This window comes from Myxococcus hansupus (assembly GCF_000280925.3).
Taxonomy (GTDB): Bacteria; Myxococcota; Myxococcia; order Myxococcales; family Myxococcaceae; genus Myxococcus; species Myxococcus hansupus.
Map to the genome: position 1 here is coordinate 5,112,398 of NZ_CP012109.1, position 230,686 is coordinate 5,343,083.

The following is a 230,686-nucleotide window of genomic DNA, read 5'->3' on the forward strand; positions in this document are numbered from 1 at the left end:
AAGCATTTTCCTGCGTGATAGCTGCAGCCTCGGAGGCAACCACTGCAACAGAAGCACTCTCCTGCGCGCTATCCGCAGCCTCTGCGAGCGACTCGGAGACAGTCTCTGCAACAGAAGCACTCTCCTGAGCGCTATCCGCAGCCTCTGCGAGCGACTCGGAGACAGTCTCTGCAAGTGAAGCGCTATCCGCAGCCTCTGCGAGCGACTCGGAGACAGTCTCTACAACTGAAGCACTCTCCTGCGCGATAGCCGCAGCTTCAGCGGGCGGCTCGGAAGCAGTCCCTGCAGATGAAGCACTCTCCTGCGCGATAGCTGTCGCTTCGGCGTTCGCATCAGACGCAGGCACAGCGAATGAAGGGGCCGCCGTCGCGACGGCGGCATCGACGCCCGTAACCGAGGCAGCCGCAGTCACCGCGACTTCAGCGGCAGCGGTGACAACTGCGGCATCATCAATGTTCGCTGCCGGTTCAGAGGCAGTCGCCTCGAACACGACAGTATCCCTAGGCGCTGCGGTGCCATCGCTCGCGTCCGAGGCAGGCGCAACCGCCTCATCTTCGACGACGTTTGTGGAGACTGCGGCACCAATGCTCGCGGCAGGCGCAGTCGCATCACTAGCGATGACATCCGTAGCGACTGTGGCGCCATTGCTCGCGTCCAGCGCAGACGCAGTCGCATCGCCTGAATCAGCATTTGTAGCGACTGCGGCACCAATGCTTGCGTCCAATGCAGACGCAGTCGCATCGCCTGAATCAGCATTTGTAGCGACTGCGGCGCCATTGCTCGCGTCCAACGCAGGCGCAGTCGCATCGCCTGAATCAGCATCTGTAGCGACTACGACGCCATTGCTCGCGTCCAACGCAGTCGCATCGCCTGAATCAGCATTTGTAGCGACTGCGGCACCAATGCTTGCGTCCAATGCAGACGCAGTCGCATCGCCTGCGACAGCAGCCGGAGCGACTACGGCATCACTGCTCGCAGCAGGCGCAGTCACGTCACCTGCGACAGCACCCGGAGCGGCTGCGGCACCGATGCCCGCGTCCGACTCAGCGGCAGTCGTCTGGCCTACGAGGGCCTCCGAGGAGGCCTCGGAATCAACGCTCGCGGCTGACTCAAGAGCAGTCTCCCCGAAGGCAGGGGCCTCAGCGAAAACTGCGGCATCAACGCGCGCAGACAGCCCAGCCGCCGGCCCCTCGTTGGTGGTAGCAGGCACAGAGGCCGTGGCCTCAGCACTCGCAGGCGACCCGGCGGCGGCTTCCAACTCCACAGCAGAACTCGACGGAGCTGAAACCTCCGAACGCTCATGCACCGCCGAGGCAGCCTCCGCGCTCTCGTCGGAGTCCTCGGACGCCACGGTATCCGAAGCAAACAGCAGCAACGCGGGCGGCTCAGCAGCAGCTTCGTTCTCAGGCCGCAACAGCGTTGCCGACACATCGCCAATTTCGTGAGGAACGGCGGCGCCAACGACTTCGGAGGCCTCCCCCATCACGCTCGAGGTGCCCACCGAGGACACCGGAGCCGCACTCGCGACCTCCTGCGACTGGGGCTCCGCACTCACCGCAGACGGAATCAGCGCATCGAGCTGCACAACGGGAACATCGCCAAGAGGCGCAGGTGCGACAGTCTCCGGAACCGTCGACAGCGGCTGCGCATCGAGAGGAACCGGACCATCTCCGGTAGCAGACACACCTTCCGCAGCCTGAGCATCCGAAGCCACGAACGATAGCGGCGAATCCGCGACCTGCGGATCGTTGGGTGGCACCAACACGTTCGCGAGTACGTGGCCAACACCAACATCCTCATGCACTGCCTCAAGCGGTGCATCCGAGGCATGCTCCGACGGCACCGGCAACTCGACCGAGTGCGGACCTGAAGGCGGCATTGCGTGTTCGACGAGTGCGCTCTCCGCCAGCGAGCGTTGCTCCCATGCGGGAGGTGCAGCGCCCTGTGCGGGCGTCGGGAACCCAGAAACCGGCGCGGGAGGAGGCATGCCCCCAGGTGCCGCGTGCGGATGAGTCACCAGCTCGGACGGAGGGCGCGCACCCAACATCCCAGGGGGAACATGCGAGGCCGCCCCACCTGCCACAGATGGCGGCCGAGCCCCCATCATCCCTGGAGGCACAGGTCCGAGAGGCCCCGACACCGCAGGCAACCCCGTCGCCGAAGGGGGCCGAGCCCCCATCATCCCCGGTGGAACAGGCCCTTGTGCCCCGGTCATCGGGGGCATGCCCGCCGGAGGAAAAGGCTGTCCGCCCATCATCCCTGGAGGGACTGCTCCCGGGACTCCAGGCATCGAAGGCACGCCTGCCGCTGGCGGATGCCGCCCGCCCATCATCCCTGGGGGGACCGGACCGTGGGCGCCTGGAACCGATGGCGAGCGACCGGCCATCATCCCTGGAGGTATCGGGCCGTGAGGGCCGGCAGGCACAGCGGGAAGCCCTGTCGCCGATGGCGGCCGAGCCCCCATCATCCCGGGCGGAACCGGCCCGTGAGCACCCGGTACCGCAGGCAGGCCACCGGGCGGAGGGGGCCGTCCCGCCATCATCCCCGGCGGCACGGGGCCCTGAGGCCCGGGCACCGCAGGCAACCCTGTCGCCGACGGAGGCCGATGTCCCATCATTCCCGGAGGCACCGGGCCGTGGGCACCGGCCAACGCAGGCATCCCGGGCGACGACGGATTCCGCGCACCCATCATCCCAGGAGGCACTGGGCCATGAGGCATCTGTACCGAGGGCAGACCCGTCGTCGGCGGAGGCCGCTGCCCCATGCCTCCGGGCCCCACCGGCCCATGCGAACCAGGAGCCGAAGGCGGTCGCGCGCCGACCATGCCCGGAGGCACCACGCCGTGATGCGAGGACCCCGCCGCAAAGCCCGGCGACGCACCCAAGCCATGAGGCCCCGGCACTGCAGGCATCCCTGGTGACGAAGGCGACCGAGCCCCAGGAGGCACTGCACCATGCAGCCCTGGCACTGCCGGCATCCCCGGCGATGAAGGCGAACGGGCTCCGGAAGGCACTGCACCATGAAGCCCTGGCACTGTCGGCATCCCCGGTGACGAAGGCGAGTGGGCACCGGGAGGCACTGCACCATGAGGCCCCGGCACTGCCGACATCCCTGGCGGCAAAGGCGAGTGGGCACCGGAAGGCACTGCACCATGAGGCCCCGGCACTGCCGACATCCCTGGCGACAAAGGCGAGTGGGCACCGGGAGGCACTGCACCGTGAGGCCCCGGCACTGCCGCCATCCCTGACGACAAAGGCGAGTGGGCACCGGGAGGCATCGCACCATGAAGCCCAGACCCCACCGGCATCCCCGGTGACGAAGGCGAATGGGCACCGGGAGGCACCGCACCATGAGGCCCAGGCACCGCGGGCATCCCTGGTGACGAAGGTGGCCGAGCCCCGGGAGGCACCGCCCCATGAGGACCAGGAACGAAAGCGCCCGCCGGCCCAGAAGGCCGCGCGCTCACCATCCCAGGCGGCACGCCATGAGCTCCAGGCCCACCCACGCCAGGCGGAGGCCGCGCTCCCATCATCCCCGGCGGCACAGGCCCCTGCGCGCCCAGTCCAGCTCCGGGAACAGGCCGTGCGCCCATCCCGCCCGGAGCCCCCACCGGCATCGGAGGCCGCGCCCCCATCATCCCAGGAGGCACCGCGTCCGGAGCCCCCGCCACCGAGGGCAAGCCAGGCGACGACGGAGGACGCGCCCCCATCATCCCGGGAGGCACGGGCGCTCCCAACGGAGGAACGGGCTTCGCGACCATCCCCGGCGGCACCCCCTGCCCCTCGGCACCAGCAGCTCGGGCCGCGCCCAACTGCTCGGCCGCCTCTGCCGGTACCCGAGCGCCCCCCGCCTGGAGCGACATCAACCCCGGCGGCTGCGGCACCTCCGAGTCGACTTCCTCCACCGCGATCGCGTCCTCGATGACATCGCCCTCCTCGAGAACCTCCTCCTCCTCGATGAGGTCAATCTCCTCGGTGACGTCAGCCATGTGCGGCGGCGGCGGAGGCGGCGCGAAAGCACGAGGCGGTTCGGGAGGCGGCGGAGGCGGCGGCGCGAAGGCATGTGGCGGTTCAGGAGGCGGCGACGCGGGCCGAGCCCCCACCGGCGCCAGCGTCGGAGGCCCCGCGACTTCCGGAGTCACCACCCGCATCTCCCCATCCTCGGCGAAGTCGATCATCGCCACGGGAGGCGCGGGCGGCGGCAGATGGTCCAGCGGATGCGCGCTCCCCGAAACCGCCGGGGCCCAGCGCACCGAACCGGAATCCTCGGTCTCGGTGTCCGGGTCATCGCCGCTGAGGTACTGCCCCGGCGCCAACCCACCGAACATGCCTTCCGCTTCCGCCCGCACGGGCGCGGGAGGCGGTGGCGTCATGCTCGAAAACACCGGCACGGGAGCCACCTCCACGGGCGCCGCCACGGCCTCCGTGCGCTTCGGCCGCTTCGTGGACGCCATCTGGATGAACCGCGTCTCGCGCTTGATGCCGTAACGCTGCGCCTGGAAGTGGAACAGGCGCAGCTCCGGCGTGACGTACGGAACGATGCGCAGCCCCGTGATGAACCCGAGCGCATCCGCGTGCTCGATTTCCAGCGGGCTGGCCATGGCCACCTTGAGCCGCCGCCCTTCCTGCGCCAGCGGGAAGGCTTGATGCTTCTCCGCCTTGTCCGCGGGCAAGAGCTGCAGCACCGAGCTCGGCGCCGCCTCGAAGTCAGCGTCCTGCGCCACCGGATACCGGCACATCTCCCGAGCACCGTGGCCAGGGTGTCGATGTCGAGGAGGTCCAGCTCGACAAGGTTGGAGCCCAACCGACCGCCGTAGATGAGCTGTGCCCGGAGGGCCTCGTCGAGCTGCGGCTGCGTGATGAGGCCCTTGCGGACCAGGATCGCTCCAAGCTTTTCGGCCATGTCCCGCGGATTCTAGACGCCTTCTCACCGGCTGAGACGCCCCACCCCACCCTGAATCTCCGAGCGCGCTCGGCAGGACGCCTGGCCGCACGAGCAGCGCCGCGGGCCCCTGCTCCCCGTGAACCCGAGGCCTCGCGGGCCCGCGGACAGCGCACGGCCTGTCCGACATCCACGGCCAACACGCACGGTGAACACGGAATCCTTCAACCCCGCCACCCTCTCCGCGAAGCCCCGGCAATCACAAGGGATTGTCGGAATTGCCAGCTATAACCGGGAGTGCAGTTCATGGCTGTTGAGCCTCACGCCCAGGAGCGACGATGAAACGATTCCCACTCGCATGTCTCGTCACAGCATTGGTCGGCAGTGCCCCCACGGCCCTGGCCTCGGAAACGGTGTGCCAGCAGGCCGCGCCGTCCTCCGAATCCCAGCGGGCCACCAAGGTGGGCGAGGACGTCTTCCGCCGCTTCGAATCGGCGCACCCCTACGCCACCACGCAGATTCGCGCCTCGGACGGCCCGGTCCACACGGACGTCATCACCCATCCCGGAGCGGCGTACATCGCGCCGCACTTCGAGCGCCTCGACCTGGAGGCCGGTGACTTCGTGGTGGTGCGCTCGCCGGATGGCACGCGCGCCTGGAAGTACGACAACTCGCACCCCGGCGCCCGGAGCGGCTTCTGGGCCATCCACATCCCCGGCGACACGGCCATCATCGAGCTGCACAGCCAGGACAGCGTCAACCGCCGCGGCATCCTCAACAAGCACGGCTACTCCATTGACCGCTTCGCCCGCGGCTACTCCAACGAGGAGATGGGCCTGTCCGACGACAAGGCGCTGTGCGGCCCGGACGACACCCAGTGGGCGCCCTGCTACGCCTCCAGCGAGCCCACCATCTACGGACGCTCCCGCCCCGTGGCGCGCCTGCTCATCAACGGCTCCGGCGCCTGCACCGGCTGGCTCGTGGGCAGCGAAGGCCACCTGATGACCAACCAGCACTGCGTTGGCTCGGCCAGCGAGGCGCTGAACACCAGCTATGAGTTCATGGCGGAAGGCGCGAGCTGTGCCACGAGCTGCGCGAGCTGGTTCGGCTGCCCGGGCAACGTCATCGCGGGCGGCACCCTGGTGAAGGTGGACACGCCCCGCGACTACGCGCTCATCCGGCTGTCCCAGAACCCCGTCAACACCTACGGCTATCTGCAGTTGCGCGCCTCCGGCGCCGTGGTGAACGAGCGCATCTTCCTGCCGCAGCACCCGGCGGGCCACGGCAAGAAGATCGCCGTGCGCTCCTCGCATGCGCAGGACCAGTCCGGCTTCGCGGAGATCTTCAACCTCAACGCGCCGGCCTGCCAGTCCGGTGGCCCCAACGACGTGGGCTACTACGCGGACACGCAGGGCGGCTCGTCGGGCTCGCCCGTCATCGGCCACGCGGACAACCTGGTGGTGGCCCTGCACCACTGCGCCAACTGCCCCAACCGCGGCGTCCCCATCCAGTCCGTCATCAGCCACCTGGGCACCGACCTGCCCCAGTGCGCGCTGCCCGCCGCCGGCTGCCCGGACACGAACGGCAACGGTGAGCCGCCGCCGCCCCCGCCGCCGCCTCCTCCGCCCCCGCCGCCGCCGCCCAGCAACCCGTTCCCCTACGACGCCACCAACACCAACAGCGCCCAGCAGAACACCACCAGCTACACCCTCGCGCTGACGGCGGGCCAGGAGCTCACCATCGCCACCTGCGGGCTCACGGGAGCGTCCTTCACGGGGGACACGTACCTGCGCCTGCGTGACGTCCAAGGCACCCAGGTCGCCTTCAACGATGACGCCTGCAACGGCCGCGGCTCCAGCATCAGCTACACCGTGGCGACCAGCGGCGACTATGTGATTCACGCGGGCTGCTTCTCCAGCGGCGCCTGCTCCGGCCGGGTCGCCTGGACGACCTCTGGCGGCGGCTCCGAGCCCGACCCCACCAGCGGCAGCTTCACCTTCCAGGCCAGCAGCACCAACAGCGCCCAGCAAGGCACCACCACCCGCGACGTGAACATCGCCGCGGGACGGCGCATCACCGTGGCCACCTGCGGTGTGACGGGGGCCAGCTACACGGGTGACACCTACCTCCGGCTCTTCAACGGCGCCACGCAGGCGGCCTTCAACGATGACGCGTGCGGCAGCGACAATCGGGGCTCCAGCCTGACGTACACCGCGCCCACGGCCACCACCCTGCAGATTCGCGCCGGCTGCTACAGCAACACCTCGTGCTCCGGCACGGTGGTGTGGAACATCCAGTAGCGCTTCGACGCTGACGTGAACACCCGGGCCCGGGCCGTGGCGGAATCCACGGTCCGGGCTCGCGGCGTCAGTAGGCGTTCTTCGACAGGAAGCCGCCCAGGGCCGTGCGGACGAGAATCTTCAGGTCCATCAGCAGCGACCAGTTCTCGATGTAGTACAGGTCGTACTCGATGCGCTTCTCGATGCACGTCTGCCCGCGCAGGCCGTTGATTTGAGCCCAGCCGGTGATGCCCGCCTTCACCTTGTGCCGCAGGTGGTAGCGCGGAATCTGCCGCTTGAACTCCTCGATGAAGACCGGGCGCTCGGGCGAGGCCCCACCAGGCTCATGTCGCCCCGGAGCACATTGAAAAACTGAGGGAGCTCGTCCAGCGAGTACTTGCGCAGGAAGGTGCCAATCACCGTGCGGCGCGGGTCGTCCTTCCGGGCCATCATCGCCCCGCTGTGCTCGGCGTCGATGCGCATGGTGCGGAACTTGAGGATGGGGAAGGTGCGCCCGTCCATGCCCATCCGCTCCTGGCGGTACAGCATGGGCCCGCGGCTGGTGATGCGGACCGCCAGTGCCGTGGCCAGCATGAGCGGCGAGGTGACGAGGATGGCCAGCAACGAAAAACTGATATCGAAGGCCCGCTTCGCCACCCGGCTCCAGCCCTCCATCGGGTCGCCCTGGAGGCGGATGATGGGCAGCCCGCCGAACTCCTCCAGGCCGCCGTAGAGGGTGATGTACTGGTACAGGTCCGGCACCACGCGGACGTCCACGGTGCGCAGGGCCAGCTTGTCCATCAGCCCCTTCACGCGCGCGTGACCTTCCAGCGGCAGGGCGAGGATGACCTGGTCCACGGGCTCGGCGTCGAGCACCTCGTTCACCTGGTCCACGTGCCCGATGACGCGCACGCCGCCCACGTACTGGCCCACCTTCTCGTGGCGCAGCGTGAGCACGCCCGTCACCCGGAAGCCCAGCTCCCGGTGGTGCTCCACCGTCTCGATGACCCGCTGCCCCAGGTCCCCCGCGCCAATGACGAGGATGGACTTGAGGTTGTGGCCCCGGCGGCGGATCTCACTCAGGACGTAGCGGAACACCAGCCGGCTGCACGTCACCAGCGCGAAGGCGTAGACGATGAAGATGACCAGCGTGAGGCGCGAGTACCGCTCCCTCACGAAGTACGTCACCGCCACCAGGATGAGCGCCGCGGTGATGGTCGACTTGAAGACCTCGAAGACCTCACCCGTGTTCGTCCGCGACCGGTTGGTGCCGTACAGGCGCGACTGGTGGAAGGTCACCGGGAAGATGACCAGCACCATCAGCAGCGAGAAGAACGAGTCACTCCACGGAGGAATCCCCTCCGTGACGGGGACGATGCCGGAGAACCGCGTGGCGTACGCGAGCACGAAGGCCAGCGCGAGCATCCCCATGTCCGCGGCGACCTTGATCGATGTGTAGAAGCGCTGGAGACGACTGAACACCGCGGTACTCCTGTAGCGTGATCAACGGGTGGCCACCCCGGTGCAAGACTCGCGCCCTCAGCCCGCGGACACGTGACTTGCCCAACACCGTTTGATGGGCGCGGTTGCTATCACGAAAACTTTTGTGAAAACAATGGGTTGGAACCGCCCCTCCCTCCCAGGCAGGGACCCTGTCCACGAACCGCCCACAAAAGACAGAGACGGGAGTGACAGCGAAGTCACAGTCCCGAAGGAGACTCCGGGGATTCTGGCAACACCCCTCGGACGAGCTGCTCCATCTCTCGAAGCATCGCACTTTGAAACGCCGCGCGACTGAAGCGCTCCGCCTGGGCCCGCGCGGCGTCAGGACGGAAGCTTGCTTCCCAAACATCGAAGCGGCGCACGGCGGCGGCGAGCGCGGCGGGCGTCTGTTCGGAGAAGAAAACTCCGGTGTGCTCAGTCACCGTCTCGAGCGCGCCGCCCTTCCCGTACGCGATGACGGGACGCCCCGTCGCCTGTGACTCCAGCGGGGTGATGCCGAAGTCCTCTTCGGGCGTGAAGATGAGCGCGCGCGCGTCCCGGTACAGCGCGGGCAGCGCCTCGTCCGACACGTTGCCGAGGAACCGGATGTTGTCAGGCAGCCGCCGGGCACCCAGCCGGGAAGCCTCCTGCCCCGTCCCCACGACCCAGAGGGGTGCATCGAGCTCCCGGAAAGCTTCCAGCGCGATGTCCAATCGCTTGTAGGGCGCGAAGGCGCCCAGCCAGAGGAAGTAGCCCCCCTGCCCGCCGCCCTCCAACGGCACCTGGGCGAAGCGCTCCAGCGCCACCGGCGGGTGGATGACGGCGGCCTCGCGGCCCCAGAAGCGCTGCACCTTCGAGGCGATGTGCCGGCTGTTGGCGATGAACCGCGTCACGCCCGCGGCCGTCTGGCGGTCCCACCGCCGCAGCCAGGGCCGCACCGCGTGCGCCGCGGCGCGCACCGGGAGGCGCGCGCGACCCGGTCCGAAGTAGTCGTCGAACAGGTCCCACATGTAACGCATGGGCGCGTGCACGTAGCTCAGGTGCGGCGTGCCCGGCGGGGTGCGCAGGCCCTTGGCCACGCAGTGACTGGACGACAGGACCAGGTCATAGCGGCCCTGGAGGCGGAGCGCCTCGATGGCGCTCGGCATCAGCGGCAGGAAGTGCCGGTAGCGCGCGTGGATGCCGGGGATGTGCTGGAGGAAGGACGTGTAGATGCGGCGCGACTCGATGGCCGGCGACTGGGAGCCGGGCTTGTGGACGAGCGTGTAGATGTCCGCATCCGGAAGCACCTCGCAGAGCGCATCGAGGACGCGCTCGCCTCCGCGGTGGGTGACGAGCCAATCGTGGACCAGGGCGACCTTCACGGCGGCGCTTCTAGCACCCACCCCACGCGGCGCGGCAACCGTCGTCGCGGCGAAGCGCGCCCGCCCGGTCCCCATGGAGGCCACGCGTGTGGTACGCGGTGGCCGTGGCTCACGTCCTCCTCGACCTGCGCATGGTGCGCGGCCGGCTGCATGGGATTGCCCGGTACGCCCTGGAGCTGGCGCGGCGGATGCCGGCGCTCGCTCCCGATTTGCGCTTCTCCGCCCTGGTGCCCCCCGAAGGGCTCACGCCGGGGCTGGGCGCGCTCACGCCGCGCATGCCGCTGCACCGCTCCCTGGCGCGGTTTCTGTCCCCCCTTGAACAGCCGGCGCTCACCGCGGACCTCGTCCGGCTGGCCCCGGACGCGTTCCACGCCACGTCGTTCTCCCTGCCCCTGTTCTGGAGCGGGCGCCTGGTCGCCACGCTCCATGACGCCAACCACCTGGCCCTCGCGGACCAGTACTCCCCCGCGCAGGCGCTCTACTACCGCGCGGTGGTGGGGCCCCGGGCGCGGCGGGCCACGGCGCTCATCACCGTGTCCGAGTTCTCGCGCGATGAAATCGCCCGGTACCTGGACCTGTCGCCCTACCGGCTCCAGGTGATTCACAACGGCGTGGAGGCCCGCTTCCAGCCGCCCACGCAGGCGGAAGCCTCCGAGTTCCGGGCCCGCCACGAGCTGCCGGCGCGCTACGTGGCCGCGGTGGGCAACGCGAAGCGGTTCAAGAACCTGGGTCTGCTCAAGGACTTCGCCGCGGAGCTCCCGGTGCCCGTGGTGCTGCTGGCGGGCAAGGGCGCGGTGGCGCACGAGCTGGGGCTGCACGAGAACGTGCTCGATTTGGAGGAGCTGTCCGAGGACGAGATGCCGGTGTTCTACGGCGCGGCGTCCGCGCTGCTGCTGCCGTCCCGATACGAAGGCTTCGGCCTTCCCGCGCTGGAGGCCATGGCCACGGGTTGCCCGGTGCTGGCGTCGGACACCACCGCCCTGCCCGAGGTGGTGGGCAACGCGGCGCTGAAGCTGTCCCCCGATGACGCGCCAGCCTGGCGGGACGCGACGCTGCGCGTGCTGCGGGACGACGTGCTCCGCCGCGAGCTGGTGGAGCTGGGCCGGGAGCGCGTGGCGCACTTCAACTGGGACGACTGTGCCCGCCGCACGCTCGCCGTGTACCGGCGGGCCTTGGAAGCACCGTCGCCCGGGGGCGCGCGCGGCCGGTAGCCGCCCCGCTCAAGACGTGGCGCCGGGCGACCCCTTCGCAAGCGCCACGAAGGACTCGCGCACCGCCCGGCCCCGGAGGACATCGCTGCCCTCGCACAGGCCCAGTCCCCAGACGAACGAGAAGGACAGGTACACGCTGGAGTGGAAGGGCAGGTAGTGCACCATGGCCAGGACGTGGAAGCCCACCCACGACAACAGCGCGCCGGTGGCCGCGAGCGAGCCCTGGCGGTAGCGGCGGATGAGCGCCTTGGCGAGCAGCACGTGAACCACCACCGTCAGCAGCAGGCCCACCAGCCCCGTCTCCGCCCAGACGGTCAGCCAGAGGTTGTGGGAGTCGGTGGCGAGCAGGTCGGTGATGCCCGTCTCGTCCTGCGTCGCCAGCGCCGCGGGCTTGTGGTTGCCGAACCCCACGCCCGTCAGCGGGTAGTCGCGCACCAGGCTCCAGCCCACGGACATGGCGTGCTCGCGCTCGCCGCCGTAGATGTTGCCCAGGGCCTTCTCCATGCGCGCGCGCCAGGCCGGCGTCAGCGACACCACCGCCACCAGCGCGATGACGAGCCCCAGTCCCACCCGCCTCGCGGCCCCCTGCACCAGCAGCAGCAACGCCAGCACGCTGACCATCAGCGCCGCGCCCAGCGCCGCGCGCGCGAAGGCGTTGTAGATGGAGACGAGCATCCCCATCACCACCACGCCCGCGAGCACACGCCGCCGCGCCTGCTCCACGCCGCCCAGCACCGCCAGCGTGGGCCCCAGCGCGGCGATGGCGCCATGCGCGAAGCGCAGCCGGTGCGAGAAGAAGCCGCCCGCCGCATAGCGCGGTGACTCCTCCGTGCCGAAGTTCTCGTGTAGCCGGCCCAGGTTGAGCTTGAGGAAGGCCGGCAGCTCCACCGACCAGCGCACGCGGTTCTGGAACACGCCCAGCAGCGCGGCCAGCAGCCAGCCTCCCGCGAGGACCCCCGCCAGGAGGAGCCACGGCACCCCCGCCGCGCCCAGCGTGGCCGCCGCGGGCCCCGCCAGTGCGTCCAGCACCTGGCCGTAGCGCGCACCTCTCGGCCACGCGTCGGAGGCGCCCGTCAACAGGGCCACCGCGGGCGACGCCACCTGCCATACGCACAAGGCCGCGCTGGTCACCACATACGCGCGCACGTCGCGCGCCAGGGAGAGCTTGCCGAGCGCCAGCAACACCACCGACAGCACCACCGCCGCGCCCGTCGCGACCTGAAGGACGACCTCCGCCAGCACCAGCCCCACGGTCCACAGCACCAGCACGCCCGAGACAGCGCGGCGCCAGCGCAGGTCCAGCGAAAGCTCGGACGCGGTTTCCATGAACGCGGACACGCTATCTCACCAGCAGCCCGCGCCGAGGCAGCGGCAGGCGTCCCTCCCGGTGCAGCCACACCGCGCCGGCGATGAGGGATAGCAGCACCGTGGGGGTCCAAGCCGCCACCATCGGGGACAGCCGTTCCGTGAGCACCATGGTGCGGCACACCATCATCAGGCCCCACATCGCCACGGCGGTCAGCAGCCCTTCCATGATGGCCGCGGTGAGGTGCCCCCGCCGGTTGGAGCGCAGGGCGAGCCCCACCCCCAGCAGCGCCGCGGGGAAGGCCGCCATCGGATAGGCGAAGCGGTTGTGCAGCGCCAGTTCGAACTGCTTCGTCGCCAGGCCCACGTCCCGGCGCGCGGCAATCTGCTCCCGCAGCTCGGAGGCGCGCATCTGCTCCGGCCGTCCCGGGCGGATGCGGAAGGCGGTGACGGCCACGCCCAGGTCGTACTCGGCCTCGGGGAGCTGCCGCAGCGTCGTCTTCCCTTCCCCGTCGAAGGTCCGCTCCACCACGTCCGTCAGACGCCAGCGCATGCCCTCCACCGGGAACATGCCGGACGCGTCCAGGCGCCGCCGCAGGTCGAACGACTCCGTCACGGTGAAGACGGACACGTCCTGGAAGCCCTCCTGAGCGCCGCCCCCCCGAAGGAAGAAGATGTTGTCCCCGCGCCGGAACCACTGCTTGGGCGTGTAGTAGAAGCGCCAGTCGCCCCACTTGTTGAAGCGCTGGGTGGTGATTTCATCCACGCGTCGGCCCGAGTACGTGGCCACGCGTTCGTCGAAGACGACCAGCCCCACGCACGCGGCGAAGGACGCCAGCAGGATGGGCAGGTACAGCGCGGACGGGCCGAAGGTGAGGGCCCGGATGGCCGTCACCTCACCCTGCTTGCGCAGCGCCGACACGGTGGTGCCCGCCGCCAGCAGCAGCGCCGCCGGGCCCAACTGCTGCACCGACATCATCGCCTTGTAGAAGTAGAGCTCCGCCGCGGCCAGCACCCAGCCGGGCCCCGAATACAGCTTGGCGCGGTCCACGAAGTCCACCACCACGAAGACGAGCACCAGTCCCGTGAGGATGCCCAGCGCGTAGCGCACGTACGTGCCCAGCACGTAGCTGAAGAGCGTGGCCCTCACTTGAGGGTCCCCGAACGGCTCACCCGGTACATCGCCACCAGCCCCACCGTGATGAACACCAGGTTCGCCATCTGTCCCGCCAGGGCCACCGGCAGTTGGCCCTTCTGCCCCATCTGCTCGAAGACACGGCTGAGCAGGTAGTAGAGGACGTAGCCGCCGAGCGTCAGCAGATAGCCCCACGCCTTGCCCGACTGGCGCCGGCCCATGGCCAGCGGCGTCCCCAGGAGCGCGAAGGCGATGGGCGCCAGCGCGCTGCCCATCCGGCTGTGCAACGCCATCCGGTATGTGCGTGAGTCCTCGCCCCGCGCATCCGCCTCGCGGGCCGCCTCCAGCAACTCCCCCGGCGTCAGCTCCTCGCGCGAGAAGGAGAAGCGGCTGCGCTTGCCCATGGACGCGCCCATGCCCACGCTGATCTCCGCCCGGTCGAAGCGGATGACGCTGTAGGTCTCCTCTTCACGGCCGGAGGAGCGATGCGCCTCGCCCGCCTCCAGGTTGAAGCGGAGCACCTCGCCGCTGGTGGACGTGCCCACCTGGCCCCGCTGCGCGAGGACCAGCAGCGGCGAGTTCGGCTCCCGGTCATCGTGCAACAGCACGTTGGTCCACTTCCCGTCGGCGGACACCTGCTCCGCGTAGAGCGTCAGGTTGCTGAGGTCCTCGTAGAAGACGCCGGACTTCACGTCGCCCACCGCGTTCTTCCGGATGACCTCGCTCACCAGCACCTTCAGGCCCGCCAGGCCCCAGGGCTGCGCCGTGGAGGTAATCACCAGCATCAGCGCGCTGAGCGCCACCGCGATGATGAGCGGCGCGGCCACCAGCCGCGCCGGGCCAACGCCCAGCGCCTGGAGCGCGGTCAGCTCCCGGTCCTCGCCCAGCCGTCCCAGCCCCAGGAGGATGGCCAGGAGGAAGGCGATGGGCAGCGCCATCATCAGGAAGTGCGGCGCCAGGTACGCGAGCAGCCGCGCCAGGTCCACCAGCGTCACCGACGAGCCCAGCAACACGTCCGTGCCCCGCAGGAACTGCATGACGAAGAGGAGCAGGAACATGAACGCCACCCACACGCCGAGCGGTACCAGCAGCTCCTTGAGCAGGTAGCGGGACAGGCGGGTCACGGGGCGGCCTTCATCCCTCGCGCGCCAATGTCCCGGCGGAAGTGCATGCCGTCGAACCGCACGGCGGCCACCGCCGCGTAGGCGCGCTCCCGGGCGCGCGCCAGGTCCTCGCCCCGCGCGCACACCGTCAGCACGCGGCCACCCGCCGTCACCAGCGCGCCGTCACGCGCCTCCACTCCGGCCAAGAACACCGTGGCGTCCTCGGGGACGGCGTCCAGCCCGTCGATGCGCTGGCCCTTCTCCGGTGCATCCGGGTAGCCCCGCGCCGCCAGCACCACGCCCACCGAGGCGCCGGGCGCGGACACCAACGTGCGCGGCGCCAACGCGCCCCGCGCGCACGCGTCCAGCAGCGGCAGCAGGTCCTCGCCCAACTGCATCATCAACACCTGCGTCTCCGGGTCGCCGAAGCGGGCATTGAACTCCAGCACCTTCGGCCCGCTCCGCGTGAGCATCAGCCCCGCATACAGCACGCCCCGGAAGGGAATTCCGCGCCGCCGCAGCACGGCCAGCGTCGGAGCGACCACGCGCTCCCCCACCTCCGCGAGCTGCTCGGCGGACAGGAAGGGGGCCGGGCTGTACGCGCCCATGCCGCCCGTGTTGGGCCCGCTGTCTCCCTCGCCCACCCGCTTGTGGTCCTGTGACAGCGGCAACATGGCGTAGCGCTCGCCGTCGCACAGCGCCATGGCGGACACCTCTTCGCCCTCCAGCAGCTCCTCCAGGACCATCGTCTGGCCCGCAACGCCCATGGCCCCCACGGCGCGCACCGCCGCGCGCGCGGCCTCCACGTCGTGCGCCACGATGACGCCCTTGCCCGCGGCCAGCCCGTCCGCCTTGACGACGATGCGGCCCTGCTCCACCGCGTAGGCCTCCGCCGCAGCCACGTCCGTGAAGGTGCGGAAGGCCGCGGTGGGGACGCCCGCCTCGGCCATGATTTCCTTCGCGAAGGCCTTGGAGCCCTCGATGCGCGCGCCCGCCGCCACCGGCCCGAAGCAGGGGATGCCCGCGGCGGCCAGCGCGTCCGCGACGCCCGCGACCAGCGGCGCCTCCGGGCCCACCACCACCAGGTCCACCGCCTCCTGCTTCGCGAACGCCGCCACCGCCTCCGGCGAATCGGCGCGAAGCGGCACGTTGGTGCCCAGCTTCGCCGTCCCCGGGTTGCCCGGACCGCAGAGCAACTGAGTCAACCGGGGACTCTGAGACAGCTTCCACGCGAGCGCGTGCTCACGGCCACCGGAACCGAGCAGCAGGACCTTCACATCCACCTCACCGTTCCAACAGGTAGAGCATCCGCTTCGCGGGGAGGTACGACGGGTCCAACCCCACCACCTTCACCAGCGTGTCCCGCGCCGCGTCCTTGCCCTGCGGGGACTCCAACTGCGCCAGCCGCGCCTGCGCGGACAGCAGCGTCGGCGCCAGCGAGAACGCGTCCCGGAGCGCGCGCTTCGCGGGCTCCACCTGCCGGGACTCCGCCAACGCCATCCCGAGCGCCAGGTGCGCCACCGGGTGCTGACGTCCGGCCGCCGCGGCCCGCTCTCCCAACCGCCGGGCCTCCGCCGTGGCACCGCGCTCCAACGCGATGAGCGAGCGATAGGCCAGGGCGCCCGCGTTGTTCGCGTCCACCTCCAGCACGCTGCGCAGGTGACGGTCGGCGGCGTCGAACTGGTGCTGGTGGTAGCGCAGCAGCCCCTCGTACAGCAGCGGCGAGGGGTCCTCGGCGCCTTCGGACAGCGCCAGGATGGCGCCTTCCACGCCCTCCACCGTCTCGCGCGGGCGCAGCCAGTAGGCGGACATGGCGGTCCGCGGCTCCAGCCGGAGCGGGTCCGACTGCAGCGCCTGGTGCAACACGCGGAAGGCGTCGTCCCGGCGCTTCGCGCTCGCCGCGGCGACCCCCGCCAGCAACTGCGCGTCCAGGCGCCGCGCGTCCAGGCTCACCGCCGACTGGAACGCCTCCAGCGCCTCCAGGGGCTTCTTCTCCAAGAGCAGGAGCCGGCCCTCGAGCACCTTCTCCAGCGCGCTGTTCTCCAACTGGCCCCGGAAGCCGGGCCACTGGGCCCGTGCCTTCTCGGCGTCCCGGCGCCCCAGGGCCACCAGGAAGAGCTGGAGGTGGGCCTCGGGCAGCGCCTTCTCCAACTGCAACGCCTCTTCCGCGGCCTTCACCGCGGCGTCCGTGGCGCCCGCGGTGCGCTCCGCGCCCGCCAGGTGGACGAGCACCTCCGCCACCTCGGGCCCGGCATAACGGGAGCGGTTCTTCAGCAGGGCGCGCAGCTCGCGCACCGCGCCCGCCGCGTTGCCCTCCGCCTGGTAGCGCAACATCGCCAGGGGCAACAGCGCGCGCAGCTCACCCGGCTCCGCCTTCACGCGGGCCTCGTACAGCTTGCGCACCTCCGAGGGCTCGCCGACCTCCTGATAGATGCGGGCCGTGAGCGCCAGGCTGTCCCAGTCCTTCGGGTGCGTCTCCAGGCGCTTGCGCAAGGTGTCCAGCGCGGCGGAGTACTCGCCGCCCGAGACGTGCGCGAGCGCGCGGTAGTAGTGCAGGCGCTTGGTCTCCGGCGACAGCTTCTGCGCGGAGTCGAAGTGGCTGCGCGCCAGCTCTCGCGAGGACGACAGCCACGTGCGGCCCAGGACGAGGTGCGCCTCGGCCTTCTGCGTGTCCGGAAGCTCCGCGCGGGAGAGCAGCTCCTCTGCCAGCGGCCGCGCCTGCTCCGGCTGACCGGACCGCGCGAGCAGGAGGTTCGCATGCGCCAGCAGCAACGGCGCCGTGCGTCCCGACCGCGACTCCGCCGCCGTCAGCAGCCCACGCGCTTCCTGGAACGTCGCCTCGTCCATGCGCGCGCCACGGCCCAACGCCAGCGCCTGAACATAGCCCGCGATGGCCGCGTCACTGCGAGGGTCCAACAGCAGCGCCTGCTGGAAGGACTCCTCCGCCTCCGCGTACGCGAAGCGCTCGTCGCGGGCGAGCTGCTGCTGCCCCTCCGTGAGCCGCTCCGCGCTGGTGCCGGTGATCTCCAGGAACTTCAGCTTCCAGCGCGGCAGCACCGCCTGCACCGCGTCCGGAATGGCGGCCTCCGCCGGGGGCGTGGCGGCGCGGCGCGTGCCCTGCTGCTCCTGGTAGAGCATGTAGCCACCCACGCCTCCACCGATGACGACCAGCCCCACGAGGCCGGCCACGAGCACACCCTTCCCGCCGCGCGAGCGACCCGCCGCGGGAATCTGCGCGGAGACCGTCCTGGCCGGAGACGGTCGAACGCCACTGCGCGGCTCGGCCCCCAACGACGGCGCGGAGGCACGGATGCCACTGCGCGGCTCCGGGCCCATGTCCGGGATGATGTCGGTGCTGATGGGGATGCGCGCGCCGCTCCGCGACTCGGAGCCCGAGCCAGGCTCCGCTCGCGAATCCGAGGTCTCGGCCGCGGCCCCACCGAAGTCCGACATGGGCGGCAGGAAGTCGGAGCTGCCCGCCGCGGCGGCCGGACGTTCCCCCGTGGCCGGGGGCGCATCCGCGGCGCCGGACTGACGGCAGTCGTCGCAGACGCCCAGCGCCTGGTCGAAGGAATCCGTCAGCGCCTTCTGGCAGACGCGGCACGCCGAGCTCGCGGGCTGGGGCGCGGCGGCCGCCTTCGGCGCGCGGGCCGGCGACGTGTCCGTCCCCGAAGGCGCGGACGGCGGAGGTCCGAGGAAGTCGAGCAGCGGGTCTTCCGCCTCGGGCCGTCCGCCTCCCGAGGCCGGCGCGCCCAGGTCGGCGAAGGGGTCCACCGGAGGCGCGGACGACGGCGTTGGCGACTGCAACGCGCCGAGGTCGCCGAACAGGTCGGAGCCCGGAGCCTCCTTCCCGCCGCGCGAGGCACCCGCGGGCGCGCCGCCCGGCGAAGGCGGAGGCGCGCCGAAGTCACCAAAGAGGTCGTCCGCCGGATTCGACGCGGGCGCGGCTCCGGTGACGGGCGTCAGGGTGACGGGGGCCGGCGGCTGCGGCGCCTGGGCGGGCGCGGCCGAAGGATCTCGCCGGACCAATTGAAGGTTCCGGCAGCGGGGACACTGCGCGCGGACACCCTTGGCGGTGATGAGCTTGTCATCGATCGCGTAGGCGGCCGCGCATTTCTGACAGACGATGCGCATGGCTCAGTGCCGGAAGTGTCGCACTCCCGTCAGCACCATGGCCATCCCATGTTCATCCGCGGCGGCAATCAACTCCGCGTCACGAACCGAACCGCCGGGTTGTACGACACAGGTCGCCCCGGCCCGGGCGGCCTCGTCCAGCCCGTCACGGAATGGAAAAAACGCGTCCGAGGCCACCGCGCTGCCCTGGAGGGCCGCTCCGCCGCGCTGCATCGCGATTCGGACCGAGTCCACCCGGTTCGTCTGCCCCCCGCCCTGCGCCAGCAGCCGGTCGTCGGAGGCGAAGACAATCGCGTTGCTCTTGACGTGCTTGCACACCTTCCAGGCGAAGCGCATGGCGCGCTCCTCCTCGGGGGTGGGGGACCGTTTTGACACCACCTTCCAGGACAGCGGCGGCTCCACGGCGTCCCGGTCCATCAGCACCAGCCCGCCGGACACGCTTCGGGCGTCCAACTGTGCCCGGGGCCGCGCCTGGGGACTGGCCAGCGCCGGTCCCGCCTCCAGGAGGCGCAGGTTCTTCTTCCCCGAAAGCACCTGGAGCGCCTCGGGCGAATACGACGGCGCGATGACCGCCTCCAGGAACGTCTCCGCCATGGCCTGGGCCGTGGCCGCGTCCACTTCGCGGTTCAGCGCCACGATGCCGCCGAAGGCGGAGACCTCGTCCACCGCGCGGGCCGTCCGGTACGCCTTCTCCAGCGCGCCATCCACCGCCACGCCGCACGGCGTGTTGTGCTTGATGATGACCGCGGCGGGCGACTCGGGGAACTCGAGCAGCAGCCCCAGCGCCGCGTCCAGGTCCAGGATGTTGTTGTACGAGAGTTCCTTGCCCTGCAGCACCTTGGCGAAGGCGACCGTCGGCTCCTGGGGGGAGGAGTGCTCCCGGTAGAAGGCGCCGCGCTGGTGGGGGTTCTCTCCGTAGCGCAGGTCCTGCACCTTCTGGAACGCCAACGACAGCTCGCCGGGGAAGGGCTCACCCGACTGCGCGGACAGCCACGCGGAGATGGAGGCGTCGTAGGCCGCCGTGTGCGCGAAGGCCTTGCGCATCAGCCGGCGCCGCGTGTCCTCGCCCACCGACTTCTGCTGCTCCAGCTCCGCCAGCACCGCCGGATAGTCGTCCGGGTCCACCACCACCGAGACGTGCCGGAAGTTCTTCGCGGACGCGCGCACCATCGCGGGGCCGCCAATGTCGATTTGCTCGATGACGTCCGGCTCCGAGGCGCCCGAGGCCACCGTCTGCCGGAAGGGATACAGGTTCACCGCGACCAGGGAGATGGGCTCGATGCCGTGCGCCTTCATCTCCTCCCGGTCCGCGTCCAGCTCCAACCGCCCCAGGATTCCGCCGTGGATGCGAGGGTGGAGCGTCTTCACGCGGCCACCCAGAATCTCGGGGCTCTGCGTGTGCTCGGAGACCTTCGTGACAGGCACGCCCGCGCCCTTGAGCGCCTCCAACGTGCCCCCGGTGGACAGCAACCGGAAGCCCAGGCGGACGAGCCCCTGGGCAAAGGGAACCAGACCACGCTTATCGGAAACGCTCAGGAGAGCCAGCACGTGTGGGCCTCGGTGTGCGGGAAGCGGCGGTAGTAGCAACCACCCCCAGGGGTGTCAACGCAACACGTCGGCCCTCCGTTCGCGGGTGGAAACCACCCGATGCATCAGGGCTTGCGCGCCGAAACCGGCGGCTCGGCCTCGGTGGCCTCACGCAGCTTCATCAGCCCGCGCGTCTCCACCTGGCGGATGCGCTCGCGGGTGAGGTTCATGATTTCCCCCACCTCCTCGAGCGTGATGCCGCCCTTCTCCGCCACGTCCAGGGCGCAGGTGTGCTCCAGCTCCCAGATCTCCTTGTCCGGGAAGTTGAGCTTGATGGACCCCGTCTCCGGATTCACGTCCAGATAGAGGTTGTGCTTGCAGGAGACGAAGTTGCACGGCCGGGGACCGTTGATGCAGTCCGCGCGGGTCCGGGGGCGCGTGTCGTCCATCTGCTTCAGCAGGTCGGCTTCTTCGGGGTCCACCTGACCCGTGAGGCGCCGCCTCCGCAGGTCTCGCGCCATCTCCTTGCGCGACATCGTCTTGGAACGGCGGCGCTCCTGCGCCTGGTCCGATTCCTGGTCTCCCCCCTCCTCCTGTAGCTGCTTCACTTCCGACATGTCCCCTCCACGTGAGGCCAGCCTACCCGGTTCCCGGGTAATTTATTGCGAACGGATCGTTTCGTCTGCGCGTGCGGTCACGGCACTACCCAACCGGGCGACATCCCGGACCAGATCCTGCGCTCTTTGCCGCAAGGTTGCCAACTGTGCCTCAAGCGTTCGCCGATGCTCCCCCCCAAAGGCGCGGTCCCCCAGCTCCTCCTGGAACCCGTCCAGGACTCCCTCGAGGTCCCGTTCCAACTGGTCGATGTTGTTGCTGTGGAAGACATAGGACCGCTTGATGTCCTCCAGGGTGTGCCCCTCCGCCATCATCTTCTTGATGACATTGATGCGGCGCACCGCTTCCACCGGGTAGAGCCCATGGCTCCCCTGGTGCTTCCCCTTCCGGCCCACCCGGCGACTCCTGGGTAGCAGGCCTGCCTGCACGTACTTCCGGAACGTCGCTTCCGACAGCCGCACGCCCCGAGGCCGGAAGATTTCCAGGATGGCGCTCGCGGGCAGGCCGCCCGCGTTCTCGCGCTCAATCCGAGCAATCTCCTCTGGAGCCAGCAGGTCCATGGATTCCATTGAATATAATCCACTGAATGGGGGCCACTGAGTGCCAGAATCGACCGTTCGGTGTCAAGGCAGACCACCAGGCAAGCAGCCGTCGGCGGCCGAATCGCGCGTCCGGAGAACAGTTGGCGAACGGGGTGGGCGGAGGTGGTTTGAGGGCCTGACGGCCGGGGGTTCGAGGGGCCGGACGGGCGCGTTCAGGACCGGACGTTTGGCGTGCGCATGGCGGCCCGGCGGGTGGCCGGGGACCTGGGTCCGCGCGCGGGTTTAGCGGGAGTGATCAGCGCCAGAAGCAGCGCGCGACGATGCGCGAGGCGGAGGTGCCCTCCCCGGGCCCGGGGAGGCGCGACTGGACCTTGGGAGATGGGGTCTAGCGGGAGTGGCGTGATGGCTGAGCACCGACGGCCCCATCCGCGCAGGTAACGAGGCTCCCAGGCCCCGGAGCGTCATGGACTTCCGCCGGCACGCGGCCGACGGGATTCAGCGTGCCTTGGGAGCGCGGAACTCTCGGCTCACGGTGCCGCCCGCCGTGACAGTGACGTCGTAGCGCCGCTCGCCCGTGGGGTGCTCGAACACGAGTTTGTGGACGCCAGCCGGCAGCCGGTATGAAGCGCGCCCAGCCACTTCGCCCATGCGCTTGCCGTTGATGAACACGGTGGCATACGGCGCGGCCTGAATCTGGAGCGTGCCACCAGCGGGCGCCGCGCGAGCCGTCGGCTGCGCCTCGGCGTCGGTCGGAGCCACTTCCGCCGATGGCGCCGCGGCGGCGAGCACCTCTTCACGCATCAGCCCGTCCACCTCGGATTCGGCGTCCGCGCCACTCGGGCTCGCGGACTCCCCTTCCTGGGTGTCCTCTGGCGGAGTCGCCACGCCCACGGCGGGCGCGGCCACATCCGGAGCAGCCGCCTGCATGTTCGAAGCGGACTCCGGCACGGGCGGCTCGGCCCGCAGCACCTGCTGCTCGGACAACTCCGGCACGATGGAGGGATGCGAAGAGAGGCGCGAGTGCGCCCACACACCGCCGCCACCGATGACGGCGAGCCCCAGCGCCACCGACAGCCCCAGCGCCCACGGACGGCGGGCGCTCGCGCCGGAAGGCACACCCGCGTCGGGCGTCACGCTCGAAGCCGCCGGCCGCGCCTCGACCTTCGCCGCGGAGGGCTGCGCATCGGGCGCTGAGTTCGACGCGGCAGCAAGCTCGTCGTCGTCCTCTTCGTCATCCCACGCACTGGCCAACCCCAGGCTCGAAGGCTCCGGCACGGACGAAAGGCCCTCGGGGCGACTGGGCGTCCTCGCTCCCATCGCAGGGAGCCCCGAGCCCTGGCTCGGCGTCCGCGCCCCCTCCACCAAGGACACACCCTCCCCCTGGCTGGGAGCCTTCACCGCGCCAGCCTCCGAACCCGCGGCGCCCCCGGCCGGAACGTCGTCACGCGACGCCGACCCGGCGCTCGGCTCCGAAGCATCCCCGGACCGCGCCCCATCCACCGCCAACGGCCGCTCCGCCGCAGCGAAGCGAGGCACCGGCGACGAGGGCACGGCCGGCAGCGGCATCATCGGCGTGGCCATGGGCGGCAGCGGCGCCGAAACCAGCGCGGCCTCCTCGCCACGTCGAGGCAGCACGAAGGTGGGCGCATTGACGTCCTCATCCGGCGACGTCGCCAGCGCCATGCCGTTGCGGCCGGACGGCACCATCACCGCGGTGGGCTCACGCGGCACCCGCGCCGCCTCCCGCACCTGACCTCCCGCGACGACGTCCGTGCGCTCCTGCACCGCGGGAATCGCCTGGGTGAGGCTGGTGGGAAACAGCCGCCGCATGAAGGCGCTCAAGTCCGTGTCGTCCACGGACGTCGCATGCGTCAGCACGCACTGGGCCAGGGCGCGCTCGAACTCGGCCGCCGTCTGGAAGCGCAGCGCGGGGTCCCGGTCCAAGGCCCGGACCACGGCGGCGTCCAGGTCCGCGGGCACATCGGGATTCAGACGGGCCGGAGGCGGAATGGCGCTCTGCTGTACCGCGCGCAGCACCGCCACCTCGGAGTCACCGTCGAACAGGCGGCCTCCCGTGAGCATCTCCCACAACACCACGCCCAGCGCGAAGATGTCGGTGCGCGCGTCCACGGCCTCGCCCCGGGCCTGCTCGGGCGACATGTACGCGAACTTCCCCTTCAGCACGCCGGGCTGCGTGAGTTTGTTGCCCGCTTTGGCGATGCCGAAGTCGGTCAGCTTCACCGCGCCGTCGAACGACAGGAGCACGTTGTGCGGCGTGACGTCGCGGTGCACCAGGTCCAACGGCTGGCCGTTCACGCGGACCCGGTGGGCGTAGTGCAGGCCCCGCGCGATCTCCGCGCCCATGTGCGCCACCAGCATCGGCGGCACCGGCTCCATCAGCTCCTTGCCCCGCTTGCGCAGCTCCCAGAGCGAGCAGCCGCGCACGTACTCCATGGCCAGGTAGTACGTGTCCTGGTGCTTGTCGAAGTCGAAAATCTGCACGACGTTCGCGTGGTTCAGCCGCGAGGCCAGCCGGGCCTCCGCGATGAACATCCCCACGAACTCCGGGTCGCTCGCGAGGAACGCGCGCACGCGTTTGATGACGACTTCCTTCTCGAAGCCCTCCGCGCCGCGCGCCGTGCACAAGTAGATTTCCGCCATGCCGCCCTCGGCGAGCTTGCGGCGGACGACGTACTTGCCGATGTGAGTGCCGGCTTCGAGCGTCACGGGAGCATCCCAGACATGCCTATTCGAACTTCACGCTCACGACGTTGAGGTCGATGGGCTTCACCTCGATACGTCGACTGAGCGTCTTCTTGAGGTCGGAGTTGGCGAACCGGCAGTCGTAGCTGCCCACGCGGAGCTCCACGGCCTCGAAGGGCGTCTCGCCCAGCCGCTTGCCTCCACACGTCACCTCCGCCCACGGCGTCACCACGAAGCGGACCCGGGCCGTGCGCGGCTCCTGACGCGGCTCCTGCCGGACCACCCGCGGCTCTCTCACCACCGCCGACGCGGGCGCCGCCGGTCGGGGCTCGGGCTCCAGGACGAAGCGCGCCACCTGCTCGGCGTCTTCCCCCAGCGTCACCGTGCGTGCCTGCGCCTGGTGCCGTTCGGCCTCCACGCGGACGGCGACCTGCTTGCCCACCGTCGTCTCGAGCACCACGGGACTTCCCGACTGACGCTGGCCATCCACGAGCACCACCGCGTCCGCCGGCTGCGTCTCGATGCGCAGCCGCACCGGCGCGGGGGCGGCCTCCACTGGAACCGGGGGCGACACGGGCGGCGGCGGCAACTCCGTGGGCGGCGCCACCGGCTCGACGACCGGCACTGGCACCGGGGGCGGCATCGCCACCTCGGGCTCCACCGGCACCACCACCGCGCGATCCAACCACGACCAGAGCACCACGCCCGCCACCAACATCAACAGCAGGCCAATGCTCACGTAGAGCCACGACTTGCTGGCCGCCTCCGGGGCGCGCTTCCCGCGCCGCGACATGCCCAGCGACAGCGTGGGCGCGTCCTCCTCGAGCGACTCGCCCTCCGCGAGCGGAATCACCACCCGCGACGGGCGCCCCGCGTCCGGGAGCATCGCGATGGTGGGGGCGTCCTCCTCCACGACGTGTCCGCCCCGGACCTGCGACCGCGCACCCGCGCGGGCATCCAGCGTGGGCGCGTCCTCGTCATCCACCGGCCCGGCCGCGTCGAAGCGCCCCAGCCCCGGCCGAGGCGCACCCCGGGGGTCCGTCGGCGCCGCGGCCGCCCCACCCAGCTTCACATCCGTTCGCGTCCACCGCGCGGCCGCGCGCGCATCCACCGTGGGCGCGTCCTCCTCCACCGCGGGCAAGGGAGGCAGTGACGGCAACGCCCCCATGCCGGAACGCGAGGGGCGATCGGGCTCCAATGCGCGCCGCTGCCCCGTGACACGCGGCGCGGGCTTCTCGGGCTCCACCTCGAAGCGGCCCGTCCGGGAGGCGGGGCGCGGGCGAAGGGCCGCCGTCGCGTCGTCCTCTGGAGACAAGGGCGGCGGACGGGGCGGCAGCGCGGGCCGGAGCCCCGTCGTCCTGCGCGGCAGATCCGAGCGCCCGATGCTCGAATCCAGGTCCTCGCCCTCCACGTCGCCCACCCGGGCCTCCTCGGCCAGCCGCTCCGCGAAGGTCGCCTTCATGAAGGCGGACAGGTCCTGGGTCGACGCGGGCAACGGGCGCGCGCTCAGCCAGTCCTCCAACGCGTGCTGGAGCTGCGCCGCCTCCTGGTAGCGCTCCGACACGTCCTTCGCGAGCGCCTTGAGGACGATGGCGTCCAGGTCCGCCGGGACACGCGTCGTCACCTGCGAGGGCGGGATGACGCGGCACTCGGACACGGCCGTCAGCGTCTGGATGTCGTTGGGGCGCTTGAACAGGCGCGTGCCGGTGAGCAGCTCGTACAGCACGATGCCCAGCGCGAAGATGTCCGACCGGCAGTCCACGCGCATGCCCGCGGCCTGCTCCGGCGACATGTACGAGTACTTGCCCTTCAGCACGCCCGAGCGCGTCACCGTGGCCTGATCCGCCGCCTTGGCGATGCCGAAGTCCACCACCTTCACCCCACCCTCGAAGTTCACGAGGATGTTCTGGGGGAGATGTCACGGTGAACGATGCCCAGCGGCCGGCCCGTGGACGGGTCCGTGCGCTTGTGCGCGTAGTCCAGGCCGGCGCACGCCTCGATGAGGATGCGGCAGACCAGGGCGACGGGGAGCGGTTGCCCCGGAGCTCCGAGTGCTTCCACAACTGCCGGAGGTCGTCGCCGTGGATGTACTCCATGGCGATGAAGAAGGAATCGTCCTGGGCGCCCAGGTCGAAAATCTGCACGACGTTGGGGTGGTTGAGCCGGGCGGCGATGCGCGCTTCGTCCAGGAACATCTTGACGAAGTCGTCGTTCTCCGCGAGGTGCGGGAGGATCCGCTTGACCACCACCCGCTTGTCCAGCTCGGCCCCTTGGGGCCGCGCAAGATAGATCTGCGCCATCCCGCCCGTGGCGAGACGTTTCAGGAGCTGGTACCTGCCATAGGTTTCGATGGACACGGCGACCTGACCGGCCCCCGGACAACCACACTCAAAGTGGCCCCGAGTTCCGGGCGCGGGAAGGACCCGAGCGTAAGCGCACCGGGAAGGAGGGTCAAACCCCCAAGCGACCCGGAAACCGCCTTTGTGGCTATCTCCGGGCGGCCCGCACCTCGCGGGTCTCCCGCATCAGCACTTCCAGCTCGTCCAGATGCCGCTTCAGCACCGGCATCAGGACTGGGGCCACATCCACCCGGTCGAACAGGTCCAGGACGCGGTCCACCTTCCGCTCGATCTCCCCCGCCCGCGCCGGGCTGATCCGCCGCAGCAGCAGGTCCGCCCCCGCCTCCATCAGCACCCGGGCCACGGCGTCCCGGGAAGCGAGCGGCTCCTCCTTCCGCCGCTGCCCCTCCCCCGGATGACGCGCAGTCCCGGTGCCTTGGGAGCGGGCCGGGCGGTGCGCGTCGTCGGAGCATCGAAGTCTTGGGAGTTCACCGGGTGCCTCCTCGGCATCTGCAGGTACGACCTCAGGGTACACACCGCGAGGTGACCTCCAATTTTCTGGTCATCCGCACAGGCGGAAGCAGACCTGTAGCACCGGGGACTGACACCGCCGTCGAGGGCCGGATGAACGGCCCTTCGACGGCGTTACAACGGGGCGCTACATCGCGTCACAGGAGCGCCGGTAGTTGATGGAGATGCGCGTGCCCGCCGGAGGCACCACGTCGAACACCACGCTGTTGGTGGCGTCGTCGTAGGTCCAGCCGGAGGTGGACGGCGTGCCATTCACCGTCACCGTCACCGAGCCCGGCTCCGGCATGTCGCTCAGCGGGAAGCGCTCCTGAGCGGAGAAGGCCTTGTCCCCCACCGCCTGCAGCAGGGGCCGGTAGTCCTCCGCGCAGACGTTCAGCACCTCGCCGCCCGTCCGCGCGGTGGCCTGGGCGTACCGAGGCCCGGCGCCACCCGCCGTGGCGCAGCCCTCCGGGGGCGGAGCGATGGCGTAGAAGGTCGCGCGCTGGGGCTGGTTCTGCCCCTTGAGCTGCTGGGCCCAGTCCACGTAGGTGTCCACCGCGTCGGGTGAATGGTCGTCCTCGTCGCTGACGAAGAGCACCACCAGCGCGGCCTCCTCGCGGAGGAAGCCCGCGTTGCCGTCGTTCGGCAGCGGCGTGCGCGGGTCATCCGCGCTGTTCACCAGCGGCCGGGACAGCGCGCGGCGCATCGCCTCGAAGCCCTGCTCCACCTCCGCGCACCGGCCCACCTGCACGTTCTGCTGGAGCTGCTGCGCCAGGTTCGGCGTCGCGTTCGTGAGGATGCGCGGCAGCGAATTGTCCACCGGGAAGAACCGGCCCGCCTCGCCGCCCTCCGCGCCGCCCGGGCACGCGTTCATCGGGTCCGGCTGCGACACCGGCTGGATGCCCGTCGTCGTGACGGCCACGTTCAGACTCACGCCCCGGTCCAACGCCGTCTGCACGAAGGTGGGAATCGCGTCCACCAGCCGCGGGTGCTCCACCGCCATGGACGCCGTGTTGTCCACCACCAGCAACACGTCCACCTTGCTGACGTCCTGCTGCACGAAGGTGTCCGTGCGCTCCACGCGCATCGACGACTCACCCACGAGCGGCACCATCAGCGGCGCCGGCAAATCACTGGAGCCCACGTACAGCGGCGACAGGTTCATGCCCGACACCAGCCCGAGGTACTCCACGCCCACGGTGAATGCCTCGTTGGGTGGCAGCACGAAGGGAATGGGGTCCGGCAGCTCCGTCAGGCCGAACTCCGAATCCGTGGTGCCGGGGCCAATCCACACGTCGCTCACCGTCACCGGCGCGGCGCAGGCGTTGAGGAAGTTCACCTCCATGGGCTCGGCGGGGCAGTCCGGCCGGGCCACGCCCCAGTCCATGTAGCGGCGCGACGCCACCAGGCACACCGCCTGGGTGTTGGCCACCAGCGGAACCAGCAGCACCGGGTTGGCCGGCTGCATCTGCTCGATTTGAACGGTGCCCGTGAAGGTGCCACCCGCCACCGGCGCCATGAAGGCCACCTGGAAGCTGAACCAGTCGCCCGGGTACATGATGCCGCCGTAGAGGTCCCCGCCCGGCAGGGTGAACACGCCGCCGGCGTCATCCCGCAGGCGGATGTTCTTCACCGGGCACAGGTCCGCGCCGCGGTTCTCCAGCTTGAGGCCCAGCACCGCGCCCTGCCCGGGCGGAATGGTGCCGAAGTCCAGCGCCTCGGGCGTCAGCGTGAGCTCGCAGGGCGCGTGCGCCTCCGTGTTGCCACGGAAGTCCATCTGCACCGTGGCGGCGGAGAAGGCGTTGGTGGTCATCACCAGCGAGCCCTCGGCCGCGCGCAGCTCGGTGGGCTCGTAGAACACCTCCAGGTTGACCTCACCGCCCGGCGGCAGCGTCACCGGCAGCGCCAGTGGCGTGTGGTTGAACTGGGCCGCCCCACCCTGCGGCGGCAGCCACTCCAACGTGTTGATGGTGAGCCCGCCCTCATTGGACGCGCCGCAGTTCTTCACGTTGATGATGACGCGAACCTTCGCGCCCAGGGGCTGCGTGCCAAAGTCGTAGAACGACGGGGACACGCACAGCTCCGGCGCGCCGCCGTAACCACGCAGCTCCACGGGCGTCGTCGGGTGACGGCGGCTCTCCACGTGGTACAGCGCGGTGTCCTGCGCCGCGCCCTGATGGTCCGGGCTGTAGCGGATGGTGAAGGTGCGGACCTCGCCCGGCTGAAGCACCAGGGGGAAGCCCACGTTGTGCTGCGTGAAGGACGCGTTGCGGCCCTCCAACGTCAACTGCGTCACCGTCACCGGCTCGGTGCTGATGTTGCGGATGCTCGACTCGAGCACCGCGTTGCGGTCCACCGGCACCGCGCCGAAGTCCAGCACGGGGGGCTCGGCCACCACCGCGCGCTCCAGCGCCTCGGCGGCCACCTGCACCGTCACGTCCGCGCAGCCGCGGCACGGCGACACCGCCAGCGCCACCTGCTTGCGGCCCACGCGCACGGGGCTGAACGTCACCGGCAGCTCGCGGCTCTCACCGGGCGCCAGCGTCACCGCCTCCACGCTGAACTCGTCGCGGTCCGCGCCCACCAGCCGCGGGGACACCTCCACGGGCAGCTCCGTGGGGTTCTCCAGCCGCAGGGGCAGCGTCTTCGTGGCGTCCGCCTCGATGCGGCCGAAGTCCAGCCGCCGCGGCGACACGCGCGCCCAAGCGTCCACGCCATGCCCCGTCAGGGGAATGCGCAGCAAGGGCTCGATGCGTGTATCCGAGCGCACCACCAACATCGCCGGCTGCGCGCCCTCCGCGGGCGGCGCGAAGCGAACGCGGAGCGAGCACGCGCTCCCCGGCTGGAGGCTGTGAGGCCCCTCATGGGTGAACTCGGCGCGGTAGGAGCCCTCCGGCCCCTCCACCCAGACCTCGTTCACGTCGACCGGTGCCCGTCCCACGTTGCGCAGCGAAATCTCCGCCTCGCGCGCATCGAAGATGGCCACCTTCTGGAAGTCGACGCCACCGGGCGTCGCCGTCAGCCGTCCGTCCGCGAGCGTCGAACGTTCGCGATCCGCACACCCCGCGAGCAGCCCCACCACCGCGAGGGCCAACCAGCCCCAGCGCCCCGTCATGGCCCACCCCTTCCCCGTCACCATCGGCCTTGGCCGCCAAATGCCTCACGTGAGGCAGGGCGGAAGCAACGGTGGCGAAGCTAGGCACCCACTCCAGGGTGGGCAACCAGCCACACGTGGGAAAGCCCGTGCCCAGGGGTCAGCGACTGTCCGGTATCAAATCTTCGGGATTCGCAGTGTCTTGCTGATCATCGCGCTGCCGCTGGCCACGTACATCAGGGCCAGGGGGTGCAGCGTCAACGGCCCCAGCCGCCACACCCCACCCCACAGGTCCGGACCGATGCGGCCCGCCCACGTCACCGCCGCCAGCACCATCACCAGCGCCAGGCTGGTGGGGATGGGCGTGCCCTCGAAGTACTTCACCTTGCCCGTCCCGTCGGACAGGTCCGCGGAGGTGACATTGAAGCGCGCCAGCCGGCTGATGCCACACGCCACGAAGTAGAGCAGCGCCGCGACGTCCAACGAGCCGCGCATCCCCACCGCGAAGGCCAGCGCCGCCGGGGCCATGCCGAAGGAGATGACGTCCGCCAGGGAGTCCAGGTCCGCCCCCAGAGGGGACTTCTTGAAGCGCCAGCGGGCGATGCGGCCGTCCATGACGTCCATCACCAACGCCACCGGCATCAGGCCAAAGGCCACCCACAGCCAGTCCACGTCCCCCGAGGCCAGGTACTGCATGGCCGCCAGGATGGCGCCCGCCCCCGCGAAGCCGTTGCCCAGCGTCACGAAGTCAGCGAGCACGAACGTGCGAATCATCGAGAAGTGGCGGCGCGGGCGACGGGCACGGGGCTGCTCTGTCGACATATGCGCATTGTCCTACCACACCCCTCATGCGTCACTGGAAGCTCGTTCTTGCCACAGTGCGTTGTGTCCGCGGGTGCGAGTCACACTCGCGTTTCAGAAAGCTTTTGACGGTGTGATCGACCGCTCCCTACGCTCCGCGCTGTCATGCACTCGAAAATCTCCTCGCCCCTTCGGCGCGGTGTGTTCCAAAAAACTCGGAACAACCGCTGGCAGCTCACCCTCGCCGCAAGCCTGAGCCTGGTGCTCACCACTGCGTGCGGCGACGACGACGATTCCGGCGTCGTGCCCGAACCCACCACCCCCGCGTACGAAGTCACCATCCGCCGCACCGCCCACGGCGTGCCGCACATCACCGGCAAGGACATGGGCAGCGTGGCCTACGGCAACGGCTACGCCTTCGCCCAGGACCACGTCTGCATCCTGTCGGATCAGATCCTGAAGGTGCGCGGTGAGCGCGCGCGCTTCATGGGCATGGGCCCCGGCAGCACCTATGCGGGCAGCGACTACGCGTACCGCGCGCTGGGACTCCACGAGCGCGCCACGACGCAGCTCTCCCGGCAGTCCGCGAACCTCCAGGCCATGCTCAAGGGCTACGCCGCGGGCTTCAACCGCTATATCGAGGAGACGCCGAAGGCGCAGCTCCCCGCGCCCTGCACCAACGCCGCGTGGGTACGCCCCATCACCGACGTGGACCTGCTCGCCTACGCATACAGCGTGGCGCTCACGGGCAGCAGCTACCAGCTCGTCCTCGCCATCGCCGCGGCGACGCCGCCCAACGTGACGGCCTCCGGCGTGCCGGACCGGGACTACGTCAAGGTCCAGCGGCCCGACCTCAGCCAGGTGGGCAGCAACGGCTGGGCCATTGGCCGCGAGCGCTCCGCCACCGGCCACGGCATGGTGGTGGCCAACCCGCACTTCCCCTGGGAGGGCGAGCTCAAGCTGTGGGAGAGCCACCTCACCGTCCCCGGCCAGCTCGACGTGTACGGCGTGGGCCTGCTGGGCGTGCCCGCGGTGCTCATCGGCTTCAACAAGGACATCGCCTGGACGCACACCTTCTCGTCCGGCCAGCGCATGACGCTGTACGGACTCCAACTGGTGCCGGGCAAGCCGACCTCATACATGTATGACGGCGAAGAGCGGGAGATGACCTGGAAGGACATCACCATCCTGGTGCGCCTGGACAACGGCACGCTCGTCAACGTCCCCCGCCGCATCTACTTCAGCCACTACGGCCCCATCATCTCCATCCCCGGCATGGCCGAGTGGACCCAGCAGACGGTGCTCACCTACCGCGACGCCAACCTGGAGAACAACTCACTGCTGGCGCAGTTCCTGGGCATGAACCAGGCGACCAGCATGGCGGACTTCAAGAGCGTCTACGAGCGCGAGCAGGGCATCCCCTGGGTCAACACCATGGCGGCGGACCGCGAGGGCAACACCTGGTACACGGACGCCACGCCCACGGCCAACCTGTCGCCGGTGGCGCTGGCGACGTGGAACGCGGCCCGTCAGGGGCTCGACCCGGCCACCACCCTCATCTGGCAGCAGATGGGCCTGGTGCTGCTCGACGGCAGCAACTCGCAGAACGAGTGGCAGGACGAAGCGGGCGCGCGCAGCCCGGGCCTGGTGCCCTTCAGCAAGGTGCCCAAGCTGGACCGCACCGACTTCGTGTTCAACGCCAATGACAGCTACTGGCTGGCCAACCCCGCCGCGCCGCTCACGGGCTTCTCGCCCCTGCACGGCCTGGAGGGCGTGCCCCAGTCGCCGCGCACGCGCCTCAACGCGGTGATGCTCACCGAGGTCCGCGAGGGCGGCGCGTCCGGCGCGGACGGCCTGTTCACCCGGCAGGAGCTGGAGACGGCCATCCTCAACAACCGGGGCATGATGGCGGAGCTGCTCCTCGACGGCGTCATCGAGCGCTGCACGGGCCAGACGACGGTGCCCTACCAGAACGGCACCGTGGACATCAGCCAGGCCTGCGCGCTGCTCGCCGAGTGGGACCGCCGCTTCGACGTGGACAGCGTGGGCGCCATCGTCTGGCGCGAGTTCACCGGCGCGTACACCATGCCGCAGTTGTCGGGCGGCCCGACGCTGTACGCCACGGACTTCGACGTGACCCACCCCATCACCACGCCGCACACGCTGGCCCCCGCGCCGGCCGAGGGCGCCGACCCGGTCCTCACCAACCTGGCCCGCGCCGTGAGCACGCTGACGGCGGCCGGCCTGGCGCTGGACCTGCCCCTGGGCGAGGCGCAGTACACCACCCGCGTGCGCGGCGAGCGCATCCCCATCCACGGCGGCGGCAACTATGACGGCGCGGCGAACATCGTGAACTTCGGCAACCTGAAGTCCACCACGCCGAACGCGGACTACAACAGCCTCACGCGCGGCGCCGTCATCAACTCGCGCACCGCGCTGAGCCAGGGCGGCTACGTCATCAACAGCGGCAGCAGCTTCATCATGGCCATGGAGTTCACGCCGAGCGGCGTGCAGGCCAGCGCCCTGCTGACGTACAGCGAGTCCAGCAACCCGGCGTCGCCGTACTACGCGGACCAGACGCGGCTGTTCTCCCAGAAGCAGTGGCGGCCCATCCTCTTCACCCCCGAAGAGATTGCCGCCGCGCCGGCCGAGCAGATTTCGCTCACCGGCAACTGATGTCCCGTCCGGCCCCCGATGCGTCGGGGGCCGGACACCCCATGGCCCGGCGGGGCAGTGTTCCGCCGGAGATGTCCGCCCCGCAGTCCGATTCCTTCCGCCGCCAGCTCGCGCGCCAATGGGCGTGCAGACCGCCAGGCACCGTCGTTCGTTCCTGGCGAAGGGGGCACCGGGATTTCCCGGTGGAATCACCGCAGGCGCAGGGGGACATCATGGCTACACCCGTCTACAAGACCGCCGTCATCGGCAGAGTGTTCTTCCTTCGTTGGGAATCGCCGCCCAACCAGGAGGACATCCATGCCGTGTTTCATCAAATGAAGGGCACGTACGAGCAGCTCCAGCATCCGCTCGTCCTCGTCGCCAGCCTTTCGCCGAAGTCGGCCGTGCCCAACTCCGAGCAGCGGCGCAACCTGTCCACCTTCCATTCGGACGCGCGCCCGCTCTTCACGGAGATTCACGCCATCGTCGAAGGCAATGAACTGCAATACAACCTTCAGCGCGTCATCATCTCCGGCATCAACCTGGTGACTCGGACCTTCGACGAGGCCTTCCACCGCGTCCACAAACACGCGGACCTGGTCGCGCCCTACATCGGCAAGAGCCTGAGCGTGGACGGCGTGAAGGTCATCGAAGAAGCCCGCGCGCGCGGCGTCGTCTGAGCCCGGGCCTGGGGGGCCGCCCTCAACGCGGAGGCGGTCCTCCGGCCACCTGCGGCGCGGCCGGCTGGGACGCCGGCGCGGCGCGGCCCCGGACGAGGCAGTGGTCGAAGAAGTCCACGTAGAGGTACTCCGGCCACGACACCATCGCCCGGGGCCCGTGCATCACCGCGCGCACCAGCTCCGTCACCATCATCCCCGCGGCGCTGGTGGCGCCCACGACGCAGGTGGGCGCGTGGCCCCGGCCCTGGTAGCACGCGTCCATGTACTCGCGGAGCATGTAGCTGCCCAGGTGCGGGATGATGGCCGGCAAGTCAATGCGGCCGTCCGGCAGCATGTAGAGCGTTTCATACAGCGGCGCGTCCGGCTGGAAGACGTGCAACGCCGCGCCGAAGCCCAGCATCAGCCCCGTCATCACCGGGACGCCGCGCTGGCGGCACGCGCGGTGGAGCACCTCCTTCTCCCGCGCCCCCGCGATGTCGATGACCTCCACCACGTAGTCCACCGGTGGCAATCCGCGCCCACCGTCGAGCACCGCTTCGACATTCTCCGCGGTGATGCCCTCGGACACCTGACGCAGCCGCAGCGACGGGTGGATGTCCAGACACATGCGCCCCACCACCTCCACCTTGGCGCGGCCCAACGTGCTTTCGAAACAGCCCACCTGACGGTTCATGTTGTGGCGCTCATAGACGTCGAAATCCGCCAACGTCACGCCGCCAAAACCCAGCCGCGCCAGGTCCACCGCGCACTGGCCTCCCGCGCCGCCCACGCCCGCGACCAACACATGCGTCTGTGCGAGCTTGTCCAGCGTCACCTCATCCACCACGCCCAGATTGCGCTGGAATCGCTGCTCGACCATGGGCCCTCCCGCGTTGGCGCCAGCCTTCCATCTGCGCCCCACCCCGGAGGGTGGCGAGAGCCCCATGGGGCGTGTGTTCAACAACCCTCCCACGTCACCTGGTGCCGTCTGGACCCGGGCAATCCGCCCCCACTGAAGTACTAATCCACTCTTGCTCGTTCTACGTGGCTGTGGTCATTTGCCTGCGTTCGTCGCCATTTCCTCTCAGCCCCTGCCGGTTTTCCTTGGAGTCGCAAGGTGACCGCACCGGTGACGCGCGGGCTTCAGCAGTGAAGCAGTCGCGGAAGTGAGCCACCGACCAGGGGATGTCAGAGGTTCGATCCAGAGTGGCCTTCACTCATGAAGTCCCTACCTGGAGAACACTCCAGGAGTTACAGGGGTTTAGGGATTGGCGTGGAATCTGCTCAGAGGGCGACACGCCAGGGGAGTCATGGGCCGGCGGTAACTCGACTCCCCCGTACCCCTTCAGTCGATCCGAGGTCCGTATGCGTTCCGTGTTCTTCCTTTGTGTTTCGTTGGCATGTCTGTCGTTGGCAGCACCGGTGGAAGCGGCCCCTTCCGATGACATGCGACGTGCTGTCTCACGCGCCGCGGCCCAGCAGGGAGCGGTGCTCCTGGAAACGGATGGAGCGGCCCACGCGGCCTTCCTGGGTTCCAGCAATCCGGGAGCGCGTGAGCGAGAAATCCTCTTCGGCAACGTGGCCCACTACCGCTACCGCCTGCAGGTGGGGCCCGGCGTGAATGACGTCATCACGGTGCACCGCGTGGTGAAGGAGACCGGTCCGTGGTGGCCGGCGCGCGCGTCGCGGGCGGTGTTCATGGTGCATGGCGACGGGTGGGGCTTCGAGGCCGCGTTCCTCTCCAGCATCGGCTCGGCGTTCGTCCCGCCGCAGCAGTCGCTCGCCGCGTACCTGGCCCAGGAGGGCGTGGACGTGTGGGGCATTGACTTGCGCTGGGCGGGGGTCCCCGCGGACACGCAGGACTTCCGCTTCATGAAGTCCTGGACGCTGGACACGCACGCGTCGGACGTGGGCGTGGGCCTGGGCCTCGCGAAGCTGATGCGGCTGTCGGGCGGCAACCTGTTTGGCTCCATGCACCTGCTGGGCTGGAGCCGGGGCGCGGTGGTGAGCTACGCCTACCTCAACCGCGAGGCACGGCTGCCGCGCGCGCTGCGCCAGGTGGATGGCTTCATCCCCATGGACATGGCGGTGCGCTTCGCTCCGCAGGACTCGCAGCAGCGGCAGTGGGCCTGTGAGCGTTACGCGGCGCTGAGCGCGGCGCGCAAGGCGGGCCAGTTGGAAGGCGGCCTGCTGGGCCCGGCCCCCGGCATCATGCTGCAGGCCATTGGCATGTTCGCCGCCCAGGCGCCCGCCGCCCCGTCGCCGCTGGTGCAGGACGACATCTTCGGGCCGGGCACGGGCCGCCCCTCCAACCGGAAGCTCGCCATCGTCGCCGCGGGCGCGACGTCCGTGCTCTTCGCGCCGCTGCAGCCCATCGTCCCGGCCTATCACCTGCTGGGCAGCACCCCGGACGCGTTCGGCCTGCCCGAGCAGCTCACCTTCACGCAGGAGGGCTACCTCTTCGAGTTCGGCCAGCGGGCCGCGCCGTACCAGAGCATCAACGAAGTGGTGGAGACGGAGGCGTGGGCCTGCGGCAACAACAACGTGTCCTTCGACGACCGCCTGCACGACGTGAAGGTGCCCGTGCTCTACGTGGGCGCCGCGGGCGGCGTGGGCCGCTACGGTGAGCACAGCGTGTCGCTGCTGGGCAGCCGCGACGTCACCATCCAGATCGCCAGCGCGCTGCCGGGGCCGGCGCGCGCCCTGGACTATGGCCACGCGGACCTCTTCCTCGCGGAGGATGCCCGCGTGCGCGTCTGGAAGCCCATGCTCCAGTGGATTCGCACCCACTGAGGCCCTCAAGCCTAGTCGTCCGCCTTCCACAACCCGTGGCGCCGCGCCCTCCGGCCCAGCGTCACGGGGTCCATGCCCAGCGCCACGGCCGCGCGACGCAGCACGCCTCCGTGGCGCTCCAGCGCCTCGCGGATGAACTCCCGCTCCACCCGCTCCAGCCGCGCGCGCAGCGAGCCATCACCGTTGGGCTCGTTGCGCAGGGCCAGGGTGGCGCCCACGGACGGTGGCAGCAGCCGCCGTGACACCACCTCGCCGGGGCGGGAGAGCAGCACCGAGCGCTCCATCACGTTGCGCAGCTCCCGCACGTTGCCCGGCCAGGCGTAGGCCCGCAGCGCGTCCTCGGTGTCCGGCGAGATGCCACTGGCGGAGCGGCGGAGCGTGCGGTTGAACAGCTCCAGGAAGTAGAGCGCCAGCTCCGGCACGTCCTCGGGCCTGTCCCGCAGCGGGGGGATGTCCACGGTGAAGCTGTTGAGCCGGTAGAACAGGTCCGCGCGGAACCGGCCGGCGCGCACCTCCTCCCCCAGGTCCTTGTTGCTGGCGGCCACCACGCGCACGTCCACGTGGCGCACCTGCGTGCCACCCACGGGCCGCACGTCGCCCGTCTCCAGCACGCGCAGCAGCTTCGCCTGGAGGTTGGGGGTGGTGTTCTCGATTTCGTCCAGGAAGATGGTGCCGCCATTGGCGAGCACGAAGAGGCCCGGGTGGTCCGCCACCGCGCCGGTGAACGCGCCCTTCACGTGGCCGAACAGCTCGCTCTCCAGCAGCGTCTCCGACAAGGCGCCGCAGTCCTGCACCACGAGCGGCACGTCCCCCCGGCCACTGAGCCGGTGGAGGATGCGCGCCAGCACTTCCTTACCCGTGCCCGTCTCGCCCTGGAGCAGCACGGCCACGCGGTGAGGCGCCACCAGGCGCACCAGCTCCATCACCCGGTGCATGGCGGCGCTGCGGAACCCCACTTCCTCACTGCCACGGCCGCCCGGGGCCGCGGGCAAGGCCTGGGACAGCGCCCGCTCCCGCAGCAGGCTGCGCTCCAGCTCCAGCGCCAGGCGCCACTGCTCGGTGCGCACGCCATGCTCGCGCCCCGCTTGCAGCACGGCCTGGTGCAGGGCCTCACGCGTGGGCGCGGGCCCCAGCGCGCGGAAGATGCGGCCGGCGTTGAAGAGCGCCACCACCCGGTCCGGCGCGGCCGGCGCGCAGTAGACGATTCGCGACGCCAGGTCGCTGGGCGGGCCCGCGCCCGAAGGGTCCGCGTCCGCGCGCCGGGCGGCCAGCGACTCCACCAGCGCGAGCGCCTGCTCCTCGTCCTGTCCACACACCACCAGGCAGGCCGCGTCGCCCCGGGTCACCAGCGCGTGGGCCTCCGCCGGAATGGCGGCGAAGTGGAGCTTGGCCACGCCCTCCAGCGCGGCGCTCACCAGGCGCTGCTCCTGCTCCGTCGCGAAGGCCACCACCACCTGGAGGTGGGACGAGGCCAGGTAGCGCGCCAGCTTCACGCCATCCGAATCCTCGAAGGCACGGAAGCTCACGCCCAGCGCCGCCACCGCCCCGGCCGCGTCATGCCGCCAGCGCACCAGCCCGCGCACGCGGATGTGCTCACCCGAATCCGGCAGCGAGAACGACAGCTCCACGTCCTCGCCCTCGTGGGGGCCTTCGGAGGCGGTGTGCGGCGTGGCGATGAGCCCGATGCCCGTCTCGCTGATGTTGACGGCCCAGCACCCATGAAGGGCGGGCTGCATCGCCACCTTCACGTACAACGGCTTGCGTTCGCTTCGAGGGGCGTAGGCGGACACAGGCCGCGTCATGAGCACCACAGTCTACTTGAGGGATGAAGCGACGCTGACAATTTGCGGCGCGAGAAGATTCGCCAGCCATCACTCGCCCGGCATGTAGGTGCAAGTCATGAACGACGCCGGGGGACGCTATCAACAAGCCAGGGCGGCCGTCTTGGGTCCGGTGACGCGCTTCGCCCCGGGGGGCCCTTGGCGCGTGGAGCCGCCGGATTCCGGGGCAAGCCCGGGAGCGAGCCCGCCCCCCGCCGGCCACGAGACTCCGTGCTCCCCGTGGCACGTGGCTCCTGGCATGCTGGACGGGCTTCATGACTACCGCAGACGGCATGTCCTCCAGCTCCGGCCCGACGCTCCGGATTGCCCAGCGAGTCCCCCGCACGGAGGCGGAGGGCCCCGGTGTGCGCTTCGCGCTGTGGGTCCAGGGCTGTCCCCTGCGCTGTCCGGGGTGCTGCAACCCGGAGATGTTCGCGGCCGAGCGCGGCACGGAGGAGCGCGTGGCGTCGCTCGCCGAGCAGGTGCTGGCGACGCCCGGCATCGAGGGCCTCAGCCTGCTGGGGGGCGAACCCTTCTCCCAGCCCGGCCCCGCCGCGGCGCTGTGCGAGCACCTCCGCGCCGCCGGGCTGAGCATCATGGTCTACACCGGCTTCACGCTCGCGGAGCTCCGGGCCCAGGGACGTCCCGACGTGGACCGGCTGCTGGCGGCGGTGGACCTGTTGGTGGACGGCCGCTTCGAACAAGACGCGCCCGAGACGACGCGCCGGTGGATTGGCTCACGCAACCAGGTCATGCACTTCCTCACCAACCGCTATGCCCCGGACGACCCGTGCTTCACCGCCGCCAACACGGCGGAGGTGCACTTCGTGAACGGGCGGCTCGTCATCAACGGCTGGCCCGCGCTCGCCAACGCCTTCCGGCCATGATTCGCGTCTCCCCGACCGAGCACGCGCTGCTCACGCTCGCCCGCGCCATCGTCGGCATGGGGCAGTACGCCTCCGTGGAGGACCTGCTGCGCGCCATCCACACCGTGCCGCGCCGCTTCAGTCCCCCCGCGCTTCAGGTGCTGCGGGACACGCTCGCCAAGGGCAGCGTGCTCGCGCTGGCCCGCGCTGGCGGCTGGCGGTGGGAGCACTCCCTGCGCGACGGACAGACGCGGTCCGGCCGCTTGTGGGAGCGTCACGCCCCGCCCGCGCTGCACTTCTCGCCCATCACGCTCCACGTCCTGCGCTGGATGCTCGAACAGCCCATGACGAAGCTCGCGGTCACGTCGCTCCAGGTGGACGGGACGCCCACGCCCGCCGACGAGCTGTTCCTCTACCTCTGCTGCCGGCTCGTCGCGGGGACCCACTGCGCGCGGGCCCTGGGGGTCCAGCAAGTCTTCCGCCGCTCCGCCCTCTGCTGGCTGGGCTTCCCCGAGCAGTTCGGGACGAAGCCGCCGGAGCTCGACGCCGCCGCCTTCGCCCCGCTGCTGGCCGACGGCGCGTGGCTGTTGGAAGCGCTGAGGCAGGAGCTCGCGCAGCGGTGGCGGGCCCTGGAGGAGTCGAAGCGCGGCATCTCCTCCCCCGCGGAGGCCCTGGCCCTGGGCACCGCGCAAGAGGCCGTGCTGTCCGCGTTCCTCGACGCGGTGGACGCCGCGGGCCGGAGGGACCTCGCGGGCTTCCTGCTCGACGCGGCGCGCCCGCTGATGGAACAGCCCGCCTCCCGCTGGGTGGAGGGCCTGTCTTCCTCCGCGACCTTGTCCTCCCGGGCCGAGGCCGCCCGCGCCGCCGCGGCGTTTCTTCGCACCCTGAGCCGGCTGTCACGCTGGGACGCGGAGCACCGCGCGGTGCGCTTCTTCGACGACGACTACGACACCGCGCAGCGCTTGCTGTCCGAGTGGGGCACCTTCGGCGAGGCGGGTTTCCGCCGCGCGGAAGACCATGCCCGGGAGCTGGCCTCGTCCCTCCTCAGTGCCGCCGCCACGGTTCCACCTTCATCCCCCGGGAGCGCTCCATGAGCCGCGCCTACCGAGTCTCCGTCTCCGAGTCCCTCAACCGCGTGGTCCAGGCCGAGGACGGCCTGTGCACGAAGCTGGAGCTGCTCCCGCTGTTGTCGCGGGAGGAGCTGGCCGGGCTGCTGTCGGCGGAGCTGGCGAGCCGAGGCTTCACCCAGGACGGTGACGTGGCCCTGAGAACGGAGGCGGATGGCGTCCGCATCGCGGTGAACGTGACGACGGGCGACGTCAGCGTCACGCTCAGCGGCGAGAAAGAGGTGGAGCTGAAGGCGCGCGGCGAGCTGGCCGTCGAGAGTCCTCACGAAGTGAAGAAAGCGAAGCTGCGGGCCCAGGACCTGGCGCGCGCGCGGCTGGAGGACGCCGCCGACGTCGCCACGGACACGCTGCGGCAGGACGTAACGCGCAAGTTGGAAGCGCGGCTGCGGGACCTCAAGTCGGAGCTGGATGCCATCTCCAACAAGGTGACGGCGGAGGCGCTCAAGGTGCGCGCCGGGCAGCTCGGCACCATCGAGGAGGTTCATGAAGACGCGGCGACGGGCTCGCTGACCATCAAGGTGCGCGTATGAGTCAGCGCATCCCCGAGGAGTCGCTGCCCACCGAGCTGTCGCCCTTCGCCGCCGTCGAAGCCGCGTATCCCGCCGAGCTGAACCGCGTCTGCGAGGCCCTGCTGCGCGGCCTTCCCGTCATGGTGGAGGCGGACAAGGAGCTGACGCCCTACTTCTACAAGTGCCTGCGGGACCGGCTGAAGAAGGACGGCAAGCAGTTCCTCTACCTGGACGGACGCACCGCCCACGAGCCACCGCCCGGCATGCCCGCGCCGAGCATGATGGCCACGCTCATCGCGCAGCTCCGGGACGCGGTGCGCGGCGCCGTGCGAGAGCGCATCGTCGTGCTGCCCCACCTGGATTTGCTCACCACCAGCAGCGGAGGGCTCACCAGCGAGGCGCGTGAGGTCATCCCGCTGCTCTATGAAAACCCGGAGATGGTCTGGGTCGGATTCAAGGACCCATCCTTCGCCGTGCCGCGCGTCATCGAGAACCTGTTCCCCCACAAGGAGAGCATCCTCGGCGTGGGCCGGGACCGGCTGCGCTACCTCATCACCCAGCGCGAGTGCCGCAAGTTCGGCAAGGGGCTCCAGCCGTACGCGCTCTACAAGCACGTCTCCGGCGTCAACGCCGTGCGGCTGCGGCGGCTGCTGGGTGCCATCACCGGCGAGGACTACCCTTCCAATCCGAAGCACGCCTATGCGCAGCTCCGCTCGGCCACGCTGTCGGGCTCGCTCAGTGTTCCGGAGCTGGAGCTGCACGGCGACATTGGCGGCTACGCGAAGGTGAAGCAACGGCTCCAGCAGGAGATTCTCGACGTCCTCGCGCACAAGGACACGCTGAGCGACCCGGAGGCCGTGAAGCGCGTGGAGTCCCTGCTGCCACGCGGGATGATTTTCTGGGGCCCGCCCGGCACGGGGAAGACGCTCTTCGCCAAGGCCATGGCCTCCGCGCTCGGAGCCGCCGTGCAGGTGGTGAGCGGCCCCGAGCTGAAGAGCCGCTGGGTGGGCGAGAGCGAGGAGAACCTCCGCCAGATTTTCGTCCGCGCCCGGCAGGCGGCCCCCAGCATCATCGTGTTCGACGAGCTGGACTCCTTCGCCTCGGCGCGTGGCACGTACACCGGTTCGGGCGTGGAGCACTCGATGGTGAACCAGCTCCTCACGGAGATGGACGGCTTCCGCAAGGAAGAGCTCGTCTTCGTCGTGGGCACCACCAACTTCGTGGAGTCCCTGGACCCCGCGCTGCTGCGCCCCGGGCGCTTCGAGTTCCAGCTCTGCATCCCCTACCCCAACAGCGCGGACCGGCGCGCCATCCTGGGCATCTACGACCAGAAGCTGGCGCTGGAGATGACCGAGCGCGCCATGGACTACGCGGTGAAGCGCACGGGCGACCGGGTGGAGGGCACCGGGACGCGCTTCTCCGGCGACCACATCCAGGCCCTGTGCCGGGCGCTCGCGCGGCGGCGGTTGCGTGAGGGGGCCCAGGGTCCCACCGAGGCCGTGGACGTGGAGCGCGCGCTGACGGAGTTCCTGGACCGGCCCGAGCTAACGCCCACCGAGGAGCGCGTCGTCGCCACCCACGAGGCCGGACACGCGGTCTGCGCGCTCTTCTGCGAGCACGCGCCCGCCATCGACCGCATCAGCATCCGGGGCGACCTCGCGGGCTCGCTGGGCCATGTGCAGTACGCGGACCCCGCGCACCGATACGTCGTCACGCGGGGCCAACTGCTGGACAGCATCTGCATGCTGTTCGGTGGACGCGAAGCCGAGGCCCTGCTGCTGGACGACCTCTCCCTGGGCAGCGCGCACGACCTGGAGCGCGCCACGGAAATCGCGCGCGAGCTGGTAGAAGACCTGGGCATGGGCGGCGATGGTGTGCCCGTGCGCCGCTACGACACGCCAGGACGGCAGGCGGACCGGCACGCCCTGTCCGATGCGACGCGCGCCACGCTGGAGGCGGCCATCCAGGAAGTCTTGTCCGTCCAGCGCGCCCGTGCGCGCGATATCCTCCTCCGCGAGAAGGAGCGGCTCGTGGCCCTGAGGGATTTGCTCATCGAACGCAAGGTGCTGGACCGGGAAGCCTTCACGCACCTGGCCCCCGCGCCCACCCTGCCCCGGAAGGAGTCCGCCCTTGGCTAGCCTCATCCTCCGACTCCAGGTGGACCCGGCGACGGGCCGCAAGGACGTCATCATCCAGTACGAAAGCGACGCGGACGCGCTGCCCATGGAGCACGAGGACGAGCACCGTCGGCTCGTGGACTCGCTCATCCAGGGCGGCACGCTGAAGGCCTCGGAGCTGGGACGGGTCATCGTCCAGCGAGAGACGCCCTCGGGCCAGACGGCCGAGCCCGACGCCATCGCCGAGGAAGCCTCCGGAAAGGTCGGCCAGAAGGCCTGATGTCCATGCTCGTCTTCACCAGTGAGGAAGCGCTCCAACTGGCGCTGACCTCCGGACTCGTCCCCGCCGAAGTCCAGGCCGCCCCCGCCCGCTACCAGCGGACGCCCGATGGCGCGCTCCACGTCCAACCGGAGGTGATGCCGGAGAAGGACGTGCTCGCGCGCCTCGCGTCCCTGGGTGTCCAGGTGACTCGGGCCCGCGCGAAGGACGCCACACCGGTCCTCTGCTGGGCGGAGATGGTGACGGCGCGCCCCGTCCCCTTGGAGAGCGCGCCCTCGGGCCCGGTCCTGTTCCTGCCCCCGAGCGCGGAGACGCTCCTGCCCCTCGCGGGCGAGATGCTGCGCCTGGGTTGCGACCGGCAAGAGGTCTGCTTCGCGCGGTCCAAGGAGCAACGCGCCCTGCTTCGCGCCGTGGCGCCGCCCTACTTCACCCTCACCAGCGCGCTGGACGCCACGGGGCCGCTGCGCGCCTTTCTCCCCGCCGTGCCCGGGCAACACACCGTCTGGGTGGAGGTGGGCTACTCGCATCCGCTCGCGCGCACGCTGCAAGCGCCCACGGGGACGCTCCTGCTCATCCACGGCAAGGGCCCTTGGCTGACCGCGCCGGATGGCCCGTGGACGGACCTGTATCAACACACCGACCTGCGGCTCCCCGCCCCAGGTGAGGACTGGACGTCCGTGCCCGCGCCGGGCCGGCTGACGGTGCCGCTGCGCCTCACGCGAGCCGCGCGCACGGAGCCCGCGAGCCTCTGGGTGCTGCGTGAGAATGCGCTCGCCCAGGTGGAGTCCCTGGTCCACACGCTGCCGGAGCCGCTGCTCGCGCAGCTTCGCTTCGCCGTCTCGGGGACACCGGACGCGCCGTGCATCGTGCTGCGTGCCCGCTCGGGCCGGGAGCGGCCCCCGGAGTTGGGGCTCTCCGGCATGGCGTACGCGCCGCTGCCGCAACTCACGGACCTCTTCCTTCCCTGTGACGGATTGCTGGAGCCGCCCGTGCGCCGCGACCGCTTGCGCGCGCTGCTCGTCCCGCAGGCGGACACGGTGACGTGGCTGCACCCCACCGGAGGGGGTGCGTTCCGCGCGGAGCGACTGCCGGAATCCGCGTTCCAGCCGCTCGACACCTGGGTGGACTACATCGTGGACACCAGCGCCGACGCGCTCATGCCCTGGGTCCGCAGCGCCACGTTCGACTTCGCCGCCTTCGAGGCCGCGGAAGGCGAGTGGCAGTCGGCGGCCCGCGCGGCGCAATCCGACGAGCCATCGACCAAGAGTCCGAAGGGCACCCGACGTGCCCGCCGTGAAGAGCCGACACCGGAAGAAGCGCCCACGCCCCCACCGCCCATCGTCGCGGTGCGCGTCGCGCAGCCCGCGGCCCCCGGGGCCCGGATGGCGCCGCTCACCGCCGCCCAGATGAGCGACGTGGAGAAGGAGCTGGGGGCGCTGGAGAAAGCCTTCCTCGCCCTGGAGGTTCCCGCCGATTCGCCCCAGCGGCAGGCGCTCTGGATTCACATGGCGGAGCTGAACGGCCGGCTGGGCCGCAAGCGCGACGCGAGCCTCTGCTGGACGCGGGCGCTGTGGTCCGCGTCCGACACCGACGCCGCCGAGCTCGCCCGGCGATGGGCCGACTCAGAAGCCGAGGGAGCCGCATCCCCCACCGAACGACTGTCCGCCGCCGCCCCCACGGGTGATGACGTGCGCGGCATCGCCAGTGGTCTGGTCCGTGCGGCGCGGGCCCCGGATGAAGCTGCGCCCGGTGATGTCGCGACGCTCCAGCGCTGGTTGGACAGGCATGACGCGGACCTCGATGTCCGGTCCGTCTGGCTCACGCGCACGGCGCTCGACACGCTGGCGGGTGGGGATGCGCTCGGCCTCGCGCGAGCAGGCGACCGGCTGATGGAGATGCTCCAGCGAGGGCTCTCACCGGCCCGGGATGTGCCGCGCTTCCTGCGCGGTGGCGCGGACGTGGCCCATGCTCCCCGGGTGGTGGCGCAGCTCGAGGCCTTGTTGGACCGCTTCGAACACACGCCCCGCCGTCGCTCGTCCATCGAAGCGGAGCCCGCGCTCACGCTGGCCTACGTTCGCTACGTCTTCGCCGTGGGACTCGCGCGGCTTGGGCAAACGGACCGCCCCCGGGCCCTCGCGTCCGAGGCGGCGAAGGCGGTCGACGCGAAGGAGGCCATTCACGGTTTCCTCTCCCGTGCGTATGGCGCGCGGGTGGCCCAGGCGCTGGAAGGCCAGCCACCCGAGACACCGCTGCCGCCCGACATCGCCGCCGAGCTGAACGCCCTGGGCACCTTCCAGCGGTACAAGGTGGACCGGCTGCGACAGGCCTCGGCGCTGCTGGAGCCCAGCGAGCGGCTCGACCCGGCGAGGGCCTTCGGGCGCGGCGCGAAGGACCTGCGCGGCGAGGAGTTCGCCACCCTTCGCGACTTGAAGGACCCGGCGCAAGTGGCGGCGCAAATCGAGAGCCTGACGGGCCGAGCCACCGATGCGAAACAGCCGCTCGAGGAGCGGCAGCGGCTCATCGGAGGACTGCTGGACACCCTGCCCCGCGTCGCGCCGGCGTGTGCGCTGCCGCTGCTCAACCGGCTCGTCGCGTCGCTGGACCCGCTGCCCCGGGAATCCCAGGCCGTGATGCTGGGTGACGCCCTCACGCTGGCGGCCCTCTTCGGACGTGCGGACCACGCCAGGACGCTGGCGGGGCGGCTGCGCGAGGTGCTCACGGCGCTGCCGCCCGCATCGCCCGCCTGGAGCCAGGGCATCCTCGGCGTGAGCCTGCGCAGCCTGCGCCGGGTGGGCCTTTCCGGCGAAGCCGCCACCCTGGTGGACGCGGCGCGGGAACGTCTGGCGGGGCCCAAGACGCCACTCACGGCGCGGCTCGGCGTGGCGGCGGGCCTGTCCATGCAGGGGCGCACGGCCGATGCCGTCGACGTGTTCGATGCCGCCTTCGAGTCCCTGCGCGCGATGAAGGGCGCGCTTCCGGACCGGTTGGCGTTGATGCGCAGCCTCGCGAGCGCGTTGGCCCATGCTCCCGTGGAGCTGGCGCTACCGGGCCTCGCGCGCATTTCGGAAGGGCTGCCCAGCGTCACAGACAGCTACAACACCAACAGCCACTTCTGTCTCTCCGTCGTGGAGCTGGCGGACTCGCTGGTGCAGGGCCACGTGGAGGTGGCACAGGGCACCGGCGAACGCGCGCGAAGCTGGCTGGATGAAGATGAGTTCCTGGTGCGAAGGCGCATCCACCAGGAGTTGGAGCAACGCACATGAGCAGTCTTCCCGCCATCTCCGAGCTGACCTTCGACGCGCTCTCCAGCGAGGCCCACGGCCTGCGCGAGCGCCTCAACCGCTTCCGCATGGCGCTGGGCCGCCACTTCGTGGGCAAGCAGACGCTGGTGGACCTGATGACGGTGGCCGCGGTGGCGCAAGAGCCGCTGCTGCTGGTGGGCCCTCCGGGCACGGCCAAATCAGACCTCGTCCTCAAGTTCCGGGACGCGCTGCGCATCCCCAACGAGGACTACTTCGAGTACCTCCTGACGCGCTTCACCGAACCGTCGGAGGTGCTGGGCCCCATCGACATCAACCTGCTGCGCCAGGGCCGCTACATCCGGCGCGAGGGAGGCAAGCTGCCCACCGCGCGGCTCGTGTTCCTCGATGAGGTCTTCAAGGCCAGCTCCGCCATCCTCAACGCGCTGCTCACCGTCATCAACGAGCGCAAGTTCTACCAGGACGGAGCGCCGCAGCCGGTGAAGCTGAAGGTGCTCTTCGCCGCCACCAACGAGCTGCCGGAACACGCCGAGCTGGGTGCGTTGAAGGACCGCTTCTGCCTCAAGGCCGCGTGCCGCCCGGTGCAGGACCGCTACTTCCTGGAGCTGCTGGACTCCGGCCTGGAGTCGCAGACGCACCGGGAGATGAACCAGAAGCCCTGGGCGGAAGGTCACGCCACGCTCGACGACATCCTCAAAGCCCACCGGTACCTGACGCTGATGATGGGCAAGCGTGAGACGGGTCCGGACGGCCGTGAGCTGCGCGACCGCGACCTCTTCTTCCGCGACGATTTGCTGCGCGAGTTCCGCCGCGTGGTGCAGACGCTGACGCGCGAGGACGGCGTGTTCATCAGCGACCGCAAGCTGGTGAAGCTCTACCGGCTGCTGCGCACGCGTGCGTGGATCTTCCACGGTGGCGCGGTGGAGCGGCAGGACCTCCAGCTCCTCTCCTACCTGGGCGAGACGCGGGAGGAGATTGACCTGCTGGAGGAGAAGGTGCCTCGGCTGCTGGGCCTCTCGTGAGCCACGGATGAACACGGAGCTGACAAGCCCCCAGGACACGGAGCGCTGGCTGTGCGCGGGCCTGTGCCTGCCGCGACAGGAGCACGTCACGCCCGAAGCCGTGACGGCGGCGGTGCCGTGGCTCCTCGCCCTGCTCGCGGAGTCACCCGCCCTGCCCCCCTTGGCCTTCGTGATGGACCTGGGCCGGCTCGTCGCAGGGGTTCCGCTCGCGCCGTCCGCGCCGGTCCCCGACACCCTGCCCCGCCTGCGCGCCGCGGTGCGCGCGTATGACGACCACGTGCTGGGACGGCTGGCCGCGGAGTCGCACCTGGAAGCCGTCTCCGCCGCCCTCGCGAGACTGCCCGCGGCACTCCGTCCGCGAGGCATCGCCTTCCTCGTGGCACGCGTGCTGACGCGCATGGGCTTCACCGCGGGCAGCCCCGTGAGCCCCGCCCTGGCCCGGCGCGTCCTGGAGCGTCCGCCCGCGGAGCTGCTCCAAGCGGGCTACACGGCCCTGCGGGACTCCGGCGCCAGCGCCGCGCTGGAACGGCTCACCGAGGGCTATGAAGCCCTGGCCAGTGCCGCACGTCGCGCACAGGCACTGCTCGGCGACGCGGAGTCCTTCACGCTGGAGAACCTGGAACACCTCCAGGGCAAGGCGCAGCGAATGGCCCTGGAGCAAGCGGTGGAGGCCGCGGAGGCCCTGTCGCGGACCCTGCCGCCGAAGCTGCGCGCCCGCCCGGTGAGCCTCGCGCCGCTGCCCACGGCCCTGGAGGACGACGCCGCGTTTCCACAGGGCGGCTTCTCGTCCGTGTCCAACGTCGGCAGCCTGGAGAACCTCGTCACCTCCGAGCTCGTCTACATGGAGGACGAGCCCAACCTCGACCTCTTCGACGTGCGCTACGTGGAGGGCGAGCTGCTCTATTACACGCGCGACGAGAGCATCACCGTCCGCCGCCGCCGCGTCATCACCTTCGTCCTCCCGCCCGGACTGGTGGACGCACGCGTGAAGGACGCGGGGGTGCGCTGGCAGCGCGTCGTGGTGGCGCTGGGCCTGCTGCTCTGCCTGGTGCGGCGGCTCTCGCTCTGGCTGGGCAGCGAGGAGCTCCACTTCCGCGCCGTGTTCCTCCACGCCGATGACGGCACGTCGCCCCTGGAGGCGGAACGCGGCCTGTGCGAGCTGTTGCTGCGCGAGTGGCGAGCGCGCGGCACGGCGGAGGTCGTCACCGCCGCCACGCTGGAAGACGTCCTCGCTGACGCCGAGGCACGGACGAAGCGCGCCCGGGTGGACGTGGTGCTCCTCGACGCGAGCCGTCAAGTCGAGAAGATGTTTCATTCCACGGGCCCCCGCGTCGGGCTGCACGTGCTCGACCTCGGCGCTCCGTCGCCCTGCGTGCGAGCACTCCGCGACAGGCGCGAAGTCCTGGATTCTCGAAAGCCGGAGCCCTCCGACGGTGCCCCCAGGGCCGGCGAGCATTGGGAGGCATGGATGGGCGTAACGCTTGAGCTTGCGCAGGGCCTTCTCTAGCGTCGGGCTTCCCAACGCGCCCACCCGGCGCAACCGACGAAGGACGGGCCATGCCGCGGTACGAGTTCAAGGAAGGCAGCTCCAGCAAGTTCTGGGAAATCACCCTCTCCGACAACACCTTCACCACGCGTTGGGGCCGCATCGGGACCGACGGCCAGGAGAAGACGCAGACCTTCGGCTCCGCCGCCGAGGCCCAGAAGGAGCACGACAAGCTCGTCCGCGAGAAGGAGAAGAAGGGCTACGTCATCGAAGGCAAGGGTGACGACGACGAGGGTGGCGAGGATGACGGCGCCGAGGCCGCCTCCAACCCGGAGCTCGAGGCCGCCATCCTCAAGGACCCGGACAACGTCGACGCGTACCTCGTCTACGCCGACTGGCTCCAGAGCCAGGGCGACCCGCGCGGCGAGCTCATCGCCATCCAGCACGCGGCCTCGCAGGCCAGCGGCGCCGAGGCCACCACCCTCAAGAAGAAGGCCACCGCCCTCATCAAGAAGCACCAGTCGCTGCTGTTTGGCGAGCTGGCGGACGCGGTGAAGGAGGGTGAACTCACGGCGGAGTGGCACCTGGGCTTCATCCGCTCCGTGCGCATGGGCCAGAAGGACTACGACTCCGAGCGGGACCTCGGTGAGCTCACCCAGGAGCTGCTCGCCCTCCCCTCCGCTCGTTTCATCCGTGGCATCACCGTTGGCATGGCGAGCTTCGATGGCGAGAACGAGTACGGCGACGTCATCAGCGCCATCGCGAAGGCCGGTGGTTCCAAGACGCTCCAGGACCTGTTCATCGGCGACTTCGAGTACCCGGACGACACGGAGATTTCGTGGACGCACCTGACGGACATCTCGTCGGCGCTGAAGGTGCTGCCCAACCTGCGCACGCTGCGGCTGCGCGGCGGTGAGCTGGCGCTGGGCGACGTCGACCTGCCCGAGCTGCGCGAGTTCACGGTGGAGACCGGCGGCCTGCCCCTGAACGCCGTCAAGTCCATTGCCAGCGCGAAGTGGCCGAAGCTGGAGAAGCTGGAGATCTGGTTCGGCAGCGACAACTACGGCGCGGAGGGCGGCGTGGAGGACATCCAGCCCATCCTCGACGGCCAGGGTCTTCCGAACCTCAAGCACCTGGGCCTGCGCAACTCCGAGTTCACGGACGCGCTCGCGCAGGCGCTGCCCTCCGCGGTGGTGCTCCCGCGCCTGGAGAAGCTGGACATCTCCATGGGCACGCTGACCAACGAGGGTGCCAAGGCGCTGGCGGACCACGCGGCGGCTTTCGCCCACCTCAAGCAGCTCGACGTCAGCGAGAACATCCTGGAGGACGAGGGCCAGTCGCTCATCTCCAAGGCGATTCCGCACGCGAACGTGGGCAACCAGCGCGAGTACGAGGAGGACTACCGCTACGCCGCGGTGGGCGAGTAGAACCCAGGCTTCGCAACGCCGCTCCTGGGGGAAACACCATGCCGCGCTTCGAGTTCAAGGAAGGCAGTTCGAGCAAGTTCTGGGAAGTCGACCTGAAGGACGCCGTCCTCACCACCCGGTGGGGGCGCATCGGCACCGACGGGCAGGAGAAGACCCAGAAGTTCAAGCAGCCCTACGAAGCGCGGCAGGCCTACCAGAAGCAGGTCCTGGAGAAGACGAAGAAGGGCTACAAGCGCGTGAAGCCGAAGGACACGGCTCCCGCGCCCAAGTCGAACCCGGAGCTGGAGGACGCCATCCTTCGGGCTCCGGACGACGCGGACGGATACCTCGTCTACGCCGACTGGCTCCAGGGCCAGGGCGACCCGCGCGGCGAGCTCATCGCCTTGCAACACGCGATGAGCCGGGCCCGGGGCGCGGAGGTCACCAAGCTCAAGCGGAAGGTGGCCGCCCTGCAGAAGGAGCACGAGGGGACCCTCCTCGGCGTCGGGCTCTCGGCCATGGTGGGCGAGAAGGCCCTGCAGGCGGGCTGGCGCTGGGGGTTCATCTACTCCGCGCGCGTCACGTCGCCGGACTACGACGCGGACGCCGATTTCGACATCGTCGACACCCTGAGCATGCTGCTCCAGCACCCGTCCGGGAGGCTCCTCCGGGATTTGACGCTCGGCATCCCAGACCGCGATGGAGACGCGGACTACACCCGCCTGACGAAGGTCCTCACCAAGTGGCCCCCGAAGGCGCTGTCGCGGCTGTTCATGGGCGACTTCCTCTTCCCGGACGAGTCGGAGCTGTCCTGGGTCCGCCTGGGGAACCTCGCGCCCGTAATCCAGGCGCTGCCCCACCTCACTGAATTGCGGCTGCGCGGTGGAGACGTGCGCCTGGGCGCCCTGGAGCTACCCGAACTCCAGCGCTTCACGCTGGAATCCGCGGGCCTCCCCAAGGCCGCGTGGCAGTCCATCACCAGCGCGCAGTGGCCCAAGCTGGAGCACCTGGAGGTCTGGTTCGGCAGCGAGAATCACGGCGGCCGCTTCCGCGGGAAAGACGTGCAACCCATCCTGGATGCCACGGGCCTGCCGAAACTGAAGCACCTGGGCCTGTGCAACGTGGCCTTCTCCGATTCCCTCGCCCCCCTGCTGGCGAAGTCGAAGGTGTTGAAGCAGCTCGAAACGCTCGACCTGTCGAAGGGCACGTTGATGGACGCCGACGCGGAAGTGCTGGCCGCGAACGCAGCGGCGTTCAAGCACCTCAAGAAGCTGGACGTGTCGCGGAACCAGCTCACGTCCACGGGCATCAAGCTGATTGCCAAACTGTGCCGCGAGGTCGTCACGGCGCGCCAGCGCGAGGTCTACGACGACGGCGAAGGCGGCCGTTACGTGGCGATCGGAGAATAGACATCCATGAGGGGCGCGCCGCCGTTCATCCTCATTGGCAACGCGGAGAACCGGCGCGTCACGCTGTTTCAGGAGGCCCTCGCCCGGCAGGGACTCCCCCCTGCCCACGTCGTGCCGTGGCGCGAGCTGCTGGAGTCGCCGGGACTCCTGGCGGACCTGCCGGACACGGAGGCGCTGGTCCGCATCGATGCCACCGGTGAGAACTGGGACGTCGAGAAGGCGCTGCTGAGGCGAGGCTTCGTGGATGCGCTGGAGCACGGGTGCTCGGTGCTGACACCGGAGCAGGTGGACGCGCTGCCCCAGGACCACGGCCGCATCCTGAGCCCCCGGCAGCACCACCTGGGCTTCCTGCGCGTCCTGTCGGAGCTGGAGGCCCTCTTCGCGGCGCATCCCCGCTGGCGCGTCCTGCAGCAGCCCTCCGCCATCGCGGACCTCTTCGACAAGCGCATCACCTCCCGGCGTTACGCGGCGCTGGGAGTCCCCGTCCCCGAGCCCCTGGACGGCGTCACGGACGTGGCGTCGCTCCGGCAGCGGATGCACGAGGAGGACTGGGACGAGGTCTTCGTGAAGGTGTCGTGTGGCTCCTCGGCGTCGTGCCTTGGCATCTTCCGTCGAGGCCGCAGCCGGGACACGCTCACCACCACCATCGAGGTCGCTGAGACGGGCTGGTACAACTCGCTCAAGGTGCGCCGGATCGAGGAGCCCGAGCGGGTGGACGAAGTCCTCACGTTCCTCCTGAACGAAGGCGCCCAGGTGGAGCGTTCCATTCCCAAGGCCCGGCTGGGCGGCGACTACTTCGACTGCCGCGTGTTGATGGTTCGGGGCGAGCCCGCCTTCACGGTGATTCGGCAGAGCCTGCGGCCCATCACCAATCTGCACCTGGGCGGCAAACGCGGGGACCTGGACGCCTTCCACGAAGTGGTGCCTCGGAACGAGCTCGAGGCCGCCCTGGAGAGTTGTCGCACGGTGGCCCGCGCTCACGACTGTCTGCACGTGGGCATCGACCTCATGTACGAGGAGCACTTCACCGGGCACCGCGTGCTGGAGGCCAACGCCTTCGGGGACCTGCTCCCCAACCTGCGCCGCGACGGCCTGACTGTGTACGAGTGGGAGATTCGCGAAGCCCTTCGGGACCTCGCGTAGGCGGCTGACGCTCGCCCTCCCTGCCAAGAGCCACGCTGGTTTCTTGGAAAGAAGTATTGAGACACACGCAATCATTCACAAGTGACCCACTGCATCAGACATGACCCCAGCACTCGGGGACATGTCAAATTTTCGCGGCAATCAATCACAATACACGTCGCGAAAGAAATTTGGACGAGCGGCGGGAAGCAGATAGGGAGGGCGCCAAACAGGTTTCCCTGGCTTGCGCTTCAAGCCAGGTGAACCCGTCTACAAATGTTGCTCGGCCCGGCCTCGACACACCGAGGTGACGGCGCCGCCGCGGCATTGGGAGTCATCCAAAATGAAAGACGTATCTCCTGTGGCCCAGGCTCCATCCGCCTGGCGCACGCTGCTGTTCATTCCTCAGTTCGCATTCGCTCGCGCGGCGGAGCTGTCAGCGGATTGTTTCATCATTGATCTCCAGGACGCCGTCCCCTTGGCGGCCAAGGCATCCGCGCGTGACGGATTGGTCAAGGCATTACAGGGCCAGGTCTTCTCGGGCCGACCCGTGGTCGTGCGTATCAACGAACCCATGTCTCCCGAGCTGCATCAGGCCGACCTGGAGGCATGTATCGGCCTGCCAGGATTGACGGCGTTGATGCCCACGCTGACCACGGGCCCCGAGGACCTGGACACGCTACACGCACGGGTGTCCGCGCTGGAGGCGGCGCGGGGCCTTCCGCTGGGAAGCACCCGCTTTCTGCCGCTCATGGAAACACCGGCGGCGGTGCTGGACGCGCAGCGCATCGCCCAGGCGGGCGGAGGACGGAATCTGGGGCTCATGCTGGGCCACGGAGATTTGTTCCGTTTCACGGGAGCCCTCCCGCACGCGGAGCTCACCCTCAGCCACCCACGAAGCGCCCTGGTCATGGCGGCCCGGGCCGCGGGCATCGAGCCGTTCGACACGCCGTATACGAAAATCGGGGACCGTATCGGCCTGGAGAAACACGCTCACGAAGGCCGCATCCATGGCTTCACGGGACAATGCTGCCTCCATCCGTCCCAGCTCGACGTCGTGAACCGGCTGATGACACCCACGGCCTCTGAGCTGGCTTGGGCACGCAGGGTGACCGAGGCGCAGGCGCACGGCGCGCTCGCGACGCTGACCCGCAAGGTCCCCGGAATCGCCACGACCGAGGACTCCGAACGCGGGCCCGCCTCCGCGGCGACAGAGGGCATGGCCATCGTGGACGGACAGCTCATCGGGCCACCGCACTTGAAGGCGGCGCACCGGTTGCTTGGGCTCGCGCCATTGCGTGCGACCGCTGGCTCGGGCGACGTCGTGGTGGGGCGACACGTCTCACATGCGCTCGACCGCCCCACCCGCGCGGACGACCGGCTCCCCAATCCCTACGAAATGACAGCAACCGCGGGGATGCGGGACCTCTGGGTCCAGAGCTTCTACTCACATGACCGCATCGTGACGAGCGCGCCCTTCGCGGCCCGGCTCGGCCTCACCACGCCCGAGACGATGCCCCTGCCCTTCATGATGGGCCTCTACCTCGCCGTGTGCATGTCGGCCACACACGGCGCCATCTACCACCTGGGCTTCCGCAACGCGCGACAGCTCGCGCCGCTGCGCGTGGGTGACACGTACCGGCAGGACATCCAGGTCCGCGCGGTCCGTAACACGGGAGATGGGAAACGCGCGGTGGTGACGACCCATCGGCAGCTCGTGCGCGTGAGCGATGGCGTCCCTGTCTTCACCGTCGACAAGCGGGAGCTCTACCACCGCCAACCGGAGTCCTTTCCCGTCTCGTCCGCAGCGCGGCAGCAAGAGCAGGCGGAGCACGAGAAGGCGCAGATCTTCCGGGCGGAACTCCTCCGCCGGGCGAGCGACCTGCCGCCATCAGCGGACAAATCAGGAGCGGGGCAGTCCTTCACCGAAGGCGAGCTCCTGCTCCACAGCTTCGCACGCCCCATGGGCATCACCGCCAACCTCGCGCTGTCGACCCAGTTCATGGTGACGCACCCCATCCACCTGGACCATCACCGATACGACCTGGGCCACGCTCACGGCATCGTGGTGAGTGGAGGGCTCGTGGTGGCGATGACGCTGGCCGCCGCAGCGCGCGACCTGCACGAAGTCGTCTGGCAGGAATTGCTCGCAGCGGACAACCTCCGCCCCGTGGCGCCGACACAAACGGTGGGCGCGCTCTCGTACGTCCTCTCACGTGCGCCCGTGGAAGGGATGGACCGGCTCGAGGAGCTCGTCGTGAGGACGCTCGGCGTACTGGACCTGACGCCCTCAGCGGAACTGGCCGACGTGCCGCTGCCGCGAGCCCTGTTCACGCTCGAAAGCGAACGCCCCTCCGCGTACGACGAGCGCTGCCGTGAACACGGTCTGCAGGCGCTCGAAGGCCGAATCGTCTGCGTGGCCACGCGGCGAATCTTGCGACTCCGAGCGTAATGCAGGCCCGAGGCGAGCCATTCGCTGGCTCGCCTCTCGCCTGGGATTCAATTGGCCGGGTAAAGCTCCAGATACATCTGGACCCAGAACATGCCGCGCTCGCCAATCCCCAGCGCAACCACCTGCTCGACAATCGCATGCAGCCGAGCCGCATCAACACCTTCAACTCGCTCGATGGGATGAAGATTGACGCTGCGAGCCCACCTCACGAGCAGGCGCAAAGCCTCGGTGCGTAACTCGATATCATCGTGGGCGCACAAGACGGGCAAGAGTGTCAGGAACCGTGCCCTCCCCCAATCGCGCATCTGGACCGCGACCAGCATGGCATTCTGGATCTGACGCGGACTTCCATCCCTTCGCTCCATCACGTCGAGCAGAAAATCGAACCCCTCCTGTCCCAGCGCCAGGAACAAACCCCTATCAAGCGCATTGAAGTCCTTTCGGTTCAGTTCATTCCTGAGCCGTCGCCGCTGCTTTGGGAAAATCACCGAGCCCCCTCACCCCCGGCCTTCCATCGAGGCATGGCCGGGACTCGCTCCAAGATGCCAGAGCCGAACACGCGGTCCAACTCCAGCGTCCCAGACATGCTCGGACGTCGGCTGGGGCGTGGCAGTAACAGCGCGGTGGGGCGCCGCTCGCCGCACACCGGCTCGCTACTCGCCCCGTTCCGCGGCGGCGCGTAGGGCCCGGCGGACGGCATCGGACTCATTGCACTGCCAGCGCTTCGCCAGCGCTTCCAGGTCCGTCGCTGACTGCAGGGTGTGGCGGACGAGCTGTTTCAAGACCACGCTGCCCTTTTCGGCGCGGCGCTTTTCGGGCGGGGTCTTTTCGGGGTCGTAACGGGGCAATGCGTGTTCTCCTGTCGGTGCGCGGCACGGTACCTCACCCGACTTGGCTTGCCACGGGACAACGCCAGGCCGGGTGGGTGACTGCTCGCGCGGGGGCGCCGTCATCTCGTCCAGGGTATTGAGCCGCGCGCAGCACGGCTCGCAGGGCACGCTCGCGTCTCACGGGCAGGCATCAAGCGCCGCGCGCACATCGATGACGGGCTGGGGGCAACTATCGCAGGGCGCTATGTCGCCGTCGCTCGGGCCTTCCACAGAGGCATGGCCGGGACACGCTCCAGGATGCCAGAGCCAAATACACGGTCCAACTCCAGGTACTCCAAATGGACGTACCCGATATGGCAGCCACAGGTCTGCTTGGCACACGGCCGGGGCTTCAGCGCGGCGTCGAAGTCTGGCGTGTAGATGTTCCCAATGGGCTCATCGATAAAATGACACCGCCGCGCCGTCCCCTCCCCATCCACGGAAATGACAGACTCGCCGCCCCGGCACGCACGGCCCAGGCTGGGGTGACGTGTGTTGTTCACCGGGAAGAGCGGGTCCAACCGCGAGAAGCGCGCGATGTCCTCCGCCGTGTACGGCTCTTCCTGCCCGTCCTTCACCGCGTTGATCCACAGGTACGTGTCCGCCGGCAGGTCCGCGCGCAGGGACTCGGCCTCCTCCGCGAAGCGCAGGAAGCCCACCACGCCCACGCTGTGCCGAACACCCAGCTCCGTCAGCTTCGTGCACTGCGCCAGGAAGCGGTGCCGCTTCGTCCACTCCGGGTGGTACGTGGCCCAGATCCCCAGCTTCTCCGCACGCGCCCGAGGCACCCAGTCCAGCTTGCACGACAGGTTCGTCTGGACAGCCAGGCGCTCGACGTGCGGCAAGTGGGACAGGCGGACGAGCGCCTCCTGGTACCACGGCCAGATGAGCGCCTCGCCCCACGGCGTGAAGAACACCGACACCGTGTCCTGCGTGCGCGCCTCCACCCACGCGACGAAGCGCTCCAGGTCCGCGCGGTCCTTGGCCAGCTCCTCGTCCGTGTGCTTCCACTTGCCGAACGGGCAGTACTCGCAACCGTAGTTGCAGCTCGACAGCGGGCCTCGGTAGAGCACGGTGAGCTTCATCGCCAGGCGTACTCCTTCATCATCCCCTGCACCTGCTCCGAGTGCAGCCACGGGCCAATCAAGTCAGAGCGCTCCACACCGGCCGGCGTGAGCTTCACCCAGCCGCCCTCCCGCCGCGCCAGTCCGTGCGTCTCCAACTCGGTGAGCTCGGGGAAGTCCTCCAGCACGTCCGTGCAGAAGCGCTGCCGGTACTCCGCCAGGTCCACACCGTCCGCCAGCAGCGACAGCAGCATGTAGCGGCGCCGGCGCTCCTCGGAGTCCAGCCGGAAGCCGTAGCCCACCTCACCGAACGACGCCTCCGTCCGCTCGCTGTACGACGAGATGATGCCGCGCACCTCGCGCGAGCCCACCGCGTACTCGGACGAATAGTGCACGCCCCCCGTGTACGAGCGCGCCCCGCACCCCAGCCCCACCATGCCGTCCTCCTGGCACCGGTACACCGGACCGCCCGCGTCCGGCGCGTGGCTCGCGCGGAACATGCGCATGGAGACCTGCGTGTATCCCTGGGACAGCAGGAAGTCGCGCCCCACGCGGTACAGCGACAGGCGCATGTCATCCCACGCGCGCGCCTTCTTCCCCAGGAAGGTCAGCGGCCGGACGTAGAGCGGGTAGAGGTAGATCTCCTCGGGCGTGAAGCGCAGGGCCTCGCGCAGCGAGAAGAGGAAGCTCTCCTCCGTCTGCCCCTCCATCCCGTAGATGAGGTCCAGGTTCAGCGTGGGGAAGCCCGTGGAGCGGATGAGGTCCAGCGCCGCCTCTGCCTCGGCGGTCTTCTGCGGGCGCTTCACCGCGGCCACCTCCGCCTCGATGAAGCTCTGAATCCCGATGCTCACCCGGTCCGTCCCGCGCGAGCGCAGCACCCGGAGCTTCTCCGCGTCCACCGTCTCCGGCGACACCTCCACGGACACGGGGATGTTCTTCATGTCCGCGCCCATGACGCCTTCGGTCAGGTCGAACACGGTGTTCAGCCCCGCCACGTCCAGCAGCGTCGGCGTGCCGCCACCAATCGCGGCGCGGGCGAAGGTCGCCGTCCCCAGCGCCTCCTTCACCCGCTTCGTCTCACGCTTCAACGCGCCCAGGTACCCGTCCACCACGTCTTGCTTCGGCCCGGCGGCGGTGAACAGGTTGCAGAAGCCGCAACGCATCTCGCAGAAAGGCACGTGGACGTAGAGGAACAGCGCGTCTCGGCGCTCCTCCGCCCAGACGGACTCCAGCGGGAGCGCGGGCGTGAAGGGCCGGTAGGCCGTCTTGTGCGGGTAGCCGTAGAGGTACGACACATAAGGCGACCCATCGAGCAACTGCTGTAGACGCGTCATGGTGCGGGGTCTCGATCCAACGTGAACTCAGCGTAGGGCACCGTCCACACGACAGGGTGGCCCAGGCGGTGTCCGGTATAACCGTCATCCCCGTACGCCGTCCCGTGGTCCGAACAGACGATGCAGCAGGCGGGCCCCCGACGCCGCAGCGCCGCGAAGAGCGGAGGGAGGCACCCATCCACGTACTCCAGCGCGGCGGCGTGGGTGTCGAGCGAATCCTCCGGAGCCCCCGGCAGGTACTGCCGGTTGGGCTGGTGCAACGCCGACACGTTGATGAACAGGAACACGCGCTGCGAGCGCGGCACGGCCTCCAGGCGGCTGACGGCCAACGCCACCTGATGCTCGGTGGAGCGCGCGTCCCTCACGCCCATCTCGGGGCTCCAGTGACTCTCCGCGAAGAGCCCCGGCAACACGTTGCCCAACGGGTTGCGCTTGTTGAAGAAGCCCACGCCCCCAATGCACACGGTGTGGTAGCCGCGGCCCGAAAGCCCGGTGACGAGGTCCGGCGCGTCCAGCACGCAGGTGCCGGGCGCCGTCGTCTCGCTGCCCTCGAAGCGCATGGCGAACAACCGCGGATGCAGCCCGGGCGTGGCCGGCGTGGGCAGGAAGCCCGCGAAGAAGGCGTGGTGCGCCGCGTACGTGAAGCTCGCGGGCGAGTGCCGCTTCTCCCACCGCCCCCCGGGCAGCAGCGCCGCCAGGTTCGGCGTGCGCCCCTGCGCGCAGAGCGCCTCCGCCACGTCGTAGCGCAGCGTATCCAGCGTGATGAAGAGCAGGTCGTGTGTGCCGACCACCGCGTTCATGTCCATTGCGACAGCACCTTGGCGAAGTCCCGCGCGCGCCCCACGATGCGCTCCACGGTGTACGTGGGCGGGGGCAAGCCCGCGGGCCACGCGCGGCCATGAGACACCCAGCAGGTGGACAGGCCCAGCCGCCCCGCGCCCTGGATGTCCCGCTCCGGGTCGTCACCCACGTGGAGCACCTCGTGCGGAGCCCGGCCCACGCACGCCAACGCCGCCTGGAAGATGCGCGGGTCCGGCTTCGACGCCCCCACCTCCCCCGACAGGAACACGTCTGGAAGCTGCGTCGTGAGGTCCGCGTGCGCGAGCTTCGCGCGCTGCACCCGGCCCGAACCATTGGACACCACCGCCACCGGCGCGCGCAGCCGCAGCGCGGTCACCAGTTCGCGCGTGTCTTCGTCGGACCGAGCGAAGGCAGGCAGCCGTGAGGACATGTCCGCCCACAGCGCCTCCGCGCTCAGCGGCAAGGCCGGAAAGGCCGCCACGGCGTCGCGGCAGAACACGTCACGGTCGATGCCGCCTCGGCCGTCCAGGCCCCGCAGCACCTCCAGGGCTCGCGCCCGGCCGGGCTCGGGAAACGCCCGCGGGTGACGCAGGAAGAGGTCTTCCACGTACCGGTCGAAGGCGCCCGCGCGGTCAATCAACGTGTCGTCCAGGTCGAAGAAGACGGCCCGGGGCCGCATCCCAGTACTCCTCCCGAGCGGGCAGGATACGCCGCCCTGCCCACCCGGACCAGGGCGGGCCCGGCGCACGTCGAGTCGTGGCCGCCGCTCGTCCCCCTCCATATCGTGAAAAGGGTAAGGCATCCGCTGGCATCGACACCCGACCGCATCGCCCATCCCTGAATTGCCGGACATGGCGTGGAGGCAAGGCAGCAGCGCATGCCGAGCAAAGTGCCAAGGGAGCGCAACGCGCGTCTCCCGGACTGAAAGGGTCCAGGTCCATCGCGTGCTGGAAGGACACATCGAAGGCGTCGAGCCCCTGGACGACGCGCGCGTCTCGCTCGACACCCTGCAGGCCTTCGTCGCGCTGCTGGACGCGGAGGGGCGGCTGCTCGACCTGAACCAGACGGCGATGGCGTGGCTGCGCGCCACCTCGGCTCGGGAGCTGCGAGGCCACCCCTTCTGGCTCCTGCCCGTGTGGCGGCGAACGACCGGGGAACAGGAGCGTCTGCGCCAGGCCGCCGTGCTCGCCGCCAGGGGCGTGCGCTTCCGCGAGGACGTGGAGCTCCGGCACGTCATGTCGGACAGCGAGGCGCGCGTTCTCGACCTCTCGCTCGCCCCGGTGCGCTCCAGCCGGGGCGTCGTGACGTACGTGTTGGTGGAGGGACACGACGTCACCGAGCGAAAGCAAGCCGAGGCCGCGCTCACGCGCAGGAACGCGGAGCTGGAAGCAGCGCTCGCGCGGACGCGGAGACCCGCGGCGGCATGGCATCCCCCGTTCGAGCATCCCACGTCCCTGGAGACCGTGCAGCGCAGCGAGGAGCGATACCGCTGCCTTGTCGACGCCATGGCCCAGGTGGTGTGGACCGCGAACACGTCCGGCGATTGCAGCGGACACAACCAGGCCTGGTCCGACTTCACGGGGCAGACGGAGCAAGCAGCGCTGGCGCAGGGGTGGCTCCACATGGTGCACGCCGAGGACCGCGAGCGGGTCTGCGAGGACTGGCGCAGGGCATTGGAGTCACATTCCGTCTTCGATTCGGAGTACCGCGTGAGGCGCCCGGATGGACGCTACACGCCGGTCCACTCCCGGGCCGTGGCGGTCCGCGAGGCGGACGGAACACCGCGCGAATGGGTGGGCACCCTCTCCGACATCACCGAGCGGACCGCGGTGGAGGCCGAGCTGCGGGAGAGCCAGGCGCGGTTCCAGGCCATCATCGACGCGGCGCCAGCGGCCATCTACGTGAAGTCCCCTGACGGCCGGCTCCTGATGGTCAACCGCTTCTTCACGCAGCAACTGGGCCGCAGCCGGGAGCAACTGCTGGGCCGCACGGACCTGGACCTCTTTCCTCCCGAGCAGGCCGCCATCATCCGTGGCCACGACGTCCAGGTGCTGACGACGAACCAGCCTCTCGAGGTGGAAGAGCCCGTGTCGAACCACCGCGGCGCACGCGTCTTCCGGTCCCTCAAGTTCCCGCTCCGGAGCGCGGAGGGCGTGCCCACCGCGCTGGGCGGCATCTCCACCGACGTCACGGAGAAGCGGCGAATCGACGACGTCGCCAAGCGGCTCTTGGACATCGTCGGACATGACCTCCGCAGCCCCACCGCCGCCATCCTCACCACCACCGGCATGCTGAGACGCCGCCCGCTGGATGAAGCCATGCGCCGGCCCTTCGAGCGCATCCACCGGAGCGCCCGCAGGGTGGAGCACCTGCTCCAGGTGCTGATGGACTTCACCCAGGCACAGCTCGGAGGTGGCATCCAGCTCGAGCCCATCCGAGGCGACCTGCGGGCCCTCGTCGCGGCCATCGTGGAGGACGCACGCACAGCCCACCCCGAGCGCGAGGTGCGGTTCATCCAACGTGGCGAGGCCCTGGGAGATTGGGACCCGGAGCGGCTGGAGCGCCTGCTCGGCCATCTGCTGGACAACGCCTTCATTCACGGCGCGCCCGACACCCCCATCGACGTGCTCTGCCTTACGGGACGCAAGGCGGTGCTGTTGGGGGTGCGCAACCAGGGCGTGCCCATTCCCCCGGAGGTCCGCGCGACCCTCTTCGAACCCATCCGGCGCGCCTCTCACCAGGCGGAGACGGTGCGGCATTCGCTGGGGCTGAGCCTGTATCTGGTCCGGGAGCTGACCCGCGCGCACCAGGGGCGCATCCGCGTCGCGTCGACCGCCCTGCACGGCACCACCTTCTACATCTCCCTGCCCCGCCCGCCCACGTGAGGCCCCCGCGACTCGAGGGGCCTCCAGTGTCTCCGTCAGGAACCCGCGGACGCCGCGGCGGACTGCTCCAGCGCGAAGGCTTCCAACGCCTGCACGACGGCGTCCTGCGAGTCCGTGATCATCAGGTAGCGCGCGTAGTCATAGCCCTGCGCGAGCTGGTGCAGCAGCGGATACACGGGCCGGGTGCGCGTCCAGAACTCGGTGCCCAGGAAAATCATGGGGCTGATGACGCCCACCGAGTTGTAGTGGTTCTGGCACGCGTCCTGGAACACCTCCTGGATGGTGCCCGCGCTGCCCGGCGAATAGACGATGCCGCCCTTCGCGATGGTGAGCAGACCGTCCTCGCGCACGCTGTTGGCGAAGTACTTCGCGATGTGCGTGGCGAAGGGGTTGGGCGGCTCGTGCCCGTAGTGCCACGTGGGGATGCCCAGGCTGGCGCAGAACGGCAGGTCGTCCTTGGACAGCGGGAAGGCGCGGCGCACGTCGAAGGCGCGCGACAGCCACTCACGGTCCGTATAGCTCGGGGCCTTCGCGAGGATGGCCAGCCCCTCGTCCAGCTCCGCCTCCGTGCGACGCGCGAACCACGCGCCCACGTGCGTGGCCTCCATGGCGCCGGGGCCGCCGCCGCTGACCATGAAGAAGCCCCGCTTCGCCAGCTCGCGCGCCAGGGAAGCCACCGCGCGGTAGTCCGGCTGGCCGCGCTTCATGGAGTGTCCCCCCATGATGGCCACCACCTTGCGCACGACGCCGGAGCGGTAGAGCAGCCCCTCCATCGCGTCCGTCACGGAGTGGTCGTGGAGCCGCTGGGCCAGCGTCTCCAGCAGCGTGGGCGGGCTGCCCCGGCCGTTCGCGGCCCAGTGCGCGTAGATGCGCTCGTCCGGCGTGCCCTGGTACGTCTCCGGCCGCGCCGGATCGAAGCCCGCGTACAGCTCCTCGGGCGTGTACAACCCGCTGCGGTAGGGCAGATACGGCAGCCCGGAGATGGGCGGGAACACCATGGCCCCATGCTCCACGGTGGCTTTCAGCGCGTCCTTCTCCAGCTCACAGCCCAGGAAGACGGCGCCCGCGAGCTCCACGGACACCAGGTCCTTCGTGAAGGGCCGCAGGTCCAGCCCCTGGATGATGACGTTGGCGAAACCCACGCCCGCGGCGAGGTGCCGTTCGAATGCCTCGATGGTTTCGATTTCAATCACCCATGAACGATTTCATGCCTCGTCGCCCTGGGGTAGTGAGATCAGCGCCGCGCCTCCAACACGCGCAGGCACGCCTCCGCTTGGAGCAGCTCCACGCGGGCCCCCGCGGCCGTGGCGTCCCGCGCCGCGAGCTGGAGCTGGCGCCCCGCTTCCTCCAGCTCGCCCAATTGCAGTTGGGCCCGGCCCAGCACGCACCGCAGCAATGACTGGAGCCTCCGGTCCTCCAGCATCGACGCGAGCTGGAGCCCGCGCAGCGCGTCCTCCTTCGCCAGCTCGGGTGCCCCCGCTCGCGTGTGCAACAGCGCCAGGCCATGGTGCGTGTAGGCCATGCCCCGGCGGTCCCCCGTCCGCGAGTCCAGCTCCAACGCGAGCTGGAAGAAGTGCGCCGCGCGCTCCCGGTCTCCCGCGCGCGAGTACGCATCCCCCAGACTGAGCAGCGCCGTGGAGTGCTCCCACGTATCCCCCGCGCGCTCGCTCCAGCGCAGCACCTGGGCGTACTCCGCCGCGGCGGCCTCCGGGAACCCCAGGCCCAACTGCACACCGCCCATGGCCCTGTGGAGCAGCGCCTCCACCCCCGCCCGCGCCAGCGCGTCGTCCGCGCCGGACGCGAAGTGGAACTGCTCCCGGGCCAACAGGATGCGCGCCCGCGCCTCCTGGAAACGCCCCAGCGCGGCGAGCGCCAGCGCGCAGAGCGCGTCCATCGACACCGACATCAACGGCGCCGCCGACAGACAGTCTCGCCGCCCCTCCCGGTCCAATCCCAACACCTCCTCGTGCTTGCCCTGCGCGAGCACCACGGACGTGAGCTTGAACAACCGCCGCGCCCGCTCGCCGAGCGCCGACGCCAATCCCTCACCATCCAGCTTCCGCGCCGTGTGCCACGCGGACTCCGCCTCCAGGTCCTCTCCCGCCAGCCGGTGTGCGTCGCCCATGTGCTCCCACAACCGGCGCTGCCATTCCCGCGAGACATCGGGAGCCAGGGTCTCCGCCAGCCCCAGGGCAAAGCGATACACCGCCAGCGCCGGGCCGGGCTCCAGCGCGGACAGATGCCAGCCCGCCAGCGCCACCAAGTAGGGCAAGGCCCGCGCCGAGTCCTCCGCGGACAGCCATTGCCGCGTCAATTCCATGCAAGCCCGGTGGCGCAGCGGGTCCGCCAGGGCCTCATAGGCCTCCGCCGCGCGGCGGTGTGCCTGGGGAAGCGCCGCCTCGGGCACCTCGTCCAGCCCCGAGGCGGGCTCCACGGCCCAGGTGTAACGCCCGCCCGAAACCGAACGCAGCCAGCCCCCCGCCTCCAGGAGCGCCAGCGGCGCATGGCCTCCCGCCAGCGTCGCCAGCACCGCGCGGGGAAACGAGGGCCCCAACACGGTGGCCGCCTTGAGCACCTCACGCTGCGCGTCGGGCAACAACATCTGCCGCGCCGCGACGGCCGCCTCCCCTGTCAGCGGCACCGCCAGCCCCGCCTGCTCCTCGAGGAGCGTCACCGCGTGGAGCAGGTGCAGCGGGTGCCCCGCGCTGCCACGCAGCAGCGCCTCCCGGACGCTGGGCGGCGGCATCCCACGGCCGCGCAGCCGGCCCTCCAGCAGTTCGGCGGCCTCGGAGGGCCCGAGCCGCCCCACCGTCAGCACCTCCGCCGTCACGGGCGCCGGCGCCGTCCCACCGGGACGCTGGAGCGCGAGCAGGAAGAGCGGCGTGTGCGACAAGCGCGACACCAGCTCCTCCACCAACGCATGGCTGAGCGGGTCTCCGTGCTGCCAGTCCTCCAACACCAACAGGCGCGGCCTGCGGTGAGGCATCAGGGCATGGCAGAGCGAATCGAACAGCGCCGTGCGCTCGGAGACGAGGCTCGCGGGAACCCCTTGCCTCTCACGGCCTTCCAGAAAGCGCGTGATTCGCTCCGCGTCCGCGCTGGACACACGGCCCGTCCCCGCCGGAGGGCTCAGCGCGCGCGTGGCCTCCAGCAGCTCGCGGAAGATGCCCGCTGGCGCGCCCGGCAGGGCCAGCCCGCTGCCCTCCCACACCTCGAAGCCTTCCGCCGCCAGGATTTCGACCAGCGCGTCCTTGAGGCGTGTCTTGCCCAGGCCCGCCTCACCCGTCAGCCAGACGGCGCGCCCCAACCCCCGGCGCACGTCCTCCGCCAGCGACACCAGCCGCCCCAGGAGCGCGGCCCGTCCCACGAGTGCGGGTTGGCACAGCCCCGGCGACCACCGGCGCACGGGCGCGTCCCGAGGCACCGCCGAGGCGCTTCGCGGACATGCGAGCACGCCGCCCAGGAAACGGGCCCCACACGCAACGCATGAGCCCGAGGACGGAGTCATGAGCACCTCCCTGAAGGGTGACGCGATGTGGGTCGAGCGCCGTTCCCTCACCCCGCCGGTGCGACCCGCGGTGTTGTAGCGCCCGGGCACACCCCGCGCCTCCGGCCTCCGGGGGTGTGGGACTGTTCGCTCTCCACCGCACACACCACACCAGCGGCCCAGGCCCGCAGTGCAGGGAAAGCCTCACACAGCGCGCGGCTTTCCTCGCCACGTCTGGCAATGAAAGACAATTCCAATCACGCCAGATGAAACAGCGACAAGGTACTCCCGGCGCTGTTCCCTGGAGAGCAAGCAGGCACGATTCCTGATGTTGAATACGAAATACTTTTGGCGGATGCTCGTTCTGCGCTGAACACGGCAACCCCCGCCGTGACCTTGGAGAAACCCGACTCGCAAAAGCAAACACCCCCTCCGCCCGTCCCCCACGGCGCGGACTCACCCCCGTCTGTCTTTAGTTCTCAGAGAGTCCCCATGAAGAAGACCCTCCTGCTGGTTGGAACGCTGCTCGGGATGAGCGGCACTGGCTGTGGCGCCGTTGACGACACCTCGTCGGGAGAAGGCACCTCTCCCATCGAAATCGACGGCCTCGAAAGCCACACCGTCAGCGCCCAGGCGTTGACCACCACCGGCTGCACCGCACTGACGGCCACCTCGGTGATTTCCAATGGCCATGACGGAAACGTCCCGGCCAACACCATGGACTCCAACCTGGGCACCCGCTGGAGCCGCTCCGGCCGCGGCTCCTGGATTGATTACGACCTGGGCGCCATCAAGCAGGTCAGCGGCGTCTCCGTCGCGTGGCATCAGGGAAACACCCGGGCCAATACCTTCACCGTCTCTGTTTCACCCGATGGCTATACCTATACACAGGTCTTTTCGGGCAAGAGCAGTGGCACCACCGCCGCGGCGGAAACGTACAGCTTTCCCACCATCAACACCCGCCGCGTCCGCGTCACCTTCCAGAGCAACACGGTGAATGATTGGGCCAGCATCGCCGAGGCGCGTGCCTGCGCGTCCACGACGACGACTCCGCCCCCGAACCCCACCCCGGAGCCGAACCCCAACCCCAGCCCCAACCCGGAGACGCCGCCCCCGGGCAATGGCTCCAGCGTGGTGTGGGTGGGTGACTTCGAGACCAACAGCCGCTCCCAGTGGAGCCACACGCAGATGGTGAACGCGGACCGGCTGGCGGTGGTGTCCTCGCCCTCGCGGCAGGGCCGCTACGCCCTCAAGGCCACCGTGCGCAAGGGCGACGACCCCATCAACGCCAGCGGCAACCGCAACGAGCTGGTGCGGATGACCCGCGAGCCCGAGAACTCCGAGTACTACTACCGCTTCAGCACCATGTTCGACTCGAGCTTCCCGAGCGCGAAGACGTGGCAGCTCTTCACCCAGTGGCACCATGAGGGCAACTCCGGCTCGCCCCCGGTGGAGTTCTACGTCTACGGCGAGGAGATTCGCCTCAACATCGGCGGCAACCCGGGCACCATCGTCTGGCGCACGCCGCTGGTCCGCAACCGGTGGCTGGACTTCATCTTCCACGTGAAGTGGTCGCCGGACTCCAAGGTGGGCTTCGTGGAGCTGTACCTGGACGGCAAGCTGGTGATGCCCAAGCGCTTCATCGCCACGCAGTACCGGGGCCAGCTCAACTACCTGAAGGTCGGCCTGTACCGGAACGACACCGTCAGCCCCGTGGGCATCGTCTACCACGACGGGTGGACCATGGCCCGGAAGCTGGAGGACGTCATCAACCCGACGACCATCCTCAAGGCCCCCTAGCCACTGGCGGGCAGCCGACAGCCCTGCCCCTCATGGGCCGGAGGCCGCGTCCCCACGCGGCCCCGGCCCGGAGTAGCTTCCGGGCATGTCCCACAGCCTCCTCGTCGTCCATGTCCAGATCCACGTGAAGCCCGAGCACGTGGACGCCTTCCACCAGGCCACGCTCGCCAACGCGCGTGAGAGCGTGAAGGAGCCGGGCATCGCCCGCTTCGACGTCATGCAGGACGCCGAGGACCCGACGCGCTTCGTGCTGGTGGAGGCGTACCGCACGCCCCAGGCTCCGGCCGCGCACAAGGAGACGGCGCACTACCTCACCTGGCGCGACACCGTGGCGCCGATGATGGCGGAGCCCCGCACCAGCCGGAAGTTCGTCAACCGCTTCCCCGACGACGCCGGGTGGTGACGAACGTGAGCCCCCACGCCTCGTTCGAATTCGCCACCGCCACGCGCGTGCTCTTCGGCCCCGGCCGCCTCGCCGAGGCCCCGGACGCCGTGCGCGCGCTGGGGGCCACCCGCGTCCTGCTCGTCACCGGCAAGGACGCCTCGCGCGCCCAACCCCTGCGCGAAGCCCTGGAGCGTCAGGGCCTGGGCGTCCACGTCTTCTCCGTGGACGGAGAGCCCACGGTGGAGCTGGCCCGGGAAGGCACCGCGAGGGCGTCGGAGGCCGGCTGCGACGCGGTGGTCGCCTTCGGAGGAGGCAGCGCCCTGGACGCGGGCAAGGCCCTGGCCGCGCTCGCCGCCAACGGGGGCGACCCGCTGGACTATCTGGAAGTCATTGGCCGGGGACAGCCGCTCACCCGGCCTTCCCTGCCCTTCGTGGCCATTCCCACCACGGCGGGCACCGGCTCCGAGGTGACGCGCAACGCGGTGCTCGGCTCGAAGGACGCGAAGGTGAAGGCCAGCCTGCGCAGTCCGCACATGCTGCCGCGCGTGGCGCTGGTGGACCCGGACCTGCTGTCCGGCGCGCCCGCCGCGGTGCTCGCCTCCAGTGGCATGGACGCGCTGTCACAGCTCATCGAGCCCTTCCTCTCCGGACGGGCCAATCCGCTGACGGACGCGCTGGCGCGTGAGGGCATGAGGCGGTCGGCCCGCTCCCTGCGGCGCGCGGTGCTGGACGGCCCGGATGCGTCCGCGCGCGAGGACCTGGCCCTGGCCAGCCTCTTCGGCGGCCTGTGTCTGGCCAACTCTGGCCTGGGCGCGGTGCACGGCTTCGCCGCGCCCGTGGGCGGCATGTTCGACGCGCCCCATGGCGCGGTGTGCGCGGCGCTGCTGCCCGCGGTGCTGGACGTCAACCTGCGGGCGCTGCGGGCCCGGGCGCCCGGACATGCCTCCACCTCGCGCTTCCAGGAGCTCGCCGCGCTGCTGACGGGCACGGCGGACGCGCGGCCCGAGGACGCCGTCACGTGGGTGGACGCCCTGCGCACCGCGCTCGAAGTCCCGGGCCTGGGCCGCTACGGGCTGACGGCGGCCCAGGTGCCCGCGCTGGTGGAGAAGGCGAAGGGGGCCAGCAGCATGAAGGCCAACCCCCTGGTGCTGACGGACGCGGAGCTGACCGAAATCGCGCTCCGCTCGCTGTAGAAGTCAGACCTTGTAGAGCAGGTCCATGTACTTCTTGAGCAAGTCACTCACCATGCCGCGGAAGGGCACGCTGGCCGCCATGCCGTAGACGGGCGCCATCGTCCCCTTCTCGCCCGGGTGGGCCTTCACGTGCTCCACCGCGTCGCGCAGGTCCACCAGGAACTGCTCGGCGACGCCCGGCTGCGTGTGGCGCAGCGTCACGCACAGGTGGACGGCGGACGGCTTGTGCAAGCCATTGAGATTCCACCCGTGCTCGCTCATCCGCTCCATGACCTTGAAGATGTCCAGGGACTCGGAGCCGAAGGCGATGACGAACAGCGGGTCCCCCAGCACGTGCAGCTCGGGGATGGCGCGGATGCCCTGCTTGATGGCGTCCGCCGTCTCCAGGATGCTCCGGGTGGCGTCCAGGTAGCCCTGCTCGCCCATGCTCACCAGCGCCGCCCAGGCGGACGCGATGAGCGCGCCGGGCCGGCTGCCGGAGAAGGTGGGCGAGAAGTAGATGCCGCCCGGCCAGTCCGTCGCCGTGAAGTACTGGAAGGAACGCAGCTCCGTGCCCCGGTACAACACCACCGACGAGCCCTTGGCCGCGTAACCGAACTTGTGCGTGTCCACGGACATGGACGTCACGCCGGGCAGACGGAAGTCGAAGGCCGGCACGTCGTAGTCCAGCTTCCGTGCGAAGGGCAGCACGAAGCCGCCCAGACACGCGTCGGTGTGGAAGCCGATGCGCTTCTTGCGGGCCAGGTCGGACAGCGCCTCGATGGGGTCGATGACGCCGTGGGGAAAGCCCGGCGCGGAGCCGATGAGCACGATGGTGTTGCGGTTGATGGCCTTGCGCATGGCGGCCACGTCCGCCCGGTAGTCCGGCCCCACGGGCACCCGCACCATCTTGATGCCGAAGTAGTGCGCCGCCTTGTCGAAGGCGGGGTGCGCGCTGGCGGGCGCCACCATCTCCGGCCGGGTGATGCCCTTCGTCTCACGGGCCCAGTCCCGGTACGTCTTCATCGCGAGCATGATGCTCTCGGTGCCGCCGGACGACATGGCGCCGCAGATGTGATTCTCCTCCGGCTCGCCCGCGTTGGCGGCGTCCGCGCCGAGCATGCTCGCCGTCATCGCCACCACTTCCGCCTCGAACTTCGTGGCGCTGGGCCACAGGTCCGCGTGCAACGGATTGCTCTGCGAATGGAGCGCATACACGCGGTTGAGGAACGCGATGTGCTCCGAGTCGCCGTTGTACACGCCGCCCGACACGCGGCCTTCGCGCCAGCGGTACTCCTCCTGGGACTCCAGCGCTTGCAGCTCGCGCAGCACGTCCTCGCGTGAGCGGCCCGACGCCGGCAGCCTGTCATAGGACTGCATCTTCCCCCGGTAGGGCTTGAGGCCCCCCTCCAGCTCCGACAGGAGCGAGCCCGTCTCCTTGGAGAGCAGGTCCTTCACACCGGGAACGGCCTTGAGGTAGCGCTCGGCCGCGGAGAGCAGGCGCGGAGGAACGTGGTTCAGCAGGCGCAGCGACTTCAGGTCGGGAAGTGCCATGGCGGGGGCCTCGGGGTTCAGGCGCTTCGCGCGCGGTTGAGCCGCGCGAAGATGGCCTTGTTGTGTTTGTAGAGATTGACGAATTCGCGAAACAGCTCGTCGTAGAGCGCCGCGTTGCGGGCATCCGGCTGGAACGTGCGGGCAACGGGGACCAGCGAGGGAATCTCCTCCACCGTCAACCGCCCCAGCGCCACCGCGGCCTGGAAGGCGGCGCCACGCGCGTTGGCCAGCACCGGCTCGTCCACCTGCTGCACCGCGCGGCCCAGCACGTCCGCGTGAATCTGACACCACAGCGCGGAGCGCGCGCCCCCGCCAATGATGCGCAGCGACGGCAGCTTCCGGCCCACGAACTGCTCCACGTAGGTGAAGAGCCAGCGCGAGTTGTAGGCCACGCCCTCCATCACCGCCCGGACCATGTGCGCCCGCGTCGTCTTCAGGGACTGGTTGAAGAAGCCCCCCCGCAGGAACTTGTCGTCCACCGGGCTGCGCTCGCCGTTGAGCCACGGCATGAAGATGAGCTGGTCGCTGCCCGCCGGAACGCTCCCGGCCTGCTGCTCCATCACCTGGTACAGGTCCGGCGAGTCACCGTCCGAGCTGGCCTGGGCGTCCCGGCCATAGAGGATGTTGTCCTTGAGGAACGTCAGGCAGATGCCCGCGGACTCCTGCTCGTTCGCCAGCAGGTAGCGCCCCGGCAGCGCGGACGGCAGGGACGCCATCTGGTGGAACAGGTCCGTCTTCTTGTAGGGCACGTGACAGCACAGCCAGGACGACGTGCCGACGCAGAGGTGGGGCTCGAAGTCCCCCACCGCGCCCGAACCCACGGCCGCGGCGAGGATGTCCGGCGCCCCCGTCACCACCTGCACGTCCTCACGCAGGCCCAGCTCACGCGCGGCCTCGGCGTGGAGCGGCCCCAGCACCGAGGAGGCCGGCACCAGGTCCGGGAGCTTCTCGCGCTCCAGGCCCGCCAGCTTCAACAGGCGGTCGTCGTAGACGATGCGGCCCAGCGTCCGGTTGTCCGTCACCCAGTGCAGGGTGATGGAGTCATACGACGCGGCGAAGCGCCCGCTCAGCTTCAGGTTGAGCCAATCCTTCGGCTCCAGGAACTTGTACGTCCGGCGGTACACGTCCGGCCGCTCGCGCCGGAGGTACAGGATGTGGCCCACCGGGTCCTTGCCCGACAGGCTGGGAATCCCGCCCGACAGGCGAATCCACGTCAGCAGTTGGCGGGCCCCGTAACCTTCGATGGAGGGAAAGCCATTCACCGCGCGCTTCACGTCCTGCGCGCCGCGCGAATCCATCCAGATGAGCGCCGGACAGACGGGCGTGCCCGAGGCGTCCACCGCGACGGTGCCAGACCACTGGGAGCTGCAGTTGATGCCAATGACGTCCTCGGCGCGCACGGCGCCCGAGGCCAGCAGACGCCGCGTCGCCAGGACGATGGCGCGCCACCACGCCTCGGGTTGCTGTTCGGCGCCGCCGTCGGGGAGCAGGGACAGCTCCAGGGGCTCCACGTCACCGCCCAGAATCCGTCCTCTCAGCGTGACCGCCGCCACCTTGACGGCCGACGTGCCAAGGTCGATGGCCAGGATGGACTGCGCACCTGCTTGGGACACTCTTCCCTCCGTGTCAGGCATGGATTGGCCAGGCGAGCGGCCGAATCTAGGAAACGAACCCGCGCAGCCTGCCACCCTCAAGTCGAAGTTCGTCGTTTTTCTGAAAGCCCGGGGGCCGTGAAGCCTCGTCCGCCCCCTGGGCATGGCGGCGAACCGTTCCTCCCGCGAGTACCTCCCGCGTGTCACGCACTTCTTACTTTTGCGCGAGGCCCCTCCCGCGCTCGCGCGGGCAGCCGACTGGAACCACGGGGCCCAGGGGACACACCATGGCCGAAGTACAGCAGCCCTTCCTCACGGACATCACGGAGATTCGCCGCCGGGCCCGGGAGCACCTCGAAGAGGGCGCCATCACCGAGGACTACGAGGGTGACGTCAACGCCACCGTCAAGCTGCTCAACGACGCGCTCGCCACGGAAATCGTCTGCGTGCTGCGCTACACCTACCACTACGTCGCCGCGGTCGGCCTCCAGAGCGAGGCCGTGAAGGAGGAGTTCGGGGCGCATGCCCGCGAGGAGCAGGAGCACGCGCTTCGAATCGCCGAGCGCATCAACCAGCTCGGCGGCAAACCGGACTTCAACCCCGAGGGCCTCCTGTCCCGCAGCGCCAGCCAGTACGCCGAAGGGGTGAATCTGGTGGACATGATCAAGGAGAACCTCATCGCCGAGCGCATCGCCATCCAGACGTACCAGGAGATGGTGCGCTACTTCGCCAACCACGACCCGACGACGCGCCGGATGATGGAAGACATCCTCGCCAAGGAGGAGGAGCACGCCAACGACATGCATGACCTGCTCGTCGCGCACCAGGGCAAGCCGCCCCTGAGAAGCTGAGCCGCGCCGCGTCCTGGCCGCCCCGCGCACGCCCGGTGTATGGTGATGCGCGACGCGACCGGGGGGTGGCATGCGAAGGCTCTTCACCAGCGCGAGCGGACTGTACGCGAAGCACCCGGTGGCCCTGGGCGTCACCGCGGTGTTTGGCTTGAGCCTGCTCCTCCGGTGGCTCTACCTTCAGGCCGCCCCCGACAGGACCTGGCCCTTCTCCATCTTCTTCTACGGAGACGCGCGCTTCTTCCACGCCTACGCGGCCGACCTCGCGCGAGGCCATGAGGGCCCCGCCGCCCTCCCATACCACCCGCCCCTCTTCCCCTGGCTGCTCGGGATGCTCTACCGCGTGCTCGGCACGCCGCAGGGCAGCGCCTATCCCTACAAGCTCGCGCTCGCGGGCCTCAACGCGGCCACGGTGGCCTTCACCTGGTGGTGGTGGCGCAAGGTGCTGGGCACCGGCTGGAGCCTCCTGGGCGCGGCCCTCTTCGCGGGCAGCTTCGGCTGGCTGGTGCTGTCCACCACGTACAGCAACGAGGTCCTCTACGCGCTCTTCCTGTCGGCCACCTGCGCGCTGATGCTCCATCACCGCGCCAGGCCCTCGTGGCCGGGCGCGGTGCTCCTGGGCGCCGTCATGGGACTGGGCGCGCTCACCCGCGCCGAGCACCTCTACCTCTGGCCCTTCCTCCTCGCCTGGGCGTGGCTCCAACGCGGCGGAGCACCGGTGCGGACGCTGGCCCCACGCTGGGCCTTGGCGATGCTGGTGACCGCCCTGGTGCTGGCCCCCTGGGCGGTGCACAACGCGCGCGTGCTGCGCGAGCTCAACGCCCGGACGCCGCACCTGGAGCCCCTCCCCGTGCTGGCCCCCATCACCGTCTATGGGCCCATCAACTTCGCCATGGCCAACCACGCCAAGGCCACGGGCGGCTTCACCCCCGACAGCGTCAATCAGGCGGGACAAGAGGGCTTCCTCGACGTGGCCAACCCCGCCCAGCGGCACCTCCTGCTGCATGGGTACGCGGAGGGACTCGCCTGGATGGGAGCCCACCCGCTGGACGCGGCGCGGCTGTGGTGGGCCAAGCTGGACCGCTGGCTGGACGGCTTCCAGTTGGGTTGGGGCACCACCAACCGGCCCTCGGGCCTGAGCGGCGCGCGCGCCCCCGTGGATGTCTTCGTCCCGGAAGGCGCCTGGCTGAAGTGGCCGCTCACGCTGCTGCTGCTCGCGGGCGCGGCGCTCTCCCTGCGCTCCGCGTGGCGGGACTGCGCCCTCTTCACCGCCGTGCTGCTGCACCGCGCGCTCATCACCGTCGCCTTCTTCGGCTACACCCGCGGACTGCTCGCCATCTTCCCGGTGCTCATTCCCCTGCTGCTGCTCCCCTTCGTCGCGCTCACCGCCCGGGCCCCCCAACGCGCCTGGACCCGGCGGCTGCCCGCGGTCGCCACGGCCTTGCTCCTGCTGCTGTGGGTGGAGGCCGGCGTGCTCGCGCTCTCCGCGCCCCGCCGCTTCATGGCCAGCGGGAGCACCGACCGCGCCAGCGGCAAACTCATCCAAGACGATTGGGTGCGCATCTGGCCTCACTGAGACCGGCGACTCCCAATGGAAAACTTCATCCCGGCAACATGACGCAAGGCCCCGCGGACGATTGGCATTCCAACTTCACCTTCAGTGAACACTGCGAGTGCTTGTTATTCTTGGGCTTCGTTCTCCAGGAGTAAGTTAAGGAATGCCGCGTATTCAGGTTTGTTGTGGCACCCGGTATTTGCGTTTCCGAGCTCCGAACAGGAGCCACCGTGGAGGCACGTCCTCCGCGGGTCCGCAGAGGAGAAACGCATGCGCCACACACGGGTGTCAGCAGCATGTCTCGTCCTGCTCCTAGCCACGACCACCTGGGCATTCCAGCCGCCTGACAAGGGACAGAGCGCCGTCGCAGACAAGGCCTTCTTCAAACCCGAGCTGTACCTCCCCATCCAGAACATGCCGTTGCAGCAAGCCCGCAAGAGCATGCCCTCGCTGGGTGCCGACGCTTGGGATGACTTCTTCAAGCGCAACGGGCGTGAGTTCAATGTCTATCTGGACCCGCGCACCGGCACGCCCACCGCCGTGCAGGGCACCATCCCCCTCATTCCGGGCAAGGGCTTCAACAACAAAGTCTCGATGGACGAAGTCCGTGAGTCCATTGGCCGCTCCATCGCGGCCGTGGACGAGGCCGCCATCGGGGACATCATCTTCAAGTTCATCGCGGACAATCAGGCCGCCTTCAACATCGACCTGATGCAGATGGGCAGCCCCCGGGTGACGTTCATCCACGACAACCTCGTCCAGGTCCACATCCCCCAGCAGGTGAACGGCGTCCCCGTGCGCCACGCGCGCATCGCGGCCACCATCAGCCACGGCAACCTCATCCTCATCGGCACCGAGGCCTGGTCCAACGTCCGGCTGGAGACCAAGGCCCGGCTGTCCGCCCAGGACGCGCTCGTGTCCGGCAATGGCTTCGTCGGTCTGAACGCCAGCCCGCAGACGGTGTGGAAGGAGCCCACGCTGGAGGTGGCCCCCGTGGCGCTCCAGGGCGAGTCCTTCAATGGCGCGGTGGGCACCGGCTATGAGCACCGGCTCGTCTACACGTATGGCTTCTCCGAGGCGGAGGGTCACCAGCGCTGGAAGACGACGGTGGACGCCCACACCGGCGAGGTGCTCGCCGTGGAGGACGACAACCACTACTTCGACGCGCAGTTCAAGGGTGGCATCTACCCGTCCACCAACATTGGCACCTGCGCCTCCAACGAGTTGTGCGGCACGATGCAGCCCAACACGCCCATGCCGTGGGCCAACACGGGGATGGCGGCGCCCAACAACTTCACGGACGGCGCGGGCGTGGTGAACTACACCTCCGGCACCGTCAACACCACGCTGGCCGGCCGGTACGTGCGCGTCAGCGACAACTGCGGCGCCATCAACGTCAGCTCCCCCTCGGGCAACCTCAACCTGGGCGGCGTGAACAACGACCACGACTGCACCGTGCCCGCGGGCACCTCCGCCGGCAACACCGCCGCGTCCCGCTCCAGCTTCTACGAGCTGAACAAGCTGGCCGAGCAGGCCCGCGGGTGGCTGCCCACCAACACCTGGCTGCAGGGCCAGCTCGTCTCCAACGTCAACATCAACAGCACCTGCAACGCCTTCTGGAACGGCGTCTCCGTGAACTTCTACCGGAGCGGCGGCGGCTGCCGGAACACCGGTGAGATTGGGGCCGTGTTCGACCACGAGTGGGGCCACGGCATCGACGACTTCGACGCCAACGGCTCGCTCAGCAACTCGTCGGAAGGCTACGCGGACATCGCGGCCATCTACCGCCTGCAGACCTCCTGCGTGGGCTACGGCTTCTTCCAGACGGTCAACACCGGCTGCGGCCTCACGCCCGACGGCACCGGCTACAACCAGCAGGAGGCAATGGTCAACGGAACGTCGTGGTGCAACACCAAGTGCTCCGGCGTGCGTGACGCGGACTGGGCCGCCAGCGTGCCCAACATGCCCGCCACCCCGCAGAACTTCGTGTGCCCCATGTGCAGCTCCGGCTCCGGCCCCTGCAGCCGCCAGGTCCACTGCGCCGCGTCCCCCGTGCGTCAGGCGGCCTGGGACTTCGTCACGCGTGACTTGACGGCGGCGCCGTTCAACTACGACTCCAACACCGCCTTCATCGTGGGCAACAAGATTTTCTACCAGGGCAGCGGCAACGTGGGCACGTGGCACGCCTGTAACTGCTCGCAGGGCACGTCCGACGGCTGTGGCGCCACCAACGGCTACATGCAGTGGCTGGCCGCGGACGACGACGACGGCAACCTGGCCAACGGCACGCCGCACATGTCGGCCATCTACGCGGCCTACAACCGGCACCGCATCGCCTGCGCGACGCCCACCGTCACCAACGGCGGCTGCGCGAACGGCCCCACCGCGGCCCCCGCCACCCTCACCGCCACCGCGGGTGACGGCGAGGTGAGCCTGAACTGGGACACGTCCAGCGGCGCCACCCAGTACTGGGTGATGAAGACGGAGGGCTTCGCGGGCTGTGACTTCGGCAAGGCGAAGGTCGCCACCGTCACCGGCACCACCTACACGGACACCGAGGTCGCCAACAGCCGTCAGTATTGCTACTCCATCGTCCCGGCCTCCTCCAACGCGTGCTACGGCGAAGCCAGCCCCTGCACCTGCGCCACCCCCGTCTGCTCCCCGCCGGGCCTGCCCGTGCTCGCCACGCCGTCCAACGGCGCCACGGCCGTGGACCTGACCGCGGTGCTGGACTGGAATGACGTGGCGGGAGGCGCCGGGTACGACGTGCAGGTCGCCACCGACGCGGCCTTCGCCAACATCGTGGCCAGCGCCAGCGGGCTGACGGCCAGCACCTGGACGGTGACGCCGCCCCTGGCCACCAGCACCCGGTTCTACTGGCGCGTGCGCGCGAGCAACTCGTGCGGCGGCGTGAGCGACTGGACTGCCCCGTCCAGCTTCACCACGCGCGGCTGCGTCACGCTCGCCGCGCCCACCCTGGTCAGCCCGGCCAACGGCGCCACCGGCGTCGCCGCCTCCGCCGCGCTCGACTGGAGCGACGTGCCGAGCGCCGCCACCTACCAGGTCGACGTCGCCACGGACGCCGCCTTCACCAACATCGTCCGCTCGGCCACCGCGCTGGCGACGAGCGACTGGACGGTGACGCCCGCGCTGAGCAACGTCACCACCTACTACTGGCGCGCCCGCGCGGCGGACTCCTGCGGCACGAGCGCCGACAGCGCCGTGCGCAACTTCACCACCACCAACGTCTGCACCCCGGTGGCCGCCACCTTCAACACCACGCTGAGGGCCCCGTCCTGCGGCACCGTGTGTGGGTGTGACACCGGCCCGACGCTCGTCGCCGGCCGAGGCGCCATGACCGGTGGCGCGGAGCTCAACCAGCCCAACACCATCAACAACTCCTGCGCGGACGGCAACGCCGGCACCTACCGCAGCGATGAGAGCGTGGAACGCGTCGCCATCCGCACCACCGACCACAGCGCGTTCGGCGTGGGCAAGCAGGTGACGGCCGAAATCACCGTGTGGTGCTGGGGCACCTCCGACCGGCTCGACCTCTACTACACGACCAACGCCTCGGCTCCGAGCTGGACGCCCCTGACGACCAACGTGGCCTGCACGGGCAGCGGCTCGCGGACCTTCACACACACCTTCAACCTGGGCGCCACCGCGGGCAACCACGCCATCCGCGCGCAGTTCCGCTTCAGTGGCTCGCCGGGCATCTGCACGGCGGGGACGTTCAACGACCGCGACGACCTCGTGTTCGGCGTGGCCTCTTCCGTGGCCTCCACCACGCCAACGAAGTCGCGCAGCGCGCAGGGCCGCTCCACGCAAGCGGCGCGCTGAGGCCGTGACGAAGGCTTGATTCACCCAGGGCTCCCGGGAAGTGTACCGGGAGCCCTTCGTTTTTCCCGGCGGCCCCTGGCCTCAGTGCGACTCGGGTGGCTCCTCTCGGGTCGGCTCGGAATGCCGCCGGGCCGCCATGGGGCCGGCGAAGAGCAGCCCCTCCTCCACCGCGCCGCGGCCCGGCTCGCGCCGCTGGGCCTCCTGCCGGTGAGACCGCGCCCAGGCCTCCCGGCGCAGCGCGAGCACCTCCTGCACCAGCACCTGCGCCGCCGCCGCCAGGGGCACCGCCAGCACCACGCCCCGCAGGCCCGCCAGCGCGCCGCCGCAGAGCACCACGATGGAGATGAGCAGCGGGTTCATCCGGATGGCCCGGCGCTGAATCATGGGGCCCAGCACATTGGATTCAAGCTGCTGGTAGACGATGAACACCGCCACCGCGATGAGCGCGTCCTTGAGGCCCACCGCCGCCAGTGTGACGACGCCCACCAACACGGCGCTGACGATGCTGCCCAGGAAGGGAATGACGCCCAACATCATCACCACCAGGCCCAGCGGCAGGAAGTACGGCACCCCCTGGATGAGCGCCATGGTGGCCGCCACCGTTCCGCCAATGGTCATCACCAGCAACGTCCCCGCCAGGTAGTTGGCCACCGCCTTGCGCATCCGCGACACCAGCAGCCGGACGCGCGGCTGACGGCGCGGCGACACCCACTGGAGGATGCTCTCGTAGAGGTCCTCTCCGAAGAGCAGGCTGAACACCGTGAGCACCACCACGGTGATGCCGCCCGCCACCAGCCCCAGCGTGGAGGACAGGACGTTGATGAGGCGCCCCGCCAGGTCCGAGGGCTCGAAGCGGATGAGGTCCTCCGTGTGGACCTGCATGCCGTAGCGCGCGCTCAGCTCCTGCACCCGAGGGGACTCCGCGAGCCGTTCGAGCGTGGCCGGCATCGTCTGGACCAGCACCTGGAGCTGCTTGACGAGCATGGGCACCAACGTGCCCACCAGGACGCCCATCGTGCCCAGCAGCAAGAGCGCCACCACCGCCACGCCCAGACCGCGCGGCAATCCCCACCGCGTCAACCGGCGCACCAGGGGGCTCAAGGCGATGGAGAGCAGCAGCACCACCGCCAGCAACGTGAGCACCGGATACAGCGCCCGGAGCACGGTCCAGCACAACACCAGGAGCAGGACCTGGAGCCCGACGACCCAAACTGTGCGCGGCGGCACATAGACGGGAAGCTGCCGACGAGGTGCCTTCATGCCTCACAAGGTAGGCGGAGGTTGCACGGGCGCCAGGCAGCCCATGTCGCACACCGGTGCCACCTGACAACAGGCGGCTTGAAGTTCAAGGGGTTGGCGGCCCCGAGGAGAGCAGGCGAGCGACCGAGCGTCTGCCATTGCGCCTGGACCCGGAGCAGCCCGCACGGCGCCCGAAGACAACTCATGCCATGGGGGCGAGCGTGCCCCACCCTTGAGTGCGAGGCGATGCGCGCGCAACCTGCGCGCGCCCTGTCCGATAATCTTCAGACCCACGCCAGGACTCGGAGTGTGGAGGGTGACGCGATGTGGATTGAAGCCATCGTCATGCCCCGGCAGAGCGCTGAGGAGCCTCAGCCCCTGCCTCGCCGCAAGCGCGGCGCCGCCGCGGTCCGGCTGACACCGCCGGACCGGCGGTCCGCGTACGAACGCGCCCTGGAAGAAGGACGCCGGTTCCGTGACGCGGTGCTGGCCTTCTTGAAGGCCCACCACCTCATGGACGCCGTGCGGTGGATCAGCGATCCGGGGACGATTCCCCTCGTCACGCTCCAGTGCACCCGCCTTGTCCTGGAGCGGCTTCGGCAGGCCCCCGAGTTCGAGGCCGGCCTGTCCATGAGCTTCGAAGTGCCCGCCACTTGAAAGTCGGGGCGCCTTCACGCCCCGCCGTTCAAGGCACGGGGACGAAGCGGTAGAGCGCGCTCTCGATGTCGGACGTCATGTAGACGGTCCCCGAGGCGCCCACGGCGACGCCCGTGGGCAGGTAACCGGGTGGGAACCCCGCGCTCTCGGGGACACCGATGCGCAGTCCCTTGGCAATCACCGACAGCCGCCCCGTGTCCGGCTCGATGCGCACCAGCCGCTTGCGGCCCACCTCCGCGACCACCAGTCCGCCATCCGGGTGACGCGCGATGCCCTCGGGCGCCTTGAGGCCCGAAGCCACCGTGCGCCGGGCACCATCCGACAGGCGCACCCGCGTTACCTTCCCCGAACGGACCTCCGTGACGAAGACGGCCGGCTCGGCCGCGCCCGTGTCGGCCGCGAGGCCCACGGGACCGCCCAGCCCCTCCACGAGCACCGTGCTCACCGCGGGCTCGGAAGCGCTGATTCGGACCAGCTTGCCCGTGCCGGACTCCGCCACGAGCAGCGTGCCGTCATCCAGTTCGAGCGCGGCCTGCGCGCCATTCGTCTGGGGGACCGTCCGCACCAGCGCCCCGGTGGCCCGGTCCAGCACCTGGATGCTGCTCATGCCGCCCAGGTAGGCCGTGCTCGCCACCACGTGCTTCGCGTTCACACTGACGTTCATCGGGAAGTTGGTCGGCGTCGACAGGACACGCGCCGTCTGCTTCACCTTGCCGTCGCGCCCGCCCACCTGACGCAGGGCATACACGTCCGCGAGGTACACCTGCTCATCGGGGTCATCCGGCGCGACGGCGATGCCGGAGGGCACGGCCAGGCGCGATTCGACGAGGAGCCGGACCGAGCCGTCCGCGGGGTTGACCACGCGGATGTCGTTGTCGACCATGTTGGACACGTACACCTGGTCATCCGGGCCCACCGCCAGGTTGTCGATGCCAGTGGGCAGCTTCGCGACGAGTTCCTTCGTCCCGGAGGGGAGCCGGACGCGAACCAGCTCACCGCGCGCCGAGTCGACGACGTAGAGGTGCTCCCGGCGCGCATCGAAGTTGACCGCGACCGGAATCACGAAGCCATCCGCCACGGGCTCGATGACGCCCGTGGCCACGTCCACGCGCGCGACCTGTCCCTTGAGCAGGAGTGGCCCGTAGAGCCGGTCATCCGGACCGAACTCGAAGCCATTGAGGAAGCCAGGATCGGCGAGGACCTTCCGGGGCGGCTTCTTCCCGTCCGGGTCGACCTCCCACAGCGCGTCATCACCGCGCCCGAGCTGCGTCACGTAGAACCGGCCGTCGCCGCGAAACGCCAGCGAGTTGAGGCCCGGCAGGTTCTTGGCGATGACGCGCGTCTTGCCGTCTGGCGTGCGCCGCATCAACTGGCCGGTGAAGAAGCCCGTCCAGTAGATGGAGCCGTCAGGCCCCAGCGCCACGTCATCCGCGCCGCCCAGGGGTGGCCCCACCAGGGTGCTCACCGCGCCCGTGCTCAGATTGACGGAGTGGACCGACTGCCCCAGCAGGTTGCTGGCCAGCAGGTTCCCCTTGCCGTCGACAGCGAGCCCGTGAACGCCCTGGAAGTGCGAACCCGCCACCACCACCTCCTGGCGATAGGCCCTGGGCGGTGCGGCCAGGGCGTGGCATCCCACCAACGCCAGACAGACGGCCAGGGACCTCGACAGGAATCGAACGTGCGTGGCGGTCATGTGAGTTCCAGTCCAGCCAGGTCATCCGCCTGGCGCCAGGTCCGCAGGACGTCGATGAACCCCAGCGTGTCACCGCCGAAGGTCGCGTAGCGCATCGCGCTGGGCCCAGGGTTGATGCCTTCGTTGTTGTAGTAGCCCGGCGTGCACTCCGCCCCGCCGAAGGCAATCCCCTGCTGGAGGCGGCCGAGAATCACCTGCCACCATTGCTGCTGCGCCTGCCCCGAAGCCTCGCAGACCTCCACGCCGGACTTGAGGCACCGCGAGATGATGTAGGCCGCGTGCTGGGACTGCTCGTCGAGGATGTGCACGAAGTTGATGGCCCAGCCGCTCTGGGTCGTCGTGAACATCATCAGATTGGGAAAGCCACGGCTGTGCATGCCGTGCAGCGTCGCCGGACCGTCCGCCCAACTGTCCCGCAGGGACGTCCCACCGCGCCCCCGGATGTCGAAGCCCAGCATGCGCGTGTAGTCTCCGGAGACCTCGAAGCCCGAGGCGTAGACGAGACAGTCCACGGGATACTCCTGGCCCTTCACCACCACGCCCGTGGGGGTGATGCGCTCCACGCCCTTGCCATCCGTGTCCACGAGCTGGACGTTGGGCCGGTTGAACGTGACCAGGTATTCGTCGTGGAAGCAGGGCCGCTTGCACAACGGGTTGTAATAGGGCTTGAGCGCCTCGGCCGTCGCCGGGTCGGAGACGATGCCCTCCACCCTGGCGCGAATCTCTTCCATCTTGCGGAAGTCGGCCAATTGGCGAAGCCGGGCCGTCTCCTCGGGCGTCTGGGCCTGCTGGGTGGCGACGTCGTCGAAGATGTACGTCCAGCCGTCCCGGACCCGGTCGATGTCCATGGGCCGACCGGAGACAATCGCGGAGAAGTTGCGAATGCGCTCCTGCTGCCAACCCGGCTGGAGCGACTTCACCCAGGCCTCATCCGTCGGCTGGTTGGCGCGCACCCCGACGCTCGAAGGCGTGCGTTGAAAGACATACAGATGCTGGGCCGAGGCGCCCAGGCCCGGAATCGCCTGCACCGCCGTCGCGCCCGTGCCGATGATGCCCACGCGCTTGTCGGCCAGCCGGGTCATCGGGCTCGTGGGGCTGCCGCCGGTGTAGCCATAGTCCCAGCGGCTCGTGTGGAAGCAATGTCCCTGGAAGGACTCGATGCCGGGGATGCCGGGCAGCTTCGCCTTGTGCAGGATGCCACCCGCGATGACCACGAACCGCGCCGCCAGCCGGTCACCCCGGTCCGTCGTGACGTTCCACCGCCGTGCGGCCTCGTCCCAATCCATGGACTGGACCAACGTCTGGAACAGCGCGGCCTTGTAGAGGTCGAAGTGCCGTCCCAGGCGCTGACAGTGGGCGAAGATCTCCGGCGCCTTGGCGTACTTCTCCGTGGGCATGTAGCCCGTCTCTTCGAGCAGCGGCAGGTAGATGTAGGACTCCACATCACAGGCCGCGCCCGGATAGCGGTTCCAATACCAGGTGCCGCCGAAGTCGCCGCCCTTCTCCACGATGCGGAAGGACTCCACGCCCGCCTGGCGCAACCGCGCGGCCGACAGCATCCCGCCAAAGCCACCACCGACTATCAGGACGTCCAGCGTCTCGACCACCGCCGGACGCGTGAAGCCAGGCTCGACATACGGGTCCTTGTCGAAGTCCGCGAAGACGCCCTTCAACGGGAGGTACTGCTTGTTTCCGTCGGGACGCAGCCGCTTCTCACGCTCGAGGCGGTACTTCTCCTTCAGCGCTTCCGGAGAAAAGGAGCGCTCACCCTGCTTCGTCGCGGTCATTCGCACACATCCTTTCGAGATGAAGCCACGCAAGATGTACACAGCCGTTTACTTCTATAGACATAGCTCAACCAGAAATGTAAGTAAACCCTGTGACCTCCTCGCGACCGTCCTCTTCAAAGCCAGTCGTGCGCCAGCGGGACGCCGAGCGCACCCGGGCGGCGCTCATGAGCGCCGCCCGCACCCTCTTCTCCACGCAGGGCTTCTCCGGCACGGGCGTGCGGGAGATCGCGACGCTCGCGGGGGTGAACTCCTCGCTCGTCACCCGCTACTTCGGCTCGAAGCACGGGCTCTATCGGGAGACGCTGGCACAGGTGCTCGACATCACGCCGCTGCTCCAGATTGACAGGCGGCACTTCGGGAAGACGGTGGTGTCCCTCTTCCTGGGGGCGCACGACGCGCCGGGGCCGCTGGCGATGCTCATTCTTTCCGCCGCCGACCCGGAGGCCTACGCGACCAGCGTCGAGATGCTCCAGACGAAGGTCATCGTGCCGCTGGCCCGCTGGCTGGGACCTCCCGACGGCGCGGCGCGCGCGGCGCGGCTCAACATCCTCTGGAGTGGCCTGCTCGTGAGCTGGAGGCTGCTGCCGCTTCAACAGCTCGCGGAGGTCCGGGACACGTCCACCCATCGCTGGCTGGAGGCGGAAATCCAGGCCATCGTCGATGAAGGCGAGGGCTGAATCCCAGGCCGATGTTCGTCACCAGCGGGGCGCAAGAGAGTCGCTGACATGGAGCGGTGGGTCGGACCCATCTGTTCGCCAGTTCAAATCCTTCGCCCAGGCACGGTGCCCCGAGCGGCGGCGCTCAGTCCATTCACAGTAGGATGGCAGCGCTGTTGCCTTGGACCCTGCTTGCGGAGGCGGACTCATGGCAAACACGGTGGGAGTCAACTCCCTCTCTATCGTCACGAAAGAGAGCGGCGGCGTCACGGTGGCGTTTCCCGACATCTGTAAAACACCCAGCCCCGCAGGGCCGCTTCCAATTCCATATCCCAACATTGCCAGGTCATCCGACACCGCCAAGGGAAGCAAGAAGGTGACGGTCGAAGGCAATCCTGTCTGCCTGAAGGATTCGAACTTCAGCACGAGCACAGGAGACGAGGCGGGGACCGCGGGCGGCGGACTGGTCTCGGGCAAGACGAAAGGCCGGGCCGAGTTCATCAACTACTCCTTCGACGTACAGATCGAGGGAAAGAACGTGGCCAGAGCCTTGGACCTCATGCTCCACAACGACAAGAACACGCCTCCAGCGCCACTGATGCAACCTCCTGTCCTGGGCTTCGGGAAGGGACCGAAGAACATCAAGTGCCGCTACTGCGAGAAGGACCTCGAGTAGCCGAGGGAAATGACATGAAGCGTCCGGAAACGGTGGGAGTCCCGGTCCCAGGAGCGTCCGAAACGGAGGCCCCCCTCTGGGGTACTTACGTCGGTTGGGTCACAGGCATTGATGCCGAAGGCCACCTGTTGGTGGACTTCACGGAAAACCCTCTTGGCCCCCTCCGTGCGAGCAGAACCGTGGAACTTGATAGCACCATGATTCGTGAGGCCGCCTCCTCGCGGCAGGCCGTGGTGCTGAGTTTTGACCGGGGACGTCGCTCGCATCCCATTGTGCTGGGTCTCGTCCAAGCGCCCAGCCTTTCGCCGCTCGTCGATGCGGTCCTGACACAGTCCCTCGCGAGTGTCCCGGCAAAGGCCCGTGTCGACGGCAGAGAAGTCGTCATTGAGGCCCGCGAGGAAATGGTTCTTCGTTGTGGCAAGGCAAGCATCACGCTTCGACGAAATGGCGAAGTTCTACTGCGTGGCGTGAACATCCGAACCGAAGCGGACGAGTTGCACCGCATCAAAGGGGGCAAAGTCCAGATCAACTGAGTTCCCGGCACGTGTCACGGAGGACCGCCATGGGGAAGACCACAGCAGCGGAATGGCATGGCTGGGATTCGGAGAACCTGGCCGACCTGCATCTCACAGAGGGGAAGAAGGCGAAGGACAAGGGTTGCCTGACGTCACATCAGGGTAAAAAGAAGGATCACCACTGCAGCTACCACTGGCAGGCGTTCGAGAAGGCCAGGGCAGAAAACGCACGCTACGCATGGCCCCCCAAGAGCGAAGTTCCCACACCTCGCCCCAAGCAGGAAGGCGATTGGGATCCGGCCAACTGGGTCTTCTCCGCGTCCACCGGCCACCGGACCTATTATCCTCGCGAGGCTCACCACATCGTCCCCTTCGAGAGCCTGACCTGCGCCACCTGCACCGCCACCTGCGGAGACAGAAAAACGAAGGATGTCAGGAAGTTGAGCGCCCTTCGCGCGGGACTCCTCCAGAACGGCTACAACCTCAACGACAGGTCCAACATGGCCTATCTGCCAGCGAGTCCCGCTCACGCCCGGGCGCTACAACTCCCGTACCACAATGGGAGACACGGCTCGTACAGCACCTATGTCGAAAAGGAACTGAAAAAGATATTCGCAGGCGCTCAAGAAGCCATTCAAAAGCATCTAGATGGGCAAGGCACGGAGCCCGATTACGACAAATACGTCAAGAAAATCAAAACACTCTCCAAGACCCTCTACCTCGCCATCACGCAGGCTCGCCTTCCCGAAAACCGAGTGAAGGGAGATCATGACTCACTCAAAGCACTGGCGCGGAGAATGGTGACGTCGTTTTGACACGCACGCCCTGTCACCACAGCGCACTGCACCATGCATTTCCGAGGTGAACCATGAAATTCTATGCCGTAAATACCCTGGGGGACTTCGGCAATGAAGACCTCTGCCTCCTTCGGGAGTTCGTTGATGGCATCGGAATGCACGCATGGAAGGTGAGCAAAGGGGAGTCCCTGCGCTCCGTCTACCCTGCGGATGCCAAGATCTTCATGACCCCAGACAGTCCAGGCATCAAGCTCTGCTCTCTCATTGGAAACACGGACAGCATGCTCGTTGCAGCCCCCGAACTCAGGGCCACTATCGAAAAACACCGTCAAAGTGACGTCGAGTACCTGCCCTTCACACTTTATGACCACAGGAAACGAGTGCACAGCAGGGACTACGTCATCATCAACCCACTTGGGACATTCGACTGTCTCGACTTCAAGGCGAGTCAGATCATCTGGGATGACGAGGATCCAGATGAAATCATTCGCATCAACAAGCGAGTCTTGTCACGCGAGAAAGTGGAGCAAGCGCCCGCACTCTTTCGCATCGACAGGGACTCCAGCAACTATGTCGTGAACGAAGCCCTGGCCGCCGAACTGCACGAACGCAAGTTCAGCAATGTCACGCTGGTGGAACTGCCCGTCCGCTAGCAGCATGGAGGTGCGTGTGTCCTTGAGTTTCAACGCATCCTCGGGGGGCACTTCCGTCCGGCGGCCCCGGCTACCACCCATCTTGTGGGATGTCGTGGAGGAGCACCTCCAGGAGGCATCCTTCTTCTGGCGCCAGTGGGAGCGTGCCCTCTTCTCGTCCGAGGAGTCGCTGGACGACGTGGCCGGAGGAGATGAACATCGACTGAAAATGCACCTCGACGCACTGCTCGTCGCGGGAGGGGCCATCAGCCAGCGCGTGCTACGGCCAGCCCTGGAGGCAACAGACGACTTCATCGCGGGTCCCGCAGCATACGCGCTGCTGGAATCCATGGGGCAGCAGGCACTTCCGCCGGTCCTCGACGCGCTCGTCAACGCGGAGGACGAAAAGCGGCGAGAGTTATGCCGAGCCGTGGCACTGAGCTCCAGGCCGGACCTGGATGCAGCCCTGATCCAGGCATTGCCAAGGTATGAGGCGCCGCTCCAGGCATTGCTCGTGAAATGCCTCGCATCCCGTCACGCGGATGCAGGCTCGGTGCTGGAGTCGCTGTACCCAAACGAAAATACGTCACTTCGAGCCGCCGTCATCCAGGCCTCACGGCATACGGAGCACGGCCGCGCCCATCGCTTGGTGCAACGAGGACTGGAAGAGTCCCATCCCCAGGTGCGTGACGCCGCCCTGCTGACCGGACTCATCTTGGGCTCGCGCGCGGCATGGTGGCAGTGCCGGAGCGCGGTGAGAACACAGAGCCCCCAGCTTCGGGGGCTGCTCCTGGCATTGGGGATGTCGGGAGATCCGGCGGAAGTCGAGGTGCTCCTTTCCGCGATGGAACAGCCATCCCTTCGGACGTCTGCGATCCAAGCATTGGGCCTCAGCGGGCAACGGGCCGCAGCCGACGCATTGCTGGGCGTGCTGACGACCCAGGAAGCGGTGCTCGCGGCCGAGTCCTTCTCCGCCATCACCGGCCTCGTCATGTCCTCGGACCTCATCGAGGAAGCCACCTCCTCGGATGACGACGAACCCGCGGGGCAATGGGAGTCCTCCCCCTGGGGCCCAAGGGCCCCCGCGATACGGGGCCGCGTGAGAGCCGACCGTGTTGACGCGTGGTGGAAGAATGCGCGCTCCCGCTTCGAGCCAGGCAGAAGGTACCTCCAAGGACACTTGTGGACACCTGAGCTGCTCATTCAAGCGTTGGAGGTCCTCCCGACGCGCCGTAGGCCCCCGCTCGCCCTGGAGCTCGCCATCCGGACCCAGGGAGCCGTCAACGTGGAGACGACCGCATGGACCTCGCGACAGCGAGGACAGCTCCTCCTCGCGCGTCAGCTCCGTCCTGGAATCCCCGTGGGCTCGTTCGACAGCTTCATGAGACTTTGAGCAGCCGCTTCACACCAGAGGAGCTGCGTATGCATGACGCGCGCATTGTCATCACCGGCAGCGGGGCCATCACCTCCGTGGGCAGAAACGCGCCAGACGCGTGTGCCGCCATCCACGCAGGAATCTCGCGCCCACGGCGCGTCGCGCATTATCAGGTTCTGGATGAAGAAACGCAGGACCTCGTTGCGCTGACGGGGCACCCCATCCAGGGCTACACGGAAGGGTTCACGCATCAGGGACGCTGGCTGCGGTTGGCCCGCGGATGCCTGGACGACATGCGCGCTCGCGGGCAGCTTCAAGGAACGCAAGAGACCACCTACTGGCGCGAAACGGGGTTGATATCCGTTACCAATTATCCGGACACGGGCTGGCTTGAGCCAGGCATGGAGGAAAGCGCGGGAAGCATGGCCGCCAAGCTGAGAGACGCCCTGCGGCTGCCCATTGACGACGAAAAGCTACAAACGCTGAGCATGGGGCATGCTGGGGTAGCAAACGCGTTCGAGCGAGGTGCGCAAGAATTGCGTCACGGCAGGCTGCAACGCGTGCTCATCGTCGCCGCGGACTCGCTGCTCGCGCCGGGTGTCCTGGAACAACTGGGCGCCCAGCGCCGCCTCAAATTTGAAGGTCAGCCCGTGGGCCTCACGCCCGGTGAGGCAGGCGTCTGCCTCCTCCTGGAATTGGAATCCAGCGCGCGCAAACGCAATGCCCCACCGCAGGCGCGGCTCGCGGGCGTCGCCACCGCGCAAGAGGAGAATCACCGCGAATCCGGAAGCACGACCACGGGCACGGGACTGGCGAAGTGCATTCACCAGGTGCTCGACCTCCTGCCGGAGCCCGCTTCATTCGGTGGAGACATCTACGCCGATCTCAACGGGGAGGAGTGGAGAGCGCGGGAGTGGGGCTACGCAAGTGTGCGCATCGAACAGCGAATGAAGGCCCCGGAAGTCCATGTTCCCTGTGCCCATGTTGGCGACACAGGCGCCGCCAGTGGAGCACTGGGGATCTGCATGGCGCTGCACGCCTTGGCGCGAGGCCATGCGCGCGCGGGCCATGCCTTGGTCCTGTCGAGTTCCGAGCGTGGGCAGGTTGGGAGCGTCTGTCTCGGGGCTCCGTGAGCTGGATACGACGACCACCACACGCGCCAAGGAGCATCAAAAGATGACCTCGGATAGACTTCCGCTCTTCGTCGAAGTCGCGTTGCAAGAAAATCAGCGCCTGATTTCAAGAGGCCTTGGCAATGATCTCCCGCTCAAGGAAGTGCTGACCCTCTGCCAGAACTTCAGGCTTGCAGGCATCGGGGCGCTATTCCTCAGCGCCACCTCTGACGCCTTTCTCTGGCGCCTTCACCAGAGCGGCCGGTGCTTCTTCCATTTCTTGTCGAGGGCTGACGACGGCGAGAAGCTGACGAGCAAGTGCCTCCCCTTCTTCGACGCCATTGCCGCGGGAGACCTTGATACCGCCCGCGAGATTGCCCTTCACGCCAAGAGGTTCCGGGAGCCCGACATGGAGTACCCGGAGGACTTCCTCTTCGTCGAGTTCCTCATGCAGCGCTACTTCCTGGGCGCCACCGATGACACCTGCAACGAACTCCTGACGCATTACGAAGCGGCGCTCCAGGGCGCCGAGGACTTCCGGCTGGGAATATGCCGAGCACTCTTGATAGGCGACGAGGCCGCTTTCGGAAGCGAATTGTCCGGGTTTCTGTCGGCGCGAAACGACTCCATTCAAGACCTCTCAGCGAATGGCTCCATTGAACAGGAGACACTCGCAACCGAGGGGCAGCTTTCCGTTGAGGGACTGGCGCTGATCCGTCTTGCCGAACTCCAGGGGTTCTCGACCGAGGAGGATTATCTCAACATCCCCAGCATCGCGCGGGAGCCCTCTGCGCGGCCCTTTCAACGCGACTCCTGGAGGTCCACTCCCCTGTAGCACCTCCAACAGGACGGCAGCGACAGCGGCCGGACCCACTGCGCCGGCCGACGCGTACACGCGCCTTGAGCAAGGACTTTCATGTCAGGCCCTTGGCCGTGTCGCGGCGGCGCGGGGCCGTGGTAGACGGCGCATGTCCTGCTCATCGGCTACCGTCGCCGTTCCTCGTGACTCGTCCACTGCCTTTGGAGTCGTTCATGGTGTCCCCCCGCCTGCTCGCGCCCCTTCTCGTCCTGCTCCTGTTGACCGCCTGCCCCGGGGACGACTCCACGCCGACGCCCGTGGACAGCGGCGTCATCACCGACGCCGGGAGCGACCCGGATTCAGGGACGGATTCAGACGCGGGCACGGAACCGGACGCAGGCACGGAACCGGATGCGGGCGCGGACGCCGGGCAGGAGACCACCCCGCCCAGCATCACCACCGAGGCGCTGACCGGAGGCACCGTCGGCCAGTGGTACTCCGTCACGCTGAGCGCCGCCGGCGGCCGTGCCCCGCTGAGCTGGCGCCTCGCGGAGGACTTCGTCGCCACGGGCCTTTCCCTGTCGTCCACGGGCACCCTGTCGGGCACTCCCGCGCAGGCGGCGGAAAGCACTCTGTCCGTCACGGTGGAGGACGCGGATGGACAGACGGCCTCGCGGGAGCTGACGCTCTCCGTCGCGGCGGCCGGCGCCCCCGTGTTCACGGTGGGCCAGTGGAACCTCACCTACTTCGGCTCCGACTCGCGCGGTCCGGTGAACTCCTCGTCGGATGGTGGCACGTCGGATGACCTCCAGATTGCCGGCGCGCGCGACATCATGCGCGAGCTGGGCGCCAACCTCTGGGCCGTGGTGGAGATGGTGGACACCTCCGACTTCGACCTGCTCAAGGCCCAGCTTCCGGGCTTCGACGGCTTCCTCGCCAACAACGCCGCCTTCGTCTCCGGCGGCACCTCTCCTTATGGCACCAGCAGCCAGAAGGTGGGCGTGCTCTATGACAGCTCCCTCACCTTCCAGAGCGCGAGCCTGGTCCGGGTGGGCAACAGCAGCGACTTCTCGGACCGCCCGCCCCTGCGCGTGGACTTCACCACGGAGATCGCCGGTGAGGAGACGCAGCTCACCGTCATCGTCGTCCACATGCGCGCCAACAGCTCCGACCCCACGGGCCCCCGTGAGGCCCGGGAGCGCGCCGCCGCGGCGCTGAAGACGTACCTGGACGACACGCTGCCCACGCAGCACGTGTTCGTCATCGGGGATTGGAATGACGACGTGGACGAGTCCATCTCGCTCGACCCCACCACCCAGGCGCCGCTGGCCACGCCCTACCAGCACTTCGTCTCCGACAGCGCGCGCTACACCTTCATCACCCGCGAGCTGTCCCTGGCGGGCGGCGCCACCACCATCGGCTTCGAGAACATCGTCGACCACACGCTGGCCAGCAACGAGGCCGCGGACCGGTACATCCCCGACTCCGCGAGCATCCTCTACGCGGACGAGTGGTTCCCCGACTTCCTCAACGTCGTGAGCGACCACCGCCCCGTCATCAGCCGCTACACCTTCAGCGCCCAGACGGGCCCCTTCGTGCGCCTGAAGGCGCCCCACGGCGGCACGTACCAGGGCGGCAGCACGCTGCCCATCACCTGGACCTCCTGGGGCGTGGGCCAGGTGCGCGTCGAGGTCTCCACCAACGGGGGCACCGACTGGAGCACGGTGGCCAGCGCGGTCCCCGCGGCGCAAGGCCGCTTCGCCTGGAACGTCCCGGACGAGAACGCCGCGCAGGTCCTCGTGCGCGTGGTGGATGCCTTCAACCCCGCGAACGTGGACACGAGCCGCGAGGCGCTGAGCATCGTCGGTGGGCCCGCGCGCGTGTTCATCAACGAGGTGCTCGCCCACGAGGGAACCCAGACGGCGGCCCACGAGTTCGTCGAGCTGGTCAACGCGAGCCCCTTCCCCGTGGACCTCTCCGGCTGGACGCTGTGGGACGCCACCAACGGCGCCGCGCGCCACGTCTTCGCGGCGGGCACGCAGTTGGGCGGCGGGCAGGCCGTGGTCGTGTTCGGCGGCGCCGCCGCGGTGCCCTCGGGACAGGCGAACGCGCTGGCCGCGTCGGGCGGGCTGCTGGGCCTGGGCAACAGCAGCGACTCCGTGCGGCTGCGACGCCAGGACAGCACGCTGGTGGACCAGTTCGACTACACGTCCGCCGTGCCGGGCGTCTCCGCGAACCGCTCGCCCGATGCGACGCCGGACGCCAGCTTCGTGCCGCACGACGCGCTACCGGCGGGCCTGGCGAGCTCCCCGGGCCTGCGCGCGGACGGCACCGCCTTCTGAGCGGCCCCCGGGCGCGCCGCGTGACCGCGAAGGTCCGTGGCGCACCCGGCTCACGGCACGAAGAGGAGCCGTGAGGACTGCTGGACCCAGGCACGCCGCGTGTCGAGCGTGCCGAAGTCCAGCAGGATGAACTGGTCGAACAGCCGGGGCATCATCGACAGCAGGCTGAGCGAGGACCACACCTGGGTCAGCGCCATCCGCAGCCGGTTCTCCGGCAGGTGCGGCACGGCCGGGGCCAAGCGTCCCGCGAACTCCGCGAGGAAGCCGTTGAGCCGCTGGATGGCCGTGCCGTCGTAGCGCTGATGGGCCAACGCATCGTGGAAGTGCGCGTGGGCGATGTACGGGTAGCGCAGGCTGTTGCTCAGGAGGTCCTCGAGCAGCGCCTCGAAGGCCTCCCGGATGCCGAGCCCCTCCAGCCGGAGCCGGTCGAAGTCCTCGAGGACGTTCCCGAAGGCCTGGTCCAGCGTCTGCTCCAACGCCAGCGACACCAGCTTCTCCTTGCTCCGGAAGTAGTAGCTGATGGCCGCGCTGTTCACCTGCGCCTCGCGGGCAATCTCCCGGATGCCCGTCGCATCCAGTCCATCCCGGCCAATGCACACGATGGTCGCCCGGAGGATGCGCTCCCGGGCCTCCTGCTCCTTGGTACTCATCCCTGCAAACCCCTGAAACGGCGTGAGTCCTCGCACGCGCTTGACAGTCGTGCGGAATTCAATCTATCGATTCAATCATCCGATTAACCCTGGAGATTGAATCCTATGGTCAAGCCCGGAGGCGAAACTACCGCAGGACGGCCGTCCCGACGAAGCGTGCTGATGGGCGCCGGGCTCTTTGCCGGAGGCGCGGCGGCGGCCATGGGCCTGCGTCACGCGTTGGCGCCGGTGTCCCAGGATGTGCAGGGCCTCAACCCGCGCGGCGGCGCCTGGTACGACCTGCGGCTGACGGGCGACGGCCTCATGGACAACCAGGTCCTGTGGTTCCTGGGGCATGCCACCCATGGGCAGAGCGACGTGGGCGACGTGCTGGAGACGGCCAGCCGCATCCAACCCGGTGACGAGACGAGCTGGTTCGAGGCCTGGACGAAGACGGCGCAGCGGGTCCAGGAGCAGGCCCAGGCCGCGGAGGCCAAGGGCCACCTGCTAAGCGCCGGTCAGGCCTATGCGCGCGCGGCCAACTACTACCGCGCCGCGACGATGCACTACACCGACCTGGAGGACCCGCGGACGCTCGAGGTGACCCGCCGCGCGGCCACCACCTTCGAGAAGTCCCATGGGCTGCTCGGCTACGACGTGCAGCCGCTCGCCATCCCCTACGAGGGCGTGACGCTGGCCGCGTACTTCGTGCGCTCCCCTCATGCGAAGCCGAGCGCGCCCGTCATCCTCCTCCACCAGGGGCTGCACGCCTGGCCGGAGGAGACGAAGTGGGTCTGGGACGGAGCGGTCCGGCGCGGCTACCACGTGCTCATGTTCCACGGGCCCGGCCAGGGGCGCTCGCTGCGGGAACACCGACTGAGCTTCCGTCCGGACTGGGAGAAGGCCGTCTCGCCCGTGGTGGACGCGGCGGAGCGCATCCACGGCGTGGACCCTCGCCGCATCCTGCTCATGGGCCTGTCGTTCGGCGGCGCCCTGGCACCCCGCGCGGCGGCCTTCGAGCCTCGCATCGCCCTGGTCATCGCGAATCCAGGAGTGCTCAGTTGGTGGGAGTCCATCAGCTCGCACTTCCATCGCTTCCTCCCGGGCTCACTCGCGCTGCTCAAGTCGCATCCGGAGAAGTTCGACCAGGCCATCACCGCGCTCGCGGACCGTTGGCCCACGGCCCGGTACTGGTTGCGTGACGTGTATTGGAAACACGGAGCCAAGAGCCCCTCCGAGCTCTTTCGCAAGCTGGAGGAATTCACCAACGAGGCCATCGTCGACCGCATCCGCTGCCCGGTGCTCATCATGGAGGGTGAGGCCGAGGACGCCTCCCCCGGCCAATCCCAGAAGCTCTACGACGCGCTTCGCGGACCCAAACATCTGATGATGTTCACGCACGGAGAGGCCGCGCCGCTGCATTGTCAGGCGGCGTCCACGGCGCTCGCCGAGGCGCGGCTGTTCGACTGGCTGGACGAGAACGTCTGAGGCCCCGCCATGACACCGCTGCTCACGGCGATTCTCGGAGCCCTCCTCGCCACCGCGCCCGAGGAGGCGCCGGAGGGGCGGTTCAGCGTCGTCCCCTTCCTCCTGCCCGCGTACCAACCCGAGACGAGCTTCCTGCTGGGCGGCGCGGCATCCCTCGTCTACCAGCCACCCGCGTCGCGAGGCGGCCGGGAGTCGCAGGTGATGCTGGCCGCCGCCGCGAGCACGCGCGGCCAGTTCACCCTCCTCCTCCAGCCGGATGTGAATCTGCTGGAGGACCGCCTCAACCTGACGGCCACCGCCAGCGCGGCGCGCTTCCCGGACCGCTTCTTCGGCCTGGGCGCGAACACCCGAGCAGAAGACGAGGAGGACTACACCCCCATCTATGTTGAGTTGGAGTTGAGCCCGAAGTGGCGCATCGCGCCCCGGCTCTACGTGGGCCCCACCGTGCGGTATCAGCACGCGCGCTTCACCCAGGTCGCCCAGGACGGGGCCGTCCAGCGGACCCGGGGGGCCGCGGGCGGCACGACGCTCCAGTTCGGATTCGCGGCGCTCTATGACTCGCGCGACAACACGCTCAATCCGGTGACGGGCGTGCTGGCGCGGCTCAACCTGCGCAGCGCCCAGGGCGCCTGGGGCTCGGACTACGTGTTCGGGGTGCTCCGGCTGGATGTCCGGCGCTACGTCTCGCTCCCCTGGGGACAGCGGCACGTGCTCGCGATGCAGGGGCTCGTCGAGCTGCGCGACGGAGAGCCACCCTTCTATGACATGGGCCGCCTGGGCGGCATGGAGCTGAGCCGGGGCTACCTGGAGGGCCGCTACCGCGAGCGCCAGCACCTGGGCGCCCAGGTGGAGTACCGCGCGCCCCTCTTCTGGCGCCTGGGAGGTGTGGCCTTCGTCTCCGCCGCCACGGTCGCCCATGACCCACGAGACCTGCATATCAATGACGTCAAACCCGCGGCCGGCGTGGGTTTGCGCTTCGCGCCAATGTCAGACGTGCCTGTAAATATCCGCCTAGATGTGGCCTACGGCAACGAGCCGAGCTTCTACCTGAACGTAGGCGAAGCCTTCTAAGCGGGAGCGCTCGACGCGCTCGTCGTCCCAGCCATGTCTCGTCGTTCATCAATACACCCCATCTGGGAGTGACACCACATGCATTGGCTGCGTACGGATACGCGCGCCCGCTTCGTCGGCGCGCTGATGGGAAGTCTTGTCCTCACGACGGGCTGCGGCCCCGAGGAGTCCTACCTCGACGGCGAAGAGGAGGTCCTGATGTCCACGGACAAGGACAAGGATGGCTCGCGTGGCAGGCGCCAGGACGCGCTCATCTATGGCCATGACTCACGCGAAGACGTGTATCGCCATCCGGACGCGCACCTCCGGGCGCGCGCGCATCAGTCCACGGTGGCCATCATGCGGCCCGGGGACATCAACGCGTCGGATCCCAACAACGTCTCGTTCAACGGCGGAACGTTGAAGAACGAAGCCAACCTCTGCGACACCGAGCGTTTCCTCAATGACCCGGCGGCCTCGGACTGCACGGGCACGCTCATCGACGATGACCTCGTGCTCACGTCGGGGACGTGCGTCGTGCTCGGCGGCGACTGCGAGAACCTGCGCTTCGTCTTCAACTACTACCGCGACTCCCCCATCTCGTATCAGCGGGTGACGGCCCAGGACGTCTTCCAGTGCGCCAAGGTCGAGGTGGCGAAGTACGGCTATTGGAACGGCCTCGCCTACAACTACGCCATCATCCGGCTGGACCGCTCCGCCACGCCCCGCTTCACGCCCGCGCCCGTGCTCCCGGCGAGCGCCGCGTTGGACAGCAACGCGCCCATCTCCATCGTGGGCACCAGTGAAGGGACGCCCTTCAAGCTCGACACGAACGGGACCATCCGGAACGGCAACCCGCTCACGCTGGACTCCTTCATGGCCCACACGAACACCTTCTGGGGCCAGATTGGCTCCGCCGCCTACGAGCCCGATACGAATACGGTCGTCGGCATGTTCACTGATGGCCTCGCGGACTACACCACCAACGGCGCATGCAACGTCGTCAACCTCTGCCCCAACACGGGCTGCCCCAACGTGCCAGTCGCCGAGCAGTACAGCTATGCCCGGCCCGCCATCGACGAGTTCTGCGGCGTGTCCACCTCCCGCCGGCTGTGCGGTGAAACGACGCTGGCCAACGCGCTGACCTACAGCCGCGCCAACACCCAGAGCGCCCTGACGAATACGGCCCAGGCGACGCTGTCCCTCGTGGCGGGACAGACGGCGCTCATCGGCACGTGCGGGACGCCCGGCAGCTTCGCCAGCGGCGACACCGTGCTGCGGCTCTACAATGCAGCCAACACCCAGGTGGCCGTGAACGACGACACGCTCGGCCTCGGCAACCGCTGCTCCTTCATCCGCTATCAGGTGCCGACCGGTGCCTCGGGTGACTACACGCTGCGCGCGGGCTGCTACGACGACAAGGCCTGCCGCGCCACCGTCACCTGGAGCGTGGGGGCGGCCAGCTTCAGCGTCGCGAACACGCAATCCGCGACGGTGAACACCTCCAACCACCGCGTCACCCTGACGGAGGGACAGCGCCTGCACGTGGGCACCTGCGGCCAGCCCGGGGCCACCAAGGTGGGCGATACCTTCATCCGGCTGTTCGACCCCCAGGGCCAGGAGATGGCGTTCAACGACGACGCCTGCGGTGGCACCGGGTCGCAAATCCAGTACACCGTGCCCGCCGGCAAGGGCGGCGTCTGGGAGGTTCGCGCCGGCTGCTACTCCACCGGTTCGTGCAGCGGAAACCTCGCCTGGAGCACCCATGGCGGCACGAACACCTTCGTGTACGAGACGGAGCGCACCGCGGGCGCGACCGTGAACACCGTCAACCAGGACCTCGCGCTGGCCGCGGGACAGACGCTGACGGTGGGCACCTGCGGCATGGCCAACGCCTACACACCCGACGACAGCCTCCTGCGTCTGATGAACGCGGCGGGCACCCAGGTGACCTTCAACGACGACGCGTGCGGCGTGGCGTCGCGCATCACCTACGTCGTGCCCGCCGACGGCGTCTACCAGCTCCGCGCGGGCTGCTACGGCGCCGACGCGTGCAGTGGCTCGGTGGCGTACACCACGCACTGACACGGATGCCTTGAAGCACGGCCGCCCCTTCCGCGCACACGGAGGGGGCGGCTGCGGCGTTTCGCGGGCCATGCTAGAAGCCGCCGCATGCGCCAATTCCTGCTCCCCCTGGTCGCCCTGCTCACGCTCGTGGGCTGCTCCGATTCTCCCTCTGACGGCCCCGGTACGGAGCCCCCCAGCGTGGACCGTGGCCCCAGGGCCATCCCGCTGGATGGCGACCCGAACGGCATGTTCTGGGACGCGGAGAATGAAACGCTCTACATCGGCGACGACCAGAACCACCGCATCCTCAAGTACCGGGACGGCGAAGGTGTGTCGCTGGCCGTGGAGATGCCGGACGCGCCGCCCAACAGCACCAACCTGGGCGAGGTGGTGCGCATGCCCGACGGCACGCTGGTGACGGTGCGCTTCGGCTTCGGCACCGCGGGCGCGGTGCTCTACGCGCGCCCGGACGGCACCACCGGCACGGTGCCCGGGCTGCCCACCAACCGCCGCCGCATCGGTCTGACGGTGACGGAGGACGGGCGCCTCTACAACTCGTACTTCGTGCGCAACAGCAACGTGAACGTGGGCTCCGTCGCCCTGCTCAGCCTGGACGGCACGGAGCAGGAGGTGGTGGGCGCGCTGCAGAAGCCCGTGGGCGTGCTGGCCGTGGGTGACTCGCTCTTCATCGCGGACCAGATTGCCGGAAAGGTGTACCGCTCGCCGCTGGCCCGTCCGGCGGAGCTGACCACCATCGCCACCATCACCGAGCCGGACCTGCTGTCGCTGGGGCCCAACGGCCTGCTGCTCACGGGCACGCGCCAGGGCACGGTGGTGGGCATCAACCCCGTCTCGGGCGCCCAGAGCGTGCTCGCCAGCGGCTTCCAGCACGTGCGTGGCATCGCGTACGACGCGGCCAACCGCCGCCTCTTCATCGCCGACCACGACGGGGACGAGTCCAACGGCACGACGCACTTCCTTCAAATCGTCCCGGTCAACTGAATGCGCCCGTTCCTCCTCGCGGTGGCCACGCTGGCGAGCGCGCCCGCGCTGGCGGCACCGGACTGGCTCCAGCCCGTCCTGGTGGGTGAAATCGACTGGCGGCAACACGTCTCCGAGGTGGAAGGCTTCGACGGTGTCACCCTGGGCCGGCTCCGCGTGGGCGCGCGGGCCTACCCCGCCCCGTGGCTGATGGCGTCCGGCGTGGCGGAGTGGGCCCAGGAGAAGCCGGCCCTCATCGACGCCTTCGTGGCCGCCACCCTGGGCGAGTCGTTGCGCCTGTCCATGGGCATGTCCAAGACGCCGCTGTTCATCAGCGCGCGGGATGAGAACCTGGAAGCCCGCACCATCCCCGAACTGTCCCTGCTCGCGGCGACGTTCTGGCCGCGCCGGGACCTGGGGCTCGAGGCGTGGTGGGCGCCCAAGACGCTGCCCGTGGAGGCCTGGGTGCGCGTGGGCAACGGCTCCCGCAGCCCGCTGGGCAACGACAACAGCCTGCCCGCGCTGGACGCCCGGGTGGACGGCCGGTGGGGCCGGGCCCGGGGCAACGTGGACGCGTTCTGGGGCTTCCGCGCGGGCGCGGGCGTCCACGTGGAGAACGCGTATGACCGGGCCGGCATTGGCGGCATCGGTCCCCAGAACTTCGTCTTCTACCGGCCGCCGCCCGTGTCGGGCCCCCGCTCCGTGGTGGAGGCCCACGCGCGGCTCGACGTGGGCCCGGTGCGCGTGCTCGCGGAGGGCGCCGCGGCCTGGGAGCGCCGCTCGCGGGACACCGACGGCAATCCCAACACCCCGCGCGAAGGTCTGCCGCAGATGGAGAGCCAGGGCGCCTCGCTGGAGGTGACCTGGGTGGTGACGGGGCGTCCGCGCGGCGACGGCGCGCGCTGGCCCATCGCGCCGAATGACCCCAACGGAATGGAGGCCTTCAACGCGGGCAAGGTGCCCCTGGGCGCCATCGAGGTCGCCGCGCGCGTGGAGCGGCTGTGGCTGGGCCGAGGCGCCCCCGACGTCCAGCCAGGCGGAACGACGGGCGGCGCCGTCGCGGTCCGCTGGTGGATGACGTCCTTCTTCGGCCTCGGGGCCGCGGGGTACGTCCAACGCTACGACACCGCGCCCCTGGAGGACCCGGGCCGCCGCAACTCCTGGCTCGCGCTGGCGCGTGCCACCGTGAGCGTCCCATGAGCCTTTGACTCCGCCCGGGGCCCCGAGGGGGCGTGGCCCCGTGCGGAGTGCCACACCTGCGCTCGCCCCCGGGACACTCCATGACTCGTCTTTCCCGTCTCACCCGTCGTGTCGTCTCGAGGATGAACCTGGCCCTGCTGGTTGGAGGGGCCGTCGTGGGCTGCGGTGGCGCCCCGGAACCGGATGCGCTGGAAGCCCAGGCCCAATCCCTGGCCTGGCCCAGTGGCAGCAGCCGGACGGTGGTGTCCCGCCGTGTCGTCTCCCTGAATGGCGTGACGTTTCAGGCCGCCCCGGGCTTCGAGCACTTCCGCGCGGCGGGAGCGCCGGACCTCGCGCTCCACAACGTGCGCATCGCGGAGGTGGATGCCCCCGCCGTGCGCGAGGCCCTGGTCGTCATGGCCGCCGGCCAGAAGATTTCGAGCAGCGGGCACTCCAGCGGCGTCACGGGGCAGGCCTCCAACTGGGATGCCTCGTGTAACAGCGTCTCCTGTCCCAACGTCACCCTGGATGGCCGCTCCCTGGCGATGAAGCTGAGCGCCCTGGGCCTGTTCCCCAGCGGCAGGACGTACCTGTCCGTCATCAACGACGCCAACTTCGACCACCTGTTCGACAGCGATACGAAGCAGCGGCTCGTCAACGGGTTCGCCGGCTGGCTCCAGGCCCAGGTGCGTCCGGAGACGCGCGCCATCTACCTGGCGGGAAGCTCGCGAGGCGGCTGCTTGATGATGCGGGTGGCACAGGCGCTGCGCGCGAACACGGCGCTCGACGGTATCAACGTCTACGTGTCGTCGTTCGACGGCGTGTGCCGCAACAGCCAGGGCGAGCTGGGCACCTTCGACAGCAAGGTCAACAACCCGGTGCGGCCGTGGGGCACCTTCTATGGCGGATGGGCCACGAACATGACGGCGCAGTTCCCCCGCCGCCACCGGCTCCACATCTTCCACGTGGTGGGCGGACAGGAAGTCGCCCCGGCCACCGGCATCCGCGCGTTCACCGCGTACAACGGCACGACGCCGCCCTCCACGGGCACGAACCTCGACTGGGGTTGGTACAAGCAGACGTGGGTGAAGTGGCAGCACAAGGAGATTGGCAATCCGTACACCGACCCCAGCGCGTCCGAGCAGGCGCAGGCGGTGGCGGACACCGTCGACGCGCACCTGACGTGGCTCGGCGGCTTGCTGTAGCCACGCGCCCTCTTCCCTAGGGAAATCCGGGCGGCCGTCCTTCCTCGGCCGCCCGGAGCCGCGCGCCTGGGTTGAGCTCGAAGGCCAGCCCGAACTGCCACAGCGCCACGCGCTCCAGGAACAGGATGTTGTAGTAGTCCTGCCCCCGCACATAGCGGGCGAAGACGCCAAAGCCCGCGCCCCAACGAGGGTACGCGCCCAGCTCCGCCATCAACGTGGCCCGCTGCGTGGGCGTCTCGCCAAAGGGGCGCGATACGGACAGCTCCAGCGGGAAGCGGTGGTTGCTCCAGGTCCGCTGTCCCATGACGCCCGCCCCCCAATGGCCGTCGCCGTAGACGACCCGCTGCGCGCGGGTAATCCGTCCCGGGCCAATGGAGGTGTTCAGCTCGAAGGCCGCGAACCCACCCACGAGCCAGGCATTGCGCAAGTCCGCCTCCACGTCGAAGGCCAGCCGCGCGTGCAGCTCCATGCGGAAGAGATTCGTCGTGAAGCTGCCCGACACTTCATTCAACGGCAGCGTCCCCTCCTTCGGCATACAGCCCGACTCGCCGCGAGTCTGGTTGCCGTAAAAGCACCCGGACTCCCCATTCGAGTAGTGCGCGGCGATGACATTGAGGCCCAACGCCAACCCACGCGCGGCGGCGCCCTCCGCGCGCGGCTTCGACAGGGGCCGCAGGTGCGCCACCTGAAAGGTCACCTTCGCCATGAAGGACGGCGGGATGACCGGCTCGCTGGGCGTGTCCATGATTCGGAGCTGCACCGCCGGAGTGATGATGAGCGACAGGAAGTACTCACCGCCGGGCTCGGTGAAGTCGCCCACGTGGAGCTGGGGCAGGAAGAGGTTGGGCGCCACCTGCGCCTCGAAGATGAGCTTCTCGGGTGAGTTGGGCGAGCCCTCGCGCCGGATGCGATTGGGCGAGTCGAGGATGTAGCTGCGGGACAGGAAGAGCGGGACGGGCGCGTCGTACTCCACGCGCCAGCCGTCCGCGCGGGCCCCCTGCGCCAGCAACACCCACGCCCCACACAGCAGCGCGCGGTACCCTCGTCCCCCTGCCCTCCACGCCATGGACGCCCCCATGAGTCACGGGGAGGACGTCAGACATGGCACCCGCGGGTTGTCACGTGGCCTGGTGGCCCGACAGCCCACCGTGAGACGTCCGCGCCCCCAGAAGCGGCCCCGGACACATTTCCCGGCCCGGCGGTCCCACGGACACCGTCCCGCCGGGGACCGCCAGCCTCGCGGGGCTCAGGGCGCCGCGGGCACGCGCCAGCCGTTCGCGCGCAGCGCGGCGCGCGCCTGGGGAGCGTCCTTCACGGGGTCCCAGGCCCCACAAGCCCAGGGAAGCACCTCGTCCACGATGGCGCGGTGGACCTCCCGCGCCGAAGCCTCCGGCGAGAGCGGCTCCGACGCCACGATGCTGGCCCCGAGCGCCCAGGTGATGACAGACCGGCGGCTCATCGCCCTGCACGCGGCGCGGACGCACGCCCACAGGGGGTCCGCATCGTCGTCCGGGGTCATCACCTTGGCATCAGGCGGCAGGGGGACGCACTGGCCGCCGTAGTTCACCGACCAGGCGGCGGAGAACGCATCCGCCGCGCAGAACTGACTGGGGATGAAGTTCGCCGTGCTCGCCACCTCCGCCGCGTGCGCCTCCGTCGGCTCGCAGAGCCAACGCTCCATGGAGATGACGGTGCTGCGAGAGTAGGTGTTGTCCGGGTGCTGGGTCTCCCACAGCCACAGCACGTGTCGCGCGGCGGCGAGCGCCACGCGCACCTTCACCTCCGTGCCGAAGGTGGCCAATGACTCGAGCCACGGGCGCAGCGACAGCGTCGGGTCCTCGGTGCGTTCGGCGGGCCACGCCACGTCGGTCAGGAGCGCGGCGCACAGCGGCTCCTGGAAGCGGTCGGTCTTCAAGGGCGGAGCGCGCTGGCGCAACAGCGCGCGGAAGATGTCGTCGATGACGAGGTCCGCGTAGGGCGCCAGGAGCTCGACCTCCCGGAGCGCGCCGAGCGAGGGCAACGCCTCCTCGCCCTGAACGCCCAACCGGGCGATGAGTAACAGGGCTCGCTTCCCGTCCTCGCTCCGCTTCGCCTCACCGGAAGGCCCCCGCCAGGACTCCGGAGTCGAACCCTCCTGCTTTCGCTTCCTCGCGTTGCTCGCCAGCTCGATCAATCTGGGAATCGCTCGGGACGGCGCCACCTCCGACAACATGCGCAGGGCCTCGAGCCGATTCTCATCATCGAGGATGGCCTGTTCCTCCAGCGCGGTGAGGACCTCTTCATCGCGAGGGAAGCGCGCGAGGATGTCGAGCCCCGCATGGCGAAAAGCCCGGTGGGCATGCCCCAGGAGCGACAACCCCACGGCACGGACCTCCTCCGGCAGCGGGTCCTGCATCGCCGACAGCACCTTCGCCGCCGACAGCCGGATGGTCAGGTCCGACTTGTCCCGGAGGCACGGCATGATGGCGCGCAGGGCCGCGGGGCCGCACGCGGACGCATCCGAGCCAACACCGCGAGCGCCATCCGCCGCACGTTCGCCCCTGGCAGCCGAAGGGCCTCGAGGAGCGCGGGAATCGCGCAGGTGGGGAGCGGCTCGATGGTGCCCAGCGCGGCGACACATTGCCCGCGCATGTTGAGTGAGGCCTGCCAGGAGGACTCGTGGTCCGCGCGGCCCAGGGTCTCCACCAGCGCGGGAACCGCCGCGAGCCCCGCCGCGCACACGCGTTCGTTGGCCTCGCTCCCATCGAACCAACGGATGCGGTTCGCCGAGAACGCGGCGATCCATTCACGGACCGTCTTTCCCTCGACCTGGTAGCCCGAACGGACCAGCGCGGCATCCAACCGCCGCAACGAGGCGAGGTCATCCGGCCGGGCCTTGCGCCACAGCGCATCGAGGTCTTCGTGTTCAGCCATGTCCAGCGCGATACTCGCAGGGAGACAACGGACCTGGCCAGACAGGACCTTCGGTTGGGGACGTGACGCGGCCGCGATATGACGCCGTGCCATGAACCCGTTTCGTCGCGCCTTGCTCCTGGGGCTCATGTCCTGTCTGTCGCTGGGGTCCTCTTCAGCGGATGCGCAGTCCGCCCAGGCGAGGCCCCGCGCCCGAGATTTGGGCATCACGTTCGGGGGCGCCACGGGCCCGAACAACGCCATCACCGACGTGTCCGGCGTGGAGGTGGGCCACTCGACGCTGATTTCCGGCGACCCCCGGGGTCCGCGAGGCAAGGGAGCGGCGCGCACCGGCGTCACCGCCGTATTGCCCCGAGGCAAGGACGGTGTGTCCGAGGACGTCTTCGCCGCCATCTATTCCTTCAACGGCAATGGCGAGATGACGGGTTCCCACTGGCTCACCGAATCCGGCCAGCTCGCCGGGCCCGTCATGCTCACCAACACCAATGACGTGGGCACCGTCCGCGACTCCGTCATCTCGTGGGCGATGAAGCGTGGACTGGAGTGGGAGCTGGGGCTGCCCGTCGTCGCGGAGACGTGGGATGGCCTGCTGAATGACACCTACGGCTTCCACGTGAAGGCCCCGCACGCCCACCGCGCGCTCGACACCGCCAAGAGCGGTCCCGTCGCGGAGGGCTCGGTGGGCGGCGGCACGGGGATGGTGTGCCACAGCTTCAAGGCCGGCATTGGCACGGCGTCGCGCAAGCTGCCCGCGTCGGAGGGCGGCTACACCGTGGGCGTGCTGTTGCAGTGCAACTACGGCGCGCGCCACCTCTTCACCGTGGAGGGCGTGCCCGTGGGTGAGGAGATTGGTGACTTGCGCCCCTGCTACACCGGGCCCAAGAAGCCGAGCCACAGCATGTTCGAGAAGATGCCGGCCTGCTCGACGTCACGCGGTGACACCCAGCCCCGCACGCCCGAGGGCGCCGGCTCCATCATCGTGGTGGTGGCGACGGACGCGCCGCTGCTGCCGCACCAACTGGAGCGGCTGGCGAAGCGGGTGCCCCTGGGCATTGGAAAGATGGGAGGCCTGGGGGCGAACTCGTCGGGCGACATCTTCCTGGCCTTCTCCACGCAGCGGCTGAAGCCTCCCGCGGGCGCGGACGTGGCCAGCGTCTCGACGCTCGACAACGAGCGGATGACGCCGCTCTTCGAAGCCACCATCCAGGCCACGCAGGAGGCCATCCTCAACTCGATGCTGGCCTCCGACACGATGAACGGCGCGGAGGGCAGCCGCGTCTATGGCCTGCCCCAGGACCGGCTCATTCAGGCGATGAAGAAGTACGGCCGCCTGACGGCCCCCGCGCCCACGCCGTGAGCCTCAGGGCTGGCGCGCGCCGCGCTTGCGCGCCGCCACCCAGGACTGAACGCGCCCTTCCAGGATGTCCAAGGGGAGGGAGCCGTCGAGCAGCACGACGTCGTGGAACTCACGCACGTCGAAGCGCTCTCCCAGCGCCTGCTCAGCGCGCGTGCGCAGCTCCAGAATCTTGAGCTGCCCCACCTTGTACGCCAGCGCCTGCCCCGGCCACGCGATGTAGCGGTCCACCTCGTTGGTGGTGTCCAGCTCCTGGCGCGGCGAGTTCTCCATGAAGAAGTCGAGCGCCTGCTGCCGCGTCCACCGCTTCACGTGCAGGCCGGTGTCCACGACCAGCCGCACCGCGCGCCACATGTCATAGGCCAGGTGGCCGAACTTGTCGTAGGGGTCGGTGTACAGCCCCAGCTCGTCGCCCAGCGTCTCGCAGTAGAGCGCCCAGCCCTCGCCGTAGGCCACGTGGTAGCCGTAGCGGCGGAAGTCGGGCAGGCCCGTCTGTTCGGTGGCCAGGGCCGTCTGGAGGTGGTGACCGGGCACGGCCTCGTGCAGCGTGAGCGGGACCATCTCCCACAGGGGCCGCGTCTCCGGACGGTACAGGTTCACCAGGTACGTGCCGGGCCGGGAGCCATCCGAGGCGCCGGCGTAATAGAAGCCCGTCGTCGCGTCCGGGGCCATGGCCTCCGGCGTCGGCTCCACGCCGTACGGCTGCCGGGGCAACGTCTTGAACAGGCGCACCAGCAGCGGGTCGATGCGCTTGGACAGCGCCCGGTAGCGCATCAGCAGCTCGTCGCCGCTGCGCGCGTAGAAGCGCGCGTCCGTGCGCAGGAAGCGGAAGAACTCCGAAAGCGTGCCCTCGAAGCCGGTGCGCGTCTTCACCGCCTCCATCTCCGCGCGGATGCGCTTCACCTCGGCCATGCCGAGCGCGTGAATCTCCTCCGCGCTCAGCCCCGTGGTGGTGTACTTGCGCGCGAGGAACGCATACGTCTCCGCGCCGTCGGGGAGCTGCCAGATGCCCACCTTGTCCGTCCCCTTGGGGACGTACTCCTCGGTGAGGTACTGGTGGAAGCGCTTCAGCGCGGGCAGCACGACCTTCGCCACCGCGGCGCGGCCGGACGCGGAGAGGCGCTGCTGCTCGGCGGCGGGGATGCTGGCCGGGAAGCGGCGGAACGGGGAGAAGAAGCCACTGTCCGCGGGGTCCTCCACGAGCTGCTTCGCCACCTGCGGCGGGATGCGCTGGAGGATGATTCGCGGATGGATGCGCTGCTGGCGCACGCCCTCGCGCAGCAGCGCCAGCACCTGGTCCACGTAGGTGCCGAAGCCCTCCAGACGCGCAATCCAGTCCTCGTAGTCCTTCACCGTCTGGAAGCGCAGCGTGTCCGCGAGCTGATAGGCCGTCTGCACACCCGGCGGCTGCTTGATGCCCTCCGGGATGCCGCCCATGTGATTCACCGGCATCAGGTACGTCTTGAAGCCGTGCTCCTCGACCCACAGCTCGTATTCGCGGCGGAACAGGTCGAGGTTGAGCTGGTCCGCGGCGGTGAGTGACTTGCGGTCCAGCGTCTTCAGCTTCGCGAGCACCTGGAGGTTGTGCTGGTGGTCCGCCTCGATGGAGGGGAGGCTCAGGTCATCCCACCGGCCGTTCCAACGCCGGTCGCCCTGCACCGACGCGTACGTCGGGCTGCGCTCCAGTTGGTACTGCCACTCCTGCTGGATGAGCGCGTGGAGCGCCGCGGCGCCTCGCTTCTGGGCATCGGCGGTATCGGGAAGCATGGTGAGGAACCCCACTGCGAGAAGGACAAGGGTGCGCATCAAGAGAAGAGTTCGAGCAGGTCTTCGCGGGTGATGGCCGTCGCGGCGGCGGCCTCGCTCAGGGCGGCCTCGAACAGGGCCCGCTTCTTTTCCTGGAGGCCGAGGATGCGCTCCTCCACCGTGCCCTGGGACACCAGCCGGTACACCATCACCGTGCGCTCCTGGCCAATGCGGTGGGCGCGGTCGGCGGCCTGGGCCTCCGCCGCCGGGTTCCACCACGGGTCGAGCAGGAACACATGGTCGGCCGCGGTGAGGTTGAGGCCCGTGCCGCCGGCCTTGAGGGACATGAGCAGCACCGGCTCGCCCTCCTCGGACTGGAAGCGCTGCGTGACTTCGCCACGGTTGGCCGTGGAGCCGTCCAGGCGGCTGAAGCCGATGCCCGCCGCCTTGAGGCGTGGCTCGATGAGGTCCAACAGCGACGTCCACTGCGAGAAGACGAGCGCCTTGTGGCCTTCGGACACGGCCGTCTCCAGCGCGTCCACCAGCGTCTCCACCTTCGACGACGTGTTGGCCCGCTGGCCCGGCACGAGCGCCGTGTGGCAGGCCGCCTGACGCAGCCGGAGCAGCGCCTCCAGGGCCTTGAGCACGCTGCCGCCCTCGTTCAGCAGGGCGACCACTTCCTTCCGCGTCGCCGCCATCACCGCGTCGTAGACGGAGCGCTCGCGCTCATCCAACTGCACGTGCATGACGGAGTCGATGCGCGGCGGCAGCTCGGGCGCGACGTCCCGCTTCAGGCGCCGGAGCACGAAGGGCCGGATGCGGCGGCGCAGCCCCTCGGCCGCGTCCTGACGGCCGTCCGAGATGGGCCGCGCCACCTTGTCCTCGAAGTGCCGCCGCCCCCCGAGCAGGCCCGGGTTGGTGAAATGCATCAGGCTCCACAGCTCCTCCAGCCGGTTCTCCAGCGGCGTGCCGCTGAGCGCCAGCCGGAAGCCGGACTTGAGGCCGAAGGCCGCGCGGGCCACCTGGCTGTCGGGATTCTTGATGGCCTGCGCCTCGTCCAGCACCAGCGCGTCCCACGTCTTCGCCCCGAGCACCGCCGCGTCCAGGCGCATGATGGCGTACGTCGTCAGCGTCACGTCGGCGGACGGGTCCAGCGCGCGGCCGGGGCCGTGGTACACGCAGACCTTGAGCGACGGCCGGAAGCGCTTCAGCTCCGCCGCCCAGTTGGGCAGCACGCTGGTGGGGCACACGACGAGCGAGCCCGGCTCCAGCGCGCAAATCGTCTGGAGCGTCTTACCCAGACCCATGTCGTCCGCGAGGATGCCGCCCAGTCCGGCGCCGCGCAGGAAGCGCAGCCAGCTCACGCCCTGGAGCTGATACGGACGCAGCGTCGCGTTGAGCTCGGCGGGCAGCTCGGGCGCCGGCAGCTTCTCGAAGCCGGCGATGAGCGGCGCCAACCGGTCCAGCCCCGGCGGAGGCGGCTGCTCCAGCGTCTCGCACAGCGCGGACAGCTCCGGCAGCGCGTGGTTGGAGACCTTGCCGTCCGCCTGCCGCGCGTTGAGCAGGTCCGCGACGCGCTGGCCGTGTTTGTCCAGCCACGCCCGGGGCAGCGGCGCCCAGCCGCCACCGTCCAGCGGCACCAGGCCCAGCCCCTCCGTCCAGGCGCGGATGACGGCCGCGGCGTCCACCGCCTTGACCTCGCCCTTCGCCCCCTCCACCTGGAACTCCAGTTGGAAGCGCACGTCGGGGACACCCTGCCCGTTGAGCGCGGACTCCACGAGGAGCGACGGCCGCAGCTTGACGTCGGGGCTCACCAGCCCCGCCGCGTCACCCGCGAGGTCACCGCGCCAGCGCCGCAGCTTGTCCGCCCAGCGCACCATCTCCGAACCCGCCACCGTCAGCCGGCGCCCGGGCACGAGGTTCAGCTCGTCGCGGAGCTGGTGGATGAGGCGCTGCTCGGCGGCCTCGTCGCGCAGGGGCACCGCGCCGCGCAGGTACACCATGCGCCCGCTGTCGATGCGCACCACCGGCGGCGCGCCGTAGACGAGCGTGGGCAACACGGACAGGCCCGCGTCGAGCTGGTTCAGCTCCAGCAGGATGCGCGGCTTCAGCTCGCGGTCCAGGCGCGGCAGCCGCTTGCTGCGGACCTCGACCGGCAGGCGGCGGCCCAGCTCGGGCATGATCTTCGTCGTCAGGTCGCCCATGTGCTCGGCCGAGTACGTGCGGACGATGGGCAGGCTCTGCAGCCACGGGCCCGACATGGCTGTCTCGCCCAGGCGGACCAGCGCGTCCCCCGCCAGCGCGACGCCGGGACTCACGACCTCCTGGATGCGAGGGTCCCTCGTCACCGTCACGACAATCTGCCCGCTGCGGTCCTCCACCACCGCGCGAGGCAGCACTTGCTCGTCGGACACCGCCACGGGCCGCCCGTCGAGCAGCACGTTGCGCGCCGACTCCAGCACCTTGAGCACCGCCTCCAGCGTCTCCGGGGACAGGGTGCCCCGCGTGCGGCGCTGCTCCAGGATGCGGTCCGCCAGCAGGTCGGAGTTCTCCACCTGGAGCTTCGCGGCCTCCGCGGGCTTCGCCATCAGCGACGCCAGGCTGCCTTCCAGCGGCGTCTCCGTGCCATCCACCTGCGCGATGGAGCGGCGCAGCTCCAGCCCGCCATCCACGCGGGTGAAGTGGTACACGACCCGAGCCCAGCGGGTGGCCGCCGTCTCCATGGGCGCGTCCTGCTTCTCCGCCTGCTGGATGGAGATGGCCGCGGCGACCACATGCTCGCAGGGGTCCACGAGGCTGGGGCAATCACACTCCCAGGCGTCGTCGTTCGGATACAGGACGACCGTGAGAGCGACCGGGCGGCCCTTGGCGCGCACCCTCAGCTCCAGCTCGCCCCCCTTCTGGGCCTGGAGCACCACGGCTCCGGAGCGGGCGAGATTCACGCCGTTGGACCAGATTCCGGGTTTCGCTTCCTTCCGGACGGCTTCGAGCAATTGAGCAGTGGCGGACATGGGGCGCTGCTTCCCTACGCCCCAGGGAAGCGACGCGCAACGACCATCCGCGCGCACCGTCGCGCGGCAGGCGGCCAGCGAGCCCACGGCGACACTCCGAGTGTGCCTGGGAAAACTTCAATGACAACGGCCCTCCCCCGCGCCCGGGAAATCCCTCCCACCTTCGCGCCTGCATTGCCTCTCAATCGAAACACGGCGCACGCATTTGACATGCAAACATGAATTGACTTACCTGTGTCACAGTCGTCTCCCGGATACTCCAACGAAGCCAGCTCACCGGGCATTGCCCAGGAAACGAGAGGACGTGTGGACATCACGCCGAGGCAGGACCCGAAGGGACTCTCGGGAGCGGGCGCACCGTCGCGCCTCCCACGCTGGGCACGGGCCGCGACACTCTCCGAACGAGCAGGGTTCGCTGACGCGGATGACGCGGCAAAGCAAAACATCTCCGCCGCGGCGCGCAAGCGATTGGATGCGTGGCGTCAGCAGGTCCCGTTTGGCCAGTCGGATTGGTGGCTTCGCCGTCTGCGCACCGCGGGGCTGACGGAAGCGGCGCTGCTCTCGCAACTGGAGCCCTCCCTCGAAGCGCCCTGGACGACGGCGGAGGCCATTCCGGAGTGGGTCCGCGAGCTGGAGCAGGCCTACGAGGCCCCCCACCCCGTGCCGGTTGTCTGGCCGGAGCGCACGGAGGGCCCGGACCGCTCGGCCTTCCTTCCCCTGGTGGAGCCCCTGGTGTCGCGCGCGGTGGGTCAGCTCACCGCCGCGCTGACGGCCCTGCGGCACGCGGCGCCCGGGCTCGACTTCGAGCCGCGCACCGTCGTCTCCTCGATGATGGGCCACCTGCCCCAGCTCCTGTCCCCCGTGCTGAGCCGCGCGCTGGTGGTGGAGCTGCACGCCACCCAGTGGGAAGCGCACCTGGCGGGAGAGACGCCCGAGGCGCGCTTCCAGGACTTCACGCGGCGCCTGCACCAGCCCCGCTTCGCCCTGGACATCCTGGAGCGTTACCCGGTGATGGCCCGCTGCGCGGTGCGGTGCATCGCCCAGTGGCGTCACGCGTGCCTGGAGCTGATGCAGCGGCTGACACGGGACGCCCCCCAGCTCTGGCCACGGTTCAACGCGGGACGCGAGCCCGGCGCGCTGGTGGAGGCCCGCGGCGGCCTCTCCGACCCGCACCGGGGTGGCAGGGGCGTCTTCATCCTGCGCTTCGAATCCGGATTCCAGTTGGTCTACAAGCCCCGCTCGCTGGGCGCCGAGGCGGGGCTCCAGCAGCTCCTGTCCTGGCTCAACGAACGTGGCGCCACGCCCACGATGAAGGGCGCCGAGGCCTGGGACCGGGGTGACCACGGCTGGATGGAGTACGTGGCCCCCGCGCCGTGCGAGTCGCGGGACGGCATCCGCCGCTTCTACGAGCGCCAGGGGGCCTACGTCGCGGTGATGCACGTGCTGGATGGCACGGACCTGCACTTCGAAAACGTCATCGCCGCGGGCGAGCACCCCGTGTTGGTGGACGTGGAGACGCTCTTCCATCCCGTCTCGGGCACGCGCTCGCTCCGTGACGCGGAACATGCCCCGGAGGCGCCGCCCGTGTCGGTGATGCGCAGCGGCCTGCTCCCGCAGCAGTTCTGGGGCACGAAGACGAAGGGCGGCATCGACCTCAGTGGACTGGGTGCGCGCGCCGGGCAGCTCACGCCGCAGCCCGTCCTCGTGTCCGCGGAGCGCGGCACGGACCGCATGCGCTTCGAACGGCGCCCCGTGGCCATGCCCGCCTCCCACAACGTGCCGCGGCTGGAGGGCGAGCAAGCCCCGGCGCTGGCCTACCGCGACGCGCTTTCGGACGGCTTCGCGCGGATGTACGGCCTGCTGCTGGCGCACCGCGAGGCCCTGCTCGCGGACGACGGGCCGCTGGCGGCCTTCGCCGGCGTGCCCATGCGCGTCCTCTTCCGCAACACGGCCGTGTACGGCGCGCTCCTCTACGAGAGCTACCATCCGCACACGCTGTCGGATGGCCTGGAGCGACAGCGCTTCTTCGACCATCTGTGGCGCGGCGTGCTGGCGACGCCCGACCTGGAAGCGCTCATCCCGCTCGAGTTGGAGGAGCTGGAGCGAGGTGACCTGCCCTACTTCACGGCGAACACGGACTCGACGGACCTGGAGTCGGGCACGGGGCAGCGGCTGCGGGGGTTCTTCGCGGAGACGGGAATGGCGCGGGTGCGGCGCCGGCTGACGGGCCTGTCCGCGGAGGATGGACTGCGGCAACGCTGGGTGCTGGAGCGCTCGCTCGACGTGCTGCTGCTGAGCTCGCGCATCGTGGAGCGGCCGTCCTACGACTTCCAGGAGCGCGCCACACCGGGCCTCCGCGAGGCGCTGCTCTCCGAGGCGCACCGCGCGGGCGAGCGGCTGATGACGCTGGCCTTCGAGCGCGGCGGCGAGGCGCATTGGCTGAGCCTCGACGCCGGCGAGGGCGGCTGGCGCCTGACGTCTCCGGGCGCGGACGTGTTCAAGGGACGGGCGGGCATCGCGCTCGCCCTGGGCTATCTGGGCGAGGCCACGGGCGATGCGCGCTTCACGGCGCTGGCGCGCTCGACGCTGCGCACCCAGACGCGCATCCTGGCCGAAGAGCCACAGAGCGTGGTGGGCCTGGGGCTCATCAATGGCTGGGGCGGCATCCTCTACGCGCTGACGCACCTGGGTGTGTTGTGGGGCGACGACGCCCTGCTGGACGAGGCCGCCTCCCACGTGCGTCGCCTGCGTCCGCTGATTGAAGCGGACCGGGTGCTGGACGTGGGCGCGGGCGCGGCGGGCTGTCTGCTGACGCTGCTGGTGCTCGGAGAACACCGGCCTTCAGGGGAGCTGTGGGCGGCGGCGGCCGCGTGTGGCCAACGGCTGATGGAGACGGCCACGCCCCAAGCCCGTGGCAAGGCGTGGATCTGCGAGGCCGCCGGGAATCGCTACCTCGCGGGCATGGCACACGGCGCCGCGGGCATCTGCCTGGCGTTGCTGCGGCTGTACGCGCGCACGGGAGACACCCGCCTGCGCGACGCGGCGCGGGAGGGCATGGAGTTCGAGCGCGGGCTCTACGACGCGCGGGAGCGCAACTGGCCGGACCTTCGCGCGGGCGCGAAGGAGCTGTCGGTGGACGGGGATGGGGCGGAGCACTTCATGTGGGCATGGTGCACCGGAGCACCGGGCATCGGGCTCGCGCGCCTGCTCGGACTGCCCTGGTTGGACGATGTCGCCGTGCGCGAGGAGCTCGCCATCGCGCTGGACGGCACCCTGGCGCGGGGCTTTGGCCGCAACCACGGCCTGTGCCACGGCGATTTGGGGAACGTGGACTTCCTGTTGGAGGCGGCGGACCGGCTTGGGGACGCGTCGCTGCGCGAGCGCACGGACCGCGTCGCGGGCGGCATCCTCCAGGGCCTCCGGGAGCACGGCCACCTCTTCGGGTTGCAGGGCAATACGGAGACACCAGGCCTGCTGGTCGGCCTGGCGGGTATCGCCTACGGGCTGGCGCGGCTGGCCGTTCCCGAGCGGCTCCCTTCGCTGCTCGCGGTCGCGGCGCCACGAATCTTCCACGGTGAACGGCTGGGCACCGCGGAAGGCGGTACCTCCACCAGCCTCGTCCAGGAGAAGTCATGAGCCAGAAGGAACACATCCTCCGTGCGTGGCGTGACCCCGAGTACTTCAACAGCTTGACGGCCGAGGAGCGCGCCGCGCTCCCCGCCAACCCCGCCGCCGAGCTGGAGCTGGGCGACGACCTGCTGGAGAGCATCTCTGGTGGCCGGAGCGCGCCCGAGCAGTGCAGCGCCCTGTGCACGCCCTGCCCGCCGTACCACTGCGTCTGACGCACAGCCCCCACAAGGAGAAGCCATGAGCCAGAACGAACACATCCTCCGTGCGTGGCGTGACCCGCAGTACTTCAACAACCTCACCGCCGAGGAGCGCGCCGCGCTCCCCGCCAACCCCGCCGCCGAATTGGAACTCAGCGACGACCTCCTGGAGAGCGTCTCCGGCGCGGACTCCTGCGAGACCATCGGCAGCCCGTACTGCACGCCCTGCCCGCCCATCGAGTGCTACTGACACCCCAGGTCCGACACCCCTCCCCCTGACTGTTCCAGGTGAAGTCATGAGCCAGAACGAACACATCCTCCGTGCTTGGCGTGACCCCGAGTACTTCAACAGCCTCTCCGCCGAGGAGCGAGCGTCCCTGCCCGCCAACCCCGCCGCGGCGTTGGAGTTGAGTGACGACGTCCTGGAGAGCATCTCCGGCGCGGATAGCTGTGAGCAGTTCGGCAGCTATTACTGCACGCCCTGTCCCCCGTTCGTCTGCATGTGATGACGTGACGGCAGGCCCGTCTCCGAACGGGCACCGGGGGACTGGTCCACCGTGGCCAGTCCCCGCCTTCCCGCCGATGCCTCCGCCCGCCACCATGCCGCCACGCACGCGCACGCCGTCAGGAGAGCCCCGCGCATGAGCGCCGCTCCAGGCCCCGACGAGCGCCGCCCGTCCGTCTTCCGCAAGGAGGCCCTGGCGCACTCCCAGCGCGTCGTGCAGGAGCAAGGCGACCTGCTGCGCATCTCCCACCGCTGGTCGCGCTGGACCTTCGCGCTCTTGTTCGCGTTCGCGCTGACGCTCGCGCTCTGCGCGCTGGACTGGCCCACCCTCGTGCCTCCGGAAGGAAGCGTCCGCCCATGACGGTCGATGCCCCGCGCCCCGCGCCCAAGCGGTGGCGCTTCGGCTTCCGCAGGCGCGTGCCCGAAGTGCGGCAGATGACGATGACGGACTGTGGCGCGGCCTGCCTCGCCATGGTGCTGGCCTACCACGGCCGGGAGCTGCGCCTGGAGGAGGTGCGCGAGCTGACGGGTCCTGGACGCGACGGCACCACCGCGAAGGCCTTGAAGAACGCCGCCCAGAAGCTGGGGCTGCGCGCACGCGCCATCTCCGTGGACCTGGACCGGCTGCCCTTCCTGCCCCCCGCCACCATCCTGCACTGGCGCTTCACCCACTACGTCGTCTTCGAACGGCTGGGCCGCGGCTGGGTGGAGGTGGTGGACCCGGACCAGGGCCGGCGCCGCGTCTCCCTGGAGCAGTTCAGCCAGTGCTTCACCGGCGTGGCGCTGCTGCTGGAGCCGTCCGAGGACTTCCAGCCAGGGCGCTCGCGGCGCGGGGCCTACCGCTACCTGGTGCCGCTGATGAAGCAGCAGGCCGGGACGCTGGCCAAGGTGCTCGCGCTGTCCGGCGTGCTCCAGGTGCTCACGCTGGCGGTGCCCCTGCTCACGGGCATGGTGGTGGACCGCGTGGTGCCACGGCAGGACTACTCGTTCATGGGCGTGTTGTCGGTGGCGCTGGCCGGCGTGGTGCTCTTCGAGCTGCTCACCTCGGGGGTGCGCGGCCAGCTCCTGGCGGAGCTGCGCACGCGCCTGGACGCGCGGATGACGCAGGGACTGCTGGACCACCTGGTGAGCCTGGCCTACCCCTTCTTCCAGCTCCGGCCCGCGGGCGACCTGGTGACGCGGCTGGGCTCGCAGCAGACCATCCGCGACCTGCTGTCCACGGGCCTCTTGTCCAGCGCGCTCGACGGGGTGTTGGTGCTCGTCTACCTCGGCTTGCTCCTGGTGGCGGACGCGTCGCTGGGGCTCCTGGTGCTGGGCCTGGGCCTGTTGCAGGTGCTGGTGTTCGCGGTGCCCCGGGCCCGGCAGCGCAGCCAACTGTCGCGCAGCCTGGACATGGCGGTGCGCAGCCAGAGCTACCTGATGGCCATGCTGTCCGGCATGCAGACGCTGAAGGCGTTCGGCGTGGAGTCCCGCATGGTGGGCAGCTACTCCAACCTCTATGTGGACCTGCTCAACGTCGAGCTGGAGCGAGGCCGGCTCACCGCATGGGTGGACGCGCTGACCGGCACGCTGCGCCGCGTGTCCCCGTTGGTGCTGCTGTGCGTGGGCGCGTGGCGCGTGCTGGACGGCGCGATGACGCTGGGACAGATGCTGAGCATCAACGCCCTGGCCATCGCGCTGCTCGTCCCCCTGTCCAACCTGCTGGGCACCGGCGGGCAGCTCCCGTTCCTGAGCACCTACCTGGAGCGCATCAACGACGTCCTGGACACGCCGCCCGAGCGCGACCCCACCCACCAGGGCCACGCCCCCACGCTGCGCGGCGCCGTCACGTTGGAGGACGTCCACTTCCGCTACAACCCGAACTCCGCCTGGGTGGTGCAAGGCGTGTCGGTGAGCGTGGAGCCCGGGCAGATGGTGGCGCTCGTGGGCCGCTCCGGCGCGGGCAAGAGCACCCTGGCCCACCTGCTCCTGGGCCTCTACCTGCCCACCGCCGGGCGCGTCCGCTACGACGGCGCGGAGCTGGGGGCGCTGGACTTGCGCGCGGTGCGCGGCCAACTGGGCGTGGTGTTGCAGGACGCCTCGTTCTTCAACGCGTCGCTGCGGGAGAACATCACGCTGAGCGACCCGGACCTGGACATGGCACGCGTGGTGGAAGCCGCGAGGTTGGCGAACATCCACGACGACATCATGGCCATGCCCATGCAGTACGACACGCCGCTGACGGACCGGGGCCTGTCGCTCTCCGGCGGCCAGCGGCAGCGGTTGGCCCTGGCGCGCGCCCTGGTGCGAAGGCCCGCCATCCTCCTGCTGGACGAAGCCACCAGCGCGCTGGACGCCACCACGGAGGAGCGCGTGCAGCAGGCGCTGGCCTCGCTGAAGTGCACGCGGGTCGTCATCGCCCACCGGCTGAGCACCGTGCGCAACGCGGACACCATCCTCGTCATGGACGCGGGCCGCGTGGTGGAGGTGGGCCGGCACCAGGAGCTGCTGGAGCGACAAGGCACCTACGCGTCCCTGGTGAACGCGCAGCGCGAGGAACGCACCAAGGCCACCGGCTGAGCCTCGGGCAACACGTCCACCGAATCCTGGATATCCTGTTTCCCGCGCCCGGACCGCCGTAACCCCTCCGGCGCCCATGAGGCCTGCATGAACCTGGATGACTACAGCCGCTTTGACGCAGTGGGATTGGCGGAGCTGGTACGGCGCAAGGAAGTCTCTCCCGAGGAGCTGCTCCGGGTGGCGGTGGACGCCATCCAGCGCGTCAACCCGGCGCTCAACGCCGTCATCGACACGCGCGACGCGCAGGCACGCGAAGCCCTGAAGCAGGGCATCCCGGACGGCCCCTTTCGGGGCGTGCCGTTCCTCATCAAGGACATCGGCGTGCATGCCGAAGGCGTCCCCACGGACTTCGGGAGCCGGCTGGCGCAAGGGACGGTGTTCCCCTACGACAGCGCGTTGATGGCGCGCTACCGGCGCGCGGGCCTCGTCTTGCTGGGCCGGACGAACGCGCCCGAGTTCGGCAACAACGCCTCCACGGAGCCGCTCCTCCATGGCCCCACGCGCAACCCCTGGAACGTGGAGCGCAGCCCGGGAGGCTCCAGCGGAGGCTCGGCGGCGGCGGTGGCGGCGGGCATCGTCCCGATGGCCCACGGCAACGACGGCGGCGGTTCTCTGCGCATCCCCGCGTCCCTCTGCGGCGTCTTCGCGCTGAAGCCCACGCGGGGCCGCAACTCCCTGGGACCGAACGCGGGCGAATTCATCTTCGGCATGGGCGCCGAGCACGTGCTGTCGCGCACCGTCCGCGACAGCGCGGCGGCCCTGGACGCCACCCAGGGGCCCGAGGCGGGGGACCCCTACTACGCGCCGCCCCCGCTGCGCCCGTACCTGGAAGAAGTGAGCCACGCTCCACGTCGGCTGCGCATCGCGCTGGTGACCGCGTCGCCCATGGGCGGGCCCGTCAGCCCGGAGTGTACCGAGGCCGCACGGCAGGCGGCGCGCCTGTCCGAGGAGCTGGGCCACGACATCACCGAGGCCACGCTTCCCCATGACGGACACCTGCTGCACGAGGCCGTCACCACCGTCTGGTCAGCGACCATGGCGTCGCTCGTGGCGACGATTACGCACCACTCCGGGAAGGAGGCGGGGCCAGCGTCGCTCGAAGCCAGCACGTGGGCAGCGCTGCACCACGGACAGACGCTGTCGGCCACGGAGCTGCAACGGGCGCTGGGCATCTTCAACTTCGTGTCGAGGCAGGTGGGGCGTTTCTTCGAGCAGTATGACGTGGTGCTGTCACCCACGGTGGCCGCGCCGCCCTTCCCGCTGGGACTGCTGGACGCCAACGCGCCCCGGTCCGCCCGCGAGTGGTATGACCACGTCTTCGGTCACTGCCCCTTCACCGCGTTGTTCAACGTCACCGGGCAACCCGCCATGTCGGTGCCGCTGCACTGGAGCGCGGAGGGACTGCCCATCGGCGTCCAGTTCGCCGGCCGCTATGCCGACGAGGCCACCTTGTTCCAGCTCGCGGGGCAGCTCGAGAAGGCGCGGCCCTGGGCCCAGCGGCGGCCACCGGTGCACGTCACCCGGCCCGTGTAGCCGCCTTGAAACGAACGGTGGGCCTTCGACGCGCGAAGGCCCACCGTGAAGACACCCGCTCAGTCGTAGCGGCTGTTGAGCTTCACCTTCCAGGAGCGGAGCGTGCCGCTGCCCTGGCCCGTGGGGTTGGCGATGTGCAGCTTCCACAGGCCGTTGATGACGCCGTCACGCGGGATGCCCCGGTTCACGACGATGCGCGAGGGCGGCGTGCCCTCGTTCGGGCCGTCCCACAGCAGCGCCGTCTCACCACCCGGGTCCTCCAGCGTCAGCACCAGCCGGTGCGGCAGGGTGTGGACGATGTCCAGCTCCACGTTGATGTCCATGGGCACCGTGGCCAGGCCCACCACCGCGGTGGTGGACGTCCGCAGCGGCGTGTTGGCCTGGAGGCGCAGGTCGGCGTACTCGGTGAACGTCGCACCCTTCCACGCGGGCGAGCAGAAGCCCTCCACCCAGCCCGAATCCAGGCCAATGCAGATGAGCTTCGAGGACGGGCACGCGACGAAGCGAGAGCACACGTTGCCGTCGCCCGGGATGAACGCGGTGTCGATGCAGCGGCCATAGGGGCTGGAGCCGTCGCTCGGCCGGCCTTCGCAGTGGAGCCCCGTCTGACACGTGCCCGGGCCCGTGCACGGGTCACCTTCGGCCGCGAGCTGCGTGTAGGCCTTGAGCGCGCCGAGCGCGGCCGCGTTCATGTTCGCCAGCCGGGCAAGCTGCACGATGTGGAGGATGGGGCGCGCCGCGACGATGCTCGCCACCGAGGCCGCGGGAACACCCGCGACCGTCTCCAGCGTCGCCGCGCTCTGCGTGTTCGCCGCCTGGATGGCGCGGCGGGCCTCGGCGAAGTTGAACGACACGCCGTGGAAGGTCCCCACGTGGCCGTCCACCGGCATCTCCACGCGGCCCGTGCCCTTCGCGTACAGCTCCAGGGCGGACAGCGCCGCGGGACCCACGTGCGTCACCGCGGCCACCTGCTCGATGCTGTAGAAGCGCCGGTCGTCCCACGTGCGGAGGACGCCGTCCGGACCCGCGCGGTAGTTGATCAGCGCCTGCGCCGCCTGGGCGTTCAGCGGCACTTCGTCGTCCAGCAATTGGAGGGAGATGTAGTAGTCGTTGAGGACCGCCAGCACGCCCTCCGCGGCGGGCGTGCCCGTGGCCAGTGCCTGGGCCTGCGTCCCGAGCACGACGGCCTCGGACGGGGTGTCCGTGGGCGGCGGCGAACCGCAGCCCATCAAAGCCGGGAGTACCGAGGATAGCGTCACAGCCAAGGGAAGTTTGAAGTTCATGCGCCCCCTGTAGCGCAAGACTTGTCCGTCGCCCAGGGTGTCACTTCGAAGTGACGCGGTGTGATGGAACCCGTGGGGAATACGCCCACCTCCGTGGCAGTCTTGCGCGCCATGCGAATCCCCCACGCGCTGTCCCTGGGCGCCGCCGCGCTGCTCGCGCTGTCGGCCCAGGCCGCGGCCCCCAGCCGCCCCGCCCCCTCCTTGCCCACGGGCTACTGGCCCGAGGAGAAGGTGGCGGAGATTCTCGCCAAGACGCAGGAGGTGCGCCTGGCGCCCGACCTGTCGCGGCTCACGCCCGACGAGCAGGCGGCGGTGAAGGACCTGCTGGAGGCCGGCGCCCTCTTCCAGGGACTCTATGAGTCGTCACGCCACCATCAGGCGCTCCCCGCCCACGCGAAGCTGGTGGCGTTGGACAAGAAGCTGGGAGGCCCGAAGCGCACGCAGGACCTGCTCGCGCTGTACAAGCTCTACCAGGGTCCCATCGCCAGCACGCTGACGAACGCGCGCGAGCCCTTCCTGCCGGTGGACGCCCAGGTGGCGGCGCGCAACGTCTACCCGGTGGATGTCACGCGGGCGGAAGTCGACGCCTTCCTCGCGGCCCACCCCGACGCGCGCGAGAAGCTGCTGAGCGAGAAGACGGTGGTCCGCCGCGCCACGGCGGCGAACCTGCGCCAGGACGTGAAGGTCCTCCAGGCGCACCCGGTGCTGGACACGCTGCACCCCGGCCTGCGGCAGTCGCTCCAGGCCCAGGCGAAGAAGCCGGACGCCAAGGTCCTCTACGCGGTGCCGTACGCGGTGGCCTACGGCCCGGAGCTGGTGAAGGCCTATGGGCACATCATGCGCGCGGCGGACCGGCTGGCCCCCAGCGACGCGGAGCTGGCGCGCTACCTGCGCAACCGCGCGCGCGACTTGCTCAGCAACGACTACGAGAGCGGTGACGCGGCCTGGGTGACGGGGCGCTTCCAGAAGCTCAACGTGCAGCTCGGCGCCTATGAGACGTACGACGACGCGCTCTATGGCGTGAAGGCCTTCCACAGCCTGTCGGTGCTGCTGAGCAACGAGCCGGCCACGCAGGAGCTGCGCAAGCGCCTGGGCGGGCTCCAGGCGGTGGAGGACGCGCTGCCCTACGCCGCGAAGAAGCGCGTGCGCGAGGACATCCCGGTGGGCGTGTACGACGTCATCGCGGACTTCGGCCAGTCCCGGGGCACCAACACCGCGAGCATCCTCCCCAACGACCCGCTCGCCGCGCGCCGGTATGGCCGCACCATCCTGCTGCGCGAGAACATCATGCGGAACCCGGAGCTGTTCGCATCCGATGAACGCATCTGGCGCGCCGCGGTGGCGGATGCCCACGCCCAGGAGCTGGTCCCCGAAGGCAACTTCCAGCGGACGCTCTGGCACGAAGTGGGCCACTACCTGGGGCCGGACCGCGACCAGAAGGGCCGCTCGTTGGACGTGGCGCTCGAGGACTACGCGGGCGCCATGGAGGAGATGAAGGCGGACCTGGTGAGCCTCTTCTCGCTCCACGACTTCCACAAGAAGGGCACGCTGGACGCCGCTGGCCTGCGCGCGGTGCAGGCCTCTGGCATCCGCCGCACGCTCCAGAATGTGCGCCCGCGGGAGGACCAGCCCTACCAGCGCATGCAGTTGGTGCAGTTCAACTGGTTCCTGGAGCACGGCCTCATTCAGGCCGACCCGCAGACGGCGCGGCTGAGCATCCACTACGACAAGTACCCGGCAGTGGTGACGAAGCTGCTGGAGCAGGTCCTCGCGCTCCAGCACGGGGGCGACAAGGCCGCCACCGCCGCCTTCTTCCAGCGGTGGAGCGCCTGGAAGCCCGAGCTGCACGACAAGCTCGCCGCCCGCATCCGCGAGGCCCAGGGCGCCCGCTACCGCCTGGTCCGCTACGGCGCGCTGGGCGACTGAGCCGCGACAGGTCGGCTCCGGTGTAGCAGACGCGGGAGCCGGACCGAAGCCTTTCGGGACGAAGTGCCCCTGGGGACCCTGCGTGTCAGGCCCCGAAAAAGCCCGCGTCGGAGGTGCCCCCCATCACCTCCACCCTTGCAGCGAGGCTTCTGGATGCCAGGCTCCCGACGTCCGTCTCTTGCGCGCGCCATCCTCTTCGGCCGGAACCCGTCCCAGGACGACCCCTTCGACGTGGAGGCCGACGCGGCCGACGCGTTGGGTGTCGACTCCTACCAGGTGGACCTCCAGGCCCTGCTCTCCGGCAACCCCGAGCAGGCCGTCTCCACCCTCCCCCAACGCGGCCGGATTCCGCTCCTCTATCGCGGCTGGATGCTGACGGAGGAGGAGTACGCCGCGCTGGACGAAGCGGTGTCCGCCCTGGGGCACCGTCTCACCACGACGCCCGAGCAGTACGCCGCGGCGCTCTACCTGCCCAACTGGTACCCGCGCGTGTCCCGCTTCACCGCCCGCAGCGTGTGGACGGAGGGCACCGACGCAGCGGAGGCGTGGCACGCCGCCCAGGCGCTCGGCCCCCAGCCCTGGCTGGTGAAGGACCACGTGAAGTCCGCCAAGGAGCGCTGGGACGAAGCCTGCTTCATCCCCGCGGGCACGACGCAGGCCCGCTTCGAGCAGATCTGCGCCAACCTCATGGATGAACGCGGAGAGCGCTTCGAGCGCGGCCTCGTCGTCCGCAAGTTCCTCCCCTTCAAGGAGTACGGCCGCACGCCCGCAGGCCCCGCCCACCTCGAGTTCCGCCTCTTCTTCGCGAACGGGCGGCTGTTGGCCGCCGAGCCGTACCACGAGTTCGACGTCGACGTGCCGGACTTCACCGGCTTCGAGCCGCTCGCCCGTCGCATCGACTCGCCCTTCCTCACCCTGGACGTGGCCATGCTCCAGGCAGGCGGCTGGGCCGTGGTCGAGGTGAACGACGGCGGCGTCTCCGGCCTGCCACCGGGCCTGGACCCACGCACGCTCTTCGAAGGGCTGATGGACCTTCGCTAGCGGCCCGGCGTCCGCCACCTCCGTGGACGGCCCCTCCCACCGCGCGGGGGCCAGTCGCGCGGCGAGCGGTGCGCCGCTGCTTTCACCCTCCCCTGGGTGCGCACACTTTCGGACAAGACCCTTTGACCGGGAGGAAGCCATGGCGCAGCCAGGCGGGCGACACATGTACCTCGGGGTGGCCGGCACGGCCCTGTTGCTGCTGGGAGGCTGTGCCTCGCAGCAACGCTCCAGCGCGAAGGTGGACAAGGAATGGGTGGCCAGAGTCCCCTCCGAACAATTGGGCGACGTGAGACAAGCCCAACTCGCCGAGGACCAGGCCCGCGAGCAAATCCCCCGCGCACGCGTGGCGGCGCAGGACGCCGAGCAGGCGCTGGAGGTCGCCCGCCGCAACGAAGCCGCCGCGAAGTCCCGGCACGAAGCGGACGAGCTGGCGAAGAAGTCGGCGCAGGAGAAGGGAGACCTCGCCGCCATCGAGCAGGCGCGAGGCGCGGCCTGCGAGTCGCAGCATGCGCTCACCCTCGCCCAGGCGGAGACAGCCTGGAGGCGCGACGCGGTCGACACGTTGAAGTCCCTGGAGGTCGTGCGTGAACGCGAGCTGGACGTCGCGAGCGCGCAGCTTCGACAAACGCAATACGAAGCGGTGAACGCCAACGAAGACGTCCGGGCACAAGACTTGTCCGCCGGTGACTTCTCCAGCGCGGTCGCGGACGCCCGGCGCAAGGCGGCGGACCAGCAGCGTCAGGCGGATGCCCGCCTCCAGCGCGAGGAGCAGGCGAAAGCCCACTGGGAGCAACTGCGCGACCAGGGCTATGGCGGCAGCGGCTCCCAGCAGGACAAATGAACGACCGGGCGGCGCGGGCCGGAGCACCCTCCTCCAGTCCGCGCCCGTCACCCGAGGCTCACTGCAACGTCTGCTCGCCGGGCGCCTTCCAGGGCGGCAGGTTCTGCGGACACGTGGGCGTCATGTCCAGGCGGCCATAGAGCCCCTGGCTCTCATCCGCGGGTCCGGCCGTGAAGAACAAGGTCTCCAGGGGCTGGTCCTGCACGCCGTTGCCGAAGCTCAGGCCCCAGAGCCCCTCAATCACGAGTGGCTGCCCATCCGGCCGCGACAGCGCCCCCGCCCAGGCGCCGGTGTCGGGCGCATAGGCATGGATGGTGCCGTCTCCGAAGTTGCCCACGAGCAGGTGGTTGCTGAACGCGCCGAAGTCCGCCGGGGCCATCGCGAGCCCCCAGGGCGCATTGAGCGCGCCCTGCGACGCGACCCGCCGGAGGAGCTGTCCGTTCATGTCGAAGGCGTTGATGTAGCCCGCCCCGGCGCCCGGCACGTCATCCATGCGCTCCGGGTCCTGCATCGCGTACGTCACATACAGTTCGCCGTGGAGATACTGGATGTTGAAGGGCGCGTACCCCGGAGGCAGCGAGGGGTCCATGAAAGCCCCCGGCATCTGCTGCATGCGCGTGAAGTGGGAATCAAAGACGTCGATGCGCGCGTTGTGGAAGTCCGCCGCGTACAACATGGCCTGTGTGCCATTGTCCGCCAGCGCGAGCCCCTTGTACACGGCCCCCATCGGCGAGCTGTCCACGGCGAGCAACGCCCGCGCCTCGTCCACCACGGGCGACCAGGCCGCCAGGACACCCTGCTCCGTGACGAAGATGAACCGCGCCGGTCCGGACGTGCCCGCCACCGCGGAGATGACGAAACCCTCCGTGCCGTTGAAGACGAGGCCCGTGGGCTTCCCCGGCTCCGCCACCCCCGGAGGCGTGGCGATGGCGACGATGAGCGGCTGCTGGACGCCGTTGCCATCATAAAGCGTCGACGTGCCCGTGCCGTTGTTCGACACCCACGAGACGCCCGTCGGGTTGAAGGCGAGCCCCCACGCGTTGACGAGGTGCGGGTCGACATGCTCCGCGCCCAGCCCTGGCATGTTGGCCACGAGGTTGCGCTGCGTGTAGCCACCCGCGACCGAGCAGTCGGCCGGTGGCGCGGGTGGCATCGCCGCGCGAGCGGCCGGCGCCGCGAGGGCCGCGACCGCCGCGGACAGCACACCTTGTTTCAACGTGAGCCTGCGTGTGTTCATCATGAGTCCCCCCTCTGAGTCCGCGAACCGCCGCGTGCTCAGTGAGTAACAAGCTGGGAGGGCGTCTTCGGATGAACAACCCACACTTCTGCCCGGGCGCATTGCGCACCACACGGCAGAACCCGGCCCGGAGGGGCAACGCGCGCTACTCGCCCCGGGACGCCTTGTCCTCGCGCCACCAGTGGCTCATGCGCTCGTGAATCTCCGCTTCGTAGCCTTCCTTGCTCGGGCGGTAGAACACGGAGCGCTCCAGGGGAGCAGGCAGGTACGTCTGCCCGGGCACGTAGTGGTCCTTGAAGTTCCACGGCGGCTGGTAGCCCTTGCCGTGCCCCAGCTCCTTCATCAAATCGGTGGGCGCGTTGCGCAGGTGCAGCGGGGGCTCCGCGTTGGGGTGTTCCTGCAACGCCGCCAGCGCCGCGTCCAACGCCGCGTACGCGCGGTTGGTCTTCTTCGCCGTGGCCAGCAGGACGACGGCATGCGCCACGCAGATGCGGCCCTCCGGCATGCCCATGGCGTGGAAGGCCTCTTCGCAGTCGCGCACGATGCTGATGGCCTCCGGCATCGCCATGCCCACGTCCTCCACGGCAATCACCTTGAGCCGGCGCCACAGTGACGCCACATCCCCCGTCTGCAGCAGCTTCGCCGCCCAGAAGACGGCGCCCTGGACGTTGGAGCCGCGGCAGGACTTCTGGAGCGCGCTCAGCAAGTCGTAGTGCTGGTCCCCATCCTTGTCGTGGCGGGACAGGCTGGTGCCCACCGCCTCGCGCGCCGTCTCGGGCGAAATCTCCGCGCCATCCGCCGTCAGGCTGGCGGCCAGCTCCAGCGCCCCCAACGCCTTGCGCACGTCCCCCACGCCGCCCTTCGCGAGCAGCGTCAGCGCCTCCTCGCCCACCGTGAGGTTGCGGCCGCCCAACCCCTTCTTCGTATCCGCGAGCGCCCGCGTCAGCGCCGTCTGGATGTCCGCGACGGTGAGTTCCTGGAGCTGGAACACGCGGCACCGGCTGACGAGCGCCGGGCGGACCTCGAAGCTGACGTTCTCCGTGGTGGCGCCCAGGAGGACGAAGAGGCCGCTCTCCACGTGGGGCAGCGCCTGCTCCTGCACGTTCTTCGCCCAGCGGTGGATTTCGTCGACGAAGAGGACGGTGCGACGGCTGTACTGGTTGCGCAGGCGTTCGGCCTCGGCCACCACCTCGCGGATGCGGGGGATGCCGTCCGACACGGCGGAGAGGATGACGAACTCCGCGTCCACGCTGGACGCCATCATCCGCGCCAGCGTCGTCTTCCCCACGCCCGGGGGCCCCCAGAAGAGGGAGGACACAATGGCCTTGCGCTCGATGAGCTGGCGCAGCGGCCGGCCCGGGCCCAGCAGGTGGGCCTGGCCAATGAACTCCTCGGGCGCGCGGGGCCGCATCCGCTCCGCCAGGGGCGCGAAGCGATTCACGTCGACGGAGGCGGAGAAGAGGTCGGGTCCAGCGCTCATCGGGCCGAAGGCTCTCCCCTCCGAGGCCCAGGGTCAATCACCGGAATCGAGCGGCTCGACGAGCACCTGCCCCAAGGTCAGGTCATTCAAGGCGGTCCGCAGCCCCTCCACCTGGGTGACGGGCAGCTCCAACTGGTACCCCACCGTGGCCGAGTACTCCTCCGCCAGCACCTGCACCTCGTAGCTCGGCAGCAGGCGGCGCAGCCCATCCACGTGGGTGTACTCCACCTCGACGGCCAGTCGCGTCTTGCGCACACGCTCGGTGGTGGGGAGGCTTTCGAGCGCCTGCTGGACACCGGCCGTGTAGGCGCGCACCAGCCCGCCCTTCCCGAGCAGCGTCCCACCGAAGTAGCGCGTGACGACCATGGCCACGTCGCCCACGCCGCCGTGGAGCAGCGCGGTGAGCATGGGTCTGCCGGCCGTCCCGTGGGGCTCGCCGTCGTCGCTCATGCCCACCTGGGCGGTGGAGCCCGGCGGCCCGACGACGAAGGCCCAGCAGTTGTGGGTGGCGTCCGCGAACTCTTCACGGACACGGGCGATGAAGGCCTTCGCCTCCTCCACGGTGGGCGCGTGGGCGGCCGTGGTGATGAAGCGGCTCTTTTGGATGTCCTGCTCCACCCGGTGGAGCCCGGCCGGGATGGGGTAGCGCTTCTCGTCCATGGGTGCGGTGGCGGGGGGCAGTGTCTCATATCCCGCCCCCCGTCCGCCTCATGCCTGACGCAGCACGAGCAGCCGGAGCTCCGTCATGTCCTCGATGGCGTACTTCACGCCCTCGCGGCCGATGCCCGACCCCTTCACGCCACCATAGGGCATGGTGTCGACGCGGAAGCTCGGCACGTCGCCCACGACGACTCCGCCCACCTCCAGCTCGTCCCAGGCCCGCATCGCGCGCGACAGGTCCTGCGTGAAGATGCCCGCCTGGAGTCCGAAGCGTCCGCTGTTCACCTGGCGCAGCGCCTCGTCGAAGTCGGTGAAGGGCTGGAGCAGGACGACCGGGCCAAACGCCTCTTCGTCACTCAGCGCGGCGTCACCGGGCACCGCCTCCAGCACCGTCGCGTCGAGCACCGGCCCGTGGCGTCCCCCCCCGGTGAGCACGCGGGCCCCGCGCTTCACCGCCTCCTGAATCCACCCTTCCAGTCTTCGCGCCGCGGGCTCGTCAATCATGGGCCCCAGCGTCGTGGCGTCATCGGACGGGTTGCCCGGCCGCAGGGCCTTCGCCCGCTCGACGAGCTTCTCGCGGAGCGCGTCGTACAGCGACGCATGCACCAGCACGCGCTGCACCGAGATGCAGCTCTGCCCGGCCTGGAAGAAGGCCCCATGCGCCACCCGGTCCGCGATGAAGTCCAGCGGCGCGCCGGGCGCCGCGTCCACCACGCAGGCCGCGTTGCCGCCCAGCTCCAGCACCACCTTCTTGCGCCCGGCCCGGGCCTTCAACTCCCACCCCACCTTCTCCGAGCCCGTGAAAGAGAGCAGCTTCAGCCGGTCATCCTCGATGAGCGGCGCGATGTCCTCCAGCCGGACGGGCAGCACCGAGAACGCGCCCTCGGGCAGGTCCGTCTCCGCGAGCACCTCCGCCATGATGAGCGCGCTCACCGGGGTGCGGTCCGAAGGCTTGAGGATGAACGGGCACCCCGCGGCGATGGCCGGCGCCACCTTGTGCGCCACCAGGTTGAGCGGGAAGTTGAAGGGGGTGATGAACGAGCACGGCCCCACCGGGACGCGCTGCGTGAAGCCCCGGTAGCCGGCGGCGCGCTTCGACACCTCCAGGTTCAGCACCTCTCCGCCGCCGCGCACGGCCTCCTCGGCGGCGGCCTTGAAGGTGTCGATGAGCCGGTCCACCTCCCCCCGGGCGTCGCGCAGCGGCTTGCCCGCTTCGATGCAGAGCGCCAGCGCCAACTCCTCGGCGCGCTCGCGGAAGCGCCGCACGCAGTGCTCCAGCACGGCCTGCCGCGCGTACGGCGCCAGCTTGCGCATGGGCCCGGCCGCACGCACGGCCGCGACGATGGCCACCTCCACGGCGGCGGCGTCCGCGACCGCCACGTGCGTGACGACCTCGCCGGAGTATTTGTGCGTCACGGCCAGCGCCGCGTTCGGCTGGTGGGGTCGGTTGGCCAGGTAGTACGGGTAACGTTCAGCCAGCATGGTGTTCCTCCTGTGTTCGCGAACCGCCGTGTCGCCTCAGAGCGCGGCCAGCTCCTCCGCGCCCGCGCCGAGCGCCCGTGCGTTGTCCGAGTAGTCGATGGGCACGTCGATGACGTGGACACCGCTCGACGCCAGGCACCGCGAGAGCGTGGCGCCGAACTCCGTCGCGCTCGTCGGCCGGTGGCCGTGGGCCCCGTACGCCTCCGCGTAGCGGACGAAGTCCGGGTTCCCCAGCGCCATGCCGAAGTCCGGCAGGCCCATCTCCCCCTGCTTCCAGCGAATCATCCCGTAGCCGTCGTCGCGCACGACGACCACCGTCAAGTCGAGCCCCAGCCGCACGGCCGTCTCCAGCTCCTGCGAGTTCATCATGAAGCCGCCGTCGCCGCAGACCGCCACCACCTTGCGGCGGGGGTGCACCAGCTTCGCCGCGATGGCCGACGGCAGCCCCGCGCCCATCGTCGCCAGCGCGTTGTCGAGCAGCAGCGTGTTGGGCCGGCGCGTGCGGTAGTAGCGGGCGAACCACAGCTTGTACATGCCGTTGTCCAGGCACACGATGCCGTCGTCCGGAACCGCGCGCCGCATCTCCGCGACGAGCCGCGCGGGGTAGATGGGGAAGCGGTCGTCATCGCCCCCATGCGCGAGCTGCGCCTCCAACCCCGCGCGCAGCTTCTCGAAGGGCGCGAAGTCCCAGTGCGCGCGAGGCCCCACGCCCTCACCGATGCGCCACACCGCGTTCGCGATGTCGCCCGTCACCTCCAACTGCGGGAAGTACACGGGGTCCACCGCCGCCGTGGAGAAGTTGAGGTGCACCACCGTGCGGCGGCTGTCGCGCATGAAGAACGGCGGCTTCTCGATGACGTCGTGCCCCACGTTGATGATGCAGTCCGAGGCCTCGATGGCGCGGTGGACGAAGTCCCCCTCCGACAGCGCCGCGGTCCCCATCCACAGGGGGTGGGACTCATCGACGACGCCCTTCCCCATCTGCGTGCTGAAGAAGGGAATGCCCGTCTTGTCCACGAAGACGCGAAGCATCTCCGACGTGAGCTTGCGGTTGGCACCAGCGCCAATCATCAACAAGGGCCTGCGCGCCGACGCAATCGCCTCGACGGCCAGCGCGATGGACGCCTCGTCCGCCACGGGCCTTCGCTGCGCGCTGGGCGCCAGGAGCACGGCGTCGCTCGACTCGCGGGCGATGTCTTCCGGCAGCTCCAGGTGCGTCGCGCCGGGGCGCTCCTCCTCGGCCCGGCGGAAGGCCTCGCGCACCGCCGACGGGACGTGCTCCGCCGACACGAGCGTCCGCGTCAGCTTGGTCAGCGGGCGCATCATCCCCACCACGTCGACAATCTGGAAGTGCCCCTGCTTGCCCGCCTTGATGGGCTTCTGGCCGGTCACCATCACCATGGGCATGGCCCCGAGCTGCGCGTACGCGGCGGCGGTGACCAGGTTCGTCGCCCCGGGCCCCAGCGTCGCCAGGCACACGCCCGCGCGGCCCGTGAGCCGGCCATACGTCGCCGCCATGAAGCCCGCCGCCTGCTCGTGCCGGGTCAGCACCAGCCGCATGCCCGCGGCCCGCATGGCCTCGACGACATCCAGGTTCTCTTCTCCCGGAAGCCCGAAGACGCTGCGCACGCCCTCGGCTTCCAACGCTTTGACGAACAGGTCCGCCGCTTTCATCGGTGTCTCCTCCGCGATGGGTGAACACTTACGCGCCGGCCTCGATTGGTACATTCGTTTGTTCCCATGAACCCGATAGGCACGGCCTATGATGGCTTCATGGAACTGCGCCACCTCCGCTACTTCTCCGCGGTCGCGGACACCCTGCACTTCGGGCGGGCCGCGAAGCGCGTCCACGTCTCCCAGCCCACGCTGTCGCAGCAGATTCGACAGCTCGAGGAGGAGCTCGGCGCGCCACTCTTCGAACGCGCCCGGAGCGGCGTGCGCCTCACGCAGGCAGGCGAGCTGTTCCGGACCTACGCCTCTCGGGCCCTGGAGGACGTGGACGCCGGGAAGGTGGCGGTGGGCGCGCTGCGCGGCCTCACGACGGGGGCGCTGCGCGTGGGGTATCCGCCCAGCATGCGAGGCGTGGTGCTCCCGGCCCTGGCCACGGTGCTGAGCAAACACCCCGGGCTGGTGCTGAGCGCGGAGGAGGCCGTGGTGCGGCGCGTGGAGCGGCGGCTGGCGGACGGACGGCTCGACGTGGGCCTCGGCTATGCCCCCGCGCGCTCACCCGACCTGGAGGCCGAGCCCGTCTTCGACAGCAAGCTGGCGCTCGTGGTGTCCCGGAATCACCCGCTGGCGAAGCAGGACAGCGTGGGGGCGAAGCTCCTGGCCCAGGAGCCCGTCGCCCTGCTCTCGCGAGGGCTGCGCGCACGGGCGCGCGTGGATGCCTACTTCGCGGCCATCCGCGTCGCGCCGCATGTGGCGCTCGAATCGAACGCGGTGGCCACGGTGCTCGCCATCGTCCGCGCGGGGTTGGCGGTGACGGTGCTCCCCGAACCCCAACTGGCGGACACCGCGGGGCTGGTGGTGAAGCGGCTTTCGCCCACGCCTCGGGCGGAGCTGGCCGCGCTGTTGTGGCGCAAAGGCGCACCGCGCACGCCCGCCGCGGAGCTGTTCGCGGCGGAGGTGCGCGGCGCCAGACGCACGAAGAAGCGGTGAATCGCTTCAGCGCGTGTCGGGGAGCTGCGTGTACTCGTGGAAGTTGCCGAAGAGCCGCTCGCCGGGCTCGCCCTCGGTGACGGCCTGGACCAGGTACCTGCCGCCCACGAAGCAGCCCTTCCACGAGCCACCGATACCGCCGAAGACCTCTTCGCGGTCTCCGCGCGAGCGCGGCCCGTTGTGGCCCACCTTGAAGGCCCTCAGCTCGTTGGAGACGCGCCGGCACGTGTCGGGCTCGTCGCAGGCGATGGAGGCGACCAGGGAGCCGTTGGACACGTTCATCTCCGCGATGAGCTCCTCCTCGCTGTCGACGACGACCAGCGTGTCCACCGGCCCAAAGGGCTCACCGTGGTAGAGCTTGCAGTTGCGCGGCACGTGGAGCAGCGCGTGCGGCGCGAGATAGGCGGAGACGTCCTGGTCCGGCAGGAAGCGGTCCGAATCCAATCGCCCGGCGAAGAGGGGCACGGCGCCCCGCCCTTCCGCCTCGCTCATCAGGCCGTGCAGCTCCTCGACCTTCTGGCTGTTGATGAGCGGCCCGAAATCGAGCGCAGGGGGCTCGGCGTCCGGCGACTCCGCCAGGAGGGGATGCCCCACCTTGAGGGCGGAGACGACGGGCAGGTACGTCTCCAGGAAGCGCGGCATCAGGCTGCGCTCCACCACGAAGCGCGGGTACGCGGTGCAGCGCTGCTTGCCGTACTCGAAGCCCTTCTTGAGCTGCTTCGCCAGGCCGTCCCAGTCGCTGAAGTGCCAGATGCCGTAGGCATTCACGCCTTCCATCTCCAGCATGTAGCGCTTGTTGCGGTCATAGAGGGCCGCGGCGATGTCGCGCCCGTTCGCCTTGCCGCCCACGAAGGACAGACAGGCAATCTCCGGGTTGCGCACCAGCGCGTCGCTGAGCTGCCCACCCGAGCCGCTGATGAGCGACACAGGCAGACCGCAGCGCCGCGCGAGCGCCATGCAGAGCGTCAGCGAATAGAGGCCGCCATCCGTGGGTGTCTTCGCGATGGCGCTGTTGCCCGCGAGCACCTGCACGAGCACGGCGTGCACCAGCACGGACAGCGGGTAGTTCCACGAGGCGATGTTGGAGATGAGGCCCAGCGGCTTGCGGCCGTCGACCATGGACTCGATGTGGGAGACGTACCACTCCACGCCGGTGATGCAGCGGTCCACGCTGACGCGGGACTGCGGCACGGGCTTGCCAATCTCCCAGGCCAGGATGAGGGCCAACAGCTCGCGTTGTTCGCGGAGCATGGCCAGACATTGGGTGACGCGCTCCTTGCGCGCATCCAGGTCCTGTCCCGCCCAGGACCGCGCCTCCGCGGCCGCGAAGCTCGCCGCCGTGCGCGCGGTGTTTCCATCAATCATGGGCAGACGGCCCAGCACCGTGCCATCCACGGGAGACAGATAGGGCTTTCCCTTTCCGGGATGGCCCCACTCACCGCCCATCAGGTTCAAGACTCGACCCGCCGAGTCGAAAGCTTCGGGAACGAGCGCACGCATGCGGCGCTCCAGGTTCGACCACTCCGCGTAAGCAGGCACCACACTTGCCATGGGACGCCCTCCCGGAAGGAGACCAAGCCGACACTCCACTCGGCCCTGGCTCGTTGCGTCAACTTGGGCGCCGGGGAGACGCGCGGCAACTGATGCTCCCAGGTCACGGGTTGCGTCGCCTTTCCCGCGATGCCCCAGCGGCGCTCCGATGTGCTTGACCTGACGGATTCCGGTGCAAACCGACTACTCAGGAAGTAGCCTTCCCGCGCATGGGGCTCTCTTTCCTGAATCCGGCCCGTCTGCCACCCGGCACCCGGGTAGGCCCATGGCGGCTCATGGAGCTGCGCGGCAAAGGCGCATACGGCGCCGTCTACCGAGCGCGCGACGCCACGGGCACGAACACCGTGGCGCTCAAGCTGGCGCTGCATGCCAGGGACGAGCGCTTCGCGCGCGAGGCGGAGTTGCTGTCCCGAATCCACCACCCCGCCGTCCCCCGGTTGCGAGCCAGCGGCCTCTGGCAGCCCGGCAACGGGCCACCCCATCCGTATCTCGCCATGGATTGGGTGGAAGGCGCCCCGCTCTATGAATGGGCAAGCGAGCACCGCCCCTCGTCGCGGCAGGTGATGAGCCTGCTCGCAAGGCTGGCGAGGGCGCTGGAAGCCACCCACGCGGCCGGTGGGCTCCATCGGGACGTGAAGGGGCACAACGTGCTCGTGCGCGAGTCCGACGGGCTCACGTTCCTCATGGACTTCGGGTCGAGCCACTACGTGGGCGCCGCGACGCAGACGAGCTCACCGTTCCCACCCGGGACGCCCGCGTACCGCTCACCGGAAGCCTGGCGCTTCGTCGCCGCCGCGGATGGCGGCTCGCCACCGCCGTATGCCCCTGGGCCCGCGGATGACCTCTTCGCGCTGGGCGTCACCGCCTACCGGTTGATCACAGGGCGATACCCGCCGGCCACGCATCCGGAGGTGGCGGAGTCCCGGTACTGGCACACCGAGGGCGCTCGCGCCCCGGCCGCGAGTGACGACAACGTCCGCTGCGTCCCGGAGCTGAGTCAGTGGGTCTCACGGATGCTCGCGCCGGATGCGCGGAGGCGAGGCACCGCGCGCGAGCTGGCGGAGGCGCTGGAGCACCTCGCGGCTCGGTCGGGGAAGGAGGCGGACCTGCCACTGAGCCCCGAAGGCGCCTCGCGGGCCGACGAAGCGCCACCGTGGAATGGACGTTCCATTCCGTACCGCGCCCGGAGGACCCGCTGGCCGTGGGTCGCCATCATTGGGCTCGGAGGCCCGCTGGTCGTGAGCCTCGGATGGAGGCCCCGGGCCGGGGCTGCCGTGGAGTTCGCACGTGGCCCCCCGCTCGTCTCGGCGGAGGCCACCGATGGCGGCACCATCGCCGTGGGGGACAGCGTGTTCGCGGCGCCTGTCGCGACGACGCAAACACCCTCCGCGTGGTCCGCAATCTCGCTGGACCTGCCACCCCGCCCTTTTCCTGGACAGACGCGCCCAGACTCATCCGGCCGCTGCCCAAGAAAGGTCCACGTGCCCATTCAAGGTGGATGCTGGGTGAAACTCGCGGTGGACCCCAAGGACTGCGCTGAGGACGGCTACGTCTACAAAGGCGACTGCTACCTCCCTGCCTACCCCTCAACGCGGCCCGCCACATCGAGCCCCGCCCACTGCCCTGTGTCGCATTGAAATGCGCGGCAGCCCTCGACGGCGCCTTCAACCCAAGGGCACAGTGGCGACAGTGGCGACAGTGGCGACAGCGGCGACAGCGGCGACAGCGGCGACAGCGGCGCGGCAGTCGCGGAGGACCTGAGCAGGCCCCCCCGAAACATCTTGGCCCTTGAGGGCAACCTCCCACGCACACCGTGGGTCCGAGGACCACCACCAGGTCGACGCCCGGTGCGCCAGCGGTATGCCGAAGCGGCAGCCCGGCAGCCCGCCCGCACCGCGCGTCGCTTCGGCAAGGTGCGCGGTCGCGGCATATCCTCGCGCCCATGGAGCCCACCTACACAGTCACGACCGTGCGGCACCGGGCCGAGCTGGAACAGATCCTCGCGCTGCAACAGAAGAACCTGAAGCCGGCGCTGGACGCGGACGAGATGCGCTCCCAGGGGTTCGTCACGGTCCAGCACGACCTGACGGCGCTGGAGCGGATGCACGCCATGGCGCCCAGCATCGTCGCCAATCACGGAGAGGCCCTGGTGGCCTACGCCCTGACGATGCCCCGGGAAGCCCGGGCGCTGGCGCCAGTCCTGGAGCCCATGTTCGCGCTCTTCGACACGCTCCAGTTCCGGGGCACGCCCCTGAACCGGTTCCGCTTCTATGTGATGGGGCAGATCTGCATCGACAAGGCGCACCGGGGACAGGGCCTGTTCGAGCGCCTCTATCACCAGCACCGGGAGCAGTTCCGGAACCAGTTCGACCTCATCGTCACCGAGGTCTCCGCGAGCAACCCCCGTTCCCTGCGCGCGCACGAGCGGGTCGGCTTCGAGACCCTCCACACCTACCGCGACGCCACTGACGAATGGGCCGTGGTCGCGTGGAACTGGGCCGCGCGGTCCCGTTGAGCGATTAACGAACGCTCCCTCAGCGTGAGACTCGGCCAGGCCACCGCGCAACTCCCGGGCGCCTGGACCGATAATCCCCATGCCATGGAAGACCCTACCGGGATTCCAAACTAAGCCGTTTTCCCGCCTCATCGCCCGGCCTGTGACGCCGCGTCCTTGAGACGTATCACGTCCAAAACAGACATCCTCCAGGGACAATCCCTCACCACCTGTCCATGTCCTGACAGTTGATTCAGGCGCGCTCGCCGGACAAGGACCCTTGGGGTTGTCTCAGAGGAGAAATGCACCCTATCGCGACGCGAAGAGGGCCTTGGACACACGCGGAGTGCACGGCACCTGAAACAAAGTTGTGACATGACAACAATTCATTTCAGGATTGCCAGAAACAATCGGCTTTGATGTATTAAGCCGTCTCACTTTGTTGTCCCCCTAGCAGGAGTTCCCTCGATGCGTCGTTTTATTGGATCTGCCGTCCTCGCCACCGGTCTGCTCACGGGCTGTGGCCCCAGCGAAACCGAAACGTCCACGCAGCAGCCGCTGGAGCAGCAGCAGGCGCCGCTGACAGAGACGGACGTGGACCTCGCCCCCGAGTGCCAGGGCGTCCTCGACTACCTCAACGAGTCGGATTTCGACCGGCTGGACGCCGCGCTGCCCAGCAACGTCGCGCACAACCTGATTGCCGCACGGCCGTTCTCGACCGTGGCGCAGGTCGCCGCCGTCAAGCTGGTCGGTGATGCGCGCCTGCAGCAGATCGTGAGCGCGGCCCGGGGCTTGGATTACATCGAAGCGGAGTGCTACGGCATCCTGGACAGCCTCGCGCTCTCGCAGGATGACGCGACCGCCATCGTCTCGCTGGTGAACAGCATCAGCGCCACCGGCCTGCACGACATCCTCCCGGACGCCCGGACGGGCGCGACGAACCTGCGCAACCTGCGCCCCTTCGCCACCGTGGACGCCATCGCGAACACGTCGGGCATCGGCGCGGTGAGCCTCCGCAACCTGCGCAATGCCGCCACGCTGAGCCGTCCTTTCGAGGCGCTCATCGAGGCGGTGCACGCCCTGCCGCGGCCCAACCACGGCACGAACATGGCGCGCCACTTCGACTGGCTGTCGAAGGTGAATTCTCAGTACTTCAACTTCCAGATCCAGGAGTGCTTCGGCATCAGGCCGCAGCTCCTGCCGGACAACGGGAGAGGAATCTCCATGCGTCCGAATCTGGCCGACGGCGCCGAGGTCTATGCGGCGGTCGAGGCCGGCATTGCCTACGCCGAGAACCACACCAACGTGGTGGACCCGCAGGTGAAGACCGCCGGCCTGGAGAACCTGGCCGCGCTGACGTCGGGCCGCTCGTTCTTCGGCTGCCAGTACGGCTTCTCGAACGACCCGTGGAGCAACCACGGCGTGAGCTTCTACGTCGACACCCAGACGGGCTTCAGCGTCTACGTGGACACCTTCTGGGTGGAGTGATTCACCCACGCTCCGGACGGGAATGAAGACTCCGTCCGGAGCGCGGTGCAGTCAGGTGGCGTTGCCCCGGAGCCAAGGGGCAACGTCACCACGGAGGCCGCGACAGGGAGGACATGCCTGTCAGGCGCCGGTGCCCGCGAGCCGGGACGCGCAGCTCCATGCTGGGGGCTGACGCAAGAACGGCAGCGACAGTTCGCCCCATCAGGTGAGCCGGCCATCGCGCCCGAACGTCCTGCGCAGCGACATCGCGCGGCCACTCGCGCGCGTCACAGGTCGACCGTGAGCAGCGTTCCGTCACCGCCCAGGACATCCACCTCTCGCCGCGTCAAAGGGATGTCCGCCCGCTGGAACTCCAGCGTGTAGGCGCCCGGAAACAGGGCGAAGAAGGCGAATGGCCCCAGTCAACGCCTGCCCGCTCACGCTTCCGACTTCGGGTCTGAAGTGTTCGGGTCGCAAGCGGAGCGCACCAGGAGTGGCTGGATGCGATTTGCGTCCAATGGGTCGCTCCAGACCTGGCTCGGCCCCAAATCATTGCAATTTACCTCAACTGTCAACGGCACGACACGCCAGGCCCCATCGTTGTCCGCACCATCCAATTGCAGACGACAGACGACGAGCTGCGTCTTGCCACCCTCTCGCACTTGTCTACGATTGACGTTCCCAAAGCCCAACGTCTGCCCCCCCTGCCCCGCGCATCAGGAGGAAGTGCATTCATGCCTTCCCGCAACCGTCCACTCCCGGCGACCCTCGTGCTGCTATGCATTGCAGCCTTTTTCGGGGGCTGTCCTGACTCGGGTGGGGACGGGGAAATCCTGTTTGGCTGTGATTCATATGGGCGGTGCAGTCAGCACGGGTATACCTGCGACCTGGACAGGCTCTGTCGGCCCAGGTCGAAGCAGCGCCTCGCGGCCCAGGTCGAGTTTGGCCATCTCAAACCGCCTGTCGCGTCCTCTTCGCCCGTGAACAGCGACAGCGACCCGAACCAGGAAGGCCAAGGCATGTCCCCGGAGAAGCGCGCGGACCAGGACTGCCCCAAGCGCTGCGCCAAAAGACAGGCGGAATGTACCGCGCTCTGCGAGGAGCGCGCACAGTGCCGCCTCCACTGCGGCCGTGCCTCGGACCGTTGCTATGCGCGGTGCCATCGCGTCAATGACCGGCGCGCGGCAGTCAAACAGCGCCGCGACGAAAAGAACTGCATGAGTGGCAATGGCCAGATGCGCCAGTGCACCGAGGAGGAGAAGCTGGAGATGCGGACGGCCATGGTGCAGGCATCCAAGATGTTCTGCCGAGACCGCAACGGTGAACACGTCCTGTGCCCCGAGCAGGTCGAACAACTCAAGAAGTCCAGTCGCTTCATTCCAGAAGACTGTCAGGGGGCGGGTTGCGACGGCACCGGACCATAGACATGCGGCGCGAATCCGGACAGGCCGCGGTGGAAACCGCATTGACGATGCCCCTCGTCCTGTTCGTGATTCTGGGCTGTCTTCAGCTCTTCCTCCTCTCCCAGGCCCGCCTCTTCGCGCAGTACGGGGTGTTCCAGGCGACGCGGGTCGGCTCGCTCAATCACGGGGCCTGCACGCCCATGACTCACGCCGCCATCCTCTCGGTGCTTCCCGCCGTGCACTCGTTCCTGGGTGACCGGAGGGTCCCGGGTGCCACGCCCGGGGAGCAACTGGGACAAGCCTTTGGCCGGTTCCGGGACAACCACTATCAGGGATACATGGGCGCGGGCTGGAACAGCGCCGGTGGTGACACCGAGGCCCTCGTCTGGCTCGTGCGAGAGCAGCCGACGCCCACCCTCGCGGATGTCATCGCCTTCGACCAACCCCTGCCCCGCGCGGGCCGGACCGAGCCCTTGCGGCTCGAGGTCCGAATGGTCTTCTGGGCGCCGCTGCGCATCCCCTTCGCCGACTGGGTGTTCTCCCGCATCGCCGCGGCGCGGCTGGGGCTCTCCAGCTACACGGAGCAAAACCCGCTCATGATGACCCGAGCGGCGGACTGGGAAGTCAGCCCCCGGCCCACCATCAACGCCCGAATGGCCGACGAGCTCCGGCTCCGGCTCGCGCGCGGGCACTACATGTTCCCCATCGAGGTCTCCTCCACCATGCGAATGATGACGCCCCCTCGCCTGTCCGAATTCGCCGCGGCCGAGTGCGCGGCGCCGGGGTTCGAACCATGACGACCCGACTCCCGCCCGCGATGCGAGGACAGACGCTGGTGCTGTTCGCGCTGACCATGCTGCTCCTGGTGGTGATGGTGAGCATGACGCTGTCCATGGGCGCCAAGGTGAAGGAGCGCATGGAGTTGCAGACGCTCGCGGACGCGACCGCCTACAGCTCGGCGGTGACCACCGCGCGCGCGTTCAACGCGGTGGCGGTGATGAACCGGATCCAGGTGGCGCACGCCGTCTCGACGCTCGGCACCCTGAGCCTCATCTCGTGGTCCACGTTGTACTGGAAGCACGCGGACAACGCGGCGGAGCTGTTTCGCCTGATGACCGCGCCCTACGCCCTCAACACCGTGGTCCAATGCTTTCCACCGCCCAAGCCCCTGTGCCGATTGTGCTCGCGCGCGCTCGCCCAGACGCTCGCGCTCGCCACCGCGTCGACGTTGCATGCCCGCAGCGTTCGCGATGACTTGCGGCGCGACACCGAGCTCTTCGCCGCGGAGACCCTGCCGCGCTGGAACGCGGCGCAGCGCATCCACGCCGCGCAGGTGGAGGTGCTGGCCCGGGCCCGAGCACGAATAGGCGACGGCCCCGAGGGGCTCGCGCACCAGTCGCTCGCCCAGGCGAACCTCGTCGCGCCCGACGAGCTCAGCGTCCAGCCCGCGGGGACGCGCGTCACGCAGCAGGAGCTGAGCGACGCGGTGCTCGACCACGCGACGGCCCGCCAAGGCAGCGAACCGCACGAGGTCGGTCACATCGTGATGGGCAGCCGGGGGCACCCGTTCCTGCGCAACCGGAGCGAAGGGAGCGACTGGGACCGGCTGTTCTCATCGAACAGCGTCGGCCGCCGCTCCCTGGTGCTGCTGGGCGCCGGCCACATCTTCTACAGCGGCTCCCGGAACGGAAAGGGCTACTACGACAACGACTACGCCACGAATCCGTCGGGACGGCCGTATGAGCCTCGCGCGCATGATGGGCAGAGCGCACGAACCCGCGTCGCCTTCCTTCCCGCCGCCGACCTCGCCCGAGTGCCGGGCGCCGCGCAGCGGTTCCGCAACTGGACGATGTGTGCGTCCCCGCTCCCCGCCTTCCCCATCGCGGCGGCCATCGGCGTGGCGGGGCGAGGGATTGGGGACGGCTCCGTGAGCGTCTCCGCGCTCGGGCACGCGGGCGTGGGCCACTCGGTCCGGCACGCGTTCGAGACGTTCCCGCCCTTCGTCGACTTCAATGGCAGCCAGGTCCTGGATGCGGACAACCTCCAGGGGCAGCCCAAGCTGGTGACGGCGCTGGCACGTGAGCCGGTGCCCCAACGTGATGTCTGGGACCTCTCGTTCAACCTCAGCGGCGGACTCGGGGCGGGAAGAAGGCTCGACCTGGGAGGCGGCCCCATCTTCGAAGGGGCGCCGCGCCAGGTGGCCGTGGGTTCTGGCGTCGTCTACTACCACCGGTTCCAGCATTCGACGGAGCCTCCCAACATGTTCGCGCCGTACTGGCGGGCAGGGCTGACGCGGTTCTCCGTCGACCGCCCCAGCGTCGAGTCATCCGAGCGCACCGCGTTCGACGCACGCGCGCGGGAGTTCCTGGGAGGTACCGGCGCCACCGATGCACAAGGCGCGTTCGAAAGCCTGCTCTTCAACGGGTACACCGGATGGTGAAGCGCAAAGGCATTGCGAGGACCGTTGGGGGCCCGCGCGGACAGGCCCTGGTGGAGACCGTGCTCGGGCTGATGTTGATGGTCACCGTCCTGATGTTCGGCCTGCACTTCGCGGAGCTCACGCATCTGTCGTTGAAGGCGCACGAGGCGGTGGCGGCGGCGGCGTGGGATGCCACCGCGTACCGCGTCGAGCGCCCGGGCGTGGAGGGCGTCGACGACTGGGCCTGGTACGACTCGGGCAGGATTGCCGCGCCGCAAGCCACGGACACCACCAACGCGCGGTATGTGGATTGGGATGGCCGCCAGAGCGTGCAGCGCGCCATGGGGCCCACCCAGCTCTATACCCGGGCGGGCGAGCTCACCACGGCGTGCATCCGCACCCTGGACCCGCGCGGAGGGTTCAGCGTGTCCGCGACGGCCAATACCCCCGCCTACGGAGAGCCCGGCGCGGTTTCGTGCATCACCCAGGGGCCCGTGGACACCATCAACCTGCCAGCGCGCTTCCTCGATGATGCGGACAATGGAATCTTCACCGCCGAGCATGTGACGCGGACGGCCTTCCGGCTGTGCGGCCTGGGCCGGCCCGCGTCGGGCACCACCTGCCGCGGCTCGCTGAACATCCTCCTCGGAGACCATGGGCTCACCCAGGGGTCGGGCGAGGACCTCGAGTGCCACCTCCTCCAGGACGACGTCCCCGGGCAGCGCTGTCAGAACCGGGCCTTCTACAGCCTCGCCCACGAAGGATGGGACCGGTCCATGGGATGGACAGGCGTGCCCGAGCGATGGACAGACAACGTCGTCGGCAGCTCTCCGCCGGGACGGGTAACCGGTTTCTACCTGAGCTTCCGGGGCGAGGAGTCCGGCACCTTCGGAGAGTTCCACGAGCGCGTCTGGCAGACGCAGCCCATGGACCACAACTCCATTCACACCCCGTCACAAGGCCGACGACGCGGTACGTATCGCGAGGCCTTCGACGCCGCGAACCTGCTCCGTGCGGGAACGGCGACGCAGTTCGTCTACCTCGGGAGATACACATGCGACTGAGCCGCCCCCTCCTCCTCGCGACCCTCATCCTTACGACGCTCACGGTGGGGCCCACCGCCGAGGCGAATGCCTTCGTGAAGGACGTCCCAGGGGCGGTTTCGAAGCCGACCATCGCGGAGAAGATGGTCGTCGATGGCGTCGTCATCGAGAGTTCAACGCTCGTTTCGAGCAAGGACGTCGCGACGCTGAAGGCCCACTTCCGCGCCCTCTTCCTCCGAAGGGGGCTGTATCTGGCGGAGGAGATGGAGGCCGTGAAACTGCAGCTCGGAGAGCAGGTGACGGGGCTGGATACGGAGAACCTCATCTCGTACACCGTCATCCTGCAACCGTCAGGCAAGGGCGCGACGACGCTCATCTTCAGCTCGGCGGAGCTGAGCAAGCGGAGGCAGAAGGAGGTGCCCGCGTTCGCGCCCGTCTACCCAGGCAGTGGCCCCGTCACCAGCACCCAGCTCGAGTGGATGAAGTCGATGACCTACGCGACGACGGCGACTCCGGCGGAGATTCGCGCGTTCTATCGCGAGAAGCTCGCCGCGCAGGGATACGAGCAGGGGCCAGACGACGGGTTCACGAAGGGCCCGGAGCGCATCGCGCTCACCGTGGCGCCGGGCGTCAGGGAGCGCACCGTGCTCCTCATCCTGGAGATGGGCATCGCGGAGACGATGCGCGGCGCGCAGTAGGCATTGGAGGTGAACCCGAGGCCGGGCGCGCGGACGGCGCCACGGCCCGGGTCAGCACCGCCGCTCCGTGCGTTAGGGACAGAGCCGCGCGACTGACTTGATCCGCACCACCCCGTCGACGTTCGGATCGTTGGTCTGGTCCCCGATGGCGATGGTACCGGTCGCCGTGAAGTTGTTCCGCGTCAGCATCGCGACGCCGTCAACGCTGACCGTCGCCACCTTCGCGGCATCCACCGCGAGTTCGTAGACATGGTAAGCGCCGTCCGTCACGGCGAACGCCGCGGACTGTCTGTCATCCGCCCAGCCGATGGCCGCGCTGTCCAGGTAGATCATCTGCGCACGGTCCGTGGAGTTGCCAGCCGGAGGCGTGAAGCTCCCCAGGATGGCCGCGCCACTGTCGAGCGAGTTGTGGCGGTTCACCGACTCGACCAGCATCGTCACCTGGAGCTTGAACGGATTCGTCGGGTCAACCGCGTCCGCCTTCGCGATGAGCAACTGCCCGCTCGTTCGACCGCCGCTGTTCGTCGAGGTCTCGAGGCGGACGTAGTCCTCGCCGTAGGAGAGCGTACTCGGCGTCTGCGAAACCACGTTCCAGCCTTGCGCCGCGATGTCTTCGCCGCCCACCAACAACGGAACGCTCGCGCGGGCGGACCACGTCGTCGTCGACGTCGAGGGCGCGCAGACCTCACAGGGGTTCGCCGGATTCACAGCATCCTCGGCGTGGAGCTCGCCATCGATGAAGCACTTCGGGCTGCACTCACCCACGGAGCAAACCTCGCCGGAACCGCACGACGTCCCGTCCGTGAGCTGCGTCCACGTGGTCGCGGACACCTCTGGCGTACATTGCTCGCACGCGTTCGCCGTGTTCAGCGCCCCAGCAGTGACCCGGTTGCCGTCAATCTGGCAGACCCCGATGCATGCGCCAGCCTCACAGGCCTCGATCAATGAGCAGGCATTGCCACATCCACCACAATGAGCCGGGTCACTCAGGGTGTTCACACAAACATCGCCACACAATGCGGCGCCAGCGCCGCTGCACTCCGGCACGGATGCGTCGGGTGGCTCGGTAGGAGGCGGCCGGGGAGGATCGTCGCCACAAGCCGCGATGAAGCCGAGAACAACGACACAAGAGACAGCGATGAGACGAATGGGGGCCATGGTCCTCACCACCTTACGCGGAAACACGAGGGCTCTCGCTCGAAACGAAAAAGCACCCGAGTCTCCGACTCGGAGGCCTGAATTGGAGTGCCCAAGGAGGGATGCGCCTCTTCAGGTGCCGCCTCGAATCACGCTGGATGCACCTTATTTGACGAGCCACTTCGCGCCGACCGTGGGTGACGGAGGCAACACGGACAATACCCTCAGCAGACACGCCTCTATCTCAGCAATCGATGAGCCCATCGACTCCGGAGCCAGCTCGGAAAGGTCCTCAAGCTCTGTAGCCAAGTGAATGGCACGGACAAGCTCGGGATGCGCGTTCAGCACATCAAGACGCGAGAGCAATGCCGGACCGAACAGTCGCCCACACGCATATCCTGGCGTCACTGCGCCCGCCGCCAGCGCCCGGCACATCCCCAATGCGGCAATGGCCACCATCTGTTGGACCTCGACCTCGCCAGCAGCGAGAAACGACAACTCCACTCGCGAGCCCCCACTTCCGGGCTGAGACACACTCATTGGTTGCTCCACCCTGGCTTCACCTTGAAGTTGAACACCTTCCCTGATGCGCTTTCGAAGTAATGCAGAGAAACCTTGTCACTTCCAACCCAGCCATCTTTGTAGACTTTGTTCCAGACTCCAGGCTCGGCCTCTCGTAGCTTCTCAAGCAGTGCCTTGTTGCTCACGCGCACCCGCGCGGTTCCATTCTGGGCCGCCTTGAAGTTGGGCGGATAGCCGGGAACGCTTCGCAGCCCGCTGAAGAGCTGCCGAAGTTCTGTGCCTGGCTTCTCCGGTGACGACCCCGGAGCCGTCGAACCCGGTGCCCCATCCCAGGCGACCGTTGCGACCGCGGTCGGCGCGACCGCGACCATAAGCCCGCTCTCGGAGAAGGAGAGAGAGCGTACGCCCCCTGTCATCACCGCCGTCAGCCTCAAGCCCGCGTTCGTCTCCGCGGCCAGCGCCGCACGAGCGAAACCAGGGAGTGTGGGCCCTTTCGACGCCAGATTCGCGGCCCCGCCCCCCAGCACCGCGGTCAGTGCCAGGATGAGTACACGCGCACCATTGGCGCCCATCACCTTCCCAAACCTGTGCCCCGCGGCTTCGAGCTGCTCGAAGGAAACCGCTCGCTCGGCCTCCAATGAAAGGGCCTGCCACCCCCTCACGAGCTCGGTGAATGCATCGAGCCCGATATACGCCACCACGTACACCGTGAGAGCAATCGCCACGAGCTTGGTCACAGGCTCAGGTGCGACGACTAACAGCATGTATGCGGCCAGTGCCGACGTCACCATCGCCTTGAGCGCCAGCGGGTGCGTGATTTCTCGAACGGCATCGTCCACCCCATCCCAGACTCCATCCCAGGCGAACGACAACGCAAGCTGCCTCCGCCCCGAGGGCTCAAGCAGCGAGTCACCATCCCTCAGCAGGAACAGGCACTCCTCGGGATCCGCCCACCGTGAGCATCCCGCCTGGCCATCCAGCGAGGACGCCCCCGGTGATCCAGTCATCGACGCCAAGCGGATGCGCGAGCGCGGAGCCCCCTCTGTCCGCAACGTGAATCGCGCATCCAGCACCAATCGGACCAGTGACTGCCGAAAGGCGTCCTCCCGGACTTCGACCGCGTCCGGACGACCAGGCGCTTTGTAGACAAGGGCCGCCCCGTCCTCAGTCTCCAGGCGCACCACCCGCACCGTCGCGCAGCCCAGCACAAGCTGGCTCAGGACAAGAGCCGCTCCCCAGCGCAGCGCCATCGTGACCTCCACCTGTTGCCCTCTCCCACGAGAGTTCACGACGGCAGAGCTAGCACCGTGTCCGACAGGCCAGGAGAAGCAAGCCGCACTCCGGAAACGAAAAAGGCCCCCGAGTCTTTCGACTCGGAGGCCTTTATCGGAGTGCCCAGGGCGGGATTCGAACCCGCACACCTTTCGGCGCCACCCCCTCAAGATGGTGTGTCTACCAGTTCCACCACCTGGGCGTTTGCTGCGGCGTCCATCTACCGGAGCTTTCTGATTCACGCAACGACTATCTCAACCGCTGCGTGAATCAGTTACTTCCCACTTCGAACCGCGTACCGCGAACGACTACTGCGCCGGAGCCGGCTCCTGCGTCGCCGGGCTTTCACCACCCTCGGCGGGCGGCGTGGACTGCTCGCCGCGCGGCTGCTCCATGCTACCCGGAGCGGCCGGCGCCGCCGGAGCCGTCTGCGCGGGAGGCGTGGCCACCGAACCCGAGGCCACCGAGGAGCGAAGCCCCACGAAGGACAGGCCCAGCGAGCTGAAGAAGAAGAGCGCGGCGAACACGCCCGTCAGCTTGCTGAGGAACGTCACCGCACCCCGGCCGCCGAAGGCGCTCGTGGCGGCACCGCCGCCCAGCGCGGAGCCCATGCCGGCGTCCTTACCCGGCTGGAGCAGAATGACGAAGATCATGAACACGCACACCAGGACGTGCACGATCGTGACGAAGGTCAGCATGTGGACTCTTTCAGACGTTCCGTGAAAAGGAGGCGCACCCTACACCAAAGTGGTGATCGGGTGACAACATCTTCCGCCCGCCCCCTGGATCAACCCTATGTGGCGGCCTTGACGATGGCCGCGAAGTCGCCCGCCTTCAGGCTCGCGCCCCCGACAAGCGCCCCGTCGACATCCGGCTGGCTCAGCAATTCCGCGGCGTTGTCCGCCTTCACGCTGCCGCCGTACTGGATCCGCACCTGCCCGGCCGTCTCACCGTTGTACAGCCGCTCGAGCAGGCCCCGGATCGCCGCGTGGACCTCCTGCGCCTGCGCCGCCGTGGCGTTGCGTCCGGTGCCAATGGCCCACACCGGCTCGTAGGCCAGCACGAAGCTGGCCACATCCTTGGCCTCGAAGCCCGCCAGCGCTCCACGCACCTGGCGCTCCACCACGGCCAGCGTCTGGTCCGCCTCGCGCTCGGTCAGCGTCTCGCCCACGCAGATGATGGGCGTCATGCCGGCCGCGCGGACCGCCTTCGCCCGCTTGTTCACCTGCTCGTCGGTGTCCCCGAAGAGCTGCCTGCGCTCGGAGTGGCCCACGATGACGTAGGCGCACCCCAGCTCGGCCAGCATCGGCGCGGAGATTTCTCCGGTGAAGGCGCCCGAGGACTCCCAGTGGCAGTTCTGCCCCGCCAGCGCCAGCGGCGCGCCTTCCAGCGCGACGTGCAGCGGCTGCAGCGCCACGAATGGCGGCGCCACCACCACCTCCACGGTGTCCCCCAGGGAGGCCACCAGGCCGCGCAGGTCGCGCACCAGCGCCAGCGCCTCCGGTACCGTCTTGTTCATCTTCCAGTTGCCAGCAACGATCTTCCGGCGACGCGCGGTGGCCATGGGGTCCCCCAGGGGTGTGTGGTGTGTCCGACGTGAAGACTACCGCGTCTCCAGCGCCTTGATGCCCGGCAAGTCACGCCCTTCCAGGAATTCCAGGGACGCGCCTCCACCAGTGGACACATGGCTCATCTTGGACGCGAAGCCCATCTGCTCCACGGCCGCGGCGCTGTCACCGCCGCCGATGACGGTGGTGGCCTGCGAGTTGATGGACATGGCGGCGGCGACGGAGCGGGTGCCCTCGGCGAACTTGGGCACCTCGAACAGGCCCATGGGCCCGTTCCACACCACCGTCTTCGCGTCGCGGATGTGCTGCGCGTAGATGGCGCGTGTCTTGGGACCGATGTCCAGGCCCATCATGTCCGCGGGAATCACGTTGTCCGGCGTCTCCTTCGCGACGCTGTTTTCCGTGGGCTCGGTGCCCACGATGTGATCCACCGGCAGGACGATGGGCGTCTTGAACCGGGCGGCGGCCTCCAGCAGGCGCGTGGCCAGCGACAGCTTGTCGCCTTCGACGCGGGACTTGCCCACCTCCACGCCCTGCGCCTTCAGGAAGGTGTACGCCATGGCGCCACCGATGAGCAGCGCGTCCACCTTGGGCAGCAGGCTCTCGATGACCTTGATCTTGTCGCTCACCTTCGAGCCACCCAGGATGGCCACGAAGGGCTTGTCCGGGTTCTTGAGCACCTTGCCCAGGTACTCAATCTCCTTGCGCATCAGGAAGCCGGCCGCCTTCTCCTTCACGAAGGGCACCATGCCCGCGGTGGACGCGTGGGCGCGGTGGGCGGTGCCGAAGGCGTCGTTGACGTAGACATCCGCCAGCGAGGCCAGCTCGCGGGCGAACGTCTCGTCGTTGGCCTCCTCTTCCTTGTGGAAGCGGAGGTTCTCCAGGACGACCACCTGGCCTTCCTTGAGCTCCTTCACCTGCTTCTTCACGCCGTCACCGACGCAGTCGTCGGTGAGGATGACTTCGTGCTTGCCGCCGAGCAGCTCGGCCAGCCGCGCGGCGACAGGCTCCAGCGACAGCTTCGGATCCGGCCCCTTGGGGCGACCGAGGTGGGAAGCCAGGATGACCTTCCCGCCCATGTCGAGCGCGCGCCGGATGGTGGGCATCGCCTCGCGGATGCGGGTGTCGTCGGACACGCGCCGCCCTTCCATGGGGACGTTGAAGTCCACCCGGATGAAGACGCGTTTTCCGGTCAACTGCAGGTCGTCGATGTAGCGGATCATCTTGGTCATTCCCTCTCGGTGCCCTGAACGCCCTTGGGACTAGACGCCCTTGGAGACGAGGAACTTCGCCGTGTCGACCATGCGGTTGGAGAAGCCCCACTCGTTGTCGTACCAGGCCATGACCTTGAGGAGGTTGTCGCCCACCACGAAGCAGTTGGTGGAGTCGAAGATGGCCGAGTGCGGGTTGCCGTTGTAGTCCACCGACACCGTCTGAGCGTCGCTGAACTCCAGCACGCCCTTGAGCGGGCCGGCGGCGGCCTTGCGGAACGCCTCGATGACGGCCTCGGCGGTGACCTTCTTCTCGGTGTTCACCGTCAGGTCCACCAGGGACACGTTCGGCGTGGGCACGCGGACGGCCAGGCCGTGCATCTTGCCCTTGAGCTGCGGAATCACCTCACCGATGGCCTTCGCGGCGCCGGTGCTGGTGGGGATCATGGAGAGCGCGGCGGCGCGGGCGCGGCGCATGTCCTCGTGGGTGAGGTCCAGGATGCGCTGGTCGTTGGTGTAGCTGTGGACCGTGGTCATCAGGCCCTTCTCGATGCCGAAGTTGTCCACCAGGACCTTGGCGATGGGCGCCAGGCAGTTGGTGGTGCACGAGGCGTTCGAGATGACGTGGTGCTTGGCCGGGTCGTACTCGTTGTGGTTGATGCCGTAGGCGATGGTGATGTCCGGGCCCTTGGCCGGGGCGGAGATGATGACCTTCTTCGCGCCCGCCTTCAGGTGCTTCTCCGCCGCGTCGCGCGCGGTGAAGCGGCCGGTGCACTCCAGCACCACGTCCACGTTGAGGCTCTTCCAGGGCAGCGCCGTGGGGTCCTTCTCCGCGGTGACGGTGATCTCCTTGCCGTCCACCACGATGCCCTTCTCCGTGGCCTTCACCTCGCCCGGCCAGGTGCGGTGCACGGAGTCGTACTTGAACAGGTGCGCCAGCGCCGCCGGCTTGTCGAGGTCGTTGATGGCGACGATCTCGAGGTCTTCCTTGCGGCTGAGCACCGCGCGGAGGATGCAGCGACCGATGCGGCCAAAGCCATTGATGGCAATCCGGGTAGCCATGTTCGTCGTCTCCTTGAGCTGTGGGCGCCAGGCGCCCACGGGTCTTCACGTCAAAATCGAGGGCGGCCGACCGTAGGCATCGCGACCGGCCGAGTCAACGCCCGGCAACATCCCCGCGACGGCGCGCACGCCGAAGCTGAACAATCACCCCGAGCAACAGCCAGACGGCCGTGCCCGTTCCCCCACCCGCCCCGCAGCCACAGCCGGAATCACCCAGCGGATAGAACTGGGGCAGCACCCCCAAGACGCGCGGCTCGGGCTCGGGTTCCGGCTCCGGTTCGGGCTCCGGTGGCGGGTGCGGGTCCACGCCGCGCGCCGCCACGCAGGAGGTGAGCAGGCCCGGCGCCGCGGATTCCTCGGCCGGAGCAGCGGGCGGCTCGGTGAGCAGGCCCGCCTGCACCAGGAACGAGGACATGAGCCCGGCGCGCTGCGCGGAGCTGACGATGCCCTCGAAGGGCACCCCCAGCAGCAACACCCGGCCGTTGGGCGCGGAGGCCACCCCCGCCGCCCACTCCGTTCCCGGGTAGCGGAGCACCGGCGTCCCACCCGAGGCGGGCGTCAGCACGTCCGTGGCGCCCACCGCGTAGGCCCCGCGCGTGCCGTCATCCAGCCCCACCCCCGTCAGTTGCGCCAGCCAGCCGTCCGGCACCCCTTCCACCGACAACGCGGGCGTGCCACTGCCCGGCGAGGCCCGGAGGATGTCGGAGAGGAACGTCTGGTCCTCGGCCGAGCCCACCGCGAGCGCGGACGCCACATGGCTGCCCGACAGCAGCAGGTGTCCGCCCTGCATCACGAAGCCGCTCAGCGCGTCCTGCTCCTCGCGCGAGGGCCGGGCGCCCGCCACGCCGCCCCGTCCAGTGAACCAGTCCACCAGCGGATACGGCGCGCCCACCGTCACCAGCCGCGCCGCCACCGCCGCGCGCGTCGCGCTGTCGAAGGCATGACCCGCGTGCGCCAGCGCCGCGCCGTGACGGCGCACGTAGGTGCCGTCGTTCATCGTCTCCACCAGCAGGCGCACCGGCGCCTCCAAATCATAGGCGTCCAGGGGTTCGGCGCAGGCCTGGGACGCGTCGAGGCGCTCGAAGCCATTGACGACCAGCACCGGCGCTTCGGCGCCACCCGGCGTGCGCACGCCCACGGTGGCGGAGGGGAAGCCCTCGCCGCCCGCGTTGAGCGCGGCCACCCGGAAGTAGCGCGCCGTTCCCGGCGCCAGCGTGAGGGTGAAGGCCGTGCCCGCCTCGTCCGTGCCGTCGTCCCAGCCCAGGCCATCCGCGCTCTGATAGACGCGGTACCCCGTCGGCGCGTCACGGCCCTCCTCGTCCGGGTTCGCCGGCGGCGCCGCCCAGCGGACCTCCACCGTGCCGCCGGTGCCGTTGAGCGCGGCGACCGCGTCGGGCGCGTCGGGCGGCAGGACGACGGGCACGCCGTCCCGGGCGGCGTAGTACTTGATGAGGCCCTGGAGGATGGCGCGCGCGGCCACCCGGCGGAACGCGGGCTCCTTCAGCCGGTTCGAATCGGTGACGTTGTCGTGGTAGGCGATCTCCAGCAGCACGGACGGCATCTCGTTGTTGTGCGTGGGGTTCACCTCGCCCAGGTTGGCCGAGCGCAGGTTGCGCGTCCGCCAGTTCGGGTCCACCTCGCGGCGCAGGTCCGTGCCCAGCTCGGCCAGCAGCGCCCGCGCCAGCACGTCACTGCCCGGGAAGCCCGTGAAGTTGAGCGTGCCGTCCACCGGGTTGGGCCCGTACACGTAGGCCTCCGTCCCCGACACGTTGCCCGTGGTGGACGCGTTGGTGTGCCACGCCACGTACACCGCGTCCTCGCCCTCCTCGTGCAGCCACGCGGCGAAGCGCGGGCGCGCGGTGACGTCCGCGTTGCGCTCGTTGGACAGCGCGTTGGCGCCCGTGGGCGCGTAGACGGTGGCCGGAGCGCCGCTGAACTGCACGTGGTAGCGCGCCGACTCCTCGTAGCGAGGCCGCGCCAGCGGCGCCATGGCGGCGTCGCCGATGACGCCACTGCCACCACCGAAGCGCACCGCGTCCAGCGACAGCGTGCCGCCCTCGGCGGTGTCGTTCAGCGCCACCACCGCGCCGGAATCCAGGTGCTGCCCCGCCTTGAAATAGAAGCGGCCCAGCAGCACCCACGTCCCGCCGTGGCGGCGCTGGTTGACGCGGAAGTGGCTCTCACCGCCCGCGTGCTTCACCACGTAGTGCGCGTCCGGGGCGCGCGCCGGGTCCGCCACGTAGGAGACGTAGACGTTGTAGCTGCCGTCCGCGGGAATCTCCGGGGCCCAGGTCGCGCTCGCGGTGGCGGCGCGCGCGGAGGCCATCACCCGCGTCGTGCCCAGCGAGAAGGGCTCCACCGCGTTGCCCATGGGCGTGGCCGGCGTGGCCCAGCCGGACTGCGAAGACACCTCGAAGCCCTCGCCCTCCTCCGAATATCCCGGCTGCCCGTCGTCGACGATGACCATGCGCGGGTTGAGGTCCGGCTCGCGCACCGGCACCACGGTGGCACCGGCGCCCGTCAGCATGGGCAGCAGGTACTGGTTGAGCACCTCGGCGGAGATGAGGTCCTCCACCACGGCCCAGGTGTTCGGCCGCTGCGTGGCCCAGCGATTCAGCGGCGCGCTGCGCGTGAAGCCGTGGCCCGGGCTCAGGTACACCACCTTGCCGGACAGCGAACCGGTGCGCTGACGCGTCTGCGGAACGCCCGACTTCGTCCCGGCGCGTGACGGCTGCTCACGGCGGACGACAGGCGGCTCCTGGGCGGACAAGCGCCGCGACTCGTGGGGACGCGGCCCGGGCATGGGCACGTACTCCACGCCCGGCGGCTCCAGACCACACGCGCCTTCATCCAGCGCGTGGTCATGCGCGACGGAATCCGCGCGGGCCAGGGAGGAAGTCAACACCAGCGCGAGAAGTGCGCCACCCAGACGGACACGTTGGAGGTAGGAAGGGGCATTCACAGGGTCGGACCATACCCCTTCACACCGGCGGGGCAATCGCTCCCGCGGGTGCTAGCCTGCTCCGCGCTTCCGTCATCGATGAACGCACCTCCCCGGCCACCCGCCTCGTTCCCTCCCCGCAACGGCTCGGGGCTCCTCGCCTCCTTCGGTCATGCGTGGGCGGGGCTCATCCACACCGTCATCTACCAGCGCAACATGCGCGTGCACCTCATCGCCGCCGTGCTGGTGGGACTGGTGGGCAGCGGCATCGCGCTGGGTCTGGCGGAGAAGGTGACGCTCATCTTCTGCGTCCTGCTCATCTTCTTCGCGGAAATCCTCAACAGCGCGCTGGAGCACCTGGTGGACCTGGCCGTCCAGCAGTTCGACGAGAAGGCCCGGCTCGCCAAGGACGCGGCGGCCGCGGGCGTGCTGGTGCTCGCGCTGGGCACGGTGGTCATCTTCGCCGCCATCCTGGTGCACAACTGGGACACGGTGCGCGAGAGCACCGATGCCATCGTCCGGCAGGTCGCGCTGGGCATCCCGCTGACGGCCTGTGTCCTGGTGCTGGTGCATCCCCGGCCGCGCCCCCTCTGGGTGGACGTGGCCGCCTTCGCCGCCGGAAGCGGGCTGATGGCGTTCCAGGCCCTGGAGACGGCCAGCAGCGTCTTCAGCGCCCTCACCGCGGGTCTGCTCTTTGTCGCCGGCGCGGCTGCGTACCAAAGGAGGCGGGAGCAGGCAGCGCCCCGGGCCTGATTCCTCAGTCAGCCGAAATGAAAAGACCGGCCAGCGCCGGTCCCTTGAAGCCCTCGTGCTGCCTCCACACGCGGGGCGGGAGCCCCGAAAACCCGTCCGGAGCCCGCGCGCCCGCGCAGGAGAACCTCCAAGGACCTCAAGCCTGCGGCCGAAGCTCCGGCGCCTGCTCCTGGGCGGCCTGGACGGCGGCGGCCTTGTCACCTTCCTTGAGGTCCACGGTCACCAGCTCGAGCAGCTCCGTGGCGATGCCAATCACCTGGTGCGGGGTATAGCCGCTCGCGCGAAGCTGGTTGAAGAAGGTGCGCGCCAGGATCCGGGTGCCCTTTTGATCGGTGCTCAAGGTCAATGCCTCCAAAGCGGCCGGGAAGAAGCGGCGCCGCCTAATCACGCCACGGCCCTACTTCAACCCCCGTGCCACCCATTCTCTTCCAAACGGATTCCTCAACATTTCCCAAGGGTTGAAGTACACCAGGGCCCCGAACGGCCCTGAAGGGCAGTGCGAACGCGGTTGCGCAGTCGTCGGCGGTACGGGGGATTGGCGCGGGGGGGTGCATCAGCGGGTTCGCACCCGGATTTCAAGGGCTTGCAATCTTTCAACGGGGCGGCGACATACGCGCCCCACCAGGAGTGGACGGCAATGGCGTATCGGGTGAACAACATCGGGCTGTGGCTGGACGAGCCGGAGGAGCTGCTCGGTCAGCGGGCCGCGGAGAAGCTGGGCGTCACCCGCTCCGACCTCGCGTCCGTGCGCGTGGTGCGCTCCGTGCTGGACGCGCGCAAGAAGGGCAGCCCGCGCTACATCTACACGCTGGAGGTGGAGCTGGCCCGGGGCAAGCAGCCGGCGAAGCTGCCGCCAGACGTGGGCGAGACGCCCCCCGCCCCCGAACCCCTGTCGCAGGTGAAGGCGCCGGAGCAGTGGCCCATCATCGTGGGCACGGGCCCCGCGGGGCTCTTCGCGGCGCTGGGGCTGCTGGAGCGCGGCGTGCGCAGCATCCTGCTGGAGCGCGGCCGTGAGGTGGTGGCGCGCCGCAAGGACGTGGCGAAGCTCATGCGCGACGGCACGCTCGACCCCGAAAGCAACATGAACTTCGGCGAGGGCGGCGCGGGCGCGTACACGGACGGCAAGCTGTCCACGCGCATCAACCACCCCATGGTGCGCAAGGTCATCGAGGCCTTCGCCCGCTACGGCGCGCCGGACCAGATTCTCATCGACGGCAAGCCGCACATCGGCTCGGACCTGCTGCCCGGCGCGGTGGCCAAGCTGCGCGAGGAGCTCATCGCCGGCGGCTGCGAGGTCCACTTCAGCACGCGCGTGGACGACCTGCTCTACAAGGACGGCCGCGTCGCCGGCGTGAAGCTGTCCGACGGCCGCACGCTGGAGAGCAACCGCGTCATCCTGGCCCCCGGCAACTCCGCGCGGGAGTTGTATGAGCGCTTCGCCGCCGACGGCCAGGTGCTCGTGGAGGCCAAGCCCTTCGCCCTGGGCTTCCGCGCCGAGCACCCGCAGGCGCTCATCAACGGCATCCAGTACGGCAGCGCCGCGAAGAACCCGCGCCTGCCGCCGGCGGACTACAAGCTGGCGGAGAACCTGGAAGTGGATGGCGAGGTGCGCGGCGTCTACTCGTTCTGCATGTGCCCCGGCGGCATCGTGGTGCCCACGCCCACCCAGGACGGGCTCCAGTGCACCAACGGAATGAGCAACTCGCGGCGCAACGCGCGCTACGCCAACGCGGGCATCGTCGTGTCCGTGTCGGTGGCGGACTTCGAGCGCGAGGGCTTCCGCGGGCCGCTGGCGGGCCTGGAGTTCCAACGCCACTGGGAGAGCAAGGCGTACGAGCTGGGCGGCGGGAAGTTCTACGCCCCCGCGCAGACGATTCCGGACTACCTGGCCGGGCGCGTGAAGAAGGACCCGGGCGGCACCAGCTACCGCCCCGGGCTGGCGCACGTGGACCTCAACCGGCTCTTCCCGGAGCGGCTCACCGAGTCGCTGAAGCAGGCCCTGCGCACCTTCGAGCGGAAGATGCGCGGCTTCAACAGCGAGGAGGGCAAGCTCATTGGCATCGAGAGCCGCACCTCCTCGCCGGTGCGCATCACCCGCGGCGAGGACATGCAGTCGGTGTCCATGAAGGGCCTCTACCCGGCGGGCGAGGGCTGCGGCTACGCGGGCGGCATCGTGTCGTCCGCCATTGATGGACTGCGCGTCGCTGAGCAGATTGCCACCGAACTGTCCTGACGGACGGCCGGGAGGAGGGCTCATGGGATACGTCGTGCGAACGCCGGAGGGCGAACTGGTCTACCCCAGCCTGCTCGATGTGGAGCGGGCCTACGTCCAGGGGCTGGTGGACCCGGATGACGAGGTCCGGGAGGAGACGGGCACTGCCTGGCGCAAGGCGGCGAGCCTCCCGGCCCTGGCGGCGGCACGGCCCCCACGCTCGGGGGTGATGCAGCGCGGGCAGATATTCAAGGTGGCGGCCGTGGTGCTGCTGAGTGTCGTGGCCCTGTCATTGGTGTTCCGCGACAACCTCCAGATGCGCGGCCTGGGCATCGTCCTGGCGCTGGCGGCCAGCACCCTGCTCTTCCAAATCACCACCAAGGCCTTCAAGCGCGCGCCCTCGGGCGGTTGACCGCCCGCCTGCCCCTCGACGTGGCGCTCCGGGACGGGCAGCCATCCCCGAGCAAGCGCCTCATGTTCTCCCCTGGCAGCACGCCGTGGGCGCCAATGCCCACGGCCCGCCGCGAGAGGAGCGACCCACCGTGCTGAGCACCTATCTGTCCCGCGACGCCGCTCGCCGTTTGCGCCATGGAGCGCCGTGGCTTCGCCGAGAGGACATCGTCTCCATGGAGGGGACGCCGCAGCCAGGAGAGCCCGTGCAGTTGCGGGACGAGGATGGCTCGGTACTGGGCCTGGGCGACGTGGACCTGGAAGCCTCGTATGCGGTGCGGCGGCTCGGCCAGCCAGACGAGGTGGTGGAAGGACTCATCCCCCGCCACCTCCGCCACGCTTTCGAGCGCCGCGGGCGGCTGGTGGATGATCCGCGCTTCTGCCGCGTCGTCAACGACGACGGAGACGGCCTGCCCGGCCTCATCGTCGACCGCTACGACACCCACTTCGTGGTGCAGACGCTCACGCGGGCCATGGACGCGCGCCAGGCGGAGCTGACCCGCGCGCTGACGGAAGTGGCCGGCGCCGGCTCGGTGCTGCTGCGCAACGACACCACGCGGCGCAAGGCGCTGGGCCTGCCCACGCAGCGCCCCCATGTCCTCTACGGCACCCCGCCCCGCTGGTGCCGGCTGCTGGAGCTGGGCGCGCGCTTCACCGTGGACCTCACGTATGGCCAGGGCACGGGCTACGCGTATGACCAGCGCGAGGTGCGCCGCTTCGTGGCGCGCATGGCCCAGGGCTCGCGCGTGCTCGACGTGAGCTGCGACGTGGGCGGGCTCTTCGTGCACGCGGGCCTCCATGGCGCGCGGCACATCCTCGCCTTCGACGCCAACCCGGACGCCGCGGACCTGGCCCGGGAGAACGCGGAGGCCAACGGCCTGCTGGGCCGGGTGACGGTGGAGACGGGCAAGCCGCTCCAGGTGCTTCGCGCCGTCCGGGACACCTTCGATCTGGTGTTGCTGGACACCCTCAGCGCTCAGACGGATGAGGAATTCGTGGAACTGCTGCGTCATGCCTTGCGCAGGACGCGCCACGGAGGCTGGCTGATGGTGACCGGGTACCATCCGCCCCTCCCCCAGGGCAGCTTCGATGACCTGGTGGCCACCGCCTGCGAGGGCGAGGCGCGCATCGCCACCCGGCTGGCCCGCCCGGGGCTGCCGCCGGACCATCCGACGCTCGCCGGCTCCCCTGGAGCCGAATACCTCGACGCGGTGGCGCTGGAAGTGAGTTGAAGCGGCCCCCCGCGCGGCTTCTGGAGTGGTAGTGTCCGCCGCCGCAATGACCAACGAAAACGTGCCCGAGTCCGCGCCGCCCACCCAGGAAGGTTCCGTGGAGACCGTCCGCAAGGTGTATGCGGCCGACCTGCGGGAGAAGGACCGCGTCAATACCGTCTTCCGCGTCACCAAGAAGGAGAAGGTGACGGCCCGCAGTGGCAAGGTGTTCGTCGCCGCCACGCTCGTCGACAAGAGCGGCGAGGTGGACGCGCGAATCTTCGACCAGGTCGACGCGCTCGAGCCCGTCTTCCAGGTGGGCGACTACGTGCTCATCCAGGGCAACGTCATCTCGTTCCACGGCCGCACGCAGGTGGTGGTGGAGGCCCTGGAGCGGCTGGACCCGGAGCCGCTCGACGCCAAGGAGTTCGAGCCGCCCCCGGCCCCGCCCGCCGAGGCGAAGCCCGAGGCCAAGGCCGCCGCCGAGCCCAAGCCCGCCCCGAGCCCAAGGCCGAGAAGGCGGAGAAGGCCGACAAGGGCGAGGCCCGGGGCAATGAGGGTCCGGGTGGCGCGCGCGCCGCCGGCCTCATCCGGGAGATGGTCACCGAGCGCATCGGCGACACGTACGTGAAGCAGCTCGTGCTCGCCTTCCTGGACGACCCGAAGGTGGCCGCGGGCCTGCCGGTGGCCCAGGGCGCCCGGGGCACGCACCACACGTGGCGCGGCGGCGTGGCCGAGCACATCCTGTCCGTGATGCGGCTGACGCTCCGCGTGTCGGACCAGTACCCCATGGCGGACCGCGACCTGCTCCTGGCCGGCGCGCTGCTGCAGCAGGTGATGAAGACGGTGGACGCCTCCGAGTCCTCGGACGAGAGCCGGCTGGTGGGCCACATCGTCCTCACCGCCCAGAAGCTGCGTGAGAAGGTCCTGGCCATCCCGGGCTTCCCGCCGCTGCTGGAGCAGCACCTCACGCACCTGATTGTCTCCCAGCACGGGGACGCGCCGCACAGCCCCAAGTCGCCGGTGACGCTGGAGGCGCAAATCCTCCACTCGCTGGAGTCGCTGGACGCGCGCATCGCCTCGTGGCTGGAGGCCATGCAGCGCGACTCGCACGACCGGTGGACGGACTCCGTGCGCCCCTACGAGCGTCAGCTCTGGAAGGGCCCGTCGCCCACCTCGCGGGGCCGCGCCCCGGTGGAGGGCGGAGGCCGCCGCAAGGCCCGCGAGGAGAAGCGCAAGGCCCGGCCGGAGAAGCCCCAGCAGCAGGGCACCCCGGCGGAGGGCGCGCCCCAGGAGCAGCAGGCGCAGCAGCAGCGTCCGCCGCGCAAGGAGCGTCCGCCCCGTGAGGACCGGCCGCCCCGCGAGGAGCGCCCGCCGCGTGAAGAGCGCGCGCCCCGTCCGCCCCGTGAGGAGCGCCCGCCGCGTGACGCGAGCTCGCTGCCCAAGGAGCTGACCTTCAAGCCGTTCAGCGCGCTGACGTCGTTACCGTCCGACTCTGGCAAGGGCGGCGAGGGTTCCTCGGAGAGCTGAGGCAGGCCACATGGCGAAGAGGTTGGGAGAGCGCCTCATCGAGGCGGGACTCGTCAACGCCGGGGCCGTGGAGCAGGCCCTGGAGCACCAGAAAATCACCGGCCACAAGGTCGGTGATTGCCTGGTGGAGCTGGGCCTGCTCCAGGAAACGGCGCTGCTGCGATTCCTCGCGGCGGAGTTCCAGACGCGCTTCGTCAGCGCCGACAAGCTGGCGAAGGCGCGCATCGCCACCGAAGTGCTGGACCGGCTTCCGGTGCGACTGGCCGAAGCCCAGAACGTGCTGCCGCTGGCGGTGGATCCGGAGCGCAAGCTGCTCTCCGTGGTCGCCGCCGAGCCGCAGAACAAGTCGCTGATGGACGAGATTGCCCTCGTCACCGGCATGTCGGAGGTCTACGCGTACGTGGGCCTGCGGAGCGCCATCTCCGCCGCGATTCGAAAGCACTACTACGGCGACCCCACGGCGTTCACCGCGCTGCTGGAAGGCGCCAGCACGCAGGGCCAGGTGCCCCCCTCGCCGTCCCGCGCGGGCGCACCCGAGCACGGACGCACGTCCGCGGGCACCGGCACGGGCAACCGGGGTGGGCTCAGCCTCAACTTCCGCGTGGAGACGGACGCGCGGATGCGGTTGCAGCGGGGCAGCAGCACCGGCACGCCGGCGGTGCGCCCCTCCACGCAGCGCAGGGAGCCCGGCGGCCCGCGCGGCCTGGTGAGTGACAGCGACTACGTGGAGACGCTGGGCATCATGGTGGGGCTGCTGGAGCAGGACCGGCAGCGTCACCGGGGCCACTCCGCGCAGCTCGCGCGGCAGGCCGGCATCGTGGGCCAGCGCATGGGCATGCCCCACAAGGAGCTGGCCGCGCTGTCCATCGCCGCGTACCTGCACGACCTGGGCAAGCCGGCGGAGCGGCACTTCTCGCTGGCCAGCAACGCCGTGAATCCGGAGTGGAAGGCCCAGGCGAAGCAGGCCTGCCGCATCCCCACCCGCATGTTCGAGACGGTGCACCTGCCCGCTCAGACGAACACCATCCTCGCGCAGATGTACGAGGCCTGGGACGGCTCCGGCACGCCCCAGGGCGCCAAGGGCGAGGACATCACCCTGGGCGCGCGCATCCTCGCCGCGGTGGACAGCTTCCTGGAGCTGACGAAGAACCCGGGCAACGCCCTGGGCCGCGTGCTGCCCAAGGAGCAGGCCCTGGAGCACCTGCGCAAGCACGCGGGCGTGCTCTACGACCCGGTGGTGGCGGACATCGTCATCCAGCTCCAGAGCGGCGAGCTGCTGCGCCACCGCCTGGAGAGCGAAGGCCGCCAGGTGCTGGTGGTGGAGCCGGACGAGACGGCGCGCGGCGAGCTGCTGGAGGCGGTGCTCAAGCAGGGCCTGGTGGCGCACGCGCTCTCCACGGTGGAGGGCGCGCATGACGGCCTGGCCCGGCAGGACTGCGACGTCCTGGTGGTGAGCCTGCGGCTGGGCGTGCAGGACGTGCTCAACCTGCTGGAGCAGGCGCGCTCGGCGCCGGAGACGGCGGGGCTCCCCATCGCCGTGGTGGGCGAGCCCGACACCGGCACCCGCGAGCGGCTGCTCATGGGCGGCGCCACCGAGGTGCTGTCCCCCGCGGACAAGACGGTCATCGCCCGCACGGTGCAGGCCCTCCTGGACGACCGCGTGCAGCACAACGGCCCGGGCCGGGTGGTGCGCGGCAGCTTCGACGAGCTTCCGCCGCGTGACTTGCTGCACACGCTGGGCGGTGGCCAGAAGAGCGGCCGGCTCAACCTGCGCCAGCACACGCTGGAGGGCTACCTGCACCTGGAGCGGGGCCGCGTCGTCTTCGCGTCCTTCGGTGGCCACTCGGGAGAGCCCGCGCTGCAAGCCCTGCTGAAACTGAAGCAGGCGGACTTCCAGTACGACCCGGACGCGCTGCTGCTCGACGTGCCGCAGATGGACCAGGACCTCGCGGCCCTGGCCGGCGGCGTCACCGGAGCGTGAGGCTGAAGAGGGCGGCGGCGTTGGCGGTGGTGACGGAAGCCACCTCCTCCAGCGTCACGCCCTTGAGCTCCGCGATTTTCTTCGCCGTCTCCACCACGTGTGACGGCTGGTTCTTCCGGCCCCGGTGCGGCACCGGCGACAGGTAGGGGCTGTCCGTCTCCACCATCAGCCGCTCCAGGGGCGCGAAGCGCACCGCGTCCTGTAGCGCCTCCGTCTTCTTGTAGGTGACGACGCCGGACAGCGACAGGAAGAAGCCCCGGTCCAGGTAGCGCCGCGCCGCGTCCGTGTCCCCGGTGAAGCAGTGGATGACGCCCTTGGCCACGCCCGTCTCACCCAGGATGGCGTCGCAGTCGTCATGCGCGTCACGCACGTGCACCACCAGCGGCTTGTCCAGGCGGCGCGCCAGCGCGCACTGCCGCCGGAACACCTCCGCCTGCGCCTCGCGCGGCGAGTGGTCGTAGTAGTAGTCCAGGCCCGCCTCCCCCACCGCCCGCACTTCCGGACGCGCGCAGGTGCGCTCCAGCGTGGCCAGGTCGTCCTCGGTGGCGCGCGCGGCCTCGTGGGGGTGGATGCCCAGCGTGGGCGACAGGAACTCCGGGTGCGCCGCGGCCAGCTCCAGCGCGTTGCCCCAGTTGCCCGGCCCATGGAACTGCCCCACCACGACGGCGTGGACCAGCCCCGCGGCGCGGGCCGCGTCCAGCACGGCCATGACGTCCGGGTAGTCCTTCACCTCGAGGTGGCAGTGGGCATCGACGAATTTCATGGTTCCTCCTGCAACAGCTCTTCCAGCTCCGCGCGGGCTTCGGGTGTTGGAAAAGTACTCACCGCGTTGCGAACGGCCTGACGCGCCTCCGGGCTCCCGAGGCGCCACAGCCCGTCGGCGGCGTCCAGGCGGCAGTCCTCGGAGGCCTGCGTGTCCTGGAGCAACCCGACCAGCCAGGGCACCGCCCGCACATCCCCCAGCCGTCCCAGCCCCCGCGCGGCGGCGCCCCGGCAAGGGTCCTTCACGTCGTCCAGGAGCGACTTCAAGTGCTCCAGCGCGCCCGGGGCCTTCACCTCGCCGCAGAGCTCCACGGCCAGGGCCCGGTCCGGGCTCCAACGCTTCTTCATGGACCGCTGGAGCAGGTACGTCGCGCCGTCCGCGTCACCCAGCTTCGCCAACACGCCGGCGGCCTGGGTCCGGTCGAAGGCGGGCAGCAGCCAGCGGCCGAAGAGCTTCTTCACCGGCGGCAGCGCGCGGGGGTCGCCCAGCTCCGCCAGCGCGCCCAGCGCCCGGAAGCGGAGCAGGTCCGCGTCCAGCGCCTCCAGCAGCACGTCCATCCCCGCCGCGTGTTGCAGTGACGCGATGCCGCGCGCCGCCTCGAAGCGGACCTCGAACGTGCCGTCCTCCAACATGCTGGCCAACGCGCCGCGCAGCTCCGGCCGCGCCAGGTCCGCCAGGCGGCCGGTGGCCTCCAGGCGAATCTGCCACTCCTCGTCGCGCAACTTGGAGATGAGCAGCTCCGGCAACGCGTCCGGCGGAACCACCACGGACGCCAGACTCACGCCGGCGCGGCGCACCTCCGTCTGCGTATCCGACAGCAGACGGGGGAGCACCTCGAGGAACTCGGCGGCGTGCTCGGGGACATCCGACGCGAGATGGTAGAGCTGAAGCGCGGCTTCCGTCCGGAACGCCGGGCGCTTCTCGCGCTCCAGCGTCAGGAGCGCCTGGTCCCGCTCGGCACGCCAGTCCGTCACCTCACTTCACCTCGCTGCCAGGGGCCACGTCGCCCGGATCCAACAGCGACAGCTCCTTGCCACCCGGCCCCGCCGTCAGGACCATGCCGCGCGACTCGATGCCCTTGAGCTTGCGCGGCTTGAGGTTGGCCACCACCACCACGTTGCGTCCCGTGAGCGACTCGGGGGCGAAGGCCTCCGCGATGCCGGAGACGATGGTGCGCGGGCTCCCCTCGCCCAGGTCGATGGTGAGCTTGATGAGCTTGTCCGCCTTCGGGACCTTCTCCGCGGCCAGCACCTTGCCCGCCTTGAGCTCCACCTTGGCGAAGTCGTCGTATTCGATTTCACCCGGGGCCGCGTCCGCGGGCGCCGCGGCGGGAGCGGGGGCCGCCTCGGCGGGCTTCTTCTCCGCCTTCGTGGCCTTGGCCGGCTTGACCTCCACGGACTGAGCCTGAGGCGCGGCGCCCTCCGGCAGCTTGATGATGGCGTTGACGCGCTCCTCCTCCAACCGAGGCAGCAGCGGCTCCGGCGTGCCGATGGGACGGCTCCGGTCCAGCAGCGGGTACTTCGCGCCCTCCAGGGCCTGGAACGTCAGCGGCTCGGCGCCGAGCTGAGCGAAGAGCTTCTCCGACAGGCGCGGCGTCACCGGGGCGAGCAGCGCGCCCAGGAGGTAGGCCACGTCCGCGGCGTCCGACAGGTCCGCGCGAGCGACCTCGGCGTCCTTCTTCACCTGGGCCCACGGCGCGGCCGTCTGGAGGAAGCCGTTGGCGGCCGAGGCAATCTCCGTGATGACGCGGATGGCGGACCGATACTCCAGCTTCTCGAACGCGTCGCGGACTTCCGGCACGCGGGCGAGCGCGGCTTCCACCAGCTCGCGGCCCGGACCGTCGGCGCGCCCCGGCGCGAGCCGCTTCTCCAGCGGCCCGGCCAGCAGCGACAGCGCGCGGTTGGCCAGGTTGCCCACGTTGTTCACCAGCTCGCCATTCACGCGCTGGCGGAAGTCCTTGAGGTTGAGGTCGAGGTCCTCCACGCCCGGGCCCAGGTTGGCCGCGTAGAAGTAGCGCAAGTAGCTGGGGTCCAGTTGGTCCAGGTAGTCGCGCACCGGCACCATGGTGCCGCGGCTCTTCGACATCTTCTCGCCGTTCACCGTCAGGTGGCCGTGGACCTTGATTTCGCTGGGGATGTGGAACCCCGCGACGTTGAGCACGGCCGGCCAGAACAGGGCGTGGAAGTAGACGATGTCCTTGCCGATGAAGTGGATGATGCGGGTGTCGGCGTCCGCGGCCCAGTAGTCCAGCGCGCTCTTCGCCTTGCCCGACGCCTTCGCCCACTTCTCCGTGGTGGCGATGTACCCGATGGGCGCATCCAGCCAGACGTAGAAGTACTTGTCCGTCTCACCCGGGATGGCGAAGCCGAAGTACGGCCCGTCGCGGCTGATGTCCCAGTCCGCCAGGCCCTTCTCGAAGAAGCCCTGGAGCTGGGTGGCCAGGCCCGGGTGGAGGAAGCCCGGCTTGCGCAGGACGTCCTGGAGGAAGTCCGCGTGCCGCGACAGCTTGAAGAACAGGTGTTCGGAGTGCTTCCGGACCGGGGGCGTGCCACACAGGGCACAGCGCGCGTCGACGAGGTCCGTGGGAGCGTAGGCCTTGCCGCACTTCTCGCAGGCGTCGCCGTACTGGTCGGCGGCCTTGCAGTTGGGGCAGGTGCCCTTGATGAAGCGGTCCGGCAGGAAGCGGCGGTCCTTCTCGCAGTAGGTCTGCTCGATGTTCCGGCGCTCGATGTCGCCCTTCTCCTTCAGCCGCCCGTAGATGAGCTCCGCGTACTGGCGGTTCTCCGGCGAGTTGGTGGAGTGGAAGTAGTCGAACCGGATGTCGAGGTCGCGGAAGTCCCGCTGATGCTCGTCATGGAAGCGGGCGATGAACTCCTCGGGCTTGAGGCCCTGCTTCGCCGCGTTCAGTTCGATGGGGGTGCCGTGGGTGTCATCGGCACAGAAGTAGACGACGTCCCTGCCGCACGAGCGGAGGAAACGAACGTAGATGTCGGTCTGCACGTACTCGACGGCGTGGCCGATGTGGACCGGGCCGTTCGCGTAGGGCAGCGCGCTGGTGACGAGAATTCGCTCAGCCATGGACTCTCCTGAGGGCGGCGGACCTTAGCCGCTCGGATGGCCGAGGTCATCGACGGCGTGAGGGCCGCGGGCACGAATGCGCCGCGGAGCCGGAGATGTTATCGACCGGATACGCATGTGCACCATCATCATCCTGCGCCACGTCCACCCGAATGGCCGCTGGTGCTCGCAGCCAATCGGGACGAGTTCTACGGCCGCCCCGCGACCGGCCCCCAGGTCCTGCTGCGGTCCCCGCTTACGGTGGGCGGCAGGGACGAGGAGCGCGGAGGGACGTGGATGGGTGTAACCCACGAGGGCCTCTTCGTCGGCCTGACGAACCAGCGGGGCGAGCGAGGCCAGGGGCCGGCCCCCCGCTCGCGGGGCGAGGTGGTGATGAAGGCCCTCCAGGCCGGCAGCGTGGACGCCGTGGACCGGTACCTGGACACCCTGCCGGGCGACGAGTTCATGCCCTTCAACCTCCTGTATGGAGACGCCCAGCGGCTGCGCGTGGCCTACGCCCGGAGGACGGACCGTCAGCTCCGGCGAGAGGACGTCCCCGAGGGCGTCCACGTCCTGCCCAATGACGTGCTGAACGCCCCGGAGTTGCCCAAGGTGGAACACGCCCGGCTGCTCGCCACGAAGGTGGCGAAGAAGCCCTGGCCGGAGCTGGAGGCGGGATTGAAGGCCGTGCTGGCCGACCCCACCCTGCCCGCCGAGGAGCTGGTGCCGCCCCCCGGAGCCGGCGAGGACCTCCCTCGAGACTTCCTGCGGCAGCTCCAGGCGCTGTGCATCCACACGCCCATCTACGGGACGCGCTCCTCCGCCGTGGTGGCGCTCGCGCCGGGGCGCGTCGGGCACTACCTCGCCTCGGACACGCCGCCCTGTCAGGGGCCGTGGAAGGACGTCACGGGCCTGTTGTCGCGGCCCGGAGCAGCGGACCGCTAGGACGCCGCGGGGCCGTGCTCGCCCACGATGACGCGGGCCCGTCCGTCCATGGTGAGTTTCACCTCCTCCACGGTGGTGAAGCCGGACTCACGGGCCAGCTCGGCCAGGTGCCGCATCCACGGGTTGTAGGGCATCCCGTTGTCCGAGCAGCACGGCACCACCGCGAAGGGCAGCCGGTGCGCCGCCGCGTACTGGATGATGATGCGGGTGGCGCCGTCCGGGTGCATGCCCACCACCAGCTCCGCCTCGCACGGCTCCTCCAGCGTGAAGATGCGCTGGGCGTACGTGACGGGCAGGTGCTTGTGCCGCAAGTCGAAGGTGGTGACGGCGCGGCCCCGCTTCGTCAGGGCCTCGTTGAGCTTCCCCTGTCCACCGGCCACGTCGAAGACGCGCGGGGCGTTGAAGCGCTCCACCAGGAAGTCCGCGAAGAGGTCGAAACGACGCTTGTCCGCCATGAGCGCTTCCTCTAACCCGCGCCGTGCTGGCGCACACACACCGTGGCCAGCAGCCGCTCGATGACCAGTCGGCCGTTCGCCGACGACTTCAGCGACAGGTCCGCTTCGGCACACGCCACCAGCGCGCCGAGCAACTCCCGCCGCTCATACCCCGCCGCCGCCTTCATGCTGAAGGTGAGCGCCCACGCGTTGGGCATCTTCCGCTTGCTGCCCTTCAGCTCCGCCTCCAGCCGGGGGAAGATGCGCGCCTCCACGTCCTTCGCGGTGCGAGGCGGCGTGCCTCCCGCGTAGCGCCACATCCACTCATGGCTCTCCAGCAGGCCCCGGACGATGGAGGCCACCGCGCCCAGGAGCTGCAGCGCGTGCGTCCCCTGCCCCATGGCGTCGTCCGCGTAGGCGAGCGCCCCGCCGAAGTCCCGCTTCTGGAGCGCCTCGGACAGCTCGAAGAACTCTTCCTCGCGCGCGTGGTGGACCAGCGCGGCCACGTCCGCCCGCTCAATCGCCGGCCCTTCCGAGTACGTGGCCAGCTTCTCCAGCTCCGACTGAAGCAACCGGATGTTCCCGCCGATGCGCTCCTTCAACTCCTCCAGCGCGCCGGGCCCCAGCTTCTTCTTGAAGGGCGCCAGGAACTCCTTGGCGATGTCCGTCAGGTCCAGGTCCTTGTGGCGCGCCGCGACCTTCCGCTCGACGACGTAGCCCTTGTCGTGGGCCAGCTTCACCAGCGGATTCTTGGCGTCCATGTCGGACGCGGCCAGCACCAGCGCATGCCCCGTGGGCACACCCTTCTGGATGAGGTCCAGCAGCGCGGTGGTGTCCCCCTCCGGCGCCGAGATGCGCTCCTCGCGGCAGAACGCGGCGGCCTCCTTGAGGAAGGCCACGTCCGCGTCGGCCAGCTCCACGTTGAGCTCGTCCTTCCACTTCTCCACGGACGGCGCCCCGGAGCTGCTCGGGTCCAATTGCTCCACGCCCCAGCCCGCGCGCGCCGCCAGCGCCAGCAGCCGCCGCGCGCCTTCCTTGCGCTTGCCCGCCTTCCACGCCTCGCGCGCCTTGCCCAGCGCGTCCCCGCGCCCCTTCTTGGGCGCCAGGAACTCCGGGTCGCGGACCAGCACCACCTTGCGGCCGGGGAACAGCGGCAGCGTGGCCAGCTCCTGCGCCACCTCGCGAGGGCTGCCGGCGTCCAGCACCGCCAGGTTGAGCCCCATGGCCGCGTCCGGGACGAGCAGCTTCACCAGCTCGTCGGCGCCCTTGCGAATCAGGAACTCCTCACCCGCCAGCAGGTACACGGGGGCGACCTTCCCCGCCTTCACGCTGGCCAGCACGTCATCCAAGTCACTGGCGCTCATCGCGGCGTCTCCGTGAACAGGTCGATGAGCATCCGCTCCAGTTGCAGCCGGGGCGCCCCGTTGCGCGCGATGGCGGCGCGAGCGCCCTCCATCAGGGAATGCCGCCGGTGCAGCAGGACGTCCGACGTCCGGGCCGCGACCTGCCGGCCCAGCTCCACCAAATCACGGTTCGCCAGCCCCGCCTCCTGCCCCGCCTTCACCAGCGCCACGTCCCGCGTCCAGAGCACCAGCAACTCCAGCGTGCCTTCCGCCTCGTCGCGCGAGCCCCCATGGGCCTCCGCGAAGCGCAGCAGCCCGACGGCGTCCTCGCCGCGCAGGGCCTCGAAGGCCGTGACGATGTCCTTGCGCTTCGACAGCGCGTCCACGTCCAGCGCCATGGCCCGGCCCAGGCTGCCGCCCGCCATGACGGCCGCCAGCTTGGCCGTCTCCGCGTCCAGCTTCCGGGACTCGGCGACACGCTGGGCGACCAGCTCCACCGGCAGCGGCCCGAAGTGGACCTTTCCGCACCGGCTGCGGATGGTGGGCAGCAGGCGGTCGATGGCGCTGGCCACCAGGATGAGGGTGGTGTCCGAGGGTGGCTCCTCCAGCGTCTTGAGGAACGCGTTCTGCGCCTGCACGTTCATCGTCTGGGCTGAAACGATGAGCGCCACCTTCCGGCGGGACTCGAGGCCGCGCAGGGCGATGCGCTCCTGGAGCTGGCGGACCTGCTCCACGCGCAGCTCCCGGCTGGGCGTCCCGGTGAAGTCGGACCGGCCCGCGAGTCCCCGGGAGACGCGCTCGTCGTCTGGCATCACCCACGTCACGTCCGGGTGAAGGCCCTTCTCCACGCGCCTGCAGCTCTCACAGGCGCCGCAGCCCACGTCGGGTTGCTCGGGGCACGTGAGGGCCTGGGCCAGCCCCACCGCGGCCAGCTCCTTGCCCACCCCTTCCGGCCCGGCGAAGAGGTACGCGTGGTGGACCGCGCCGCTGCGCAAGGCCGCCTGGAGGGCGTCCACCGCGCGGGGTTGTCCCAGTACCGATGCGAGCGTCATGGGGCGTGTATCCCCGCTCGCGCGGCACGCGTCAACGGCCGCCTTGACCCTCACTCAGATGGCGGGAGACATTCCACCCGTCTTGCTGCCCTTCCTTCAGAGCAATCTGTCCCTGGCCGTGGGTGCGCTGCTCATCGTCGTGCTGATGGGGGTGCGCACATCCTCCCTCGACACCGACCTGCGGCAGGATTTGAAGAGCGCCATCCGGCTGCTCATCGCGTTCGTCGTGCTCCGGCTGGCCTCGTGGGCGCTGCCCGAGTCAGCGCCCGAGGGTGTCCAGAAGGCGCTCCGCGTGGCGTGGATGTTGATGTTCACCTTCGGTGGCATCCGCGCCAGCGTGGCCCTGGGACTGAAGCTGGTGCGGATGCGCGCCCCGGCGGTGGGCACGCCGAAGATCCTTCGCAACGTCATCGACTTCACGCTGTACCCGCTGGCGGTGCTGCCGCTGCTGCGCACCCAGTTCGACGTGGACCTGGCGGGCCTGGTGGCCACGTCCGCGGTGCTGTCGGTGGTCATCGGTCTGGCGCTCCAGGAGACGCTGGGCAACCTCTTCGCCGGCCTGTCCCTCCAGTTGGACCGCCCCTTCGAGGTGGGCCACTTCATCCGCATCGGGACGCACGCGGGCCGCGTCGTCTTCATCGGCTGGCGCTCCATCCGCCTGTCCAACTTCCGCCGCGAGGTCATCACGCTGCCCAACAGCATGGTGGCCAAGGAGCTGGTGCAGAACTTCACGCAGGACCTGAACCCGGTGGGCATCGACGTGGAGTTCCGCCTGGCGCGCGACACGCCGCCCAACCAGGTGAAGAGCGCGCTGCTGGAGACGCTGCGGGAGACGCCGCTCGTCCTGCCGGACCCCAGCCCCATCGCGCGCACGCTCAGCTACGAGGACAACTCCATCCGCTACATGGTGCGCTTCTTCGTCGCCGAGTACGGCCAGTCCGACGGCGTGAAGGAGGACCTCCACACCCGCCTCTGGTACCGCCTGCGCCGGGAGAACATCGAGATTCCCTACGCGCAGCGCACGGTGCACGTGCGGCAGGAGACGGCGCGCACCGAGCTCTCCGAGGACACCATCCGGCAGATCCTGGGCGCCGTGGACCTCTTCCAGGCGCTGAAGCCCGAGGACCTGGACCGGCTCCGGCAGGAGTCCCTGGTGCGCCGCTTCGGCGCGGGCGAGCGCATCATCCAGGAAGGCGATGAGGGACGGACCTTCTACGTCCTCGCCTCGGGTGAGGTCAGCGTCCGCACCGGGAAGAGCCAGTCCGAGGTCACGCGCCTGGGCCGGGGCAGCTATTTCGGCGAGATGTGCCTGCTGACCGGGGAGCGCCGGTTCGCCACGGTGGTGGCGGTGCAGGACTCGTTGCTTCTCGAGGTCGATCGGCCGACTTTCGCCCGCCTCTTCTCCGAATACCCGGGGCTGGCACGACAGCTTTCTTCCATGCTTGCCCAGCGGCGGACCCAGCTTCGGGCGGTGGCCGAAGCCAGCGGAGCAAGCACTGACGCCATTCCGGGTGAGGTCGGCCGTATACTCGGGCGGCTTCGCCAGATATTCGGGCTCAACGCCACACACGAGTAGGCTCGTCGCAGCGGGGGGATGTCGTGACAGACCTCAGTACTCCGGTTTGGAAGCTGGGGCAGATTCGACCCGCCTCGCACTGTGCTGAATTGAACTGCTGGAAGCGGTACTTTGCAGGATCACTGTCATGACGGAAGACGTTGAGGGGCTTTCGGAGTCACCAGACATCGCGGTGGTGGGCATGGCCGCGCGCCTGCCTGGAGCGCGGGACGTGGACACGTTCTGGCGCCGCGTGCGCGACGGCGTGGAATCCGTCACGCCATTCACCGACGCCCAGCTCCTGAGCGCGGGCGTGGACCCCGCGCTGCTCCAGGACCCGAACTACGTGAAGTCGGGCATGGTGTACGAGGGCCTCGAGGATTTCGACGCGGGCTTCTTCGGCTTCAGCGCGCGCGAGGCGTCCCTCATGGATCCGCAGCACCGGCACTTCCTGGAGGTGTGCTGGGAAGCGCTGGAGCACAGCGGCCATCCGCCGGAGCGCTTCAAGGGCCCCGTTGGCGTGTTCGGCGGCTCGGGCATGAACGCGTACATGCCCTACAACCTCTTCACCAATCCGCAGCTCATGGAACAGGTGGGCCTGTTCCTGGTGCGGCACACGGGCAACGACAAGGACTTCCTCACCACGCGCGTCTCGTATTGCCTGGACCTGCGCGGCCCCAGCCTCAATGTGCAGACGGCGTGCTCCACGTCGCTCGTCGCCATCCACTCCGCCTGCCAGAGCTTGCTCGCGCGCGAGTGTGACCTGGCGTTGGCGGGCGGCGTCACGCTGGAGCTGCCGCACTACCGGGGCTACCTGTATCAGGAGGGGGAGATCCTCTCGCCGGATGGGCACTGCCGCGCTTTCGACCACCGCTCCCAGGGCACGCTCTTCGGCAGCGGCGCGGGTGTCATCGTCCTGCGCCGGCTGGAGGACGCGCTGGCGGATGGGGACACCATCTACGCGGTGGTGAAGGGCAGCGCGGTCAACAACGACGGCGCGCGCAAGGTGGGCTACCTGGCGCCGTCCGTCGACGGGCAGGCGGACGCGGTGGTGGAGGCGCTCAACGTCTCCGGCGTGAGCGCCGACACCATCGACTACATCGAGTGCCACGGCACCGGCACGCCCGTGGGCGACCCGATTGAAATCACCGCGCTCACCCAGGCCTTCCGCACGCAGACGCAGAAGAGCGGGTTCTGCCGCATCGGCTCGGTGAAGACGAACATCGGCCACCTGGACACGGCCGCGGGCGTGGCGAGCTTCATCAAGGTCGTCCAGATGCTGCGGCACAAGCAGATGGCGCCCACGCTGCACTTCGAGAAGCCCAACCCGCAGATCGACTTCGCGCGCTCGCCTTTCAACGTGAACGCGACGCTGCGCGACTGGGTCGCGACCAAGGGCCGGCCGCGCCGGGCCGCGGTGAACTCGCTGGGCGTGGGCGGTACCAACGCGCACGTCATCCTGGAAGAGGCGCCCGCGCAGGCGCAGACGTCCGCCGCGCGCCCCTTCGAGACGCTGTGGCTCTCCGCGCGCACCCCCGCCGCCCTGGAGCGCGCCGCGCAGCGGCTGGCGCAGCGGCTGGGTGAGCCGGACGCCCCCAACCTGGGCGATGCCTCGTACACGCTGCTGGACGGCCGCCGCCGCTTCGGGCACCGCCGCGCGGTGGTCGCGGCTTCGCGTGAAGAGGCCGTGCGCCTGCTGTCGCAGCCCGAGGCCGCGCGGACGGCCCAGGCCCACACGGAGGCCGAGGGCCGCTCGGTGGTCTTCCTCTTCCCCGGTGGTGGCGCGCAGTACCCGGGCATGGCGAAGGGCCTCTACGAGCAGGAGCCGGTGTTCCGCCGCGCCCTGGATGAGTGCCTGTCGCTGCTGGAACAGCACCAGTCGCTGAAGCTGCGCCCCCTGCTCTTCCCGGAGGCCGGCGCCGAGAAGGACGCCCGCGCGCAGTTGGAGCAGGCCACGTACGCGCTGCCGGCGCTCCTGTCCGTGGAGCTGTCGCTCGCCGCGCTGTGGAAGGCGCGCGGCCTGACGCCGCAGGCGTGCATGGGGCACAGCATGGGCGAGTACGCCTGTGCGCAGCTCAACGGCGTCTTCTCCTTGAAGGACGCGCTGGGCATCGTCGCGTGCCGTGGACGCCTCTTCGACCAGCTCCCCGCGGGCGCCATGCTGAGCGTGGAGCTGCCAGAGGCGGAGCTCAAGCCGCTGCTGGGCGAGGGCCTGGACCTGGGCGCGCACAACGCGCCGGGCCTGTGCCTGGTATCCGGCGAAGTGGCGGCCATCGAGGCGCTGGAGGCCCAGCTCAAGGCGCGCGAGGTGGAGGCGCGGCGGCTGCACATCAAGGTGGCCGCGCACTCGCGCATGTTGGAGCCCATCCTCGCGCCCTTCCGCGAGTTCCTGGGCACGGTGCGCTTCGCCAAGCCCACGGGGCCATGGATCTCCAACGTCACCGGCGCGTGGGTGACGCCCGAGGAGGCCACCTCGCCCGACTACTGGGTGCGGCACCTGCGCCAGCCGGTGCGCTTCGCCGAGGGCGCGGGCGTCCTCCTGGCGGACAAGTCTCGCGTCTACCTGGAGGTCGGCCCCGGCCAGACGCTCACGCAGCTCCTGCGGGCCCAGGTCGAGAAGCCCCAGGCCGAGCAGCTCGTGCCGTCGCTGCGGCATCCGAACGACACCGTCGCGGACCTCGCGTTCTTCCAGCTCGCGCTCGGGCGCCTCTGGGCCGCGGGCGTGGACCTGGACGTGGCCGCCCTCTTCGACGGCCAGAAGCGGCGGCGCGTGGCGCTGCCCACGTACGCCTTCGAGCGCGAGCGCCACTGGGTGGAGCCGGGCAGCGGCACCTTCATGGCGCGGCGCGAGGGTGAGCGCCCGCTGGTGCGCGAAGAGAACGTGTCGCGCTGGGGCTACGTGCCCCGCTTCCGTGAGCAGGCCGGCGCGGCGCCGGAGACGCCCGCGGAGAACGAGCGTTGGCTCATCGTGGGCGAGCAACACATGCTCTCCAGCGAGCTGACGCGTGAGCTGTCGGCGCGAGGCGCGCAGGTGACGCGCGTGCTGCCGGGCGAGTCCTTCAGCCGCGGGGCCGAGCGGAACTTCACGCTGCGGCTCGATGCCCGCGAGGACTGGGAAGCGCTGTGGGACGCGCTGGGCGCCGAGGGGCGCGTGCCGCCCCGCATCGTGGACGTCACGCCCCGGGACGTGGCCACGCTGGGATGGGAGCGCGCGGTGGCGCGGTACTTCCTCACGCCGCTGGCCCTGATGCAGTCCCTGACGGCCGAGTCGCTGCCGCCGGGGCTGCGCTACATGCGGGTGACGCAGGAGGCCCTGCCCGCCGAAGGGCACGCGATGAGCCCGGAGCAGGCGTTGAGCTTCGGTCCGCTGCTCGTGGGGCCCAAGGAGCTTCCCGAGCTCAAGGCCCGCGTGGTGGACCTGCAGATGGTGGTCAACGTGATGGGTCAGGCGCGGGAGCTCGCGGAGGAGCTGCTGCGTCCGGACGTCGAGGCGCCGGTGGCGCTGCGAGGCGGCCGTCGTCTGGTGCAGGTGGTGGAGCGGACGGCGCTGGACGAGGCCCCGACGCCGCTGCGCGACCAGGGCGTCTACCTCATCACGGGCGGCCTGGGTGGCATCGGCCGCACGCTCGCCGAAATGTTCGCGCGCAAGGTCAAGGCGCGGCTCGCGCTGGTGTCGCGGTCGGCGGCCAGTGCGTCTCACGCGGAGCTTCAACGCACGCTCGAAGGGATTGGCGCCCAGGTGCTGCTGCTGAAGGCGGACACCACGGACGCCGGTCAGTTGCGCGCGGCCATTGACCAGGTGCGGGAGCGCTTCGGCGCCTTGCACGGCGTGGTGCACGCGGCGGGCACGCTCGAGGACGGACCGCTGGAGTCCAAGACGCGGGACTCGGCGCTGAGGGTGCTCGCGCCCAAGGCGTTGGGCGCGCTCGCGCTGGAAGAAGCGCTGCGCGACGCGGACCTCGACTTCTTCGTCACCTTCGCGTCGACGAGCGCCTGGCTGGGGCCGCCGGGGCAGGTGGACTACGTCGCCGCCAACGCGTTCCTGCTGGCCCAGGCCACCCGGCTGGAGGCCACGCGCGTCGCCAAACGGGCGCTCGCGCTCGGCTGGGGCGTCTGGCAGGAGGTCGGCATGGCCGCGGCGCAGCTCGCGCCGCAGTTGCCCCCGGGCGAGAGCGTCGGCCACCCGCTGCTCCAGCGGCGCGTGGAGGCGCCGGAGGGACACGCCGTCTTCCGCGCCATCTACGACGCCAAGGCGCACTGGGTGCTGGACGAGCACCGCATGCGCGGCGGCGGTCCGGTGCTGCCGGGGACGGGGTACGTGGAGCTGGCCCGCGCCGCATGGGCGCTGGTGCGTCCTGGTGAACCCCTGGAGCTGTCCCAGCTCTCGCTCGTGTCGCCGCTGGAAGTCCCGGACGGCGAGGTCCGCGAGGTGGAGATCACGCTGTCGCCGGAGGAGGAAGGGTTCGCCTTCCGGGTGAGCAGCCGCGCTTCCGGCAACGCCTGGACGGAGCACGCCACCGCGCGGCTCCATGCGGCCCAGGGCCAGCGCCCCGCCGCGATGAACCTGTCCCCGGTCCGCGCCCGCTGCACGGCACGGCCGTTGACCTTCGGCGAGGGTGAGCAGGCCCTGCCACAGGACGCGCTCATCGCGTTCGGCCCCCGCTGGAAGGTGCTGCGCTCCGCGGGCTTCGGCGTGTCCGAGGCCCTGGGTACGCTGGAGCTGCCGCGCGCCTTCCGCGAGGACCTGTCCACGTACGGGATTCCGCCGGGCCTGCTCGACATCGCCTCCGGCTTCGCCTTCTCGCTGCTCCCCGACGCGGGACAGCCCGGGAAGCTGCACGTGCCCGTCTCCTACCGGCAGCTCCAGGTGTGGGGCCCGTGGCCCGAGGTGGCGATGAGCCACGTGCGGGTGCGGCAGGAGGAAGGCCGCGGCGCGCTGCTCGACGTGACGCTCACCGACGCGGACGGCAACGTCTTCTGCGCCATCGAGGGCTACCTCGTCGCCTCCGTCGAGGCGCGGCGGTTTGGCCGTGCGCCGCAGAAGAAGGGCTCGATGCTCGAAGGGTGGCTGCCGCTGGGCATCAAGCCCGCGGAAGGCCAGGACGCCTTCCTGCGCGCGCTGGCGCTCAAGGACACGAACGCGCTCTTCGTCAGCTCCATGGACCTGCATGTCCTGGCGGCCCGCATGCGTCCGAAGCAGGAGGCGGCGAAGCCGGCGGCCTCGGCCACGGTGGCACAGGAAGGGCAGCCCTCCGGCCCCGCCGCCGCGGACGCGCCGCGCGACGACGTGGAGCGCAAGCTCGCGGAGCTTTGGCAGCAGTTGCTCGGCGCGCCGAAGGTCGGCTTGAAGGACAACTTCTTCGACCTCGGTGGGCACTCGCTCATCGCGGTGCGCCTGTTCGCGCGCATCAAGAAGACGCTGGGCGCGGACCTGACGCTGGCCACCCTGTTCGAAGCACCCACGCTGGAGCAGTGCGCCGCCCTGGTGCGCGAGGCCGCGGGGATTCCCTTCACCCCGGACGCGGTGGTGGGTGACACCGCGCCCACCGCGCAGGCGCCCGCCGCCAAGGCCGCGCCCAAGAGCTGGTCTCCGCTGGTCACCATCCAGAAGGGCGGCAACGCGACACCTTTCTTCTGCGTGCACGGCGCGGGTGGCAACGTCCTCAACTTCCGCGAGCTGGCGCAGTCGCTCGGCAAGGAGCAGCCCTTCTACGGCCTCCAGGCGCGCGGCGTGGACGGCAAGCTGCCTCCCGCCGACAGCATCGAGGAGATGGCGGCCATCTACCTGGAAGCCGTGCGTCAGGTGCAGCCTCACGGCCCCTACCTGATTGGCGGCTACTCCGGCGGCGGCGTGGTCGCGTACGAGATGGCGCAGCGGCTGGTCGCGCTGGGCGAGCCGGTCGCGCTGGTCGCGTTCCTCGACACCTTCCACCCCGCCACCCAGGAGCGGCGCCAGTCGCTGCCCGAGCGGCTGCGGGAGCTTCGCCGGGAAGGGGCGGCGAGCTACGTGTCGCGCAAGCTGCGCACCAAGGTGGAGCGCGACGGCACGCGGCTGTGGAGCCAGGTCAAGCTGCGCTGGTACGAGCAGCGGGGCGAGGCGCTCCCCATCGAGCTGCGCAACCTCCAGCTCACCGAGCGCTTCCAGGCGCTGGCGAGCCGCTACGTCCCCCACCCCTACGCGGGCCCCGTGACGCTGTTCCGCGCGCAGGAGATTCACGCCATCTACGCGCACATGGGGACCAGCCTCGGCTGGGAGCCGCTGGTGCCCGGGTTGAACATCCGCGAGGTGCCGGGTGACCACGACAGCCTGGTGCGCGAGCCCAACGTCCACGTCCTGGGGCGGCTGCTCCGAGAGGCCTTGGCCGAGGCCCAGCACGGCGCGCGAGGAGAGGCTCGATGGACTGGTTCCAGGTGACCGCGTCCCGATACGAGCTGCACAAGCAGCGGGCGATTTCGTCCGCCAAGCCGGTCACCGCCATCCTGCTCGCGGTGGGGATCCTCATGGTGGCATGGCCTCGACACGACTCCGAGAACCCGGGCCCGTTCCCGTACACCGGCGCCCCGCTGACCGCGGAGGCGCGCACCGAACTGGCGACGGGAGGCTGGACGCTCGCCGGTCCAGATGCGCCTCCGTGGCAGGTCGCGGTGACGCGCCCGCCAGCGGCCGGTGAGACGCGGTGGCTGGTGTACTTCGGCGGCAACACGCCGGGATACCTCGCCGAAGGCAAGGACATCCTCCTCTCGCTCGACGAAGGGCGCGGGCTGGGGCTGGCGGCCTTCGCGCCGCCGGGCTTCGACGGCTCCCCTGGTGAGCCCTCGCCCGAGGCCCTCCGCGAAAGCGCCACGAATGCCATGCGCTGGTTGGTGTCCGCACACCCCACCGCGGCCCAGAACATCCACCTGGTGGGGTTCTCCATGGGCAGCATGTCGGCGCTCGCGGCGGCCCAGACGCTGAATGACCTGAAGGCCCCCGCCCGGCACCTGGTGCTGTTCGCGCCCTTTCACCAGATGAAGGTGAGGCCGTCGGGGCTGCTGGGCTACGTCTTCAGGCTGCACCGCTATGACAACCGGCCGCTGCTGCGAAACAAGGAGCAGCCTCCCGCGCTCGTGTTGCATGGCGCCGCCGACAGCGCGCTGCCCCCTCTCCAGGGCAACCTCGTCAGCCGCGCGCTGTCCGCCCCCATCAAGGTGTACCCGGACATCGGGCACGCCGACTTGCTGAAGCATCCCGCCGCGCTCGCCGACGCCCGACAGGGCATGGGCTTGTGAGCGGTGGGACACCCGATTTCCTGAACCCCAGGAGGCACTGAATGAGCGCGGCCCCGGAGTCGCCCAGTTGTTTCATCATTGGCGAGGGCACCCTCGTCGTTCCCTGCGCGCAGGCGCTCACCGAGCGCGGCGTCCGGATTCTCGGGCTCGTCACGCGCGAGCCCGCGCTCCAGCGCTGGGCCGAGGAGCAGTCCATTCCGCACGTGCCCCCCGGCGAGCAGGTGCTGCCCTTCCTGTCCCAGGCGCCGTTCGACTGGCTGTTCAGCATCGTCAACCTGAGCCTGGTGAAGGACGAAATCCTCCGCCTGCCCCGGCGCATGGCCATCAACTTCCATGACGGCCCCCTGCCCCGCTACGCCGGCCTCAACGTCACCTCGTGGGCGCTGCTCCACCGCGAGCCCCAGCACGGCGTCACCTGGCATGAGATGACGCAGGGCGCGGACAAGGGCCGCATCCTCAAGCAGCGCCTCTTCGACATCGCCCCCGTCGAGACGGCCTTCAGCCTCAATGCCCGCTGCTACACGCTGGGCATGGAGACCTTCGCGGAGCTCGCGGAGGAGCTGGTCGCGGGCACCGCCCAGCCCCAGGAGCAGGACTTCTCCCAGCGCAGCTACTTCGGCCTCGCGTCCCGGCCGGAGTCCGCGGCCGTGCTCGACCTCCACGGGGACGTGGACGTGGCGCACGCGCTGGTGTCCGCGCTCGACTATGGCGGCTACCCCAACCCGCTCGCCTTCGCGAAGGTGTGGCTGGGCAACGCGCCTGTCGCCATCTCCGAGGCCCGCCGCGCCGAGCCCGCGTCCGAGGCGGCGCCCGGCACGGTGCTCGACATCGAGGGTGACGCGCTGACGGTGGCGGTCCAAGGCGGAGACCTCACGCTCAAGGGCCCCAAGGGCCTGTGCGGAGCGCCCCTGACCTGGCCGGACCTGCTCGGCGCGCGCATGCTCGCCAAGGGCGACACGCTGCCCGCGGCCTCCGCGGAGCTGCGCGCCCGGCTGACCGAGGTGGGCACGCAGGCGGGCAAGGCGGAGGCCTTCTTCCTCCACCGGCTGGAGGCGCTGGCGCCGCCGGACCTGTCCTTCCTGGGGGGAAGCTCCAAGGACACGGGCATCCACACGCTGAAGTTCGACGCGAGCGAGCTTGCCCCGGGCTGGGTCACCGACCTGCCGCCCGAGGAGCGGCTGCTCTTCACCGCCATCGCCTTCCTCGCGCGACTGTCGCCCGAGCCTCGCTTCGACGTCGGCTACGCGGATGCCTCCACACGCGCGCGCATCGAGGGCGTGGAGGGGTTCTTCGCCTCGCAGCTCCCGCTCCGCATCGAGCTGCCGATGAAGGACGCGCCGGAGCAGGCCGCGGGTGCCTTCCGCAAGGCGCTGACGCAGCTTCGCGACAAGGGCGTCCTCGCGCGCGACGTGCTGGGCCGCTCCGCGCAGCTCTCCAATCTCCAACGCCACGGCGGCGAGGTGGCCTATCCCGTCGCGGTGCGCATCGGCGCGGCGGGCCCGGCCGTGGGGGGCGCGGCGCTCGTCATCGACGTGGACGCCCAGGGCCAGCACGCCCACCTGCATTTCGACGCCACGCGCGTGGATAAAACCCGCGCGGACGACGTGGCGCGCCAGCTCTCCGCGTTCCTGGCCTCGCTCCGGAGTGCGCCGGGCAAGGCGGTGGGTGAGCATGACCTGCTGGGCGCCGAGGAGCGTCAGCTCCTGAACCGCTGGAACGACACGCGGCGCGAGTTCCCCCACGACGCCACCCTGGCCTCGCTGTTCCAGGCCCAGGCCCAGCGCACGCCGGATGCCACGGCGCTCATCTGCAAGGGTGCCTCGCTGACCTACCGCGAGCTGGACGCTCGCGCGGAGACGCTGGCGCGGCACCTGCGCGGCGAGGGCGTGGGCCGCGACGTCCGCGTGGGCATCTTCATGGAGCGCTCCCTGGAGATGATGGTGGGCGTGCTGGCGACGCACAAGGCGGGGGGCTGCTACGTGCCGCTCGACCCGGCCTACCCCGCCGAGCGCATCGCCTTCATGGTGGAAGACGCCGGCTGCCACCTGGTGCTCACCCAGGAGCGTCTGTTGTCACACGTGCCCGCCGCGGCGAAGCGCGCGCTCGCGGTGGACCAGGCCTGGGAGCGCATCGCCGCCGCGCCGGAGGCCCAGACGCCGCCGGCCACGCCGGACAGCCTGGCCTACGTCATCTACACCTCGGGCAGCACGGGCAAGCCCAAGGGCGTGATGATTGAGCACCGCAACGTCGTGAACTTCGGCATCGGCATGGATGAACGGCTGGGCACGGAGCGCGGGACGTGGCTCGCGGTGACGAGCCTCAACTTCGACATCTCCGTGCTGGAGCTGCTCTGGACGCTCACCCGCGGCTTCACGGTGGTCCTCCACGCGGAGCGGCACGGCGCGGCGAACGAGGGCAAGCACGCCTCCCGCGCGATGGACTTCAGCCTCTTCTACTTCTCCAGCGACGAAGGCGAGCGCCCCGAGGGCCGCTACGACTTGCTGATGGAGAGCGCGCGCTTCGCGGACACGAACGGCTTCTGCGCCGTGTGGACGCCGGAGCGGCACTTCCACGCCTTCGGCGGGCTGTTCCCCAACCCGGCCGTCACGTCCGCCGCGCTGGCGGCGGTGACGCGCAACGTGCAGCTCCGAGCGGGCAGCCTCGTGTCGCCCCTGCACCCCACGCTGCGCATCGCCGAGGACTGGTCCGTGGTGGACAACATCTCCCACGGCCGCGTGGGGATTTCGTTCGCCGCGGGCTGGCAGCCCAACGACTTCGCGCTGCGCCCGGAGAGCTTCCCGGACCGCAAGCGCATCATGTTCCAGCAGATTGAAGACGTGCGCCGGCTGTGGCGCGGCGAGACGCTGGAGACGAAGAGCGGCACCGGCAACACCGTGAAGCTGCGCACCCTGCCCCGCCCCGTGCAGAAGGAGCTGCCCATCTGGGTGACCACCGCCGGCAACCCGGAGACCTTCGAGGAGGCCGCGCGCGTGGGCTGCCACGTCCTCACGCACCTGCTCGGACAAACGGTGGACGAGGTGGCGCAGAAGATTGCCTTGTACCGGGAGACCTGGGCCAAGGCGGGCCACCCCGGCAAGGGCACCGTGTCGCTGATGCTGCACACGTTCGTCGGCGACTCCGAGGCGTCGGTGAAGGAGGTCGTCCGCGGCCCGATGAAGGCCTACCTCAAGTCGTCGGTGGGGCTCATCAAGGAGGCGGCCTGGAGCTTCCCGGCGTTCAAGGAACAGACGACGCTGGCCAACGGCAACTTCGGCACCGACCACCTCTCCGCCGAGGAGATGGACGCGCTGCTCGACTTCTCCTTCGAGCGTTACTTCCAGACCTCCGGCCTCTTCGGCAGCGTGGACGCGTGCGTCGCCACCGCGGACCGGCTCAAGGGCCTGGACGTGGATGAGATTGCCTGCCTCGTGGACTTCGGCGTCCCCTCCGAGCTGGTGATGAAGCACCTGCCGCTCCTGGCCGAGGTGCGCAAGCGCTCCAACGCGGCCGTGGGACAGGCCCCCGCCGAGCCCGAGCTCGACGGCTCCATCCCCGCGCTGATGGAGCGCCACGCCGTGACGCACCTCCAGTGCACGCCGTCGCAGGCGAGCATGCTGCTGGCCGAGGAGCGCTCCCGCGAAGGCCTCAAGCGCCTGCGGAAGATGATGGTGGGCGGCGAGGCCTTCCCCGTCCCGCTGGCACGCCAGCTCTCCGAGACGGTCTCCGGCGACGTCGTCAACATGTACGGCCCCACGGAGACCACCATCTGGTCCTCCACGCAGCCGGTGAAGAACGTGGGCGAAGGCGTCCCCATTGGCACGCCCATCGCGAACACGCAGCTCTACATCCTGGACGCGCAGCAGCGTCCGCTGCCCATTGGCGCGGCGGGCGAGCTGTACATCGGCGGCGCGGGCGTGGTGCGGGGCTACCACAACCGTCCGGAGCTGGACCGCGAGCGCTTCGTTCCGGACCCGTTCTCCGCGCAGCCGGGCGCGCGCATGTACCGCACCGGTGACGCCGCGCGGTGGCGGCAGGACGGCGTGGTGGAGTTCATTGGCCGCCTGGACCACCAGGTGAAGGTGCGCGGCTTCCGCATCGAGCTGGGTGAAATCGAGGCCCGGCTGGGCGAGCACCCCGCGGTGCGCGAGACGGTGGTCATCGTTCGCGAGGACATCCCGGGCGACAAGCGGCTGGTGGCCTACCTCATCGCGAAGCCGGGTGAGCCGCCCGCGACGGAGGCGCTGCGCGAGTTCCTCCGCACGCGCCTGCCCGAGTACATGGTGCCGCAAGCCTTCGTCACGCTGAGCACCTTCCCCCAGACGCCGAACAAGAAGGTGGACCGCAAGGCGCTGCCGCCTCCAGAGCAGGCCCAGGCGCGCGGCGAGCTCGTCCGGCCCGAGGGTGAGACGGAGGCCTTGATTGCCACCATCTGGCAGGACGTGCTCAAGCTCGACAAGGTCGGCGTGGAAGACAAGTTCGTCGACCTGGGCGGGCACTCGCTGCTGATGGTGCAGGTGCTGGAGAAGCTGAAGGCCCAGGTGGAGAAGCCGCTCACGCTGGTGGACCTCTTCCGCTACCCCACCATCCGCACCCTCTCCGGCTTCCTGTCGGGAGACAGCGGCGAGGAAGAAGCGCTGAAGGAAGTCGCGGCGCGCGGTGAGGCCCGAGCCGCGGCACGTCGCGCCATGCAGCAGCGCCGCCGCCGATAGGTGAACCTGGATGTTCCCGGGTGCGCGCTCCGCACCCGGGCCCATCCATCCCGAGGCGGAAGCACTTGCATTCCAGGAATAGTCCGTAAATCTAGCGGGCCTTTCTCATTCCTGGAGTGCCCCATGCGATTCGAAGTCCTGCTGTGCACCGCGCTCTGTTCCGCGCCGGCCCTGGCCGCCAATGAGTCCGTCCAGGTCTGGCTGACGACGACCTCCGGGAGCGCGTTGGTGAAGCGGCTCAACCCCGAGCCGAGCCCCACCTTCGGCCCGGACAGCGGCAACGCCACCGCCATCGACGTCAATCCCTCGCAGACCTACCAGACGCTCGACGGCTTTGGCGGGGCGCTCACGGATGCGTCGGCGTGGCTCATCTTCAACTCCCCTCACCGCAACGCCATCATGAACGACCTGTTCAGCGTGAGCGGGGGCTCGGGCCACAGCATGCTGCGGCTGCCGATGGGCTCGTCGGACTTCGCGCGCAATCACTACACCTACGACGACACGTGCTGCGACTTGAATGACTTCTCCGTCGCGCATGACATGCCGTACATCATCCCCCTGCTCCAGCAGGCGCGGCAGCTCAACCCCGAGCTGAAAATCATGGCGGTGCCGTGGAGCGCCCCAGCCTGGATGAAGTTCAACAACTCGCTCCTGGGGGGCGGGTATCTCCGCAATGACCACTACGGCGTCTACGCCAACTACTTCGTGCGCTTCCTCCAGGCGTACCGCACGGCGGGCGTGCCCATTCACGCGGTGAGCCTCCAGAACGAGCCGCACAACGCGAACCCCAGCTACGCGACGATGCAGATGGAGTCGAACGACCAGTCGAACTTCGCCGCCCACCACCTGCGCCCGGCGATGAACACGGCGGGCTTCGGCGGGGTGAAGATTCTCGCCTGGGACCACAACTGGTACGACCACGGCGGCCCCGCCGAGTATCCGCTCGAGGTGATGCGCTTCAACAACGGTCAGGCCCAGTCCGCCGTCGCGGGCGTCGCCTACCACTGCTACGAGAGCCCCGAAGGCAGCTACAGCGTCCAGAGCACCTTCCAGAACGCCTTCCCCGGCAAGGAGGTCCACTTCACCGAGTGCACCGGCGGCGCCTGGGCGACGAACGCCGCGGCGAACCTGGAGTGGGCGCTCCAGAACAACCTCTTCGGGCCCCTGCGTCACCACGCGCGCAGCTCGCTGTACTGGAACCTCGCGTTGGACCCGAGCCACGGCCCCCGCGTGGGCGGCTGCCCGGACTGCCGGGGCATGGTGACGGTGAACAACGGCGCGGGCACGTACACGCGGAACGAGGAGTTCTACGCCTGGGCCCACCTGTCCAAGGTGGTGCGCTCGGGCGCGGTGCGCATTGGCGCCACCACACTGGGCAACAACGAAATCGAGACGGTCGCCTTCCGCAACCCGGATGGCTCGCTGGCACTGATTGCGCTCAACTCCAATGACGGGGCATCGCGGACCTTCAAGGTCCGATGGGGTGGACAGTCCTTCACATACACCCTGCCCGCGCGCTCGGTGGCTTCGTTCAAGTGGGGCGGCGCCCCCACGTACCGGTTGGTGAACCGGCACACGGGGAAGTGCGTGGACATCGCCGGGCCCGCCATGGCGGACGGCACCGCCATCCACCAGTGGGCCTGTCACTCTGGCGCAAGTCAGCAGTGGACGATGGAGCCCACGGACGGTGGCTACTTCCGCTTCGTGTCGCGCTACAGCGGCAAGGTGCTCGATGTGACGGGCGCGAGCACGGCGGACGGCGCCTTGGCGCAGCAGTGGTCGTGGGCGGGTGGCGCCAACCAGCAGTTCCGGCCTGTCTCGACGGGCAGCGGGTGGCAGCGGTTGGAAGCCCGGCACAGCGGCAAGGTGCTCGACGTGGCGGACTGCTGGACCTCCAGTGACGGCGCTCGGCTCCAGCAGTGGACCTGGGCGAACAACGACTGCCAGCAGTTCCGGCTGGAGCCGATGTAATTCTTAGACACCCGCCCGGCTCAGGGTTGGCTCAGGGCCTCCAGCAGGCAGCGTTTGAACGCCTGGACGCGCGGAGGCACGAGCCGCCCTGGCCGGGAGACGAGGAACAGTGGCGCATCTCGAAACGCCACCGAGGGCAACACCCGCACGAGTTCGCCCAGCGCCACGTCCTGAGCCACCAGGAAGACGGGCAGCAGCGCGACACCTCCGCCCGTCCGCGCCACCTCCGCGAGGAAGGCGAAGTCCGCGCACTCCACCGAGGCGGGCCGTGGCGCCGCCCCCTGTGCGTGGGCCCTGAACGGCCCTTTCCCTCGGGGTGGCGCCGGCCACAGGCACTCATGATGCGCCAGGTCCGTGAGCGCGGAAGGAGTGCCTCGCCGCTCCAGATAGCGCGGCGCCGCGAAGAAGCCGGCCTCCAGGTCCATCAGCTTGCGCGCGACGAACGTGCTCGCGCCTGGGCGGCCCACTCGCAGCGCGAGGTCCACGCCGTCGCCCAACAGGTCCACCACGTCATACGTCAGCACCACCCGCACGCGCACGCCGGGGAAGCTCGCCCTGAACCGCGCGAGCACCGGGGCCAGCAACGCACGGCCCACATCCGGAGGCGCCGTCAGCGATACCTCCCCTGACGGCATGCCGGACGCGGCCGGTGTCACCACCGCACGGAGGCCCGCGAGCAGCGGCGCCACCTGTCCGAGGAGCGCCTGTCCTTCAGGCGTGAGCCTCACCATACGCGTGGTCCGGACGAGCAACGGGGTCCCCAACTGCTCCTCCAAGGAACGCAGCGCCCGGCTCACCTTGGACTTGTCGAACCCCAGCCGCGCGGCGGCCTTCGTGAAGCTCTGCGTCTCCGCGACGGCCTGGAACAGCGCGAGGTGGTTCAGGTCCATTGTTGCGAATCTACAACAGTGATTTGGAGTCGGGCCTGATTGTTGTCACGCGGGTTCACGGGCACCGTGCAGGGGTAGGCCTTTCCCACGAGACGACCATGAACACTTCGACACCCATGTGGTTGCTGATGCTGTGCGCGCTGACTGGCTGTGGTGCCTCACGCGGAGGCGTCTTCCCGCTCGAAGCAGGCCCGGGTCCGGAGCCCGTGCTCACGCTGGTCTGGTCGGGCCGAGGCGAGGCGGAGCGCCTGGAGCATGGCGAGTGGAAGCGCATTCCGGAGTTCGACTACGACTTCACGGTGGAGCAGCGCCGCTTCGCCCGGCACTGGGAATCCGTGAAGAGCCTCCGCCGCCGGCACCCTGGCTACGACGGCAGCGCGGGGCCTCGCGAGCAGACGATGTACTTCCGCGTGGACTACGGCGCACCCGGCGAAGGCGGACAGGTGCTCAGCACCCTCCGCTCGACCCTGGGCGACGGCGGAGGACACACCGACCCGGAGTTCCGGCAGGCCGTCCTGGAGATGCGGCCCGACGTCAGCCGCTTCGCGCCCTTCGACCGCTACCGCATCTCCCAGTCCTACCATTACGAGCAGGGCGTCCTGGAGGAGCAAGTGGAGTTGCTGAATGGCGAGACACCGTGGGTGCGCAACACGGAGAAGGCCACGCTCTTCGCGCCTCGCACCTTCGACCGCGCGCCCACCACCGCCGAGGGCCTCACGGACGCGCGCTGAACCTGAATGCTCAGACGCGCGAGCCTCCGGTGTTTCGCATCGGCGTCCACACAACGGTCCCGAAGCGAACGCCCCTCCGCAGGGAGGGACCCGCGTCCCTCCGCCGCTATGCCTTCTGACGGCGAGCCATGTGCTCCCCGGTCAGCGAGCCTTTGTGAGCACCCAGCTTTCCGGGGGCGCCCTCGAAGACAACCCGGCCACCCTCGTGGCCAGCACCGGGCCCCAGGTCGATGACCCAGTCCGCGCGGGACACCACGTCCAGGTTGTGCTCGATGACGATGACCGTCGACCCGCCATCCACGAGCCTGTCGAACAAACCAATCAGCGTGTCCACGTCGTTCATGTGCAGACCCGTGGTCGGCTCATCGAGCACGTAGATGTTCCCGGACTGCCCCAGCTCCGCGGCCAGCTTCAACCGCTGACGCTCTCCGCCCGACAGCGTCGACAGCGGCTGCCCCAGCGTGAGGTAGCCGAGCCCGACGTCATCCAGGCTCTGGAGAATCTTGGCGATGGCCGGCTCGGTGAAGAAGGCTACGGCGTCGCTGATGGACATCTCGTAGACGTCGCTGATGGACTTGCCGCGCAGGCGGTGGGCCAGCACCTCCTCGGTGAAGCGCTTGCCGTCGCACGTCTCGCAGAGCGTCACCATGGGGTCCAGGTGCGCCAGGTCCGTGTAGATGACACCCAGGCCACTGCAGTCCGGGCAGGCGCCCTTGGAGTTCGCGGAGAACAGCGCCGCGTCCACCTTGTTCGCCTTCGCGAAGGCCTTGCGCACATTGTCCAGAATGCCGGTGTAAGTGGCCGTATTGGAGCGCCGCGAGCCACGCGCCAGGTTCTGGTCGATGATGATGGTCTCCGGGTACGCCTTGGGCAGGCAGCCCTGAATCAGCGACGACTTGCCGGAACCCGCCACGCCCGTCACCACGGTCAGCACGCCCTGGGGAATCGAAACCGAGACGTCCTGCAGGTTGTTGAGCTTCGCGCCCTTGATGTGAAGCTGCCCCTTGGGCTTGCGCGGCGTGGTCTTCAGGGGCTGGTGCTTCTTCATGTGGTTGCCCGTGAGCGTCCCCGAGGTCAGCAGTCCCTCGTAGCCGCCCTCGTAGACCACCTTCCCACCGTGCGAGCCCGCCTTGGGGCCCATGTCGACCACGTGGTCCGCCAGGGCAATCATGTCCGGCTTGTGCTCGACGATGAGCACCGTGTTGCCCTTGTCGCGAAGCTGCTTCATCAGCCCCGCGAGCCGGCCGACATCGTGCGGGTGCAGCCCCACGCTGGGCTCGTCGAAGATGTACGTCACGTCGGTGAGGCTGGAGCCCAGGTGGCGCACCATCTTCACCCGCTGACTCTCACCGCCCGACAACGTGGAGCTCTCCCGGTCGAGGCTGAGGTAGCCCAGGCCAATGGTCACCAGGTTCTCCAACCGGTGCACCAAGGCGTCCAACATGGGGCCCACGGACGGAGCCGAAATCTTCCGGACGAACGCGGCGAGGTCGGAGACCTGCATCGCCGAGCACTCCGCGATGTTCTTTCCCTGGATGCGGCTGCCCAGCGCGGCCTGATTGAGCCGGCCGCCCTGGCAGGCGGGACAGGTGGCGCGGGTGAAGATGCGCTCGTACTCCGCCCGGACATGGGGTTGAACGGTCTCCGGGTCCTTGGAACCCAACGTGCGCCGGAGCTTGGGGACGAGGCCCTCATAGGTGAGGTTGATCTTGTCGATCTTGATCTTCCGGCCGTCGTCCAGGTGGAGCAGCTTCTCCATCTCCTCCTTCGTGTACTTGGACAGCTTCTTGTCGAGGTCGAAGTACCCGGAGCGCGCGAAGATGGCCCAGTACCAACTGTCGACCGCGTAGTCCTTCGGAAGGATGGCGCCTTCGTTCAGGGACTTGGACTTGTCGATGACCGCATCCATGTCCATGGACGCGACCTGCCCAATGCCCTCGCAGTCGGGACAGAGGCCGCGCGGGTCGTTGTAGGAATAGAGGCCCGGGCTGCCCAGGTGCGGCTCGGCGAGGCGGGAGAACAGCACGCGCAGCATCTGCGCCGCGTCCGTGACGGTGGCCACCGTCGAACGCGAGTTCCCGCCCAGCCGCTGCTGGTCCACGATGATGGCCGCCGAGATGTTCTCCAGGCTCTCCGCGTCCGGCTGGCCATAGTGCGGCATGAACTGCTGCACGAAGGCGGGGTAGGTCTCGTTGATGAGGCGCTGGCTCTCGGCGGCGATGGTGCCAAAGACGAGGGACGACTTGCCCGAACCCGAGACGCCGGTGAAGACGGTGATCTTCCGCTTGGGGATGTCGAGCGAGACGTTCTTCAGGTTGTTCTCGCGCGCACCGCGAATCTTGATGGAACCGTACATGGACCGCTTCTCCTCCAGACTGATGCACGTTTGTAGGTCGAAGCATCGACCGACAGGCCCACCATTTCGCCCGCGAACCGGGCAGGCGTGCGGCAAATGGCTCGACAACTCTCCGGCGGGCTCCTAACTTCGTACGGCGCACGAGGTTTAGCACAAGAACCTCGTACGCCGTAAATAGTTATTGCGAGGGACGGATGAGCGGCGAGATTTCGGGCAAGGGCGACCCGCTGAAGTTGTTGCGGTTGCTGTGGGACCGGGCAGAGGCCCCCAAGCGAGGGCCGAAGGCCAAGGTCAGCGTCGCGGACCTGGTGAACGCCGCCGTGGCCATCGCGGACGGCGAGGGGCTCGAAGCGGTCACCACCCGCCGGGTCGCGGAGGCCGTGGGCATCTCCGCCATGTCGTTCTACACGCACATCCCCAGCAAGGCGGAGCTGTTGGACCTGATGATGGATGCCGTGTCCGGCGAGGTCCTCCAGGACAAGCCCGTCTTCAAGCCCTCCGCGTGGCGCGCCAACCTCACCCGCGTGGCGACCGACTACCGGAAGTTCTATCTGGCCCATCCCTGGGTGATTCAGCTCTCGACGCACCGGAGCGTGCTCGGACCGAACACGTTCCGCTCAGCGGACAGCGCGTTGAGTGCGATTGAGGGACTCGGGCTCACGGACCTGGAGATGGACCGCATCATCACCATGGTCGGCGACTACGTCCACGGCGCGGTCCGCAACGCGGCCCGTGAGAAGATGGTGAAGGCCGAAACGGGAATGACAGACGAGCAGTGGTGGTACCGCGTCGCGCCGTTCCTCGAAACGCTCGACTACACGCCCTACCCCGTCCTGGCCCGCGTCGGGAAGACCGCCGGTGAGACCTATGGGGCGCATGATCCCGAAGGGGCGTTTGCCTTTGGGTTGGAACGAATGCTGGACGGATTGGCGACGTTCATCGGCGGCAAGAAGCGTCGTTGACCTGCATCCGTGCGACCACGGGAGCAAGTCGCGATACTCGAAAAGTCTGTCATGAGACTTTCGCCTCGACGAGGACGGCGCCATCCCAGACGTCCTTATGCCTCGCATTGACAACACAGACTCCATTTTCATGAGGCCCCGGGGGCCATGGGCTCGCCGTTCAGCATCGCCCGAACGCAGCCATTGCGTCCGTCGGTGATGAGGACGAGGTACACCGGGCGCCCCGACTCGACATGCTCGCGGATTCCTCCCGCCATGCCGATGGCCTCGGCTGTGCGTGCCTCCGCAGCGAGTGTTCGAACAAAAGTGCCATCCACGAATTTTACAGTGAAGCCCTGACGCGCCGAGCCGGACGCAGCGGACAGTCCGCGCCAGACCCGGCTCGCGGCGAAACATAGAAACACGTACGCCCGCGTCAAAAGACATATCAAGACATAGCAAGCCATCACACCAGGAGCTTGGCAATTAATTGCAAGTTTCCTTGACCGTCCCGGACGATGGGGGTACCCAGACAATCACTGATTCATCGCGCCTCGAGCGAGCCGCCCACGTCCCACGGGTGGTGCCGTCACAGGTGCGCCCAGTGCAGGCCCTTCCCCCGGAGGCGACGATGAAATTCACCCGGTACTGCCGCTCCATCCTCTTCACGCCAGCGCTCGCCGTGGACCGTTTCGCACGGGGCCAGCAGTCCGGCGCGGACATCAGTCTGGTGGACCTCGAGGACTCCGTGGCCGCCAGTCACAAGGACGCGGCGCGGCAGCACGCGGAGGCATTCTTCACCGCCCCCAGGGGCCCGAGCCGCCGGGCCGTCCGCATCAACACCGTCACCCGCCCCGAGGGCCTTCGCGACGTGCTCGCCCTGCGCGGCTACGCCGTCAAACCCGACGCCGTCCTGGTGCCCAAGGTCGAATCCCCCAGGGACCTCGAAATCGTCGAACAGGTGCTCGGTGCGAGCTGCTCACAGGTGGACCTGCTCGCCCTCGTGGAGACGCCTCGCGGCGTGGAGAATGTCCACGCCATCGCCCGCGCGACGCCACGGCTCAAGGCGCTCGTGTTCGGCTCCGCGGACTTCTCCTTCAGCATCGGCGCGTCCCTCTCCTGGGACCCGCTGCACTACGCCCGCTCGCGGCTCGTCACCGCCGCGCGGGCCGCCAACGTGCAGGTCGTCGACTCCCCGCTGTTCGACATGGCGGACGAGGAGGGCCTGCGCCGCGAGTGCCAGCTCGCCCGGAGCATGGGCTTCAGCGGCAAGGCCGCCGTGCACCCGCGCCAGGTGGCCATCATCAACCAGGCCTTCTCCCCGGACGAGAACACGCTGCGCAAGGCGCGGAAGATCGTCACCGAGAGCCAGGCCCGCGACTTCAACATCTGCGTGGTGGAGGGGACCATGGTCGGTGCCCCGTTCGTCGAGGCGGCGAAGCGCACGCTCGAGGAGTTCGGCCCCCAGGAGGGCTGAAGCCTCGCGTCGTCCCCCTGCATTCCCAACCCAGTGCCCCCAGGAGGAGTCCACATGGAAACGAGCAGCGAGCAGAGCGTCTTGGGTCCCCGGCGCTACCGCAACAACGAGAAGCTCATCGCCGTGGGCGACCGTGGCTGGCAGCACGCCAAGGACAACGGCCTCATCGGCATCAAGGTGGACTTCGAGTCGAACAACCGGCTCGTCGACACCCGCACGAACCACGCGTTCATGACGCTCTGCTCGTGCTCCTACCTGGGCCTCAACCACCACCCGAAAATCATCCAGGGCTCCATCGACGCGCTCCGGGAGGCCGGTACCAACAGCCTGGCCATGTCCACCTTGCGCATCCGCCTCAACCTGATGGCGCGCATGGAGGAGGGACTCCGGGAGCTGTACGGCTGCCCCACCCTGCCCGGCGCCACCTGCAGCGCGCTGACCGCGGGCATCCTCCCCCTGCTGGCCTCCGGCCACGTCACCGAGGACGGCCAGCCGCGCGTCATGGTGTTCGACCGCTTCTGTCACTTCTCCATGGCCTACATCAAACCCATCTGCGGCGATGAGAGCCTGGTCCTGACGAGCCCGCACAACGACCTCAACTACCTGGAGGACGTCTGCAAGAAGTACCCGCGCGTGGCCTACGTCGCGGACGGCGCCTACTCCATGGGCGGCCTCGCCGCGCTGGAGGGCCTGCTGCAGCTCCAGGAGCGCTACGGCCTGTTCCTCTACATCGATGACTCCCACTCGCTCTCCATCACCGGCGAGCGCGGCGAGGGCTACATCCGCTCGCGGCTGAAGATGAACCCGCTGACCATGATTGTCGCCTCGCTGGCCAAGGCGTTCGGCAGCGCGGGTGGCATCGCCATGCTGGGCAGCGAGAAGATCTTCGACTTCCTCTACCGGAACGCGGGGCCGCTGGCGTGGTCGCAGAACATCCAGACGCCGTCGGTGGGCGCGTCGCTCGCCAGCATCGAGCTGCACCGCTCGCCGGAGCTGCGCCAGCTCCAGGACCAGTTGCAGCGCAACATCAACCTCTTCGACAGCCAGTTCCCCTCTCCGAACGCGGGCAACGGCATGCCCATCCGCCTCATCCAGGTGGGTGAGGAAGACCGGGCCATCCGGCTGTCCTCGGAGCTGTACCAGCGGGGCTACTACTGCTCCGCCGTGTTCTTCCCCGTCGTCGCCCGGGGTGAAGCCGGCGTGCGCGTGATGATGCGCGCGGACATGACGGAGCAGCAGGTCCAGACCTTCTGCGACGACGTCAAAGACATCCTCTCCCACTTCTGACCGGCGTCCGCCTTCGCGCCACGAGGAGACACACCATGGAGGGCACCGGAATCACCGGCTACAAGCAGCTCGGACCCCAGCGGTACCGGGAGGTCCTCGGCTTCCACTACGAGGACTTCACCGTGGGGGACGTCTTCGAACACCGCCCCGGCAGGACGGTGACGGAGGCCGACAACGTCCTGATGAACACGCTGTGCATGAACCCGTCACCGCTGCACCTGGATGCCGCGTACTGCGAACAGACGGTGTGGGGCAAGCCGCTCATCTCCAGCCTGGTGACGTTCAGCATCGTCTGCGGGATGAGCGTGCGCAGCACCAGCGGCCGGGCCACCGCCAACCTGGGCTGGGACAAGATTCGCCTCACCCACCCCGTCTTCGCTGGAGACACGCTCTACGCGGAGAGTCGCATCCTCGCCAAGCGGCTGTCCTCCGGACGCGCGGGGGAAGGAATCATCACCTGCGAGACGGTGGGCCTCACGTCGAAGGGCGAGGTCTTCCTCTCCTTCGAACGCAGCTTCCTCGTGCCCACCCGCGAGCGGGCCGTCGAGGAAAGGGCGAGGTACTGACGCCATGCGCGCCGTCGTCTTCGAAGGCTCCGGGGGACCGGAGGTGGTGAAGCTGCGCGAAGTTCCCAGGCCCGTGCCCACACGGGAGGCGCTCCTGGTGAAAGTCCAGGCCACCGCGCTCAACCGCGCGGACCTGCTCCAGCGCCAGGGCGAGTACCACGTGCCCGAAGGCCAGTCCGCCATCCCCGGCGTGGAGGTGGCGGGCACCGTCGAGGCCTGGGGCGAAGACGTGAAGGGCTTCACCCACGGGCAGCCCGTGTTCGGCGTGGTGGAGGGCGGCGGGCTCGCCGAGTACTGCCTGCTGGACCAGGGCATGGCCATCCCCATCCCCTCCTGCTTCGACTTCGCGGAGGCAGCGGCCACCGCCGAATCGTGTCTCACCGCGAACGAGACGCTCTTCACCCTCGGCGACTTGAAGCCGGGGCAGGCGGTCCTCATCCACGCGGCGGCCAGCAGCATCGGGACCACCATGGTGCAGATGGCCCGTCACGTGGGCGCCACCACCTACTGCACGGTGGGCTCTCACAGGAAAGCGGAGGCCCTCCGCGCGTTGGGGGCCGACGCGGTCTTCAACTACCGCGAGCAGGACTTCGTCCACGAGGTGCTCCAGCGGACGCGCGGAGAAGGCGTCCCGCTGGTGATGGACTTCATCGGCGGGGCCTATCTGGAGCGCAACCTGGCGGTGATGGGACATGAGGGGTGTCTCGTGCTGGTCGGGCTGCTCGACGGCATGTCCGCGCAGGTGGACCTGCTGCGCATCGTCCAGCGCCGACTCCAGCTCAAGGGTTCATCCCTCCGGCTGCGGCCCATGCAGGAGAAGCGCGAGGTGAACGCGCGCTTCCGCGAGCGATGGACGGAGGTGCTCACTCAGGGCGGGCTGCGGCCCGTCATCCACGCCCGCTACCCGCTGGAGGACGTGGGCGCGGCGCTCGCGGAGATGGAAGCCAACCGCAACATCGGAAAGCTCGTGCTCACTTTGGAAAGGAATGTCAGCCATGCATGAAGAGCTCACGCAGAGCATCAAGAAGATCCTCGTCACCAACCTGTTCGTCGAGCTCCCCCCGGAGCAGATTGGCGTGGACGACGGGCTCCAGTCCGTCATCGGCCTGGACTCCGTGGGATTCCTCGAGCTGCGCGTCATCTGCGAGGACGAGTTCAACGTCCGCATCTCCGACGAGGACTTCAACTCGGACAACTTCCGCACGGTGAATCAGATTGCCTCGCTCATCGTGGGCCTGAAGACCTCGGCCCAGGGAGGCGCGTGGTGAAGGTCCCCGCGCCCGGAGGACGGCTGGAGCCCGCGGACCTGGAACGGCTGCGTGCCGGACAGGCCCTGCAGATGGACCACTACGGCGGAGGGCGCCTGCCCTTCACCTGCGTGCAGGCGCGCGGGCTCGTCCAGCAGATGGTTCCGCTGGAAGGCGAGGACGCGGGCCGGGTGCTGGAGGTGCTGGACGCGAGCGGCGGCTACGCCAGCGCCTGTCTGGGCGCGGGCCACGCCTGCCTCCAGCCCGCCTTCCGGGAGGGCCTGGAGCGCGGCTACGTCACCGATGAGCTGGGCTCCCTGGAGCGGACGCTGCTGCTGGAGGAGCTGTTCGGCCCCGGGGGCCGCTGGGCGGACCGCTTTCCGGGCAGCGCGTACCACGCGAGCGGCCGCAACTCCGGCTCCGAGGGCCTGGAGCTGGCGCTGCGCCTGGTCCTGGAGTCTGGCTTCGACCGGCGGCGGCTGACGGCCAAGGCGGGCCGCGAGGCACGGCGCACCGTGCTCGCCTTCGAAGGCGCGTGGCACGGTTGGACAGGAGGCCTGGTGCCCCTGCTCAACCGCCGGCACTACCGCCTGGGCCTGCCCGCGCCCGTCTCCGAAGCCCCCTTCGGACTGGACGTCGCGTTCCTCCCCTTCGGCGAGCAGGAGCCCTTGGAGCGCTACTTCGCCCTGGAGGGCTCCAAGCTGTCCGCGGTCATCGTCGAGCCCATCCAGGGCGACGCCGGCATCCTCGTCCCGCCACCGGGCTACTTGCGGCGGCTGGCGGGCCTGTGCCGTGAGCACGGCGTGCTCCTGGTCGCGGACGAGGTGCTCACCTTCGCGAAGACAGGTCAGTTCTTCGCCATGACGGACGAGGAGGGGCCCATCCCCACCGACATCACCGTCATTGGCAAGAGCCTGGGCATGGGCGCGGTCTCCACGTCCATGGTCATCGCGCGGCGCGAACTGTCCGTACGCTCCAGCGGCGCGGTGTCCACGTCGGACCTGCGGCCCCTCACCTGCGCGCTGATGCGCTCCGGGCTCCGCTACCTCGCGGAGGAGCGCCTCATCGAGCGCGCTGGACCCCTGGGCGTGGAGCTGCGTGAGCGCCTGCACCGCGACGTGGTGGAGGCCTTCCCGGAGCTGTTCCTCGAAGTCCGTGGCCTGGGCTACATGAACGGCATCGAGCTGACCGAGCGGGCCGCCGGTGGCCTGTCCCGGCTGCGTCACCAACTGCTCGAGTCCGGCGTCTTCGTGGAGTTCATGGCCGGCGCGGGCCGGCGCTCCCACGGGCTTCGCTACATGTTCCCGGCCATGCGCATCGCCCCGCCGCTCATCGCGGGCGAGGAGGACCTGCGGCGCATCGTCGAGCGCATCCGTGAGGGCACCCGGAGGTTCGTGGAGGCAGGACGATGATGGACGCCCTCCCCATCCCCGCCTCGCGTCACCGGGTGGAGCACGTCGACACCGATGCCTCCGGGGTCGTCCACTTCTCACGTTACGCGTCGCTGCTGGAGACCGCGGCGCTGGAGACCCTGGAGCGCCGCGGCACGGGGCTCGAGGTGCTCGAAGGACAGGGGCTCGACCTGCGCGTGCGTGAGCTGCGCATCCAATACCGCGCCGCCGCGCGCTTCCAGGACTGGCTGCGATTGGAAGCCCGCCTGGAACACGTCGGCCCCGCGAGCCTCAAGCTGGGTGTGAGTGTTTACCGCGAGGGCACGGCGTCCGAGCCGCTGCTGCTCGCCGCTGGAAGTCTGGACATGGCTGTCGTCAACCGAGAGAGCGGAGAACCCACATGCATTCCACCGACACTCAGCGCCGCGCTCAAGCGGTCCCCCTCCCCCTGAATCCGCCGGAGCGACAGCCCAAGCCCCTGGGCTTCACCGCGCTTCGCCAGTGGCTCCGTCACCGGCACCCGATGATCCTCCTGGACCGCATCGTCGACCACGAGCCCGGGAAGTTCCTCGACGCCCTCATCTCCATCTCCGGGAACCTGGACTGCATCGCGGGGCACTTCCCCGAACGCGCCATCTACCCCGGCAGCAATCTCATCCAGGCCTTCGCCCAGGCGGGCATCATCCTCTACCAGATGAGCACCTCGCTCCTGGCCGAGGACGAGCTGACGCTCATCGGCTCGGTGGAGAGCCGGTTCCTGCAAGTCGTCGTGCCGGGGGACCAGGTGCTGCTGCGCGTCCAGGTGAACCGGCTGGCCGGTGGCCTCTTCGTCTACTCAGGCAAGGCGATGGTGGGCAACCGCCGCGTGGCGGCGTTCCGCGCGAGCCTCGTCCGCTCCAAGGTCTCGGAGATGGGCACGCCGCTATGGTGACACCCGTCGCGGTGACCGGGGCCGCGTGGAGCACGGCCCTGGGCCACGGGCTCGACGACGTGTGGCGGCGGCTGCTCGCCGGCGAACACGGCTTCGTCCCCGTGGACTCTCCCCACCGGCTGCGCAACACGCTGGCCGCGGTCATCCCTTCGCACGGGGAAGCCCCCGCGTCCCGGCTGCGTCGCCTGGCGGTGGAGACGCTGGGCCGGGCCCTGGCGGAGGCGAAGCTGGAGGCGGGCGGCGCCCGCACGCGGCTGGTGCTGGGCACGAGCCTGGGTGCCTGGCTCGATGACGCGCATGAGCAGGAGGCACCGCTCCACACCTGGGCTGACGACGTGGCTCGCGCGGTGGGCGCGCGCGCGGCGCCCGTCGCCCTCTCCACGGCGTGCTCCTCGGGCGCGGACGCCATCATGGTGGGCGCGGAGCTCATCCGCGCTGGCGCCGCCGACGTATGCCTCTGCGGCGGCGTGGATGTGCTCACCCCGAGCAAGCGGCTGGCGCACTCCGCGCTGTCCACCATGTCCCCCACCCGGTCGCGTGCCTTCGATGTCCGGCATGACGGCATGCTGCTGGGTGAGGGCGCGGGCTTCCTGGTGCTGGAGTCCATGGCCCATGCGCGAGAGCGCTCGGCGCCAGTGTTCGCCCTCTTCCGGGGGGCGGGCTCGGCCAACGACGCGGCGAGCATGACCTCTCCGGACCCGGCCGCCACGGGGGCACGGCTGGCGATGGAACGCTCCCTTCAGGATGCGGGAGTGGCGCCGGGAGACATCGGGCTCGTCAACGCGCACGGCTCGGCCACGCCCGCGAATGACCGCGCGGAGGCGGAGTCCTTCAGGGCCGTGTTCAAGACGGGGCCGCTCCCGTGCGTCTTCGCGACGAAGGGCGCGTTCGGCCACACGCTCGGCGCCACCGGCGCGATGGAGGCCATTGCCCTCATCCTCGCGCTGCGCGAGGGCGTGGTGCCCCCCATCGCCGGGCTGGAGCAACCCGACGAGGACTTTCCCTGCCCGCTCCCCGTGGGATGTCCTGTGCGTCATGACGAGCGGCTCGGCCTGAGCCTCACGCTCGGCTTTGGAGGCTTCGACACCTCGCTCGTCTTCGAGGTCCCGCGATGAACCCGACGCCCCTGGCCAACACCTCCCCCGTGCTCCGTGCGAGCGCGTCGACGCGAGGGGACGCGACGAACCCCTACCCCGCGCGCGTGAAGCACGCGGTGCGCTATGCGGACCCGCTGGCCTGGGCCTGGGTGCTCGCGATTGGCGAGGCCACCGAGCCGCTGGGTGAGTCGTTCCGGTCCACGGTGGAGCGCTGCGCGCTCATCCAGGTCGGCCCCGAGGCGCCACCGGACGCCATGACGCAGACCGCGCGCGACGCCCTGCGCGGATTCGCCTCCCCGCTCCGCTTTCCCGCCGCCACGCCGAGCGCCCCCACGGGTCTCGCCTGCATCGTGCACGGCATCCGTGGACCCACGCTCACGTTGACGATGCCCGTGGCAGACGGTGCCGGAATCGCCCTGGCGCTCTCCGCCGCCTGGCTCAGCCGAGGCGTCTCTGATTACGCGCTCATCGGGACGGCGGTCACGCGTCACGGCGCGCCGTACGCCGCCTGCGTGGTGCTCACGCGGGGAGAAGGTCCCGCGGTGGACCCGGCGCTCCTGGTGAAGACCCTCCTCCCCGAGCCGTGCGCCCATGACTGAAACCACGCCGGACCTCGCGGGCGTCTCCCTGCCAGTCATCCAAAGGTTCCTGGACCGTGTCCGGGACCTCACCACCGCCGCCTCCGCGCCGCCCCTGGAGCAGCTCGCCGCCTCGTGGCGCGCGCGTGGGCTAAGGCCGGGTGACGTCGTCCTGCTGGCCCTGCCCAACGGCGCGGAGCTGCTGGCCCAGGTCTTCGCCATCCTCGCCGCGCGTGGGGTGCCTGCGCTGGTGTCGCCCTCCTCGCCCACGTCTCGCCAGCAAGCGCTCGTGGAGGCACTCCCGGCGCGGGCGCTGGTCGCCATGCGCCGCCCCGCCCCTCATGCCCCGGACGCGGAGCGCTTCACGCTGGGCGGCGCAGAGGTGGCCCTGTTCCCCGACGCAGCACCACCCGCCGCGAACCCCGGGGAGATGGTGCTGCTGACGTCGGGCACGTCGGGCTTCGCCAGCGGCTGCGTGTTCGACCTCGAGGCGCTCTTCCGAAACGCGCGCCGTCACGCGGACGCGGTGGGCCTGCGCCCGGGCGACACCGTGCTGGTGAACCTGCCGCTTTATTACTCGTACGCCATGGTGGCCCAAGCCTTCGCGTCGCTGCTTCGAGGCGCGGACCTGGTCATCAGCGGACCGCCCTTCCAACCCGCCGCGTACTCGCGACTGCTGGCCGAGCAGGGCATCACCGTGTCCGCGTTGACGCCGCTCCTGGTCCGCTCGCTCCTCCAGCAGGGCGCCGCCTTTCCAACGCACCTGCGCTCCCTGGGCATCGGAGGTGACGTTCTCTCCCCCGAGCACGTGGAGCACTTGCTGCGCCAGCGCCCCAGCGGCGAGCTGTACCTCACCTATGGCCTGTCGGAGGCCGGCCCCCGCGTCGCGACGCTCGCGGCCCATGCCGAGCCCGCGCACCGCTTCGCCTCCGTGGGCCTCCCGCTCCCGGGGACCCAGGTGTCACTCGTCCCCCGAGGCCCCAGTGGACAGAAGGAGCTGCTGGTCTCCTCGGACACGCTGATGAAGCGGCGCATCGGGTTGGTGGAGGGCGAGAAGCTGCACGCGTGGCGCGGCCACCGGCTGCTGGCCACCGGAGACATCTTCGACATCGACGCGGACGGCTACCTGTACTTCCAGGGACGCCTCTCCGACTTCCTCGTCCGGGGCAGCGAGAAGATTTGCATGGCCTCCGTGCGACGGCTGGCCACCACGCTCCCCGGTGTGCTCACGGCCCGGACGCAGGTCGTCCCCGGCGCCGAGGGTGACGACTACGAGATGATCCTCACGGTGGCCGACGCAGGCCGCCCCATGGAGCACGTGTCCGAGGCGCTCTCCCGCCTCCTGCGACTCGCGGAGCGACCGAGGCGCATCCAGGTCGTCCCCGCCGACGGCGCCACCGCCGCGCTGCACAAGTGAGCCCGTAGGGCCCCCCTCTCCACCTCGAAGGACCTGCTCATGACGCTCGCCATCCCGAATGCCAGTTACCAGCCCCCGCGCAACCCGACGGAGGAGGTCCTCTGCGAGCTCTGGAGCGCGCTGCTGGAAGTCGATCGCGTGGGCATCCACGACGACTTCTTCGAGCTCGGCGGCCACTCCCTCATCGCCACCCAGCTCGTCTCGCGGCTCAACGAGCTCTTCCATCTCCGCTTCCCCCTGCCCAGCATCTTCGATGCGCCCACCATCGCGGAGCTGTCGAAAGCCATCGAGTCGGCGCGGGGTGCCTCGGCACCGGAGCAGGACGTGGCCCTCCGCCCTGGCACTTCCGGAGACGCGCTGCCGCTCTCGTTCGCGCAGGAGCGGCTCTGGTTCATGGAGCAGCTCCACCCAGGGACCGCCACCTACAACATCCCCGTCTTCTACCGCATCACCTCACCGCTCGATGTCGGCGTGCTCCAGCGCGCCCTCGATGAGCTGCTCCGCCGCCACGAGTCGCTCCGCGCCACCTTCGCCGCCAGCGGTGCGACGCCGGTCTCGCGCATCACGCCGCCGCGCGCCTTCCCCTTGCCGGTCATCAACCTGAGCCACCTCTCCGAGGACGCGCGCGTGGTGGAGCTGTCGCGCATCACCGAGGCGCAAGCACAAGCCCCCATCAACATCCACACAGGTCCCCTCCTCCGAGGCACCCTGCTCCGGCTCCAGGAACGCGACCACCGGCTCCTCCTCACGGTCCATCACATCGTCTCCGACGGCTGGACGGTGGGCGTGCTCATGCGTGAACTCCGGACGCTGTATTCGGACTTCACGGCGGGACGGCCTTCATCCCTCCCCTCGCTCGACCTCCGGTATGCCGACTTCGCCGACTGGCAACGGAAGTGGATGCCAGGACAAACCCAGGAGCGGCTCCTTCCCTACTGGCGCAAGCGTCTCGCGGGAGCTCCCACCCTCCTCGCGCTCCCCACCGACCGCCCCAGGCCCGCCGTCCAACGGTTCAAAGGCACCCGGCGGACCTTCCACCTCCACGAGGAATCCGCACGGGCCATCGACGCGCTCTGCCGCAAGGAGCGCACGACGCTGTTCATGACGCTCCTCGCGGGCTTCAGCGTCCTCCTCCAGCGATACTCGGGACAGGAGGACCTCGTCCTCGGCTCGCCCATCTCCGGGCGCATCCGGCCGGAGGTGGAGGGACTCGTCGGCTTCTTCGTCAACACGCTCGTCCTGCGCAATGACCTGTCGGGCAACCCGCGCTTCGTCGACCTCCTGGCCCGCGTGCGCGAGGTCACCCTGGGTGCGTTCGCCCACCAGGAGCTGCCGTTCGAAAAGCTGGTCGAAGCCCTCCAGCCGGAGCGCACCCTCCGCCACGCGCAGCTCTTCCAGGTGATGTTCGTCCTCCAGAACGCGCCCACGCTGGCGGCGGACCCGTCCGCGGCGCTCCAGCTCAGCGCCACGGCGGAGTCCTGGGAGGTGAACACCGGGACGGCGAAGTGCGACCTCATCCTCTACATGGCGAGGACCGCCGAAGGACTTCGCGCCACCTTCGAGTACGACACGGACCTCTTCGATGACGCGCGCATCGAACGCATGGCGGAGCACCTCCAGGTCTTGCTGGAGGCCGCGGCCAACGACCCGCACCAGCGCATCTCCGAGCTGCCCCTGCTCATGCCCGCCGAGCGCCACCGGGTGCTGAGCGAGTGGAACGCCGCTTCCGCCGACTTCCCTCGCGACCGCTGCATCCCTGCGCTCTTCTCCGAGCAGGCCGCGAGGACGCCGGACGCCACCGCCGTCTCCTACGGCGCCCAGCGGCTCACATACCGGGAGCTCGACGCCCGGTCCAACCAGCTCGCCCGACATCTGCGTTCGCTCGGCGTGGGTCCCGAGGTCCTCGTCGGCTTGTGTGTCGAGCGCTCCGTGGACCTCGTCGTCAGCATGCTCGGCATCCTCAAGGCCGGAGGTGCCTACCTGCCGCTGGAGGCGTCCTATCCGGCAGAACGCCTGGCCTTCATGCTCGAGGACTCCCGCGTCGGACTCCTGCTCGTCCACGAAGCCCGGCTGCGACACCTGCCGCCCTTCCAGGGCCCCATCGTCCGCATCGACGAGGCAGGAGACGCTGTCTCGCGGCAGTCCGACCTTCCGCTCCCACTGACCTCGGGACCCGACCACGTCGCCTACGTCATCTACACCTCGGGCTCCACGGGCAGGCCCAAGGGCAGCGCCATCCTTCATCGCGGCGTCGCGGCCCTGCTCCTGAACTCCGACTTCGTCGGCTTCGCGCCGGAGGACCGCGTCGCGCAAGCCTCCAACGCCTCCTTCGACCCGAGCACTTTCGAAATCTGGGGCGCGCTGCTCCACGGAGCCCATCTCGTCGGCATCACCGCCGACCCGGCGCGCGAGCCGTACGAACTCGCCGCCCAGGTCCAGGCCGAAGCCATCACCATCATGTTCGTCACCACCGCGGTGCTCCATCTCATGGCGCGCCAGGTGCCGGACGCCTTCCGCGATGTCCACACGCTGGTCTTCGGAGGCGAAGCCGCGGACCCGCTGGCCCTGCGCGAAGTGCTCCGGCACGGGCCACCCCGGAGGCTGCTCAACGGCTACGGGCCCACCGAATGCACGGTCTTCTCCACCTTCGACCCCATTGATTCGCCCCCACCGTTGGGACGCCCCGTGCCCATTGGCCGCGCCATCACGAACGGTCCCGTCTACCTGTTGGACGCACACCTGCGGCCGGTGCCCATCGGCGTCCCCGGAGAGCTCTACGTCGCGGGCGAGCGCCTGGGCCGTGGGTACTTCAACCGCCCGGAGCTCACCGCGCGGACCTTCGTGCCAGACCCCTTCAGCACGCGGCCCGGTGCGCGCCTCTACAAGACGGGAGACCTGGGCCGGCACCTGCCCGACGGCCGCATCGAGTACCTGGGGCGCGTCGACCTGCAGGTGAAGATTCGCGGCTTCCGGGTGGAGCTGGGTGAGATTGAGGAACAGTTGCGCCAGCACCCGGCCGTGAAGGACTGCACGGTGGTGGCGCTCCAGGCAGGCGGAGACCGCAAGCTCGCCGCGTATGTCGTCGCGCGTGATGAGCCGCCCGCTCAGGCCTCGCTGCGCACCTGGCTGCGGGACCGGCTGCCAGAGCACATGGTGCCCGCGTCATTCACCCTGCTGCCCACGCTGCCGCTGACTCACAACGGCAAGGTGGACCGCCGCGCCCTGCCCTCGCCCGAGCCCGCGCAGGGAGATGCCTCCAGCTATCAGGCGCCTCGCAACTTCACGGAGGAGGTGCTTTGCCGGCTGTGGGCCTCGCTCCTGGAGATGGAGCGCGTGGGCATCCACGACAACTTCTTCCACCTCGGCGGCCATTCGCTCCTCGCCACGCAAGTCGTGTCGCGGGTCCGCGCCGAGCTTGGCGTCGAGCTGTCACTGCGCACGCTGTTCGCGGGCCCCACGGTGGCCCAGTTGGCGCAACAGCTCTCCAGTCCAGAGACCTCGGTCGCGCTCGCGCGTCCCGTGCCGCCCCTGCGCCGGGTGCCTCGCGAGGGCGCGCTGCCCGTGTCCTTCGCCCAGGAGCGGCTCTGGCGATTCTTCCAGCGGGCCCCCGAGTCCAGCGCCTACAACATCCCCCGCGCGTTCCGGCTGACGGGCCCGCTGGAGCCTCGCCACCTCGAAGCCGCGTTCCAAGGGCTCATCGCCCGGCACGAAGCGCTGCGCCTCACCTATGCCGAAGAGGCGGGCGTGCCCGTGCAACGGATTCAGCCACCGCCCTCCTTCCAGCTTCGGCAGGTGGACCTCCGAGGCAGGGAGGACCGGGAAGAGGAGGCCCTGCGCGACATGCTGTCGTCCGCGCTGCGCCCGTTCGACCTGACGCGAGGCCCCCTCATGCACGCGTCGCTGCTGCGCCTGGGGGACGAGGAACACATCGTCTTCTTCTGCATGCACCACATCGCATCGGATGGCTGGTCCCTGGGCATCCTCGCGCGCGAGCTGGGCCGGCTCTACACGGCCAGCGTCACGGGTGAAGACGCGGGGCTGCCGCCGCTGACCATTCAGTACCCGGACTATGGGACGTGGCAGCGCGACTGGCTGTCGGGTGACGAGCTGAAGGAACGGATTGGCTTCTGGCAGAAGGCGCTCGAGGGGGCGCCGACGCTGTTGAACCTGCCCACGGACCGGCCTCGACCGCCGACGCGGACGTTCACCGGGCTTCGACTGCCCGTGGACTTCGGCGCCGAGCGCAGCCGGGCATTGCACGGCCTCTGTCGCCGCGAACAGGTGACGCCCTTCATGGCGCTACTGGCGGCCTTTGGCGCCGTGCTGGCCCGATACGCGGGACAGGAGGAGGTCATCATCGGCTCGCCCATCGCCAACCGGCTCCAGCCGGAGCTGGAGCCGCTCATCGGGATGTTCGTCAACGGGCTGTGCCTGCGCGTCAACCTGCGTGGACGGCCACCCTTCCGCGAGCTGCTCCAGCGGGTGCGCGAGGAAACCCTGGCGGGTTATGCCCACCAGGAGGTGCCCATCGACCAGGTCATCGCGTCGCTCGGAGTGGAGCTGCCAGCCAACCGGCCACCCGTATTCCAGACGATGTTCGTCCTGCAGAACACGCCCACCGCGCCGCTGGAGTTCCCAGGCCTCACCGTGACGCCCGTCCCCGTCAACCGCGGCTCCGTGACCTACGAGCTCACCCTGGCGCTCTCGGAGACCTCCGAGGGATTCACCGGCACGCTGGAGTTCAACACCGATTTGTTTGAAACCCACACCGCTGAACGGCTGCACGCGAACCTTGTAAAACTATTGGACGACGTGTTGATAAATCCACACATGCCAATGACAGTCACCCCTGAATGATAGCGTCTCCTCCCAGAAGTACATCCACTCAACGTCCACCCCAGGAGATGGCGATGCACAAGCACGTGAAGACCCTGTCGTTGGCCCTTGTCACGATGGTTCTGGGAGCAACGCCGGTCGTCGCTCAGACAAGCAGCGAGCCCATGTATTGGACGACCCTGTACAGCGATGCCACGTATTCGACGGAGGTCGGATACATCTATCCCAGTTGCACCGGGCGTGGCGTGCAGTACACCCTGGTCGGCACCTATACCTATTTCCAGGTCGATAACTTCGTCGGCACTTGCGGCCCGGGCGGAGTGGAGCCGCTGTAAGCCACGACGGAGCACCGCGGTGCGTCCGCCGGCCTGTGCGCATCAGGCCGGCGGAGCGGCGTTCACTCCATCGTGGAGTTCGTCACGGTGATGGGCGTGTCATCGTGGTTCGAAATCTGCGGGTGCGTCGGGTACCACGAGCCGCCCGTGTTGTTGCGAATCACGGACCGGTCGATGCGGATGTTCCCCGAGTGGTCATTGCTCACGAAGAAGATGGCGCTGCCGTGCGCGTTGACCTCGTTGTGCTCGATGCGCGTGCCACACAGCGACAGCGTCATCGTGTTGCCATCGTTGTAGATGGCGCCGCCGCTCCCGCCCCCCGGGGTGCCCGGCCGCGCGGGGTTCGCGCCGTTGCCAATGGCCCGGTTGTGGGAGAACAAGCTGTTGAGCACGGTCCACGACACGCCGATGCTGCTGATGCCGCCGCCGTTGGAGCAGACACCGCCGTACCCGGGCTGGCCGCCGAAGGTCGTGTTCACCACGTAGACAGGCTGGTTCCGGTGCTGGCTGAACACGCGAAGGGCCCCGCCGCCCACGTCGGGTCCCGTGTCCGCGCAGACGTTGTTGAAGAACCGGGAGTTGATGACCTTCACGCGCCCGCCGCGCACCCAGACCGCGCCGCCGCCGTCGAACTCGGTCTCCGCCTTGGCGTTGGCGTCCACGAAGGTCAGGTTCTGAAGCGTCAGCCGCGGGTGGTCCTGGTCCTGGCAGTGCGAGGTCGTCCACACCTGGTTCCGGTCACAGGTGTTCATGTAGAGGATGCGGTGGCGCCCCGCCCCGCTGAGCGTCACCAGCCCCTTGCCGTCGATGACGATCTCCGGCCCCGTGTCGTTGAAGACCTTCGCGGTCCGCTCCAACGTGATGACCACCGGCTCGGGCCCGCAGTCGAAGGTAATCACCCCGCCCTTCGCCACGGCCTGGATGAAGGCCTCGCTGGTGCAGCTCGCTGGACTCCCCGTGCCGACGACGCTGGTGGGACGCGAGACGTCCGCGAGGCCCGCCTCGGCTGGAATGGCGCAGGTGGCCTCCGGATTCTGGTTCCCGGCGGGAGGCCCGTCCTTGGGGTTCGTCAGGGGATTCGGCGTGTCGACGCCAGCCCCGTCATCCGAGCACCCCAAGCCGCCGACGAAGGACAGGCCAAGAAGCGCGAGCGCGGGCAGCCGACGAAATCTCTCGAGATGCATGAAGCCTCCGGTCCGGAGGCAGTGTAGCCCGCCGGGCCTGCGGAGGCCGCGCACCGCACGTCGAGCAGCGCCCCACCCGCCCCGAGGGATACCGGGTGAGGCGCATGCTTCAAGACGAACGGCCCCGCGCTACTGCACGCCGAGCCACGGCCCCCAGTTCACCATGCGCGTCTCGCCCACGGACTCGCGCTTGCCGCCCGCGCCCGTGCGCTCGGTGCCGCTGGCGAGCGGCTGGAAGCGAGCTTCATACGGCATGCCCGCGAGCTCCGACGCCCAGGGGTCCGCCGCGTAGGTCTCCGAGAAGACGTGCTGTGTGCCGTCGACGTCCTCGGGACGCTGCTCCGTGACCGCGGGCACGGAGCGACTTCCCGCGGTGAAGGTGACCCGCGCGCTGGAAGCACCCACGGGAGGCCAGTCCCCGGAGGACAGCACTTCCCAGGGCAGGCTCATCAGCAGGTCCTCCAGGGGCTCCGGCTCCGCCTGGGAGAAGTCGGAGCACGGGGCCCCGCCCGCGCCCACCGGCCCCTCCGTGCGCAGGACATAGCCGCGCTCGGCGGTGATACAGACACGCGCCACCTCATGCGTGGGCGCGATGTCCACCTTCCTGTCGTAGTACGCGCCAGGCCCCAGCGGCCGCTCCAGCGCGGGGACGGGCGTGCGGGTGGCGGGCGAGCCCTCGTTCAGCTCCTGCAATGACAGTTGAATGCGGCCCGGCGTGCGGAACCCGGCCGTCTCGACCGTGGCCTCGAGCAGGCCCCGGGTGAGGTAGAGCGGCCCCGAGTCATTCGCATACACGCGCGAGCGCAGCGGCCCGTCCACGGGGCGCTGGTCACTGACATAACGGAGGGCCTCCCAGGTGCGCCCCGCGAGGGAGGGACTCTCCGCGCTGGCCGTGCCCGAGTGAGGAACGTCGAGCGGGCGCGTTTCGTCCGAGCGCACGGGCACCACCAGGTCCTTGGCCAGCCGCGTCGAGGGCAGCGCGCCTCCCGCGGCATCCGTGTACGCCACGCGGACCCAGACCCACGGCGCCTGGACGGACACCACATCCAGCGTCAAACGGCCCTCCACCGTCCTCGCGGTGTCACCACCTTCGGGTGATGGGCCCTGCGACGCGGAGAAGGCGTAGCTGACGCGGTCCCCCACGCGAGCGCGGCTCCAGGCTTCAGCCGCCTGGCGGGTCGAAAAGGACTGATCCTGGGCATCCATCGGCGAGGGGCTGTTTGACTTCGTGCCCCCACAGCCAGGGAGGACTGACAGAGCCGCGCCCAGCAGCGCGGCGGCAGAATAGGTGACGTGGCGCATTGGCATGGGCGACTGGATACACCGAGCGCGTGGGCATCCACTCGACTTTCCCGAATAACGCGTTCAGCCGTGCGTCAGTGCACTTTTCACCGATTGCGTTATTTCAAAGGTGGAGTTTGTTTTCACCTATGGCATACACCGCCTGGGGTGTCTTTGCCCCACAGGGCAGGTGCCCGATAACCAGACATCACTGTGTGGTTTCGCAACGCCCCCCGTTTCCAGCAAAATCCCTCGTACTATCGCGGACTTGGAGACTCGGGCGTCAACGCCATTTACGAGTCCGTCACTGAGCCTTGGTGCGCGGACACTCCAGACTAAGCAACACTTTCGGCTTTCTCAGTCTATACGATACGTTGGCCCCTCAATTGCTCAGAGGCTGGGACGCGTCTCACCGCGGCTGGTGGACACCAGGCGGACGACGCGTCCCCCCGTAGTCAACAATCCGGAGCCTTCGATGCCCATGTTCCAGAAGATGTTCAAGGGAGCTGCAGTCCTCGTGGTGAGCGGTAGCGCGCTGCTGACCGGCTGCGGTGCCGACATGCAGGGCGGAGAGCTGGGCGAGCAGGAGGAGATCATCGCCAACGTCACCGAGGCCGGCTTCCCCGCGGACGACGTCATGGTCCACGAAGGCAAGGTCTATGTCGGCCGCGATGCGCACGTGACGCTCGAGGCGTCGCGCGAGATGGCCGAGCTGGCCAAGCAGGGCCCCGAGCACTATCGGACCACCAACCGCGTCACCGTCACCACCATCTGCGTCAACCCGACGTCCGCGTTCACGTCCTACAGCCGCCTGAACACGGGCCTCACGCAGGCCATCAACAACTACAACGCCCTGGGCCTCACCATCCGGCTGCAGCGCGGTGGCTCGGGCTGCCAGGCGAGCATCACCGCCCAGACGACGTCCGGCGCGGGTGGCTCGGCGGGCTTCCCCTCCGGTGGCCGTCCCTACGGCGTCATCAACATCGGCACGGGCCTGCAGAGCTACAACCAGGGCGTGAGCACGCACGTCATCGCGCACGAGATTGGCCACGCGCTCGGCCTGCGTCACACGGACTACTTCAACCGCAGCATCAGCTGCGGTGGCGCGGCCCAGAACGAGGGCACCGCGGGCGTGGGCGCCGTCCACATCCCGGGCACGCCGACGACCAACGTCACGTCGACCACGTCCATCATGAACTCCTGCTTCAGCGCCTCCTCGACGGGCGTCTTCACGTCGTCCGATCGCACGGCCCTCAACTGGCTGTTCTAAGACATGGCGCATCCCCCTAGGGATTCCTTCCTGATGCAGTGGGGGATGCTCCTCGCTGGCACGGTCGCCGTGGGCCTCAGCGCCTGCGGTGGCCGTGCCGAGCGAACCGAGCCTTCGGTTTGTGAGACGCCTTCCAATCCGGAGGTTCGTGCTTTCACGCAGTGCGGTCCGACGCTCGACTTCACCCCCATCAACCGCTACGAGGGGGAGTTCTCGGACGTCATCCAGGACCGTGAAGACGCCGTCGTCTTCATTGACGGGCGCTGCACCGGAACGTTGATTGAAGCCAGCGCGGGCCCCGTGGTGCTCACCGCGGGCCATTGTGTCCGGCTCGGCGACGTGTCGCTGTTGGTCTTCAACTTCGAGGACGACGCGGACGGTGACCCGCTGATCACGGAAGGCACCGTCATCGAGCAATCGCTGGCGCCCGACTACGCGCTCATCCGGCTCGACGTCCTCCCCGACATCACCCCCACGCTGTTGTCGACGGTGCCGACCGAGCGGCTGGCCATCGTCCAACATCCCCGCGGCTACCCGAAGGCCATCGCCGAGGGCGACTACCTGGACGCGTGCAACGGGGTCATCTTCTACAAGGACCTGGACACCCTGGTCGCCAGCTCCGGCGCGGGCGTCCTCAACCGCCAGGGCCACCTGGTGGGCGTCCACACCGACGGCAACTGTGAAGTCAGTGGCCGGGGCTCCAACCGGGGCTGGACGGTGGAGGCCATTGTCGAGGCCTCCGAGTATCTGCAGGACAGCGACATCCTCGAGCGGTGAGCCCAGACAGACGCTGTGCCCCTTGGTCCTCCAACCAGGCGCGGGCACAGAGCTGTCACGCAGGCCCCGTTGACGCGAAAAGCCACGCCGATTATCCGCAGCGCTCACCGCGTGGAAGGCGGCGAGTGGCGGCGTGAGCACCTGGCGCGCGTTGTTTGACCCCCAATCAAGCAGCGGCGCTCGCACCTGACGTCACTCGACGTGCTTCTCGCGACATGCGAGACGCTGGCGCGAGCCGAGGCGTTGTCGCCCCGCCTCACGGAGTCGCCGCCCCCATGGAAGTCGCAGCCTCGCCGAACGCCGGACCGCAAGGCGCCTCCCATCTGGGGTTGTTCCGGCTCACCTGGCCCATCTTCCTGGAGTTGCTGCTGTTCATGATGATGGGCACGGCGGACACGCTGATGCTCAGCGGCGTGTCGGATGACGCCGTCGCCTCGGTGGGCGTCGTCAACCAGTACGTCTTCATCTGCATCCTCATCATGGAGGTGGTGGGGCACGGCGCGGCCATCGTGGTGGCCCAGTACCTGGGCGCGCGCAGGCAGGTGGAGGCCGCGCGCATCTCCGCCATCGCCGTCACGCTGAACCTCGCGCTGGGCGTCACCGTCAGCGCGGGCCTGCTGCTCACCGGCGACGCCATCCTGGGCGGCATGAATCTGCAGGGCCACATGCTGGCCTACGCCAAGACGTACCTGCACATCGTCGGCGGCTTCCTCTTCCTCCAGGCCCTCATCAACGTCTTCGCCGGCCTCCTGCGCACCTACGGCTTCACCCGCGCGTCCATGTTCGTCTCGCTGGGGATGAACGTGCTGCACATTGGCGGCAACTACGTGCTCATCGCGGGGCACTTCGGCTTCCCCGCGCTGGGCGTGGCGGGCGCGGCCATCTCCACGGTGGTGAGCCGGGCCCTCGCGCTGGGCGTCTTCGTCTATGTGCTCTACCGGGTGATGCCGGTGAAGATGCGGGCGCGCGACTACGTGACGTTCTCCAAGGACCACGTCCGCAAGATTCTCAAGGTCGGCCTGCCCTCCGCCTTCGAGCAGGCCACGTACCAGGGCTGCCAGACGGTGTTCCTGTACTACGTGACGTTCCTGGGCCCGGTGGCCATGGCCTCGCGGCAGTACGCGCACGCCATCTCCCAGTACGTCTTCCTGTGCAGCCTGGCCATTGGCATGGGGACCTCCATCATCGTGGGCCGGCTGGTGGGCGCCCGCCGCGCCGATGACGCCTTCACACAGGCCCTGCGCAGCCTGAAGTGGGGCCTGGGCATCACGGTGGTGGTGGACGCGGCCGTCATCCTCTTCCGCGTGCCGCTGGTGTCCCAGTTCACGGCGAATGCCGACATCATCCAACTGACGGCGCAGGTCATCGTCATCGGGCTCGTGTTGGAGACGGGGCGCTGCTTCAACCTGGTACTCATCAACGCCCTGCGCGCCGCCGGTGACGCGACGTTCACCGTCTACATGGGCATCGCGTCCATGGTCTGCATGAGCCTGCCGCTGGGCTACTACCTCGTCTTCCACCTGGGCCTGGGCCTGGCCGGCGTATGGATGGCGGTGGCGGCGGATGAGTGGGTGCGCGGCATCACCATGTGGCTGCGCTGGAAGAGCCGCGCCTGGGAGCAGAAGGCCCTCGTCTCCCCCGCCGCGGAGCCCGAAGTCCCCCAGGTCGCCGCGGCGGCCGCCTGAGCGACGGGCTCAGGTGGTGACGACCAGGCCGTCCCGCACCGTCACCGGCCACGGCGTCAGCTTGCCGCCCGAGCACGGGCCGCCCACGCACAGGCCGTCCTCCACCTGGAACAGCGCGCCGTGCCACCCGCAGACGATGAGCCCCTTGTCGGGCGTCAGGTAGCGGTCCAGCTCGCGCGCCAGGGGCAGGCCCGCATGGGGACACCGGTCCACGTACCCGTGGACCGCGTCCCCCTTGCGCACCAGGAAGCCGTGGAAGAACGCGTCGCCAATCTTCAGCACGAGGTTGCGCGAGCCCGGGTCCTCCAGCGCGCTCACCGGCAGCAGCTTCACGTTGGCCGGCGTCGTCCAGACGCGCTTGCGCGCCGGTGTTCCGCCCTCCGCGCTCACGAGGCCCTCAAGGCAGCTTCGCCTTCTGGAAGCCCGACCAGCACGCGTCGTAGTCCGGCTGGAGCGCCGGGGACTCCATCGCGAGGCGCGTCGGGCGGATGACCCAGCGCGACTCGAACATGAAGGCCAGCGTGTCCTTGATTTTGTGCGGCTTCAGGTCCGCCTGCACGGCCTGCTCGTAGCTCGCCTTGTCCGGGCCGTGGCCGCTCATGCAGTTGTGCAGCGACGCGCCTCCGGGCGCGAAGCCACCGGCCTTGGCGTCGTAGACCCCGTGCACCAGGCCCATGAACTCGCTCATCACGTTGCGATGGAACCAGGGCGGCCGGAAGGTGTGCTCGGCCACCATCCACCGCGGCGGGAAGATGACGAAGTCGCAGTTGGCCGTGCCCGGCACCTCACTGGGCGACGTGAGGACCGTGAAGATGGACGGGTCCGGGTGGTCGAAGCTCACCGTGTTGACGGTGTTGAACCGGGACAGCTCGTACTTGTACGGCGCCAGGTTCCCGTGCCACGCGACCACGTCCAGCGGCGAGTGCGCATACCGCGCCGCCCACAGGCGGCCCTGGAACTTCTGCACCACCTCCGTGGGGCGGTCCACGTCCTCGAAGGCCGCCACGGGCGTCAGGAAGTCGCGCGGGTTCGCCAGGCCGTTGGCGCCAATGGGCCCCAAATCCGGCAGGCGGAAATGCGCGCCGTGGTTCTCACAGACGTAGCCGGCGGCCTGCCCTTCGGGCAGCTCCACCCGGAAGCGCACGCCCCGGGGCACCACGCCAATCTCCCCCGGCGCCAGCTCCAGCAGCCCCAGCTCGGTGACGAGCCGCAGCCGCCCCGCCTGCGGTACGAGAAGCAGCTCACCATCCGCGTCGAAGAACACGCGGTCCACCATGGAGCGGTTGGCACCATACAGGTGGATGCTGATGCCCGCGCCCGTCCCCGCGTCTCCGTTGCCCGCGTAGGTGACGAGCCCGTCCACGAAGTCGGTGGGCGTGGACGGCGCCGGCCGCGGATCCCACCGCAGCCGGTTGGGAGACACCGGCACCTCGTCGAAGGGGCCGCTGCGCAGCGGGCCCTGCGGCAGGGGCTGGAACGCCGAGTGCGCGGCGCTGGGCCGCAGGCGGTACAGCCACGAGCGCAGGTTCTCCCGGCGCGGCGCGGTGAAGGCCGAGCCCGAGAGCTGCTCGGCATAGAGGCCGTACGGCGTCCGCTGGGGCGAGTTCTGCCCCTGAGGCAGTGCGCCAGGCACCGCCTCGGTGGCGAACTCATTGCCGAAGCCGGACAGATAGGCGCCGGGAGCCGTCTTGAGGGCGCTCTCCGGCGACACCTCGGAGTGAGACTGAGTGGTCACCGGAATCTCCTGGGAAGCGCGACGCGCGGACTAGCTGGCCGGGTCGACCTGGATGACGCCGCGGCGAATCTGGTCCAGCTCGATGGACTCGAAGAGCGCCTGGAAGTTGCCGTTGCCGAAGCCCTCGTTGCCCTTGCGCTGGATGATTTCGAAGAAGATGGGCCCGAAGAGGTTCTCGGTGAAGATCTGGAGCAGCAGCCCTTCGTCCTCGCTGCCGTCGATGAGGATGCGATTCTTCCGCATCCGCGTCAGGTCCTCGCCGTGGTTGGGCACGCGCTTGTCCACCAGGTCGTAATAGGTGTCGAGCGTGTCCTGCAGGGCCACGCCGCGCGCGCGCAGCTTCTCCACGGTGCCGTAGATGTCCGGCGTGGTGAGCGCCAGGTGCTGGATGCCCTCGCCCTTGTACTGGCGGATGAACTCTTCAATCTGCGACTTGTCGTCCTGGCTCTCGTTGAGCGGGATCCGGATGGCCTGGTCCGGGGCGATCATCGCCTGGCTGAACAGGCCCGTGGCCTGGCCCTTGATGTCGAAGTACTTCTGCTCGGAGAAGCCGAAGATGCGGCTGTAGAAGGACGACCAGGTGCGCATCTGGCCGCGGCGCACGTTGTGCGTCAGGTGGTCCAGCGTCTCCAGGCCCACGCTGTTCTTCGCCTCGGCCTCCTCGGCGCCCGGCAGCTCCTGCCAGGTGTCATAGAGCGAGCCCTTCGCGCCGTGCCGGTCCACGAGATACAGCAGGCTGCCGCCGATGCCCTCCAGGACATAGGAGCCTTCGCCCAGCGAGCCGCGCTCCGGGTCAGCGGCCTTCGCGCCGCGCTCCAGCGCCATCTCGTACGCCGCGCGCGCGTTGGCCACGCGGAAGGCCATTCCGCTGGCGGACGCGCCGTGCGCCGCGCGGAACTCGGCGGCCTGCCCCTCCGTCTCGCGGTTGATGAGCAGGTTGATGCCGCCCTGCTTGTAGCGAATCAGCTCCTTGGTCGGGTGCTTGGAGTACGCGGTGAACCCCAGCCGCTCGAAGAGGCGCACCATCACCTCGGGCTCGGGGCTCGTGAACTCCACGAACTCGAAACCGTTCAGCCCCAGCGGGTTCTCTGCCGTATCCACCATGACGCCACCTCCAAGTACGCTGAGCACGGGAAACCGCTCCCCGCGCGGTGCACGAGACGCCCCTAACGAGGAGCCCCTTCCACCGCCCAAAGTAGGAATGGTCTCCTTGCGGAAAAAGTACAAAGACCTGCCAGAGACTGTCAGATGGATGCACAGCGCCTCGCGTCGTGAATCACGCTTCAAGTCTCCCTCCGCGCCCCGCTGTCCCAGGCGGCGCGTGGGTGTTCAGGAGCGGACGCTGGCGCCGGTGCGAGCGCCCGGTCCCCTGCCTGGCTTCGACTCAGCCGTTCTCGTGCGCCCGGAAGGAGGCAGGCTCTATCGTGCATAGGTAGAAAGCGCTGCCTGCCTTCGAACCCGACCATCCGCGTGAAACATCTCACTTCCCAGACTGAACCCTCCGCTCCCGGTGGCGAACTCGGCGCGCTCCTGCGAACGCATGACTGGAGCCAGACGAGACTCGGCCCCTATGCGTCATGGTCTCGGCCGCTGAAGTCCTTCGTCACCATGATTCTGGAGATGCCGGCCCCGGCCATCATCTTCTGGGGTCACGAGCTCATCCAGCTCTACAACGATGGCTACGCCGTCATCATGGGCCCCCGGCATCCCCGCTACCTGGGCGCCACCTACCGGGAATGCTGGCCCGACACCTATCCGGTCATCCACCCGTGGATGCGCAAGGTGCTGGAGACGGGTGAAATCAAGCAGGTGGAGAAGACCTTCTTCCTGCTCACCCGCTACGGGTTCAACGAGGAGGCCTACTTCACCTTCGACTTCAGCCCGCTGCGAGATGACGAAGGCAACATCGCGGGCATCCTCCAGGTGGTCTTCGAGGTCACCGACGTGGTGCTCGGCGAGCGCCGTCTGGCGACGCTCCGCGCGCTGGCCCCGCGCGTGGACGCCGTCGAAAGCCCCACCACGGACGCCATCCGCGCGCTGGCCGACAACGTGAAGGACATCCCCTTTTCCCTCATCTACCACTGCGACCGGACCACGCAGCGACTGGAGCTCACGGGCACCTCGGGGCTCGACGGGATGTCTCGGGAGGGCGCCCCGTTGGACCTGGAGCGCATCACCGAGGCCGCCCGGCAGGCCATGGACTCCGACGCCCCGGTGATGCTCGAGCCGGTGCAGACGCTGCTCGGCACCCGCCACTTCGGCTTCTGGCCGGAGCCCACGGAGACCGCGCTGGCCCTGCCCTTGCGGCGCTCCAGCACGGACACGCTGCGCGGCGTGGTCGTCCTGGGCATCAGCCCGCGCCTGCGCTTCGACGCCACCTACCGCCAGTTCTTCGAGGACCTGGCGCGCGAGCTGGCCACCCATTTGACCGTGGAGCAGGAGAAGCGCGCGGAGCGAGAGGCCTTCCGTGGCGCGCAGGAGGCCCGGAGCCAGGCCGAGGCGGAGGTCGCGCGCCGCGCCCAGGCGGAGGCCGCGCTCCGGAGCAGCGAGGAGCGGCTCCGCATGGCGCTGGCCGCCGGGCAGTTGGGCGTCGTGGAGCTCCAATACGCCAGCGGCGTGTTGACGTGGGATGAGCGCGCGCTCCAGCACGTCGGCCTGCCCGCCGGGCAGGCGCCCACGCTTCAGGAAGCCACGGCCCGCATCCACCGCGACGATGTGGAGCGCGCGCGCCGCATCATCGAACGGGCGCTGCATCCGGGCGCGGGCGCGACGCGGCTGGAGTGCCGCGTCCAGGGCTGGGATGGCGTGGAGCGGTCGCTGCTCGCCATGGTGAAGACGCACTTCGACGCGCAGGGGCAGCCCGACCGCGTCGTGGGCGCGCTTCAGGATGTCACGGAGCAACGCAGCGCGGAGCTGGAGCGAGAGCGGCTGGCCACCATCGTCGAGCAGTCCACGGACTTCATCGGCGTGGGCAACGAACAGGGCCAGGCCTTGTGGGTGAACGAAGCGGGCCGGCGGCTGCTGGGCATGGGGCGCAACGAGGACGCCACCCAGTACATGCTGGCCGACTTCTTCCTGCCCGAGGACCGCGCGTACGTCGCCGAGCACATCGCGCCGCAGCTCCTCAATGGCGGCCGGTGGGAGGGCGAGTTCCGCTTCCGTCACTTCCCGACGGGCGCGCCCATTCCGGCGCACTACAACACCTTCGCCCTCACCGACCCCACCACGCGGCGCCAGATTGGCATCGCCACCGTGAGCCGCGACATCCGCGAACAGAAGCGGCTGGAGGCGGAGCGCGAGGCGCTGCTCACCCGGGAGCGCGCGGCCCGTGAGGAGGCGGAGGAGGCCAACCGGCTCAAGGACGAGTTCCTGGCCACCGTCTCACACGAGCTGCGCACCCCGCTCACGGCGGTGCTCGGCTGGGTGCAGATGCTGCGCACGGGGACGCTGCCCCAGGAGAAGCGGGAGCGCGCGCTCGCCACCGTGGAGCGCAACGCCCGCGCCCAGGGTCAGCTCATCGAGGACCTGCTCGACGTCAGCCGCATCATGACGGGCAAGCTGAAGCTGGAGGTGACGTCCGTCGACGTCAGCCAGGTCGTCGAGGCGGCGCTCGAGTCGATGAAGCCCGCCGCCGAGGCGAAGGGCATCCGCATCCAGGCCGCGCTCGACTCGGGCGGCAGCATCATGGGCGACACGAGCCGGCTCCAGCAGGTGGTGTGGAACCTGCTGTCCAACGCCGTGAAGTTCACCCCCAAGGGGGGCCGGGTGCAGGTGCTGGTGGAGCGGCGCAACTCGTCGGTGGAAATCACCGTCGCGGACACCGGCCAGGGCATCTCCGCGCACTTCCTGCCCCACGTCTTCGAGCGCTTTCGTCAGGCCGACGGCAGCACCACGCGCAAGACGGGCGGATTGGGGCTGGGCCTGTCCATCGTCCGGCACCTGGTGGAGCTGCACGGCGGCACCGTGTCCGTCGCCAGCGAGGGCGAGGGCCATGGCGCCACCTTCGTGGTCAGCCTGCCCCAGGCCGTGGCCCTGCGAAGAGAGCTCCTGGTGCCGCCCACCCTGCGCGCGCCGTTGATGGAGCAGGACATCCCCTGTCCGCCGCAGCTCGTGGGGCTCCGGCTGCTGGTGGTGGACGACGAGGAGGACACGCGCGAGCTGCTGCGCAGCATCATCGAGACCTGCGGCGGCCTGGTCACCACGGCCGGCTCCGCGGAGGAGGCGCTGGCCGTGATGCAGCGCCTGTCCTTCGACGTGCTCGTCTCCGACGTCGGCATGCCCCTGGAGGATGGGTACCGCTTCATCGCTCGCGTGCGGGCCCTGCCCGCGGAGCAAGGTGGAAGCCTGCCCGCCGTGGCCCTCACCGCGTACACGCGCATGGAGGACCGGACCCGGGCCTTGCTCGCGGGGTTCACCACCCACGTGCCCAAGCCCATTGAACCCGTGGAGCTGATGGCCGTCATCGCGTCCATGGCCAACCGGAGGCCTCCTCCCAAGCCCTGAGATGCCCTACCCTCCAGGGTGGATTCCAGCAGGGGGCGGCGGTGTCCCGCGCCGCCCCGGAAATGTCAGACCCTTCCGGTAGTCTTCCTTCATTCCCGAAGCCGCAAAGGAAGGCTGGAACATGACCGTCACCCGTGAGAGTCCGCGCGTTTCCGTCAACAAGCTGGGCCAGTACCTCACCGCGACGCCGTCCCTGCGCAAGCGCATCATCCAGGGCCAGAAGCACCCGGTGGACCCGCAGTACCTGCGCTACCCCGCCGCCGCGCAGGCCATCGTCGAGTTCCTGTGCGAGGGCCGGGACGAGGTCATCCTCCGCTACCACCAGCGGCGGCTGCTCAACGCCCGCCCCGAATCCGACTACGACGCGCACCGACTGGCCCTGTGCGCCGAGGCGCTCCAGCGCTGCCTGGCGGCCTCGGAGGGGTTGATCGCGCGCGCCGTGGCCAGCCCGGTGGAGGCGGACCTGCCGCCCCTGGCACTGGGGGGCGTGGACGTCAGCGTGCGTCCCGAGGTGCTCCTGCGCAGCGTGGATGCCCAGGGGATGATGCGCTCGGGCCTGCTCAAGCTGTACTTCTCCAAGCACACGCCGCTGGATGAACGCTCCGGGCAGTACATCGCCACGGTGCTCCAGCGGTACGCGGAGGAGCGGCTGGAGCAGCGCGGCCCCGTGGACCCGCGGCTGGTGGGCGTGTTCGACGTCTTCGCCGGCCGGCTCTTCCAGGCCCCCCGTGCCCAGCAGCGCCGGATGAACGACGTGGTGCTGGCGTGCGAGGAAATCGCCGCCCGTTGGGCCGTCCACTGACGGGCCGCCGGGCGGGCGCGCTGTCCGTTTCCGGGACGCGGCTTCCCGCATCCGAGCAGTCCTCCGGGCGCTCCAGGCGAGACAGGTCGCCCTTCCCCTGGGGTTGCGCCGGCGTGGCGGGTTGGCATGTCCTTCGCTGAAGGCCACCGCCATGGATTCCCTTCGCCAGGACCTCCGGTACGCGATTCGCACCCTGTCACGAACCCCCGGCTTCACCTTGGCCGCGGGGCTCACGCTGGCGCTCGTCATCGGGGCGAACACGGTCCTCTTCAGCGCCATCCACGCCATGGTGCTGCGGCCCCTGCCCTTCCCGGCCGCGGAGACGCTGGTGCGCATCTGGTGTGAGCAGGAGTCGGTGAGCCACGCGTCGGTGGCGCCGCCGGAGCTGCTCGGGTGGCGGGAGCACGCGCAGGGATTCAGCCAGCTCGCGGGTTTCGGGCGCACCAACCTCAACCGCACGGGCACGGAGGCGCCCGAGCGGGTGCGGGCCAACCGGGTGACGACGAACTTCTTCTCCGTGCTGGGCGTCCGCCCCGCGCAGGGCCGCGACTTCCGCGAGGAGGACGCGCCCTCGGGCGGCGACGTCTCCGTGGTGCTGGTGGGCCACGGCTACTGGCAGCGGGCGCTCGGGGGCGCGCCGGACGTGGTGGGGCGGACGCTGGTGCTGAATGACCGCAGCCACACGGTGGTGGGCGTGCTGCCCGAGGACTTCTCCTTCCCGGAGACGGCCGAGGACACGGACGTATGGATTCCCGAGTGGCTGGACCCGCAGCGCCACGGCAACCACTACCTGTCCGTGCTGGGCCGGGTGGCGCCGGGCACCACGGTGGAGGCCGCCCAGGCGGACCTGAAGCGGGTGGCGGAGATTGTCGGGACGCCCGAGGCCGGGCAGAAGCGTCACGGCATCCGACTGACGGCCTGGCAGGACCACCTGACGTCCAACACGCGCGACGTGCTGTGGATGTTGTGGGCGGCGGTGGGCTTCGTGTTGCTCATCGCGTGCGCGAACGTGGCCAACCTCATGTTGGTGCGCACGCTGTCGCGGCAACGGGATGGCGCCATCCGCGCGGCGCTGGGCGCCAGCCGCCGCCGCCGGCTCCAGCAGTCCCTGGTGGAGAGCGTGCTCCTGTCCCTGCTCGGCGGGGTCATGGGTCTGGTGTTGGGGCTGTGGGGCATGGAGCTGGTGCGCACGCTGCTGCCGCACGCGCTGCTGCGCGTGGCACCCCTGGAAATCAACTTCACCGTCCTGGGCTTCAGCGCGCTGCTGTCGGTGGGCACGGGCCTGCTGTTCGGGCTCGCGCCCGCGCTGCACGCGACGGGCATGGACGTGCTGCCCATGCTGCGGCAGTCCGGAAGCGCGGTGGGCGCCCGCACCGGGCATCCCCTGCGCAGCGGGCTCGTCATGGTGCAGTTGGCGCTGGCGCTGGTGCTGACGGTGGGCACGGGGCTCATCGTGCGCTCGCTCTACAACGTCATGGCGGTGGACCCAGGCTTCGACGCGTCGGGCGCCGTCAGCGCGCAGTTGACCCTCTCCCCCGACAGCTACCGCGACGACGCGCGCAAGCGCGCCTTCGTGCAGGACGTCGCGGAGCGGATGAAGGCCCGGCCCGGCGTGGAGGCGGTGGGCTTCGTCAACGATGCCCCGCTGGGCGGCTCGGGCACGGACGGAGACTTCCAGTTGGAGGGCGACACGAACCCCTCCGGCGAACGGCGGCACACGGCGTTCCGCGTGGCCACGCCCGATTACTTCGCGGCGCTGCGCATCCAGGTGCGACAGGGCCGCGATTTCGGTCCCCAGGACAGTGAGAAGGGCGCCCCCGTCATCATCGTCAACGAGGCGTTCGTCCGGAAATACCTCGGGGGCGGAGAGGCCCTGGGCCGGCGGGTGCGCCTGGACTGGGATGACCACCAGCCGTTCCGGGACATCGTCGGCGTGGTGGAGGACGTCCGCCACGAAAGCCTCACCCGGCCCGCCGCACCGGAGGCCTACCTGCCCTATGCACAGTATCCCCTGCACGGCCTGACGCTGGTGATGCGCGGCGAGGACAGCGCGTCCTCGGCCCTGGCCGCGCTGCGTGAAGCGGTGAAGGCGGTGGACGCCGAGCAGCCCCTCTATGCCTTGCAGCCCTTCTCCGAGCGGGTGGAGCGCGTCCTGCTCCGGCCCACGGGCACGGCGCGGCTGTTGGGGGCGTTCGCCGCGCTCGCCGTCCTGTTGGCCGGTGTCGGCGTCTACGGCGTGCTGGCCTACTCCGTGGGACAGAGGACGCGCGAGCTGGGCATCCGGTTGGCGCTGGGCGCCCATCCCCTCCAGGTGCTGCGGCTGGTGCTGGGCCAGGGGCTGCGGCTCACCGCGCTGGGCGTGGGCGCGGGACTGCTGGCGGCCCTGGGCTGCACGCGGCTCATGGCGGCGACGCTGTACGGCGTGGAGCCATTCGCCCCGGACATCTTCCTGGGCGTGGCCGTGGCGCTGGGAGGACTCTCGTTGCTCGCGTGCCTCGTGCCCGCGCTGCGCGCCAGCCGCGTCTCGCCGTCAGTGTCCCTGCGCGCGGAGTAGCCCCGAACGCGCGTTGGCCGCGCACGTCAGGAACCGTGCGCGGCCGGAAGGTCATCGCGGAAGGGACTGGGGCCTACGGCGCCTCGGCGTCCTCACCGGAGCCGCCGATGCCCTGCCCGCCCGGTGCGGAGAACGCCTTGCGAAGCGCCACACCCGCGTCCGCCTGGGCCCGCTTCGCCTTGTCCACCACCGGGGCCATGCCGAAGAACTCGTGCGTGACGCCGTCGTAGCGCTTCACGTCCACCGCCACGCCCGCGGCCTTCAACTTGTCGGCATAGGCGATGCCTTCATCCAGCAGCGGGTCCAGGGAGGCGACCATCACGAGCGCCGGCGGCAGGCCCCGGAGCTGCTTCGGGGAGGCCTGGAGGGGCAGCGCCTCGGCGTTGCGCGTCTTCTTCCAGTTGCTCCCCAGCGTGTTCTGCCAGAACCAGCCCAGGGCCTCGTTGCTCACGAGATACTCCCCGTTGCCGTTGCGCTGGTGTGAAGGCGTGGACAGGTCATTGCTGACGAACGGGTAGATGAGCAGTTGGAAGACGGGCACCGCCCCCTTCTCCTTCACCTGCCGCATGGCCACCGCCGTGGCCAGGTTGCCACCCGCGCTCTCGCCCGCGACGGCCACGCGCTTCGCGTCGATGTTGAAGTCCTTCGGGTGGGACTGCACGTACTTGAAGGCCGCCTGGGCATCATCGAGCGGCGCCGGGAAGGGATTCTCCGGGGCCTGGTGGTAGTGGACGCTCACCACCACGGCCTTCGCCTGGTTCGCGAGCGCCCGCGCGCTGGCGTCATAGGTGTCCAGGTCCGCGATGACGAAACCGCCACCGTGGTAGTAGACGACGGCCGGGAACGGGCCCTTGCCCTCGGGCGTGTAGACGAGGAGGTCCAGTTCGCCCGTGGGGCCCGGAATCTTCCGCTCCTCCACCTGGGCCACCTTCTCCGGCGTGCCGGCCTTGCCCTCCTGCTTCAGCGCCGCCTCGACGGCGTCCTTCGCGGAGGGGCCCTCGCGCGCCTCTTCGGGCTTCAGCGTCTCCAGCGGCTTCGGGTCCAACGCCTGGTAGGCGTCCAGCACCTTCTGCATCTGGGGGTCCGCCTGCGGAGCGGAGGGCGCTGCCGCCACCGCCGAGAAGCCGGAGACCGCCGTGAGGAGGAGCAGTGCCCGCGGAAGGACCTGGGGGCGTGAGCGGGAAGCCATGTTTCGTTCCTTTCGTCGGAGAGACACCTCGCGTGAGCGACCATGCTGAGCATCCCGAGGGGCCAGTGCCCATGCCGTCCCCAGGGCGGCCGGGGGGCGAGCGGCCGGGCGGCACCCCCTCTGCCGAAAGGGGGCTTCCCTTTGGACAGGGAGGCGGACAGGGCTCGACGCCACCTGATATGGAATAAGACGTTCCAGCTTCCGTCGGAGAAGACGTGAACAAGCTCGCCAGCATCGCCGCCCTCGTCCTCGCCGCCACGGCGCTCGTGGTGACCCTGTGGAGTCCCCGGGAGACGGTGCAGGCCCCGCCTCCCGCCCCACAGGCCGAGCAGCCCGTCAGCGTCGCCGCGGACGTCATCAACCTGGAGCGGCGCGTGAAGGCCCTGGAGGACACCGCCGTCGGCCTGTCCCGCCGGCTGATGGAGGTGGAGAAGCGCCCCATGATGACGGCGGACGGCAAGGTCGTCCCCGGAGCGTCACCCGCGCTCGCCGCGGAGGTGGAGAAGCTCCGGGCGGAGGTGCGGGGCATGGTCGCCGGGGAGGCGCTGAACTCCGAGGGTGGCCGCGACTACCTCAAGGACGTGGTGCGCAACGTCCAGGACGAGATGCGCACGGAGCAGCGCGCGGAGCGCCAGGAGCAGTGGCACCAGGTCCAGGCCCAGCAGAGCGAGCAGCAGAAGGAGCGCGTGCGCCAGTTCATCACCGAAGCGCGGCTCGACTACAACCAGGAGCAGACGCTGAACCGCCGCATGGAGGCGGAGGCCACCAAGCGGCAGGCGCTCATCGAGGAGGTCCGCGCCGGCACGAAGTCGGCCCGCGACATGCGGCAGGCCGTGCGTGCCGAGACGCAACTGACTGACAAGGAGATGAACGCCATCCTCTCCGAGGACCAGCTCAAGCAGTATGAGACGATGCGCCGGTCGGAGCGGGGCTTCGGCGGCGGGCCTCCGGGCGGCCGGGCCGGTGGGCGCGGCCGCTGAGTCCCCGCGGGACGCCGGCCCCTACCCGTCGAAAGGGGGCCGCGCGTTGTGGGAGATGACGAGCACCTCCTCGGGCCGCCGCTCCGAGCGAGCCCAGGAGAGCAGCGCGGCCAGGGCATCCGCCGCCTTCACCTCCGCCGTCTCCAGCGGCACCTCTTCCCGGTACGGATAGAAGAGGTCCTTGGAGCCCAGGCTCTGCTCGGCCCAGCGGCGCCAGCCGGGCATCGTTCTTCCGGGCGCGGGTTGCAGGCCCACCACCTCATAGCCCGCGGCGGCGAAGGGCCGGTGCAACCCCACCACGGTGGCGCCGGTGCCAAAGCCACACACCACGCACCGCACGGCGGGATACACGTCGCGCACCACCTCGAGCAAGCGCGTGGTCCAGGACTCCACGCTCTCCACCAGCGCGCCGTTGGCGAGCTGCCGGGGCCAGAACCAGCCCTGGCGCTCGTAGTCCAGCGCCAGCTCCCAGGCCTGGGTGAAGCCGTGCACGGTGCGCACCTCCCCGCCAAAGCCATTCGCCCGCAGGTACGCCGTGCCCGTGGAGTCCGTCAGGGCCACCACCGGGAGCCCCCGCTCGCGGCCCAGCGCGTCCAGCGCCAGCGCCGACGACGCGCCAGACAGCTCCACCAGGCCCTTGGTCTCCGCGGGCGCGGATTGGAGGTGATGGGAGAAGGTCAGGTACTTCAGACTGCCGGCCGGAAGCGCTCCACCCCAGAGCACCACCGGTCCCCCTGGCCAGGGCCGTGACAAGGGAAACACGACACGCATGCGTGAACCTCCGGCCCCACCCTCTCTGGTGGGGGCCGCTCGCGCCAGCCGCGTGGCGCCGGCGCTGTCCGGACGTGGACCTGGCATCCGCTCCCTCACCGACCCAGGACATTCGCCCCGACAGGAGACCGAAGCGAAAAGCCTCGGGGGCATGGCGGCTGTGCGATAGTCGGCGGCGGCTCCACATGCTGCGCCGGCTCCTTCCTACGCTCGTCGCCCTGGGTTGTGGCCTCCTGGCCCTTGGCTGGGGGCTGGTCAGCCTCCAGCGCATCTTCAGCCGTGAGCGGGATGAAGCCCACGCGCAGTTGCGCTCGCGGCGAGACGCCCTGGCCCACGCGGGCGCCGAGGCCCTGCGGCAGGAGCTGGCGCGCAAGCTCGACGCGGACATCCCCGCCATCCACGCCGCCATGGGGGACCCGCTCGAGCCTGGCGAAGGCTTCTATTTCAACTTCCGCGGCGCCCAGTTCCTCCCCCGCCTCACCATCCCCAGGCCCGGCGGCGCGACGTCCGCGCGTGACACGCACGCGCGGCTCGGCGCCCGGCTGAAGGACGGAGCGGCCGCGGGGGACTGGGAGCCGCGTCTCTCACGGCTGCGCGCCGTGGAAGCCGCGCTCGCCGCGGGGGACGCGGCGGGTGTCGCCCCCGGGGTGGAGGAGCTGCTGCGCTACCACGCCGCCCACGCGCTTCCCCCCGAGGAGGAGCTGCCCTTCCTGCTGCTGGTGGTGGAGCGGCTCCAGCGCGGAGACGGCACTCCGCCGCTGGTGCGCGCCCTGCTGCGCGAAGGCCTGCCGGAAGACTTCGGCGGCTTCGCCCGCGCGTCGGGGCTCCAGCGTGACTTGCTGCGGGAGCGCTCGCGCTTCACCCAGGCGGACTTCCACTTCCTCCACGCGCGCGTCGTCCAGGTGAGCGCCGCGCTGGGCGAGCCCACGGCCGACCTCCTCGCCCGCGCGAGCGAGGCGGGCGCGGGCATGCTGGTGATTCCCGAGGACCTGGTGGAGCCCACCCTCCTGGGACAGTTCTGGTACGTGGCGCCCCGAGGCGAGGCCGTCTACGGCATCGCCGTGGACCTGGAGGCGATGCTCCAACCCATCACCCGCGACATGCAGGCCCGCGGACTCTTCGACGCCACGGGCCGGCTGCGGTTGAACGCGGCCGGCGCCTTCCAGCCGTTGCGAACGCTGACGCTGGCGGTGGACATGCCCGCATGGGCCCGGCAGGAGGCGGACATCGACGCGCGCCACGGGCTCAAGACGCTGCTGGTGGCCGTGTGCGGCGCGCTCGCGGTGGCCATCGTCGCGTTGGCGGTGGTGTCGCAGCAGCGCAAGTACCGCTTCCTGGAGCTCAAGAGCGACTTCGTGGCCACCGTCTCCCATGAGCTGCGCACGCCCCTGGCCTCCATCCGGCTGCTGGGCGAGACGCTGGAGCGCAAGCTCGCGCAGGCCCCGGAGGTGAGGGACTACCCGGCCCGCATCGTCCAGGCCGCGGATGGGCTGCACTTCCTGGTGGAGAACATCCTGTCCTTCAACCGCATCGACAAAGGCCGCTGGACGCTGCGGACCTCGCGCGTGCGCCTGGAGGAGCTGGTGCCCCTGCTGCGCGACGAGCTGGAGACGGCCACCTCCGTCCCCGTCCACCTCACGGCAGACCTGGAAGGCGCGGAGCTGGAGGCGGACCCGGGCCTGTTGCGGCTGCTCTTCTCCAACCTGGGCCGCAACGCCTGCGCCTACAACCGGAGCAACCCCGTCGAAATCGACATCAGCGCCCAGGTGATACCGGGTTACGGCTGCACGGTGCTCTTCCGGGACAACGGCATTGGCATCCCGGAGTCCGAATGGGAGCACGCCTTCCAGGACTTCTACCGGGTGACGTCGGCCGGACCGGAGGTCCATGGCAGCGGGCTGGGCCTGGCGCTGTGCCGGAGAATCATGAAGCTGCACCGGGGCGACATCCAGGTCGCCGCCTCGGGACCGGACGGCACCACGTTCGCGCTGATATTCAACGAGCCGCCTCGATGACCACCGCCACGCCCTCCGCCACCGCCCGTCCTTCCATCCTCATCGTCGAGGACGACGCCCACCTGCGCGTCGGCCTCCGGGACAACCTGATGGACGAGGGCTACCTCGTCTCCGAGGCGCCCAACACCCGCGACGCGGAGACGCTGCTGAAGGAGCGCGACTTCGACCTGCTCATCCTGGACGTCATGCTGCCCGGCGAGGACGGCTACAGCTTCTGCCGCCGGCTGCGGACGCAGGGCAACAAGAGCATGGTGTTGATGCTCACCGCGCGCTCGCTGGAGGACGACATCCTCAAGGGCTTCGAGGTGGGCGCGCAGGACTACCTCACCAAGCCCTACCGGCTGCGGGAGCTGCTGGCCCGGGTGCGAGCCCTGGTGCGGCGCTCCGGCTCCGCGCCTCCGGACCAGCTTGCCTTCAGCGGCTTCACGTTGGATTTGGGCAAGCGTCAGGTGTTCCGTCCGGACGCCACCGCCGTGGAGCTGACGCGCACGGAGTTCGACCTGCTGGCCTTCCTGCTGCGCCACAAGGACCGGGCGCTGCCGCGAGGCGAAATCCTGGACGCCGTGTGGGGCCGTGACGTGGTGGTGGACCCGCGCACGGTGGACAACTTCGTCTCCAGCCTGAAGAAGAAGCTGGGATGGACGAACGCCTCCGGCTTCTCCATCCACACCATCCGGGGCGTTGGCTATCGCATGGAGGTCTCATCGTCATGACACAACCATGACGAAGGGATGGCCGACCCACCGCCATTCGAAGACGCCGACTCCGTAGGTTGACCCTTGCGTGGACAGGGCGCTCCGAAGCCAACCCGTCCCGCCGGTGAGGTCCGCCCGCGCGGCCCTCCACCGGGAGCGCCTGACGCCGAGGGAGGGCAACCGGTATGTTCAAGTCGGTCATCGAGAAGCAGCGGGCTGGACGTCTTGGCACGGGTGTGTGGGTGTCCGCCGCCCTGCATGCGGCGCTCTTCGGCGCCGTGCTCTTCATCTCCGCGAGGGCGCCGGGCCCCGTCGAGCCGAAGGAGCCGCCGGAGCTGGTCCTCCGGGTGCAGCAGGCGCCGCGGGTGGCGAAGGGCTCTCCGGCCCCCGCGCAGCCGAGGCAGGCCAACGCGCCGCGCCCCCGTCCTCGCAACCGGGACCGCGTGCCCTCGCGCGTGCCGCCGCCGGTCGTGGACGCGCCGCCGCCGCCGGTCGAGCCGGTGACCAGCCCCGACAACACCAGCGACACGGATGAGCTGGCGACCCCGGGGACGGGGACTCCGGGCGGACACCCGGATGGCTACGCGGACAGCAACGTGATTGGCGTGCCGTTCGTGCCCGGCCTCCTCCCGGGAGATGGCGACGGCGGAGGCACGGGAACCGACATCCTCCCCTTCGGCTCCGGCATGACGCCGCCCCGGCTGCTCGGGAGCCCGGGCATCGAATACACGCACCAGGCGCTCGCCGCCCGCGTGGAGGGCACGATGATCGCCAAGTGCGTCATCACGGTGCGCGGCGACGTGACGGACTGCCGCGTCATCAAGGGCCTGGCGCACATGAACGAGTCCGTGCTCGAGGCGCTGCACAACCGCCGGTACAGCCCCGTGGAGTTCCAGGGCCGTCCGGTGAGCGTGTCCTACACCTTCACGCTGAAACTCAAGCTGCCCCGCTAGGGCAGCTCAGCCCTCGCGACGACCCGCCGGCACCAGGACGTGCGTGAGCACGTAACGCTTGAGCCGCTGGCGGAGCTCGTCGTCCAGGGTGAGGACGACCTGGGGGTGGACGCGCGCGCCCACCTCGAACAGCACCGCCTCCAGCAGCAGCCCTTCCTGGGTGATGTCGAGCAGGCGCTCCAACGTGGGGTCCAGGGCGTCCAGCTTGCCTTCCGCTTTCTGGGTTTCGTGGACGGCGAGCGCCGAGGCCAGACACTCCATCTCCTCCACGGAGGTGAACTGCTCCTCGGTGGAGCCCGTCATCTTCTCGCGGTGCGACGGCTCGCCCAGCCACAGCGCCTTGCAGTTGGCGAAGGCGAACCAACCCGGGTCGTGGTTGGGGTCGAACTGGATGGAGACGCCCTCGCCCTCTCGCACGGCGAAACCGCGCGGCACGATGACGTCCCCACGGACGACGAGCCCCAGGTGCGCGTTGGTCCGGAAGAACTGGCGGATGACGGGGTAGCGCGGGTTGAGCACCAGGCACCACGCCCACGCATCCAGCGCCTCCTGGTATTGCTCCAGCTTCGCCAGGGCGTTGCCCTGGAAGAACCAGGCGCGGTGGTCATTCGGGTTGAGCGTGGTGGCCCGGCGGTAGTGCTCCAGCGCCGTGGCCGCGTCGTCCGAAAAGTACGCCGCGTCACCCCGGAAGACCCAGGCCACGTAGCAGTCCGGGCACGCGTCGGTGGCGCGGGCATACAGCTTCGCCGCCTCGTCGTAACGCCGGGCCTGGAAGTGGGGCTCGGCCTCGTCGAGCAGGGCCTTCACCGACGCATCGACGGGCCACTCCCGGATGACGCGCTGGCCCGACTCCTCCACCACCCAGGGGGCCTCCACCGCGCTCACGCGCTGCGGCCACAACTGGTCCCCCCACCCACCGGGCGGCGAGTCCTTCCCGTCGACCTTGTAGAGCACCTGGGACGCTTCCAGTTGCGCGACGACTTCGGAGGGCGAGAGGTACTGAGGCGTGTCGCGCTCCTTCACGGTCGCGGAGGCGGACCGGTCGGCCTCGGGGGCCGGCTTGGGCGTGGACGCGCAGCCGAGGATGAAGGCACAACCGAACAAGAGGAGGGATTGGCGCACGCGCAGGAGCCCTTTCCGTGGAGGAGGTCCCTCAGTCTATGCCCGCGAAGCCCCCGGGTCGGAGCATCGAAACACGCAGGCAGGCCCCGGCACCCGTTTCGCGGGAGATGTCCGCCGCCAGGCAAGCGTCTGAGCGGCGCGGAAGAATGGCTCGCGAGCGGCCCGGGTCTCCGTTAGGACGCGAGCGCCGGGCCCCAGAGGGCCGGGCCTTCCCGGCCGCTGCCCCGGCGGACTCGGGCTCCGGGCGGGATGATGGCAAGCACCTGGTACGACGCGGTGGTGGTGGGCGCGGGGTTTGGCGGACTGGCCACCGCGTTGGAATTGTCACGCCAGGGCGCGCGCGTGGCGCTGTGCGAGTCCCTGAACTACCCCGGCGGCTGCGCCAGCACCTTCCAGCGAGGCGGCTACGCGTTCGAGGCGGGCGCCACCCTGTTCTCCGGCTTCGAGCCCCACCAGCTCTTCGGCCGGTGGATTCGCGAACTCTCCCTGCCGGTGACGGTGGACTGGTTGGACCCCGTGGTGGAGCTGCGCACGCCCACGTCACGGCTCGCGGTGCATCGCGACCGCGCGCGCTTCATCGACTCGCTGTGCGCGCTTCCCGGAGCCCCCGCTCCCGCGGTGCGACGGCTCTTCGCGCTCCAGTCCCAGGTGGCGGGAGCCTTGTGGCCCCTCTTCGATGACCCAACGCTCCTGCCGCCGTTGAACGTGAAGGCCCTGCTGCGCCACGCGGGACGCGCGCTCCATTATCCCCCGCTGCTGCGGTGGCTGGGACGGCCCTTGGGCGCGGTGCTGGAGCACCTGGGGCTCACCGGCTTCGCGCCCCTGCGCACGTACCTGGACGCGCTCTGCCAGATCACCGTTCAGTGCAGCGCCGCCGAGGCGGAAGCCCCGTTCGCGCTGGCCGCCATGGACTACTACTGGCGAGGCACCGGGCACGTCCGAGGTGGCATCGGGCAACTCGCCAAGGCCCTCACGGGCGCCGTGGAAGCACACGGAGGCACGGTGCTGCTGGCCAACCGGGTCAAGGCGGTGACGGCGATTCCGGGCGGCTGGCGGGTGGAGGCGCGGCGCGGCGAGCTGCAGGCGCGCCATGTCGTCACGAACGTGCTGCCCCGCGGATTGAGCCGGCTCCTGGGGGCTTCGCTGGAGTCGATGCCTCGGATGGACACGCTGTCCCGAAGCGTCGAGTCGGGATGGGGCGCGGCGATGCGCTACCTGGTGGTGCGCACGCCCGGCGACGCGGATGGCAGCGCGCATCACCTGGAGCTGGTGGATGACGTCAGCGCGCCCTTCATCGAAGGCAACCACCTGTTCATGTCCATCAGCGGCGAGGCCGACGCCGGACGCGCGCCGCCCGGGCACCGCACGGTGACGGTGTCCACGCACGTGCCACTCACGACCCTGGCCTCGCTGCCGGAGGCCGAGCAACGCGCCTACGTGGAGCGCGTCCAGGCTCGGATGGACCAGGGGCTGCGGAAGCTCGCGCCCGAGTGGCTCGAGGGGCTCGTGCAGGCGCTGCCGGCCTCTCCGCGCACCTATCAACGCTTCACGCAGCGAGACGGAGGCGCGGTGGGCGGTGTCCCCCGCCGCGCGGGCCTGGCGAACTACCGGCACCTGGGCCCCCTGCAGGTCCGCGAAGGACTGTGGCTGGTGGGCGACTCGGTGTTTCCCGGGCAGAGCACCCTGGCCACGGCCGTGGGCGGCGTGCGCACGGCCGCGAGCATCTCCGCACGGCGCTGAGTCCGCGCGCCGTCAGGCGTCGAGCAGCTCCGCCCAGAAACGCACGAGCCGCCACACATCCCGCCACGCCTGCGGCCCGTCCATCTCCGCGTGGGTGATGAGTGGCGTGGCCAGCGCGTGGACCTGGGTGTGGGGCCGCAGCACCTCCGCCAGCCGCTGGGACTCCATGGCGGGAATCACCGTGTCGCCCTCGCCGTGCAGCAGGAAGACGGGAGCGGAGGGAGGCGGCGAGCGCTCGGGCGACAACGCCGGGTCCGCGGCGAACGTCTTCACGAAGGGCAGCAGACGCGGCCCGAGCTCCGCCACGTCGCGCGCATTCACGTACCCCAGCAACGTGGCCGCGGGCTCCGGAAGCGTGGCTTGCAGCTCGCGCGCCTTGGCGAAGGTCTGCTCCGCCAGACGCCTGTCGACCATCGCCTGGTGGGACGCACGCAGGAAGGTCCGGATGCCCGCGCGCAGGGGCTCCACCTGCTCGGGAGGCACCAGCTTCTCCGCCACGTTGAGCAGGATGATGACCACGCCGTAGTCATGGGGCGCCAGGTGGCTCCCATCCGGCAGCTCGCCCGAGCACAGGAACGTCAGCACGCGGGGAAGGTCCCCATGCCCGCCGAAGGAGAGCGTGGCCGCCACGCGGTCCTTCAAGGCGGGCCGTCCGGCGGCCACCACCGACAGGCCTCCTGAGAAGCTGATGCCATACAGCGCCACCTTGCCCTCCGGCGCTAGCTCTGGCTGCGCGGCGGTCCACGCGGCGGCGTCCTCGATGATGTCCGGCAAGCGCGGGGTGATTTCGTAGCGCAACAGGTCCGCGGGCTCCGGCGTGAGCACCACCTGTCCGCCTTGCGCGAGGTCCTCGGCCAGCTTCACCAGCCGGGGCTCGTCGATGCCATCCGCATGGACCCCCGAGGTGAGCACCACGGGGTGCCCCCTTGGGCTCAGCGGCCGGTACAACCGCGCGCGCACCGGCCCGTGCCGCGTGGGCACGCGCAAGTCGCTCACGTCGTAGACGCCGACGCGCCAGTTCGCGAGCGCCGTCTCCATCGTGCCCTGCATGCCCGCGGCGCGGACCACCAGCGAGAGCCCTCGCAGGTAGCCCGGCAGCACCACCAGGGCCGCCACCAGGAGCGCGACACCGACGGCGGCCAGCGTCCGCCGGACCGCACGGCTCATTGGAACAGGTGCTCCACGAAGGTGC

General features: G+C 69.6%; 168 protein-coding genes, 1 tRNA gene and 7 pseudogenes (1 of these 176 only partly in view). 102 read left to right on the forward strand and 74 right to left on the reverse strand.

What is annotated here, in order from left to right:
* Positions 1-4,531 precede the first annotated feature (4,531 nt).
* Positions 4,532-5,071 (reverse strand): annotated as a pseudogene (locus A176_RS41245) (GspE/PulE/PilB domain-containing protein); the annotation flags it as partial.
* 148 nt (positions 5,072-5,219) lie between these two features.
* On the opposite strand from A176_RS41245, the gene A176_RS19725 reads away from it, so the two are divergent.
* Complete coding sequence (locus tag A176_RS19725; protein ID WP_021781286.1) at positions 5,220-7,181, forward strand: trypsin-like serine peptidase; 1,962 nt, start codon at positions 5,220-5,222, stop codon at positions 7,179-7,181.
* A gap of 67 nt (positions 7,182-7,248) precedes the next feature.
* Here the strand turns inward: A176_RS19725 and A176_RS19730 are convergent.
* A pseudogene (locus A176_RS19730) lies at positions 7,249-8,642 on the reverse strand (undecaprenyl-phosphate glucose phosphotransferase).
* 218 nt (positions 8,643-8,860) lie between these two features.
* A complete protein-coding gene (locus tag A176_RS19735; RefSeq protein WP_002635087.1) occupies positions 8,861-10,006 on the reverse strand; it encodes a glycosyltransferase in 1,146 nt (381 codons plus the stop codon).
* A gap of 86 nt (positions 10,007-10,092) precedes the next feature.
* On the opposite strand from A176_RS19735, the gene A176_RS19740 reads away from it, so the two are divergent.
* On the forward strand, positions 10,093-11,217 hold the full coding sequence (locus A176_RS19740) for a glycosyltransferase family 4 protein (RefSeq protein ID WP_002635086.1): 1,125 nt from the start codon (positions 10,093-10,095) through the stop codon (positions 11,215-11,217).
* A gap of 9 nt (positions 11,218-11,226) precedes the next feature.
* Here the strand turns inward: A176_RS19740 and A176_RS19745 are convergent, their stop codons facing one another.
* The 14 genes and pseudogenes from A176_RS19745 to A176_RS19805 form a co-directional block, all read right to left on the reverse strand.
* Positions 11,227-12,555 (reverse strand): O-antigen ligase family protein, encoded by a 1,329-nt coding sequence (locus A176_RS19745; RefSeq protein WP_002635085.1) that lies wholly within the window; start codon positions 12,553-12,555, stop codon positions 11,227-11,229.
* A 1-nt stretch (position 12,556) separates the two neighbouring features.
* Positions 12,557-13,672, reverse strand: coding sequence for an LptF/LptG family permease (locus A176_RS19750; protein ID WP_021781285.1), 1,116 nt, complete (start codon positions 13,670-13,672; stop codon positions 12,557-12,559).
* Positions 13,669-14,781 carry an LptF/LptG family permease gene (locus A176_RS19755; RefSeq protein ID WP_002635084.1) on the reverse strand — a complete coding sequence of 371 codons (1,113 nt, stop codon included), beginning with the start codon at positions 14,779-14,781 and terminating at the stop codon, positions 13,669-13,671. The genes A176_RS19750 and A176_RS19755 overlap by 4 nt, the downstream gene beginning before the upstream one ends.
* Entirely contained in the window at positions 14,778-16,043 is a 1,266-nt protein-coding gene (purD, locus tag A176_RS19760) for a phosphoribosylamine--glycine ligase (RefSeq protein ID WP_002635083.1), read from the reverse strand. Before purD ends, A176_RS19755 begins: the two co-directional genes overlap by 4 nt.
* A gap of 1 nt (position 16,044) precedes the next feature.
* The gene (locus A176_RS40600) at positions 16,045-18,894 is read right to left on the reverse strand and encodes a zinc-ribbon domain-containing protein (RefSeq protein WP_002635082.1); all 2,850 of its coding nucleotides are present in this window, start codon (positions 18,892-18,894) and stop codon (positions 16,045-16,047) included.
* A 3-nt stretch (positions 18,895-18,897) separates the two neighbouring features.
* A complete protein-coding gene (gene purH, locus A176_RS19770) occupies positions 18,898-20,442 on the reverse strand; it encodes a bifunctional phosphoribosylaminoimidazolecarboxamide formyltransferase/IMP cyclohydrolase (RefSeq protein ID WP_002635081.1) in 1,545 nt (514 codons plus the stop codon).
* Positions 20,443-20,546: 104 nt separating this feature from the next.
* Positions 20,547-21,038, reverse strand: a complete 492-nt coding sequence (locus tag A176_RS19775; protein ID WP_002635080.1) for a sigma factor-like helix-turn-helix DNA-binding protein — start codon at positions 21,036-21,038, stop codon at positions 20,547-20,549.
* 42 nt (positions 21,039-21,080) lie between these two features.
* Complete coding sequence (locus A176_RS19780; RefSeq protein ID WP_002635079.1) at positions 21,081-21,605, reverse strand: MerR family transcriptional regulator; 525 nt, start codon at positions 21,603-21,605, stop codon at positions 21,081-21,083.
* 468 nt (positions 21,606-22,073) lie between these two features.
* Positions 22,074-24,305: a serine/threonine-protein kinase gene (locus tag A176_RS19785; protein ID WP_002635078.1), complete on the reverse strand. Its 2,232-nt coding sequence runs from the start codon at positions 24,303-24,305 to the stop codon at positions 22,074-22,076.
* Positions 24,306-24,324: 19 nt separating this feature from the next.
* Positions 24,325-26,178: a serine/threonine protein kinase gene (locus A176_RS40710; protein ID WP_250635848.1), complete on the reverse strand. Its 1,854-nt coding sequence runs from the start codon at positions 26,176-26,178 to the stop codon at positions 24,325-24,327.
* A 214-nt stretch (positions 26,179-26,392) separates the two neighbouring features.
* A pseudogene (locus tag A176_RS40715) lies at positions 26,393-26,581 on the reverse strand (serine/threonine protein kinase); the annotation flags it as partial.
* A 187-nt stretch (positions 26,582-26,768) separates the two neighbouring features.
* The gene (locus A176_RS19795) at positions 26,769-27,155 is read right to left on the reverse strand and encodes a hypothetical protein (protein ID WP_226993929.1); all 387 of its coding nucleotides are present in this window, start codon (positions 27,153-27,155) and stop codon (positions 26,769-26,771) included.
* A gap of 123 nt (positions 27,156-27,278) precedes the next feature.
* Positions 27,279-30,245, reverse strand: coding sequence for a choice-of-anchor D domain-containing protein (locus A176_RS19800; RefSeq protein WP_002635075.1), 2,967 nt, complete (start codon positions 30,243-30,245; stop codon positions 27,279-27,281).
* 156 nt (positions 30,246-30,401) lie between these two features.
* Complete coding sequence (locus A176_RS19805; RefSeq protein ID WP_002635074.1) at positions 30,402-31,046, reverse strand: CDP-alcohol phosphatidyltransferase family protein; 645 nt, start codon at positions 31,044-31,046, stop codon at positions 30,402-30,404.
* A gap of 282 nt (positions 31,047-31,328) precedes the next feature.
* Between A176_RS19805 and A176_RS19810 the strand changes: the two genes are divergently transcribed.
* Positions 31,329-33,701 (forward strand): penicillin acylase family protein, encoded by a 2,373-nt coding sequence (locus A176_RS19810; RefSeq protein ID WP_226993930.1) that lies wholly within the window; start codon positions 31,329-31,331, stop codon positions 33,699-33,701.
* 212 nt (positions 33,702-33,913) lie between these two features.
* Positions 33,914-34,360: a hypothetical protein gene (locus A176_RS19815; protein ID WP_044890108.1), complete on the forward strand. Its 447-nt coding sequence runs from the start codon at positions 33,914-33,916 to the stop codon at positions 34,358-34,360.
* A gap of 22 nt (positions 34,361-34,382) precedes the next feature.
* Here the strand turns inward: A176_RS19815 and A176_RS19820 are convergent, their stop codons facing one another.
* Positions 34,383-35,219: a ThiF family adenylyltransferase gene (locus A176_RS19820; protein ID WP_002635071.1), complete on the reverse strand. Its 837-nt coding sequence runs from the start codon at positions 35,217-35,219 to the stop codon at positions 34,383-34,385.
* A 566-nt stretch (positions 35,220-35,785) separates the two neighbouring features.
* Between A176_RS19820 and A176_RS19825 the strand changes: the two genes are divergently transcribed.
* The gene (locus A176_RS19825) at positions 35,786-37,132 is read left to right on the forward strand and encodes an alpha/beta fold hydrolase (protein ID WP_226993931.1); all 1,347 of its coding nucleotides are present in this window, start codon (positions 35,786-35,788) and stop codon (positions 37,130-37,132) included.
* Positions 37,133-37,143: 11 nt separating this feature from the next.
* Here the strand turns inward: A176_RS19825 and A176_RS19830 are convergent, their stop codons facing one another.
* Positions 37,144-38,934 carry a sigma 54-interacting transcriptional regulator gene (locus A176_RS19830; protein WP_193409797.1) on the reverse strand — a complete coding sequence of 597 codons (1,791 nt, stop codon included), beginning with the start codon at positions 38,932-38,934 and terminating at the stop codon, positions 37,144-37,146.
* Between the two features lie 293 nt (positions 38,935-39,227).
* Between A176_RS19830 and A176_RS19835 the strand changes: the two genes are divergently transcribed.
* The 12 genes from A176_RS19835 (at position 39,228) to A176_RS19890 (ending at position 56,008) form a co-directional block, all read left to right on the forward strand.
* A complete protein-coding gene (locus A176_RS19835; RefSeq protein ID WP_044890106.1) occupies positions 39,228-39,839 on the forward strand; it encodes a 4Fe-4S single cluster domain-containing protein in 612 nt (203 codons plus the stop codon).
* The gene (locus tag A176_RS19840) at positions 39,836-40,912 is read left to right on the forward strand and encodes a hypothetical protein (protein WP_002635067.1); all 1,077 of its coding nucleotides are present in this window, start codon (positions 39,836-39,838) and stop codon (positions 40,910-40,912) included. Before A176_RS19835 ends, A176_RS19840 begins: the two co-directional genes overlap by 4 nt.
* On the forward strand, positions 40,909-41,475 hold the full coding sequence (locus A176_RS19845; protein ID WP_002635066.1) for a hypothetical protein: 567 nt from the start codon (positions 40,909-40,911) through the stop codon (positions 41,473-41,475). The genes A176_RS19840 and A176_RS19845 overlap by 4 nt, the downstream gene beginning before the upstream one ends.
* The gene (locus A176_RS19850) at positions 41,472-43,592 is read left to right on the forward strand and encodes an AAA family ATPase (RefSeq protein ID WP_002635065.1); all 2,121 of its coding nucleotides are present in this window, start codon (positions 41,472-41,474) and stop codon (positions 43,590-43,592) included. The genes A176_RS19845 and A176_RS19850 overlap by 4 nt, the downstream gene beginning before the upstream one ends.
* Positions 43,585-43,851 carry a hypothetical protein gene (locus A176_RS19855; RefSeq protein ID WP_002635064.1) on the forward strand — a complete coding sequence of 89 codons (267 nt, stop codon included), beginning with the start codon at positions 43,585-43,587 and terminating at the stop codon, positions 43,849-43,851. The genes A176_RS19850 and A176_RS19855 overlap by 8 nt, the downstream gene beginning before the upstream one ends.
* Entirely contained in the window at positions 43,851-47,114 is a 3,264-nt protein-coding gene (locus A176_RS19860; protein ID WP_002635063.1) for a hypothetical protein, read from the forward strand. Before A176_RS19855 ends, A176_RS19860 begins: the two co-directional genes overlap by 1 nt.
* The gene (locus A176_RS19865) at positions 47,111-48,133 is read left to right on the forward strand and encodes an AAA family ATPase (protein ID WP_002635062.1); all 1,023 of its coding nucleotides are present in this window, start codon (positions 47,111-47,113) and stop codon (positions 48,131-48,133) included. The genes A176_RS19860 and A176_RS19865 overlap by 4 nt, the downstream gene beginning before the upstream one ends.
* A gap of 7 nt (positions 48,134-48,140) precedes the next feature.
* Positions 48,141-49,640 carry a hypothetical protein gene (locus A176_RS19870; RefSeq protein ID WP_002635061.1) on the forward strand — a complete coding sequence of 500 codons (1,500 nt, stop codon included), beginning with the start codon at positions 48,141-48,143 and terminating at the stop codon, positions 49,638-49,640.
* 50 nt (positions 49,641-49,690) lie between these two features.
* The gene (locus A176_RS19875) at positions 49,691-51,046 is read left to right on the forward strand and encodes a WGR domain-containing protein (protein WP_002635060.1); all 1,356 of its coding nucleotides are present in this window, start codon (positions 49,691-49,693) and stop codon (positions 51,044-51,046) included.
* 38 nt (positions 51,047-51,084) lie between these two features.
* Complete coding sequence (locus tag A176_RS19880) at positions 51,085-52,434, forward strand: WGR domain-containing protein (RefSeq protein ID WP_002635059.1); 1,350 nt, start codon at positions 51,085-51,087, stop codon at positions 52,432-52,434.
* Between the two features lie 6 nt (positions 52,435-52,440).
* A complete protein-coding gene (locus A176_RS19885) occupies positions 52,441-53,577 on the forward strand; it encodes an STM4014 family protein (protein ID WP_002635058.1) in 1,137 nt (378 codons plus the stop codon).
* Between the two features lie 322 nt (positions 53,578-53,899).
* A complete protein-coding gene (locus tag A176_RS19890) occupies positions 53,900-56,008 on the forward strand; it encodes an aldolase/citrate lyase family protein (protein WP_082282776.1) in 2,109 nt (702 codons plus the stop codon).
* 47 nt (positions 56,009-56,055) lie between these two features.
* Here the strand turns inward: A176_RS19890 and A176_RS19895 are convergent, their stop codons facing one another.
* The 6 genes from A176_RS19895 to A176_RS19920 all read right to left on the reverse strand — a co-directional run bounded on the left by A176_RS19895 (position 56,056) and on the right by A176_RS19920 (position 60,755).
* Positions 56,056-56,496, reverse strand: coding sequence for a hypothetical protein (locus A176_RS19895; protein ID WP_144429574.1), 441 nt, complete (start codon positions 56,494-56,496; stop codon positions 56,056-56,058).
* A gap of 165 nt (positions 56,497-56,661) precedes the next feature.
* Positions 56,662-56,856: a hypothetical protein gene (locus tag A176_RS19900; RefSeq protein ID WP_044890104.1), complete on the reverse strand. Its 195-nt coding sequence runs from the start codon at positions 56,854-56,856 to the stop codon at positions 56,662-56,664.
* A 224-nt stretch (positions 56,857-57,080) separates the two neighbouring features.
* Positions 57,081-57,962, reverse strand: a complete 882-nt coding sequence (locus A176_RS19905; protein ID WP_002635053.1) for an STM4011 family radical SAM protein — start codon at positions 57,960-57,962, stop codon at positions 57,081-57,083.
* On the reverse strand, positions 57,959-59,275 hold the full coding sequence (locus tag A176_RS19910; RefSeq protein WP_002635052.1) for an STM4012 family radical SAM protein: 1,317 nt from the start codon (positions 59,273-59,275) through the stop codon (positions 57,959-57,961). The genes A176_RS19905 and A176_RS19910 overlap by 4 nt, the downstream gene beginning before the upstream one ends.
* Positions 59,272-60,081, reverse strand: a complete 810-nt coding sequence (locus tag A176_RS19915) for an STM4013/SEN3800 family hydrolase (protein WP_002635051.1) — start codon at positions 60,079-60,081, stop codon at positions 59,272-59,274. Before A176_RS19915 ends, A176_RS19910 begins: the two co-directional genes overlap by 4 nt.
* On the reverse strand, positions 60,072-60,755 hold the full coding sequence (locus tag A176_RS19920) for an HAD family hydrolase (protein WP_002635050.1): 684 nt from the start codon (positions 60,753-60,755) through the stop codon (positions 60,072-60,074). The genes A176_RS19915 and A176_RS19920 overlap by 10 nt, the downstream gene beginning before the upstream one ends.
* A 265-nt stretch (positions 60,756-61,020) precedes the next feature.
* Between A176_RS19920 and A176_RS19925 the strand changes: the two genes are divergently transcribed.
* Positions 61,021-62,961 carry a sensor histidine kinase gene (locus A176_RS19925; RefSeq protein ID WP_002635049.1) on the forward strand — a complete coding sequence of 647 codons (1,941 nt, stop codon included), beginning with the start codon at positions 61,021-61,023 and terminating at the stop codon, positions 62,959-62,961.
* 35 nt (positions 62,962-62,996) lie between these two features.
* On the opposite strand, the gene A176_RS19930 is transcribed toward A176_RS19925, so the two are convergent.
* Together A176_RS19930 and A176_RS19935 are read right to left on the reverse strand one after the other, a co-directional pair.
* Entirely contained in the window at positions 62,997-64,154 is a 1,158-nt protein-coding gene (locus A176_RS19930; RefSeq protein WP_002635048.1) for an LOG family protein, read from the reverse strand.
* Between the two features lie 41 nt (positions 64,155-64,195).
* Entirely contained in the window at positions 64,196-66,469 is a 2,274-nt protein-coding gene (locus A176_RS19935) for an ATP-binding protein (RefSeq protein WP_226993932.1), read from the reverse strand.
* Between the two features lie 471 nt (positions 66,470-66,940).
* Between A176_RS19935 and A176_RS19940 the strand changes: the two genes are divergently transcribed.
* The 3 genes from A176_RS19940 to A176_RS19950 all read left to right on the forward strand — a co-directional run bounded on the left by A176_RS19940 (position 66,941) and on the right by A176_RS19950 (position 69,826).
* Positions 66,941-68,248 (forward strand): heparin lyase I family protein, encoded by a 1,308-nt coding sequence (locus tag A176_RS19940; protein ID WP_002635045.1) that lies wholly within the window; start codon positions 66,941-66,943, stop codon positions 68,246-68,248.
* Between the two features lie 85 nt (positions 68,249-68,333).
* A complete protein-coding gene (locus A176_RS19945) occupies positions 68,334-68,651 on the forward strand; it encodes an antibiotic biosynthesis monooxygenase (protein ID WP_002635044.1) in 318 nt (105 codons plus the stop codon).
* Positions 68,645-69,826, forward strand: coding sequence for an iron-containing alcohol dehydrogenase (locus tag A176_RS19950; RefSeq protein ID WP_002635043.1), 1,182 nt, complete (start codon positions 68,645-68,647; stop codon positions 69,824-69,826). The genes A176_RS19945 and A176_RS19950 overlap by 7 nt, the downstream gene beginning before the upstream one ends.
* A 3-nt stretch (positions 69,827-69,829) precedes the next feature.
* Here the strand turns inward: A176_RS19950 and A176_RS19955 are convergent, their stop codons facing one another.
* Positions 69,830-71,359: a pyridoxal phosphate-dependent decarboxylase family protein gene (locus A176_RS19955; protein ID WP_002635042.1), complete on the reverse strand. Its 1,530-nt coding sequence runs from the start codon at positions 71,357-71,359 to the stop codon at positions 69,830-69,832.
* Between the two features lie 17 nt (positions 71,360-71,376).
* Entirely contained in the window at positions 71,377-72,993 is a 1,617-nt protein-coding gene (locus A176_RS19960; RefSeq protein WP_044890102.1) for an FGGY family carbohydrate kinase, read from the reverse strand.
* 245 nt (positions 72,994-73,238) lie between these two features.
* Between A176_RS19960 and A176_RS19965 the strand changes: the two genes are divergently transcribed.
* From A176_RS19965 to A176_RS19975, 3 genes are all read left to right on the forward strand, one after another.
* Positions 73,239-73,802 carry a ferritin-like domain-containing protein gene (locus tag A176_RS19965; RefSeq protein ID WP_002635040.1) on the forward strand — a complete coding sequence of 188 codons (564 nt, stop codon included), beginning with the start codon at positions 73,239-73,241 and terminating at the stop codon, positions 73,800-73,802.
* A gap of 70 nt (positions 73,803-73,872) precedes the next feature.
* Positions 73,873-75,375, forward strand: coding sequence for an ArnT family glycosyltransferase (locus A176_RS19970; RefSeq protein ID WP_002635039.1), 1,503 nt, complete (start codon positions 73,873-73,875; stop codon positions 75,373-75,375).
* 249 nt (positions 75,376-75,624) lie between these two features.
* Positions 75,625-79,197, forward strand: a complete 3,573-nt coding sequence (locus A176_RS19975) for a hypothetical protein (protein ID WP_002635038.1) — start codon at positions 75,625-75,627, stop codon at positions 79,195-79,197.
* 81 nt (positions 79,198-79,278) lie between these two features.
* Here A176_RS19975 and A176_RS19980 read toward each other — a convergent pair whose 3' ends face one another.
* Positions 79,279-80,457 (reverse strand): AI-2E family transporter, encoded by a 1,179-nt coding sequence (locus tag A176_RS19980; protein WP_002635037.1) that lies wholly within the window; start codon positions 80,455-80,457, stop codon positions 79,279-79,281.
* Between the two features lie 303 nt (positions 80,458-80,760).
* Here A176_RS19980 and A176_RS19985 point away from each other — a divergent pair, with 303 nt between their 5' ends.
* Positions 80,761-81,093, forward strand: coding sequence for a hypothetical protein (locus tag A176_RS19985; RefSeq protein ID WP_002635036.1), 333 nt, complete (start codon positions 80,761-80,763; stop codon positions 81,091-81,093).
* Positions 81,094-81,121: 28 nt separating this feature from the next.
* Here the strand turns inward: A176_RS19985 and A176_RS19990 are convergent, their stop codons facing one another.
* Entirely contained in the window at positions 81,122-82,786 is a 1,665-nt protein-coding gene (locus tag A176_RS19990) for an SMP-30/gluconolactonase/LRE family protein (RefSeq protein WP_002635035.1), read from the reverse strand.
* Positions 82,783-84,573 carry a flavin-containing monooxygenase gene (locus A176_RS19995; RefSeq protein WP_002635034.1) on the reverse strand — a complete coding sequence of 597 codons (1,791 nt, stop codon included), beginning with the start codon at positions 84,571-84,573 and terminating at the stop codon, positions 82,783-82,785. Before A176_RS19995 ends, A176_RS19990 begins: the two co-directional genes overlap by 4 nt.
* Before the next feature lie 167 nt (positions 84,574-84,740).
* Between A176_RS19995 and A176_RS20000 the strand changes: the two genes are divergently transcribed.
* The 9 genes from A176_RS20000 to A176_RS20030 all read left to right on the forward strand — a co-directional run bounded on the left by A176_RS20000 (position 84,741) and on the right by A176_RS20030 (position 93,480).
* Complete coding sequence (locus tag A176_RS20000) at positions 84,741-85,253, forward strand: TetR/AcrR family transcriptional regulator (protein WP_044890155.1); 513 nt, start codon at positions 84,741-84,743, stop codon at positions 85,251-85,253.
* Between the two features lie 187 nt (positions 85,254-85,440).
* The gene (locus A176_RS20005) at positions 85,441-85,908 is read left to right on the forward strand and encodes a DUF4150 domain-containing protein (RefSeq protein WP_044890101.1); all 468 of its coding nucleotides are present in this window, start codon (positions 85,441-85,443) and stop codon (positions 85,906-85,908) included.
* 14 nt (positions 85,909-85,922) lie between these two features.
* On the forward strand, positions 85,923-86,441 hold the full coding sequence (locus A176_RS38085; protein WP_226993933.1) for a DUF6484 domain-containing protein: 519 nt from the start codon (positions 85,923-85,925) through the stop codon (positions 86,439-86,441).
* A 29-nt stretch (positions 86,442-86,470) separates the two neighbouring features.
* On the forward strand, positions 86,471-87,238 hold the full coding sequence (locus tag A176_RS38090; RefSeq protein ID WP_002635031.1) for an AHH domain-containing protein: 768 nt from the start codon (positions 86,471-86,473) through the stop codon (positions 87,236-87,238).
* A 53-nt stretch (positions 87,239-87,291) separates the two neighbouring features.
* Positions 87,292-87,873 carry an imm11 family protein gene (locus tag A176_RS38745; protein ID WP_144429576.1) on the forward strand — a complete coding sequence of 194 codons (582 nt, stop codon included), beginning with the start codon at positions 87,292-87,294 and terminating at the stop codon, positions 87,871-87,873.
* Between the two features lie 94 nt (positions 87,874-87,967).
* Complete coding sequence (locus A176_RS20015; protein WP_002635029.1) at positions 87,968-89,245, forward strand: TIGR02270 family protein; 1,278 nt, start codon at positions 87,968-87,970, stop codon at positions 89,243-89,245.
* Between the two features lie 29 nt (positions 89,246-89,274).
* The gene (locus tag A176_RS39100) at positions 89,275-90,360 is read left to right on the forward strand and encodes a hypothetical protein (RefSeq protein WP_002635028.1); all 1,086 of its coding nucleotides are present in this window, start codon (positions 89,275-89,277) and stop codon (positions 90,358-90,360) included.
* A gap of 43 nt (positions 90,361-90,403) precedes the next feature.
* The gene (locus A176_RS20025; protein ID WP_002635027.1) at positions 90,404-91,174 is read left to right on the forward strand and encodes an Imm49 family immunity protein; all 771 of its coding nucleotides are present in this window, start codon (positions 90,404-90,406) and stop codon (positions 91,172-91,174) included.
* Positions 91,175-91,371: 197 nt separating this feature from the next.
* A complete protein-coding gene (locus A176_RS20030) occupies positions 91,372-93,480 on the forward strand; it encodes a lamin tail domain-containing protein (RefSeq protein WP_002635026.1) in 2,109 nt (702 codons plus the stop codon).
* Between the two features lie 50 nt (positions 93,481-93,530).
* Here the strand turns inward: A176_RS20030 and A176_RS20035 are convergent, their stop codons facing one another.
* Positions 93,531-94,130 (reverse strand): TetR/AcrR family transcriptional regulator, encoded by a 600-nt coding sequence (locus A176_RS20035; RefSeq protein ID WP_002635025.1) that lies wholly within the window; start codon positions 94,128-94,130, stop codon positions 93,531-93,533.
* A 162-nt stretch (positions 94,131-94,292) separates the two neighbouring features.
* On the opposite strand from A176_RS20035, the gene A176_RS20040 reads away from it, so the two are divergent.
* The 6 genes from A176_RS20040 to A176_RS20065 all read left to right on the forward strand — a co-directional run bounded on the left by A176_RS20040 (position 94,293) and on the right by A176_RS20065 (position 102,079).
* Positions 94,293-95,597 carry an alpha/beta hydrolase family protein gene (locus A176_RS20040; RefSeq protein ID WP_021781281.1) on the forward strand — a complete coding sequence of 435 codons (1,305 nt, stop codon included), beginning with the start codon at positions 94,293-94,295 and terminating at the stop codon, positions 95,595-95,597.
* Between the two features lie 9 nt (positions 95,598-95,606).
* A complete protein-coding gene (locus A176_RS20045; RefSeq protein WP_002635023.1) occupies positions 95,607-96,668 on the forward strand; it encodes a BamA/TamA family outer membrane protein in 1,062 nt (353 codons plus the stop codon).
* Positions 96,669-96,746: 78 nt separating this feature from the next.
* Positions 96,747-98,732 carry a trypsin-like serine peptidase gene (locus tag A176_RS20050; RefSeq protein ID WP_002635022.1) on the forward strand — a complete coding sequence of 662 codons (1,986 nt, stop codon included), beginning with the start codon at positions 96,747-96,749 and terminating at the stop codon, positions 98,730-98,732.
* Between the two features lie 87 nt (positions 98,733-98,819).
* Positions 98,820-99,716 (forward strand): SMP-30/gluconolactonase/LRE family protein, encoded by an 897-nt coding sequence (locus A176_RS20055; protein ID WP_002635021.1) that lies wholly within the window; start codon positions 98,820-98,822, stop codon positions 99,714-99,716.
* Positions 99,717-100,895, forward strand: coding sequence for a hypothetical protein (locus A176_RS20060; RefSeq protein WP_002635020.1), 1,179 nt, complete (start codon positions 99,717-99,719; stop codon positions 100,893-100,895).
* A gap of 80 nt (positions 100,896-100,975) precedes the next feature.
* Complete coding sequence (locus A176_RS20065; protein WP_002635019.1) at positions 100,976-102,079, forward strand: hypothetical protein; 1,104 nt, start codon at positions 100,976-100,978, stop codon at positions 102,077-102,079.
* A 16-nt stretch (positions 102,080-102,095) separates the two neighbouring features.
* On the opposite strand, the gene A176_RS20070 is transcribed toward A176_RS20065, so the two are convergent.
* The 3 genes from A176_RS20070 to A176_RS40070 all read right to left on the reverse strand — a co-directional run bounded on the left by A176_RS20070 (position 102,096) and on the right by A176_RS40070 (position 104,992).
* The gene (locus A176_RS20070; RefSeq protein WP_002635018.1) at positions 102,096-103,145 is read right to left on the reverse strand and encodes a hypothetical protein; all 1,050 of its coding nucleotides are present in this window, start codon (positions 103,143-103,145) and stop codon (positions 102,096-102,098) included.
* Between the two features lie 180 nt (positions 103,146-103,325).
* Positions 103,326-104,540: a hypothetical protein gene (locus A176_RS20075; protein WP_226993934.1), complete on the reverse strand. Its 1,215-nt coding sequence runs from the start codon at positions 104,538-104,540 to the stop codon at positions 103,326-103,328.
* Entirely contained in the window at positions 104,510-104,992 is a 483-nt protein-coding gene (locus A176_RS40070) for a hypothetical protein (protein WP_226993935.1), read from the reverse strand. The genes A176_RS20075 and A176_RS40070 overlap by 31 nt, the downstream gene beginning before the upstream one ends.
* A 91-nt stretch (positions 104,993-105,083) precedes the next feature.
* Here A176_RS40070 and A176_RS20080 point away from each other — a divergent pair, with 91 nt between their 5' ends.
* The gene (locus tag A176_RS20080; RefSeq protein WP_002635016.1) at positions 105,084-106,349 is read left to right on the forward strand and encodes a DmpA family aminopeptidase; all 1,266 of its coding nucleotides are present in this window, start codon (positions 105,084-105,086) and stop codon (positions 106,347-106,349) included.
* Between the two features lie 3 nt (positions 106,350-106,352).
* On the opposite strand, the gene A176_RS20085 is transcribed toward A176_RS20080, so the two are convergent.
* Together A176_RS20085 and A176_RS20090 are read right to left on the reverse strand one after the other, a co-directional pair.
* Positions 106,353-108,113, reverse strand: a complete 1,761-nt coding sequence (locus A176_RS20085; protein WP_226993936.1) for a DUF885 domain-containing protein — start codon at positions 108,111-108,113, stop codon at positions 106,353-106,355.
* Positions 108,114-108,151: 38 nt separating this feature from the next.
* Positions 108,152-111,103 carry a DEAD/DEAH box helicase gene (locus A176_RS20090; RefSeq protein WP_002635014.1) on the reverse strand — a complete coding sequence of 984 codons (2,952 nt, stop codon included), beginning with the start codon at positions 111,101-111,103 and terminating at the stop codon, positions 108,152-108,154.
* A gap of 306 nt (positions 111,104-111,409) precedes the next feature.
* On the opposite strand from A176_RS20090, the gene A176_RS20095 reads away from it, so the two are divergent.
* The 7 genes from A176_RS20095 (at position 111,410) to A176_RS20125 (ending at position 119,527) form a co-directional block, all read left to right on the forward strand.
* Positions 111,410-114,739 carry a type 2 lanthipeptide synthetase LanM family protein gene (locus A176_RS20095; protein ID WP_002635011.1) on the forward strand — a complete coding sequence of 1,110 codons (3,330 nt, stop codon included), beginning with the start codon at positions 111,410-111,412 and terminating at the stop codon, positions 114,737-114,739.
* Complete coding sequence (locus A176_RS20100; RefSeq protein WP_002635010.1) at positions 114,736-114,945, forward strand: mersacidin/lichenicidin family type 2 lantibiotic; 210 nt, start codon at positions 114,736-114,738, stop codon at positions 114,943-114,945. The genes A176_RS20095 and A176_RS20100 overlap by 4 nt, the downstream gene beginning before the upstream one ends.
* A gap of 25 nt (positions 114,946-114,970) precedes the next feature.
* Positions 114,971-115,180, forward strand: coding sequence for a mersacidin/lichenicidin family type 2 lantibiotic (locus A176_RS20105; RefSeq protein WP_002635009.1), 210 nt, complete (start codon positions 114,971-114,973; stop codon positions 115,178-115,180).
* 46 nt (positions 115,181-115,226) lie between these two features.
* Positions 115,227-115,436: a mersacidin/lichenicidin family type 2 lantibiotic gene (locus A176_RS20110; protein WP_002635008.1), complete on the forward strand. Its 210-nt coding sequence runs from the start codon at positions 115,227-115,229 to the stop codon at positions 115,434-115,436.
* 135 nt (positions 115,437-115,571) lie between these two features.
* Positions 115,572-115,796 (forward strand): hypothetical protein, encoded by a 225-nt coding sequence (locus A176_RS20115; RefSeq protein ID WP_002635006.1) that lies wholly within the window; start codon positions 115,572-115,574, stop codon positions 115,794-115,796.
* Positions 115,793-117,994, forward strand: coding sequence for a peptidase domain-containing ABC transporter (locus A176_RS20120; RefSeq protein WP_002635005.1), 2,202 nt, complete (start codon positions 115,793-115,795; stop codon positions 117,992-117,994). The genes A176_RS20115 and A176_RS20120 overlap by 4 nt, the downstream gene beginning before the upstream one ends.
* 87 nt (positions 117,995-118,081) lie before the next feature.
* The gene (locus tag A176_RS20125; protein WP_002635004.1) at positions 118,082-119,527 is read left to right on the forward strand and encodes an amidase; all 1,446 of its coding nucleotides are present in this window, start codon (positions 118,082-118,084) and stop codon (positions 119,525-119,527) included.
* A gap of 59 nt (positions 119,528-119,586) precedes the next feature.
* Here the strand turns inward: A176_RS20125 and A176_RS20130 are convergent, their stop codons facing one another.
* A complete protein-coding gene (locus tag A176_RS20130) occupies positions 119,587-120,810 on the reverse strand; it encodes a hypothetical protein (protein ID WP_044890098.1) in 1,224 nt (407 codons plus the stop codon).
* 111 nt (positions 120,811-120,921) lie between these two features.
* On the opposite strand from A176_RS20130, the gene A176_RS20135 reads away from it, so the two are divergent.
* From A176_RS20135 to A176_RS20145, 3 genes are all read left to right on the forward strand, one after another.
* Positions 120,922-122,736: a hypothetical protein gene (locus tag A176_RS20135; RefSeq protein ID WP_044890152.1), complete on the forward strand. Its 1,815-nt coding sequence runs from the start codon at positions 120,922-120,924 to the stop codon at positions 122,734-122,736.
* 153 nt (positions 122,737-122,889) lie between these two features.
* Positions 122,890-123,777 carry an ATP-grasp domain-containing protein gene (locus tag A176_RS20140; protein ID WP_002635001.1) on the forward strand — a complete coding sequence of 296 codons (888 nt, stop codon included), beginning with the start codon at positions 122,890-122,892 and terminating at the stop codon, positions 123,775-123,777.
* A gap of 139 nt (positions 123,778-123,916) precedes the next feature.
* Positions 123,917-124,618, forward strand: coding sequence for a hypothetical protein (locus A176_RS20145; protein ID WP_044890097.1), 702 nt, complete (start codon positions 123,917-123,919; stop codon positions 124,616-124,618).
* Between the two features lie 58 nt (positions 124,619-124,676).
* Here the strand turns inward: A176_RS20145 and A176_RS20150 are convergent, their stop codons facing one another.
* The 5 genes from A176_RS20150 to A176_RS20170 all read right to left on the reverse strand — a co-directional run bounded on the left by A176_RS20150 (position 124,677) and on the right by A176_RS20170 (position 131,151).
* Positions 124,677-125,858 (reverse strand): TIGR03118 family protein, encoded by a 1,182-nt coding sequence (locus tag A176_RS20150; RefSeq protein WP_044890096.1) that lies wholly within the window; start codon positions 125,856-125,858, stop codon positions 124,677-124,679.
* A gap of 142 nt (positions 125,859-126,000) precedes the next feature.
* Positions 126,001-127,335 carry a replication-associated recombination protein A gene (locus tag A176_RS20155; protein WP_002634998.1) on the reverse strand — a complete coding sequence of 445 codons (1,335 nt, stop codon included), beginning with the start codon at positions 127,333-127,335 and terminating at the stop codon, positions 126,001-126,003.
* Between the two features lie 33 nt (positions 127,336-127,368).
* Positions 127,369-127,995: a YigZ family protein gene (locus A176_RS20160; protein ID WP_002634997.1), complete on the reverse strand. Its 627-nt coding sequence runs from the start codon at positions 127,993-127,995 to the stop codon at positions 127,369-127,371.
* Between the two features lie 48 nt (positions 127,996-128,043).
* Entirely contained in the window at positions 128,044-129,477 is a 1,434-nt protein-coding gene (locus A176_RS20165) for an aldehyde dehydrogenase family protein (protein ID WP_002634996.1), read from the reverse strand.
* A gap of 36 nt (positions 129,478-129,513) precedes the next feature.
* Complete coding sequence (locus tag A176_RS20170) at positions 129,514-131,151, reverse strand: acetolactate synthase large subunit (RefSeq protein ID WP_002634995.1); 1,638 nt, start codon at positions 131,149-131,151, stop codon at positions 129,514-129,516.
* 99 nt (positions 131,152-131,250) lie between these two features.
* Here A176_RS20170 and A176_RS20175 point away from each other — a divergent pair, with 99 nt between their 5' ends.
* Positions 131,251-132,135 (forward strand): LysR substrate-binding domain-containing protein, encoded by an 885-nt coding sequence (locus A176_RS20175; protein WP_002634994.1) that lies wholly within the window; start codon positions 131,251-131,253, stop codon positions 132,133-132,135.
* A gap of 6 nt (positions 132,136-132,141) precedes the next feature.
* Here the strand turns inward: A176_RS20175 and A176_RS20180 are convergent, their stop codons facing one another.
* On the reverse strand, positions 132,142-133,686 hold the full coding sequence (locus A176_RS20180; RefSeq protein WP_002634993.1) for an aldehyde dehydrogenase family protein: 1,545 nt from the start codon (positions 133,684-133,686) through the stop codon (positions 132,142-132,144).
* A 209-nt stretch (positions 133,687-133,895) separates the two neighbouring features.
* Between A176_RS20180 and A176_RS20185 the strand changes: the two genes are divergently transcribed.
* From A176_RS20185 to A176_RS20220, 8 genes are all read left to right on the forward strand, one after another.
* Positions 133,896-135,323: a serine/threonine-protein kinase gene (locus A176_RS20185; protein ID WP_226993937.1), complete on the forward strand. Its 1,428-nt coding sequence runs from the start codon at positions 133,896-133,898 to the stop codon at positions 135,321-135,323.
* A 305-nt stretch (positions 135,324-135,628) separates the two neighbouring features.
* Entirely contained in the window at positions 135,629-136,201 is a 573-nt protein-coding gene (locus tag A176_RS20190) for a GNAT family N-acetyltransferase (RefSeq protein ID WP_002634991.1), read from the forward strand.
* 447 nt (positions 136,202-136,648) lie between these two features.
* Positions 136,649-137,668, forward strand: a complete 1,020-nt coding sequence (locus tag A176_RS20195; protein WP_002634990.1) for a hypothetical protein — start codon at positions 136,649-136,651, stop codon at positions 137,666-137,668.
* A 998-nt stretch (positions 137,669-138,666) separates the two neighbouring features.
* Entirely contained in the window at positions 138,667-139,071 is a 405-nt protein-coding gene (locus A176_RS20200) for a hypothetical protein (RefSeq protein ID WP_044890095.1), read from the forward strand.
* Positions 139,072-139,073: 2 nt separating this feature from the next.
* Positions 139,074-139,847: a TadE/TadG family type IV pilus assembly protein gene (locus A176_RS20205; RefSeq protein ID WP_044890094.1), complete on the forward strand. Its 774-nt coding sequence runs from the start codon at positions 139,074-139,076 to the stop codon at positions 139,845-139,847.
* Positions 139,844-141,490 (forward strand): pilus assembly protein TadG-related protein, encoded by a 1,647-nt coding sequence (locus A176_RS38750; RefSeq protein WP_144429577.1) that lies wholly within the window; start codon positions 139,844-139,846, stop codon positions 141,488-141,490. Before A176_RS20205 ends, A176_RS38750 begins: the two co-directional genes overlap by 4 nt.
* A 50-nt stretch (positions 141,491-141,540) precedes the next feature.
* Positions 141,541-142,533, forward strand: coding sequence for a hypothetical protein (locus A176_RS20215; RefSeq protein ID WP_002634986.1), 993 nt, complete (start codon positions 141,541-141,543; stop codon positions 142,531-142,533).
* Positions 142,524-143,210, forward strand: a complete 687-nt coding sequence (locus A176_RS20220) for a hypothetical protein (protein WP_002634985.1) — start codon at positions 142,524-142,526, stop codon at positions 143,208-143,210. The genes A176_RS20215 and A176_RS20220 overlap by 10 nt, the downstream gene beginning before the upstream one ends.
* A 72-nt stretch (positions 143,211-143,282) precedes the next feature.
* On the opposite strand, the gene A176_RS20225 is transcribed toward A176_RS20220, so the two are convergent.
* The 9 genes from A176_RS20225 to A176_RS20265 form a co-directional block, all read right to left on the reverse strand.
* A complete protein-coding gene (locus A176_RS20225; RefSeq protein WP_002634984.1) occupies positions 143,283-144,041 on the reverse strand; it encodes a hypothetical protein in 759 nt (252 codons plus the stop codon).
* 471 nt (positions 144,042-144,512) lie between these two features.
* Positions 144,513-144,851 (reverse strand): DUF3969 family protein, encoded by a 339-nt coding sequence (locus A176_RS20230; RefSeq protein WP_226993938.1) that lies wholly within the window; start codon positions 144,849-144,851, stop codon positions 144,513-144,515.
* A 32-nt stretch (positions 144,852-144,883) separates the two neighbouring features.
* The gene (gene sitA5 / locus A176_RS20235) at positions 144,884-146,119 is read right to left on the reverse strand and encodes a SitA5 family polymorphic toxin (protein WP_021781279.1); all 1,236 of its coding nucleotides are present in this window, start codon (positions 146,117-146,119) and stop codon (positions 144,884-144,886) included.
* Positions 146,120-146,261: 142 nt separating this feature from the next.
* Positions 146,262-146,343, reverse strand: a tRNA-Leu gene (locus A176_RS20240).
* A gap of 106 nt (positions 146,344-146,449) precedes the next feature.
* Positions 146,450-146,839, reverse strand: coding sequence for a preprotein translocase subunit SecG (gene secG, locus A176_RS20245; RefSeq protein ID WP_002634982.1), 390 nt, complete (start codon positions 146,837-146,839; stop codon positions 146,450-146,452).
* Between the two features lie 95 nt (positions 146,840-146,934).
* Positions 146,935-147,705, reverse strand: coding sequence for a triose-phosphate isomerase (tpiA, locus tag A176_RS20250; RefSeq protein WP_002634981.1), 771 nt, complete (start codon positions 147,703-147,705; stop codon positions 146,935-146,937).
* A gap of 39 nt (positions 147,706-147,744) precedes the next feature.
* Positions 147,745-148,932, reverse strand: a complete 1,188-nt coding sequence (locus A176_RS20255) for a phosphoglycerate kinase (protein ID WP_002634980.1) — start codon at positions 148,930-148,932, stop codon at positions 147,745-147,747.
* A gap of 39 nt (positions 148,933-148,971) precedes the next feature.
* Entirely contained in the window at positions 148,972-149,982 is a 1,011-nt protein-coding gene (gene gap / locus A176_RS20260) for a type I glyceraldehyde-3-phosphate dehydrogenase (protein WP_044890149.1), read from the reverse strand.
* A 94-nt stretch (positions 149,983-150,076) separates the two neighbouring features.
* Positions 150,077-152,944, reverse strand: a complete 2,868-nt coding sequence (locus A176_RS20265) for a golvesin C-terminal-like domain-containing protein (RefSeq protein ID WP_002634978.1) — start codon at positions 152,942-152,944, stop codon at positions 150,077-150,079.
* Positions 152,945-153,022: 78 nt separating this feature from the next.
* On the opposite strand from A176_RS20265, the gene mprA reads away from it, so the two are divergent.
* Positions 153,023-153,676 (forward strand): MprA protease, GlyGly-CTERM protein-sorting domain-containing form, encoded by a 654-nt coding sequence (gene mprA / locus A176_RS20270; protein WP_002634977.1) that lies wholly within the window; start codon positions 153,023-153,025, stop codon positions 153,674-153,676.
* 136 nt (positions 153,677-153,812) lie between these two features.
* On the opposite strand, the gene A176_RS20275 is transcribed toward mprA, so the two are convergent.
* Positions 153,813-154,016 carry a hypothetical protein gene (locus tag A176_RS20275; RefSeq protein WP_021781277.1) on the reverse strand — a complete coding sequence of 68 codons (204 nt, stop codon included), beginning with the start codon at positions 154,014-154,016 and terminating at the stop codon, positions 153,813-153,815.
* Positions 154,017-154,313: 297 nt separating this feature from the next.
* Here A176_RS20275 and A176_RS20280 point away from each other — a divergent pair, with 297 nt between their 5' ends.
* The 6 genes from A176_RS20280 (at position 154,314) to A176_RS20300 (ending at position 161,060) form a co-directional block, all read left to right on the forward strand.
* The gene (locus tag A176_RS20280) at positions 154,314-155,909 is read left to right on the forward strand and encodes an NAD(P)/FAD-dependent oxidoreductase (RefSeq protein WP_002634974.1); all 1,596 of its coding nucleotides are present in this window, start codon (positions 154,314-154,316) and stop codon (positions 155,907-155,909) included.
* A 22-nt stretch (positions 155,910-155,931) separates the two neighbouring features.
* Positions 155,932-156,300 carry a hypothetical protein gene (locus A176_RS20285; RefSeq protein ID WP_002634973.1) on the forward strand — a complete coding sequence of 123 codons (369 nt, stop codon included), beginning with the start codon at positions 155,932-155,934 and terminating at the stop codon, positions 156,298-156,300.
* 130 nt (positions 156,301-156,430) lie between these two features.
* Positions 156,431-157,570 (forward strand): class I SAM-dependent rRNA methyltransferase, encoded by a 1,140-nt coding sequence (locus tag A176_RS20290; RefSeq protein WP_002634971.1) that lies wholly within the window; start codon positions 156,431-156,433, stop codon positions 157,568-157,570.
* Between the two features lie 31 nt (positions 157,571-157,601).
* Positions 157,602-158,180 (forward strand): OB-fold nucleic acid binding domain-containing protein, encoded by a 579-nt coding sequence (locus A176_RS41065; protein WP_338042768.1) that lies wholly within the window; start codon positions 157,602-157,604, stop codon positions 158,178-158,180.
* The gene (locus A176_RS41070; RefSeq protein ID WP_338042769.1) at positions 158,147-159,079 is read left to right on the forward strand and encodes a hypothetical protein; all 933 of its coding nucleotides are present in this window, start codon (positions 158,147-158,149) and stop codon (positions 159,077-159,079) included. Before A176_RS41065 ends, A176_RS41070 begins: the two co-directional genes overlap by 34 nt.
* A gap of 10 nt (positions 159,080-159,089) precedes the next feature.
* Positions 159,090-161,060, forward strand: coding sequence for an HD domain-containing phosphohydrolase (locus tag A176_RS20300; protein WP_002634969.1), 1,971 nt, complete (start codon positions 159,090-159,092; stop codon positions 161,058-161,060).
* Here A176_RS20300 and A176_RS20305 read toward each other — a convergent pair.
* The 3 genes from A176_RS20305 to metG are packed head-to-tail and all read right to left on the reverse strand — an operon-like array spanning position 161,047 to position 164,901.
* Positions 161,047-161,823 carry a TatD family hydrolase gene (locus A176_RS20305; RefSeq protein WP_002634968.1) on the reverse strand — a complete coding sequence of 259 codons (777 nt, stop codon included), beginning with the start codon at positions 161,821-161,823 and terminating at the stop codon, positions 161,047-161,049. The genes A176_RS20300 and A176_RS20305 overlap by 14 nt on opposite strands.
* Positions 161,820-162,797 (reverse strand): HEAT repeat domain-containing protein, encoded by a 978-nt coding sequence (locus A176_RS20310; protein ID WP_002634967.1) that lies wholly within the window; start codon positions 162,795-162,797, stop codon positions 161,820-161,822. The genes A176_RS20305 and A176_RS20310 overlap by 4 nt, the downstream gene beginning before the upstream one ends.
* Before the next feature lies 1 nt (position 162,798).
* Positions 162,799-164,901 (reverse strand): methionine--tRNA ligase, encoded by a 2,103-nt coding sequence (gene metG, locus A176_RS20315; protein ID WP_002634966.1) that lies wholly within the window; start codon positions 164,899-164,901, stop codon positions 162,799-162,801.
* A 115-nt stretch (positions 164,902-165,016) separates the two neighbouring features.
* On the opposite strand from metG, the pseudogene A176_RS20320 reads away from it, so the two are divergent.
* A pseudogene (locus A176_RS20320) lies at positions 165,017-165,825 on the forward strand (NRDE family protein).
* Here A176_RS20320 and A176_RS20325 read toward each other — a convergent pair.
* The 3 genes from A176_RS20325 to holB are packed head-to-tail and all read right to left on the reverse strand — an operon-like array spanning position 165,822 to position 168,654.
* Complete coding sequence (locus tag A176_RS20325; RefSeq protein WP_002634964.1) at positions 165,822-166,280, reverse strand: hypothetical protein; 459 nt, start codon at positions 166,278-166,280, stop codon at positions 165,822-165,824. The pseudogene A176_RS20320 and the gene A176_RS20325 overlap by 4 nt on opposite strands.
* A gap of 11 nt (positions 166,281-166,291) precedes the next feature.
* On the reverse strand, positions 166,292-167,623 hold the full coding sequence (gene holA, locus A176_RS20330; protein WP_002634963.1) for a DNA polymerase III subunit delta: 1,332 nt from the start codon (positions 167,621-167,623) through the stop codon (positions 166,292-166,294).
* Positions 167,620-168,654, reverse strand: coding sequence for a DNA polymerase III subunit delta' (gene holB / locus A176_RS20335; RefSeq protein ID WP_002634962.1), 1,035 nt, complete (start codon positions 168,652-168,654; stop codon positions 167,620-167,622). Before holB ends, holA begins: the two co-directional genes overlap by 4 nt.
* A gap of 82 nt (positions 168,655-168,736) precedes the next feature.
* On the opposite strand from holB, the gene A176_RS20340 reads away from it, so the two are divergent.
* The 8 genes and pseudogenes from A176_RS20340 to A176_RS20360 all read left to right on the forward strand — a co-directional run bounded on the left by A176_RS20340 (position 168,737) and on the right by A176_RS20360 (position 184,158).
* Positions 168,737-170,230, forward strand: coding sequence for a mechanosensitive ion channel family protein (locus tag A176_RS20340; protein ID WP_226993939.1), 1,494 nt, complete (start codon positions 168,737-168,739; stop codon positions 170,228-170,230).
* Between the two features lie 127 nt (positions 170,231-170,357).
* Entirely contained in the window at positions 170,358-176,624 is a 6,267-nt protein-coding gene (locus tag A176_RS20345; RefSeq protein WP_002634960.1) for a type I polyketide synthase, read from the forward strand.
* Positions 176,606-177,478 carry an alpha/beta fold hydrolase gene (locus tag A176_RS20350; RefSeq protein ID WP_002634959.1) on the forward strand — a complete coding sequence of 291 codons (873 nt, stop codon included), beginning with the start codon at positions 176,606-176,608 and terminating at the stop codon, positions 177,476-177,478. Before A176_RS20345 ends, A176_RS20350 begins: the two co-directional genes overlap by 19 nt.
* Before the next feature lie 41 nt (positions 177,479-177,519).
* Positions 177,520-178,008, forward strand: a pseudogene (locus tag A176_RS41325) (formyltransferase family protein); the annotation flags it as partial.
* A 795-nt stretch (positions 178,009-178,803) separates the two neighbouring features.
* A pseudogene (locus A176_RS41330) lies at positions 178,804-180,957 on the forward strand (LLM class flavin-dependent oxidoreductase); the annotation flags it as partial.
* A gap of 42 nt (positions 180,958-180,999) precedes the next feature.
* A pseudogene (locus A176_RS41335) lies at positions 181,000-181,398 on the forward strand (AMP-binding protein); the annotation flags it as partial.
* A gap of 78 nt (positions 181,399-181,476) precedes the next feature.
* Positions 181,477-182,187 carry an AMP-binding enzyme gene (locus tag A176_RS41340; protein WP_476704361.1) on the forward strand — a complete coding sequence of 237 codons (711 nt, stop codon included), beginning with the start codon at positions 181,477-181,479 and terminating at the stop codon, positions 182,185-182,187.
* A 123-nt stretch (positions 182,188-182,310) separates the two neighbouring features.
* On the forward strand, positions 182,311-184,158 hold the full coding sequence (locus A176_RS20360) for an RICIN domain-containing protein (RefSeq protein WP_002634956.1): 1,848 nt from the start codon (positions 182,311-182,313) through the stop codon (positions 184,156-184,158).
* A 20-nt stretch (positions 184,159-184,178) separates the two neighbouring features.
* Here A176_RS20360 and A176_RS20365 read toward each other — a convergent pair whose 3' ends face one another.
* Positions 184,179-185,048, reverse strand: a complete 870-nt coding sequence (locus A176_RS20365; RefSeq protein ID WP_002634955.1) for a LysR family transcriptional regulator — start codon at positions 185,046-185,048, stop codon at positions 184,179-184,181.
* 98 nt (positions 185,049-185,146) lie between these two features.
* Between A176_RS20365 and A176_RS20370 the strand changes: the two genes are divergently transcribed.
* On the forward strand, positions 185,147-185,779 hold the full coding sequence (locus A176_RS20370; RefSeq protein ID WP_044890088.1) for a hypothetical protein: 633 nt from the start codon (positions 185,147-185,149) through the stop codon (positions 185,777-185,779).
* A 106-nt stretch (positions 185,780-185,885) separates the two neighbouring features.
* Here the strand turns inward: A176_RS20370 and A176_RS20375 are convergent, their stop codons facing one another.
* Entirely contained in the window at positions 185,886-188,135 is a 2,250-nt protein-coding gene (locus A176_RS20375; protein ID WP_002634953.1) for an ATP-binding cassette domain-containing protein, read from the reverse strand.
* Between the two features lie 194 nt (positions 188,136-188,329).
* On the opposite strand from A176_RS20375, the gene A176_RS20380 reads away from it, so the two are divergent.
* Positions 188,330-189,097, forward strand: a complete 768-nt coding sequence (locus A176_RS20380) for a TetR/AcrR family transcriptional regulator (protein ID WP_002634952.1) — start codon at positions 188,330-188,332, stop codon at positions 189,095-189,097.
* 128 nt (positions 189,098-189,225) lie between these two features.
* Here the strand turns inward: A176_RS20380 and A176_RS40785 are convergent, their stop codons facing one another.
* The gene (locus A176_RS40785; protein WP_002634951.1) at positions 189,226-189,354 is read right to left on the reverse strand and encodes a hypothetical protein; all 129 of its coding nucleotides are present in this window, start codon (positions 189,352-189,354) and stop codon (positions 189,226-189,228) included.
* 353 nt (positions 189,355-189,707) lie between these two features.
* Between A176_RS40785 and A176_RS20390 the strand changes: the two genes are divergently transcribed.
* The 13 genes from A176_RS20390 to A176_RS20450 are packed head-to-tail and all read left to right on the forward strand — an operon-like array spanning position 189,708 to position 204,238.
* On the forward strand, positions 189,708-190,553 hold the full coding sequence (locus A176_RS20390) for an HpcH/HpaI aldolase/citrate lyase family protein (protein WP_044890086.1): 846 nt from the start codon (positions 189,708-189,710) through the stop codon (positions 190,551-190,553).
* 54 nt (positions 190,554-190,607) lie between these two features.
* Positions 190,608-191,840, forward strand: coding sequence for an aminotransferase class I/II-fold pyridoxal phosphate-dependent enzyme (locus A176_RS20395; RefSeq protein WP_002634949.1), 1,233 nt, complete (start codon positions 190,608-190,610; stop codon positions 191,838-191,840).
* 35 nt (positions 191,841-191,875) lie between these two features.
* A complete protein-coding gene (locus A176_RS20400; protein ID WP_002634948.1) occupies positions 191,876-192,406 on the forward strand; it encodes a MaoC family dehydratase in 531 nt (176 codons plus the stop codon).
* A gap of 4 nt (positions 192,407-192,410) precedes the next feature.
* Entirely contained in the window at positions 192,411-193,409 is a 999-nt protein-coding gene (locus A176_RS20405) for an NAD(P)H-quinone oxidoreductase (protein WP_002634947.1), read from the forward strand.
* On the forward strand, positions 193,402-193,674 hold the full coding sequence (locus tag A176_RS20410) for an acyl carrier protein (protein ID WP_002634946.1): 273 nt from the start codon (positions 193,402-193,404) through the stop codon (positions 193,672-193,674). Before A176_RS20405 ends, A176_RS20410 begins: the two co-directional genes overlap by 8 nt.
* On the forward strand, positions 193,671-195,065 hold the full coding sequence (locus tag A176_RS20415) for an aminotransferase class III-fold pyridoxal phosphate-dependent enzyme (protein ID WP_002634945.1): 1,395 nt from the start codon (positions 193,671-193,673) through the stop codon (positions 195,063-195,065). Before A176_RS20410 ends, A176_RS20415 begins: the two co-directional genes overlap by 4 nt.
* Positions 195,062-195,496, forward strand: a complete 435-nt coding sequence (locus A176_RS20420) for an acyl-CoA thioesterase (protein WP_002634944.1) — start codon at positions 195,062-195,064, stop codon at positions 195,494-195,496. Before A176_RS20415 ends, A176_RS20420 begins: the two co-directional genes overlap by 4 nt.
* Positions 195,445-195,975: a 3-hydroxyacyl-ACP dehydratase FabZ family protein gene (locus tag A176_RS20425; RefSeq protein WP_082282782.1), complete on the forward strand. Its 531-nt coding sequence runs from the start codon at positions 195,445-195,447 to the stop codon at positions 195,973-195,975. The genes A176_RS20420 and A176_RS20425 overlap by 52 nt, the downstream gene beginning before the upstream one ends.
* On the forward strand, positions 195,969-197,090 hold the full coding sequence (locus A176_RS20430) for a beta-ketoacyl-[acyl-carrier-protein] synthase family protein (RefSeq protein WP_002634942.1): 1,122 nt from the start codon (positions 195,969-195,971) through the stop codon (positions 197,088-197,090). Before A176_RS20425 ends, A176_RS20430 begins: the two co-directional genes overlap by 7 nt.
* Positions 197,087-197,671: a hypothetical protein gene (locus A176_RS20435; protein WP_002634941.1), complete on the forward strand. Its 585-nt coding sequence runs from the start codon at positions 197,087-197,089 to the stop codon at positions 197,669-197,671. The genes A176_RS20430 and A176_RS20435 overlap by 4 nt, the downstream gene beginning before the upstream one ends.
* The gene (locus A176_RS20440; protein WP_002634940.1) at positions 197,664-199,067 is read left to right on the forward strand and encodes a class I adenylate-forming enzyme family protein; all 1,404 of its coding nucleotides are present in this window, start codon (positions 197,664-197,666) and stop codon (positions 199,065-199,067) included. Before A176_RS20435 ends, A176_RS20440 begins: the two co-directional genes overlap by 8 nt.
* A gap of 39 nt (positions 199,068-199,106) precedes the next feature.
* On the forward strand, positions 199,107-203,924 hold the full coding sequence (locus A176_RS20445) for a non-ribosomal peptide synthetase (protein ID WP_002634939.1): 4,818 nt from the start codon (positions 199,107-199,109) through the stop codon (positions 203,922-203,924).
* 53 nt (positions 203,925-203,977) lie between these two features.
* The gene (locus tag A176_RS20450) at positions 203,978-204,238 is read left to right on the forward strand and encodes a hypothetical protein (protein WP_021781274.1); all 261 of its coding nucleotides are present in this window, start codon (positions 203,978-203,980) and stop codon (positions 204,236-204,238) included.
* 62 nt (positions 204,239-204,300) lie between these two features.
* Here the strand turns inward: A176_RS20450 and A176_RS20455 are convergent, their stop codons facing one another.
* Positions 204,301-205,422: a hypothetical protein gene (locus tag A176_RS20455; protein WP_002634937.1), complete on the reverse strand. Its 1,122-nt coding sequence runs from the start codon at positions 205,420-205,422 to the stop codon at positions 204,301-204,303.
* Between the two features lie 129 nt (positions 205,423-205,551).
* Positions 205,552-206,730 (reverse strand): DUF6068 family protein, encoded by a 1,179-nt coding sequence (locus A176_RS20460; protein ID WP_049872345.1) that lies wholly within the window; start codon positions 206,728-206,730, stop codon positions 205,552-205,554.
* Between the two features lie 448 nt (positions 206,731-207,178).
* On the opposite strand from A176_RS20460, the gene A176_RS20465 reads away from it, so the two are divergent.
* The 3 genes from A176_RS20465 (at position 207,179) to A176_RS20475 (ending at position 210,435) form a co-directional block, all read left to right on the forward strand.
* The gene (locus A176_RS20465; protein ID WP_002634935.1) at positions 207,179-207,973 is read left to right on the forward strand and encodes a M57 family metalloprotease; all 795 of its coding nucleotides are present in this window, start codon (positions 207,179-207,181) and stop codon (positions 207,971-207,973) included.
* 3 nt (positions 207,974-207,976) lie between these two features.
* On the forward strand, positions 207,977-208,750 hold the full coding sequence (locus A176_RS20470) for a trypsin-like serine peptidase (RefSeq protein ID WP_044890085.1): 774 nt from the start codon (positions 207,977-207,979) through the stop codon (positions 208,748-208,750).
* A gap of 275 nt (positions 208,751-209,025) precedes the next feature.
* A complete protein-coding gene (locus A176_RS20475; protein WP_002634932.1) occupies positions 209,026-210,435 on the forward strand; it encodes an MATE family efflux transporter in 1,410 nt (469 codons plus the stop codon).
* Positions 210,436-210,444: 9 nt separating this feature from the next.
* Here A176_RS20475 and A176_RS20480 read toward each other — a convergent pair whose 3' ends face one another.
* Genes A176_RS20480 through hppD form a run of 3 tightly spaced genes read right to left on the reverse strand, consistent with a single transcriptional unit; the run spans position 210,445 to position 213,274 of the window.
* Complete coding sequence (locus tag A176_RS20480) at positions 210,445-210,825, reverse strand: Rieske (2Fe-2S) protein (protein ID WP_002634931.1); 381 nt, start codon at positions 210,823-210,825, stop codon at positions 210,445-210,447.
* A 7-nt stretch (positions 210,826-210,832) separates the two neighbouring features.
* Entirely contained in the window at positions 210,833-212,170 is a 1,338-nt protein-coding gene (gene hmgA, locus A176_RS20485; RefSeq protein ID WP_002634930.1) for a homogentisate 1,2-dioxygenase, read from the reverse strand.
* A gap of 30 nt (positions 212,171-212,200) precedes the next feature.
* Positions 212,201-213,274: a 4-hydroxyphenylpyruvate dioxygenase gene (hppD, locus tag A176_RS20490; RefSeq protein WP_002634929.1), complete on the reverse strand. Its 1,074-nt coding sequence runs from the start codon at positions 213,272-213,274 to the stop codon at positions 212,201-212,203.
* 504 nt (positions 213,275-213,778) lie between these two features.
* Here hppD and A176_RS20495 point away from each other — a divergent pair.
* The 3 genes from A176_RS20495 (at position 213,779) to A176_RS20505 (ending at position 220,029) form a co-directional block, all read left to right on the forward strand.
* Complete coding sequence (locus A176_RS20495; RefSeq protein ID WP_226993940.1) at positions 213,779-216,673, forward strand: ATP-binding protein; 2,895 nt, start codon at positions 213,779-213,781, stop codon at positions 216,671-216,673.
* 121 nt (positions 216,674-216,794) lie between these two features.
* Complete coding sequence (locus A176_RS20500) at positions 216,795-217,475, forward strand: hypothetical protein (RefSeq protein ID WP_002634927.1); 681 nt, start codon at positions 216,795-216,797, stop codon at positions 217,473-217,475.
* 151 nt (positions 217,476-217,626) lie between these two features.
* Positions 217,627-220,029: an ABC transporter permease gene (locus A176_RS20505; protein WP_002634926.1), complete on the forward strand. Its 2,403-nt coding sequence runs from the start codon at positions 217,627-217,629 to the stop codon at positions 220,027-220,029.
* A gap of 73 nt (positions 220,030-220,102) precedes the next feature.
* On the opposite strand, the gene A176_RS20510 is transcribed toward A176_RS20505, so the two are convergent.
* Complete coding sequence (locus A176_RS20510) at positions 220,103-221,218, reverse strand: alpha/beta hydrolase (protein ID WP_021781272.1); 1,116 nt, start codon at positions 221,216-221,218, stop codon at positions 220,103-220,105.
* A 215-nt stretch (positions 221,219-221,433) separates the two neighbouring features.
* Between A176_RS20510 and A176_RS20515 the strand changes: the two genes are divergently transcribed.
* On the forward strand, positions 221,434-222,198 hold the full coding sequence (locus tag A176_RS20515; RefSeq protein WP_002634924.1) for a hypothetical protein: 765 nt from the start codon (positions 221,434-221,436) through the stop codon (positions 222,196-222,198).
* Positions 222,199-222,219: 21 nt separating this feature from the next.
* Here A176_RS20515 and A176_RS20520 read toward each other — a convergent pair whose 3' ends face one another.
* Positions 222,220-222,969, reverse strand: a complete 750-nt coding sequence (locus A176_RS20520; protein WP_002634923.1) for a pyridoxal-phosphate dependent enzyme — start codon at positions 222,967-222,969, stop codon at positions 222,220-222,222.
* A 185-nt stretch (positions 222,970-223,154) separates the two neighbouring features.
* On the opposite strand from A176_RS20520, the gene A176_RS20525 reads away from it, so the two are divergent.
* From A176_RS20525 to A176_RS20535, 3 genes are all read left to right on the forward strand, one after another.
* Positions 223,155-224,984, forward strand: coding sequence for a sensor histidine kinase (locus A176_RS20525; protein ID WP_002634922.1), 1,830 nt, complete (start codon positions 223,155-223,157; stop codon positions 224,982-224,984).
* Complete coding sequence (locus A176_RS20530; RefSeq protein WP_002634921.1) at positions 224,981-225,697, forward strand: response regulator transcription factor; 717 nt, start codon at positions 224,981-224,983, stop codon at positions 225,695-225,697. The genes A176_RS20525 and A176_RS20530 overlap by 4 nt, the downstream gene beginning before the upstream one ends.
* Positions 225,698-225,864: 167 nt before the next feature.
* Positions 225,865-226,632, forward strand: coding sequence for an energy transducer TonB (locus A176_RS20535; RefSeq protein ID WP_002634920.1), 768 nt, complete (start codon positions 225,865-225,867; stop codon positions 226,630-226,632).
* A 6-nt stretch (positions 226,633-226,638) separates the two neighbouring features.
* Here the strand turns inward: A176_RS20535 and A176_RS20540 are convergent, their stop codons facing one another.
* On the reverse strand, positions 226,639-227,754 hold the full coding sequence (locus tag A176_RS20540; protein WP_002634919.1) for a tetratricopeptide repeat protein: 1,116 nt from the start codon (positions 227,752-227,754) through the stop codon (positions 226,639-226,641).
* A 249-nt stretch (positions 227,755-228,003) separates the two neighbouring features.
* On the opposite strand from A176_RS20540, the gene A176_RS20545 reads away from it, so the two are divergent.
* Positions 228,004-229,494 (forward strand): phytoene desaturase family protein, encoded by a 1,491-nt coding sequence (locus A176_RS20545; protein WP_002634918.1) that lies wholly within the window; start codon positions 228,004-228,006, stop codon positions 229,492-229,494.
* 12 nt (positions 229,495-229,506) lie between these two features.
* Here the strand turns inward: A176_RS20545 and A176_RS20550 are convergent, their stop codons facing one another.
* Complete coding sequence (locus A176_RS20550; RefSeq protein ID WP_002634917.1) at positions 229,507-230,661, reverse strand: dienelactone hydrolase family protein; 1,155 nt, start codon at positions 230,659-230,661, stop codon at positions 229,507-229,509.
* Positions 230,658-230,686, reverse strand: the end of a protein-coding gene (locus tag A176_RS20555) for a hybrid sensor histidine kinase/response regulator (RefSeq protein WP_002634916.1). 1,537 nt of this gene lie beyond the right edge of the window; the window shows 29 of its 1,566 coding nt (coding positions 1,538-1,566); the start codon falls outside the window, past its right edge — the gene reads right to left on this strand; it ends in the stop codon at positions 230,658-230,660. The genes A176_RS20550 and A176_RS20555 overlap by 4 nt, the downstream gene beginning before the upstream one ends.

Coding starts and splice junctions, on each gene's coding strand:
- A176_RS19725 (WP_021781286.1), top strand. CDS start 5,220: ATGAAACGATTCCCACTCGCATGTCTCGTCACAGCATTGGTCGGCAGT.
- A176_RS40600 (WP_002635082.1), bottom strand. CDS start 18,894: ATGCGCATCGTCTGTCAGAAATGCGCGGCCGCCTACGCGATCGATGAC.
- A176_RS19775 (WP_002635080.1), bottom strand. CDS start 21,038: ATGTCGGAAGTGAAGCAGCTACAGGAGGAGGGGGGAGACCAGGAATCG.
- A176_RS19780 (WP_002635079.1), bottom strand. CDS start 21,605: ATGGAATCCATGGACCTGCTGGCTCCAGAGGAGATTGCTCGGATTGAG.
- A176_RS19800 (WP_002635075.1), bottom strand. CDS start 30,245: ATGACGGGGCGCTGGGGCTGGTTGGCCCTCGCGGTGGTGGGGCTGCTC.
- A176_RS19805 (WP_002635074.1), bottom strand. CDS start 31,046: ATGTCGACAGAGCAGCCCCGTGCCCGTCGCCCGCGCCGCCACTTCTCG.
- A176_RS19815 (WP_044890108.1), top strand. CDS start 33,914: ATGGCTACACCCGTCTACAAGACCGCCGTCATCGGCAGAGTGTTCTTC.
- A176_RS19820 (WP_002635071.1), bottom strand. CDS start 35,219: ATGGTCGAGCAGCGATTCCAGCGCAATCTGGGCGTGGTGGATGAGGTG.
- A176_RS19825 (WP_226993931.1), top strand. CDS start 35,786: ATGCGACGTGCTGTCTCACGCGCCGCGGCCCAGCAGGGAGCGGTGCTC.
- A176_RS19830 (WP_193409797.1), bottom strand. CDS start 38,934: ATGACGCGGCCTGTGTCCGCCTACGCCCCTCGAAGCGAACGCAAGCCG.
- A176_RS19835 (WP_044890106.1), top strand. CDS start 39,228: ATGACTACCGCAGACGGCATGTCCTCCAGCTCCGGCCCGACGCTCCGG.
- A176_RS19840 (WP_002635067.1), top strand. CDS start 39,836: ATGATTCGCGTCTCCCCGACCGAGCACGCGCTGCTCACGCTCGCCCGC.
- A176_RS19845 (WP_002635066.1), top strand. CDS start 40,909: ATGAGCCGCGCCTACCGAGTCTCCGTCTCCGAGTCCCTCAACCGCGTG.
- A176_RS19850 (WP_002635065.1), top strand. CDS start 41,472: ATGAGTCAGCGCATCCCCGAGGAGTCGCTGCCCACCGAGCTGTCGCCC.
- A176_RS19860 (WP_002635063.1), top strand. CDS start 43,851: ATGTCCATGCTCGTCTTCACCAGTGAGGAAGCGCTCCAACTGGCGCTG.
- A176_RS19865 (WP_002635062.1), top strand. CDS start 47,111: ATGAGCAGTCTTCCCGCCATCTCCGAGCTGACCTTCGACGCGCTCTCC.
- A176_RS19870 (WP_002635061.1), top strand. CDS start 48,141: ATGAACACGGAGCTGACAAGCCCCCAGGACACGGAGCGCTGGCTGTGC.
- A176_RS19875 (WP_002635060.1), top strand. CDS start 49,691: ATGCCGCGGTACGAGTTCAAGGAAGGCAGCTCCAGCAAGTTCTGGGAA.
- A176_RS19880 (WP_002635059.1), top strand. CDS start 51,085: ATGCCGCGCTTCGAGTTCAAGGAAGGCAGTTCGAGCAAGTTCTGGGAA.
- A176_RS19885 (WP_002635058.1), top strand. CDS start 52,441: ATGAGGGGCGCGCCGCCGTTCATCCTCATTGGCAACGCGGAGAACCGG.
- A176_RS19890 (WP_082282776.1), top strand. CDS start 53,900: ATGAAAGACGTATCTCCTGTGGCCCAGGCTCCATCCGCCTGGCGCACG.
- A176_RS19905 (WP_002635053.1), bottom strand. CDS start 57,962: ATGAAGCTCACCGTGCTCTACCGAGGCCCGCTGTCGAGCTGCAACTAC.
- A176_RS19910 (WP_002635052.1), bottom strand. CDS start 59,275: ATGACGCGTCTACAGCAGTTGCTCGATGGGTCGCCTTATGTGTCGTAC.
- A176_RS19915 (WP_002635051.1), bottom strand. CDS start 60,081: ATGGACATGAACGCGGTGGTCGGCACACACGACCTGCTCTTCATCACG.
- A176_RS19920 (WP_002635050.1), bottom strand. CDS start 60,755: ATGCGGCCCCGGGCCGTCTTCTTCGACCTGGACGACACGTTGATTGAC.
- A176_RS19935 (WP_226993932.1), bottom strand. CDS start 66,469: ATGACTCCGTCCTCGGGCTCATGCGTTGCGTGTGGGGCCCGTTTCCTG.
- A176_RS19940 (WP_002635045.1), top strand. CDS start 66,941: ATGAAGAAGACCCTCCTGCTGGTTGGAACGCTGCTCGGGATGAGCGGC.
- A176_RS19945 (WP_002635044.1), top strand. CDS start 68,334: ATGTCCCACAGCCTCCTCGTCGTCCATGTCCAGATCCACGTGAAGCCC.
- A176_RS19955 (WP_002635042.1), bottom strand. CDS start 71,359: ATGGCACTTCCCGACCTGAAGTCGCTGCGCCTGCTGAACCACGTTCCT.
- A176_RS19960 (WP_044890102.1), bottom strand. CDS start 72,993: ATGCCTGACACGGAGGGAAGAGTGTCCCAAGCAGGTGCGCAGTCCATC.
- A176_RS19965 (WP_002635040.1), top strand. CDS start 73,239: ATGGCCGAAGTACAGCAGCCCTTCCTCACGGACATCACGGAGATTCGC.
- A176_RS19970 (WP_002635039.1), top strand. CDS start 73,873: ATGCGAAGGCTCTTCACCAGCGCGAGCGGACTGTACGCGAAGCACCCG.
- A176_RS19975 (WP_002635038.1), top strand. CDS start 75,625: ATGCGCCACACACGGGTGTCAGCAGCATGTCTCGTCCTGCTCCTAGCC.
- A176_RS19980 (WP_002635037.1), bottom strand. CDS start 80,457: ATGAAGGCACCTCGTCGGCAGCTTCCCGTCTATGTGCCGCCGCGCACA.
- A176_RS19985 (WP_002635036.1), top strand. CDS start 80,761: ATGTGGATTGAAGCCATCGTCATGCCCCGGCAGAGCGCTGAGGAGCCT.
- A176_RS19990 (WP_002635035.1), bottom strand. CDS start 82,786: ATGACCGCCACGCACGTTCGATTCCTGTCGAGGTCCCTGGCCGTCTGT.
- A176_RS19995 (WP_002635034.1), bottom strand. CDS start 84,573: ATGACCGCGACGAAGCAGGGTGAGCGCTCCTTTTCTCCGGAAGCGCTG.
- A176_RS20000 (WP_044890155.1), top strand. CDS start 84,741: ATGAGCGCCGCCCGCACCCTCTTCTCCACGCAGGGCTTCTCCGGCACG.
- A176_RS20005 (WP_044890101.1), top strand. CDS start 85,441: ATGGCAAACACGGTGGGAGTCAACTCCCTCTCTATCGTCACGAAAGAG.
- A176_RS38085 (WP_226993933.1), top strand. CDS start 85,923: ATGAAGCGTCCGGAAACGGTGGGAGTCCCGGTCCCAGGAGCGTCCGAA.
- A176_RS38090 (WP_002635031.1), top strand. CDS start 86,471: ATGGGGAAGACCACAGCAGCGGAATGGCATGGCTGGGATTCGGAGAAC.
- A176_RS38745 (WP_144429576.1), top strand. CDS start 87,292: ATGAAATTCTATGCCGTAAATACCCTGGGGGACTTCGGCAATGAAGAC.
- A176_RS39100 (WP_002635028.1), top strand. CDS start 89,275: ATGCATGACGCGCGCATTGTCATCACCGGCAGCGGGGCCATCACCTCC.
- A176_RS20025 (WP_002635027.1), top strand. CDS start 90,404: ATGACCTCGGATAGACTTCCGCTCTTCGTCGAAGTCGCGTTGCAAGAA.
- A176_RS20030 (WP_002635026.1), top strand. CDS start 91,372: ATGGTGTCCCCCCGCCTGCTCGCGCCCCTTCTCGTCCTGCTCCTGTTG.
- A176_RS20035 (WP_002635025.1), bottom strand. CDS start 94,130: ATGAGTACCAAGGAGCAGGAGGCCCGGGAGCGCATCCTCCGGGCGACC.
- A176_RS20040 (WP_021781281.1), top strand. CDS start 94,293: ATGGGCGCCGGGCTCTTTGCCGGAGGCGCGGCGGCGGCCATGGGCCTG.
- A176_RS20045 (WP_002635023.1), top strand. CDS start 95,607: ATGACACCGCTGCTCACGGCGATTCTCGGAGCCCTCCTCGCCACCGCG.
- A176_RS20050 (WP_002635022.1), top strand. CDS start 96,747: ATGCATTGGCTGCGTACGGATACGCGCGCCCGCTTCGTCGGCGCGCTG.
- A176_RS20055 (WP_002635021.1), top strand. CDS start 98,820: ATGCGCCAATTCCTGCTCCCCCTGGTCGCCCTGCTCACGCTCGTGGGC.
- A176_RS20060 (WP_002635020.1), top strand. CDS start 99,717: ATGCGCCCGTTCCTCCTCGCGGTGGCCACGCTGGCGAGCGCGCCCGCG.
- A176_RS20065 (WP_002635019.1), top strand. CDS start 100,976: ATGACTCGTCTTTCCCGTCTCACCCGTCGTGTCGTCTCGAGGATGAAC.
- A176_RS20070 (WP_002635018.1), bottom strand. CDS start 103,145: ATGGCGTGGAGGGCAGGGGGACGAGGGTACCGCGCGCTGCTGTGTGGG.
- A176_RS20075 (WP_226993934.1), bottom strand. CDS start 104,540: ATGCCGTGCCTCCGGGACAAGTCGGACCTGACCATCCGGCTGTCGGCG.
- A176_RS40070 (WP_226993935.1), bottom strand. CDS start 104,992: ATGGCTGAACACGAAGACCTCGATGCGCTGTGGCGCAAGGCCCGGCCG.
- A176_RS20080 (WP_002635016.1), top strand. CDS start 105,084: ATGAACCCGTTTCGTCGCGCCTTGCTCCTGGGGCTCATGTCCTGTCTG.
- A176_RS20085 (WP_226993936.1), bottom strand. CDS start 108,113: ATGCTTCCCGATACCGCCGATGCCCAGAAGCGAGGCGCCGCGGCGCTC.
- A176_RS20090 (WP_002635014.1), bottom strand. CDS start 111,103: ATGTCCGCCACTGCTCAATTGCTCGAAGCCGTCCGGAAGGAAGCGAAA.
- A176_RS20100 (WP_002635010.1), top strand. CDS start 114,736: ATGAGCCAGAAGGAACACATCCTCCGTGCGTGGCGTGACCCCGAGTAC.
- A176_RS20105 (WP_002635009.1), top strand. CDS start 114,971: ATGAGCCAGAACGAACACATCCTCCGTGCGTGGCGTGACCCGCAGTAC.
- A176_RS20110 (WP_002635008.1), top strand. CDS start 115,227: ATGAGCCAGAACGAACACATCCTCCGTGCTTGGCGTGACCCCGAGTAC.
- A176_RS20115 (WP_002635006.1), top strand. CDS start 115,572: ATGAGCGCCGCTCCAGGCCCCGACGAGCGCCGCCCGTCCGTCTTCCGC.
- A176_RS20120 (WP_002635005.1), top strand. CDS start 115,793: ATGACGGTCGATGCCCCGCGCCCCGCGCCCAAGCGGTGGCGCTTCGGC.
- A176_RS20125 (WP_002635004.1), top strand. CDS start 118,082: ATGAACCTGGATGACTACAGCCGCTTTGACGCAGTGGGATTGGCGGAG.
- A176_RS20130 (WP_044890098.1), bottom strand. CDS start 120,810: ATGAACTTCAAACTTCCCTTGGCTGTGACGCTATCCTCGGTACTCCCG.
- A176_RS20135 (WP_044890152.1), top strand. CDS start 120,922: ATGCGAATCCCCCACGCGCTGTCCCTGGGCGCCGCCGCGCTGCTCGCG.
- A176_RS20140 (WP_002635001.1), top strand. CDS start 122,890: ATGCCAGGCTCCCGACGTCCGTCTCTTGCGCGCGCCATCCTCTTCGGC.
- A176_RS20145 (WP_044890097.1), top strand. CDS start 123,917: ATGGCGCAGCCAGGCGGGCGACACATGTACCTCGGGGTGGCCGGCACG.
- A176_RS20150 (WP_044890096.1), bottom strand. CDS start 125,858: ATGATGAACACACGCAGGCTCACGTTGAAACAAGGTGTGCTGTCCGCG.
- A176_RS20155 (WP_002634998.1), bottom strand. CDS start 127,335: ATGAGCGCTGGACCCGACCTCTTCTCCGCCTCCGTCGACGTGAATCGC.
- A176_RS20160 (WP_002634997.1), bottom strand. CDS start 127,995: ATGGACGAGAAGCGCTACCCCATCCCGGCCGGGCTCCACCGGGTGGAG.
- A176_RS20165 (WP_002634996.1), bottom strand. CDS start 129,477: ATGCTGGCTGAACGTTACCCGTACTACCTGGCCAACCGACCCCACCAG.
- A176_RS20170 (WP_002634995.1), bottom strand. CDS start 131,151: ATGAAAGCGGCGGACCTGTTCGTCAAAGCGTTGGAAGCCGAGGGCGTG.
- A176_RS20175 (WP_002634994.1), top strand. CDS start 131,251: ATGGAACTGCGCCACCTCCGCTACTTCTCCGCGGTCGCGGACACCCTG.
- A176_RS20180 (WP_002634993.1), bottom strand. CDS start 133,686: ATGGCAAGTGTGGTGCCTGCTTACGCGGAGTGGTCGAACCTGGAGCGC.
- A176_RS20185 (WP_226993937.1), top strand. CDS start 133,896: ATGGGGCTCTCTTTCCTGAATCCGGCCCGTCTGCCACCCGGCACCCGG.
- A176_RS20190 (WP_002634991.1), top strand. CDS start 135,629: ATGGAGCCCACCTACACAGTCACGACCGTGCGGCACCGGGCCGAGCTG.
- A176_RS20195 (WP_002634990.1), top strand. CDS start 136,649: ATGCGTCGTTTTATTGGATCTGCCGTCCTCGCCACCGGTCTGCTCACG.
- A176_RS20200 (WP_044890095.1), top strand. CDS start 138,667: ATGTCCCCGGAGAAGCGCGCGGACCAGGACTGCCCCAAGCGCTGCGCC.
- A176_RS20205 (WP_044890094.1), top strand. CDS start 139,074: ATGCGGCGCGAATCCGGACAGGCCGCGGTGGAAACCGCATTGACGATG.
- A176_RS38750 (WP_144429577.1), top strand. CDS start 139,844: ATGACGACCCGACTCCCGCCCGCGATGCGAGGACAGACGCTGGTGCTG.
- A176_RS20220 (WP_002634985.1), top strand. CDS start 142,524: ATGCGACTGAGCCGCCCCCTCCTCCTCGCGACCCTCATCCTTACGACG.
- sitA5 (WP_021781279.1), bottom strand. CDS start 146,119: ATGGCGCTGCGCTGGGGAGCGGCTCTTGTCCTGAGCCAGCTTGTGCTG.
- secG (WP_002634982.1), bottom strand. CDS start 146,839: ATGCTGACCTTCGTCACGATCGTGCACGTCCTGGTGTGCGTGTTCATG.
- tpiA (WP_002634981.1), bottom strand. CDS start 147,705: ATGGCCACCGCGCGTCGCCGGAAGATCGTTGCTGGCAACTGGAAGATG.
- A176_RS20255 (WP_002634980.1), bottom strand. CDS start 148,932: ATGATCCGCTACATCGACGACCTGCAGTTGACCGGAAAACGCGTCTTC.
- gap (WP_044890149.1), bottom strand. CDS start 149,982: ATGGCTACCCGGATTGCCATCAATGGCTTTGGCCGCATCGGTCGCTGC.
- mprA (WP_002634977.1), top strand. CDS start 153,023: ATGAACGCACCTCCCCGGCCACCCGCCTCGTTCCCTCCCCGCAACGGC.
- A176_RS20280 (WP_002634974.1), top strand. CDS start 154,314: ATGGCGTATCGGGTGAACAACATCGGGCTGTGGCTGGACGAGCCGGAG.
- A176_RS20285 (WP_002634973.1), top strand. CDS start 155,932: ATGGGATACGTCGTGCGAACGCCGGAGGGCGAACTGGTCTACCCCAGC.
- A176_RS41070 (WP_338042769.1), top strand. CDS start 158,147: ATGGTCACCGAGCGCATCGGCGACACGTACGTGAAGCAGCTCGTGCTC.
- A176_RS20300 (WP_002634969.1), top strand. CDS start 159,090: ATGGCGAAGAGGTTGGGAGAGCGCCTCATCGAGGCGGGACTCGTCAAC.
- A176_RS20305 (WP_002634968.1), bottom strand. CDS start 161,823: ATGAAATTCGTCGATGCCCACTGCCACCTCGAGGTGAAGGACTACCCG.
- metG (WP_002634966.1), bottom strand. CDS start 164,901: ATGGCTGAGCGAATTCTCGTCACCAGCGCGCTGCCCTACGCGAACGGC.
- A176_RS20325 (WP_002634964.1), bottom strand. CDS start 166,280: ATGGCGGACAAGCGTCGTTTCGACCTCTTCGCGGACTTCCTGGTGGAG.
- holA (WP_002634963.1), bottom strand. CDS start 167,623: ATGAGCGCCAGTGACTTGGATGACGTGCTGGCCAGCGTGAAGGCGGGG.
- holB (WP_002634962.1), bottom strand. CDS start 168,654: ATGACGCTCGCATCGGTACTGGGACAACCCCGCGCGGTGGACGCCCTC.
- A176_RS20345 (WP_002634960.1), top strand. CDS start 170,358: ATGACGGAAGACGTTGAGGGGCTTTCGGAGTCACCAGACATCGCGGTG.
- A176_RS20350 (WP_002634959.1), top strand. CDS start 176,606: ATGGACTGGTTCCAGGTGACCGCGTCCCGATACGAGCTGCACAAGCAG.
- A176_RS41340 (WP_476704361.1), top strand. CDS start 181,477: ATGTACCGCACCGGTGACGCCGCGCGGTGGCGGCAGGACGGCGTGGTG.
- A176_RS20360 (WP_002634956.1), top strand. CDS start 182,311: ATGCGATTCGAAGTCCTGCTGTGCACCGCGCTCTGTTCCGCGCCGGCC.
- A176_RS20365 (WP_002634955.1), bottom strand. CDS start 185,048: ATGGACCTGAACCACCTCGCGCTGTTCCAGGCCGTCGCGGAGACGCAG.
- A176_RS20370 (WP_044890088.1), top strand. CDS start 185,147: ATGAACACTTCGACACCCATGTGGTTGCTGATGCTGTGCGCGCTGACT.
- A176_RS20375 (WP_002634953.1), bottom strand. CDS start 188,135: ATGTACGGTTCCATCAAGATTCGCGGTGCGCGCGAGAACAACCTGAAG.
- A176_RS20380 (WP_002634952.1), top strand. CDS start 188,330: ATGAGCGGCGAGATTTCGGGCAAGGGCGACCCGCTGAAGTTGTTGCGG.
- A176_RS40785 (WP_002634951.1), bottom strand. CDS start 189,354: ATGGCGGGAGGAATCCGCGAGCATGTCGAGTCGGGGCGCCCGGTGTAC.
- A176_RS20390 (WP_044890086.1), top strand. CDS start 189,708: ATGAAATTCACCCGGTACTGCCGCTCCATCCTCTTCACGCCAGCGCTC.
- A176_RS20395 (WP_002634949.1), top strand. CDS start 190,608: ATGGAAACGAGCAGCGAGCAGAGCGTCTTGGGTCCCCGGCGCTACCGC.
- A176_RS20400 (WP_002634948.1), top strand. CDS start 191,876: ATGGAGGGCACCGGAATCACCGGCTACAAGCAGCTCGGACCCCAGCGG.
- A176_RS20405 (WP_002634947.1), top strand. CDS start 192,411: ATGCGCGCCGTCGTCTTCGAAGGCTCCGGGGGACCGGAGGTGGTGAAG.
- A176_RS20410 (WP_002634946.1), top strand. CDS start 193,402: ATGCATGAAGAGCTCACGCAGAGCATCAAGAAGATCCTCGTCACCAAC.
- A176_RS20420 (WP_002634944.1), top strand. CDS start 195,062: ATGATGGACGCCCTCCCCATCCCCGCCTCGCGTCACCGGGTGGAGCAC.
- A176_RS20425 (WP_082282782.1), top strand. CDS start 195,445: ATGCATTCCACCGACACTCAGCGCCGCGCTCAAGCGGTCCCCCTCCCC.
- A176_RS20430 (WP_002634942.1), top strand. CDS start 195,969: ATGGTGACACCCGTCGCGGTGACCGGGGCCGCGTGGAGCACGGCCCTG.
- A176_RS20435 (WP_002634941.1), top strand. CDS start 197,087: ATGAACCCGACGCCCCTGGCCAACACCTCCCCCGTGCTCCGTGCGAGC.
- A176_RS20440 (WP_002634940.1), top strand. CDS start 197,664: ATGACTGAAACCACGCCGGACCTCGCGGGCGTCTCCCTGCCAGTCATC.
- A176_RS20445 (WP_002634939.1), top strand. CDS start 199,107: ATGACGCTCGCCATCCCGAATGCCAGTTACCAGCCCCCGCGCAACCCG.
- A176_RS20450 (WP_021781274.1), top strand. CDS start 203,978: ATGCACAAGCACGTGAAGACCCTGTCGTTGGCCCTTGTCACGATGGTT.
- A176_RS20455 (WP_002634937.1), bottom strand. CDS start 205,422: ATGCATCTCGAGAGATTTCGTCGGCTGCCCGCGCTCGCGCTTCTTGGC.
- A176_RS20460 (WP_049872345.1), bottom strand. CDS start 206,730: ATGCCAATGCGCCACGTCACCTATTCTGCCGCCGCGCTGCTGGGCGCG.
- A176_RS20465 (WP_002634935.1), top strand. CDS start 207,179: ATGCCCATGTTCCAGAAGATGTTCAAGGGAGCTGCAGTCCTCGTGGTG.
- A176_RS20470 (WP_044890085.1), top strand. CDS start 207,977: ATGGCGCATCCCCCTAGGGATTCCTTCCTGATGCAGTGGGGGATGCTC.
- A176_RS20475 (WP_002634932.1), top strand. CDS start 209,026: ATGGAAGTCGCAGCCTCGCCGAACGCCGGACCGCAAGGCGCCTCCCAT.
- hppD (WP_002634929.1), bottom strand. CDS start 213,274: ATGGTGGATACGGCAGAGAACCCGCTGGGGCTGAACGGTTTCGAGTTC.
- A176_RS20495 (WP_226993940.1), top strand. CDS start 213,779: ATGATTCTGGAGATGCCGGCCCCGGCCATCATCTTCTGGGGTCACGAG.
- A176_RS20500 (WP_002634927.1), top strand. CDS start 216,795: ATGACCGTCACCCGTGAGAGTCCGCGCGTTTCCGTCAACAAGCTGGGC.
- A176_RS20505 (WP_002634926.1), top strand. CDS start 217,627: ATGGATTCCCTTCGCCAGGACCTCCGGTACGCGATTCGCACCCTGTCA.
- A176_RS20510 (WP_021781272.1), bottom strand. CDS start 221,218: ATGGCTTCCCGCTCACGCCCCCAGGTCCTTCCGCGGGCACTGCTCCTC.
- A176_RS20520 (WP_002634923.1), bottom strand. CDS start 222,969: ATGCGTGTCGTGTTTCCCTTGTCACGGCCCTGGCCAGGGGGACCGGTG.
- A176_RS20525 (WP_002634922.1), top strand. CDS start 223,155: ATGCTGCGCCGGCTCCTTCCTACGCTCGTCGCCCTGGGTTGTGGCCTC.
- A176_RS20530 (WP_002634921.1), top strand. CDS start 224,981: ATGACCACCGCCACGCCCTCCGCCACCGCCCGTCCTTCCATCCTCATC.
- A176_RS20535 (WP_002634920.1), top strand. CDS start 225,865: ATGTTCAAGTCGGTCATCGAGAAGCAGCGGGCTGGACGTCTTGGCACG.
- A176_RS20545 (WP_002634918.1), top strand. CDS start 228,004: ATGATGGCAAGCACCTGGTACGACGCGGTGGTGGTGGGCGCGGGGTTT.
- A176_RS20550 (WP_002634917.1), bottom strand. CDS start 230,661: ATGAGCCGTGCGGTCCGGCGGACGCTGGCCGCCGTCGGTGTCGCGCTC.